Source organism: Mucilaginibacter achroorhodeus (assembly GCF_007846095.1).
Taxonomy (GTDB): Bacteria; Bacteroidota; Bacteroidia; order Sphingobacteriales; family Sphingobacteriaceae; genus Mucilaginibacter; species Mucilaginibacter achroorhodeus.
Genome location: NZ_VOEI01000006.1, coordinates 115344 through 309074, shown reverse-complemented (window position 1 = coordinate 309074; position 193731 = coordinate 115344). Strand labels below are relative to the sequence as shown.

160 protein-coding genes, 4 tRNA genes and 1 riboswitch (1 of these 165 cut by a window edge) are annotated in these 193731 nt (G+C 43.3%); of the genes, 50 read left to right on the top strand and 114 right to left on the bottom strand.

All coding sequences use genetic code 11. The features are described 5' to 3' along the window. Positions 1 to 293 precede the first annotated feature (293 nt). Positions 294 to 1082, top strand: coding sequence for a carbon-nitrogen hydrolase family protein (locus FPZ42_RS16470; protein WP_146272946.1), 789 nt, complete (start codon positions 294 to 296; stop codon positions 1080 to 1082). 126 nt (positions 1083 to 1208) lie between these two features. Here the strand turns inward: FPZ42_RS16470 and FPZ42_RS16465 are convergent, their stop codons facing one another. The 24 genes from FPZ42_RS16465 to FPZ42_RS16350 all read right to left on the bottom strand — a co-directional run bounded on the left by FPZ42_RS16465 (position 1209) and on the right by FPZ42_RS16350 (position 26977). After that, on the bottom strand, positions 1209 to 3176 hold the full coding sequence (locus FPZ42_RS16465) for an amidohydrolase family protein (RefSeq protein ID WP_146272945.1): 1968 nt from the start codon (positions 3174 to 3176) through the stop codon (positions 1209 to 1211). A 147-nt stretch (positions 3177 to 3323) separates the two neighbouring features. Continuing rightward, positions 3324 to 4631 carry an ammonium transporter gene (locus tag FPZ42_RS16460; RefSeq protein ID WP_146272944.1) on the bottom strand — a complete coding sequence of 436 codons (1308 nt, stop codon included), beginning with the start codon at positions 4629 to 4631 and terminating at the stop codon, positions 3324 to 3326. 86 nt (positions 4632 to 4717) lie between these two features. Continuing rightward, on the bottom strand, positions 4718 to 6229 hold the full coding sequence (locus tag FPZ42_RS16455) for an NADH-quinone oxidoreductase subunit N (protein WP_146272943.1): 1512 nt from the start codon (positions 6227 to 6229) through the stop codon (positions 4718 to 4720). Positions 6230 to 6232: 3 nt separating this feature from the next. Beyond that, positions 6233 to 8110, bottom strand: a complete 1878-nt coding sequence (locus FPZ42_RS16450; RefSeq protein ID WP_146272942.1) for a mucoidy inhibitor MuiA family protein — start codon at positions 8108 to 8110, stop codon at positions 6233 to 6235. Positions 8111 to 8176: 66 nt separating this feature from the next. After that, positions 8177 to 9781, bottom strand: a complete 1605-nt coding sequence (locus FPZ42_RS16445) for a complex I subunit 4 family protein (RefSeq protein ID WP_146272941.1) — start codon at positions 9779 to 9781, stop codon at positions 8177 to 8179. Continuing rightward, on the bottom strand, positions 9781 to 11844 hold the full coding sequence (locus tag FPZ42_RS16440) for an NADH-quinone oxidoreductase subunit 5 family protein (protein WP_146272940.1): 2064 nt from the start codon (positions 11842 to 11844) through the stop codon (positions 9781 to 9783). Before FPZ42_RS16440 ends, FPZ42_RS16445 begins: the two co-directional genes overlap by 1 nt. Then, positions 11841 to 12581, bottom strand: a complete 741-nt coding sequence (locus tag FPZ42_RS19420; RefSeq protein ID WP_146272939.1) for a TonB-dependent receptor — start codon at positions 12579 to 12581, stop codon at positions 11841 to 11843. Before FPZ42_RS19420 ends, FPZ42_RS16440 begins: the two co-directional genes overlap by 4 nt. Further along, complete coding sequence (locus FPZ42_RS16430) at positions 12578 to 13468, bottom strand: TonB-dependent receptor plug domain-containing protein (protein WP_146272938.1); 891 nt, start codon at positions 13466 to 13468, stop codon at positions 12578 to 12580. The genes FPZ42_RS19420 and FPZ42_RS16430 overlap by 4 nt, the downstream gene beginning before the upstream one ends. Continuing rightward, positions 13468 to 13773 (bottom strand): NADH-quinone oxidoreductase subunit NuoK, encoded by a 306-nt coding sequence (nuoK, locus tag FPZ42_RS16425; protein WP_146272937.1) that lies wholly within the window; start codon positions 13771 to 13773, stop codon positions 13468 to 13470. The genes FPZ42_RS16430 and nuoK overlap by 1 nt, the downstream gene beginning before the upstream one ends. Beyond that, complete coding sequence (locus FPZ42_RS16420; protein WP_261382329.1) at positions 13770 to 14294, bottom strand: NADH-quinone oxidoreductase subunit J family protein; 525 nt, start codon at positions 14292 to 14294, stop codon at positions 13770 to 13772. Before FPZ42_RS16420 ends, nuoK begins: the two co-directional genes overlap by 4 nt. Positions 14295 to 14320: 26 nt before the next feature. After that, a complete protein-coding gene (locus FPZ42_RS16415; RefSeq protein ID WP_261382328.1) occupies positions 14321 to 14854 on the bottom strand; it encodes a 4Fe-4S dicluster domain-containing protein in 534 nt (177 codons plus the stop codon). Between the two features lie 151 nt (positions 14855 to 15005). Then, positions 15006 to 16076, bottom strand: a complete 1071-nt coding sequence (gene nuoH, locus FPZ42_RS16410; RefSeq protein ID WP_146272934.1) for an NADH-quinone oxidoreductase subunit NuoH — start codon at positions 16074 to 16076, stop codon at positions 15006 to 15008. Positions 16077 to 16183: 107 nt separating this feature from the next. Next, positions 16184 to 17020, bottom strand: a complete 837-nt coding sequence (gene murI / locus FPZ42_RS16405; RefSeq protein ID WP_146272933.1) for a glutamate racemase — start codon at positions 17018 to 17020, stop codon at positions 16184 to 16186. Positions 17021 to 17081: 61 nt separating this feature from the next. Continuing rightward, positions 17082 to 17594 carry an OmpH family outer membrane protein gene (locus FPZ42_RS16400; protein WP_146272932.1) on the bottom strand — a complete coding sequence of 171 codons (513 nt, stop codon included), beginning with the start codon at positions 17592 to 17594 and terminating at the stop codon, positions 17082 to 17084. Positions 17595 to 17636: 42 nt separating this feature from the next. Then, positions 17637 to 18167 carry an OmpH family outer membrane protein gene (locus FPZ42_RS16395; RefSeq protein WP_146272931.1) on the bottom strand — a complete coding sequence of 177 codons (531 nt, stop codon included), beginning with the start codon at positions 18165 to 18167 and terminating at the stop codon, positions 17637 to 17639. A 16-nt stretch (positions 18168 to 18183) separates the two neighbouring features. Further along, on the bottom strand, positions 18184 to 20742 hold the full coding sequence (bamA, locus tag FPZ42_RS16390; protein ID WP_146272930.1) for an outer membrane protein assembly factor BamA: 2559 nt from the start codon (positions 20740 to 20742) through the stop codon (positions 18184 to 18186). Positions 20743 to 20804: 62 nt separating this feature from the next. Then, entirely contained in the window at positions 20805 to 21545 is a 741-nt protein-coding gene (locus FPZ42_RS16385; RefSeq protein WP_146272929.1) for an isoprenyl transferase, read from the bottom strand. 267 nt (positions 21546 to 21812) lie between these two features. Beyond that, the gene (locus FPZ42_RS16380) at positions 21813 to 22331 is read right to left on the bottom strand and encodes an ExbD/TolR family protein (RefSeq protein WP_146272928.1); all 519 of its coding nucleotides are present in this window, start codon (positions 22329 to 22331) and stop codon (positions 21813 to 21815) included. 120 nt (positions 22332 to 22451) lie between these two features. After that, positions 22452 to 23225, bottom strand: coding sequence for a type IX secretion system protein PorG (porG, locus tag FPZ42_RS16375; protein ID WP_146272927.1), 774 nt, complete (start codon positions 23223 to 23225; stop codon positions 22452 to 22454). 9 nt (positions 23226 to 23234) lie between these two features. After that, complete coding sequence (locus FPZ42_RS16370; RefSeq protein WP_146272926.1) at positions 23235 to 24116, bottom strand: NAD kinase; 882 nt, start codon at positions 24114 to 24116, stop codon at positions 23235 to 23237. A gap of 12 nt (positions 24117 to 24128) precedes the next feature. Continuing rightward, on the bottom strand, positions 24129 to 24791 hold the full coding sequence (locus FPZ42_RS16365) for a CBS domain-containing protein (protein WP_146272925.1): 663 nt from the start codon (positions 24789 to 24791) through the stop codon (positions 24129 to 24131). A 3-nt stretch (positions 24792 to 24794) separates the two neighbouring features. Further along, a complete protein-coding gene (locus FPZ42_RS16360) occupies positions 24795 to 25556 on the bottom strand; it encodes an alpha/beta fold hydrolase (RefSeq protein WP_146272924.1) in 762 nt (253 codons plus the stop codon). A gap of 111 nt (positions 25557 to 25667) precedes the next feature. Further along, a complete protein-coding gene (locus FPZ42_RS16355) occupies positions 25668 to 26117 on the bottom strand; it encodes a GatB/YqeY domain-containing protein (RefSeq protein ID WP_146272923.1) in 450 nt (149 codons plus the stop codon). A 101-nt stretch (positions 26118 to 26218) separates the two neighbouring features. After that, on the bottom strand, positions 26219 to 26977 hold the full coding sequence (locus FPZ42_RS16350) for an SDR family oxidoreductase (RefSeq protein WP_146272922.1): 759 nt from the start codon (positions 26975 to 26977) through the stop codon (positions 26219 to 26221). A 187-nt stretch (positions 26978 to 27164) separates the two neighbouring features. Between FPZ42_RS16350 and FPZ42_RS16345 the strand changes: the two genes are divergently transcribed. Continuing rightward, positions 27165 to 28196 carry an aldo/keto reductase gene (locus tag FPZ42_RS16345; protein ID WP_146272921.1) on the top strand — a complete coding sequence of 344 codons (1032 nt, stop codon included), beginning with the start codon at positions 27165 to 27167 and terminating at the stop codon, positions 28194 to 28196. Between the two features lie 150 nt (positions 28197 to 28346). Here the strand turns inward: FPZ42_RS16345 and FPZ42_RS16340 are convergent, their stop codons facing one another. Continuing rightward, positions 28347 to 29051, bottom strand: coding sequence for a 3-keto-disaccharide hydrolase (locus FPZ42_RS16340; RefSeq protein ID WP_146272920.1), 705 nt, complete (start codon positions 29049 to 29051; stop codon positions 28347 to 28349). A 1-nt stretch (position 29052) separates the two neighbouring features. After that, positions 29053 to 30429 carry a Gfo/Idh/MocA family protein gene (locus FPZ42_RS16335; RefSeq protein ID WP_146272919.1) on the bottom strand — a complete coding sequence of 459 codons (1377 nt, stop codon included), beginning with the start codon at positions 30427 to 30429 and terminating at the stop codon, positions 29053 to 29055. A 214-nt stretch (positions 30430 to 30643) separates the two neighbouring features. Between FPZ42_RS16335 and ubiE the strand changes: the two genes are divergently transcribed. Both ubiE and porT read left to right on the top strand, forming a co-directional pair. Next, positions 30644 to 31372, top strand: coding sequence for a bifunctional demethylmenaquinone methyltransferase/2-methoxy-6-polyprenyl-1,4-benzoquinol methylase UbiE (gene ubiE, locus FPZ42_RS16330; RefSeq protein ID WP_146272918.1), 729 nt, complete (start codon positions 30644 to 30646; stop codon positions 31370 to 31372). Beyond that, a complete protein-coding gene (gene porT, locus FPZ42_RS16325; protein WP_146272917.1) occupies positions 31369 to 32100 on the top strand; it encodes a type IX secretion/gliding motility protein PorT/SprT in 732 nt (243 codons plus the stop codon). The genes ubiE and porT overlap by 4 nt, the downstream gene beginning before the upstream one ends. On the opposite strand, the gene FPZ42_RS16320 is transcribed toward porT, so the two are convergent. Both FPZ42_RS16320 and FPZ42_RS16315 read right to left on the bottom strand, forming a co-directional pair. Further along, positions 32087 to 32596 (bottom strand): GNAT family N-acetyltransferase, encoded by a 510-nt coding sequence (locus tag FPZ42_RS16320; RefSeq protein WP_146272916.1) that lies wholly within the window; start codon positions 32594 to 32596, stop codon positions 32087 to 32089. The genes porT and FPZ42_RS16320 overlap by 14 nt on opposite strands. A 144-nt stretch (positions 32597 to 32740) precedes the next feature. Further along, the gene (locus tag FPZ42_RS16315; protein ID WP_146272915.1) at positions 32741 to 33433 is read right to left on the bottom strand and encodes a S24 family peptidase; all 693 of its coding nucleotides are present in this window, start codon (positions 33431 to 33433) and stop codon (positions 32741 to 32743) included. A 405-nt stretch (positions 33434 to 33838) separates the two neighbouring features. On the opposite strand from FPZ42_RS16315, the gene FPZ42_RS16310 reads away from it, so the two are divergent. Next, positions 33839 to 34255 (top strand): hypothetical protein, encoded by a 417-nt coding sequence (locus FPZ42_RS16310; RefSeq protein ID WP_146272914.1) that lies wholly within the window; start codon positions 33839 to 33841, stop codon positions 34253 to 34255. A gap of 68 nt (positions 34256 to 34323) precedes the next feature. On the opposite strand, the gene FPZ42_RS16305 is transcribed toward FPZ42_RS16310, so the two are convergent. The 5 genes from FPZ42_RS16305 to FPZ42_RS16285 form a co-directional block, all read right to left on the bottom strand. Next, positions 34324 to 34650, bottom strand: a complete 327-nt coding sequence (locus FPZ42_RS16305; protein WP_146272913.1) for a hypothetical protein — start codon at positions 34648 to 34650, stop codon at positions 34324 to 34326. Between the two features lie 66 nt (positions 34651 to 34716). Then, entirely contained in the window at positions 34717 to 35994 is a 1278-nt protein-coding gene (locus tag FPZ42_RS16300; protein WP_146272912.1) for a sensor histidine kinase, read from the bottom strand. A gap of 197 nt (positions 35995 to 36191) precedes the next feature. After that, positions 36192 to 36470, bottom strand: coding sequence for an RNA recognition motif domain-containing protein (locus FPZ42_RS16295; RefSeq protein WP_146272911.1), 279 nt, complete (start codon positions 36468 to 36470; stop codon positions 36192 to 36194). Positions 36471 to 36588: 118 nt separating this feature from the next. Further along, positions 36589 to 37182 carry a hypothetical protein gene (locus tag FPZ42_RS16290; protein WP_146272910.1) on the bottom strand — a complete coding sequence of 198 codons (594 nt, stop codon included), beginning with the start codon at positions 37180 to 37182 and terminating at the stop codon, positions 36589 to 36591. A gap of 174 nt (positions 37183 to 37356) precedes the next feature. Then, a complete protein-coding gene (locus tag FPZ42_RS16285; protein WP_146272909.1) occupies positions 37357 to 38598 on the bottom strand; it encodes a hypothetical protein in 1242 nt (413 codons plus the stop codon). Between the two features lie 199 nt (positions 38599 to 38797). Between FPZ42_RS16285 and FPZ42_RS16280 the strand changes: the two genes are divergently transcribed. From FPZ42_RS16280 to FPZ42_RS16240, 9 genes are all read left to right on the top strand, one after another. Next, positions 38798 to 39250 (top strand): terminase small subunit, encoded by a 453-nt coding sequence (locus tag FPZ42_RS16280; protein ID WP_186458798.1) that lies wholly within the window; start codon positions 38798 to 38800, stop codon positions 39248 to 39250. 9 nt (positions 39251 to 39259) lie between these two features. Next, positions 39260 to 40483: a hypothetical protein gene (locus tag FPZ42_RS16275; RefSeq protein ID WP_146272907.1), complete on the top strand. Its 1224-nt coding sequence runs from the start codon at positions 39260 to 39262 to the stop codon at positions 40481 to 40483. A gap of 36 nt (positions 40484 to 40519) precedes the next feature. Beyond that, positions 40520 to 41221, top strand: coding sequence for a hypothetical protein (locus FPZ42_RS16270; protein ID WP_146272906.1), 702 nt, complete (start codon positions 40520 to 40522; stop codon positions 41219 to 41221). Next, a complete protein-coding gene (locus tag FPZ42_RS16265) occupies positions 41164 to 41361 on the top strand; it encodes a hypothetical protein (protein ID WP_146272905.1) in 198 nt (65 codons plus the stop codon). The genes FPZ42_RS16270 and FPZ42_RS16265 overlap by 58 nt, the downstream gene beginning before the upstream one ends. A 101-nt stretch (positions 41362 to 41462) precedes the next feature. Further along, a complete protein-coding gene (locus FPZ42_RS16260) occupies positions 41463 to 41903 on the top strand; it encodes a hypothetical protein (RefSeq protein WP_146272904.1) in 441 nt (146 codons plus the stop codon). Between the two features lie 25 nt (positions 41904 to 41928). After that, on the top strand, positions 41929 to 43710 hold the full coding sequence (locus FPZ42_RS16255; RefSeq protein ID WP_146272903.1) for a hypothetical protein: 1782 nt from the start codon (positions 41929 to 41931) through the stop codon (positions 43708 to 43710). A 105-nt stretch (positions 43711 to 43815) separates the two neighbouring features. Further along, a complete protein-coding gene (locus tag FPZ42_RS16250; protein ID WP_146272902.1) occupies positions 43816 to 44385 on the top strand; it encodes an N-acetylmuramidase family protein in 570 nt (189 codons plus the stop codon). Continuing rightward, positions 44378 to 44620: a hypothetical protein gene (locus tag FPZ42_RS16245; protein ID WP_146272901.1), complete on the top strand. Its 243-nt coding sequence runs from the start codon at positions 44378 to 44380 to the stop codon at positions 44618 to 44620. The genes FPZ42_RS16250 and FPZ42_RS16245 overlap by 8 nt, the downstream gene beginning before the upstream one ends. 2 nt (positions 44621 to 44622) lie before the next feature. Beyond that, complete coding sequence (locus FPZ42_RS16240; protein WP_146272900.1) at positions 44623 to 45012, top strand: hypothetical protein; 390 nt, start codon at positions 44623 to 44625, stop codon at positions 45010 to 45012. 6 nt (positions 45013 to 45018) lie between these two features. Here the strand turns inward: FPZ42_RS16240 and FPZ42_RS16235 are convergent. Then, a tRNA-Leu gene (locus FPZ42_RS16235) sits at positions 45019 to 45102 on the bottom strand. A gap of 62 nt (positions 45103 to 45164) precedes the next feature. Next, positions 45165 to 45248: transfer RNA gene (locus tag FPZ42_RS16230), tRNA-Leu, on the bottom strand. Positions 45249 to 45344: 96 nt separating this feature from the next. On the opposite strand from FPZ42_RS16230, the gene FPZ42_RS16225 reads away from it, so the two are divergent. Beyond that, the gene (locus FPZ42_RS16225; protein ID WP_261382327.1) at positions 45345 to 46358 is read left to right on the top strand and encodes a WD40/YVTN/BNR-like repeat-containing protein; all 1014 of its coding nucleotides are present in this window, start codon (positions 45345 to 45347) and stop codon (positions 46356 to 46358) included. 132 nt (positions 46359 to 46490) lie between these two features. After that, positions 46491 to 46563 (top strand) — tRNA-Lys (locus FPZ42_RS16220). Between the two features lie 335 nt (positions 46564 to 46898). Here FPZ42_RS16220 and FPZ42_RS16215 read toward each other — a convergent pair. The 6 genes from FPZ42_RS16215 to FPZ42_RS16190 all read right to left on the bottom strand — a co-directional run bounded on the left by FPZ42_RS16215 (position 46899) and on the right by FPZ42_RS16190 (position 57943). Continuing rightward, positions 46899 to 49040 (bottom strand): glycoside hydrolase family 2 protein, encoded by a 2142-nt coding sequence (locus FPZ42_RS16215; RefSeq protein WP_186458797.1) that lies wholly within the window; start codon positions 49038 to 49040, stop codon positions 46899 to 46901. A 145-nt stretch (positions 49041 to 49185) separates the two neighbouring features. Beyond that, positions 49186 to 50838 carry an RICIN domain-containing protein gene (locus FPZ42_RS16210; protein WP_146272898.1) on the bottom strand — a complete coding sequence of 551 codons (1653 nt, stop codon included), beginning with the start codon at positions 50836 to 50838 and terminating at the stop codon, positions 49186 to 49188. 258 nt (positions 50839 to 51096) lie between these two features. Continuing rightward, positions 51097 to 52251, bottom strand: coding sequence for a hypothetical protein (locus FPZ42_RS16205; RefSeq protein WP_146272897.1), 1155 nt, complete (start codon positions 52249 to 52251; stop codon positions 51097 to 51099). After that, the gene (locus FPZ42_RS16200; RefSeq protein ID WP_146272896.1) at positions 52251 to 53669 is read right to left on the bottom strand and encodes an MBOAT family O-acyltransferase; all 1419 of its coding nucleotides are present in this window, start codon (positions 53667 to 53669) and stop codon (positions 52251 to 52253) included. The genes FPZ42_RS16205 and FPZ42_RS16200 overlap by 1 nt, the downstream gene beginning before the upstream one ends. Before the next feature lie 159 nt (positions 53670 to 53828). Continuing rightward, entirely contained in the window at positions 53829 to 55466 is a 1638-nt protein-coding gene (locus FPZ42_RS16195) for an RICIN domain-containing protein (protein ID WP_146272895.1), read from the bottom strand. Positions 55467 to 55783: 317 nt separating this feature from the next. Further along, positions 55784 to 57943, bottom strand: coding sequence for a glycoside hydrolase family 31 protein (locus tag FPZ42_RS16190; RefSeq protein ID WP_146272894.1), 2160 nt, complete (start codon positions 57941 to 57943; stop codon positions 55784 to 55786). 238 nt (positions 57944 to 58181) lie between these two features. Between FPZ42_RS16190 and FPZ42_RS16185 the strand changes: the two genes are divergently transcribed. Continuing rightward, positions 58182 to 60803 (top strand): glycoside hydrolase family 2 protein, encoded by a 2622-nt coding sequence (locus FPZ42_RS16185; RefSeq protein WP_146272893.1) that lies wholly within the window; start codon positions 58182 to 58184, stop codon positions 60801 to 60803. A gap of 28 nt (positions 60804 to 60831) precedes the next feature. Next, positions 60832 to 61659: a sterol desaturase family protein gene (locus FPZ42_RS16180; RefSeq protein ID WP_146272892.1), complete on the top strand. Its 828-nt coding sequence runs from the start codon at positions 60832 to 60834 to the stop codon at positions 61657 to 61659. Here the strand turns inward: FPZ42_RS16180 and FPZ42_RS16175 are convergent. From FPZ42_RS16175 to FPZ42_RS16100, 16 genes are all read right to left on the bottom strand, one after another. Next, a complete protein-coding gene (locus FPZ42_RS16175; protein ID WP_146272891.1) occupies positions 61604 to 62638 on the bottom strand; it encodes a LacI family DNA-binding transcriptional regulator in 1035 nt (344 codons plus the stop codon). The two genes, FPZ42_RS16180 and FPZ42_RS16175, sit on opposite strands and share 56 nt — an antisense overlap. A 71-nt stretch (positions 62639 to 62709) precedes the next feature. Then, positions 62710 to 63945, bottom strand: a complete 1236-nt coding sequence (gene fucP / locus FPZ42_RS16170) for an L-fucose:H+ symporter permease (RefSeq protein WP_146272890.1) — start codon at positions 63943 to 63945, stop codon at positions 62710 to 62712. Between the two features lie 89 nt (positions 63946 to 64034). Then, positions 64035 to 66326, bottom strand: coding sequence for a GH92 family glycosyl hydrolase (locus FPZ42_RS16165; protein ID WP_146272889.1), 2292 nt, complete (start codon positions 66324 to 66326; stop codon positions 64035 to 64037). 89 nt (positions 66327 to 66415) lie between these two features. Then, entirely contained in the window at positions 66416 to 69553 is a 3138-nt protein-coding gene (locus FPZ42_RS16160) for a SusC/RagA family TonB-linked outer membrane protein (protein ID WP_146272888.1), read from the bottom strand. A gap of 38 nt (positions 69554 to 69591) precedes the next feature. Further along, positions 69592 to 71301 carry a RagB/SusD family nutrient uptake outer membrane protein gene (locus tag FPZ42_RS16155; RefSeq protein WP_146272887.1) on the bottom strand — a complete coding sequence of 570 codons (1710 nt, stop codon included), beginning with the start codon at positions 71299 to 71301 and terminating at the stop codon, positions 69592 to 69594. Positions 71302 to 71313: 12 nt separating this feature from the next. Beyond that, positions 71314 to 74382, bottom strand: a complete 3069-nt coding sequence (locus FPZ42_RS16150) for a SusC/RagA family TonB-linked outer membrane protein (RefSeq protein ID WP_186458796.1) — start codon at positions 74380 to 74382, stop codon at positions 71314 to 71316. Between the two features lie 146 nt (positions 74383 to 74528). Continuing rightward, the gene (locus tag FPZ42_RS16145; protein WP_146272885.1) at positions 74529 to 75527 is read right to left on the bottom strand and encodes a DUF4961 domain-containing protein; all 999 of its coding nucleotides are present in this window, start codon (positions 75525 to 75527) and stop codon (positions 74529 to 74531) included. Between the two features lie 10 nt (positions 75528 to 75537). Then, positions 75538 to 75990: a DUF5004 domain-containing protein gene (locus FPZ42_RS16140; protein WP_146272884.1), complete on the bottom strand. Its 453-nt coding sequence runs from the start codon at positions 75988 to 75990 to the stop codon at positions 75538 to 75540. Positions 75991 to 76007: 17 nt separating this feature from the next. Then, on the bottom strand, positions 76008 to 77738 hold the full coding sequence (locus FPZ42_RS16135) for a RagB/SusD family nutrient uptake outer membrane protein (protein WP_146272883.1): 1731 nt from the start codon (positions 77736 to 77738) through the stop codon (positions 76008 to 76010). Positions 77739 to 77956: 218 nt separating this feature from the next. Continuing rightward, a complete protein-coding gene (locus FPZ42_RS16130; protein WP_146272882.1) occupies positions 77957 to 78784 on the bottom strand; it encodes an alpha/beta hydrolase in 828 nt (275 codons plus the stop codon). Positions 78785 to 78791: 7 nt separating this feature from the next. Then, on the bottom strand, positions 78792 to 80204 hold the full coding sequence (locus FPZ42_RS16125; RefSeq protein ID WP_146272881.1) for an SGNH/GDSL hydrolase family protein: 1413 nt from the start codon (positions 80202 to 80204) through the stop codon (positions 78792 to 78794). Between the two features lie 57 nt (positions 80205 to 80261). After that, positions 80262 to 82574: a GH92 family glycosyl hydrolase gene (locus FPZ42_RS16120; protein WP_146272880.1), complete on the bottom strand. Its 2313-nt coding sequence runs from the start codon at positions 82572 to 82574 to the stop codon at positions 80262 to 80264. A gap of 100 nt (positions 82575 to 82674) precedes the next feature. After that, positions 82675 to 85206, bottom strand: coding sequence for a glycoside hydrolase family 38 C-terminal domain-containing protein (locus tag FPZ42_RS16115; RefSeq protein ID WP_146272879.1), 2532 nt, complete (start codon positions 85204 to 85206; stop codon positions 82675 to 82677). Further along, positions 85187 to 86608 carry an SGNH/GDSL hydrolase family protein gene (locus tag FPZ42_RS16110; protein ID WP_146272878.1) on the bottom strand — a complete coding sequence of 474 codons (1422 nt, stop codon included), beginning with the start codon at positions 86606 to 86608 and terminating at the stop codon, positions 85187 to 85189. The genes FPZ42_RS16115 and FPZ42_RS16110 overlap by 20 nt, the downstream gene beginning before the upstream one ends. Before the next feature lie 31 nt (positions 86609 to 86639). Next, entirely contained in the window at positions 86640 to 87428 is a 789-nt protein-coding gene (locus tag FPZ42_RS16105; RefSeq protein ID WP_222431599.1) for an SGNH/GDSL hydrolase family protein, read from the bottom strand. Between the two features lie 103 nt (positions 87429 to 87531). Further along, a complete protein-coding gene (locus FPZ42_RS16100) occupies positions 87532 to 88725 on the bottom strand; it encodes a DUF4185 domain-containing protein (RefSeq protein WP_146272877.1) in 1194 nt (397 codons plus the stop codon). A gap of 194 nt (positions 88726 to 88919) precedes the next feature. Here FPZ42_RS16100 and FPZ42_RS16095 point away from each other — a divergent pair, with 194 nt between their 5' ends. Next, positions 88920 to 90929, top strand: a complete 2010-nt coding sequence (locus FPZ42_RS16095; protein ID WP_222431598.1) for a sialate O-acetylesterase — start codon at positions 88920 to 88922, stop codon at positions 90927 to 90929. 116 nt (positions 90930 to 91045) lie between these two features. Here FPZ42_RS16095 and FPZ42_RS16090 read toward each other — a convergent pair whose 3' ends face one another. Beyond that, on the bottom strand, positions 91046 to 93718 hold the full coding sequence (locus FPZ42_RS16090; RefSeq protein ID WP_261382326.1) for an alpha-L-rhamnosidase: 2673 nt from the start codon (positions 93716 to 93718) through the stop codon (positions 91046 to 91048). 246 nt (positions 93719 to 93964) lie between these two features. Here FPZ42_RS16090 and FPZ42_RS16085 point away from each other — a divergent pair, with 246 nt between their 5' ends. Further along, positions 93965 to 95812, top strand: coding sequence for an alkaline phosphatase (locus tag FPZ42_RS16085; RefSeq protein WP_146272876.1), 1848 nt, complete (start codon positions 93965 to 93967; stop codon positions 95810 to 95812). A gap of 70 nt (positions 95813 to 95882) precedes the next feature. Here the strand turns inward: FPZ42_RS16085 and FPZ42_RS16080 are convergent, their stop codons facing one another. From FPZ42_RS16080 to FPZ42_RS16070, 3 genes are all read right to left on the bottom strand, one after another. Then, positions 95883 to 97166, bottom strand: coding sequence for an MFS transporter (locus FPZ42_RS16080; RefSeq protein WP_146272875.1), 1284 nt, complete (start codon positions 97164 to 97166; stop codon positions 95883 to 95885). Positions 97167 to 97231: 65 nt separating this feature from the next. Then, on the bottom strand, positions 97232 to 97528 hold the full coding sequence (locus FPZ42_RS16075) for a hypothetical protein (protein WP_146272874.1): 297 nt from the start codon (positions 97526 to 97528) through the stop codon (positions 97232 to 97234). Between the two features lie 13 nt (positions 97529 to 97541). Next, positions 97542 to 97808 (bottom strand): hypothetical protein, encoded by a 267-nt coding sequence (locus FPZ42_RS16070; RefSeq protein ID WP_186458800.1) that lies wholly within the window; start codon positions 97806 to 97808, stop codon positions 97542 to 97544. A 4-nt stretch (positions 97809 to 97812) separates the two neighbouring features. Between FPZ42_RS16070 and FPZ42_RS16065 the strand changes: the two genes are divergently transcribed. Continuing rightward, the gene (locus tag FPZ42_RS16065) at positions 97813 to 98211 is read left to right on the top strand and encodes a hypothetical protein (RefSeq protein WP_222431597.1); all 399 of its coding nucleotides are present in this window, start codon (positions 97813 to 97815) and stop codon (positions 98209 to 98211) included. A gap of 60 nt (positions 98212 to 98271) precedes the next feature. Continuing rightward, positions 98272 to 98649 carry a response regulator transcription factor gene (locus FPZ42_RS16060; protein ID WP_146272871.1) on the top strand — a complete coding sequence of 126 codons (378 nt, stop codon included), beginning with the start codon at positions 98272 to 98274 and terminating at the stop codon, positions 98647 to 98649. A 109-nt stretch (positions 98650 to 98758) separates the two neighbouring features. Here FPZ42_RS16060 and FPZ42_RS16055 read toward each other — a convergent pair whose 3' ends face one another. The 5 genes from FPZ42_RS16055 to FPZ42_RS16035 form a co-directional block, all read right to left on the bottom strand. Beyond that, positions 98759 to 99220 carry an RNA recognition motif domain-containing protein gene (locus FPZ42_RS16055; RefSeq protein WP_146272870.1) on the bottom strand — a complete coding sequence of 154 codons (462 nt, stop codon included), beginning with the start codon at positions 99218 to 99220 and terminating at the stop codon, positions 98759 to 98761. A gap of 98 nt (positions 99221 to 99318) precedes the next feature. Further along, positions 99319 to 100386: a phytase gene (locus tag FPZ42_RS16050; RefSeq protein ID WP_146272869.1), complete on the bottom strand. Its 1068-nt coding sequence runs from the start codon at positions 100384 to 100386 to the stop codon at positions 99319 to 99321. 2 nt (positions 100387 to 100388) lie between these two features. Next, complete coding sequence (locus FPZ42_RS16045) at positions 100389 to 101654, bottom strand: right-handed parallel beta-helix repeat-containing protein (RefSeq protein WP_146272868.1); 1266 nt, start codon at positions 101652 to 101654, stop codon at positions 100389 to 100391. Positions 101655 to 101684: 30 nt separating this feature from the next. After that, the gene (locus FPZ42_RS16040; protein WP_146272867.1) at positions 101685 to 104471 is read right to left on the bottom strand and encodes a TonB-dependent receptor; all 2787 of its coding nucleotides are present in this window, start codon (positions 104469 to 104471) and stop codon (positions 101685 to 101687) included. A 483-nt stretch (positions 104472 to 104954) separates the two neighbouring features. Next, positions 104955 to 106559 carry a tetratricopeptide repeat protein gene (locus FPZ42_RS16035; RefSeq protein ID WP_146272866.1) on the bottom strand — a complete coding sequence of 535 codons (1605 nt, stop codon included), beginning with the start codon at positions 106557 to 106559 and terminating at the stop codon, positions 104955 to 104957. 232 nt (positions 106560 to 106791) lie between these two features. On the opposite strand from FPZ42_RS16035, the gene FPZ42_RS16030 reads away from it, so the two are divergent. Next, complete coding sequence (locus tag FPZ42_RS16030; protein ID WP_146272865.1) at positions 106792 to 107307, top strand: OmpA family protein; 516 nt, start codon at positions 106792 to 106794, stop codon at positions 107305 to 107307. A 55-nt stretch (positions 107308 to 107362) separates the two neighbouring features. Here FPZ42_RS16030 and FPZ42_RS16025 read toward each other — a convergent pair whose 3' ends face one another. Then, positions 107363 to 108685: a hypothetical protein gene (locus FPZ42_RS16025; protein WP_146272864.1), complete on the bottom strand. Its 1323-nt coding sequence runs from the start codon at positions 108683 to 108685 to the stop codon at positions 107363 to 107365. Positions 108686 to 108857: 172 nt separating this feature from the next. Between FPZ42_RS16025 and FPZ42_RS16020 the strand changes: the two genes are divergently transcribed. Both FPZ42_RS16020 and FPZ42_RS16015 read left to right on the top strand, forming a co-directional pair. Next, on the top strand, positions 108858 to 110102 hold the full coding sequence (locus tag FPZ42_RS16020; RefSeq protein WP_146272863.1) for a cystathionine gamma-synthase family protein: 1245 nt from the start codon (positions 108858 to 108860) through the stop codon (positions 110100 to 110102). Between the two features lie 43 nt (positions 110103 to 110145). Continuing rightward, positions 110146 to 110391, top strand: a complete 246-nt coding sequence (locus tag FPZ42_RS16015; RefSeq protein ID WP_146272862.1) for a hypothetical protein — start codon at positions 110146 to 110148, stop codon at positions 110389 to 110391. Positions 110392 to 110618: 227 nt separating this feature from the next. On the opposite strand, the gene FPZ42_RS16010 is transcribed toward FPZ42_RS16015, so the two are convergent. The 3 genes from FPZ42_RS16010 to FPZ42_RS16005 form a co-directional block, all read right to left on the bottom strand. Next, a complete protein-coding gene (locus FPZ42_RS16010; protein WP_146272861.1) occupies positions 110619 to 110939 on the bottom strand; it encodes a phosphoribosylpyrophosphate synthetase in 321 nt (106 codons plus the stop codon). Between the two features lie 22 nt (positions 110940 to 110961). Then, entirely contained in the window at positions 110962 to 111138 is a 177-nt protein-coding gene (locus tag FPZ42_RS19255) for a hypothetical protein (RefSeq protein WP_186458795.1), read from the bottom strand. Positions 111139 to 111435: 297 nt separating this feature from the next. Beyond that, positions 111436 to 113679 (bottom strand): carbohydrate binding family 9 domain-containing protein, encoded by a 2244-nt coding sequence (locus FPZ42_RS16005; RefSeq protein ID WP_146272860.1) that lies wholly within the window; start codon positions 113677 to 113679, stop codon positions 111436 to 111438. An 81-nt stretch (positions 113680 to 113760) separates the two neighbouring features. Between FPZ42_RS16005 and FPZ42_RS16000 the strand changes: the two genes are divergently transcribed. Continuing rightward, positions 113761 to 114420 (top strand): class I SAM-dependent methyltransferase, encoded by a 660-nt coding sequence (locus tag FPZ42_RS16000; protein WP_146272859.1) that lies wholly within the window; start codon positions 113761 to 113763, stop codon positions 114418 to 114420. 1 nt (position 114421) lies between these two features. Here the strand turns inward: FPZ42_RS16000 and FPZ42_RS15995 are convergent, their stop codons facing one another. The 4 genes from FPZ42_RS15995 to FPZ42_RS15985 all read right to left on the bottom strand — a co-directional run bounded on the left by FPZ42_RS15995 (position 114422) and on the right by FPZ42_RS15985 (position 118218). Continuing rightward, a complete protein-coding gene (locus FPZ42_RS15995) occupies positions 114422 to 115351 on the bottom strand; it encodes a DUF5996 family protein (RefSeq protein ID WP_146272858.1) in 930 nt (309 codons plus the stop codon). A gap of 522 nt (positions 115352 to 115873) precedes the next feature. Then, positions 115874 to 115944, bottom strand: a tRNA-Cys gene (locus FPZ42_RS19250). A gap of 17 nt (positions 115945 to 115961) precedes the next feature. Beyond that, positions 115962 to 116597 (bottom strand): peroxiredoxin, encoded by a 636-nt coding sequence (locus FPZ42_RS15990; protein WP_146272857.1) that lies wholly within the window; start codon positions 116595 to 116597, stop codon positions 115962 to 115964. A gap of 142 nt (positions 116598 to 116739) precedes the next feature. Then, positions 116740 to 116852, bottom strand: a riboswitch (SAM riboswitch). A gap of 295 nt (positions 116853 to 117147) precedes the next feature. Continuing rightward, positions 117148 to 118218, bottom strand: a complete 1071-nt coding sequence (locus FPZ42_RS15985; RefSeq protein WP_146272856.1) for a glycoside hydrolase family 2 TIM barrel-domain containing protein — start codon at positions 118216 to 118218, stop codon at positions 117148 to 117150. Positions 118219 to 118644: 426 nt separating this feature from the next. Here FPZ42_RS15985 and FPZ42_RS15980 point away from each other — a divergent pair, with 426 nt between their 5' ends. Next, entirely contained in the window at positions 118645 to 120126 is a 1482-nt protein-coding gene (locus FPZ42_RS15980) for a PAS domain-containing sensor histidine kinase (protein WP_146272855.1), read from the top strand. Between the two features lie 13 nt (positions 120127 to 120139). After that, the gene (locus FPZ42_RS15975; RefSeq protein WP_146272854.1) at positions 120140 to 120574 is read left to right on the top strand and encodes a response regulator transcription factor; all 435 of its coding nucleotides are present in this window, start codon (positions 120140 to 120142) and stop codon (positions 120572 to 120574) included. A gap of 7 nt (positions 120575 to 120581) precedes the next feature. Here FPZ42_RS15975 and FPZ42_RS15970 read toward each other — a convergent pair whose 3' ends face one another. Next, positions 120582 to 121565: a type I phosphomannose isomerase catalytic subunit gene (locus FPZ42_RS15970; RefSeq protein WP_146272853.1), complete on the bottom strand. Its 984-nt coding sequence runs from the start codon at positions 121563 to 121565 to the stop codon at positions 120582 to 120584. 151 nt (positions 121566 to 121716) lie between these two features. Between FPZ42_RS15970 and FPZ42_RS15965 the strand changes: the two genes are divergently transcribed. From FPZ42_RS15965 to FPZ42_RS15955, 3 genes are all read left to right on the top strand, one after another. Beyond that, positions 121717 to 124125, top strand: coding sequence for an ABC transporter permease (locus FPZ42_RS15965; RefSeq protein WP_146272852.1), 2409 nt, complete (start codon positions 121717 to 121719; stop codon positions 124123 to 124125). A 106-nt stretch (positions 124126 to 124231) separates the two neighbouring features. After that, positions 124232 to 125632 (top strand): ATP-binding protein, encoded by a 1401-nt coding sequence (locus FPZ42_RS15960; protein WP_146272851.1) that lies wholly within the window; start codon positions 124232 to 124234, stop codon positions 125630 to 125632. An 8-nt stretch (positions 125633 to 125640) separates the two neighbouring features. Then, on the top strand, positions 125641 to 127299 hold the full coding sequence (locus FPZ42_RS15955; protein WP_146272850.1) for a response regulator: 1659 nt from the start codon (positions 125641 to 125643) through the stop codon (positions 127297 to 127299). Between the two features lie 710 nt (positions 127300 to 128009). Here FPZ42_RS15955 and FPZ42_RS15950 read toward each other — a convergent pair. The 8 genes from FPZ42_RS15950 to FPZ42_RS15915 form a co-directional block, all read right to left on the bottom strand. Continuing rightward, positions 128010 to 128939, bottom strand: a complete 930-nt coding sequence (locus FPZ42_RS15950) for a bestrophin family protein (protein WP_146272849.1) — start codon at positions 128937 to 128939, stop codon at positions 128010 to 128012. A gap of 21 nt (positions 128940 to 128960) precedes the next feature. Continuing rightward, positions 128961 to 129455, bottom strand: coding sequence for a hypothetical protein (locus FPZ42_RS15945; protein ID WP_146272848.1), 495 nt, complete (start codon positions 129453 to 129455; stop codon positions 128961 to 128963). A gap of 376 nt (positions 129456 to 129831) precedes the next feature. After that, positions 129832 to 131190, bottom strand: coding sequence for a HAMP domain-containing sensor histidine kinase (locus FPZ42_RS15940; RefSeq protein WP_146272847.1), 1359 nt, complete (start codon positions 131188 to 131190; stop codon positions 129832 to 129834). After that, a complete protein-coding gene (locus FPZ42_RS15935) occupies positions 131174 to 131872 on the bottom strand; it encodes a response regulator transcription factor (protein ID WP_146272846.1) in 699 nt (232 codons plus the stop codon). The genes FPZ42_RS15940 and FPZ42_RS15935 overlap by 17 nt, the downstream gene beginning before the upstream one ends. 251 nt (positions 131873 to 132123) lie before the next feature. Further along, on the bottom strand, positions 132124 to 134058 hold the full coding sequence (locus FPZ42_RS15930) for a tetratricopeptide repeat-containing sensor histidine kinase (protein ID WP_146272845.1): 1935 nt from the start codon (positions 134056 to 134058) through the stop codon (positions 132124 to 132126). A gap of 75 nt (positions 134059 to 134133) precedes the next feature. Then, positions 134134 to 135210 carry a lysylphosphatidylglycerol synthase transmembrane domain-containing protein gene (locus FPZ42_RS15925; protein ID WP_146272844.1) on the bottom strand — a complete coding sequence of 359 codons (1077 nt, stop codon included), beginning with the start codon at positions 135208 to 135210 and terminating at the stop codon, positions 134134 to 134136. A 42-nt stretch (positions 135211 to 135252) separates the two neighbouring features. Further along, a complete protein-coding gene (locus tag FPZ42_RS19505; RefSeq protein WP_146272843.1) occupies positions 135253 to 136305 on the bottom strand; it encodes an acyltransferase family protein in 1053 nt (350 codons plus the stop codon). 10 nt (positions 136306 to 136315) lie between these two features. Then, positions 136316 to 137734 (bottom strand): alkaline phosphatase family protein, encoded by a 1419-nt coding sequence (locus FPZ42_RS15915; protein WP_146272842.1) that lies wholly within the window; start codon positions 137732 to 137734, stop codon positions 136316 to 136318. A gap of 168 nt (positions 137735 to 137902) precedes the next feature. Between FPZ42_RS15915 and FPZ42_RS15910 the strand changes: the two genes are divergently transcribed. Together FPZ42_RS15910 and FPZ42_RS15905 are read left to right on the top strand one after the other, a co-directional pair. After that, positions 137903 to 138454, top strand: coding sequence for a hypothetical protein (locus FPZ42_RS15910; protein WP_146272841.1), 552 nt, complete (start codon positions 137903 to 137905; stop codon positions 138452 to 138454). A gap of 88 nt (positions 138455 to 138542) precedes the next feature. Then, a complete protein-coding gene (locus FPZ42_RS15905) occupies positions 138543 to 140723 on the top strand; it encodes a TonB-dependent receptor family protein (protein WP_146272840.1) in 2181 nt (726 codons plus the stop codon). Between the two features lie 115 nt (positions 140724 to 140838). Here the strand turns inward: FPZ42_RS15905 and FPZ42_RS15900 are convergent, their stop codons facing one another. The 3 genes from FPZ42_RS15900 to FPZ42_RS15890 form a co-directional block, all read right to left on the bottom strand. Continuing rightward, complete coding sequence (locus FPZ42_RS15900) at positions 140839 to 141213, bottom strand: response regulator (RefSeq protein WP_146272839.1); 375 nt, start codon at positions 141211 to 141213, stop codon at positions 140839 to 140841. An 80-nt stretch (positions 141214 to 141293) separates the two neighbouring features. Further along, entirely contained in the window at positions 141294 to 141584 is a 291-nt protein-coding gene (locus FPZ42_RS15895) for a putative quinol monooxygenase (protein WP_146272838.1), read from the bottom strand. A gap of 291 nt (positions 141585 to 141875) precedes the next feature. Further along, complete coding sequence (locus FPZ42_RS15890) at positions 141876 to 142457, bottom strand: thymidine kinase (RefSeq protein WP_146272957.1); 582 nt, start codon at positions 142455 to 142457, stop codon at positions 141876 to 141878. An 81-nt stretch (positions 142458 to 142538) separates the two neighbouring features. Here FPZ42_RS15890 and FPZ42_RS15885 point away from each other — a divergent pair, with 81 nt between their 5' ends. After that, complete coding sequence (locus FPZ42_RS15885) at positions 142539 to 143822, top strand: hypothetical protein (RefSeq protein WP_146272837.1); 1284 nt, start codon at positions 142539 to 142541, stop codon at positions 143820 to 143822. Here FPZ42_RS15885 and rodA read toward each other — a convergent pair. The 6 genes from rodA to purH form a co-directional block, all read right to left on the bottom strand. Then, positions 143813 to 145081 (bottom strand): rod shape-determining protein RodA, encoded by a 1269-nt coding sequence (gene rodA / locus FPZ42_RS15880; protein WP_146272836.1) that lies wholly within the window; start codon positions 145079 to 145081, stop codon positions 143813 to 143815. The two genes, FPZ42_RS15885 and rodA, sit on opposite strands and share 10 nt — an antisense overlap. Beyond that, complete coding sequence (mrdA, locus tag FPZ42_RS15875; RefSeq protein ID WP_146272835.1) at positions 145074 to 147098, bottom strand: penicillin-binding protein 2; 2025 nt, start codon at positions 147096 to 147098, stop codon at positions 145074 to 145076. Before mrdA ends, rodA begins: the two co-directional genes overlap by 8 nt. Further along, positions 147095 to 147613, bottom strand: coding sequence for a rod shape-determining protein MreD (gene mreD / locus FPZ42_RS15870; protein ID WP_146272834.1), 519 nt, complete (start codon positions 147611 to 147613; stop codon positions 147095 to 147097). The genes mrdA and mreD overlap by 4 nt, the downstream gene beginning before the upstream one ends. Further along, complete coding sequence (gene mreC / locus FPZ42_RS15865; protein WP_146272833.1) at positions 147606 to 148439, bottom strand: rod shape-determining protein MreC; 834 nt, start codon at positions 148437 to 148439, stop codon at positions 147606 to 147608. The genes mreD and mreC overlap by 8 nt, the downstream gene beginning before the upstream one ends. A 94-nt stretch (positions 148440 to 148533) precedes the next feature. Beyond that, positions 148534 to 149556 (bottom strand): rod shape-determining protein, encoded by a 1023-nt coding sequence (locus tag FPZ42_RS15860; RefSeq protein ID WP_067054626.1) that lies wholly within the window; start codon positions 149554 to 149556, stop codon positions 148534 to 148536. A gap of 228 nt (positions 149557 to 149784) precedes the next feature. Further along, a complete protein-coding gene (gene purH, locus FPZ42_RS15855; protein ID WP_146272956.1) occupies positions 149785 to 151311 on the bottom strand; it encodes a bifunctional phosphoribosylaminoimidazolecarboxamide formyltransferase/IMP cyclohydrolase in 1527 nt (508 codons plus the stop codon). Between the two features lie 238 nt (positions 151312 to 151549). On the opposite strand from purH, the gene FPZ42_RS15850 reads away from it, so the two are divergent. After that, on the top strand, positions 151550 to 152080 hold the full coding sequence (locus FPZ42_RS15850) for an STM3941 family protein (protein ID WP_146272832.1): 531 nt from the start codon (positions 151550 to 151552) through the stop codon (positions 152078 to 152080). A gap of 21 nt (positions 152081 to 152101) precedes the next feature. On the opposite strand, the gene purN is transcribed toward FPZ42_RS15850, so the two are convergent. Together purN and FPZ42_RS15840 are read right to left on the bottom strand one after the other, a co-directional pair. Beyond that, the gene (gene purN / locus FPZ42_RS15845) at positions 152102 to 152680 is read right to left on the bottom strand and encodes a phosphoribosylglycinamide formyltransferase (RefSeq protein ID WP_146272831.1); all 579 of its coding nucleotides are present in this window, start codon (positions 152678 to 152680) and stop codon (positions 152102 to 152104) included. Positions 152681 to 152728: 48 nt separating this feature from the next. Beyond that, positions 152729 to 153223: a hypothetical protein gene (locus FPZ42_RS15840; RefSeq protein ID WP_146272830.1), complete on the bottom strand. Its 495-nt coding sequence runs from the start codon at positions 153221 to 153223 to the stop codon at positions 152729 to 152731. A gap of 109 nt (positions 153224 to 153332) precedes the next feature. On the opposite strand from FPZ42_RS15840, the gene yiaK reads away from it, so the two are divergent. Next, positions 153333 to 154313 (top strand): 3-dehydro-L-gulonate 2-dehydrogenase, encoded by a 981-nt coding sequence (gene yiaK / locus FPZ42_RS15835; RefSeq protein ID WP_146272829.1) that lies wholly within the window; start codon positions 153333 to 153335, stop codon positions 154311 to 154313. A gap of 9 nt (positions 154314 to 154322) precedes the next feature. Here the strand turns inward: yiaK and FPZ42_RS15830 are convergent, their stop codons facing one another. Beyond that, a complete protein-coding gene (locus FPZ42_RS15830) occupies positions 154323 to 154619 on the bottom strand; it encodes an FtsB family cell division protein (RefSeq protein WP_146272828.1) in 297 nt (98 codons plus the stop codon). A gap of 167 nt (positions 154620 to 154786) precedes the next feature. Continuing rightward, positions 154787 to 156160, bottom strand: coding sequence for a DEAD/DEAH box helicase (locus FPZ42_RS15825; RefSeq protein WP_146272827.1), 1374 nt, complete (start codon positions 156158 to 156160; stop codon positions 154787 to 154789). 249 nt (positions 156161 to 156409) lie between these two features. Here FPZ42_RS15825 and FPZ42_RS15820 point away from each other — a divergent pair, with 249 nt between their 5' ends. Continuing rightward, a complete protein-coding gene (locus FPZ42_RS15820; RefSeq protein WP_146272826.1) occupies positions 156410 to 156598 on the top strand; it encodes a YodC family protein in 189 nt (62 codons plus the stop codon). Positions 156599 to 156657: 59 nt separating this feature from the next. Here FPZ42_RS15820 and lspA read toward each other — a convergent pair whose 3' ends face one another. The 3 genes from lspA to FPZ42_RS15805 form a co-directional block, all read right to left on the bottom strand. Further along, the gene (lspA, locus tag FPZ42_RS15815) at positions 156658 to 157149 is read right to left on the bottom strand and encodes a signal peptidase II (RefSeq protein WP_222431596.1); all 492 of its coding nucleotides are present in this window, start codon (positions 157147 to 157149) and stop codon (positions 156658 to 156660) included. Between the two features lie 95 nt (positions 157150 to 157244). Next, complete coding sequence (carA, locus tag FPZ42_RS15810) at positions 157245 to 158345, bottom strand: glutamine-hydrolyzing carbamoyl-phosphate synthase small subunit (protein ID WP_146272825.1); 1101 nt, start codon at positions 158343 to 158345, stop codon at positions 157245 to 157247. Between the two features lie 134 nt (positions 158346 to 158479). Beyond that, positions 158480 to 159061, bottom strand: coding sequence for a hypothetical protein (locus FPZ42_RS15805; protein ID WP_146272824.1), 582 nt, complete (start codon positions 159059 to 159061; stop codon positions 158480 to 158482). Between the two features lie 98 nt (positions 159062 to 159159). Here FPZ42_RS15805 and panB point away from each other — a divergent pair, with 98 nt between their 5' ends. Together panB and FPZ42_RS15795 are read left to right on the top strand one after the other, a co-directional pair. Then, positions 159160 to 159975 carry a 3-methyl-2-oxobutanoate hydroxymethyltransferase gene (gene panB / locus FPZ42_RS15800; protein WP_146272823.1) on the top strand — a complete coding sequence of 272 codons (816 nt, stop codon included), beginning with the start codon at positions 159160 to 159162 and terminating at the stop codon, positions 159973 to 159975. A gap of 71 nt (positions 159976 to 160046) precedes the next feature. Continuing rightward, positions 160047 to 160769: an RluA family pseudouridine synthase gene (locus FPZ42_RS15795; protein ID WP_146272954.1), complete on the top strand. Its 723-nt coding sequence runs from the start codon at positions 160047 to 160049 to the stop codon at positions 160767 to 160769. 43 nt (positions 160770 to 160812) lie between these two features. Here FPZ42_RS15795 and FPZ42_RS15790 read toward each other — a convergent pair whose 3' ends face one another. Beyond that, on the bottom strand, positions 160813 to 161775 hold the full coding sequence (locus tag FPZ42_RS15790; RefSeq protein WP_146272822.1) for an alpha/beta hydrolase: 963 nt from the start codon (positions 161773 to 161775) through the stop codon (positions 160813 to 160815). Between the two features lie 10 nt (positions 161776 to 161785). After that, on the bottom strand, positions 161786 to 163555 hold the full coding sequence (locus FPZ42_RS15785; RefSeq protein WP_261382325.1) for a DUF885 domain-containing protein: 1770 nt from the start codon (positions 163553 to 163555) through the stop codon (positions 161786 to 161788). 91 nt (positions 163556 to 163646) lie between these two features. Between FPZ42_RS15785 and FPZ42_RS15780 the strand changes: the two genes are divergently transcribed. Then, positions 163647 to 164120: a DinB family protein gene (locus FPZ42_RS15780; protein ID WP_146272821.1), complete on the top strand. Its 474-nt coding sequence runs from the start codon at positions 163647 to 163649 to the stop codon at positions 164118 to 164120. 187 nt (positions 164121 to 164307) lie between these two features. Here the strand turns inward: FPZ42_RS15780 and FPZ42_RS15775 are convergent, their stop codons facing one another. Beyond that, the gene (locus tag FPZ42_RS15775) at positions 164308 to 165594 is read right to left on the bottom strand and encodes an alpha/beta fold hydrolase (protein ID WP_146272820.1); all 1287 of its coding nucleotides are present in this window, start codon (positions 165592 to 165594) and stop codon (positions 164308 to 164310) included. A 196-nt stretch (positions 165595 to 165790) separates the two neighbouring features. On the opposite strand from FPZ42_RS15775, the gene FPZ42_RS15770 reads away from it, so the two are divergent. Next, positions 165791 to 168235 (top strand): outer membrane beta-barrel protein, encoded by a 2445-nt coding sequence (locus FPZ42_RS15770; RefSeq protein WP_146272819.1) that lies wholly within the window; start codon positions 165791 to 165793, stop codon positions 168233 to 168235. A 19-nt stretch (positions 168236 to 168254) separates the two neighbouring features. Here FPZ42_RS15770 and FPZ42_RS15765 read toward each other — a convergent pair whose 3' ends face one another. Further along, positions 168255 to 168470 (bottom strand): KTSC domain-containing protein, encoded by a 216-nt coding sequence (locus FPZ42_RS15765; protein WP_146272818.1) that lies wholly within the window; start codon positions 168468 to 168470, stop codon positions 168255 to 168257. A gap of 39 nt (positions 168471 to 168509) precedes the next feature. Then, on the bottom strand, positions 168510 to 168893 hold the full coding sequence (locus tag FPZ42_RS15760; protein ID WP_146272817.1) for a DUF1634 domain-containing protein: 384 nt from the start codon (positions 168891 to 168893) through the stop codon (positions 168510 to 168512). 169 nt (positions 168894 to 169062) lie between these two features. Here FPZ42_RS15760 and leuS point away from each other — a divergent pair, with 169 nt between their 5' ends. Next, a complete protein-coding gene (leuS, locus tag FPZ42_RS15755; protein ID WP_146272816.1) occupies positions 169063 to 171897 on the top strand; it encodes a leucine--tRNA ligase in 2835 nt (944 codons plus the stop codon). A gap of 384 nt (positions 171898 to 172281) precedes the next feature. After that, a complete protein-coding gene (locus FPZ42_RS15750) occupies positions 172282 to 174885 on the top strand; it encodes an outer membrane beta-barrel family protein (RefSeq protein ID WP_146272815.1) in 2604 nt (867 codons plus the stop codon). Positions 174886 to 174997: 112 nt separating this feature from the next. Here the strand turns inward: FPZ42_RS15750 and FPZ42_RS15745 are convergent, their stop codons facing one another. The 3 genes from FPZ42_RS15745 to rlmH form a co-directional block, all read right to left on the bottom strand. Then, a complete protein-coding gene (locus tag FPZ42_RS15745) occupies positions 174998 to 175417 on the bottom strand; it encodes a Dabb family protein (RefSeq protein ID WP_146272814.1) in 420 nt (139 codons plus the stop codon). Between the two features lie 11 nt (positions 175418 to 175428). Further along, complete coding sequence (locus tag FPZ42_RS15740; protein WP_261382324.1) at positions 175429 to 176343, bottom strand: cation diffusion facilitator family transporter; 915 nt, start codon at positions 176341 to 176343, stop codon at positions 175429 to 175431. A gap of 202 nt (positions 176344 to 176545) precedes the next feature. Further along, on the bottom strand, positions 176546 to 177019 hold the full coding sequence (gene rlmH, locus FPZ42_RS15735) for a 23S rRNA (pseudouridine(1915)-N(3))-methyltransferase RlmH (RefSeq protein WP_146272812.1): 474 nt from the start codon (positions 177017 to 177019) through the stop codon (positions 176546 to 176548). A 20-nt stretch (positions 177020 to 177039) separates the two neighbouring features. Between rlmH and FPZ42_RS15730 the strand changes: the two genes are divergently transcribed. The 6 genes from FPZ42_RS15730 (at position 177040) to eno (ending at position 184384) form a co-directional block, all read left to right on the top strand. Next, positions 177040 to 178905, top strand: coding sequence for a MutS-related protein (locus FPZ42_RS15730; protein ID WP_146272811.1), 1866 nt, complete (start codon positions 177040 to 177042; stop codon positions 178903 to 178905). An 817-nt stretch (positions 178906 to 179722) separates the two neighbouring features. Beyond that, positions 179723 to 179935, top strand: coding sequence for a hypervirulence associated TUDOR domain-containing protein (locus FPZ42_RS15725; RefSeq protein ID WP_146272810.1), 213 nt, complete (start codon positions 179723 to 179725; stop codon positions 179933 to 179935). Between the two features lie 141 nt (positions 179936 to 180076). Then, complete coding sequence (locus tag FPZ42_RS15720; RefSeq protein WP_146272809.1) at positions 180077 to 180841, top strand: ABC transporter ATP-binding protein; 765 nt, start codon at positions 180077 to 180079, stop codon at positions 180839 to 180841. 87 nt (positions 180842 to 180928) lie between these two features. Then, positions 180929 to 182086: an ABC transporter permease gene (locus FPZ42_RS15715; protein ID WP_146272808.1), complete on the top strand. Its 1158-nt coding sequence runs from the start codon at positions 180929 to 180931 to the stop codon at positions 182084 to 182086. Between the two features lie 154 nt (positions 182087 to 182240). Continuing rightward, positions 182241 to 182978 (top strand): DUF2490 domain-containing protein, encoded by a 738-nt coding sequence (locus FPZ42_RS15710; RefSeq protein WP_146272807.1) that lies wholly within the window; start codon positions 182241 to 182243, stop codon positions 182976 to 182978. A 104-nt stretch (positions 182979 to 183082) separates the two neighbouring features. Beyond that, positions 183083 to 184384 carry a phosphopyruvate hydratase gene (gene eno / locus FPZ42_RS15705; RefSeq protein WP_146272806.1) on the top strand — a complete coding sequence of 434 codons (1302 nt, stop codon included), beginning with the start codon at positions 183083 to 183085 and terminating at the stop codon, positions 184382 to 184384. Between the two features lie 219 nt (positions 184385 to 184603). On the opposite strand, the gene FPZ42_RS15700 is transcribed toward eno, so the two are convergent. Together FPZ42_RS15700 and FPZ42_RS15695 are read right to left on the bottom strand one after the other, a co-directional pair. Beyond that, positions 184604 to 185116, bottom strand: a complete 513-nt coding sequence (locus FPZ42_RS15700; RefSeq protein ID WP_146272805.1) for a DUF5606 family protein — start codon at positions 185114 to 185116, stop codon at positions 184604 to 184606. 82 nt (positions 185117 to 185198) lie between these two features. Further along, a complete protein-coding gene (locus FPZ42_RS15695; RefSeq protein WP_117393756.1) occupies positions 185199 to 185636 on the bottom strand; it encodes a peptidylprolyl isomerase in 438 nt (145 codons plus the stop codon). 351 nt (positions 185637 to 185987) lie between these two features. On the opposite strand from FPZ42_RS15695, the gene FPZ42_RS15690 reads away from it, so the two are divergent. Next, the gene (locus FPZ42_RS15690) at positions 185988 to 187250 is read left to right on the top strand and encodes an asparagine synthetase B (protein ID WP_146272804.1); all 1263 of its coding nucleotides are present in this window, start codon (positions 185988 to 185990) and stop codon (positions 187248 to 187250) included. 81 nt (positions 187251 to 187331) lie between these two features. Here the strand turns inward: FPZ42_RS15690 and FPZ42_RS15685 are convergent, their stop codons facing one another. The 5 genes from FPZ42_RS15685 to FPZ42_RS15665 form a co-directional block, all read right to left on the bottom strand. Beyond that, positions 187332 to 189437, bottom strand: a complete 2106-nt coding sequence (locus FPZ42_RS15685; RefSeq protein ID WP_261382323.1) for a putative porin — start codon at positions 189435 to 189437, stop codon at positions 187332 to 187334. After that, positions 189437 to 190252: a purine-nucleoside phosphorylase gene (locus tag FPZ42_RS15680; protein ID WP_146272803.1), complete on the bottom strand. Its 816-nt coding sequence runs from the start codon at positions 190250 to 190252 to the stop codon at positions 189437 to 189439. Before FPZ42_RS15680 ends, FPZ42_RS15685 begins: the two co-directional genes overlap by 1 nt. Continuing rightward, complete coding sequence (gene lpxK, locus FPZ42_RS15675; protein ID WP_146272802.1) at positions 190236 to 191267, bottom strand: tetraacyldisaccharide 4'-kinase; 1032 nt, start codon at positions 191265 to 191267, stop codon at positions 190236 to 190238. Before lpxK ends, FPZ42_RS15680 begins: the two co-directional genes overlap by 17 nt. 57 nt (positions 191268 to 191324) lie before the next feature. Beyond that, positions 191325 to 192794 carry a glycoside hydrolase family 130 protein gene (locus FPZ42_RS15670; protein WP_146272801.1) on the bottom strand — a complete coding sequence of 490 codons (1470 nt, stop codon included), beginning with the start codon at positions 192792 to 192794 and terminating at the stop codon, positions 191325 to 191327. A gap of 91 nt (positions 192795 to 192885) precedes the next feature. After that, a protein-coding gene (locus tag FPZ42_RS15665) for a DUF58 domain-containing protein (protein WP_146272800.1) crosses the window boundary here: on the bottom strand, positions 192886 to 193731 show its 3' portion. The gene runs 75 nt beyond the window's last position; the window shows 846 of its 921 coding nt (coding positions 76–921); its start codon lies off the right edge, out of view — the gene reads right to left on this strand; it ends in the stop codon at positions 192886 to 192888.

Below are 193731 nucleotides of genomic sequence, written 5' to 3'. Positions count from 1 at the left end.
GCACAGCAGCATTGAAATGATGACACCCGAGCAAGCCCACCTGAAAACCGGTGAGCTGAAACGAAAATGGCAGAACTATTACCGGAAACCACACAGAAAGGAGGCTATCATGAATGATTGAACAAAATGAAGGATCAACATCCATCAGTATTAAATGATAAAGTGTAAATTCACCGCAGTATTAATTCATTAATCTGTAAACTTTTTCCAGGACGGGTCAGCGTTCACGGTGTTCACAAGTGTTCATGGCGTGAACGTGAACACTTGTGCAGGTTTTTGTTAAATTTACATGCATGAAAATTGCCCTTGCCACGCCTCACTTCCCCAAATCAATTGCAGACGGATTAGATAAAGTACAGCAACTTGCTGCCGAAGCTGCTAAGCAGGGCGCTGTTATCGTTTGCTTCCCGGAAACGTTTATCCCCGGCTATCCGTTGATAGAAGCTGACGTACCAAAACCATCGAAAGCGGAACTTAGCGAAGCGCTTAGTAAGGTTTGCGCGATAGCAAAAGCCAATAACATTGCCATTATTATTCCAATGGATTGGTACGAGGGTAATCAGTTTTATAACGTGGCCCAGGTAATATCAGCCGAGGGCGAAGTATTAGGTTACCAAACCAAGAACCAGTTAGATCCATCTGAGGACCAGCAATGGCAGCCAGGTAACCAGCGCCATCTGTTTGAGCTGGGCGGAGTAAAATTCGGAATCACTATCTGCCATGAAGGTTTCCGTTACCCGGAATCGGTGCGCTGGGCGGCACGCGAGGGTGCGCACGTTGTGTTTCACCCTCACTTAAGCGGCAGCGACGTAAAAGGCAAACAAATAATAGAATGGTGCAGCCCGGGCAGTCCGTATTACGAGAAAGCGATGATGATGCGTGCGCTGGAGAACACCATCTATTTTGCCAGCGTTGGTTACGCCATGAAATACCAGGAATCAACTTCCGCCATTATTGCTCCTGATGGAGAATGCCTTGCCTACCAGCCGTACGGCCAAGAAGGTGTAATTGTTACTGAAATCGAACTTGAAAAAGCAACCGGCTTTTTAGGCAAACGGTTTAAGGCTGATTTGTATCAGTAATATAATTACAACCCGCTGATCGATTCAGGTTTTCAACCAGCTCAGGCTGACAATACCGGAGTCATGGAGAGCCCCTCGAACCTTTATTTCTTAAGCTCGCCTTCCAACTTATGATTGCCGGTTATATTATTTACTAAATCCTACCATCTTATGTAATACGTAAGGGTTGTAAACCTTGCCACCTTTAATCACCACTTTTACGTTTCTAACTGCGCTGATATTATTAAGAGGGTTTCCATGAATAATAAGGATGTCGGCGTTTTTGCCCGTGCTGATGGAGCCTGTCTTTTGTTCAAGGCCCATCACTTGGGCCGGTATTAGCGTAGCTGTTTTCAATGCTTGTGCAGGCGTCAGTCCTCCTTCTACATATAGCTCTAACTCACGGGCCACACTAAATCCCGGGAAACCCATATCCGTACCAGCCACAACGGGTACACCGTCATCATATAACTTTTTCACCAGTACTTTCATACTACTCAACATAGGCATTAGCATGGCATGCGTGGCAGAATCTTCTCCGGTATTGGCAAATTGCGTTTGCAGTGGCAAAGGCAGCGTATAAAACGCGGGTTCCATTTTGGTAATGTCACCTTTAACATCGCGCAGGGCAAGGTCATAAACCCCAATAGTTGGGTCAATTACGGTTTTATGGTCTTTAATGAATTTGATGGTGGCCTTACTAACAGAATCATCAAAGTTGATCGAACGATCCTTATTCCGTTTCATCAGGCTGTAAACGTACTGGATGTGGTTTACCATATTCATGCCGGAGTCCACCCCACCTTTAAGCGTCATCCCGTTAGGAATGTGGCCGGTTACGGTGAAGCCCTGCTTATGTGCCTCGTCGCATATCACCTTTAAAATAGCCGGTTTTATCGAGCTGTAAATTTTTATCTGATCAAATCCTTTTGCCTTATAAGTGTCAACGGCTTTTACGGCTTCTTCTTTCGTATCAGCTTGGATAATTCCCAACGCCATAGGGCCTTTGCCATCAATGATACCGGCCATCAGTATCTTAGGACCAATGCCTTTGCCGGCATCAATCGCATTCCTAACAGCATCAATAAAACCCAGTTCGTTTCCGCAGTCGCGCACGGTTGTAACACCCGCGGCCAAATAAGCAGGGCCCCATTCTGTTTGTTCAAAATGGGCGTGCATATCCCACAAGCCCGGCATAATCGTTTTTCCTGTAGCATCTATGACGGTGGCACCTTTAGGGATAGCGGTGCCTTTTCCCATACTGGCGATGACACCGTTTCTGAGGAGCAAAATATCATTGGGTACAGATCTACCATTTTCTACATCAATGATGTTTCCACCTTTTATAGCAACAATACTTGAAGTCGCTTTTTGTGGCGGTGCAGCTTTTGCAAAGGCAGCCATGCCATAACCGGCTGCGCGATTGATAAATTCAGGCAGCAGGCTTTCGTATTCCTGGCGCATCATTTCGGTTTTGTCGCCTTCAGCATCAATGGTGAGAATGCAGATCAGTTTGCCATTGGCATCCGTCCAGACTAATTCATTTCCCCATATCAGTCCGCTTATGAGATACCGGTTAAAGGCTAACTGTTTGCTATTAAAAGACAGGTTATCTGTCCCATCCTTTCTAATCTGCAAAGCACCAAAAGGCAGTGTTGTGATATTAGCCGGCTGCTTTTGCTTATTCCAATATTGCAACAATAATTGCTGCACGGTAGCCGGTGAGTAACCTGCAATAGGGAAAGTGTTAGGCGCGATATTTTTAGTTTGTGATGATCCGTTTACCTGCACCAAAGCAGAATTACCTTTTATGGCAATCGAGTCATTAACTGTTGAAAATCTCGAAGTATTACCTTTGATTCTGAGTTCGATAGGATCTCCAACAGGATTTACTTTAATGGTGGCCTTTAAGGGAACGGGCGAGCCCCTATCAACAAATTTAAAATCAACTACATACTTTTTCTGGTCTCTGTAATTGTAAAACTTGTAGGTTTCCTTGCCTATGTTTTGCTGAAACTTGTGAAGCAAAAATACGCCGCTATCGGCAGGTATTTCCTGCGCATAGGTTTGACAAACGATACAAGACAAAAAGATCAGGAAAAGCAGCTTTCTCATTGCGGGTTGGGTTTAACCAAATATAAGAAAGTGGCCTAAGGTATTGATGCTGCATTTGAGAATATCGGGTAAAAAAAAGAAACGCGAAGTATCGCGTTTCTTTTTCAGATATTTTGTCGAGTGCGATACATCGCGTTGCCCAAATCCCTATAGTTTTTCTCCGTGCTGGCTGATATCCAGGCCAAGTTCTTCTTCTTCTTTTGAAACGCGCAATGGTGATATCATGTTGGTGATCTTAAGCAATACTACCGAACCTACAAAGGCGAATACTGATGTGGCTATCAGCGCCACCAACTGGATCAGGAACAAATGCGTGTGACCAAAAAATAAACCATCGCCGGTTGTGTTATTTGGGTTTACATTCTGACTGGCAAAAACGCCGGTAAGCAGCATGCCAACCATACCACCAACACCGTGGCAAGGGAAAACGTCGAGGGTATCATCTATAGAGGTACGTGTACGCCACTCAACTACCAGGTTACTTACCACTGCCGATATAATGCCGATGGCTAATGAATGTGGTACGCTTACAAAACCTGCCGCCGGTGTAATAGCTACCAAACCTACAACAGCGCCAATACAGGTACCCATGGCAGATGGCTTGCGCCCGCGCAGCATATCAAAGAATATCCAAGTAACGCCTGCTGCCGCAGATGCTGTTGTGCTCGTAGCCAGTGCAGTTACCGCCAAGTGGTTGGCGCCAAAGGCCGAGCCTGCGTTAAAACCAAACCAGCCGAACCATAATAAACCGGTACCTATCATTACATAGGTGATACGCGCGGGCGAGTGGTTTGCCTCGTTACGACGCTTAAGGAACAAAGCCGAAGCCAATGCTGCCCAACCTGCCGACATATGTACGACGGTACCACCTGCAAAATCCAGCACGCCTAATTTGGCTAAAATACCATCCGGGTGCCATGTGGCATGGGCCAATGGTGAGAATATAAAAATAGAAAACAGTATAAGGAATATGATGTAGGAATTGAAACGGATCCGTTCTGCAAACGCACCTGTAATTAGTGCCGGTGTTATAATGGCAAACTTAAGCTGGTACATCGCAAACAGCAACAACGGGATGGTTGGTGCTAACTTCCAACTGGCGTTCCCCAGCATACCCTTCATCATAAAATAAGTGGTTGGATTACCAATAACACCTCCAATACTATCGCCGAAGGCCAAACTAAAACCAAAGATCCCCCACATTACAGTAATGATAACCATACACACAATACTTTGCAGCATGGTTGATATTACGTTCTTTTTGTTAACCATACCACCATAAAAAAACGCTAAACCGGGTGTCATGATCAAAACCAGTGCGGTTGACATTAACATCCAGGCAATATCGCCGGTATTGAAGTTTGGATTTGCTGTTTTATCGAATTCAACAGACGGGAAAATAAACGTTAAAGCTAAAATAACGAGGAGTACACCAAAGGGAAAGTAGCGTTTCATGTTTAAATTGGTTTCGTTTGGTTAAAACGGCCTCAATTTATATATTTTATCAATCTAAACACAAAAAAATTTAAAATATTGAAATTTTAAAGCAGTTTGGTTAATAAATGCGGAAGAATACCAAATATAATTAGCAATAATGCAATTATAGAAGAAAAAACTACTAAATTAGTCGATTTCACAATTTCGTTAGGAACAATCTCAACCCGTTTCAGGAAAAGGTTCAAAGGAATTTTGATATAGTAGAATAAACCTACCACCGTGGTGACCGCACCGGTCGCCATTAAGGCCATTAACCAAGTGTTGTGGGTTTGCTGATAAACGTCATACACTGCAGAAAACACCAAAACCTTACCTGTAAAGCCAGCACTTATAGGGATACCGGTTAACGAGATCATTACCACAACAAAGCCAAGTGATATAACCGGGTATTTAAACCCAAGTCCTTTATAATCGCTGATGTTGGTGATATCCTCGTTGTTTTCAAAGTAATTTGCCATCATTAATGCAGCAATGTTTGCCAGGCCGTATACAAAAAGGTAATAGGTTAATGCGGATAAGCCGGTAGCACTAAAAGTCACCACTGCCATTAACGCAAACCCGGTGTGCCCTATACCAGAGTAGGCCAGCATCCTTTTCACACTATTTTGCCAAAGCGCTGCAAAATTGCCCGCTATCATGGTGATGATGCCTGCGGCAGAAAGAACAATTCTTACATTAACAGCCGCCCAATTACTGGTTGTGTTGAGTACTATTAGCGGCGTAATAAAGTTAACCAGCAAAGCAAAACCTGCAATTTTGGGCAGCGTGGATAAATAGGCTGTAACAGGCGTTGCCGCCCCCTCATAAACATCGGGCACATAAAAGTGCACCGGCACCGCCGATATCTTGAATGCTATGCCCAACAAAATTAAACCGGTAGCAAATGCAGAACTTATACCACTTACATGCAAGAGCCCCTGCTGCATTTGCGAAGAAAAAATATCAAGCGTGCCGGTGAACGAATAGAGCAATGAAATACCATACAACATCACCGCCGATGCTGCCGCACCAAACAGCACGTACTTTAAACCCGCCTCGGTACTTTTGGCATTGCCACTGCGGTAAGCAGCTAATAGGTACGATGCGATAGACACCATCTCTATGGCCAGATAAATGCTCAGCAAGTTAACGGCCATAGTCATCACATGCAAGCCCAGCAACGACCCGGTTACTATGGAATAAAGATCGGAAAGGCCTTTGGTATGTTGCTTTAACTTGTTGTCCCAGGTAAAAAACATCAGCAGTATCAATGCCAGCACATCTATGATAAGCTTAAAACTGATAGCCGGATGGTGCAACATTAGTATACCATTAAAAAGGCGAATGGTAGTATTAGCCGGCAACGTAACCTGCTGATTTAGTACCTGTAATATCACCAGTAACACACCACCGGTAGCTACCAGGCGGCACATTTTAGCAGAGCGCTTGCCGAATAAAAGATCTGTTACCAGCACCACAACAAACAACGCGATAAGGTAAAGCTCGGGCACAAAGTAGTGCAGGCTTTGCAAAACGTTATCCAGTTGTGTAGTGATGTTTGGTAAAAGATCTTTCATTAACTATTGTACAATTACTCCCGAGTTTTTAGGGTATTTAACCTGGTATTTTATGCGCAGCTTTTTTTCGTCCTGCGAGTTTAAATTGATTGCGTAGGACAGCTTGCCCGTTTCTTTATCCAGTTTGCCGCCACTTACTTCCTGCTGATCTACTTCGATACCGGAATTTTGTGAAACCGGTATCTGGTCTTCGATCAGCAGATCAACTGGTTGGCTCTTTCGGTTCTTAATACTTATCAACCAATCACGTGTTTCCTTCCTGTTTGAGCTCAACGCCTGCTTTTCTGTTAGGTCTTTTTGCAAGGTACGGGTTACTATAATATTTTTATCAACGCCTAATGATAAATTAAGGGTATCGTTAGTGGCATTGACATCAATCAGGGATTTACCGATGAACGTTCCTTCAAAGAACAAGTTAGCCTCACCGGATAAGAAATTGTATTTATTCCAATCTGTTAATTGTGCTGTAAGGAAAACATCGGTACTTAATTTGGGAGCGCTGTAATATTGGTAGCTTGCTTTCGTATCTATATCGTTGATAGCAACCGAATACTGTTTACCATCACTTGGGATGCTGTATGGGTTAGCAATATTAAATTCTACATTGGTTTGATTTTCAGTTTGTTGAACCTCAACAGGGTTTGAAGCTGCGCTACTGTTGCCTCTAATCTGAATCGTCATTCCTGCTGCTTTTCCTTGCAGAGATTTCTCTATTCTCTCTGAACTATATGCCGCAACTACCACTTCGTTTAATTGATTTGCAGATGGTTGCAGAGATATGTTCATTACTGCGGATGTTACGGGCCTCTCCTGTTGTTCGTAACCTAAGAAATTATATTGTAGGATTGCGCCGGCATTTGGAATCTGTAGCGAATAATTACCGCCGGCATCTGTAACCGTGCCTATTGATGTACCTTTCACTTTTACGGAAACCCCAGGCAAAACACTTTGGTTATCTGCCACATTACCTTGCACCCTTGTGATAGAGGACTGCTGCCCGGCATAGTACATATTGTAATTAAGAAAATAAGGTTTAAGCTCGGGTTTGCTGCCGCTAATAGTTGGGTTACCTGTTGATAGTGTAAGCTTTATATTTTTCCAATCTTCGCCGCTTTGCTGGGTAACGTTCGCTTTATATGAAATAGAAATAGGGCTATTTACATCTTTAGCTCTGATGTCATAAGTTGGATACCAGCTTGCATTATTTACGAGGTAAGTTAACTTAAAAGCCGATTGTACAGGCGCCTTGGCACTTACTGTAACCAAAATATCGCTGGTGGCGTCGCTATTACCTTTGCTCTTTAATATATCTGCAATTTGCTTATCGTAGCGTTGTAGTTGTTTGTTTAGTTCCGATATCTGATCGTTAATGGCCTGCTCCTTCTTTTTATTTTCGGTAAGCCTTGCTGTTTGGAAATCCAGTGCTTGTTTGAGTTTCAAAACATCCAGGTTTGCGTTTTGGCCGGTGATGGTTTGGTTTTTCACCAGCATATTATATTCTTCCTGGTTAATGTTAAGTGATGCGTTAAGCAGGGTCATCTTATCATGCAGTTTTTTCTGGTCTGCCTGTAATCCTTCTATCTGCTTTTGCTTGTTCTGCAGGTTCAGGTAATTCATCTCATGCTTAACCGCCAATATGGTAAAATTACCAGCACCTTTAACCTGTATGCTTTGTACATCGATGTTTGGCGATATATTTTCAAAAACAAGCGTTGATGTACCTGCCGGGATGGTAGTCAGTGCTGTACGAGTTACCTGTGCCCCGTTTAGAAACAGTGTTACTTTTTGTACTTGAGAAATAATTTTTTGCGAATCGTCTGCTGATGCGATGCCTTTTAAAACGATTAAAAGGCAAGTGATAAGTAATAACTTCTTAATCATGATATTCAGATTTATTACCTATAGGATGCAGTTGATCGATACTTTCCATAAACCGGTACCAAAAAATTATTTCACCTGCAAAAAGCTTACAAATGCCAGCACGGCATCGTTTATTTTACCAAATACCAACGATGGCATAATACCTAACCCTAATGCTAAAAGCGCCAAAGGCAACAAAGCGGCTGTTTCGCGGAAATTGATATCCGTTAAAGCTATTTTCCAGATCTCGCCACCTTTTAATGACACCGTGCCGAAGAACATTCTTTGCAGCGTCCATAACAGGTAGGCGGCACCTAACAGTATTCCCACTGCACCGCACACCGCCATCCATTGCGGTAGCAAGCCGTTAACTGAACTTGATTTGAAAGCTCCCGCCAGCGAGAAGGCCTCTGCCACAAATGCTGAGAAACCCGGCAAACCAAGTGAAGCAAAAAAGGCGATCATCACATAAACCGTATAACGCGGCATCAACGATGCCAATCCACGGAAGTTATAGATATCCCTGTCGTGCACGCGGCCGTAAACCACACCTACCAGGAAGAACAACATCGATGATAAAAACCCGTGACTGATCATTTGCATCATGGCACCGCTTACACCTTCGGTGGTGGCTGAGGCAATACCAAGCAACACAAAGCCCATGTGCGATACGGATGAATAAGCGATCAAACGTTTAAGATCACGCTGCGCCAATGCGTTAAAGGCGCCGTATAATATGGAGATTACCCCTAACAACCCTACCCAAAAAGCCGATGATATAGCTGCATCAGGGAATATACACATGCAGATACGAATTATTCCGTAACCACCTATCTTAAGCAGCACACCGGCTAATATAATAGATACCGGCGTAGGTGCCTCAACGTGCGCATCGGGCAGCCAGGTATGCAGCGGTACAACAGGCACCTTTATGGCAAAAGCCACAAACAACACCACAAAACCAACGGTACGCGCAGGCATGCCCAATATAGTAGCATGACTTAATGTAGAAAACACTGAACCCTCGATATAATTTTTAGGATTCATCATGTGGATGATGTTAAATGTATGATTGCCTGTTGCAGGGTCGGTTACCGAGAAGTACAAGCCAACCATTACTAACAGCATGAATACCGAGCCGAACAGGGTATAGAGAAAAAACTTAATGGCTGCATATTCCCTTCGAGCACCGCCCCACATACCGATGAGGAAGTAAAGCGGCAGTAACATTAGTTCGTAAAAAGTATAGAACAGGAAGAAATCCAGTGCGCAGAACACGCCCATCACCGCCATATCCAACAATAAGAACAATGCAAAAAAACCTTTTAGATTACTATTGATCTCCCAGGATGATATGGCAGCTACGACCATCACCAAAGCAGACATCACCAGTATGGTTACCGACATGCCGTCTATCCCCACAAAATAATCTATCTGCATTTTGCCCATGCTTCCCAAATCAAGATTGATCCAGGGTAGCTTTTGTACGAACTGAAACTGTTCTTCGTGGTTAATGCCTCCAAAACCAGGGCATGTTTTAAAGTTAAGATAGATAACAATGCTAATCACCAGCTGCACCAGCGTTGCCGCCAGGGTAAGGTATTTAAAGCTCGCACGCATGCTCGATGGCAATATCAATACGATGATACCAAACAGTACAGGGATAAATATAAGGAGCGATAAAAGGTTCATCAGGTCCAGATCATTTTAAAGATAAAAACAAAAGCCAGCACCAGTAACATGCTGTATAAATAATATTGCACCTTGCCACCCTGAAAACGGCGTGCAAAGTTACCTATTGCCTGCACAATGCCCGCAATTAAATGCAGTAAGCCGTCAACAATATTCCTGTCAAGCCAGGCTGCGATGGTGGCCAGCGACTTACCGATCCTGGTAAATAAATGCACAAGTCCATCTACTACCTTTTTATCAAACCAATACAGCAGGTTACTGAACCACATCACAAATTTGACGATAACACGGTTGTAAAACCTATCGATATACCATTCATTATAAGAAATTCGATAGAGCAGCCCGGTTTGCGGAAATGACCATGCATTGCGTTTGCCATAAAATGCAAAAGCGGCATACATTACAAATACGGCAAGCAAGTTCACCAATATGGGTATGATAGTATGGTAAATATTTTCGCGCACCAGGAAATTGGACGGCAGGAAGCTTTTATAGATCCAGGCATCTTCGTAGAATACCGGGCTATTTGAGAATAACGGGAACAAACTACAGATCGCCAAAAACACTAACGGCGCTTTATACAGCCAGTTACCATCGCCCATATGGATGTGGATGTGCGGATTAACTTTCTGCAACCTAAATTCGCCGAAGAATACTTTAACCACCAATCGGGCTACGTAGAATGCAGTGAGTACGCTGGTTAGCAGCGCAAAATACGGCACTATAGTAAACACGGCGCTTTTACCTTCGGCCCAAACGAATGATTGTATCAGTATGCCATCTTTAGATAAATAACCCGATGTAAAAACAAAACCTACCAGCGCCAATGCACCAATAATGGTTACGATGAACGTTAACGGTAGCTTTTTACGCAGGCCGCCCATGTGTAGGATATTCTGCGGATCGATATCTAAGTTGTTGTCATCCTTAATGTGTTTCATCTGATGGATAACGATACCCGCTACCAGAAACAGCAGGCATTTAAAAAACGCATGCGTTACCAAATGGAACAGCGATGAAGCGTAAGCCCCAATCCCCATGGCCAGCACCATAAACCCTAATTGCGAAATAGTTGAATATGCCAGGATGCGTTTAAGATCATTTTGGGTGAGTGCGATGGTTGCCGCCATAAATGCGGTGAAGCAACCTACAATGGCTAAAATTGTAAGTTCGCTTTCTATAAATAATGGATAAACCCTGCCTAACAGGAACACGCCAGCCGCCACCATGGTAGCAGCATGTATCAATGCCGAAACAGATGTTGGGCCTTCCATAGCATCGGGCAGCCAGGTATGAAGCGGGAATTGCGCCGACTTAGCAGCGACAGCCAAAAATATCCCGGCAAAAGCCACATACTGCCAAACCGCCGGTATAGCGCTATGCGGACCAGCCCACATGCCTGCCGCTATGTTTGATAGCTGTACAAAGCCTTCTTTGCCGAACAGTGCCTGGATATCGAAAGTACCAAACAGGGTGAACAGGATGATGATAGCCGTTAGCAGACCAATATCGCCTATGCGGTTCATGATGAAGGCTTTTTTGTTGGCCATCACCGCGCTTTGGCGGGTAAACCAAAAACCGATGAGCAGGTATGATGAAAACCCTACCAGTTCCCAAAAGGCGTATAGCATTATCAGGTTATCTACCACAACCAGGCCCAGCATACTGAAACAGAAAAGGCTCAGGTAACGAAAGTAGCGGCTGTACCCTTCATCGTCCTTCATGTAAGCAATGGAGTAGATATGCACCGGCAAAGCAATCATTGGTACCAATAGCAGCATCAGTACCGAAAGATTGTTAAGCAGTAGACCTGCCTGCACCTTGGTAGCGCCGATTATGAACCAGGTGATTTGGGCGTGTATAACAGGTGCATTCCAAACCGAGGTAAACACTTTTATTGCTAATACCAAACTTACGACGATGCCAACTGTAGAAACCAGCGCAGCAATTCTGTTCTTGTTAAATAGTAGTAAATTCAACACAAATGCAGCAAAAGGTAACACCACCGCCCAAATGGCGAAGTTTACGGTTTGTGCATCGGTATGTGAAAGGATCGGAATCAATTTTTGATCTGTAATTTTTGCTTTTTAGCTGCCGCTTTTGTGGTGATCAGTACCACCCCTTTTTTACCTGCTGGACCATATATGGCAGTCGATTTCGCGTCTTTTAAAACACTGATGCTTTCGATATCATTAGGGTTAATGGCTTGTAATCTAACTTTATCTGCCTTTACGCCATCGATAATGTAAAGTGGATCATTGTTAGCAATTGGCAATTTGGTCTCATTTGCATCAATCAATGCTTTTGTGCCTTTTATCCCTGTTTTGGTTGCAACTAATACAACGCCATTTTTACCCTGATCGCCGTATAATGCAGTAGCACTCGCACCTTTTAAAACACTTATAGTTTCAATATCCTCCGGCTTTAGGGCGTTAAATAACCGGCTATCTACTTTGTAGCCATCTACCACATATAGAGGGTCGTTTAACAATGATGCCGACTCACGCAACTTGATTGTGGTTGTATCCGCGCTTGTGGAGTTTTTGGTTGTAACCAAAACCACACCATTTGCACCTTCGGGGCCGTATTTCGATGTTGCTTCTTTATTTTTTAAAATGGTTACACTTCTAACGTTAGCGCTGTCTAAACTTTTAAGGTCACCACTATATTTTTTGCCATCCAAAATTATCAGGGGCTTTTTATAGTCAAAGGTACCTGTTGTAGTTCCGGGCTTAGTAACTTGTGCTCGAACGCCTATCGACGCAAAAAAGCAGATCATCATTAATAATAACTTTTTCATGGTGCAGGTACTTGGTTTAGTTCAATATTCAAGGTGGCCGGTGTGCGGTTTTTACGAGTGCCCTTTGCCGGGGTAAAACTTACCGATGCAATATCGGCACTGTAAAGCTTAAACAGGGCAAGCAGATCGTCTTCATTTCCGCCGATCAGTGTTGTGCCATCGCTCACTACATAATTAACGCCATCATCTTTACCACGGCGGCTGCGGATATAACGCTTGTAGGCTTTTGACATGGTGCCAAACTTGTACTGGTAAAGCTTTTTACCATACACCTTTGAGGTTACGTTAAGCGTGGTATCATTGTCCTTTGAACCTACAAACTTTGGCTGTATAAGCGTATCTATTGCCAATATTTTTTCAGGCGCTATATCGCTTACGCTGCCAAAGGTTACTTCCTCGTTGTAAATAAATGATTTTTTTACAGGCAGTGTAGTAACGGGTTTTACCGGAGCACTTGCCATACCATTTGGCATATGCCTGGCCTTTATAAATACCGCACCGGCAGCAGCCTTAGCGCCATACATAGCACGAGCGCTTTTGCGCTTTACAACCGATACTTCTAACACGTCATTCACATTGATATCGCGCAGGTTACCTTCATAAGGCACATCATTGATCAGCACATAGGGTTTTTGTTCTCCCTCCGGAGGATCATTAAAAACCATCCGCTTGTCGGCACCCATGGTTACATATTGAAATTCTTCCTCGGGCTCGGGATCGGGCTCAGCGTAACTGCTACTGCCACCACCACGATGATGACGCCTTTTCTTGGAAGTTTTTTTTACCGACGAATGTTTTGCTTTCTTTTTTGAACTGCTTTTTTTCCGCTGGGCATCCACGCTGCCTACGGTAAACAATACAAGCAATATGATCAACAACCGTTTCATTAATCTTTTAACTGGTTTATTTTATCAGGATCGATGGTTTTATATCGCCGATAAACATTTAAAATTATAGCCAATGCAACTGCGGTTGTTGCAGCGGCCAACACAATGGCAAACAACGCAAAAACCTGCCCGCCATTATTTGCGCGATCAAGTTTACCAAAGGCCACCAAGTTCAGTATTGCAGCATTCAGCATCAGCTCAATACCGATAAGCACCTGTATAGCATTCTTTTTTGATACGATGATAAATACACCGATGCAAAAAAGCATTACGCTTATTATCATAAAATCCTGCTGGGTTATCATACTTGGTTTGCTCCTTCCCTGCGTGACAAGTGCGCCGCGCCAACCAATGCCACCATCAGCAATATGGATATAACCTCAAAAGGCAGTAAGTACCGCGTCATTAAATTAACGCCGATCTTATTTATCCCTGTTCCATCGATTGGCATAGTATTGCCGGCCTTAACAGACTCGATTACCCATGGCAGCTGATCTACATGTGCTTTAAATATCACGTTGAGCATTATTACCGCAAACAAGCCCGCCAGGAAAAAAGCCGGTGCATTACTTAAACTGATGAACTTATTCTTTTGTACCTCAACCTTATCCAGGGCCTCTTTACCTGAAAGCATAAAGGCGAACAATATTAAAACTAAAATACCGCCAACATATATCACAATCTGTGTTACGGCCACAAAATCGGCCAGTGCCAATACATAAAGACCCGCTAAACCAAACAGCGTGACAAAAAACATGAAAATACTTCGCACCAAATTTTTACCGGCAGCAACTACCAACGCAGAGCCGAGAGTGATAAATGCCATTAAGTAAAACAGTATTTTTATCATGCTCATGCCCCACCCTCCTTTGCTTTAAGGGCAGCTGCTTTAGCTGCGGCCTTGGCAGCCTGCTGTTCATCAAACAAACGGCGTTTTTCTGCAGCATCCTCCGGCGACATATCAGTAAATTCATAATTAAGATCGGCCAGTTGGAAAACTGTTCGATCATACTGGTTGGTCATGGTTATACACTCGGTTGGGCAAACTATAGTACACAGGCCACAGTACATGCATTTGGCCATGTCTATATCAAACTTAGCCGCATACAACATCTTTTTCGAGCCATCAGAAGTTTCACCGATAACGCCCTCTGTTGATTTTATCGACTCTATATCTATGCAGTTAACCGGGCATATCTTAGCACAAAGGTCGCATACAATGCAATCATCAATTTCAACATCCAACTGGTACCGACCAACCTCCGGCACAGGTAAAGCCTGTTTGGGGTATTGGATGGTGTTAGTGCTTTCCTGCTGTTTAAAATAGTTATTGTCGGTTACAGATATAACCTTACGTTTTGAATTAGACGTAAAAAGGGTTTTCATGGTGAGGGAAAGTCCCTTCCATGCAGTTGTTAAGCCTTTTATCGTTTGTCTAATCATTTATTTGTCTTGAATCATGATGTGCCTGATTAAAGAATTACCATGATCTTCTTTTGTCTTGATTCCTGATTCTTGTATCTTAATTCTCTTCCAATCACATTACCCACAATCGCCATATCCCAGATATCAGCATACATAAAAACGCCAGCGGTGTAAGTACTTTCCAGGAAAGGTTCATGAGCTGGTCTACCCGCAAGCGGGGCAGCGTCCAGCGGATCCACATTTGCATACCCACTAATCCTAACGATTTTATCAATATCCAAAGTATTCCCCAACCTGCGCCTGTAGTCCAGTCGGCCAATTTTGCTGCGCCGATATTGGGCAAAGGTGTATTCCAGGCGCCAAGAAAAAGGATCACCCCTATCATAGATACCAGGAACATCATTGAATACTCGGCCAGGAAAACCAGCGCAAACTGAAGGCCCGTAAACTCAGTATGGAAACCGGCAACAAGTTCTGATTCTGCTTCTGGTATGTCAAACGGCGCACGGTTACTTTCTGCCAGCGATGCAATAAAATATATCACAAAAGCAACCAGTAAATGCGGCGCTTTAAAAACGTTCCATGATAAAATGCCGCCAATATGCGTAACATCCCAAAAGCCAAAAAATTTAACCTGCTCTACCGATAGCACACCTTGCTGCATAGCAATATCCTGCAGGTTTAATGTTTGCGCCACCATCACAACGGCAATAATGGAAAAGCCCGCAGGTATTTCATAAGAGATGATCTGCGCAGCAGAGCGCATGGCCCCCAATATAGAATACTTGTTGTTTGATCCCCAACCGGCCATCAGGATACCAAGGGTTTCTATGGAGATGATGGCAAAAACGTAATACAAACCAATGTTGATGTTGGCGGGTATTAAGCCCGGCCCCCAGGGCAATGCCACAAAACCTAAGTAAACACCGATAAAAATGATAACAGGTGCGGATACGAACAATATCTTATCTGCAGCGGCAGGAATGATTATCTCTTTTTGAGCCATTTTCATCATATCGGCCAGTACCTGGAGGGTACCGTATTTACCGGTTTCCATAGGGCCTAAACGGTTTTGGATAAAGGCACTCACCTTACGCTCGGCATATACACCAAACATGGTAAACAGGGCCACAAAACCAAATAAACCTGCAGCTACGATAAAATATGTAAGATAAAAACTCAAGTCGGTTTGCTAAGGTTGCAAACTTACTAAATGCTATGGATAGTTGACTGTTTAGGTAGTTGTTTTTTAAACCTTATTTAGAACGTTTCTACAAAGTTGACCCTTGCCTAACACTGCCTAACATCAGTGAATGTGCTTTTGATAATACTGCCAAAAAACTCTGAGGCATGCTTATCAAATTCTGCGGTATTATCCATAGTGGTAAAAAACTGTCTGCTTCTGTCTTGTGCGAGGCGTTGTTCCATTTCCGGATGGCGATGGAGATAGTCTGCTAAACTTTGGGCAACGATGTCTCCCTGCCCAACAACCTTGATATGAGAAGGTAAATGTGCTTTTATTTTACCTTGCAGCAATGGGTAATGTGTACAGGCCAGCAAAATGGTGTCTATGTCATTTGATTGGGCCATCAACTCATCCAGATATTGCTTAACAAAGTAATCGGCACCTTCATTTTTATAATCGCCGCTTTCTATCAATGGGACCCATAACGGGCACGCTTGCTGATGCACTTTCAAGTCGGGGAAAAAGTGTTCGATCTCCAGCAGGTATGAACCGGATTGCACTGTTCCATTGGTCCCCAATACGCCAATGTGCCTGGTTTTGGTGTAATCGCCTATAACTTCTGCGGTGGGGCGTATAACGCCTAAAACGCGCTTATCAGGATGGGTTGTTGGCAGATCATTTTGCTGAATGGTACGTAATGCTTTGGCCGATGCGGTGTTACAAGCCAAAATAATAAGCGGGCAACCTTGTGCAAACATCCATTGCACGCACTCCCATGTGTACTGATGAATAGTGTTGAAAGACCTGTTGCCATAAGGCGCCCTGCCATTATCGCCAAGGTACAGGTAATCATAAGCAGGCAACTTTTCAACTATGGACCGAAAAACGGTTAAACCACCTATCCCCGAATCAAAAATACCGATGGGCCCTTTTGCTGTCATTTGCTCAAAAATAAAAAAAGCGCCCCAATGAGGGGCGCTTTTCAAATTATTTACGCTTAAATTATTTTAAACCTAATTTAGTTTTAACAGCCGGTAAAAGATCATCAGCAGCAGGAGATACAACTAAATAGTCGTTAGTGGTATCTAATACATAACCGTAACCTTTTTCTTTAGCAGCAGCTTCAACAGCACCACGTGCTTTATCGATAAGTGGTTTACCTAACTCGCGTTGTTTAGCTTCTACTTGTTGCTGAGATGATTGTTGGTAATCTTGTAAACGTTTACCGATATCTTGCAACTCGTTCTCAGCAGCAGTACGCTGTGCATCAGTCATGGTAGCTCTTTTTTGCTGGTAAGCCTGACCTTTAGTTTGGTACTCAGTGTTTATAGCAGTAAGCTGATCAACAAATTGTTTTTGATATGCTTCAAGTTGAGTTTTGATAGTTTTGGTCTCAGGCATCATGTCAATTAACTGAGAAAAGTTAATGTGACCAATTTTAGACTGAGCCTGGGCAAAGTTGCCTGCAAATAACATCCCTGCTGCAACTAAAGCAACTTTTAGTAGTTTTTTCATTTTTGATTTTCTGTGTTTAATAATAGTTCTATTGTATAATCTTTACTTGGCCAACACACCCGGTTTTAAACCAAGGCGGGTAATAACCTGATCGCTCTTGTTGTAACGAGGGCTTGCATATAGCATAATAACCTCGCTGTTCTTGTCAAAAATCATGTCTAAATTTTCGCTCTCGGCAACAGCCTGTACAGCTTTAGACACCTTGTCCTGGATAGGTTTAATCAGCGCATTGCTTTTTTTAGACAGATCACCATCCGGACCAAAGATTTGGCGCTGGTAGTCTTTCGCTGCCTTTTCTTTATCTACGATCTCCGCTTCGCGACGTTTCCGCTGCTCAGGCGTCATTAATACCTGATCGGCCTGGTAAGCTTTGTATAACCGCTCTATCTCCTGAAAACGGCCGTCCACATCTTTTTGCCATGATTCTGACAACGCTGCCAATTGCTTCTGCGAAGAAACATATTCAGGCATATGTTTCAAAATATAATCAGAATCCACATAAGCAAAACGTTGTGCAAATGCTGCTGTAAATGCACTGAACGTAAAAAAAAGTACTAAAATTATCTTCCTCATATACGAATATGCAAAATTAATTAAATCCGCCGCTTAAGCTTTGTGAAATTGTGAAGTGGAAGTGACCTTTGTTAGCATCAGGCTGACCAGGAATAGCATCGAAACCATAACCATAATCTAAACCAAGCAAACCAAATATCGGTAAGAAGATCCTTGCACCCACACCCACAGAACGCCTTACGTTAAACGGATTAAACTGGCTAAAATTATCCCAAACGTTACCACCTTCAGCAAAAGCTTCCAGGAAGATAGTTGCCGATTGGCTGGCGATAACCGGATGCCTCAACTCTAATGTGTATTTGTTGTAAATGGCATTACCCTGGTTAGTGTTAGCATTTTGGTTTGAACCGATTGGAACGATAGAGAAGTTCTCGTAACCGCGTAAACCAATTATATCTGTACCCTGTAAGTACTGGTAAGTTTGCATACCATCACCACCCAATTTGAAACGCTCAAACGGAGATGTACCTACCAGTTTATTGTATTGACCCAGGTAACCGAAACGCACCTGCGACATTAATACCAACTTACCTGCTATACGGTTAAACCACTGGGCATCAAATTTCCATTTGTAATATTCCACAAAATGGTAGCGCTCCTCCGGCGTTGCAATTTTATAATTGATATTATTGAACAACGAGTACGGCGGTGTTGCCTGTATAGTTAATTTAATGTTTGAACCCTGTGTTGGATAAATCGGCGCGTCAACTGAGTTACGGCTTAACTCCTGGGTTAACTTAATGTTGTATGATGTACCGTTTTCCAGTACATAGCCACGATAGTTATCCAGATTGTAGTGGTCAAAGTTAAGTGAGTAGTTAAGGCGGAAATAGTTATCCGGCCAGTTTAATACCTTACCTAAAGTAACACCCACACCATTTATACGTAACCTATTGTAGTTAGGGCTCGATTTTGGATAATATTGGCCTGTAGATGATCCTTGCGTATAAGCTGATAACGCAAAGAAAATAGGTTTTTTACCGCCTAACCATGGCTCAGAGAATGTGAACGAGAAGTTCTGATAGATACGACCGCTCGACTGGCCACGTAAGCTCAGCTTTTGACCATCACCCTTAGGTAGCGGTTTGTAAGCTTTCCAGTTGAATATGTTACGTAACGAGAAGTTGTTGAATGTTAAACCCAGTGTACCCACCAACTGGCCACCACCGAAACCACCTGAAAGCTCGATCTGGTCTGATGGTTTTTCAACTACGTTATAGATCAGATCTACCGTACCATCAACAGGATTAATGTTAGTTGGTTTTGGTTCTGTTTTCTGCTCGTCAAAGTTACCCAACTGACCGATCTCGCGCGCACTGCGTATTAATAATTCTTTGTTGAATTTCTGACCAGGTTTGGTACGTATCTCACGCATTACAACCTTATCATTAGTAACATCGTTACCTTTTAATATAACGCGGTTAATGGTGTATTGCGGCCCTTCGTATATACGGATATCCAAGTCTACGGTGTCATTATAAACACGTGTTTGTACCGGATCTGCATTGAAAGTAAGGTAACCGTTGTTAAGATATAATGAAGATACGTCGTCGTTATTTGGCGTGGGTCCTGTTAAACGTTTGTTTAACTGATCCTCGCTAAACACCTGTCCTTTTTCTATAGACAGGATACGGGTAAGCAATTCTGCGTTATATGTAGCGTTGCCGGAGAATTTAATGTTACCGAAGTAGTATTTAGGGCCCTCATGAACTTTTATGCGCACGTCAACGGTTTTCTCATCATGCATGGTAACCGTATCGCTGATGATCTCTGCATCGCGGTAACCACGCTCCTGCATTTTTTCTATCAACGTTTGCTTATCCTCATCATATTTGTCCTGCTTAAATTTCTTTGAGCCGAAAATATGCCAGAATTTCTTTGGCCTTGTATTTTTAAGGAAACCACGGAGTGTACCATCAGATAACTTGCCGTTGCCTTCAAATGTAACGCTATTGATCTTAACCTTACTATGCTTATTAACGGCAACATCCAGGATAACGCTGTTAGGGTCGCCCGGGTCTTTGGTTTGCTTAATGTCTACCGTGGTGTTAAGATAACCTTTCTCATTAAAGTGTTTTTTAATGATAGCGTTGGTAGTACTCAACAGGTTTTCGTTAACAATTTTACCTGTCTTGTCGTTCAGTTTTTTGTTCAGGTCTTCTATCTCACCCTTGCGTAAACCGGTTATATGCAAACGTGATAAACGCGGGCGCTCGGTAACGGCAATATCCAGGAAAATACTATCTCCTTTTATTGCGGTAATGTTAAGTTGCACATCATCAAACAAACCTTGTTTATAAAGGTCTTTTATAACTGTGGCATTTTGCTCGCCGGGAAGATTGATCTTATCGCCCTTGTTTAGTTTTGATATGGTAAGGATAACATCTTTATCAAGATGCTGTACACCGCTAACGGTAACTCCACCAATAATATAATCTTTCGGATTAAGATAGCTTAAACTATCGGCCGGAATAGCGCCACCTGGAAGAGCACCACGCTGCCCGCCGCCGGATACTTGTGCCAGCGCCGCAGTGCTTATAAATGATAAGATAAGAGCAAAAAAAACTTTATTCATCCGAATATTTTAGTGGGCTAAAAATAATTTATACAGTTGTTAAAAAGTGTTAAAAGTAAAATTTAATTTACCTGTTCACTGGTTTTGCCAAATCTGCGTTCGCGTTTCTGGTAATCTAAGATGGCTTCAAAAAGGTCTTCACGCCTAAAATCAGGCCATAGTTTTTGCGTAAAATAAAGCTCGGCATACGCAATTTGCCAAAGTAAATAGTTGCTTATGCGGTATTCCCCACTTGTTCTTATTAAAAGTTCGGGGTTGGGCATACCTGAGGTGTATAAATTATCTTCAAACATTTGTTCGTTAATGTCCTCAAGCTGCAACTCGCCGCTTTGTACCTTTGCTACCAATTCCTTTGCAGCATGTACAATCTCTTCTCTTGAGCTATAACTTAGCGCCAGCGTTAAGGTTAAACCGGTATTCACTGATGTTTTTTCAATAGCAGCCTCCAGTTCTCTATGACATTTACCGGGCAACTTATCCAAATCGCCAATTGCATTAAGGCGTACATTGTTTTTCATCAGCTTGGCTATCTCCTTGTTTAAGGTAGATATCAGCAGCTCCATAATTGCGGTAACCTCAAGTTTTGGGCGGTTCCAGTTCTCGGCGCTAAAAGTATAGAGTGTTAGATACTCAACACCCAGGTCACCTGCAGCCTCAACCACATCACGTACAGAAAGCACACCGTTATGATGACCAAACACTCTTAATTTGCCCTTACCTTTTGCCCAACGGCCGTTGCCATCCATAATAACTGCAATGTGGCGGGGTACTCTCTGAAGATCAATCTGGTCTATATAACTCATTTGTTTAACGGTTTACACAGCACCGTTTATGCTGATGTACCTTTTTAACCTGTGGCATTTTACCGTCACAAGATGCACAGTAACCAATGTTATTTTTTTCAGGTGACAAAGGTAAAAACTTAGTTTGTATTATTTTAGTATGGATTAAAAAAGAAATCTGCCTTGTTTTCCATTTTCGGGCTGATAGCCAACAGTTAACGCTAACATAAAAAAAGCGCCGCAACTTTTAGTTACGACGCCTCACACATGGTTTAGGTTAAGAATCTTTTAAAATGCCTGTTTCTGTTTAAGCAAGTCGATGTCAGTTTTATCGATGTTTGCTATGGCAAATTGCTGTATATTGTTAATATTCATTTCATCCAGTGTATTGACCAGGTTTTCATAAACGGAAGTTTCGGCGGGCTTTATCACTACTATTAAGTCTTTGCCTGTGGTTTTACGTACTTCATCTCGTACCTCAGTGATTGCGCGACGAAGGCCGCTTTTGCCATAATTTGTTATAGTTGCCGGAATCTTTGGATTTTGCGGCTCGCCCAGGTACCATAAGGCTTTATTGTTGTTACCAAGGCAGATGGTCATGGTGCGTGATTGTGGTACGGCGCCGCTCTCCCCTACCGGCATTACAACATCCATAGCTTTTGGTTTGCTTAGGGTGGTAGTGAGCATAAAAAAGGTGATCAGCAAAAATGCGAGATCAACCATTGCGGTAAGATCAACCCTTAGGGCTGCTTTCTTTGTGCGAACTCTGTTACCGCTTTTCTCGGGGTTTGTGTTTAGCTCGGCCATGGCAATATGGTTTTAAAGGTTAATAATTGGTTTCTTAATTATTATACCGATAAATATACCGCTTTGTTTAATAAAACAAAATATTATTTTGTTTTATTAAATTTTACAGAATTTTAAATCTTAGTAATAACATTTCGATGTTACGAAAGTGTAGGAAATAGTGAGCCCGAAAAAACCATACAGATCTTTAGATTTAAAGTCACCGCGCTGCGAACCTATGATGGCCGGCCCTGCACCAACCTCGCCTGATCGGTCGGCGAGGCGTGCTCCATTGCTGTTGGGATTAGGAAATGTACGGTAAACGCCGCTTACGTCATCCAAAAAATCGGTGTTGGTGTAGCGGTAACCCAGCTCGGCACCTAATGTCCATTTACCGCCGATGTTATATTTAAAACCAGCGCCAAAGGGTATCACCAAGGTTTTTGTTCCATAAGCGGTACCCTCCGTTTGTAATGGCCGCAGATCAATCCTATTACCGTCTAACATAGCTTGCGGATTGTAGGATGTGATACCTGCCCCCAGGAAAACATATGGCGTGTAAATATTTTTGCCTGCATCGGGTATATAGCTCATAAAATGAAAATCCAATATCAGGCTAAGCTCTTTTAATTGATCAGTAAAACTAAGGTTACGCTGCCGAAATTGCTCGATGTGTGATGTGCTGTCGGCACCGCTTATTTGACCGTACACAAAATTTAGGCGAAGCCCCAGGTAGCGGTCAAAATTTCGCTTTACGAATACGCCGCCAAAGCCACCGTTTGGCTTAAAAGGATTATTGGTGTTAAGGTCGCCTACGTAGGCAGCTGCGCCGGCACTGCCGCCGATCTCCCAGGTTTGGGAACGGGCAACAAAGCTTGTTAATAACAATAATAGTAAGGCAGCGTATTTGCGCATTAAGTAAAGTTAATAATTACGGGCGTCTAAACCCCATAATAACTTTTTCCTGAGTGTAGACAGGTAGCTTTCATTATTAAGCCTGATAAGGTTGAGCTTAAAATCGGCCTTGTAAACCCTAAACTGCATGGGTTTGTCAATGATCGCCGTACGGCTGTCACAAGATACAATATAATTATTGCCGCGATAATCCACATCTATAGATACCCGGCTTGTGTTTGGCAATACCACCGGCCTCACATTTAAATTATGAGGGGCAACGGGTGTTAGGGCTATACTATCAGACTGCGGGAAAATGATAGGACCATTACAGCTTAAAGAATAAGCCGTTGAGCCGGTTGGTGTTGAAACGATGATACCATCGCCCCAGTAGGAGTTTAAGAACTCGCCATCTAAAGCCACATGGCAGGTGATCATGGCCGAGTCATCACGTTTGTGGATGGTAATATCGTTAAGTGCAAAATTGTTATCGCCAAAGATCTTTTCGTCGGAGTCTATTACAAGTAGTTCACGACTATCTAATGTATATTCTTGATTTACTACCGCATGTATTGCTGCAGCGATATCACTTTTGTTGATGCTTGCCAAAAAGCCCAGGCGCCCAAAATTGATACCAATAACGGGGATGCCGGTATCGCGCACAACGCTCACCATATCTAAAAGGGTACCGTCGCCACCAAGCGTAAGAAATATATCGATATGACCTTTTAAAGCCGAGTCACAATTAAGCACGGTGAACGCCGATGTATCGATGTGGTTCTGTAAATTCTCGTTTAAAAGCGGATGGATGCAAACCTCCACATTATGTTGTAACAAGGTATCAAATACCTGCCTGATGTACGGAAATATAGATGCATCATTGAACTGCCTTCCGTAAACTGCTATTTTCATGTGTGGCTTTTGCTATAGATTGAGGTAGTTCATCAATGAATCATACCTATCCATCGAGTTATCATTGTTATCGGTAGAATTAAAGGTAGCCTTTACCTCGTAACTGTATCGCTGAAAGGTTGCCAGTATGTTTGAAACATCCTGCTTATTCACCTTCAGTGTTACTTCCATACGGGTAGAGTCTGGAAAGGTACGGGTATATGAGCTCAGGATCTGTGCATTATCAGACTCAACCACCTGCGACATGTGTGCCAATGAGTTATTCTTGATATCCACTTCAAGCACAATAATACCGCCCGGCTCTGAACAGGAAGTAAGTTTGGCAAAATACTCTGCCATGCAATTGATACTGATAAGCCCCTGATATTCTTTTTTTTGATTGAGTACAGGCACTATTGTAAGCTGCTGTTCATAAAACAAACGGATAACATCGTAGATGTGCTGCTCCTCTACCACATAAGGGTTTACAAGAGATAACGCAAGTGCACCTATCGGCGTGTTATAATCAGGCTCTTCAATCAGGTCATCTTCACTTACCAATCCCAAAAACTGGTCTTCGTTTACAATTGGCATATGGCGCACACGAAACTCTGCCATACGGTCAAAAACCTTCTGTATACTATCAGAGGTATGTACCGGGGGTATCGCGTCTTCTATAAGCTCAATTGCACGCATATATTATCGTTTTATTTTATCTAAGAAACCCTTAAGATAGGTATTAAATTCCTGAGGACGCTCCATCATTGGTGCATGCCCGCATTTATCTATCCAGTGCAGTTCTGAGTTTGGCATCAGCTGGTTAAATTCTACAGCTACCTCCGGCGGGGTAATTTTATCATCACGGCCCCATATCAAACAAACCGGCATGGTTATCTTGCGCAGTTCGTCTTTCATGTTATGCCTAATGGCAGATTTCGCCATTGCCAAAATGCGTATAACCTTAGGCCTGTCATTTATGGTTTGGTAAACATCATCTACAAGTTCTTCGGTAGCAATTGCAGGGTCGTAAAATGTGAATTGTACTTTCTCACGCACAAAATCCTTATTCTCACGCCTCGGGAATGATCCGCCAAAGGCATTCTCATATAAACCCGAACTACCGGTTAGCACCAACGCCTTTACATAGCCAGGATGCGCCAGTACATAAATTAAACCCACATGCCCACCAAGCGAGTTACCCAACAGCGTAACATTTCTCAGCTTTTTAAATTTGATAAACTTGTGTACAAATTTAGATAACGCCCTTACACCGGTAGTAAGTATAGGCAATTCATATATAGGCAGCATTGGTATAAGCACCTTATACTCTTTACTAAATTCTTCAACAACATCGTGCCAGTTGCTTAAAGCGCCCATCAAGCCGTGTAAAAGCAAAAGCGGTTCGCCTTCACCAACTTCGATATAGCTAAATCCATGTTCTTGTCTAAGCACCAGCTCCATATAATTGTATGTAAGTTCTATTTTTATCTGTTAAGGCTTAACCTCAACTGTTGTAAAATTATAATTATAAATACAGTTTCACACCTTTTATAGATAATTAAGCCGTTTACTTTACCCTAAAAGCTGCTTAACTACCTCAGATACAGTTTTACCATCGGCACGGCCGGCAAGCTCTTTATTGGCCACGCCCATTACCCTGCCCATATCTTTTACTGAGGTTACCTCTAACCTTGTTATCAGTTCTTGTATGTAACCTTCAATCTCAAAACGCGTCATTTGTTGTGGCAGGTATGGTTCAATAACATACATTTCGGCCATTTCAATATCGTAAAGGTCTTCGCGGCCTTGTGTTTTGTAAATGTCTGCAGATTCTTTACGTTGCTTTATCAGTTTTTGCAACACTTTTATCTCTGCTTCTTGCGTAAGTTCTTCGGCAGCACCCTTTTCTGTTTTAGCCAGCAGCAGAGCCGACTTAATGGCACGTAAGCCACGCAGCCTATCGGCCTGCTTGCTTAACATCGCCTGTTTAATATCCTGGTCTATTTGTGATATAAGTGACATTTTACTGAATTTTTTGTCCGGAAGTCCGATAAGTCGGAAAGTCCGGATTGGGTTGTTATATATTTCTTCTTTCGGACTTTCCGACTGCGGACTTTCCCGACTTACTTCTTTAAAACATTTGTTGCCGTAGCTTGCGCCGTGGGCATTATTAACAGGTCATTGATGTTTACATGCGCTGGGCGCGATACCACGAACCAAATAGTTTCAGCTATATCTGTTGCCTTTAACGGCTCAAAACCTTGGTAAACCTTTTTGGCTCTTTCTTTATCTCCTTTAAAGCGTACTTCAGAAAATTCCGTCTCTACCATACCCGGATGAATCGCCGTTACCTTAATACCATGCGACAACAGATCTATCCGCATTGATTTGGTAAGCGCATCAACAGCGTGCTTGGTAGCACAATAGACGTTTCCGCTAGGATAAACTTCTTTACCGGCTATTGAGCCGATGTTGATAATATGCCCGCCGCCGTTGGTTATCATCCAGTTTGATACCAGCTTGCTTACGTAAAGTAAGCCTTTAATGTTGGTATCTATCATAGTGTCCCAATCATCGTAGCTTCCTGCATTAATGGGATCAAGCCCCTGGCTTAAGCCGGCATTATTCACCAGAACGCTAACCTGTCGCCATTTTGACGGTAAACTTTCCAGACTACGGAGTGTATCCTCGCGGTTACGCACATCAAATGATGATACCGCTATTTCTACGTTATATTTATCATTAAGGTACCCTGCAACTTTCTCAAGCCTGTCTAACCGTCGGCCCGTAAGTATAAGATCGTAACCTTGCTGTGCGAAAGTATGTGCACAAGCCTCGCCAATGCCGGCGGTGGCACCTGTTATTAAAGCTATTTTTGACATAATAGATGTAACTATCGGCAGCGAAATTATGTTTTTATACCGACTTTATTTGTCTTTTTATGGTAAGGATAGTTTGGCGCAAATAATCCATTATGGTATTTGCATGATATTTGGGAAACATTTACTACCGAGATTTGATGCCGTTGGCATTTAGCCTTAACAATACATTTACTATAAATATTACACTATGGAATACAGACAGTTAGGAGGATCGGGCTTGCATGTGCCCGTGCTAAGTTTTGGAACTGCAACCTTTGGTGGCAAAGGAGACTTTTTTAAGGCCTGGGGCAATACTCAATTAGAGGACGCCAAAAAATTGGTTCACTTATGCCTTGATGCAGGTGTAAACTTCTTTGACACCGCCAACGTTTATTCTCGCGGTGTATCTGAGGAGATTTTAGGCCAAGCGCTCGAAGGATTGCGCAATCGCGTTTTGATATCTACAAAAGCAACCTTTCGTATGGGCGACGGCCCCAACGATTTTGGTTCTTCGCGCTATCATTTAACCATTTCTGTTGAAGAAAGCCTGAAACGTTTGAAAACAGACCACATTGACATTTTCCATTTACATGGCTTTGACGGCAACACCCCGGTTGAAGAAACACTGCGCACGCTGGATGACCTGATCAGCGCAGGTAAGATCCGTTATATAGCCTGTTCAAATTTCTCGGGCTGGCATTTAATGAAGTCGTTATCGGTATCTGAGCGTTACGGATGGGCTAAGTACATTGCCCATCAGGCCTACTACTCATTGTTAGATCGTGACTTTGAATGGGAACTGATGCCTTTAGGAATTGACCAAAACGTGAGCACCATTGTATGGAGTCCGCTGGCATCTGGTCAGTTGGGTGGTAAATATCGCCGCGGCCAGGAGTTGCCGAAAGATAATCGCCGCGCGCAGGGCGGCAGCCACGGACCGGAAACAGATTACGAACGACTTTATACAATTGTTGATGCCTTAGACCAGGTTGCCGAAGAAACAGGCAAGTCTGTTGCGCAAGTAGCCATTAACTGGTTATTGCAACGTCCAACGGTTGCCAACATTATTATAGGTGCCCGTAATGAGGAACAACTAAAACAAAATCTGGATGCCGTAGGCTGGAACCTGACTACGGAGCAAGTTAAAAAACTTGATGCCGCCAGCGACCGAGACCCGATCTATCCATACTGGCACCAACGCCAGGATGTAGGGTTAAATCCATTACCGAAGTTTTATTAAAATAAAGAAGGCCCTGCAAATGCAGGGCCTTCTTTTTACCCCGTCATTGCGAGGAGCCGGCAGGCGACGTGGCAACCCTCGATACCCAAAGAGGCTCTGTATGTCGGGGATTGCCACGCTACGCTCGCAATGACAAGTTTGGTTTGATACTTATAACTCCTTTATCTTAATGTTTCGGTAATAAGCTTTATGCCCATGATCTTGCAGGGCAATGTGGCCTGTTTTAGCCATACCGTATTCGGGATGGTCTTTCCATTTGCCTTCGGCTTTGCGTTTTTGCCAGTCGGCATCCCAGGCGGTAAACTCCACGATTTTTTTACCGTTCAGCCAGTGCTCAACATGGCCTTTATTGAAAATGATCTTACTGGTATTCCATTGTCCTACCGGCATTATTTTTTTGTTGCCGTTTGCAACATGCATAGCATAATCCGCACCGGTTTTTTGCCAATCTTCCAGTTTATCCGGCACCCAGCCTATGTCATCTATTATCTGGTATTCGGGACCAGTTAAATAAGCTGCATCATACTTCGGATCCTCAACCACATGGTAAAGCACGCCGCTGTTGCTGCCTTTATCAATCTTCCACTCCCAGGTCAACTCAAAGTTGTCGTATTCCTTGTCGGTAACAATATCGCCACCGGTATCAGTGCCTTTCACGGCGCCAAGGCAAACCAAAGCGCCATTTTCTACCTCCCAGTTTTTAACCGGGCCTGTTTTGTTAAAGCCGTGCCATCCCGCAAGGTCTTTGCCATCAAAAAGATTTACCCATCCGTTCTTTTTGGCCTGGGCAAAACTTTGTGAGCCTGCGGCACATAATAACGCTGCAAAGCTCAAAATTTTAATATGCTTTTTCATACTAAGCTTTCTTAATCATTTTCATGTTCTCCGGATCCCAGAACATCGGGCTGTTCTTGTAGTAACTATCATTACATAATAAAGCTGGCGCGGCTGCACGATAACCAAAAACAGCATCTTCGGTAACCTTACCGTTATTGCGGATGGCAGTTATCCAGTTATTCATATGGTCATACGGCCCACCCAGGTAGCCTTTTTCGGCATTGTAAGTAATTTCCTCAGGAGGAAGTATTTGTTTGCGAGAGCTATTGCTTTGACCTGCTTTACGTAGCTTTTCCAAATAGAATGGATCATCGGAAGCGATGGTTTTATTGCGCTTAAGTGTAACACTATCCCATGTTATATCCATAGAGCCTTCGCTGCCAACTAACTTTAAGTATGTAGTACCGCTGGTGCCATCAACGAAATTACAACGAAGCGAAAGGTTAAATGCCGGGTGGGCAGCAGTTTTACCATAATCAAACGTACCTAACAACACATCCGGCACTTCGCGGCCATCGTTCCAGTAACGCAGTCCGCCCGAAGCGTAGATCTTATTCGGTCCCATGGAATCGGTAATGAAGTGTAAGCTGCTAAAAAGGTGCACGAATAAATCGCCAGCCATACCAGTACCGTAATCAGTATAATTTCTCCAGCGGAAGAATCTTTTTGAATCGTAAGGGCGTTTTTGCACGTTGCTGACATAAGTTTCCCAGTCAACAGTTTGCGGCGAAGCATCATCCGGTATAGGGTATTGCCAAACCTCAATGGGTGCGCGGCGCGCCCAAAAACCTTCGGCGTAATTAAGCTGACCGATAGCGCCGCTTTTTAAGAGTTCGTGTGCTTTTTCATTGCCTAATGATGATACGCCCTGGCTACCTACCTGGAATACTTTACCAGTTTCTTTTTGGGCCTTTATTACCGCAGGGCCTTCGGCAACCGAGTGTACCATCGGTTTTTCGCAGTAAACGTGTTTACCGGCGTGCATGGCATCAACAGATATTTGCTGGTGCCAGTGATCGGGCGTTGCTATAATAACGGCATCAATATCTTTACGATTAAGTATTTCCTTGTAAACCTTGGTAGTGAAAATATCATTACCCCAGCGCTTTTTAGCATCTGCCAAACGGCCATCGTATAGGTCACAAACGGCAACCAACTTTACACCCGGCACTTGCAGGGCTACAATGGTATCCTGCGTACCCATACCTCCGGCACCAATCAAGGCTATGTTTACCTGATCATTAGGGCCGAACGGCTTGTATTCCTTTTTAAGGTAATAGAACGATGGCGTGTTTTTGTCGGCAGCTAAAAGACTGCTGCCGGCGGCAACTGCAGCGGTGGTAGTAGCAAGCTTTTTTAAAAAGCCTCTGCGCGACGCTTCAGAATTTTCTTTCATGGTTATCAGTATAGTTTAGTTTGAAATTTAAGTTTTTAAAAGCAAGAACTGCTGAACTGTGAAGATAGAACTTTATGTTAAAAGTGCATAATCAATAGTTTATTTGGATAATTGGCGGTAGGTAAGAGTTAATTATTGCAAACTAATTTGAGTGTTGAGTACCAATGTTAAAACGGTACAAGCTACAAAAATACTTATCTTTACTGCCGAAAACATGAGCAAAACAGTAACTCCATATCAGAACCAGGCTACCAAAAAAGAACAGGTTGCCGATATGTTCAACAATATCTCTAAAACCTATGATTTTCTTAATCACTTTATGTCGTTAGGGATAGATATCATTTGGCGGAAGAAAGCGATAAACGAATTAAAAAAAGACCAGCCCAAGCTGATATTGGATGTTGCTACCGGCACCGGCGATTTTGCATTTGAGGCACTTAAATTGCTTAAACCCGAGAAGATCATCGGGGTTGATATATCTGCCGGCATGCTTGAGGTAGCTAAGCAAAAGATAGCCAAACGTGGCCTTAGTGATAAATTTGAAGTTAAACTTGGCGACTCTGAAAAGCTCCCTTTTAACGATAACGGATTTGATGCGGTTACTGTTGCTTACGGCGTTCGCAACTTTGAAGACCTTGAAAAAGGGCTTACAGATATTAACCGAGTTTTAAAACCCGGAGGCAAGGCCGTAGTGCTCGAGTTTTCTAAACCCAAGGGCTTCCCTGTTAAGCAGCTCTATAACTTTTATTTTAATTATATAACGCCGGGCATAGGCAAGCTTTTCTCTAAAGACGCAAGGGCTTACACTTATTTGCCTGAGTCTGTAGCCGCCTTCCCGGATGGAGAGGCATTTAGGGCGATAATGAACAAGGCTGGTTTTAAAGAAACCAAGGTAAGGCCGCTGCTATTTGGCATCTGCTCCATTTATACCGGCATTAAATGATAAAACTCCGGCTCCTAACCATCATTATACTGGTGTGCTGCAGCAATAAGCTATTTGCGCAAGCCTGGGGTGGGGGCGCCGACCAGAACGATCTCAGTTTCGGTTTTTTATTCTCTTATGTACAAAGCCACTTTGATGTAGTTAAAAAGCCTGATTGGCAAACGCCTTTCCGTGACCCGCAAAACAACAATGAGGCGGTGACCACATTCAGGAAGGCAATTTTTTCACCCTCGTCGCCCGGCTTTGCGGTTGGCTTTATTACCCGCTATAGATTAACCGACCATTTGGAAACAAGGGTAACACCCTCCCTCCTGTTTGCCGATAGAAAAGTGGCTTATTACTACGATAATCCGAATGAAAATGTGGTAAAATCTGTACAAACCACAACCGTTGATTTCCCGCTTCAACTAAAGCTAAAATCTGACAGGATCGCCAACATGCGGGTTTATCTTTTAGGAGGGCTCAAATATTCGCAAAGCATAGGCTCGAAGAAAGACCCAGGCGATAATATTGACCCTACAGAACGATTGCTGCGAAACGTTAAAGGATATTCTTCTTATGAGGTTGGGGCGGGCTTCGATATTTATTTCGAATACTTTAAGCTTTCGCCGGAGATCAAGTTCTCCAACTCCTTTACCAATATGCTGGTACAGGACAACACCCCCTATGCCACCCCGCTCAGCAAACTTGGTTTGCGTACCTTGATGTTCAGCCTTATTTTTGAGTAGGCAGTCGCTTCTCAAAACACACAAACTTCAATCCCGGTCTAAATTGTAAGGTGATCTCACCTTTAAATTCGTAGCCCATTTTTGGGAACAAACGTTGAGTAGCTACATTCTGGCTGTTAGTATCAACACGTAATAAAGGAATATTCCGTTCCAATGCCACAATCTCTGCCTGCTGCATCAGTTCCGCGGCTATACCCCTGCCCTGGTAACGCGGACTAACCGCCAAACGGTGGGTAACTATCGCTTCTTCATTGATGTCCATTCCGGCTTGTGCATATTCCGGATATTGCTCTGTAGTTATGGCTGTTACTCCGGCAATTTCATTATCAATCTCAGCGACCCAAAGCTGGCCTTCGTTTATATCCTGCTCAAAAACTTGCGGGTTTGGATAGGTATCATCCCATTGCAGGTTACCGCTTGCGCGCATAACAGGCACAACCTCTTTAACCAGTTGCATTATTTGAGGGATATCGGAGATAAGGGCTAAACGAATCATACTAAGTAAAAGTCAAAATTAAAAAGTCAAAAAGCCTGGTTAACTAACGCGTCATTGAGGAAGCCTCACCTAAATCCTCTCCAAAGGAGAGGACTTAAATACCCCACCATTAGAAGCCTGTACTTGGAGAGGGCAGGGTGAGGCCTAATGATTATGTTTTTTATGGATATCCTTCACCAGGCAGAGCTTTTTTATCTCATCAATGCGTATTGGGAAAGGAGCATATTTTAGACGGCCACCTACCATTTCAGTTACATTATCTGAATGGGCGATAACCTCTTCCGGGTTATCACTTGCTAACAGGCGTTTATACATTCGGTAATCACCCCACTCTATATAGTACACCTCACCGGGTAATATTTTTTTATCATTGATGATCTTTAATGCAACCCAACAGCCGTTCTCCAGGTAAGGGTACATAGAGTGCCCCCAAACCGGCAGCGCAAAATCACACTCCTCTATTCCCGGGAAGTTCATACGGCCTACAGGTAACGAATCATTGATGTCATTATACACCTCAACGCCTGATGCTGTTGCAATAATGTCATACATAGGTATCCCCTCTTCTGAACGCTGCACTACAGGTTTTTCTGAGGTTTTACGGATACCAAGCTGTTCTCCAAATTTTTCTTTAAAAATCTTGAGTTTTTCAGGATCAATATTCTGCCTGCTTTTAATGATCTCAGTAATTGAGCTTGCTGAATTAAAGCCAATCGCTTCTGCCAATTCAGTATTATTATTAAAAGCACGGCCTCTTAACTGGTTATATAAAATGATAAACTCCAGTGTTTCAGGCCTTACTGTTTTTATCTTGTTTGGTTTTGATGGATCTTCCATATCGAATAAAAATATTTAAAGATTTTTCTTGATTTAAATCAAGAATATTCTTTATATTTGTTTTGTCAATCAGGGCAATATAGTACTAAATAATTTGTCATCCAAAATCCGGATTACAGATATTAAAGAAAATACTTTACAAACTGTTTGATAAATTTAAATCAATTTATATGCACATTGTTTACTCCGCACTCAGAACTAAAACAATAAACGGCTCAAAACAGCTATCAAAAAAAGAATTACAGCAACGGTACGAAGGTTATCAACGAGCCTGTGCTAAGTATAGTGGTGAAATCACTGCGATACAAAAATATCTTCCCAGCTGGTCGCCAAAATTTATTCAATCCCTATAACGCAGGCAACGACGCGATAACAGATCATCTGATAATAACCAACAAACACGCCATGATACGACTTTCACAAAAATTTCGCGACCAACTTTGGTGGCTGATCATTACAGTAGATTACAATTACAGCCGAATCTGTATAGCAGACCACGACCTGACGGACGACACATTAACGCTGTGGCTTGAAGATAAGCAGGACTTTAAAAACTCACTTGATGATTGCCTGAGAATGGAAATCCCCGTAAAATCATTTGCTAAGATCATCAAATGCGAAAACATGAACAGCTACGAAGGCCAAAAGCTGCACCCGAACAAGCAATATGCTTACCGTGCTCGAATACAAATAAACGAGGCTATTGACTGGTATAAACAAGACGCATCATTAGCTGAACAACAATGGGCACGGGAAGCTATGTTGAAAGCAGTGCTTACACAACTAGTAGAGACAGAAGCAACTGCGCATAGGGGCTGGTAATATATATGCCATATAGCATATATTACATAGCAAGCATGAACTATACATAATGGGTGTATTAAAATGAATTAATTGGTTTTTACCAATTGTTCTGATTCAACCAATTCTTCAACTTCGGCTATGGCTTCTGCAGGGGCACTGGCGTAGTTGAGTTTCCTGAAGCGCCAGATAGCAAAAGCCGGCTCCTGGAAACGGTTGATCAATTTGAAAAATTTAGGGAAATTATGAACTTCATCGAGCAGCACGCCGGTAACAATACCGTTGTTGTCTAATATCTCGCGGATGGTGTACTCTTTATCTTTGGTGATCCAGATCTCAAAGTCGCGACGTATCTCTTCGTTCTTTTCAGGATCAATCTTATCATTAATGCAAACTACTTTATCGCCCGGCCTCATGTTAAGTCAAAATTGGAAATTCAATATTAAAAACCCGTCAGTTCAACATAATGTTTTCGACTTTATTTACACAGGTATTGCTACAAAAAACGTAGTACCTACCATTGGTTCACTTTCGGCCCAGATACGGCCGTCCTGCAACTCGGTAAATTCTTTGCAAAGCAACAGCCCTAAGCCTACTCCTTTCTCATTGTCGGTACCAAAGGTTGAACTTACCCGGAGGGAGAATAGTTCGGGTAGTTTTTTAGGTGAGATGCCAACGCCGTTATCCGTAATACTGATGCGACACTCGTTACCGGCCCGCTCTGCTTTCATGCTTATTTCTCCACCCTTAGCAGTAAATTTGATCGCATTACTTAACAAATTCCGGATCACTAACTGAAGCATATCTGCATCCGCAATAATTCGGGTATCCCAATCGAGTTGGGCTGTCAGAATGATGTCTTTCTTAAGTGCGATAGATTTTTCAAGCTCAAGCGTATTAAAGAGGGCGTCTTTGAGGCTGATGTAGCTCAGCTTAACATTTACGCCATCCATTTGGGCTTTTGACCATACCAACAATTTCCCAAGCATATCTATTGTACGGCGGGTTACCTTAAGAAGGTCGCTTTCAACCATACGCCGTTCTTGCGTGTCAAGCCCATACTCAGTAACCAATTCAAGGTAATTTTGAATATTGCTCAAAGGCGACCGGAGGTCATGAGCTATTATTGACATCAACTTGTTCTTTTCTGTATTGATACGTTCAAGCTCCTGGTTCTGCGCAATTATCTGTATGTTCTTTTCTTCGATAGACTGTGCCTTTATCGATGCCGAGCGGCGCTCGTAATCATAGTTTCTGCGCAGGTAATTTATGGTGTAATAAAGCACTACAACAACCACTAAATAAGCTGACGAAATATCCCAATAACGATCCTCGCGGCTCTTGTAAGTATTGGGGATCAACTTCGGGTAATAATATTCAACCCAGGTTCCTGTTAGTACGATCGCGATATTGAGCAGCATCCAAAACCTTTGCTGGCTTTTTGGCACAACGCAAAAGATCAGGAACATACAAAGCCCCATCAGCAATGCCGTAGGCCCTTGCGTACCAGAATTAATGATAAAGTTGACAAGGAAAAGCAAATTGCCAACAATAGTGAAAACTACCATTGTTGATTTTATCTTACCCTGGTACCTGGATCGATAATAAAGGAACGAGAAGATGGTTAGCGTTACCAGGCTTATGAGAGATACCAACGGTAAACCTATAGCGTAATTGAACGGGACGTTATAGGCAAGCGCAATGATCACCAGGATACACAACGAATGAAATATCCTAACTTCTAAAGGGAATTCGGCCATTGAGCCGGTTAACTTTAGCCACAAACGATTGATGTGCGATAAAAGGCGCAAAGGGGTATTTTTATATACAACAATACAAATAAAAAGCTATACCACTACTGTTATTGTTGTATTTTCCGTTATGTGTTTTTTTGAGGCACTAAATTAAAAGGCATAAAAAAAGCCGGTGATTCCGGCTTTCTTTATCTAAAATGATGTTAGTTGCGACTAAAACTCGAGCGGTTAAAACCAGGCCCGTTATCTTCTGCAACGTTAACAGTAATACGTTTACCGTAATAGCTTTGGCCATTCATACATTTGATGGCTTCTTTTGCTTCGTCATCATTAACCATTTCAACAAAACCGAAGCCTCTGCTTTGTTTGGTTTCACGGTCTTTGATAATTCTAAGGGACTTAACAGGCCCAAAATCTTCAAAAACTGCATTTAGTTCGGCCTCGCTCACTTCCAGCGGTAGGCCACCAATAAATACTTTCATTAAACTCCTTTTCTTTTTTGCAAATATAAGCAAAAAAAGGCGTTTTTTGAGCCCCGAAGGCCACAAATCCTTATTGTAAATTGTTTTTTACAATAATGTGTCAAAGTTACACGTATGCTTATTTTTTTTCTTTTAAACGCAACTCGAATGTCCCTTCCACCCGATAAAACGGAGAATTTGATTTTTCATCTTTTGTTAAAAAGGTAAAGAACGTTCCTTTGGCAAGTGTGTCGTTCTTCATGTAAGAGGTTAAATGGATTACACCTGAGTCGCCGGGTTTGGCGTAAGGTGTTAGCGTGTACTGGTTGGTATGCATAGCATCTTTCATTACCAGTAACTGCCCGCCGGCTACGGCTTTAATAACACTATCTGTAGCTATGCCTTTAGAGCTTATGCCGAAGCTTACATCATGCGCTTTATTAATAGCAGTTAAACCAAAGTAATGGTTATTGCCGCTTTTCAAATTAACAAATGCAACCGAGTCGGTCGCGGCATTAAAAGTGTAAACAGAATCCTGAAGTTTTAAAGTAAGCGTACCTGAAGTTGCAAGATAATTATCAGGCGATGTTGCCTTAAGCGCACTATCAGCAGCAAGGGATGCTTTATAGTTAAGAACCGCCTGCTCGTTAGTGTCTTTTTGACACGCCGATATGAAGCCCACAAGGAACATCATCAAAACGACATAGCATTTAGTAAACCTTCTTAACTGCATAATAAGATGCAATAAAGCTACAAAATCATTATTAATTATCTACAGCGACAACCCTTACCGCACTGTTTTTAACATTTTTTAACGTTACTGATATAACGGAGTGACTATCATAAAGGTTTGCTCAAAATAATTAAATTTCATCAAATTTTCATTTATTTTTTAGTTAAGCCATTGTTAAAATATTTCGCCAACGGTCACAAATATCCCTTTTGATCCCTGGCTGCCAAAACCATAATCAATCGCGATGTTGGTTTTGGATACTTTATTCAATTTGATCCGGACGCCGGCACCGTATCCGGGCTGCACTTTCTGCAATTTTGTTCCGGGCTCGGCAGAGAAGGATTCGGCATTACCAAATACAACACCGCCCAGTAATCCGTTTCGGGTAAGGCCAAAACGGTACTCGGCCTCGCCGTAAACCATTTGTGAGCCTCTAAAGCGCCCCTGGATATATCCCCTGCCTGTACCGTTATATTGATCCCACGTGTTGGCAGGCAGATCGAGGTAAGGTGGCTTACCACCAAGCACCAGCCAATTGTAACTCCATAGGGCCAATACGTTGTGGGATTGCTCAGGGAAGCGAAAATATTTCCTTACATCGATGATCAATGATTGCCATGAAGATGTGCTGCCTAAAAACAGTTTGTTATCCCTGTATTGCATAGCAGCATAGAAACCTTTTGATGGGTTAATGGAATTATCCCTTACATCAAACAAAGCATTGAGCGTTATCCCTGAAGATGTGGTACTGCTTTGCGGGCCGTATTTAGCATAGTCAGATACGCTGCCATCGGGGTTGCCTTTTTCAGAAATGTTGAAATGGTTATCAAAAATAAACCCGGCACCTGCGTAAAGGTTGCCCACAATGCGCGTAAGTATTGTTTCATAAAAGCGGAACAATGTATAGTCCATCGGATTTTCGTTAGCCGCTTTGGAATCTGTGCCTAAGCCGAACGTGCTTTGCGGATATTTGTAGTATTTGATATCCCCGATAAAATTGAAACGGTCGCCACTAGTCCAGATGTTGGATTGAAGCGGGATAATGATCTGCTTGTTTTGCGTGTAAGCGGAGTTTGAATTAATTGTTGAAATACGCGTATTACCCGGAACCCTGAACGCCACATTACCTGCAAGCGTAACCGCAAACTTTGTTTGCAGCGTATAACCTACTGCAGGAAGTATCGAAAAAACCGGCTTTGAACCGATAACTTTAGTTGGTTCGTTAGTTACATGGCCTTTTTTGTTAAAGATCCCTTTAATGATATCGTAAAGGTCTTTCTGCTGCAGGGTATCGGCCTGGTTGATCTCAAGGGTGTCAGTTATCCTGCTTTGGCTTAGTTTTACTGTACTTTTATCCTGCGCGTAAACCAATATAGGGAAAACGATGATGAACATCGTAGCTGTAAGTATTTTCATTATATCGAACAAGGGTTAGGGGAACCTCCAATTCCGGCGCAAATATAATCCATTTTAAAACAGACTACTTTTCGAGCGCAACAGTTACAGCAAATCTAACTTAAATTTAATCCTAAAAATATTAGCCAAAGCCAAATAAATTTCTTATCTTTGTATATAAAATATGCCGTTCGGCATTTTAAGCATAAACAAATCTTTCATGTCTCCATCTATTAGTACCAAACCTTATGGTAAGCGTATTGCTGATTATTTTGAATTTATAAAAGGGCAATATCATTTGGAGGAGGTTCCGGATAAAAAAGATCCTGCTGTAACAACTAAACAAAAGGTTTATGACCGTGAACCCGAGCCCCCTACCCTTACCGGCATGGCACTGTTTTTAGGTTTTACCAGTTTGGAGGAATACGAAGCTTACGAGCAAAAAGGTCATTTTAAAGCCCAGTTGCGAATGGGCAGATTGATGATTGCTGCAGAGTACGAAAAACGGCTTCATTACCAGCCTTCCACAGGTGCCATATTTGCGCTAAAAACTTTGGGGTGGAACGAAAGACACGAGCAATCTGCAACAATTGATCAGCCTAAAAATATCACAATTGCTGTAACCACCACCGGCCCCAAAATAGCAGAAAATGAAAAAGAGGTTAACCTTTAACCAAATCATATGTATGAAAAAACATCTATCCTGTTTAAACAAAATTTTGAAAGTAACTCGCCGGTAGTTGTAAATCAAGGCGGCAGTAACTCGGGAAAGACCTTTGCCATTTTGCAGGTTCTGTTTTGTATGGCTATAGCTACACCTAAGCAGGTTATTACAGTTGTGGGGCAGGATATACCTAACCTAAAGGCAGGCGCCCTGCGCGATGCCTTAAGCATTTATGAGGATTCACCCCTACTTAAGTCACTCGTAAAAAACTACAACAAAACCGACCGCCAGTTCCAATTTTTCAACAATAGTATTTTAGAGTTCAAGAGCTACAGCGATGCGCAGGACGCCAAGGCCGGTAAACGCGATTATCTGTTTGTTAATGAAGCAAATGGCATAGACTGGGATGTTTACAGCGAATTGGCATTACGCACCCGTAAACGTGTTTTTATTGATTACAACCCTAATACAGGCTTTTGGGCTCACGAAAAACTAATTGGCAAGCCCAATGTGCAATTGCTGATATCAGACCACCGGCATAACCCTTTTATAGATGAACCCACACGCAACAAAATAGAAGCCATTAAGGACGAAGATGTGGAACAGTGGAAAGTTTATGCCCGCGGTGTAACAGGTAAATTGCGTGGGTTGGTGTTTGATAAATGGCATATTTGTGAACATATACCCGCGGAGGCAAAGCTTATTGCCGCAGGCCTTGATTTTGGTTACAGTCAGGACCAAACCGGTTGCATTGTTGTGTATAAGCAAAATGGGGAACTGTGGGTTGACGAACTGCTTTACGACAAGGGCCTCACCAACGATGATCTATCAAAAAGGCTTAAAGCAGCCGGCTTGAGTAAAAACACGGAGATCATAGCCGATAGCGCCGACCCTAAATCGATCGAGGAACTTAAACGTTTAGGCTGGTACGTTACACCGGCAAAAAAAGGTGCTGATAGCGTTGTGAACTCTATCGACATCCTTAAGCGATACATGATTAACGTTACCCGCAGCAGTGTTAATTTACGTAAGGAATTAGGCACATACATTTGGCGAACAGGCAAGGACGGTAACGCCATCAATTATCCTGTAGACCTGCATAACCACCTTATAGATCCGCTGCGGTATATTGCTTTAAACAAGCTAAAAATTGCCGGTAGCAAGCATTTACAAAGCCGTTTCCCCTACGTGCCCGCAACTGGCAAAAAAGATATCCTTGACGACCTCATCGGCACTTCATAAGTATTAAAGCTTCACAATTAAATTATTAAAACTTATATGATAGAAAAAACCCTGTTAACTGCCCATGGTAAATTACGCCTCAAAATTCCGTCGAGCCTGGCTGAAATAACCCTCGGCCAGATGATGGCCCTACAGGCTAAAAAGGAACTTAGCGACCTTGATGCCATCAGCATACTATCAGGCACGGCACTTTCGAGCCTGCAACAAATAAACAGCGGTAACGAATTGTTGCAGTTCACCGATACCATCCTTAACCTATCGCATCAGATCAAATACCTTTACAATGCAGAAGCTATCCCGAAAGAAATAGAATTGCCCGTAGATGGAAAAGCGGTGAAGATTAAAGTATCCAACAATTTGGCTATGGAGCCTGCGGGAGCGTTTATGGCCGCGCGGGATATTATTAATGATGAAGTAGCTGAATATGTTAAGCAGCATGGTGAAGAAGATTGGCAGGAAAATTTTAATCCATCATTAGATGCGTGCTGCAAAATATTGGCGCAATACTTTTACTGCCGGGCAACCGGCCAACCTTATGACGAATACAAAGCAGCAGAGTTTGCAGAAACCATTGAGCAATTACGGGTAACGGAGGCACTGCCCATTGCACGCCATTTTTTTATCAGCTATCCCAATTGGTTAACCAGGAAAACCAGCTTCTGGCATCGCCTGTATCAGCAATGGAAAAACGTGCTGGCATACAAGCGTTTGAAAAGTTTAAGTATATCAACACCATAAACGCACTGGCAGGCGGTGATGTCACCAAATGGCATCTTATACTGGCCATGCCTTATGAACGGGTGCTTACCAAACTGCTGCTCAACAAAACGGAGGCAGAATACCAGAAACGATATCACGAAATGATAGCGGCATCCTGACCAACAACTTTACTCTATCATCCTGTATATAATCAGCCGCAAGGCTCGTCCCTGTAAATCTCAAACCAAATGCTCCCTTGCAGGGATCGGGAGCTAACTTTATGCGAAATCAAATTGAAGCAATTGCAAAAAGCCTTAGCGCTTCCCCATCTTTCCTTTACGGCACAGAAAAGGAACTGAATACCCTGGCCGATGACATCACCTTTCCATGTGTATTTATGCACCCGTTGCAGCCTGTAATATTATCACCGCACGTGAATGGCTCTGTAAATAACGTATTTACACTTTACCTGGAGTTTCTATTTAAAACAGATTTTGGTCGCTTTACAGCAGAAAACGAAGATATTGTACAACAAGCCCTATTATTAGCCAATGAGTTTATTGTAAAAGCAAGCAAATATCGCGACGCAGAAGGTAGATACTTTAAAATAAAACCAGGCGAGAAAGCCAAGTGTGTTCCTGTGTACAATAAGTTTGATTCGAACACCACCGGCGTTGGCCTTACCATTACGCTTAACACCATGTACTTTAACGCTTATTGATCTTAACCCTTACAATCCCAACTACATGAATTTATTAGCCAGTCTGGTTTATAATTACCGGCCAACAACCAGGGTAGATGACAACGGAAGCCGGTCGGACAATGCACAGGTATCCATCGCTGTTTATGATGCTTTAACAGGCAAGCCAACCAACGGTAACTACTGCGTTGTAACCTATACCATAACAAACGAAGCTAATTTTGTAACCACGCTTACAGCAATAGTGCCCGGGTTAGAATATGTGATATATGATGGCGCAATAGCTCAGGTTAATTATGGCGGCAACGGGCAAATTATCTCTACATCAAGTAAACGCTTTGATATTGTTAGCGTAACACCAGGAAATCCCCCCACACCAAATGATGAGCCGCTGCCAAGCAGCCTGCTTATTACTGACGTCAAAGTAGATAAGGTAGAATCTGCCCAGGGCGCTAATGATGCGCAGATAACCGTTTACGCAACATCTAACTATCTGCCTATAGCGTACAAATTAGATGGCGTTATCACATCGGCATCACCGGTGTTCACAAACTTAAGTGGCGGCAGTCACACTATTACGGCCGTAGATGCATCAGGTGGTATAGCAAACTACACCATTTACATCCGCACCAATGTAAATTTGTTAGTGTCAGATCCATCAGTGAATTTACCGGGTGGCAACATTTCGCGATGGAGTGCTGCCTTTAACCCGATAATCTTCACCTACCAGCGACGCGATTTTGACGTAACCGCGTTAGAGCTCAATACAGCTGATAATAATACAAGAGTGATCACTAATACAGATGTGAGTTCTGTAACAGACGGAGACCTGATATACATAAAAACGCCTGCGTGTGAGGGCACTTATAAGGTTTTGGCTCGCTTCGATAATCAAACGCTGGTGATCGATATTCCGTTTACATTTGGCGATAATACCGCCGCCGACCGGAGTGGATTTATAAATATCAACAGGCTGCGACCATATTACAAAATGCTAACCCGGATAAGTTTTTTCGACAAGCTTACCGGCAAAGCATCTACCATAACTTCCACTAACAGACCAGATAATAAAGGTATTACCAGGGCAGATATCTCCAATTTCCTGCAAAGTTTGTTAAAGGCTGCCGACAGCAGCGATTATGCAGCTATAAACTTCCGCGATGATAATTTAAGTGCCAGTTACCAAATAGCGTACGCCCAGCATTGGGACGATGGTACCGACAATGGTCACACTACAGACTTTATCAGCATTGAAAAGCCTTATTATGTTTTATATTCCGCCCGGCAATTAGGTGATAAGTACGGCGGTAACATGGCTGCTTACGTGCCATTCACGAATGCGCCAAATGGTATTGAAAAAGCCAGATGGATTACGGACTTTGCAGAACCGGCATACAGTAACGGCTACCCATTTGATCTTAGTTTTATTTACAGCGAAGATCTGGTTGGTCGTGATATTTATGCAGAGATCATTCCGCTGGATATCAACCGCGATCCGCTGCCGGGTGCAACCAATAATTATCTTATGAATGATGATGGTGGCTGGCTGCTTAACAGTGATGGAAGCAGATACCTGATAGCTAAACAAACACTTGTTAAAGTGCCAGTTCCGGGTCAGTTAGGTTTAAACCGTTTGCTGGTACCAGGGCCGTTTGCCAGTAATGCGTATTACTTTAACGTTACGCTTAAATATGATAACAACGAAACAGCCCGCACAATTACTAAAACCCAAACTGTACGCATTGATGATGCCGTTGATGATCAATCGATTTATTTGCGATGGATAGGTTTAACCGGAGGTAATCACAAAACCGTGTCACAGATATAAGGCTGAAAGTCTTGGAAAGCCAGGTTGCCGTTATGCAACATCAAATAGGTCTCATCAGTTCTCCTGTACATAAATAACAGAGACCGTCATTTCAAAATTAATTACATGAAAAAGTTAAGCGACCAACAATTGCGCGAACTTGCTTTGGCCTTTGGTTACGATTACTCAGTATTAAAAGCACTCATTATTGTAGAGAGTAACCAAAAAGGCTTTTCTGATACAACAGGCCGCATAATTATTCAATTTGAACCATCTTGGTTCAAAAGACTAAGATCTAACCGGAAAACCAATAATGGCAATTCAATATGGCAAGCTAATAGTGTAGGTGATCAAACAGCCGAATGGACAGCGTTCAACAATGCATTTGCATTAGACCCTGAGGCAGCCATGAAAAGCACATCTATAGGAATGATGCAGATAATGGGATTTCATTACTCAGAAATTGGATTTGATAGCGTTGGCAAAATGTGGGATTTTGCAAAGGAGAGCGAATACAACCAGGTGATAATTACCCTGAAATGGATAAACGCTGTGCCACAGCTCAAAGCCGCATTAAAAACTAAAAACTGGCAAAAGGTTGCTTATCACTATAATGGTTCGGCCTACAAAAAATTCGGCTATGATACCAAGCTGGCTAACGCCTACAAATATTTAATAGATCAAAATAATGGATAACAGAACAATCGTGAAATTCGGGGAGATAAATTCGCCTAAACCACAGTGGGCTACCTGGATGTTCAGGTCGGTCGCAATTCTAACAACTGTAATTGCCTTTTGGGTAGGCAGTACTCAATTGTTGGCTGATGAAGCTAAGGTTGAAATAGTGTTGGCCCTCAAATCCGTAGATATGCTGGTTTTGGGTTTTAGTAATTTATTTGGTGTAACCCTTCCCGAGAAAACTCAATCTTAATTATGCTTAAAAAAATTTGGCGCTGGCTCACCCAAGCACGAATCAATATTAAAAGTTCTCTGTCCTTCGGTAAGGATTTTGCAAACGACGTTAAATCTATAGTGGATAGCCCGCTTTTTGACGTGGTCACGGCTTTAACGCCATCAGGATTGGATGATGTTGCACTTGCTGCGTTCAGAAAATTTATTGAGGATCTTATAAATCAATTAAACTGGGCAGATAAAAACCTAACAAATAGTGATGAAGTTGAAAAAACAATAATACTTCATTCTTTGTCCGCTGCGGCGGCTTTTTGGAAAGGAAAATTTGAAGAAACGGATTTATCATTGCAAACCACGTTGAGCACTGCACAATTAATTTATGATGGCAGTAAAGTGGATCTGAAAGTTTGAAGAATGTGCCCGGAACGAGATTCGAACTCGTACATCCTTACGAATGCCACCCCCTCAAGATGGTGCGTCTACCAATTTCGCCACCCGGGCTCAAATTATTATTAAGTTGTATCCCCCTCTGTGAGGCAACCTCTGATTATCACAACTTTTAGTGCCCGGAGAGAGACTCGAACTCTCAAGAGACAATTCTCAACGGCTTCTGAGACCGCAACGTTTACCAATTTCGCCATCCGGGCATAAAGAGGGTACAAATATAATTTTTTTAGCACTACTGCATAATCAAAAGTGAAATAAGTGTTCTAAATTTAGCTGCTTAATAAAATACCTACAGTATGCATAAATTTATAATAACGATTATCTGTGCATTTTTCATTTCAGTTTTTTCTTCACAAGCACAAACGATAATAAATCTTCAGAGCGGCAAAAAAACAAGCATAAGAGGATTATCGGTTGTTAACGATAAGGTCGCCTGGATAAGCGGCAGCGGCGGAACTGTGGGTATAACTAACGACGGCGGTAGTAACTGGAGCTGGCTGCAAGTAAAAGGCTATGAAAAATCTGATTTTAGAGATATCGAGGCCTTTTCAGATAAAGAAGCTGTGATCGTTAGCTCAGGCACTCCGGCTTACATACTTAAAACTGCAGATGGTGGCCTAACGTGGACAAAACATTTTGAACAAAGAGATACCTCGTATTTCTTGGATGCAATGGATTTTAAAGATCCTAAACATGGCTTTGTTTTGGGCGACCCTATCAATGGTAAATTTCTGCTACTGAAAACGGACGACGGTGGTAACAATTGGGTTCCCGCACATTATTCCCCGGGTGCCTATAAAAACGAAGCAGCATTTGCTGCCAGCGGCACGTGTATCCGCGTATATAAAAGCGGTATCATGATAGTAAGCGGTGGCTCTAAAAGCAGGCTGATCAGTTCAACCGATAACGGTAAAAATTGGCATTATCTCGATTTACCGCTTACCGATGGAACATCGAGTCGTGGAGCGTTTTCGGTTGCCAAAAATGGCAACGAAATTATTATTGTTGGAGGTAACTATGCCAAAGATAAGTTGAGAGATTCAGTCGCTGTTATAATAAATGGTTCTGAAAACATAAGTAAAGCATCAATGCCAACACTTGCGCCTGAGGGTTTCCAATCCTCTGTTGAGCATCTAAACGGAAATTTTTATCTGTCTACGGGCACATCAGGTACCAATATTAGCACTGATAGTGGGAACACCTGGAAAAAAATCGACGATAGAAGCTATAACGTTTGCCGCAAGGCAAAAAAAGGAAAATTGGTTTTATTAGCTGGAGATAAAGGAAACATTGGCATATTAAAATTTTAATAGTTTGTTTAATAGGCACTTATTGTAAAGTTTACAATTAATTTTAATTATGCCTTGCAGACAATTACAAATACTTCTATATTTGCACCACTTTAACGGAAACGGATAACACAATCCACTAAGTTAAAGGATGATTCCGTAGCTCAGCCGGTAGAGCATAACACTTTTAATGTTGGGGTCCTGGGTTCGAGTCCCAGCGGGATCACTACCAAAACGAAAAAAAGCCTTAGCAGATTGCTAAGGCTTTTTTATTTCACCAAGTCTGGCTACATCGTATTGTTCGACCGTAAATTTGACCATTTACCAACCACTTCACAACGTTTCGGCAGGTAAAGAAAATCACGGTAGCTCGCTCAAACAATTCATAACCACAGATAATAAAGGATATCTAACGTTTAACTATTCTATTAAAGATTAGATTATAACAGCTAATATGACTGCAGCCACTATGATTTCATAAGAGCTTAGATTGAGAAATAAAAGGTTTTTCATTTTGTATTTCTAAATAAAACTTATTCGCTTAATCCTGGAAATTCATATTTATCGGTTTAACACTAAACCAACATCAATATACTGCCCACTGTTGGTGTTTTTACAGTGTACCGCCATTAAGTTATTTCCTTTTTTATTTAATGCAGATTGAAATGACGGCATCATACTAACATCTTCATAATCACTCGTCCAGCCATTGAGCTTAGCCACCAGCTTACCATTGATGTAAATTTCGCAGTCTTCATCATGATGAACGCGTAGTTTAATGTTTTTGAGATTACCCTGCGAAACGTTTCTTAAAGAGAAGTTTCTCCTAAGCCAAATATCAGATGTGTTCCATTCTGTACCAATATGCGCACCTGGGGTGAAGAACGTTCCGAAGCCTCCCTCCCCCTGGCTCCAGACGGATGTATCAGTAGAAGCTGTTGCCCAGTCCGCCTTTGGCATTTTAAATGTATAAGTCCATTTTGCCGGTTCAGTTTCAGCCGTAGAAAGTATGATAACGTCTTTATTTACCACTTTTTGGTACATCGCCTTTTCGTTTGACCGGCGTATTTTGTCAGCATCTGCTTTAAGCACCCTATCATAGGTCATCAGGCCGTTAAGCTCTATTTCTACGTCGGTTATTTCAGTGTAAACGGCTGCACTTAGACCGTTATATGTTCTAAACTTTGCCAACATGCCGGCAAACTTATCGTATAATGCCAAGTAATCGGTCGTATTTTTCATTGTTACATATTGCGTAAGGTCTTTGCTATTCCAAACCTTCTCAAAAGGCTGAAATCCTATTCCCCCAAATTCACCGCAAACATTTGCCTGAGATTTGCTTCTCGGGTACATCGGTGCCGGGTAAGGATGAATATCATATAAATCGCCCACTCCTACGTTATTAGAGCCGCTCCCTTCGTTAACGATACGGCTCTGATCAAGCCCGCGTACCAATGCAACATATTTTTTGGTGTCATGCTGACCTTGATTTTCATTGAATATCACCCAGGTAACGATGCTGGGTGAATTGTAATGATTTTCAACTAAGCGGGTTAATTCATTGGCGAATGCTTCCTTTTCGGGAGGAGGTGTGCCGAAAGTATAGGAATTTGGCGAAGGCATGTCCTGCCACACCAATAATCCAAGCTTGTCTGCCCAGTAGTACCACCGTTGCGGCTCAACTTTGATGTGTTTTCTCACCATGTTGAAACCCAGCTTTTTTATCATCTCCAGATCAGATCGCAGGGCAGCATCCGTTGGTGCAGTGTATATACCATCCGGCCAAAAGCCCTGATCTAATGGGCCATATTGAAATAACGGTTTATTGTTAAGGTAAAGCCGGTAAAATTTCCCATCGTAACCAATGGAGCTCTTTCGCATTCCAAAATAAGTTTTAACCACATCTACGGTTTTACCGGCATCATCACGCAAGGTAATATCCATATCGTAAAGAAATGGATGATCAGGTGACCATAGATGTGGGTTTTTTAACTTGATCTGTGCAGGAGCAGAAGCGTCACCCCTATATGTTTGAATAGTGTGGCCATTTTCTTTTATTTCGGCTGTAAATTGCGTTTGATCACCAAAAGCAGTTTGTAAGGATAGATTCAGTACTGAATGATCAATGTCCGGAGTCATCTTTACACTTTCAATATGAGTTCGCTGCACCGGCTCTAACCAAACCGTTTGCCAAATGCCGGTGGTAGATGTATACATGATGCCTTGGGGATTGAGTGTTTGCTTTCCACGAGGAAATCCGCCGCCATCTGTGGGATCAAATACCTTTACAGTGATAGTTTGATTGCCTTTAGTAAGAAAATCGCTTACATCAAACGAAAAAGCGTCATACCCTCCCTGATGCTTACCTACAGACTTATCGTTTATAAAAACTTCGCACTCATAATCTACCGCACCGAAATGAAGAATTACACGCCGCCCCCGCCACCCAGCCGGGATAACGAAGTTGCGGCGGTACCATAAACGATCATGATGCTCCATTACTCCCGATAGGGCAGCCTCAACAGGAAATGGAACCAAGATCCTTTTACCAAGATCATTTTTAGGATAAGGCTCGTTTTGCCATGTACCAGGCTTGTATTGCCATATCCCATTCAAATTCATCCATTCTGTCCGTTGCAGTTGTGGGCGCGGATACTCGGGTAATACACTGCCGGTGTCAACATCTTTTGCAAATCTTGTCATTAGCGGCGCTTGTTTAAATTGCCAGCTTTGAGCATAAAGAGACGTTGAGAAAATTAAGGATACAAATAGAATAAACGGATATTGACGAATGTTGAACATTAGAAAACGTATTTATAAGCAATTAAAAGAATTTGGCCATCAGTAATCAAATGCCGATCAGATCATACGGTATTCTTACCGCTTTGGCCCGATAATCATTAGGGTCCATTGTTCCGTTAGCGTTAGAACATGGGGTTAAACAACTGCCGTAAAAATTTACGCAGTAAGTGAACACCATCTCATTATTGCTGTTGAATTGCGGATGGATGGCCGCCTGATAAAAGTATGGGGTGTGTCCCTGCTTGTAATCCGGCATTGCGTATACAACTTTGTTTGTTGACCACCCTGATTTTGGATCGGCGCTAAAACATGTATATACATTGCGTTGTGCAAAATCACATCCAAAGCCGTAATCCATACTGGCAATTACATACTTACCGTTAACCTTTGCTACGCCGAAGCCGCCGTTAGGCACCGAAGCTATTTTTGCAGATGCGCCGGTTGTAGGGTTTGATGCCCATGATGATCCATTCCAGAACGTCCAGGAAGAAGGATTACTTTCGGGGAAACGTGCCACATATACATCACCACCATTAGCACCATACACGTATACATAATTAACGCCGCCGTCGGTAACTTTTACCATACCGTGCATGTATCTTATGGTTGTTTGATTGCTTAGCGCCGGAGTATTAAGTCTTGTAACCGTGTAACTTGGTGCGTTACCCTGGTATATATCATAAATACCTTCACTTGTCGGATCAAGGCCATTGCCTTCATCGGCATATACATACACATGGCTTCCAATCTCAATACCACCGCTCGGCCATGTCCAGCTGGTACCCGGCTGTATCGGGAAAAATTGGTTGCCGTATGATGTAGTAATGTTACTGGTTGCAGAAGGCGAAAAATTCCAAACACCATTACTTTGTGCAGGTTGTATCAAATTACTGCACCGGTATGCTATAGGCTGGTCTCCGCCGTAACATGGCGTGCTACCATCAGCGTTTATGTTATTCCAATAAGTATCATTTGTTGGCCACATGACCTTCCCGTTGTTTGCTCCATATGTTAGTGGTATGGAAAATACGCCGTCAAAAGCGGTAGAACCGGTTGTTCTTTTAAAGAAATTAGTTAGTTCATTGTCCCGGTAGCTATCTCTTGCAAACTGATTAAACACCCACCACTGCGAGCTATCATTAACAAAAGTACGTTGCGTTATAGCTGTACCATTTGTGGTAGATCCGTTTTCGTTTGTAAGTGCCAAGCCGTTAGATCTGTTAATGATTTTATACGCCCCAAACCCCACAACAACCAGTTGCCACTGTTGATTAGTGCCGCCATGCCAATCGTATTGTGTAAGCACCGTACCTTGCGAACTGTTAGGAGCATCAAGTACCTTTCCGCTGTAAAGGTTTACTATTTTGTAATAACCTGTACCTAAATCTACCACGTTCCATTTTTGCCAGCGCTCCGGCGTTGTGGTTGAAGCAGACCATTGCTGTATTGCCCGTTGATTTTCTTGCTTTTGCCCGAGTGTTGTAAAACCGCCGACTTCGACAGCAAAACCGCTACCTACGTTAACCATGGTATAAGTACCATAAGCGCCGGATATTGCAGCCGTTTTAATGGGGGTTGCGGGTTGTTTAACATCCGTCCCCGCGTTTTTTTGCAGGTCTTTTGTTTGCTCGGTCTTGTTACAACCTAAAGCAATTAGCACTACTGCTGATAAAGCAATAACAGTAAATTTTAATTTCATAATGTGATGTTTTGGTTAGTAATTATCTTGACGCAGGATTGAATAGGTCATCCTTTCGTTTGGTTTTCAGAACTAAGATCACACAGAATACCTAAGCAGCGATTGCAGCCTTAGTCTCATAAAAATTTTCGTAACAATAATTGGTTATGCGGTAAATCGCTTAACAATAATAAGCTAAATCGATTTAACAAACAAATATTTTCGGGATATTATTTAAAATTAATTTTAAAATTTAGACGAATGAGTAAGTCCGTTACGTCAATAACTAAAAACGGACGTATCTCGCATAAAGGAAAGCGGTATAGTAGTTTTTGAAAGGATCAGTTTTTTTAAGTATCCGGTATCAACCTTACTGAGTAATCCCTTTTGCTTGCTTTTAGCTATATGCTCATACAGTAAGCGACCGGTGAAGACTTCTCCGGGGTGTATACCATCTAACATATAAATATCTGAAAGACCGATACCTTTTGGAGTAGTAAAGTTGATTACATCAATACCGTCATCGGCCAAACTGCTTTGTATGCCTAAATAATCGTTAAAGAAAGCATTGAATTTTTTGTTGGTGGCAAAGTAAGAGTAGAAATCGTCTGAGATTGGCGGTATAAATACGGTTACTTCAGTGCCGTTTTGCTTTAAAAGCTTAAGATCAATCAGCAGCCTTTTTAACAGCGCCTGGTCTATTTCATAAGGTTCGGTAAAGATGTAATCTTTATCGTCAAGCAACTTCTTATAATTACCCGGATCTCTGAATACCGGGTCTTTAATAAACTTTTCTATATCTCCGGCATAATGCATACTTCCGTCTCTTCTAAACCCTGTTCCCCTTTCGCCAAGATAACCAAAGCCAAGATGCCGGTTTGGCAACCCGTCGACTGTTTTTTTGCTTAACTGTGCTTTGATGAATAATTGCGATGCCATTGCATGGTACTTTGGATAAGATACTTCATCGCAATGCGGGTTCAAAATTTCGTTATCCGGGTTAATATATAAGGTCTTTTTAATTAAAGAGACATCCAGGCCCAGGATGATCAGCTTTGGTTTATGTAATTTTCCGGTTTTGATGTAGTGTAATAAGCTTTCTAAATCATTCATATTATTGATGGAAAATCCCATATTATAAAATGAAGATTCGAACGGATGAAACATGACATCCCTAAATTGAAGCACTGTTGATTGACCAATAATTAATATATCAGCATTTTTCTTTTGAGCCATCTTCAGCTTATAAAGCGACGGCGAATTATTGAAGAAAGACCGAAAATAATAGGTTTCTCGTTTACTTTTAAGCTGTCCTTGTACCACCTTGTCGACCCCAACGGTTTCCTTATCCACAAAAAAATAATATTCACAAATAAGTGTGTAGCATATAAGTGGGCTTAGATACAGCAAAAATGTAAATGCAAATCTTTTCATTAAAAGTGGAAATAGATGAAAGTTTGATCCACAAATATTCCGAACAACAGTATAAGAAAGGCAACCAGATAATATAGGCCTATACGTATAGGTTTGCCAAAACTCGTCACATTAAATTGGAAGTCATTTTGCCGTTGAAACCACTCCCATGCTAAAAAAATAATTAGCAATGGAGTTAACTTTAACAAAAAAAGCGGCGGTTCTCCGATGTTAAGGCCAAACAACCTTCTGATATAATTGATGGCCGATGTAACGTCTGGCGATCTAAAAAAAACGGTTGTTACCGAACCCAAAAGGAACAATAAAAAAATAGAAACACCTGATAAGGCGGGTTGCTGCCTTATATATAGAAGTTTTCTTCTCAAACCTGTATTACGTTTAGATATAATATGAGGAATAAAGTACAAACCATTTAGCAGCCCAAATACTATGAAAGTCCAGTTTGGCCCATGCCAAAACCCAATTAGCATTAGCAGCACCAAGGTGCAAAATATACGCCATAGGGTGCTGCTCCTATTTTTGTACAACATAGGCATGTATACATAGTCGCGAAACCAGGCTGTTAGCGTCATGTTCCACCGGGACCATGCCTCGCGGGGTGTTTTGGAAAAAAACGGCGTACGGAAGTTGGTACTCAATTTTATCCCTAAGAGTTTACCTGTTCCTATAGCGATATCTGAGTATCCCGAAAAATCGCAGTATATCTGGATGTAAAAAAAGATACCGCCTAAAAGCAGTTCAGCGGAGGACAACGACCTATAATTTAAAAAAATGTAATTAACGTTAACGGCAAGTTTATCTGCAATAACCATTTTCTTAAAAAGCCCATATAATATCTGGCGCATTCCATCTGCGGCCAATTCATAATCAAATATCCGTTTGCGTTCAAACTGCGGAATCAGATCATTACCCCGCTCAATTGGCCCGGCAAACATCTGGGGAAAAAAACTGGTAAAATTTAAAAAAACGATGACATTTTTGGTAGGTTTTAACTTACCGTGATATATATCAATGTTATAACCCATAGTTTGAAACGTAAAAAAACTTAATCCTATAGGCTGTATAATATTGAGTAAAAGCAGATCGGGTTTAAGGTGGAAATAGCCGAGTAACTCTACCGAATTTTGTATAAAGAAATTGTAGTACTTAAATATAAATAACAGCCCTAAGTTCATTACAATACTCAGGCTCAGAAAAAGCTTACGGTACTTTTTATTCTCATAGATTCTTAAGCCCAATAAAAAGTCTGCATAAGAACAAAAGAATATGAGTAAAAGAAATTTAACGCTGAACCAACCATAGAAAAAGTAGTTAGCTGCCAGCAAAAAAAAATTTTGCTGGCTGTAACTCCTCAGTTTCCAATACAATATGAAAACCACCGGCAAGAAAAATAAATACTCAAAGGAGTTAAAGCTCACCGGTTAATCTTTAAGTTTTAAATAGTTTATGTTCAGCATGATTAGACAAATACAGCTTTTTAAATAAAACGTTTTAGCTATAAAAGTTGAGTGTTTGCAATTGCTGATTGATAATATTACTGCCGTAATTAGTATGACATTAATTGTTTAGGAAGATCTTCATAATCCTATCAAAGAGTATGGCACGCGAACACCCTTTACCTGGTAAAAGTTTGGATCCATGTAACCGTTGTTTGTGCACACATTTGTGCTGCACGGACTTCCGGATCCGTTATAGTTAAGGCAATACGTTAACAACAACTCACCAAGGCCGTTGTTAAATTGAGGATGTATTGCCGGCGTGTAATATTTGGCAACATACCCATTGATCCTATCCTCAATTGTGAACACCTTTTTAGGCGCTGTAAAAGGACCAAATGGCGTATTTGATGTTGATATATAGATGTTGTGCTGGCTTGGGTTACAGAAGTAGCCTATGTCCATTTGCATCATCACATATTTGCCATTCACGTAAGAAATTGCGGTGTTCGCCATTACGTAATCAGTTGTAGCCGTCGTAATTTTTGCTTCTGTAGCTGTGGTTGGTGTAGATTGCCAGCTTTTACCATTCCAGAAGGTCCAGGTCTGCGGGTCAGTTTCGGCAAAACGCGCCACAAAAAGGTATTTTACAACAAATACGCCAATACTGCCGTAGGTATATACATAACCATCGCCAGGCCTCATCATTCCTTCGGTGTAAGTGATAGGCCCATTCATACCTGCCGGTGTAGTACGAACTGGATTTGGCCAGTTGTTACCAGCTGTTTCGGTAAAATCGTACAATGCCGTTGTAGATGAACCACCAACTGTAGCTTCAAAACAATACATATAAACATGCCCGTTCAACTCTACGCCAACGCCAGGCCAACTGTAAGAAGAATTATGCTCGCCCGGGCTTGGTACAACTTCATATTTATAGGGTGATGCTGTTGTTATCAAATTGTTGGTTAGCTTATTGTCCCAGCTATGGTTTGCGGGTTGCAACAGCATAGAGTTATGGATATCGAAGATCTGATTACAATTGAAAAGGCCTACCTGATTTAACAGCCTGTCGCTGTAAGTATCTTCTGCAACCCACAATGTACGGCCATCTGCAAGAGGTATACTATTACCCTGGTCAAAAGCTACCGACCCCGAAGTGCGATGAAAAAAGTTGACCACAGCATCATCACGATAAGCCATATCGGGAATTTTGATAACTGACCACATTTGGGAGGCTTTTTCGGCATACATTTCCAAAGAGATCAAACCGGTTGTCTGATCAACAGTGGGCGATAAACCACAAGCTTTATTGATCGCCCTGTAACTGTTTTCCCCGGTACTTGATATCTGCCATATCTGGTCATCATTTGAGTCGTCAGACTGTTGCTGTAGCTGATAACCGTTATCAACCTTAACAGCTTGCAAAAATTTACCGCTACCAAGGTTCATGATCTTAAAATATCCGTCCGTTACGTTAATTACCCTCCATTGCTGGTGTGCAGCTTCATTATAGGCGCTAAGATCAACATTGCCTCCATTAGCTAACGACAGGTCGGCTATCTCCGCTGTTTGGCCAGATGTAACACTCATGATCTCATACGTACCAAATGTAACGTTTGGACCAACGCTTAATACTCTGCCCTTGGGGCCGGCTTCTTTATTTAAGCTGTATTTAGCAACGGTGGAAGAAGATACGGCCACCGCACTGGTATTTTTCTTACAACCCTGATTTAATAGTAAAGCAAAGCTTACCACGCATAGTAAAAAGTTCCTCATAATATAGTTTTGATGATTGAAATCTATCTAAATCAAAAATATGAAAGCGCATAAGCGCTTCAGCCGGTTAACTTCTTACTTGTTTGTTCACCGGTAATAATTGGCATATCAATATTAAGCTAAATCGATTTAACAAACAAATATATTTTTATATTTATTATAATAACCTTTCTCGGCCTTTACACAAGCTAAATCGATAAACTAAATAAGAAAGCAGATGTAGGAATTATGCAGGTAGCATAATTGGTTTATCTGCACCTGTAGAGTACGCCAATCTGATCGGCTGTAAATTTTGTTAAGAAATTACTAACGGAAAGCTATTTCACTTTCACCCATTTTGCAACGGTATATCTGTTGGTTTGATAATTTCCCTTACGGTTTACCAGGCCTTTTCCATTTTGATATGATAATGTGATATTGTTGTATTGGCCCTGATTATAATTAAAGGTAATGCCATCATCTTCAAAAAGGCTTGTTGAGGCTTTATCCCCATAAACATAACAGGTTAACTCAAACCGGCTTTGTGGCGACACATACTCAAGCGGCCTGGCCAGCGGCAAAATGGTTCCTTCTTTAATAAAAATGGGTAGCTCCGTCAGTCCTGTACTTACAGTATAGGTTTTGCCTCCTTCCATCTTTTTACCTGTGTTAAAATCATACCAGTTACCTTTTGGCAGGTATACTTTGCGCTCGTCAGACTTTTCTGTTAGCGGTGCCGCAAGTATTCCGCTGCCTATCATATACTCATCTGATATATTGTATACTTTCTCGTCGGTGGGGTAATCCATAACCAGCGCTCTAAAAGGTGGTATGCCTTTGTAATGATATTCGGCGAAGGCATTATAAAGGTAAGGCAGCAAACTCATCCGGAAATCGAGCAGTTGGCGAACGTCAGCCTCAACCTTGTTGGCATCCGCCATAAGTTCATTGCGATTATTTTTTTCTTTGTTGATCTGCAGCCAGGGTGGATTTTGCAGGTACCATGAATTATAAAGCGCCTGTGCCGATAGTACCGCTGTTTGGCTGCGTCGCATCAGATCTTTAACAGTGTTTGATTCCCTTACCTCCGGCGACCAGATCATCCCGGCAAAACCTGAGTTGGTGATCATCCGGATATATTCGTCATGATCATAAGTGTCACTGTAAATAGCAGCCGGGTATGATGAAGCAAACGTACTTGATGCCCTTACATCTAAATATGTTCTGGTATTATTCTGCTTATAAACATTGTATATGGCTTTCTGGTACAACAAACCAAATAGCTGGTGCATTTGCTCTCCATCAATACCAGACGGGAAACGGCTATGCTCCGGGAAACTCCATGTTGCGTTACCGTAACTTAAGTTAGAGTTATCACACTCATCCATTTTAAAGCCGGAGATACCCTGTTTAATAAAAGTATTCTCATGATAATCCGCGAAAAGTTTGCTTGCGGCTTTGTCAGCAAAATCGGGCACCAAACCATTCCATACCAAATAATTACCGGATCTGTTTTTCAATGGTGTATACAAAGGTGATGCAGCATTAACAAATGCATGCTCCCACAAATTAATGTGATAACCCTGCAACTTCATGCTGTCTATCAGGTTCTGTGGATCAGGGAAAAAATCTTTATTCCAAACATAAGAACAGGAATACGCGGTGGTTTGCCAGCGGGGCTCTAAGCCCAGCACATCTACCGGTATATGATGCTGACGAAAATAAGCTGCAGTTTTTTTAACATCAGCCTGCTTAAAATCAGCTTTTACCCGATATTTTACACCTAAACCCCAAATGGCCGGTATTGCCCCGCCACCAGAAAACAAATTATAGCGTTGCATAGCGCTAAGCAGATCAGGTCCCTCAAATACATATATCTCCACACCTTTTGCTCCGGGAATATCTGCGGCGACTTTACCGCCCGAGCCACCTTTATTAGCATAAAGATCTTCAACGGAATTGCCTCCGTTAGTTTGACGGGCAGTTATAACAGCACCGGTGTTTTTTGATGTGCTGCCGCAGTAAAAGGTTGTATACCGCGACGTATTGATAAGTATGCCATAACCCTTATTAGATAAGTATAGCGTTGTTGGTCCGTGCGTATAGCCCAGATCATTTAAAGGGTTATCATTAACTATTGGCTTTTTACGTAAACCACGCTGATTAAACGAGCCTATCTGCAAGCCAAAACCATATAGCTGCTCATCGCCATCTAAAGGCACTTCAACAACAACACCGCGATCATTGATGGTTGCAACTATATTGTTAATATCAAAAGGTAGCTTTCCTGCAGGTAATTGCTGCATAGCGTTCACTTTCGGTTTTTCCTCACAAAAGCTATAGGGGTTAAATTTATCAGGCTGGCCAACATTTATTTTCTTAACCCCGGGCGCTACCTCTGTTACCTGCATTTTTTGGCCAATGGCGGGCTCTTGTAATAAACAAGTTAATAGTAACAATGCAAGTAGCCTTGGGTAAGTAAATATCATGTTGGTCATAATTTAAGTTTGGCGCTAAAATATCGATTTAGCATTCAATAAAACAAGATTATATTTATATAGTTGGACTTTTAAATCAGTGTGATCCCTTTAGGATCACTTAAAGATCAATTTAGTTAACAAAGTGCGATTTCGACATAAACTTAACTTATTGATAATCAAATTGAATTTCTAAAGACTATAAAAATCATTTTGCTAAATCGATTTTATAAGCTAATTTGCTTCAAATTGTTATCCTATGTTTAAATCACTTTACGTTTTCATTTTGTTTTCAATCTGCGCTATTAATGCCTTTGCGCAAAACAGCAGTGCATTAAAATGGAAACTATTTCCGCAAGATGAGCATAATTACACTGGGCAGCAAGTATCATCTATTGGGTTTTCTGCTCCCAACTGGATCGATGGCGTAGTGCCGGGCACTGTTTTTTATGCATACGTAAAGGCCGGAAAAGAAGCAAACCCCGATTTTGCCGACAATATATACAAGGTTGATAAAGCAAAGTACAACAGGCCGTACTGGTACCGCGCAGAATTTAGCGTAAAGCCTGAGGGTAATAGAACCTGGCTAAACTTTAATGGCGTACACAAACGTGCTGAGGTTTATTTTAATGGCAAACACATAGGTACAATACAAGGTATTGTGCAACGCGGCAGGTATGATGTAACCGATCTTTTAAATAGCGGCAAAGCAAACGCAGTTGCGGTATTGATCATCCCGCCCGATGCCAGTTTTGGTTTGGCAAATCGCCAGGCGCCCACTTATCTAAGCAGCGGCAGCTGGGATTGGATGCCTGCAGTGCCGGGCTTAAATAGCGGCATTACCGATACGGTTGCCCTTACTACCACAGGCCCTGTTATAATAGAAGATGCGCAGGTGAAAACCAAACTCATCAATAATAAACTTGCGGATCTTAATGTAAATGCATGGATAAAAAACAGCACCGATAAACCTGTAAGCGGCAAGCTTAATGTAACCATACAACCCGGAAATATCGTACTTAATAGTGCAATGGTTACCATTGCGCCTAACGCAAGCCAAACCGTAAATTTTGATGAAAACGCTTATGACCAACTAAGGATCAAAAACCCGCTTTTATGGTGGCCAAACGGATATGGTAAACAAGATCTTTATACATGCAAGGTTAGTTTTAGCCAGGATAACAAAAGCCTATCTGATATCCACACCCAGCGTTTTGGTATCAGAAAGGTATCGGCAGATACAACCAGTGTTAACGGCCGGTTAAGGGTTTACGTAAATAACGTGCCTATACTGCTTAAGGGCGGCAACTGGGGCATGAGTGATTACATGCTTAAGGTACGTGGAAAGGATTATGAACCGCGCATTCGCATGCACAAAGAGATGAATTTCAATATCATCCGCAACTGGACGGGTGAAGTAACCGATGAGGCTTTTTATCAATATTGCGATAAATACGGCATCATGGTTTGGGACGATTTCTGGCTCAACAACTTTGGCCCTATCGATAGCATTAACAACTTTAAGGTAAACGCTATAGAGAAGGTAAAAAAATACCGTCAACATCCATCAATAATCATATGGTGCGGCGCCAACGAAGGACTGCCTGGCGGCGATACTACGGGTGCATTAAGCATGGCCATTAAAAATGCCATAAGAGATAATGATGAAGGCCAGCGACTGTATATAGCTCGTTCAAATGCGGGTACAACCAACCCAAATTTCTCTATCCACGGCGGTAGCCGCAATTTATCGGGCAGTGGTAACTGGAGCAATTCCGACCCAAAGGTGTATTTTACTGATCCGCATAACGGCTATCTCTTTTCCAAAGATTCATGGGGCATGCGAAGCGAACTGGGTACAGCGACCTTTGTGAATATTGAAAGCTTTAAAAAGTTTATGCCCAAAGATTACTGGGTACCCCCTACACCGCAAACTGTTGATAGTAAGGATAACATGTGGGCCAAGCACTACTTTAGCACAAATGGAGATCTGGGCGGGGGCGCTGCCCCGGCAAAATATGTTGCAGATGTCAATCGAAGTTACGGGCAGGCCACATCAATTGAGGACTTTTGTAAAAAATCCCAGATGCTTAACCTGGAAACAATGAAAGCCATGTTTGAAGGCTGGAATGACCATATGTGGAACGACGCAACAGGTATGCTGATATGGATGAGTCAATCGGCCTATCCATCTATGATATGGCAAACTTATGATTATTACTACGACCTTACAGGAGCTTACTTTGGCGCTAAAGTGGCTTGCGAACCGGTACACATCCAATGGAATGCTGCAACAAATTCTGTTAAGGTGATCAACAATAGAGCCTACGCCATAAACAAACTTACGGCCAACGCAGAAGTATACGGCCTGGATGGAAAACTCATTCCGGGGTATTCAACCACAAAAATGGTTAATGTGCCTATGTCATCAGCAACCGAATCGTTTAATGCTTTTACAGGCAAGGACCCTACTGCCTTACCCGAGATCTATTTCATGAAGCTGAAACTTACAGACAATGCCGGGAAATTGGTATCAGAGAACTTTTATTGGATAGGTAAAAAACACCTTGATTATCGTGCATTTGACAAGATGGCTAAAGTTGGATCTTTGCTTGGTATTAGCAAAGGCTTGGTAAGCAGCGCAGAAGATAAGAACAATAAGTTGATCACTTTTACGGTTACAAATAACTCTAAAAACAGCGCTGCGTACGGTATAAGAGCCCAGTTGTTAAATACCAAAGGCCAACAGATATTACCTGCCTTGATAAGCGACAGCTATTTTAGCTTAATGCAGGGAGAAAGCAGAAAAATACAAATAGAAGTCGACGCTAAACAACTGGCTAACGGCTACAAACTTGATGTTAAAGCTTACAATAATTAGGCAGCTTGGGAGTTTTTAATTAAATGTTATGCAAGGTTTTATAGACATAATCATCAGGATATTCAGTGTTACCGCTATCCGCTATTTTGTAATCGCGGGCGTACCTTTTCTTATATTTTACGTATTCTTTAAGGGCCGTTTTGAACGATCGAGGATACAGACAAAAAGGGCAGCTGATGTTAAAGACTTTCTGCGCGAAATACTGCACTCGATGCAAACTACCGCAGTTTTTACTATCATAGCCTTGGTACTGTTGTTTACACCGCTTCGTGATCATACCCTTATCTATAGCAAAGTAACTGATTATCCAACCTGGTGGATCCCGGTGAGCCTGGTGATAAGTCTTGTTATCCATGATACTTATTTTTATTGGATGCACCGCTTACTTCACCATCCGGTTTTGTTTAAATACACGCACCTGGTACACCATAAATCTGTAACACCTTCGCCGTGGGCTTCGTATTCTTTCCATTTTTTTGAAGCCTGGACAGAGGGTTTTGTACTGGTTGTATTAGCATTTACGCTGCCTATGCACCCCATCACAATAGGGTTATTTACGGTGGTGGGCTTTATCATCAATGTTTATGGGCACCTGGGCTTCGAGATAGCCCCTAAACGATTAAGGAACTCAATGTGGTTCAATATCATCAATACTTCAACCTACCACAACCTGCACCATAGCAAGTTTAGAGGCAATTATAGCCTGTATTTCAGACATTGGGACAAGCTGATGAAAACCGAAAATCCGGATTACGAAAAGGAATACGACAAGATACAGGCCCGCCGTTTTGGAGCTGACGCTATTCAGCAACAGCCTTTGAATGCTGCAGAGACGATTCGCGAATATTCAGGTTAGTCGACAGGGTTATTTTTTGAGTGGTAGGGGTGGCATTAGCATCCAGTTTCTTGAGCATTAAACTTATCACATGATCGGCCAGGGCCTCTATAGGCTGTGCAATAGCACTAACAGGCGGCGAATGCAATTTAAATACGTCATAATCATCAAATGATACTACGGCAACATCTTCAGGCACTTTTAAACCCAGCTGCCTGATTACCTTAAGGCCACAGGTACCAATATGATCTGTACCAAAAAGAATGGCATCAATGCCCGTGTTCTTCTTCAAAAATGCCATTAACGGCTCAGTGATCAGTGCTTCATTTCTGTTAAAGTCTATTTCTTTAAGCAAAGGCTTTAGCTTGGCATCTTTAAGCGCATTTTTGTAACCGGTAACGCGATCCATCATTTGGCTTTGCGCTGATGAAAAGGTTATTAAAGCAATATTACGATAACCCTGCTGCACTAAGTGCTGGGTAGCATTGTACATGCTAAACGCATTATCAACTATTACATGATCTGTATCAATATCCTGCAAATAACGGTCAAACATCACCACCGGCTGCCCACTGCCAAGCAACTCTTTCACATCCTCCTCAATGCCCTCGGGTGGCGATATGATGTAGCCGTCTACATGCCGGTCCCTAAACATGCTGATCAGCTCGCGGGTGCGCTCGGTATCATTATCGGTACTGCAATAAATTATACGGTAACCATTTTCGTATGCCCTATTTTCTATCAGGCGGGCAATACTGGCAAAAAACGGGTTTGATATATCCTCAACCATCAACCCGATGATGTTTGATTTACCGGTACGAAGGCTTTTTGCAAGCGAGTTAGGCTTGTAACCTACCTCTTTAACCAATTTTTGTACGCGCTCTACCAACTCCTCACTAATCCGTTTCTCTTGTGCCCTTCCGTTAAGAATAAATGACACAGTTGTTTTTGAAATATTAAGTGTATTGGCAATATCAACGATAGATACTTTTTTACTCATACTAAACCGATTTATGATGCAATGTATATTTTATTTTCGGGTTACGAAAATAAAGGGCTAAGCGGGCCGGATCATGAGGCTTTCCTGACTTTATTGTAATTGATTGCAAATGCAAAAATAACCAGGTAACAAATTATTGGAAACAAGTATGCGGTAGCTACATTTTTATTGGCTATAAGGCCCATTAACGGAGGGAACAACGCCCCTCCTACAACACCCATAACAATAAATGAGGCCCCCTGCTGTGTATGCCGGCCCAGGTCTTTTAAACCCAGGCTAAAGATCGTAGGGAACATGATGCTGAAGAAAAAGTTGATCATGATCAATGCGCCAAAGGACAACCAACCCATTTGCTGTGATACGATGATGCACATCAACACATTGCAAGCAGCAAATATGGCAAGTAATTTACTTGGCCTGATGTAACCCATCAGATACGTGCCGACAAACCTGCCAACCATCATCATAAATATACTAAAGGCGAAGTAATTGGCTGCGCTTGCATCGCTTAAGTGCATTACTTCGTGGCCGTAATTAATAAAATAGGCCCAGGTACCGCCTTGCGCAGCAACGTTAAACAGCTGGGCAATAATGGCAAACACGAAATGCTTATGCTGAAAAAGCTTTTTGGCGGGATCAAGACTATCTCCCACCGCCATAGTATCAGTAGCAACTATATGCGGGTCTGTTAGATTTTTGGGTACTTTAACAAATACAAACGATAAGCCTACCAGTGTGATCACCAGGCCGATACCAATGTATAGATATTTGACGGCCACCAAATCATTAGTGTGCCCGGCTTCTGCACGTAAAATAAAATAACTCCCTATAAGCGGGCCTATAACCCCACCTACCCCATTAAATGCTTGTGCAAAGTTAAGGCGCCTGTCGCTTGTGCGCTGGTCACCAAGAGAAGCAATAAAGGGATGCGCAACCGCCTCTAAGGTTGCCAGGCCGCACGCAAGGATAAAAAGAGCAACTCTGAAAAACGTAAAGGATTGCGCATCAGCTGCAGGAACAAAAAGGAATGCCCCGCAGGCGTAAAGAAACAACCCAAGCAAAACACCTGGTTTATATCCAAAACGTTTCATGAACAGGCCCGCTGGTATACCCATTACGCCATACGCCCCAAAGATGGATAGCTGCACCAAACCCGAGCGGGATTTAGAAATGTGTAACACATTTTGAAAATGTTTATTCAACACATCGCCCATGGTCATGGCTACTCCCCACAGCAGGAACAATGAAGTTACAAACGCAAGTATGATATAATACCGTTTCTCGGTAAAGCGAGGTATAGCTTCCATTGCGGTTTCAAATAATTGGGTATACAATTATAACATTATGCCGCATGGTTAACAAGCTTGTACAGGTATTAAGCTACTTTAAATAGCGCTTATTTTTGGTTTACCGAAACTGAAAACGGCTTGTCAGCTTCAGCTAATCCTCTTTTATAAGCAGGTTTAGCACCCATTTTAAACACCATTTTCCCGCCTTTCATAATATCGGCGTGGCTTAACCAATTATGGGTATAAACTTTACCATTTAGCGTTGCCGACTGTATGTAAACATTTTGATGCTGATTATCATCTGCCTGTATCACAAATTTCTTACCGTTCTCAAGCGTCAGCGTTACCTTCGGAAAAACCGGGCTACCGATCACATATTGATCTGTACCTGGGCAAACGCTGTAAATGCCCAAAGCGCTTAATACATACCAGGATGACATTTGTCCCTGGTCCTCATCTCCCGGATAGCCGTTTTCGGTGGCATTGTAAAGCTTGTCAGTTACTTTACGCGCATAATATTGTGATTTCCACGGTTCACCTGCATAATTATACAGGTAGATCATGTGCTGTATTGGCTGGTTACCGTGAGCATATTGCCCCATCTTTATCAGCGCCATTTCAGTCATTTCGTGTATCACAGATCCGTATTCGCCGGGCACAATGGTAGATGGTTGCGAGAATACTGAATCTATTTTTGCAGTAAAGTTTTTATTTCCGCCCATCAAGTTGATCAGGCCATTTATATCGTGAAAAACAGACCATTCCCAATGCCAGGCGTTACCCTCGGTGTAAGGGCCACCCCAGGCAAGCGGATCAAATGGCTCAACCCATTTGCCTTTATCATCCTTAGCACGCATAAAACGTGTGCCGGGGTCGTAAAGGGTTTTGTAGTTATACATGTTTTTGCCAAAGGCATCCATATAAGTTTTATTACCCACTGATTTTGCGAGCGTGTACCCGCAAAAATCGTCATAGGCATATTCTAAAGACTGAGCAGTTGCCCCTAAAGTTTGCTGTGAGTAAGGGATGTATCCATGTTCGTTATAGAATTGTGCATGGCCGCGGCCATTAGCACCTCCCCATGGCCCCTTATTGTTTGCCTCATGCGAATAGGCTTGCAGCGCTTTTTGAGGGTCGAAAGTGCGGATGCCTTTAACCCAGGCATCGGCCAGTAAAGATATGGCATGGTTACCCAGCATCCCTCCGGTTTCTGACGGGAAAGACCAGGCCGGAAACCAACCGCATTGTTCCTGAGCAGCCAGCAGTGCCTGCATGTACTCGCCTTCCATTTTAGGGTGCAGGATCGTATTAAGCGGAAACTGCGCCCTGAAAGTATCCCAAAAACCATTATCGGTGTACATGTAACCATCATGTATCTTGCCATCGTACGGACTAAAATAGTACGGTTTGCCTTGTTCATTCAATTCAAAAAAACGATGCGAGAACAGGTTGGCGTGGTAAAGGCAAGAGTAAAAGGTTGCACGTTGGGCTTCGGTACCGCCCTCCACCAAAACGCGGTGAAAGAGTTTGTTCCAAATTTTATTGGATGCCGCACGGGTGGCATCAAAAGTTTTAAAGCCACCTAACTCTTTGTTCAGGTTAAGGTGCGCCTGATCGGGACTGATGTAAGATGAGGCTATCTTAGCTTCAACAACTGTACCTGGTGCAAACTCAATGTATGCGCCACGGCCTTCGCCTTCATCTGTTTTATTGTTAGCTTTTATAGTACCCTTTTTATTTTCCCACGTACCATAACTTTTGATCGGCTGGCTAAAAACGATCTCAAAATAGTTTTTGAAGTTAGCAGGTGCCCAACGGCAATTGTTTACCCAGCCAACGATCTTATTTTCTTCGGGAATGATCTTAATAGCGCTTTCTTTAGTATAACCATCCAATACCAGGTGGGCGGCACCCTGTGCAGGAAAGCTGAAACGCAGGTGTGCACCACGCTCTGTTGTGGTCATCTCGGTGGTTATACCGTTATCAAGTTTTACCTTGTAGTAATCGGGTTGCGCTACTTCATTGCTGTGTGAAAATGTTGCTGCACGGTCTTCATCAGTTACAACTAACTTCCCGGTTACCGGCATAAGCGAAAACACGGCATAATCATTTACCCAGGAACTGCACTGGTGCGATTGCTGAAAGCCGCGAATTTTGTTCTCAAAGTATTGATATTTCCATCCGTCGCCGTTTTTGCCTGTTTGAGGTGTCCAGGTGTTCATGGCGAACGGAACACTGGTTGCAGGATAGGTGTTACCGTATGATAACTCGTATTTGCTGTTAGTCCCCTGGCGGGTATTAGCGTAATGTACCAGATCTGAGGTTTGAGCCGCTACCGTTTGGGCTGCCAATGTTAACGTTACAGATAACCCGAGGATTGTATGTCGATTAAATAACATGTTAAAGCTTTAGAAAAGATAATATCCGGGGTTCATCACCCCGGAAACTTATCCTCATTTTATATTAACCAATTAAAAAGTACGCAATTTTAGAATGTTACCTGCACACCAAGGTTTGCTATACGCTGATTTGGGTAAACATCACCGGCAGAGCTGGTGGCAACCTCAGGGTCTTGCTGATACTTGTTGTAGTTACGCCAGGTAAAAAGGTTGTACGCGCTGATGTAAAGACGTGCATATTTAAAGTGGAAAGGCAATAACCTGCTTGGAAATTGATATCCCACATCCACGCTTTTTAAACGTATATAATGTGCATTTATCAACCAGTAGTCTGATAAATAATTACTTGGGCTGCTAACAGATAGAGGATCGGTTGTTAAGCTCGGGAACTGTGCCGTAGCTGCAGTTGACGGTGTATAACGCTCCTGGTGAATGGGTTGAAACTGACTTTTAAACGGCTCAACACCGGTACCTACAACAGCAAAGCTGTACCCGAAAGCACCTTGCAATAAAGCGTTAATGCTAAAACCTTTATACGCTATACCCAGGTTTAAACCTACGTTAGTGTTAGGGACGTTAGGGTTCCCGATAGGCCCCTGGTCAAACTTGTCTATCTTCCCGTCGCCGTTGGCATCCAGATATTTTAGGTCACCCTCTTGTATACGTGCACCGTTACCAGGAGTTGCCGGCTTATCCTGTGCTGGCACGTTCGGATCGTTTATTTTTGCAACATCCGCAGCTGTGTAATAACCTATAAATTTATAACCAAATATCTGCCCGATAGGCCGGCCTGTCTGGCGTAGTCTTTCGTAAGCCGGTTGCGCCTCGCGCATCTCCAATATTTTGTTCTTTGCGTACGAGAATACTAAACTGGCGTTATATTGTAGCTGACCAACCTTATCCTGGTAGGTAATTTGTGCTTCAAAACCACGATTTAACGATTTACCCGCGTTTACAGCCGGCACACCAACACCAAGTACGTTTGGTATGTCGCCAGGTATGATCAATTGATTATAACGTATGTTTCTAAAGTACTCTAATGTTACAGCCAACTTGCTGTGAAACATATTGGTTTCAATTGCAAGGTTGAACTCTTTTTGAGATTCCCAGGAAACGTTGGGGTTAGCTAAAGTACCTTCGTAGTTACTGCCGGTTGGGTTATTGTTTGTACCAAAGGTGTAACCACCACCATTTTGATAAAATTGAGAGTAAATATACCTTGAGCCGCCGATGGCATCTGAGCCTACAATACCGTATGAACCACGTAGTTTTAGATATTGTATGAAACTCACATTCCTTTTAAAGTAATCTTCATTACCAATGTTGTAACCAAAAGATACTGCCGGGAAAAATCCGTAGCGCTGCCCTGATGCAAAACGGTCGCTACCATTTACAGCCCCGTTAAAATCAATCAGGTACGTTTCTTTATAACCGTAGCCCACTTTTAAAGACTGACCACGGAATTTTGCCGGGGCATCTGCCTGGTTATTATCCTGGTATTGGTTATACAATAATAAACCGCTTACACGATGCGCTCCATCAAAAACGCGATCGTAAGTAGCAAATGCCTGTAAATTAACCCTGGTAACATAGGCATCTGTAGCTCCTTCAAGGTTATAATCAGATAATACGTATTTGCCGCGCGGGTCAAGCGTGTAACTGCCGTTATTGGGGTTATAATGATAACTCGGCGGGTTAAAGGTCTCAGCGCCGGAGTTGTTATAGCGGTATAATTTCTTGGTGTACTGCTCAATGCTCGAGTATGCCAAACGGCCGGTAACGGTTAATCCCGGTGTCAGGTCATCCAGTTTTTCTGAGATATCAAATAACGAGTTAAAATCGGTACGTGTACTTCTGTCATAACCGCCATTAGCAAGCCTTGCATTAATTGTACTTAATTGAGAAGGTGTATTTACCCATGAGTTGCTGTTAAATTGCGAATAATTAAAAGCATAACTGCCATTGGGGTTTAGGAAAGGCGCAGAAAACGGCGTCACCTTCCTAAAATCATATATCTCACTTAAAATATTAGAAGTGTGCGGCTGATTAATGATACCAAACCTTGCACTAAGATCAAGCCTGATAGAAAGGTTCTTGTTCGCCTTCATATCCAAGTTTGAACGGAAATTGTAACGTTTATAATCGTAGTTACTGTTTATTTGATTCAGTGGATCAGAAAAATCTCTTAACAGACCGTTCTGGCTTAACATACCGCCAGTAATAAAATACTTAACGTTGTTTGTACCACCCTGCATATCAAGGTTGGTATTCTGTTGATAAGTATAATTTTTTAAGATGGCTTTATACCAGTTAACATCAGGGTGACCGTAAGGGTCTGTCTTATTTTTGAAAGCTGCAAGATCAGCATCTGTAAATGAAAGAATACCGTTTGTTATACCATATGCTTTATTATAGTTTGATTCAGCTTCGTTCATTAACAGCGCCGTTTGGTAGGCATCCAGGAAATTTGGAATCTTAGTTGGCGATTGTACACCAGACTCGATCCTTAAATTAACGGCCGGAGGGCCTGTTTTACCGCGGCGTGTGGTGATAACCAATACACCATTTGCACCTTTAACCCCATAAATGGCGGTTGTTGCAGCATCCTTTAGTATTGTAATGGTCTCAATTTCGTTAACGTTGATCTGCTGCAGCTGGTCTGCCTGGTATTCTACGTCGTCCACAATGATGAGTGGCGTATTAGATCCGTTAATAGAGCTTAAACCACGGATGTAAAATGAAGCTGCATCTTTACCCGGTTGCCCCGAAGTTTGTTGTGAGAAGAAACCCGGTAACCTGCCCGATAATGTATTCTGTACGTTTGCTGTAGGCACTGTGCGTACCTCCGAGGCATTTATCTGGCTTACAGAACCGGTAGAGGTTATACGCTTTTTAGGCTGATAAGCCATAACTACCACCTCATCCATATCAAGGCTGTTGGCTTGCAGGATAACATCGATAACGCTTTGGGTGCCGATCTTTACTTCCTGCGGCGAAAAGCCAACGTACTTAAATACAAGCACGTTTGATGTGCCCCTAAGCCGTATGGCAAACTTACCGTTTGAGGTAACCACCGTTACGTTTGCAGGTACACCCTTTTCATAAACCGTAGCCCCCGGCAAAACACCCGTGGCATCTTTTACGGTACCGGTAATTAGCCTGCCCTGGGCAAAAAGCACAAAGGGCAAAAGCAGCATTAGAAAGTTTAACAGTATAATTTTTTTCATGATAAGTTCTTGATTCTGATCATTTGGTTAGGGGTTGATTACCATCCCGGGTTTTGTTTCAGATTTGGGTTTTTAAGCGTTTCATCATAAGGGATGGGATAGAAATACATTGACGGGGCCTTAAACTTAGGTGTAAGTACCGTACCGTACGCATAATTGAAACCCGCTGCCGTGTTGGTTATAGTTACACCCCTTACAGGCTGGTTCATTATAGTTTCGGCAATTTTCCAGCGGCGGATATCAAAGAAACGGTTCTCTTCAAAAGCCATTTCCAGGCGTCGTTCGTGCCGTATCACGTCACGCATCTGGTCTTTAGTTAAACCTGCCGGCAGCTGGTAAGGATTTAACCCGGCGCGTTGTCTTATCTTCTCTACTGCAGCGTATACAGAAGCATCCGGCGCACCTAAAACCTCGTTTTGAGCTTCCGCATAGGATAAAAGGATATCAGCATATCTAAAGATCATCCAATCTTCAGGGGCGCTTGCATAGTTACTGGCGTTTTCGTACAAAGCCATAAACTTGCGCATGTAATAACCTGTAGCTGTTTGCTGTGTACCAACGTTAGGCTTTCCCGGGGCACCTTCATAAGTCAATACCGAAGAACCCAACCATCTTGCTCCGTTAAAAAACACAGTATAGCCCAAGCGCGGATCGCGGCCTGCATAAGGGTTGGCGGGATCATAACCCGACGCTGCATCTGTAATCGCTAAGCCGTTAGCCATAGGGAAGGCATCTACCAAATTTTGAGATGGACTTGTTTTACCCTGCCCCAACGGATTTGTAGTAAAGCCCAACGGGCCGTTATTGGCTTCAACCGTATTGGTGAGCCCATTAGGCCGTTGAAAGATAACCTCGGTATTAGTGGGAACCTGTGTTATAAATGCATTCCTAAAATCTGCAACCAACGAATATGCGTTCAGGTCCATCACAGCTTTTGCTGCTGCTGCTGCCTTTTGCCAACGGGTTGCATCGTAAGAAGCGTAGCCTGTTAGCGCATTTGAACCATCAATGTTGCCACCGTTATAGAGCGGGCTGGCGGCATAAAGCAAAACCTTTGCTTTAAGCGCCAGGGCCGCACCATTTGTTACACGTTGTGAATAGGCTGCAGGTTGTGCAAGCGGTGCTGTAAATAAAGTGTCTTTAATGGCATCACACTCATTTACTATATAATTTACGCATTCTTCAAAAGAGTTTCTTGGCAAAGAGACGTTATCTTGTAACGTAAAAACTTTGTCGCCAACGATGGGGACACCGCCGTAACGTTTAAGCAAATTGAAATAAGTTAATGCTCTAATAAACCTTGCTTCACATCTCCACGCAAACTTCATTGATATGCCCGCCTTTAGCTGGTCCTTAACCGGAACAATACCAATATTTGTTATGAAGATGTTTGCCTGCCTTATGGCCTTATAACTATCTCCCCAAATATTATCACCCGGGAAAAAATTTGTGGCGTTATAAGAAGCGGTGGCCATATTATAAACATCGGCAGTGGCATTGTTTACCGCTGATACAGCGTCATCACTGGCTGCATCAAGATAATCTGAACTTCCAACGCGGTTATGTCCCGATTGAATGGTTGCATATACACTATTTAGATAAGCATACGCATTTGTACCAAGCGAATCGTCTTTATCAAAAACAAAATCTATAGTACGCTGCTCGGCCGGAACCGGCTCATACTTTTTGCAGGCCGCCATAACGGTTATCGCCATAACAGCTGCTGATATTTTAATAGATACTCTCATGTTATTAGCTGTTTACAGTTTTACACTTACACCGGCGTTAAATACTCGTTGAATTGGATAAACCGCCCCGTTCACCTCCGGGTCGATCCCTTTATAGCCTGATACCGTTAACAGGTTCTCTCCGTTTACAAACAACCTGAGGTTAGATACATTAAATTTAGAAGTGATGCTATGCGGAAGGGTATATCCAATTTCGGCGTTTTTAAGCCTGATATAATTACCTGAATGAATGTAATAGGTAGACATAGCAGAATTATTGGCATTGAAACCTGCGCTTAGGCGTGGAGATGTTGCTGTTGCAGCCGTCTCAGGTGTCCACCTGTTAAGTATCGAGTTGTATGCTTGCCCGTAAGGCAAAGTTCCAAATGCTCCTTTACCATTAAAGCCCTGCGTTATGTCGCCTTGCGTAAAGGCTATCTGCCTGTTGGTAACGCCTTGTAATAAAACACTTACGTTAAAGCCCTTGTAGTTAAAGCCAAAGTTTAACCCGTAATAAACAAGCGGTTTTAGGCCACCAATGGCAGATACATCGTATTGGTCTATCACGCCATCGCCATTAAGGTCTTTATATTTAATATCTCCGGCTTGGGGTTTGTATCCACCTGCTGTTATGGTTGGGCTGGTATTTGCCTCCTGTTGTGTTTGGAAAAAGCCCAGAGCGGTGTAACCATAAATAGCAGTAATTGGCTTGCCCGTACGTACCATCCATGGGTAAGCTTGTTTAAGTTCGTCAAAATACACCTGCTTGGCCGATGACATGCTTGCGTTACCCGTAACAAAATAATTGAAGTCGCCCACATGGCTTTGATGAGTAATGGTTAACTCGCCGCCGGTCATACGGTTTATACCTAAATTTTCTGCCGGATAAGCTGAACCGAGCAATAAATTACTTGCTCCCCTTGAGCGTAGCAGATCATAATATTTATCGTTGTAATAATCAGCAGTAATAGCTAACGTATTATTAAACAATGTTATATCAGTACCGATGTTGATCTTTTGGGCTCTCTCCGGGTTGATATTAGGATTGATAACACCGTTTACTTCTCCATAACCGCCGCCGGTATTGTAAGCGGTACCTTGTGGGTACGGCTGGCCCTTACCGGAATCATAAGTACTTCTGTAAGAATAATACCCGGTGAGGTCAACATTCGCATTACCTGTATTGCCGTATGAAGCACGCCATTTCCAGGAGTTTATCCACGATAAATTGTCTTTAATAAAGCTTTCGCGGCCCATTTGCCAGCCTATACCACCGGCGTAGTACCAGCCAAAACGATGGCCTGGTGCATACCTGTCATCACCACTGTTATTTACAGTACCTGTGATGTAGTATTTATTATCATAGTTGTATGAAAGCTGCAACGCCCTGTTCTGAAAAAACCTTGGAAGGTCATAAGTAAGAACAACAGACCTGAAATCATAGAACAGCATGGCATTCACATTATTTTTGCCAAAGCTGTTGTCGTAATTAATGGCCCCCTGGGCATAAGCGTATCTTGAGTTTGATACGTTGTTAAAACTATTGTTTTGGGTACGCGGGTTGCCATACGCTGTATAGCTGCTATCTGCCGGCTGAAATTGATAAACAGCATTTTGTAAGCTCCTGTCGATATAGTTCTGCGAGTTAATAGCAAAGTTCCCTTTTCCGCGCAGTGATAAACCTTTTAACGTATTTCCCATATCATACTTAAGGTTTACGTTGGCCAATATGTCGTGATTTTGCGTGTTGGTATAGCCAGAATATTGGCTTAGCGCCAATAAGTTATTACTGAAGTAGTCAATATTGCGACCACCAAAAGTTCCGTTCGGATTATATATAGGGTAAGCGTTATTTGGCGTGCCGTATAAGCGATCAAGCAGATTCGCAAAAATGCCGCCTCCCTGGCCCGGATATGTGATGGTTTGCGTACGGCCAAAAAGCTGCAGATCTATGTCGAAGTTTTTTGCCGCCGTTATGCTTACATCAGAATTTAAGATATAGCGGCTTAAATTGGTATTGGTGTTAAACGATAATGAAGGATCTGTTTTTAATATACCCTCCTGGTTGAAGTAGCTTAATGACACTGAATAACGCGCAACGCTGCTACCTCCGGTAATATTTAGCTTGTAGTTACGCATTGGCGCATTTTTACGAAGAAGGGTATTAAACCAGTTAACATCCGGGTGGCCCACAGGGTCTGTATGGTTACGGTAGGCATCAAAGTCGCTTGTGCTATAAAGCGGAACTTTACCGTCATTTTGCAGGGCCTCGTTTATCAGATAAGCGTACTGATATGCCGGTATAGGTGTAGGAAGCCCAAGGGATTGCTGAATACCATACTGGCCGGTAAAAGAGATCACGGTACGCCCCTGCTGTGCTTTTTTTGTGGTTACGAGTAGTACTGCGTTTGAGCTGTTAACACCGAGCAAAATAGTTGACAGGCCATCTTTTAATACAGAAACTGATTCGATGGTTTCCGGATCAATGGATGATAGCTCTCTCTGCACACCATCAATAATTGTTATAGGGGCTTGTGCACCATTAAAAGTATTTACTGCACCGCGTACCTGAAGATCAAACTGGCCGTTGTTGTCATCGCTTTTAATATTATGCTGGCCAACGTAGTTGAAAAGAAATGCCGAATTTGTTGGCGATGTTGCCTGCGGATTTGGAAAGCCGCTATTTTGCTTGGTATATAGGCCCGCAAGCTGTCCCGGTAAGGCGTATGTATAAAGTGAAGCGGGCGTGGTTGTAAGTTGGTTGGTGTAAACAGTAGATACGGCAGCAAGGTTATCATCCATATTTACCGTGTTATATAACACGTCTAACTTGGTTGGTTGCTTCAGAAACTGATCTGACAACTGTACTGCAATACTGTCTTTGTTACCAACTTTAAATTGGGCAACATTAAACCCGGCTTTTTTGAATCTCAGTTTTGCACCTTTTTGTGCGTTAATGGTAAAAAATCCTTTACTATCGGTACTAACGGTGTCTTTAGTATTTACAACCATTATCGTTACGCCCTTTAAAGGCACGTTGTATTGGTTAGCAACCACACCGCGGATGGTACGCGTATTCTGTGCATGTGCTACTACTGCCATGCAGGTGATAACAGTGAGCAAAATACTTTTTATACAATATTTAAATCGCATCAGATAAGGGTTTAAAGCTACTTTTGGGCATAAGCCAGGCTAAGCAGCTGAATTTTTTGCTTTAATTTTTGATGTATTACAGGCTTATTAATTTGTTATTCGCAAACAAACTTTATTTTAAAAGGCACATCGGTATTACCGTAACCAACCCTCGCTGTTCCTGCCTTATTGGTTATATAGTAATCCATATCTGTAAGCGTTTGCCCCGCCGTCAGGTTAAAAAACTTTCGGGGCCAAAACGTTATCTGAAACTGGTTCGGGTTTGTCTCCATCAGTTTAGTATCGTCCGTTTGTGAGCAGATGCCTATGCTTTTGCCGTCGCTGGTATGCCCGGTTGCACATATGTACAGATCATGTATCCCCTTCAATTTGGTATCAACCAGCGCATTGTTGTATGAAATGGCTTGATAATCATTATCCAGCGCTCGTGTTGGGTTCAGGGTGGTAAGCGAGGGATTACAGAAATCTACCAGATCCCCGGTTCCTTTCACCTCAAGGCAGTCGGCAAACTTAACCGGCGATAAAGTAATATCAGTATCTCCTATCCCGTCATTATCGTTACAAACTACATAGCCTAATTTTACTGAAGTATTAGCTCCATCCACGCCCACCTTCATTTGGATATTGAATACTGCGTGAGGGTTTTCATTTGGAACAGTGCTGATTGCGCTTGTGGTCCAAAAGGGCACCCATTCCATGTCATCAAGATAATTTGGGCCGATACCAAACCTGTTCTTCATCCTGGTTGCCCAGTTCTCACCATTTTTGGCGCCACCTGCAACAACGTTAGAAGGGATCGGCACAAAAGTTCCTGTTCCCTTATCGCCCGAGTAAGTGATCTTCACATTTTGGTTTTGCCCAAGTTTCCAGGCCCGCGGCGCAAGTATGCCGATCACTATCCGTGCGGTATACGGCCCAAGATTTGTCTGGAAGTTCATATCGAGCTTCGCCGTGATCACATCACCTGCATTGGCGCTTAATGGCTGATCAAGAGAGTTAATAAAAAACTCGCAATTGCTTAGAAGCAGGATGAGCATCCCAAGCGTAAAATTTCGCAGTAACTTTTTGCGTGAGCTACGTAAACGTTTTATCATATCAATTGCGTTAATTGGTTCTTTTTAATGTGTACTTGTAAAGATTTTTGTCGCAACCGGGGCTAAAGGTCAGCGTTATACGTTTATCACCATTTACTGTTGGGGTGAGAAACGTAGATTTCACCGGCGTTTGCGAGCCATCTGCAGTAAGGCTGATATCAAACGGGTACTGCGGATCGTTAAACTTATACTGGCCATTTGTGGCAACCATAAAAGGCACAGGATTTTCTATGGTATACTTACCATCCGTAAAAGTTATCTTAAAATCAGCCAGATGGGTCATGCCGTTTGGCAGGTTCATCAGCTCCAGCCCGTTTTGCGTAGCTGATGCGATAACCCAGGTACCGTTGATACTTTTATTGCTCTCAGTTGCTTCGGGCACCAGTTTATCCGTTTTACAAGCAACAACACTCAGGAGGTAGATCACCATCCCCAAGGCTGCAAGTATGTTTTTATTTACCATAGTTTTTAGTGTTAAGATCAATAACCCGGGTTTTGTAACGTTACAGTTGATTTGGCAACTTCACTTGCCGGCAGCGGCCATAGGTACAATGCACCTTTAAAACCATGTTTGCGAACATTTATACGCTTGTAAGCTTTTACATTGCCGGCACCATCACGTTGCACCTCCATCCCTGTAAATTGAGCGTTTTGGGTATCACCAAGTTTCCATCGACGGATATCCCAGAAACGATGGCCTTCAAAAGCCAGCTCCAAACGGCGCTCATTCTGGATAACCTTGCGCATATCATCCTGTGATAAGTTACGAGGTAAAGCATATGGGTTTAAACCGGCACGCTGCCTTATCTTTTCAATTGGGCCGTAAGCTTGCGCGGGGCCTTCGTATTCATTAATAGCTTCAGCATAGCTTAACAAAACCTCAGCATACCTTATTAGCGGGATACAGCGATTAGTTGACTTAAAGGCGTTGGGAACAGCTGCCGGATCAAGCATTTTTGCACCGTAATAGCCTGTTTTTGTGCCGGTGTAAATAGCATCAAGTCCCGCTCCCTGCCCGTTAACGGTGTAAATATTGATCGGCGATGCTGTGTTAGAGGCAATTGTGATCCATTTTGATTGATCGTGAAGTATCGAGTTCTCCAGCCTTGGGTCGCGCCCATTATACGGATTATTAGGATCATAAGTCGAAGCAGGGTCTGTAATAGGTAAACCATTTGCCATAGGAAATGCATCTACAAACTCCTGATAAGGAAAACCTCCACCTTTACCCCCACGAGATGGCGGCAGGTATAGGCCTTCCAGGTCAGCATTTGACTGCTTCATCACCTGCCAGATATACTCCGGATTATACCGTTGCGTAAATAGATATTGAAAGCCGTAACCGGGCGGGTTATTATTAACTACGAGGCTGTAAACACCTATCAGTGCTTTGGCCGCATCGGCGGCCGCCTTCCAGCGTTGTTTATCATAATCAGGATAGGCTACCACGCTGGCAAGCTCCGGCTTTTGACTTTTAGCTATACTTAGCGGGGTTTCAACGCTTTCGGGCTTATCGTCATTAAACAATGGGCTTGCAGCATAAAGTAACACCCGCATTTTTAAGGCCTGGCAAGCACCGCCAGATGCCCTGCCATACAATAAAGCAGTTTGTTGAAGCGGAAGAGATTTTGCAGCAAGGTCACATTCTGATACGATGTAATTTACACAGTCGGCATAGGAAGCCCGCTTAACATTGATCTTATCTGTATAATTATAAACAGTGTCACCTACCAGCGGCACACCACCATAATGTTTTAGCAGTATAGAATAGTACCATGCACGTAAAAAACGCGCTTCTGCCACTACTTCAACCTTTGTAGCAGCTCGTAACGGCGACTTGCCTACGTTTTTCATAAACACGTTAACAGCCCTTATCTGGGCGTAACATGTAGTATAGGCATCATCTGTTACCGTATTAGGATCAACAGAGCCGTTGGCAAATGCAATGGGCGTTGTAGCACTGTTATCATAAGGCTCTGCCTCGTCAGACGCCACATCCAAGCCTCCGTTTGAAAATCTTTTAGAATCTTCACTGAATCCTATTTGAGTATAGATGTTAGATAAGAAAGCTATTGTTTTTACGCTATCGCTAAAAACAGATTGCTGCGTAAGGTCAGAGATCTGCGTCTGCTCAAGGAAACCTCCTTTTTTACAGGAGAACATTGCATAAGCAAGTACAAATAAGAAGATGATTTTGTAAAGTTTCTTCATATCATAATTTAATCAAAAGATGATTTAAAGAGGAGGGCAAACAACCGTCCGCTTATAATTGGTATCTCAAAAATAATCTATAAAAACGATTTAGCAAATTTTTTTATCAGATTTTTGAATTTTATTTCGTTTTTACAAACCTGCAATCTATTAGTACAGATTTAATTAAAACCGACAATTTAAACACTTACAAAAATGTGATATTGGTAACGAAGCAATCAGATCTGCTTATCAAAGAACCGGCGGAAAAACAACATCTGGTAATTAATGGAATTACTCCAATACTCCCACGTATGTCCACCGGGCCTAACCGTATAATCGTGAGGTATTTTTGCAGCCAATAATTGCTCGTGAAAGGCATTGTTTATGCCAAAGAAAAAATCATCACTGCCGCAATCAAACACTATCTTTAGGGCACCCGGTTTAAGCTTGCCAACCATCCCGGTAGCGCTATGGTCTAACCAGCTTTGGGGGTCTTTATCGTATTCGCCAAGAATTTGATTGATGGCGAAGTCTTTTTTATAAGGCCTTAGGTCCATACAACCGCTCATAGATCCCATGGCGCCATAAACGTCCTGATGGTTTATACCCATAGTTATCGCACCGTGGCCACCCATGCTTAAGCCGGTAATAGCTCTTCCGCTCCTGTTCCTGATCGTGGAAAAGTGATCATCCACATAAGCTACAAGTTCTTTTGATACATAGGTATCAAACATCCAGTATTTATTTACCGGGCTATCAATGTACCAGCTTGCAAAAGCACCGTCCGGGCAAACAATCAGGCAATTGTATTGGTCGGCCAAAGCTTTTACGGCCGGGTCTTTGGTAACCCAATCTGCGTAATTACCACTAAAGCCATGTAACAGGTATACTACCGGGTAGCTGCTGCTTTTGTTATATTTAGCAGGGGTTATCACAACTGCTTTTATATCGCGCTTCATGATGCCACTATGGATAGTAACCGTATCAACCCTGGCAGCCCGTGTATTTAAGAACAAAAATACCAACGGTATAAAGAGTAGCTTACTTAAAATTCTAATTGACATGATAAGATTAATTAATGCGTGATATGGTTATTTTATGGCTAACCGGTTTGTTTATCCTGTAAATTTCATCCAACAGTACATTCTGTTCTTGTTGCCAGGCTTCTCTTACAGTTTTATATTGTGATAAGGTATAGGTAGGTTGGTTACCCGCTACGAAAGGATCTTTACGGGCAAGTAAATTTACAGTGTCCATAGCAGCGCGGTTATCTGCATGAAGCAACCCACGTTGCATCAGTACGTTGTATTCTATAAAGGCGTGGTTACGCAGGCGGCGTTCCAATTCCCAGCGCTCCTCATTCATTTGCATTATCTGCATGGCCTGCTGATATTGCGGGGTGCCTGTTTGTTCGGCAAGGTTTATGCCCTTAGCAAACTGGTCGGCTGGCCATACTCCTATTTTTTCGCCATCGATCAGCAGGTTATAATTGCCGGCTTGCAAATTTTTTACAGTCAGCATTTCACGGTCAAGTTCCTGCATGATAGGCACAATTTTAACAGCCTCTGCCTGCCGTTTTTTATTACCCCATCCATGCGAAACAGTATCCAACGGATAAGGAAGCGATTTAGCCAGATAATCAAAGCTGATGTCGCCTGCATTTGCATTCAATTTGATGATCTTGCAATTATCAGCCTTAAGCACTTTTTTGTTTGCTGCATCTACCTCTACATCGGCAACTGGTTTGTTTGTTAAACCCTGATCTTTAAGAAATAAATAAGCCATTACCATATGACCGTCGTTGTCAGGGTGTATCCTATCATTTGGCGTTAAACTAAAAGTTGGATTTTTAACCTGTTCACGCTTGTTTATTTCCGTCATTGGTCTGTTAAAGTCAACAAAGTCCCAATTATTCTTTCGTGCAGCCTGTTCCTGAAATTCGGCCACCTTAAGTAGCGCGGCACTTTTACCACGATAAATGTTATTAGGCGTGGCATACGTAAATTCATCATAAGGAGACGATGCGATGATGATAGGCCTGATATTGCGTCGCTTAAGCAGTTTCCCTTCTATTTCGCGATAGTATTTTATGGATGTATCTAAACGGGTTTTAAATGTTTGCTCTGCATTTGGATAAAACCACTCGAAATAACCCGTATCATTCATTCCCCAGGTAAGCGTAACTACGGTAGGGTTACGGCGTAGCACATCATCATCAAAACGACGAGCGATCTGCTTCGCTACATCGCCGCCAATGCCAACATTGTAGCAAGTGATACGCATATCCGGGAAATGCGTCATATAATATAACCAGATATATGAATGATAGTGCCCACCATCCGTTATACTGTTGCCTACAAACGCAACTTTATCACCGTTTTTAAAAGGTGCTATAATTTGTGACTGGGCGTAAACATTTGATGTAAATAAAGCTGCAGCGCCACAAAGCAATGCCTTCTTCCAAATTTTAAGTTTCTTACTCACAACTTCCGGTTAAGTGTTTAATTGTATTATCCAACCAGTTTTTACTGGATATTCAGGTTATTTGATAACTCCCCAGGTATGCGAGGGTGTATTACCCATCACTAATTTTAGCGTGCCCCCTGCGGTGATATCTTTGTAATCGATAAAGCAATTGTTGTATGGTTTACCATTTAGCTCCGCGCTTTGGATATAGATGTTCTGCGGCGAATTATTTTGCGCTATGATGGTAAAATCTTTTCCCTTAGCGTATTTGCTATCAAGCTTTATGGTGATCTTATTAAACACCGGGCTGGTGATCTCTTGCCTGGTGCTGCCCGGGCAAACCGGATGCAAGCCCATTGCAGATAAAATATACCAGGCAGACATCTGGCCAACATCTTCATTACCCACCAAACCTTCAACGCTGTTGTGATATGCGCGTGAACAAACAGCCCTGGTCCATTTTTGCGTTAACCAGGGTGCTCCAAGTCGATTAAATAAGTAAGGTACATGATGCACAGGCTCATTAGCATGGTTATAGTAATCGTTCCACATCATGTCCTGAGGCGTTTTATCAAAAAAGTTTTCCAGGTCGGCAATCACTTTGGCATTTCCACCCATAAGTTTAGCCATACCTTCCACGTCATGAGGTACAAACCAACCCTGCTGATAGGGATTGCTTTCGATACTGCCGTACCATTGCTTTAAACGGCCTTCGGATGGCCATGGAAGCCAGTTACCGTCCTTATCTTTTGGCCTGAACCAGCCTTTGCTTTCATCAAAGATATTTTTGTAAGATGCGGAACGGCGCAGGTACTTCTCATAACCCTGCATGTTACCGGCCGCTTTAGCCAGTTGTGCGGCACACCAATCAGTATATGCATACTCCAAAGTGTACGAGATGCTTAATGGCTCGGGCGTAAAACCTTTTTCGCCATTGCCAAATTTATCTACAGAATTGGCTGATAACTCGTAGGCCTTGTTCATATCATAACCGCGGATGCCTTTAGCGTAGGCATCTGCAATTACAGACACCGCAGGATTACCCAGCATACAGCCGCTATAGGCATTTAAAAGCTCCCAACGTTCTAAATAATTACGGCCTTTTTCCTGGGCCAAACTTATTAATGAATTAATTTCATCATTTACCAAACCCGGATTGATGATGCTCTGTAAAGGCATCTGGCTGCGAAAAACATCCCAACCACTAAAAATGGTACGCTTTTTAAATGTTGTTGAATAGTGCGGTTTGCCATCGCCTCCGGGGTAGCGGCCATCAACATCTGTTATAATGCGCGGATCAAGCATGCTGTGATACATGGCTGTATAAAAAACAACCTTCTCTTCCCTGCTTCCACCATCCACAGTTACCTTGGATAACGCTGCATTCCACAAATCAACGGCCTGCTTATACACGCCATCAAAGTTCCAGTCTGTTATTTCTTTTGCAAGGTTATTGCGTGCACCTTCAATGCTTACAAAAGAGATCCCGGCCTTCATCAATACAACTTCGTTAGCTTTGGTGGCAAACTCCGTGTAAAAACCCAGGTGCTTCCCATGCTTTTCTTTAACGCCTTTTAAAATAGCCGCCTGCGCAATGCGGGATTGATATTTAGCCGACGTGACATCCTCCAATTTACGGCCCCAGTTATCCGGGATATCGGCACTCCAAACGCCTTGATTTTTCAGGGGTTTACTGAATTCGGCATGGAAATAAACGGTGTAATCGGCATGGCCCTCACCATCACCCCAGCCACCGCCTTCCGGTGTGCATTTCATCCAGCCTTCTATTGCATGGCTGTTAACCACTTTTACGTACTGCAATACAGATGTACCACCTACCCTGCGGGCAAGATCGATTTGTATGCGGGATTGTTTATTTTGCGGAAATGTAAAGCGGAGTATACCGCTATGCGGAGCAACCGTCATTTCGGCTTTAACTTTATTGGCCAGTGAAACTGAATAGTAACCGGCAGAGGCCTTTTCACTCGATTTGACCAAACCGCTGCGATAGCCGCCGACAGGGTCTTTCAACGTGCCCGAACTGGTGTGCAATTTGCCAGTCGTAGGCATCACCAGAAAATTCCCAAGGTCGCCGTTCCATCCGGCGCCGCTCATTTGTGTAAAAGCGAAACCCTCTATGCTGGTATGTTCATAGCTATAACCGGGGGCATTGTCGCCGCCTGTTATGGTGTTTGGGCTAATTTGTACCATTCCGAAAGGCACATCTGCACCCGGAAAAGTCTTACCCAGACCATGATAAACGCCTGCCGCGGCAGTACTTGTGCTGGCCCCTATAAAAGGATTAACGAAGCTTGCCGGCGACTGTGCAAAGTTTGTAGTGCTGCAAAACACAACCAAACAACAGCTTATCAGGGTTTTAAATTTCATCAACAGTAGAATAAACAGGACAGGTTGTTAATAATTGGCAGTTACAAATTTATTAAATAAAACGTTTTAGCAAAATTTATTTCAGTCGTGGGTATTTGTGTTACAATTGAAATCTCACGGTGCGGAAACCCATATGCGGAACTTCAAAGTGCAATTGCCTTGCCCCAGCTGTTGTGACAATCTGTTGGAGATCTTTAACAGTACGCCCATCAAGCTCAACCAAAGCGGCCGCTTTAAATTTAAAATTTACAGTAACGTTTTTAGCACCGGTAGTACCTTCGGCATTAAGGAAACGGATATCTACATATGAGCTGCCTGCGGTAGCAGATGTTAGCACCAGGCCGGAGTTGCCTGCATCTACTAATGACTGCTTACCGGCCAATTTACTGCCCGCTACTGCTTTTAATGGCTCGTTCCATCCTGCAGATGTTGACCAAATTCCTGCCTTTTCCCAGTCACCTTTGTGCGGTATTATTGCGTAATGTAAAGTAGTTGGTCCATCAGTAAAATAGTCGCGTCCCCATAGGCCCATCCCGGAATATTGGGTCACTAATCCCAATGGAAAATTCTCACCATGCGTATAGCTTGTGGTATGGTCTGTTAGTAAAGCCATCCCATAATCACCGCGCGCATCCGTAACATCAACCCAATTAAGGATCACATTATTTTTGATACCATCCCAACTATTAAAAAAAGTGTTGTTCAGTTTACTTTCAGTAACTTCAAATGGGGCATTTTTATAAACCTTTTGGCCGGCTAAATTCAACGGAAACACGGTCACCAATTTATTACTATCGTTATAAAAGGGCTTTTTGTAATCCGTCCATTTATAATTTTTGCGATCAACATCCTCGCCTACCGCAACGTTCCTGGTCCAGTTGATGTTTACCTGCATATCTATTACAGGTGAGCTTTGCGACAGCCGGATAATCTGGGTAAACGCCGTACCGGCAATACTTCCTTTAACCTGCACAACAGAACGTAGTGCGCCGTTCTCAATGATCTGTACATCAGCTTTGTTATCGATAGACTTCTTTAATCCGCCGTTGTTGTAGAAATTACCGCGCAGGGTGTTAAAGCCGTTACGATCGTTTTTATCGATCATTTCCTTATTGTATTTCTTAAGGATAAGGCTAACAATGCTTCCGCCTTTCTCAGGGTCGATGACCAGTTTGTAAAGATCTGTCTCGAGACGGACTTTACCATCAGCAAGTTTACTGGCTATGCTGCCCTCGCTTTTTATAGTACTCTCTCTTAAATGATAAGACTGAAATCCAAACGCAGGTACCGAAGCATTGATAAATACGCTATCCTTCACCACTTGAGACTTTACAAGTTTCCCCGAGGCACCTTTTACAGCTATGTTCTTATCCCGCAGTTGTAAGGGGATAGCCACAGCAACCAACTGCGCTCTTGCTTTGCCCTGTGTATTATAGATAGTAAAAACATCGCTTTTTGATGCAGCAGTGCCGTTTACCATATTATTTGCCAGATAATTGGTATTGCCGGTCCATTTGATAACCTTATCTGCCCAGGTATCTCCTTTATCGCCATTATAAGGCACTATCCAGCAATCGTGGTGCTGGGATAGCAGCAGCGTGCGCCATGCGCTATCTACCAATGCAGTCGGCCAGGCAGTACCGTTACTAAGCTTGTTGATCACCAAAATTTTCTCAGCAGTCAATATATTATTCTCTGCAGCGCGTACGCGTTGTGCAATCTGCTGTGTTACCTGCGATCCCCAAACCAAGCTAACCAGTATATCTTCCTGGCTTACCTTCCAATCGGTATGCTTATCGTTACGCGTTACGTTCTCAAAATAATTACGCCAGGTAGTGTAAATATTCCTTTGGCCTGCACTGTCGGCTTTCCCCAGGAAAGGACCGCCTTTCCAGCCGGCATCCTGTAAGGTCATGCCGATCGGGCTTGTAATACCATATTTACGTGCGGCATCAATGTACTTTGGCGAATTGTTCCAGGCAATGGTTTGCCAGGTTGAATTCGGTTCTAATTTTTCAATGGCGTACCGCGGCGATGTAATTATTGTACTGCCATCAGGCCCTATCCAGTTTACCAATTCGCCGCCAAAGGCACGGGTATAGCCACCAAAACAAGTATTTGGATTTTTTAGAGATGCATACCTGAAACCGTACGATCTTAAAATGCCCGGCAGTGCGTTTGTAAAGCAAGGCTCTTCAGATGAATAAGTTTCAAAGCTGATACCAGGGAAATAGGTGCGTAATTTTTGCATACCATAGCCCAACTGCCTTATAATACTCTCACCATCAATATTATACATATAAGGCTGGCCGTAAGCAGGGTTTACATATTCTATGCGCGCGCTGCCGGCTGACTGATCTTTCATGAGCGATTGCAGATCCGCAAAAGCCTGGGGGTCTATTTTAGAGGCCCTGTCCCAGGTTTCGGGTTCTATTTCCAGGTTTATTTTCCAAAAGGCGTGCTTGTTCAGCATATCGGCCATAAAACGGGTGTTCCAATCCGGATAATGGCCCCAAACACCGCCATGATAGCCATCTATATACCATGCTTTTTGCGCACAGGCATTTATGCCGGCGCAAAGTGTTATTGCCGTTAGTAAAGCCTTCAGCTTCCTATTTTTGAGTAAGTGCATGTTGTTGTGTAGTTACCGCCGTTAGCTCAACTTTACGGGTAACAGGTTTATTGATAAGGTAAATTTGGTTGGTGAGCAGGTCCATCTCTTTTTGCCAGGCATCACGCACGGGTTTAAGGCGTGCCTGGTAATAAGTGTTTAAGGTTGCGCCAACAAAAAAGTCTTTTTTTGCATATTTCTGCAACGAGTCAACAGTGGCTTCGCCATCGTTATGCAGCAAGCCATGGGGTTTCATGATAGAGTATTGCAGCCACCAGTACTCGCGCAGGCGCCGCTCAATTCCCCAACGTTCTTCATTTAAATGCATTACCGCCAAGGCTTGCTGGTACTGTGGGGTGGCTGGCATCCCGGCAAGGTTTATCCCTGCCATAAGTTGCGCACCGGTGTACGAGCCCAAGTACTTACCATCGATCTTAAGTAGGTAATTGGATAGCGTTGGCAAGTTTTTAATCTGCAACATCTCCTGATTAAATTCCTTTTGAAAAGGCACCAGTTTTAAACCATCAGCCTGTGACCTTGGTTGATTACCGCCACCCCTGGGTATTGTATCAACAGGATAAGGCAGTGAGTTTGCTTTGTACCAATAACTCAAACCATCAGCGTTGCTGACCAAGTTGCTGACCTGGCAATTTTCGGCCTTCACAGTCTTCGTTTCTGCATCAATAGTAACATCGGCAACTTTTTTGCCGGCAAGCCCTTGAGCCTTTAGGAACAAATAAGCCATTACCATGTGGCCATCATTGGTTGGATGGATACGGTCCACTCCCTCCATTGTAAAAGATGTATCACGCAATTGTTGTTGCCGGTTAATGGCTTGCATGGGCTCATTAAAGCTTAAAAATTCCCATTTATTAGCCTCAGCGGCTTTCTTCTGAAAATCTATTACCTGCAGTATGGCCTCGTTCTTTTTGTACAGTGCAATAAATTTGATCCTGGCCTGCTCATCATACGGCGTAGAACCCAGCATAACTTTACGCACCTTGGGGTGGGCCCTTAAATGCCGCTGTATGCTTTGGAAACTTTGATAAGAACGCGCTATGTTGGCTTTGTAATTAGAATCGGCTTTTGCGCCTTTATACCACTGGTAACCGGTATCGTTCATACCGAAACTTAGCGTCATAACTGTGGGATGATGTGCAAACACATCGTCGTCTAAACGCTCATCTATTTGCCTGGCTACATCACCGCCTATGCCTGCGTTAAAGCAATCGATGCGCATGTTGGGCATACGGGTCATGTAGTATAACCAAATGTAAGAGTGGAAATGCCCGCCGTCAGTAATACTGTTGCCGGTAAATACCACCCTGTCGCCCGCCTTAAAAGGCTTTATTTGCTGTGCAATGGTGCTAAAAGGCGCAAGCAACACCCCAACTATAAGTACCAGAATCAAACGCCTGTTCATAAATCGATTTAGCTATCAGGTAAAATAAAGCCTATTTCAAGGCCTTCTTGATTTCTATTTCGGCGAGCGGTTCCATCACTTTGTAACCTGCCATATTAGGGTGAACACCATCAACACACAGCTCTTTCCTTAGCTCTTTTTCGGGGCCAACCATGGCCGAATAATAGTCGATATAGCCAAGGTGATTTTTTGCAGCATATTCTTTAAGCATGGTATTCAATTTCATTATCGGTTCACGCGGATCCAAGCCGGGATGCCAGGGAAAGCCTTTGGCTGGTATAACCGATGATAGCACAACCTTAATACCGGCAAATTTGGCCAACTCTGCCATTGAGAAGATGTTACCTGCAACATTTTCTATTTTTGATGGACCAGTGTTTTCGGCAATATCATTGATACCTGCTAATATCACCACCACTTTAGGTTTAAGGTTGATAACATCCTCGCGGAAACGTACCAGCATTTGTGGCGTGGTTTGGCCACCAATACCTCTGTTTACGTAGGGTTTACCTTTAAAAAAGTCAGGATCGGTATTTATCCAACCTTCGGTGATAGAGTTACCCATAAAAACCACACGCTTTTCGCCTGCTGCAGGGGCAGGAAGTTTGGCATTATCTTCTTCGTAACGTTTAAGCCATGGCCAGTCTTTATGGACACGCTCCTCTATCATTTTTTGAAAGTTTGCCCAGGCTTCGGCTTTCTTTTGCTCTTCGGTTTTCTTTTGCTCATCAGTCTGTTGTGCATGTGCTTGCGTAGCAAATGCCAGTAACAGGCAAACCATTAGTTTGCCGGCTTTTAATTTCTTAAAGTTAAGTATCATTTAAGTAAAGGTATATAACAGGAATATCAGCCAAATATATTCAACTAAATTGTTTTAGCAAATTAATATAGAACTTTAATGGTCACAATTTAGTTGCAGTAATTCATTCAAACTTTAAACGTATAAACCGCGGGCGGTATAGTTGCGGATGAATTTTAAGATCATTGATAAAATCAAGCGAATTGATGTTGTAGCTGATCAATAGTTCGTTTTTGCCTGATAAAGTTGGATGAGCCTTTGCGTTATAAACAACAAATGTGCTTTTAATAAGATCCGGCTTGCAATCCCATATCTTAATAACAGGCCCCCAAGGGCCGGTAAGTTTATTAGCCAGGCGCATCCCAATATTGGTACTCATAGCATCTACCTGGAAAATCATCGCATATCGCCCATCAGCCAGTTGGGTAACGCTAAGTTCGTTTGAAACACGGTTGGTTATATTGGCCAACTTGCCCATGTTTGCGCTCCAGCCCTTACCGTCCCAAAACTGCCATTGGCTGTATGTTTCAAAATCTTTAGGTAACACCCTGGCAAGTACGAGGTTCTTTGCCCAATCGCGTACGCCGTATACGTATATGTATCCATCTGGGTCTTTTGCGCCAGCGCTTTTTGTATTGGCATATATACCTGCGCCAAAAGAGCCTACACCGTTGCCCTGCTCATCCTTAAGGTACAATGGCGAATCCATTTGTTTTACAGTTTTAAAATTTGGCGCCTCGCCGGGATTTAGTCTTAACAGCGTATTGCCTATCTCCCTAAAACCAAAGGCTTCATCGCTTACATTATGCATGCGATAACCAAAAATATACAGCAAACCGTTCCCTTCAGTGTTTACAAAGCCATCTCCAAGCCAATAATAATCTCCTTTCTTGGTTTGGGGCGTTGTCGGGGAAAATGAGGACTCGGCCTCACCATTTTTTGTTTTCTCCCAGTAGAATGCCATTTGCTTCTCATCGGGTTTAGCGCCTTTTAGCAGTGCTAAAGAATTGTGTATCATTTTATAACCGGGCTGCATGGTGCCATCTTTTACTTCGCCGATCATAGTATCGCTAAAGATGAATAGCGTTTTGCCATTATTACCCGCAGGCCGCGCCTCTGCCCCATTCAAGGGAATCGTGTAAATACCATCTCCCCCGAACCAACCATGTGTACGTTTAAGCAATGATGACCATGCAGTATCTACCTCAACGGTAAACTTTACAGATTGCTCATCTAATCCGGCATCCTGCTGCTGCGCCATAACAGATGTGGTACAAACCATTAGAAAAACCGATATTTTGAGCTTTAATGAGATCATAGGTTAGCAAACTGGTGATGCGTATCTTATAAAGATACAAATGCCGTTTTACAACGCAACAAATGCAGCAACGTTATTGAGGCACAATCTACAAAAAAGCAAATTAATATCAATTTTAATAAAGCTAAATCGTTTTTATTATATTGCGCATTCAAAATTACAACTACACGGCTGCACAGGCCCCAACCAATTTTATGAGAACCTTTTACCATACTAAGGCATTTTACAGCGCTGCTGCTCTTGCTGTGTATTTATTAACTCAGCCCGCATTGGCTAAAGTTCTACCTGCAGCTTGTTTTACCGATAACATGGTTTTGCAGCAAAAAGCAAAAGCAAACGTTTGGGGGACAGCTAAACCCGGCAGCAAATTAACCATCGTACCTACATGGGACAAAAAAGCTTACCAGGTAAACGTTGCAGCCAACGGTAAATGGACTGCTAAAATTGCCACGCCATCTTACGGAGGCCCGTACCAGATAGCCTTTGATGACGGTGAAAAACTAACGCTAAATAATGTTTTAATTGGGGATGTGTGGTTGTGCTCGGGCCAGTCTAACATGGAGATGACGGTAGGCAACGGGTTTGGAGGCGTGTTAAATGCCATGCAGGAAATTGCCGATGCGACCAAGTACGGTGATATCCGTATGATCAAGATCGACAACAAAACAAATTTTCAGCCTCAGCAAGAAGTGCCGGTTAAATGGGGTTGGCGAGAGTGTAACCCTGAAAATGTTAAGGACTTTTCTGCGGTAGCTTATTTTTTTGCAAGAAAAATATATCAGGAAAAACATATACCAATAGGATTGATAAGTGATAACTGGGGCGGCACTGTTGCGGAAGCCTGGACGAGCGGTACTTCGCTGAAAACAATGCCTGAGTTTGCTGACTTTGTAAAAGCAGCTGAAGGTGGCTTGACACAAAACGATATCGAGAACCGCTATAAAACCGAAGTACGCCACTGGATAGACCGAAGCCGTACCGATGACCCCGGCTATAAAGGTACTACTGCAACCTGGGCGCAACCTGATTTTAACGACAGTAATTGGCCTAAAATGCAATTACCCAACTTTTGGGAACAAGCAGGCTTGAATAATTACGACGGCAGCGTATGGTTTAGAAAAGAGATAAATGTTCCGGCCGATTGGGCAGGGAAAGATCTTAAACTTAATATAATGGGTGTGGACGATTATGACGTCAGTTTTTTTAACGGGCAGGAAGTTGGCCACACTGAGATGTTCTTTTATCCCCGCAATTACACCGTACCCGGTAATTTAGTTAAGGCCGGCAAAAATATTATAGCGGTACGCGTTTTTGATAACGGCGGTTTGGGCGGCATCAACAAAGGTCCCTTAACTTTACAATTGGTAAATGATCCGGCAAAAACCCTGGATCTTGCAGGTGAGTGGGCCTACCAGAAAGCGTTGCCATTAGCCAGGTTAGAGCAGCCACCGGTGCTGGCAAATTCTGCCAATCGCCCTACGCTTATTTATAATGCCATGATAAACCCGATCTTAGATTTCAATATAAAGGGGGTTATCTGGTACCAGGGCGAGAGTAATGCCGACAGGGCAGAGCAATACAAAATACTGTTCCCATTACTTATTAACGACTGGCGCAACAAGTTTAAAAACCCAAATCTTCCGTTTTACTTTGTGCAGATAGCCAATTACGATTGTCATGACCAGCCGGTTGCTGCAGATTGGCCCGAACTTAGGTTTGCACAATTGCAAACGCTAAAGCTACCCAACACCGGTATGGCTGTAACAATTGATATAGGGGAAGCTACCAACATCCACCCACGAAATAAACAAGATGTTGGATCAAGACTCGCGTTAATTGCCCTTGCTAAAAATTATGGCGTTAAGGTTCCATACAGCGGGCCGTCTTATTCATCGCTCCAAACAAAAGATAACCGTGTAGTGCTCAGCTTTACCAACACCTCGGGCGGGTTAATAAGCAAAGGCTCAGCGGCATTAAAAGGTTTTTTTATAGCCGGGGCAGATAAAAAATTCTATTCTGCAGATGCCACCATTAACGGTAATACCGTAACGGTAAGCAACAGCTTAGTTAAACAGCCGGTTGCGGTAAGGTACGATTGGCAGAACAACCCTGATGGAACGCTTTATAACGGAGCCGGCCTGCCAGCATCGCCATTTAAAACCGACGACTGGCAAAATATAAAGCTCGATCCCCAAAAGCAGTAATAGCACGTTTGTTTTTTATACCCCTCTTAATAAATCAGAAAGCCTTAGCAAGTTGCTAAGGCTTTGTTATTATATAGGTATTCTCTTAAACAAGTAAGTTTAAATTATAGCGAAGGCTAATAACGTATCCTGAACTGATAACTGCCAGAATTAATTTTGTAAGTACTGCTATTTTTTTCTACTATATTGTTTAAGTATACCTTTGCGTGCGCGCCATTGGGTATGGTCACCGTTGCGGTTGAATTTGCCGGTATGGTAACCTTGTAGATCACGTCCTGCCCTTTCCTTTCCCAGGCAGATATGATCTTGCCGTAAGGCCCGTTATGCGAAGCAGTAAAGTAATTTAAGCCTGAAACAAAATTTGGTTTAAGTAAAACGTTCTTAAAGCCGGGATGCGTTTCATCGGGTAGTATGCCACCCAAGCCTTTAAAAAACCATCCCCCTATTTCTCCAAACATCATGTGGTTCAGTGAGATGTCTCGCGTTGCCTGTATGTTCCAATTCTCGTAAAGGGTTGTAGCTCCGTTAACTATCCACCAACCCCATGATGGGTATGTATCCTGAGATGCCAGTTTATAAGCCGTTTCGGCCTGGCCATTATTGCTCAAAGCGTTTAAAATTGCTTTGGCACCCAACACCCCTACATCAATATGCATGTTATCCTGTGCAACCCTTTTTGCAAGGTTTTCTGCTACACGGGCACGGTATTCCTCCGGCACTATGCCCCATTGCAGGGCCATACTTAATTCTGTTTGTACACCGCTGCCATACATGGCAGTCGTTTTATTGAAATACTTGTTATTGATGGCATTTTTAATGCGGGCTGCCAAAGCCGAGTAATGCTTATGATCATCCTGTTTATTAAATAATTTTGCGGCCTTGGCCAGTATAGTTGCATCCACATAAAAGTAAATGGAAGAGGTATACTCCAGCGAAGATGTTGATTTTACAGGCACCCAGTCGCCGCGGCCAAAGGTGGTAAGCCCTTGCGGACTTATACCATCCACGTAATTCACATATGCACGGATATTATTGTAATTATCAGCAAGTGCTTTGCTGTCGCCGTAAAACAGGTAAAGGTTCCAGGGGATTATCGCAATGGTGCTCGTCCAATCGGTACCGTTGGCTGTGCCGTATCCCCAGCCGCCGGTTGGGATAATATCAGGCAAAACACCGTTGGGCTGTTGCTCGTCGCGGTGGTCTGCCAGCCATTTTTCATATATGGTGATACCATCAAAATTGAACAGACCTGTTTCAACGGCAAAGTGCCCGTCACCCGTCCAGCCGTTTTTCTCGCGTTGGGGACAATCAGTAGGGTAACCAAAAAGATTTGACAGGTAGGAGTTGTTGGTTGCCCACCATAACCTGTTTATTAGCTGATTGGAAGAATTAATGTTACCTATTGGCGCAACATCACTGTGCATAAAGTAACCGGTTACGTCATCCTGCTTCAGATCGATAGGTTTGCTGCTGGTTATCTCAACATATTGAAATCCCTTGTAATTGAACCTTGGCATAAACTCAACAGGCCCTTTACCATTAAGGATAACGATGTCTGTACCAAACGGGTCGCTTTTATCTTTAGGCCGGTAGTATACATCAATATTAGACAGATCCACATGGCCATTTGCATACAAGCGCTCCCCATGCTTTATGCGCACGATGGTACCTGCTGCTCCATTCAATCTTACCTGTGTAACGCCTGATATATTACGACCCAAGTCAACCACATAAGTGGTATCATCAAATTTCTTTATTGATTTTGCCTTTATCTCATCCACATTGCGTATAGGCTGCATCAGCTGGCTAACAATTTGCTTTGAAGGGGCCGCCCGCAACCCTACTTCCTTCCAGTCCTTATCGTTATAATTTGCTGTGTTCCATCCGGGCAATTCCCGGCGACTATCATAATGTTCGCCGGTATAAATACTATTGAATATGATCGGGCTATCATGCGTTTTCCAACTATCATCTGTGGCAATGGTAGCAGTTGTGCCATCGGTGTAGGTTATCCTGAGATCCATGCAGAAGGTTGGCCGGTTACGCCATGGGGCGCGGTCAAAATCCCATACGGCAAGTGATTGCATGTTATACCATCCATTGCCCAGTAAAACACCTACCGCATTTTTGCCTTGCTGCAATTGGTTGGTAACGTCATAACTTACATAAAGCGTACGCCTGTCAAACCGGGTGTACATTGGGTCTAAACGGTGGTTGCCTACCTCTTGGCCATTCAAGTAAAGTTCATAAAGGCCTGCAACTGCTATGTAAGCCCTGGCCGACCTGATCTTTTTTGTTGCGGTAAAACCTTTTCTGAAATACGGCGCAGGCAGGGTGTTAATACTACCCATATCACTTATCCACGAGCCTTTCCAATTGTTTATACCCATCAAACCTGTCTCAAAGCTGCTTATGCGGCTATCCGGTAATTTAGCGCCGGCTTTATCCCAAGTACGTACAAGCCAAAAATATTTAGTAGATGGTTGTAAAGCTTTGCCCTGGTAAGTGATATTGCTAATAGCGGAAGCTATCTTGCCCGAATTCCATGCTGATGGCTTGTTGGCTAATTGCGCAGAATCGGTACCGACCAACACCTGGTAAGCAGATTGTGCAGCACCTGCCCTGCTATCTTCCATTTGCCACGCAAGGCGCGGGTGCTCGCTATCAACACCTATTGGCGTTAACAAATGCTCACACTGCAGGGCTACCGTGCTTTGGGCATGGGTCTGCGTAAATATCAGCGTGGTTAAAGAGCATATAAACGCAAAAGAAAAAGTAAATCTGTTCAAAATGAGCTCCTGTTTTAATGGATGGATAATTTCGCCAACAATTTACACAACATTAAAACATCTTGTTTATTTGGCATCAGTAATGTTACCTGCGTTTGAGGGTAAAGCTATCTCAAATTTTTATGAACTAACTTCCCCATAAATGCAACAACACTTAACAAAAGCAACAATTTCTCTTAATTTATTATTAACAAAGCTTTTAAGCGTTTTAGATACTTTTGCGCGTTACAACGTTTCTATTAGGATATGAAAAAAATTTCCGGATACATTTCTCTCGTTGCGTTATTATTTTCTGCCGCGGCAGGTGCGCAATCGCTTACAATAAACAACGGGCACAGCCATAACGATTATCATCAGAATATACCCTTCTTGCAGGCTTACTATGCCGGCACGGGTTCTATAGAGGCTGATGTTTATTTGTTTGAAGGCAAGTTATACGTTGCACACGAAAAAAAGGAAATTGCGCCGAACCGTACTTTAGAGAATTTGTACCTTAAACCGCTTGCCGAACGCTTTCAGCAGAACGGCGGCAAGCCCTATGCAGACGCTGCCATGCACCTGCAGTTGGTTATCGACATTAAAGAAGACCACGAGCATGTGATCCCCGAGCTTTTGAAAGAAATAAAGCCATATATGCAGATGTTTAACAGCGCAGTAAACCCCAATGCTGTTAAAATTGCATTAAGCGGCGATATGCCCGCCCCTGCAAAGTTTGGCGATTACCCGGATTACATTTACTTTGACGGCCGGCCTAACATTCCTTACACAACTGAACAGCTAAAGCATGTAGCTATGATAAGCGACGCCCTGGGCAACTACACTCATTGGAACGGCAAGGGCACGCCTACCCCGCCAGATTCAATCAAACTTAAAGGATTGGTTAACGCGGCGCATGCTATGGGAAAACCTTTCCGTTTTTGGGCCACGCAGGATAGCCCGAATACCTGGATCCAATTGGAAAAGCTTGGTGTGGACTGGATAAACACCGATTACCCGCAACAACTGCACGATTTCCTTATCAATCGTAAAAAACTGAAATATGTTAATCCAAAGCCCTATAGCATTTATCAGCCCACCTATAAATCTGATGGTGCTAACAAAAAGGTAAAAAACGTGATCTTGCTGATAGGTGATGGAATGGGCCTGGCACAGATACAGGCGGGGCTAACCGCCAATCACGGTCAGTTGAATATGTATCAATGCCGCAGCATTGGCTTTTCGCAAACCAAAGCAGCAAACTCCGATAATACCGATTCTGCAGCGGGTGCCACAGCAATGGCCAGTGGTGAGAAAACCGATAACCGCTACATCGGCGTTGATGCGCAGGGAAAACCCTTAGCTAACCTGCCCGATGTTCTTAGCCAAATGAAGATCAAGAGCGGCATTATCAGCTGTGGTGATATTACAGATGCTACACCGGCAGCTTTCTATGGCCATATTTCAGAACGCGATTCTTCGCAAAAAATAGCGGCCGACTTTGTGAACGGAAATGTGGATGTTTTGATCGGCTCAAACCAACGCTCTTTTATGCAAAACAAGGATGCCCGCTTGATGGACAAGATAAAGGCAAAAGGCTATCAACTATTTACATCACTTGCAGAGGCCGAAGCTTCTGATAAAGGCAAACAGATCGTATTGCTAAAAAACGAAGATACCCGGCCCGTTAAAGATGGCCGTGGCGACATGCTAAAACAATCTTTACTGCATACCATTAAGGTGTTGCATCAGAACAAACCCGGCTTTTTTATTATGGCCGAGGGTGCGCAGATAGATTACGGCGGCCACGCTAACGATCTGCCTTACGTGATCACCGAACTGCACGATTTTGACCGCACCGTGGGCGAAGCGCTTAAGTTTGCTGATGAGGATGGCGAAACACTGGTGATAGTAACTGCCGACCATGAGACAGGCGGACTTAGTTTGCTGGATGCCTCAACCGCTAATGGAATGGTGTTAGGCAACTTTAGCACTAACGATCATACCAGTATCAACGTACCGGTGTTCGCCTACGGGCCGCACTCAAGAGCGTTCATGGGCACTTACCAAAATACAGAGATCTATCACAAAATACTGGCACTATTGAAAGGTAAATAACAGATCAAACATTAAAAGAAAGGTCCGGAGAATTAGCTTCTCCGGACCTTTTAATTTAAAGTAGCTGCGTTTACGAATGTTGCGTCGCCATTATTTTGCGGGCCATGATCAAAGCTAATAAAGTAAGCGTTGCAGCGGCTGTTAGGTAATAACCCACATACTGCAAACCGTAGCTATTAGCCAGCTTTGTTGCCAGGTAAGGCGTTAAAGATGCGCCCAAAATACCTGCCAGCGTAAAAGCCAGCGATGCACCGGTATAACGTACCGATGCCGGGAATATCTCTGCCAGGGCCGTACCAATGGGCCCGTAGGTAAGCCCCATCAGGAACATACCGGTTGAAAGAAACATAGTTGTAACCACTTTATCGTGCGATGAAAAGAACGGGGCAAACACCAACCCGAATACCATGATACATGCACTGGCCAAAATCAGCATAGGGTTTCGGCCAAACCTGTCTGCCACTACAGCCGATAGCGGTATACCCGCACCAAAGGCCAGCATGGAAATCATTTGCATCACCAGGAAATTATTTTTACTGAAGTTGAGTTTGGATGTACCCCAGCTTAAGGTGAATACCGTCATGAGATAAAAAAGTAGAAATGTAGTTATAGTAGCCAGCGTGCCTAAAGTAATAGCTTTGGTATGCCTGGTGAAAACATCGGCAAAGGGCACTTTAGAGCGCTCGTTATTATCTATCACTTTGGTAAACTCAGGAGTCTCGGTGATTTTTAAACGTACGTACAAACCAAGCAATATCAGTACAGCGCTGGCAATAAAGGGAATACGCCAGCCGAAATTGATAAAATCCTGGTCGCTCATCACCTTCCCTAAAATGTAAAACGTAGCGCTCGAGAGTAAGAAACCTATGGGCGCCCCCAACTGCGGGAACATGCCATACCAGGCCTTTTTGTTTGCAGGTGCATTTTCTGTAGCCAGCAAAACAGCGCCACCCCACTCGCCGCCTAAACCTAAACCCTGCCCAAACCTGAAAAGTGCCAGCAGCAACGGCGCAAAAATACCAATGCTGTCATATCCCGGCAACAGACCAATGGCAACGGTTGAAGGCCCCATGGTCATCAGCGCTGCAACCAGGGTGGCTTTACGTCCCTTTCTGTCACCAAAATGCCCGAACAACGCCGCACCCAAAGGCCTTGCGAAAAAGGCCAGCGCAAATGTGGCTAATGATTCCAGCGTTGCCGAAGTAGGATCTGATGAATGAAAAAATAACTTGGGAAACACCAGTACTGCTGCGGTGGCGTATATGTAAAAATCGAAAAACTCGATAGTGGTGCCAATGAGGCTTGCCAGCAAAATACGGCCTGCCGAATTTGCAGAGGAGGCTTGTGGGTTCATGAACCAAACATATCAAATTAGATATAATTCACAAACACAGCCTTATGGCTTTTAATAAATGGATATTATCCTTTAGCCTTGGTAACGGTATGCCAAATTTTAAAGCAGTTCTCATAAACGCCTTCAGCATCACGGATGATGAGCGAAACGTTCTCCTTACGCGCCGGGAAATGCAGGTCAACCGAACGGTAGATCTGTTGCAGCAGGTTGCCTAAACGATGCTCAACCTCAAACCGGGAGATAGAAATTACAATTTGATTAGCTACGGCGGTTACATGGCCATGAGCGCCCAGTTCTGCTTTTAAAAGACCTGCAATAGATGTGCAAAGGTCGGCCAGTGGTGAAAGTTCTAATGGATTCATGTTAGATAAGGATTTAAAGTAACCTGAAATTTGAACGTTCGTCCTTTAAACAAATATAATTATTAACAGCATATTCCCAAACAAATCCGGAGTAAAATAACCTATCGGTTTTACCATTAATTATCCTGTTTATCACATCGGCAAGTGTTGCCCCGCCACCCGGCAAAGCATCACAAAAAAGTTTAAAATATCCGCGGCTCACAATCGTCTTCACTATAATGTATACACCTCTGTTAGCTTTACATTCGGCAACGCGCTGGCTGGTGCTTTTGTTTGTCATAATTATGTTAATCCGCTCTTTTTGGGCGTTTGGGGCCACTGCTAAATACACTTTGTGGGATAGCCGCCTGCGTGTTATTACTTCATCAGTATTGCATATTCAATTAGTATTTGGTGTATGGCTTTACATCATTAGCCCGGTTGTAAGTTATTTCTGGCAACACTTCAAACAGGCGGTGCACATGCGCGAGATCAGGTTCTTCGGGATGGAGCACGTGTTTATGATGCTGGCGGCAATCATCATCATGACCATTGGGATTGTTAAAGTTAAACGACAACCCACTGACCAGTTGAAATTTAAAACCCAGCTTATCTGGTTCAGTATAGGGCTGTTGATCATATTTACTTCCATCCCATGGGCATTTTCTCCGCTCATCCACCGCCCCTGGATAAGAAATTTTTAAATTATTATTAACAAGTGCGGTTTCTGGTGTTTATGGCCTTTTGTTTGCATAGGTAATTATATGAGGGATAAAGTACTTGTAATTGAGGATGAGCCGGTAATTGGCGAAATGATGTGCATATTACTGGAGATAGAAGGCTATAAGGTGATTAGTTTAAGTGACACTGCATCGGCAATGCGAAAGCTTAAGAATGAGGAGGTTGCCCTGGTAATGCTTGATCTTAACCTTGCAGGTGAGGATGGACAACAAGTTTGCCGCTACATTAAGGAGCAACCGGATCTTAAACACACGCCGGTGGTGCTGGTTTCGGCTTCGCCTGACCTGCCACAAATTAAAGATAAATGTGGTGCAGACGATTACCTGAGCAAACCATTTGAGCTGCCGGATTTTGTGGAAAAAGTTAAAAGATTCACCGGTTCATCAAGTAACGTTGCCTAAACAAGATTTAGCGCAACTCATGATATACCTTATCAGCTGATGAGGTAATAAACAAGAACGCCCCGGCAAAATTGCCGGGGCGTTCTTGTTATGTGATATACCCGTCGATCTATTTGCTTAAACGCGGGCGTTTAGGCTTAAAGTCTGATGAGGATGATCTGTTATCGTTATTGCGGTTATAGCTGTTACCACTGCCGTAGTTGCGACTGTTACCATCGCCACTACCGTAGCTTTTATTACCGTAGCTGCTGCCACCACCGTAACCGCTATTGTTAGTACGCGGCGGGAAACGCTTTTGAGGGGCCCTGTTACCGTTAACCGGCGCAGGCTTTTCTTCGGCAATGCGCACCTCTAATTTGCGGTCGCCAAATTCTTTGCCGTCTAAAGCCTCAATGGCCATCTGAGCACCTTCGGCATCTTTCATGTGTATAAAGCCGAATCCTTTGCTTTGCTTGGTAAATTTATCGCGTACGATAGTAAGGATATCAATATCACCATGTGGTCCAAATAATTGGGCCAGGGACATTTCGTCCATTTCGCGTGGGAAACCCACCACAAATAATTTTGTCATAAGTAGAATACTGCGCCAAAGGTACGTTAAAACAACCTAATTTAAAACAGCAAGGCCCGCTTTTACGCAGGCCCTGTAAATATATGAATAATATATAACTATTTTACTTTCAGTAGCTTACCTGCAATGTCCTCCCAACGGTAAAAATGAAATGTTTTATCATCGCTCATGGCTACAAATAAGCCATGTTTAAAGGTATCATTCAGGGGTACGTTAACTACATCAGAGCCATCGCTTTGGCGGGCAGCAACGGGCACAACTTTTACCAATTTATGCTCAAACGGATCAGACGCTGTACCTTCCCTGCTGAACACCTGGAATCGGTTTGCCCCCTGGTCTGATACCAGGATGTAGCCGGTAGCATCACCGGTTTTGTAGATAGAGATTCCTTCATGATCTGCCGCAAAACCGGTAGTACCAAAAATGGATAATTGCTTGTTACCTTTATCGGGGTCGGCATAATACTGGCGCACGCCCACCTGTTCATCAGAGTAATAAATATAACCTAATTCGTTATCAACCGCGATAGATTCGATCTCTTTTTTGCCGCTGTATTCGCCAAATTTACGTACCAACGATGCCTTTACATTGCCGGTACCATCATCCTGCAACAAATACTGCCAGATGTAGCCGCCGGTTTTAGGACCGCTTTTACGGCCCACCATAGCGTACATTTTACCATCCTTAGCGGTGTAAATGGCAATTCCCATCAGGTCGCGAAACTCAAAACCGTTCTCACCAACAAACATCTCAATCCCGCCGTTGTCAACCGGTTTCATATCCGGTACCGAGAAAATCCGCAGCTTGTGCGTCATGCGCTCGGTAGTAACCGCAATGTCGGTAGGCTTGCCGTTAAGCATCAAGCCGTAAGCCAGGTCTACGTTGTTAGGGCGCTTTAAGCCGCGCACAACTTTATCGGCAATTATCTTGCCTTGCAGGTCAAAAACATACAGTGCACCATCAGCATCCTTGTCAGTCCCTATAACCAGGCTCTTTGCCGGGTCGGCTTTATTTATCCATATCGCCGGGTCATCAGTATCGTACTTCACCGGTTCAGTTATCACAACAGGTTTAACCTCCTTGGGGTTAACCTGTGCATGGCACGCTCCTGCCGTGATTGACAGAACCGACATCAGCATGGCCACACTTAAAAGATCTTTCTCCATTATTATAATTTAGTTCCGTAAGCACCCATGTAAGTAGCAGGCTCCGGCGAGGTGTAAGTTATACCGTTGCTCATCACAATACCTGTTTTGTAGAAACGTGTAAAGCCGGTTGTGCCCTTACCCAAAGCAGGCGAGTTACCTTGCAGATGGAAATCCCAGGTAGTATTAAAATCAGGGCTTGTTACTGCATTGTTCAACGGGTAGTTGATAAATTTCGGATCATTATCGCCGGCAGTTGTTCCGCGCACATCATGCGTACCGCCTGTAACTACGTCGTTCTTACCTACCTGGAATTGGTTGACCGTAGTTTGATCGAAACCATAATACCAGTTGTAATCGTTCTTAGAACGTGCATCTTCAACCTTTTTAGGATCGCGTTTAATACCGAAACGGGTGTTGGCGAAAAGGTTGTTGTAAAGATCGGCACGCACTGTTGCCTCTAACCAAACAGAGCCGCCTTTAGCAGTTGGCCTGCGCCAGCCGGTATTAACCATGGTGTTGTTATAGGCAATAATGTATGCCTGGGGGTTACGGTCGCCGCTGTTTGATAGTTTGAGCGCATTGGTATTACAACTGTAAACCAGGTTAAAGCCAACATCAGCTATACAGCCGGATTTAAAGTTCATAGCCTCGCCGCCGGTAACGCCGGTAGTGTAGAAAACGTTGTTGGCAAAAATGATCTTACCACCTTCAATATAGGTACAGTCTTCCTGGAAGTTGCGGATAATGCTGTTGGTAACCACCAGCTTGCCATTTACGTTCGAGAACCAAAGTGCAGGCAAGTTTTCACCGGCCGTAGCTTTGTAAAGGCCCATTTTTACAGATGTTGAAGCATCAGATGTGGTGTTGCCGCCATACTCCAATATCGTATTATCTAAAACCAGTTCGGCGCAGGTTGGTGCGGCTAATATACCACCCCATAGCTTGCCAAATTTGTTATCCGGTGTGCGGTAAGCATCGCTAACGGTAAACTTTACCGGGTTGCCCGCAGTACCTAACGAATACAGGTTACCTTTAACAACAACTTCCGGTTTAGCGGTTGCATCCATCAAAACGGTTACACCTTCCTCAATGGTAAGCGATTTTCCTTCGGGGATGATAATGTCACCTTTTATCTCGTGCACGCTGTTCTTTGCCCACACGCCAGATACCTCGCCCATGGCAGAGCCATTTTGTGGCGATGTATCTACATCGATGTTTGCCTTTTGGCAGCCGCTAAATACCATAAGGACAATGGTTGCAGCGGTTAATAGTTGTTTAAATTTCATGATGATATGCTTTTGTTTGATAACTGCTTCTTAATTGAATTTATACCTTAAACCTAACAGGTAGCTTTGGCCGTAGTAATCGGCACGGATAAGCGTTTGGTTATTTTTCACCAGGTCTTCTTTTATTTTATCGTTGGCAGGGTTAGTGCCTTTTATAAAGAATTTAGCCGGTGTATTAAGTACGTTGTTTGCCTTAATGAACACGCTGAAACTTTTTGCAAAGCGTTTCTCCGCAGAGATGTCCATTTGTATGAAACCTTTCTGCCACAGATCGTTATCTAGGAACTGCGATACCGTGTTGATACGCTCACCTGTGTAAGCACCTGCAATCTGCGCATCCCAGCCCTTTTTAGTGTCTTTATACAACAAGGCAAAGTTTGCAATGTGGTTAGACTGGCCGTAAAGCGGACGGGTTTGGTTAACTAAAAATGCTTCAATATCGCCTGTAGTTGGGTTTATTCTTCTTGATGTTTTTGGCGTAGTGATGCTGGAGTGCGTATAAGTGTAATTTGCCCTGATACCTACCTTGTTAAAAAATTTGGTGTAATCGATCTCGGCACCATAGTTTTTAGCCGTACCAAAATTACCCGGACTGTAATAAATATCCTGACCACGGGTTGCATCAGCCTGGAAAGTGTATTCGATAGGGTCTTTTATATTCTTGTAAAACACGCCAACCAATAATTGTTCAGAAGCACCGGGGAATATCTCGTAACGCAGATCGTAGTTATCCGCAAGGGCGCGTTTCAAATTAGGGTTACCGCGCTCCTGGTATTCTTCGTTAACAATCTTGCTCGGCACTATCTCGTAAAAACCCGGGCGGTTAAGGGCTCGGTAGTATGACGCGTGTAACTGGGTTTTATCAGTAAAGCGATACTTAACAATTGCGCTTGGCAATACATCCGTGTATATCTGGCTGCCGTTCGGTTTGGTCTCACCTGCCGGGAAAAGCAGATTATAACCCTGGTTGGTATGCTCAACGCGCGCACCAGCAGTTATATCCCATTTATCAGTATTGTATTTGAACATACCGTAACCGGCAGAGGTTTTTTCAGATGCATCATATGTAAGCGGGTTGGCAACTGCACCTGTTGGGTTGGTCACTACCAGGTTTAGCTGAGTGTAGTTTTGGAAATCAACACCATATTGCTTATTGGCATCGGCTGCCAAAGGTGCCAGCGTGTAGTTGTTGTAAAAGCTACTACGTTGCTTATCCCTGTATAAACCACCTACAACAACATCTAACCTATCGGTAGTGTTAGTACCTTTAAATATATTGTAAGTAAGGTCTAAGTAACCTGCTTTATCCTCGTCAGTATTACGTTCCCAGCGGCGCTGCACCGGTGAAGTATTTACCAATGAGGTACGTTTATCTACAAAATTTTGCTCGATACCGTTTAAGCTGATGGTAGTGTTATCAGGTACCTCGTTACGCGCTGAAGAATACACTGCAGACCATTGCACCTTAAATTTATCATCAAAAAATTTGTGATCACCATGCAGGGTGCTGTTATATATCTGCTGTTTTGTAAGGCGGCTACGCGTGGTATAAGTAAGCTCGGCGTTGCCATTTGTAGGGTCATACACTCCATTGTATGTGGTACCGAGGGCATCGCGCAATTGCTGATTTTGCAAGTTGAAATAAGCATTGTACAGGCTTATCTTGTTGTTTTTATCAAACACATAATCAATCTTTCCGTGCAAACCCAAACGCTTCTGTTGTTCAGAGTATTCGCGGTAGCTTTTGCTGGTGATAACGGCATATTTATCTGTACCCGTATTTGACGAATTGTAAAAGGTACTGTTGCTACCGCGATAGGTATTTTGGTAGCTGCCGGCCAATATTACGCCTAACCTGCCATCTAAAAAGCGCTGGCCGATTGACATGCTGCCCACAACGTTAGGAGCAGGTTTTTTACTTGTATAATCAAGCGTTCCTTTGGTAAAATCAGCCTGGGTTGCGTTGTAGTTACGGCCATTTAGCTCGTACGGAGATTTATCCCTGATGCCTGATGAATTATAGCTGGTAAAGTTTCGGTCAAAAAATAACTGGTTATAACCGGTTGCAATATTGGCGTTCACCTGGAAATGATCTGGTGCGCTTTTCATCACCATGTTGGTAACACCACCAATAGCGTCACCTTCAAGGTTTGGCGTTAGGGATTTGTGTACTTCCAGGCGATCTAAAAGGTCAGAGGGGAAAAGGTCGAGCGGTACGTAACGGTATTTGTTATCAGGGCTTGGCAGCTTTACGCCGTTTACCAAAGTGTAATTGTAGCGTTTATCCATACCGCGGATAATGGCAAACTGCCCATCCCCATTGCTGTTACGCTCTATTGAAACGCCGGATACACGCTGCATTACGTTAGCTACGGTAAGATCCGGCGATACTTCTATAGCCTTGCCTGATACAATGTTCATGATCTGCGTGGCGTTCTGCTCAATGCGGCGTGCATCACGGTCATTTGAGCCGCCGGTTGTTGAACGTACAACAACCTCGTTAAGATCAGTTGATGCGCTCTCCATGTAAAACTTGAAGCGTTCGTTATCTTCTTTAAGAATAGTTATCTCCTGGCGAATGGTTCTATAAGTAAGATAACTGATGCGGATGGTAGCCTTGCCCGGCTCCAAGCCCTTTATTTCAAAGGAACCATCAAGGCCGGTTGTAGTTGCCTTTCCTTTGTTCTCTAAAACAACGGTAGCGCCTACCAACACTTCACCCGATTGTTTATCGTATACACGGCCCTTTATTTTTGTGGCGCTGGCTACGGTAGCGCAAAAAAGCAATGGTAATAAGATCTGTAAAAGTTTGTTCATTGTTGTTGGGTTTCGTCAATAGTTTTTTGATGACGCTGCAAAGGTGTGTATACGCCCAAATACAAATGAAATTTCGGCCGTTACCAAAAGGCAACAGCGTTACAAGTACCGTATACCAAAAGGCAACATAACGCTAATATCAAATGATAATCAATAACTTATGATAAATAAAAACCGCCATTATGGTTTTATTATCGTTACATTAAGGAAATGTTAACTGCTTTAAAATATAGTTTGCAGGGCTATGTGGATGGATGATTGTAACGGTGGGGGTGGCTTAAATAATCTTTTACGGGTTGTTGTTTTATCTTCTTGGAGACCGACTCACCCGGTCTACGCTACGCTGGACCTCCCTCTCTGCTGCCAGCAGCAAAGAGGGAAAAAATATAACATCTTTATCCTCTTTTCGCGCAGCGAAGAGAGGGTAGACAAGCGCCAGCAATGTCGGGGTGAGTCGATATGAAAGCGATATTTATAAAGCCTCTACAATGTTTGTATAAACGCCGACAAATTATCCCCTTGCTGGATATTCAGTTTTTTACGAAGGCGGTAACGGGACACACGTAAGCTGTCTGTAGATATGCCTAAAAGAGTAGCTATATCGGCAGAGTCAAGATTCATCTTGATAAGAGCTATCAGGCGCATATCGGCAGATGTAAGGTCCTGACTAAAAGCCCGCAGGCTATCAAAGAATTGCTGGTGCACCTGCTCAAACGCTACGGTAAACTCGCGCCAGTGCTGCTCATGGTTAAAATTCTCATTTATCTCAGCTATCAGCTGCTGCATCTGCTTTTTCTGGTCGCGGCGGTCATCTTTCACCATCGCCTGTAGTTTGCTGCGCATCTGTTCCAAAAACTGGTTGTTTTTGATCAGATTGAGCGTATGGTTTGATAGCTCGCGGCTTTTAATATCAAGTTGCTGTTTAAGTCCCTGTTCTTCCAACTGTTGGTTCTTTAATTCTAACTGCATCACCTCGTGCTCTGCAGCTTTTTGGCGGGCAAGCAATTGTTGGTCGCGCAATTTTAAACGCTGCCTGCTAAAGATCACTATCCCCAAAATAACCAACAAAACTACCACCACGGCCACCGCTGCACCAATAATGCGATTAAGCTTGCGTATGTTGTTCAGGCGTGCTATTTCATCGCTCTTTTTGTTAAAATCATACAAAACCTGTAAAAATGTAGTTTGCTTTGCCCCATCAAGGGAATATACCTCAAGCGAATATCTCCTGCTTAGTTCCGAATAATGATACGCGCTATCCGTTTGCCCCATCAACTCAAAGGTTTTGCCCATATCTTTTGTGCATGATGCCATTTGGTAAACGTTCCCCATTTGGCTTGCCAGTTGCAGTGCATGGCGGGTTCGCAACAGGCTTTCTTTGTACTTGCCCGTTTTGCGCAGTATATCCCCTAAATTGTTTATTACTTCTATGCTTCCTACCTCATTATGCTGGTCGCGGTATAATTGAAGTGACCTGCTAAAGCTTACATAGGCAGAATCAAACTTTGCCAGATCTTCATAAATGCTGCCCAGGTTCTCATATATTTTGGCAGCACCCTGCTTAAAATTAGCCTGCTGATATTTTAAAAGCGCCTGATTCTGGTAATAAAAGGCACTATCATACTTACGCGTTTTCTCGTAGAGGTGCCCTATGCTGCCCAATACCTGTGCCTGGCCCTTAAGATCGTTTTGACGTGTGTAAATGGCCAATACCCTGTTATAGTACGCGCGCGACCTTTCTATCTGTTTGTTATAATAATACAGCAAACCCATATCGCCCATGTTAGCTGCAGATAGTAATGGTTGTTTAGCTTCGGTAAAAAGCTTATCGGCGTGCAGGTAAAAATCTAATGCCTGGCTGTAATGCCCCTGATTATAACAGATTGTGCCCATTTGTTGCAGGCATAATCCTTCGCTTGTTTTATCCTGTTGCTCCTGCGCTTTAGCGTATAGCTGCCTCAGCATGATCAGCGCGCTATCCGGGTGCTTTTGTGCCAACGCTTTTGCTGCCTGCAGGTTAACGCTTTGCGCACGCAGCTCTAAAGTTATTACACAAACCAATAATAAAGCGGAAAGATATTTCAGCATCAGCAAATTGCTTCGTTAACAAGTGGCGTTACAAAATAAGCGGTTACATATTAAATTAATGTTAAGCACCACGAGCTTATAAACATATATGAAAATGCCGTTATGCCGTTTTTAAGCAGGATATTTATTTGATAATGATGAACGATTATTACATTTGAGCCCGGTTGAAGCATATTATTTACAATATCGCCCCAACCCTAACCGTTTAAAACTTAAACAAAACAGCAAAAGAATGAAGTTTTTAAAAGCAATCTACCTTCCATTACTTATTGCAGCTTCGGTAGCTATACTGCCGGCTTGTAAATCAAAGAAACCATTAGTACAAACCCCACCGCCGCCAAAAGCAGCACCGGCACCAGCGCCAACCCCGCCACCACCACCGCCGCCTGCACCAGCTCCGGCACCGGCCCCACCAGATTATAACTTTAAGAACATACAATTTGAGTTTAATTCAGGTATATTAAAAACTACTGCTTACCCTATATTAGATAAGGCCGTTGCCGAAATGAAAAAGGATGCATCTGTTAACTTCCAGCTTAACGGAAACTCATCTGCTGAGGGCAGCGAGCAGCATAACATGGACCTTTCAGTAGAGCGTGCCAACTCGGTAAAAACATACTTGGTTAATAGCGGCATTGATGCCAGCCGCCTGATAGTAAAAGGCTTTGGCGAAAGTAAGCCATTGAATGGTAACAAAACAGAAGAAGAACGTGCTGTTAACCGCCGCGTTGAGATACAAAAACTATAATTGTTTTTGATTAAGCAGAACGGCCCGTGCTTGGTAAAGCGCGGGCCGTTTTTGCTTATTTTTTCACCAGGTCAGCCGGGCTAACCGGGTTGCTTAACAACTGACCAAATAGCTCCCAACGCTTTTGCGGGTTACTGGTTTTGCCGCCATTGCGCTCGATATAGTCTTTTACAAGATCCTGGCCGTAGTTGTAGTTAATAACGTAGCTGCGATATTTTTTAATAAAATCCATTGATTTATCAGCAGTTTCATCGTTCATGAGGCAGTATTTACGCAAGTAGTTACGTGCCTTGCTTGGGCTCATGGTATCGTTTATTAAACCACGGGCAGCCTCGTTACGGGCGTAGTTTAAGCGGTTCTTGATGGCAAGGGCTTTAAAATACAGGTCGGCACCGGCGGTATCTAAACCGGCCATCGGCAGCAACACACTCTTGGCAAACTTTACTTTTTCATCGCCCGGGAAAGCCATGTCAATACCGAAGTTTGCGCTGCCTTCAGCTATCAATGACTGTGGACTAAACAGCGGATACAGGGAGATCTCAACCCAACCCCTATCGTGATACAGATTTTTCTCTAACAGCATGTTATAAACATGGTGACCGGGATAGCTTTCATGGCTTCCTACATCGATGGCCCTGTCGATAAATATTTTAATATCGGTGTTGATCTGCACATCACTTTTATAATTGCCTTTGTACCAGTTATAGCCGTTCCACGGTTTATCATTTACCAGCTCAAGTGTTAAACTTTCGCCTGCGGGCAGTTTAAAATGTGCGATAGTACGTTTACGCGCTTCGGCTATAGCGGCCTTCATCACCGGTTCAATTTTATCCTTCGGGATGACAAACTTATTAGCCAATTTCTGAAACCTGTCGTTCACGTTTCCTTTGCCCGGCAGGATACTGTCCAGTTTATCCAACTCAGCCTTAAAATACTCCTCGGCATAGGCGGGTGCGGCAACGCCGAACAGCTCTTTAGATTCCTCGTCAAACGAAATGGACTCACCCGCAAAATTGCGAACGCGGCGGTTAAAGGCCATCAACTGGTTGTAGATCCAGCGTGCACGGATACGGTTAGAGTCTATCTTGGCATCATCACCGGCTATCTTTATGCTGTTCATCAACTCGTTGATGGATGCCAGGATACTATCGCGCGGAAAATCGTCTTTATCAACCTTTTCGGTAAGTTCTTTGGGTTTCAGGGAGTCGGGACCGTAGTAGGCATCTACAAAATCTTTGTCGTACTGGCCGATAGTGAGGCCAAGGGTAACATATTGCTGGGCCAACTTATTCAGTTTTTTTCCTTCAACACTATCTGATGCTCTTTGCTTGCACGAAAGCACGAACAACACGGGCACCAGTAACAACAATTTCTTCATACGGCAGCTTTGTAAAATGTGCTGCAAGGTAACAAATCCATTTCATTTAAGGTTTGTACCAGTTTTCAACGATGTGGTGAATGTCAAACTTTAGCGCTAATAACCATCCTGCTTTGCATTTAAAGCACAGATACCCTATCATTGCGAAATATTATCTACTGTTCTAATAATCATGACTCAACAAAAAGGATTTACCACCACCCTGCTCCACGCCGACCGTTTACGCAAACCTGAATTTGGCGCTTTGCACCAGCCTATTCACACTGCCGTAACGTGGGGCTTTGATGATGTGCAGGATCTGGTGAACGTATTTCAAAATAAGGCGAAAGGGTTTGCTTATTCGCGCCAGGGTAACCCTACAACGGCAGCGTTGGAGAGCAAAATCACCATGATGGAAAAAGGCATAGCAACGGTAAGTTTTTCTACCGGTATGGCAGCCATTATGGCAACTGTCTTCGCACTGGTAAAAGAGGGAAGCCACGTTATTGCCAGCTCTTTTTTATTTGGCAACAGCCGTAGCGTGCTTACCACCTTTACTGAAATGGGGCTTGACATTAGCTTTGTTGATGCCACATCTGTTGAGAACGTTAAGGCAGCCTGCAAGCCCAACACCTGTATGGTTTTTGCAGAAACCATTGCCAACCCGGCTACTCAAATTGCCGACCTGCAGGCCATAGGCGACCTTTGTGAAGAAAAAGGATTGATCTACGTGGTAGATAACACCATGACCTCGCCATATATATTTACACCTTACGATGTAAAGGCATCTTTAGTAGTAAACTCGCTAACGAAATACATTGGTGGGCATGGTAATGCACTTGGCGGTGCGGTGACCGATACCGGCCTATATAACTGGGCTAATTACTCCGGCATAGCCGAGGTGTTGCGCCAGCAAATTAAACCGGAACTTTTGGGCATTACGCAGATCCGCAAACGTGGCCTGCGCGATGGTGGTGGTACACTTGCCCCTGAAGCTGCGCATAACTTATCGGTAGGTGCTGAAACACTTGCATTGCGCCTGGAGCGCTCTTGCGGTAATGCCATGGCTTTGGCCGAATATCTAAACAGCCACCCGTTGGTTGACAAGGTTTACTACCCGGGGCTACCGGACCACCCGCAGCATGAGTTATCAAAAAAATTGTTCCGCCTGCATGGTGGGTTGATGAGCTTTGCGTTGAAAGATGGTATAGATGTTTTTGCCTTCCTTAATAATTTAGAGGTGGTTATCAAAAGCAGTAACCTGGGCGATACCCGCACGCTGTCTATACCGGTTGCTCAAACTATTTTCTTTGAGTTGGGCCCTGAACGCCGCGCCGAAATGGGTATACCAGAAGGAATGATCCGTTTATCTGTAGGTATTGAAGACCGCGAAGACCTGCTTAACGACTTTAAGAAAGCATTTGAAGCGATTTCCTGAACAATACCGCGCCCAGCTGGTTTAATGATAAACCGGGAAAGCCATGGAGAAGTTCAATCTTAATATTAAATACAACAAACAGAACTTAGCGCTGGAGGTAAAGGAATATTTGCATCACAGCCATCAGCGTTGTAAGATCGAGGTTTTTCAGGATGAAAAGTTACTGGTTAGCTTTAATCCGGACGACCATGAAACGCTATCAGTTTGCCAAAACCCCGCGCAGTTGGATAATAAACTGGTGCATTTGATAGCTGATAAAATTGAAGAGAAGATAGATTTGTTGGGATAGAATAAGTCAAAGTTTCTCAGTCTGAGCTTGTCGAAGACCTACCTGCGCGATGATGGTTCGACAGGCTCACCAGGACAGCAGAGATAATAATAAAGCCAGCGCAATACGCTGGCTTTATTATTACTAAAACGTGTCATTGCGAGGAGGAACGACGTGGCAATCTCCTCGCGTTCGTCTAAACGCCATGAGATTGCCACGCTACGCTCGCAATGACACTTAAAAATAAATTACAGATCCGTTGCTCCCGGCTTTTCAGCAAGGGCCTTCACCATTTCATCGGCAACCGGATCAGCGGAAGGGCCGTAACCATTAACCAGCACGCCTTTCATGTTATATTTTTCTGATGAAATAGCATAAACTATTGCCTCATCATCAGGGTTTGAATCGCCCTCAAAACGGTAATGCTTATCAACCACAAAATCTTCGGGATGCAGTTGTAATTGGTTACCTGCGCATTTAAGGCAGTTCTCAGTAAGGTTAAAATCTTCTGTGTATCCTTTCTCGCGAAGGTTGTTGATCACTTCGCTTACGGTGGTCATCTGTTTCATAAGTACAAAATTGCAATTAAAATTATCTGCTAACTGCTACTGTTTTTACATTGTGAACGGGCGCAGCGGCACGCGATGTGTTATCGCATTTACCTAATAGCGTGTAAATAATAATAAAGATAACAATTGTAGACAAACACCCGCCGCCAAGTTTTTTAGCACCCCAGGCAGCAATTAATGCACGGAAAAATTTATTCATGCCTTTTTAACACCGAAATGGGGTAGATGGTTTGGTATAAAAGAATTTTAGGGTGGCGTGATCAATTTACATTTTTTAACTCACCCCAACATCGCTGACGCTTGTCGACCCTCTTTTCGCTACGCTAAAAGAGGGTGAAAGGTTTAATCTCTTTGCTGCTTGCAGCAGAGAGGATGGTTCAGCGAAGCGTAGACCTGATGAGTCCACCGGGCGAGAGGTTCTTACGCGATTATACCCCTACCTGCCTGTGCTCTCAGCCAACGCACCGCTCCCAAGGGAGGGAATTGATATATGTAATCAGATATTACACCAATACGTCCACTTGATGGTAAGCTGCCTGTTTTTAATAGTAAAGGGCGATGGGATAGAATTATCGCCGTAAACAATGAACAGGTCTGATGCCGGCTTGTAGCGCCATTGTAACCTGCTATTGATGTTCATGTTACGCGCCTGCTCATTGTATTGTACAAATGTTGTGAAGTACAAGGTATTGGTAAATGTAACATCAGCACGCGGACCAATCAACCAAAATTTATTACGACCGTATGGCGCGGGCAAATGCAGATCGTTGTATGAAACATTAACCAGCAAATTAACATAAGGCTGAAAACGGTAGCCCACCTGCCCTATCAGCGTGTTTTTGGTTCCGTTGTCGTAATAGCCACCGCGCGCGGCCTCAACCAGGTAAGTAAATACGCTCTGCGGTTTCGATGCGTATTGTATATCAATGGTGCTCCAGTGGTTTTCAAAACCTGTTGGTAACGGGGTTTTACCGGTGTTGGTTGGGTCAAACGGCTGCAGCAGTTTCACATAATCATTTAATCCTGATACTGTTAGCGTGGCCCTGTTCCGGAAGGTGATCAAATAGCTTAGGATGGTCTCGTTATCAGTAGGCTTGTAACGCTCATCAAAAAAGTAAGTGCCGCTTATCTGTGGCCCGTGCGATAGGATGATACCATTCTTAGGCAAAAAGTTATGTTGCAGCAACGGCGCAAGTTTATTGTAGCCTTTCCGCGGTACGTAGCCCGATTCTGCATTGTAGTTTCGGCCAACATACTGTTGCTGCAGGGCTATGGTCCAGTATTTACTCAGGTATTGCAGGTTAGCCGCCTGCACATAATCGTGCCCGCTTACACCCGGACTAAATGATTTAAGCCCCAAAAGCTTACCCGTCCATTGGTTATTTGATGATGCCAGGTTATATTCCACGCCCAGGTTTCGGTTGTAGGCCGATCCTTTGCTATCCGGGTTTGGGGCGCTGCCAGTTGCATCTTTATTTACGAACATGATACCGATGTTTGATCGGGAAAATACCCTGCGCTGCAAGGTAACCACACCAAAGTTTTGTGCCGATAGGTTATCCGAGCTTGATTGGCCTGTCTGGATATCCATTACCCCCACCCGCCAGTTCTTATCTATTTTACCTGTTAACCTTGCCCCTCCGCGGATAGGCGCATTTAAACCCACCCTGCGCGAAAAGAAAGGCCGAATATCCGCATAGCCGAAGTTGGCAAACAGGTCGCCGTTCTCTAAAAAGAACTGCCTTTTCTCCGGGAAGAACAGCTCGTATCTGTTTAGATTGATCACCTGCTGGTCCACATCCACCTGTGAGAAATCAGGGTTAACGGTAAGGTCGAGGTTGAGTGATGAAGTGAGGCCTATCTTTACATCTCCCCCTATTTCTTTACGCCAAACAGCATCTTTATTATGCTCAAAATCCTTAGTAATACCACCCAGGGCGTACGGGATAAGCGAAATGTTATGCGTTGCCACAGGAGGTGCCTCGTCCCAAACCAATGTACCGGTATAAGCCAAAGCCGCTGTCGGGAACTGCCGTGGAACAGGTGCCCAGGCCGATTTTTCGGTGCTCTTCAGGTCGTTACGACTAAAGTTAATGCCCCACTCTTTGATGCCTTTCTTATAGCGGATACTTTTGAACGGAATAGCGGCTTCAAAAACCCACCTATCGGGGTAGTTCTTTACAACAGAATACCATTTATTGTCCCAGCTCAGGTCAACCTTGCTCCCCTCAAACATAATCCCGTCCCACTGTGCACCAACGGCATTAGCGCCAAAAGTGAAGCCATCCGTACGGGCATCAAAGGGGTCCATAAAAAAAATAAAGTTATCGTTCTTCAGAAAACTGAAATCGCGCTTAAGCGACTCCACCATATAGCCCGGCGTGGGTGTATAACAAACTGCCGAAATGTAAAAGTTGTTATCATCATAGGCCGTACGCACAACCGTATTTAAATTGGCGTAGCTGGTATCCATAGGTAACACCATGTAAAACCTGCCGGTGCTATCGGCGTTAAGCCAATCGCTCTCATCAAGCAAACCATCAATTTTAATGGCACCTTTTGCACGTTTAATATGCAATTGATAATTAGCGTTCTTTTTCTGCGCGAGGGCGGCATTGCAAAGCAGCACAACGCCAAGCAGCAGCATCAGTTTAAGTTTAGTCAAAATTGGTACGGTAACAGTGTGAGATAATACCAGCGCCTCTGGTGGGGGCGATACACAATAATATTGATAATGCATTACACTACCTAATTAGTGGGGTATAATCTTTTAAACCATACACGTTATTGTTACATTAGTGCACTTAACAACTAAGTGGTTATGAGCAAACTGCAGCAAGCTTTCGGCAACATTGATATATACTTGTTTGACCAATTACTGAAAGGTACGTTTGATAACTGCAGGGACGTTTTAGATGCAGGTTGCGGTGGTGGAAGGAACATTATTTACTTTCTGCAAAATGGTTTTAACATACATGGCATAGACCCCAACGCCGAAGCTGTTGAGCAGGTAAAACAACTGGCTGCAACATTTGCACCTAAGCTGCCTGCAGATAATTTTAGGGTTGCTGCTGCAGAAGCATTACCTTATGAGGATAACATCTTCGACCTGGTTATCAGCAGCGCTGTGTTGCATTTTGCCAATGATCATAATCATTTTGATGCCATGCTGCGGTCAATGTGGCGGGTGCTAAAGCCGGGCGGTTACCTTTTTGCACGCCTGGCATCGACCATTGGCATTGCTGACAAAGTACAGGAATTGGGAAATGGTCGTTACGTATTGCCCGATGGTTCGCAACGCTACCTGGTTGATGAGGATATGCTGATGGAATACACGGTTGACCTTGGGGGTGAATTATTTGAGCCGATAAAAACCACCAATGTACAAGGCCTGCGCTGTATGACTACCTGGTGCCTGCGCAAAACCGGGAACAAGCAACAACCCTCACCAGCTAAAAAGCCGTCAAAAACCCTGTTTTAAATTATTGCTTTAGCCATTGCAGATCGCACTCCAGGTTTTTGTCCCAATTGCCGGTTCGGGCGGCGGCATCGTATGTTGATTGCAGAAACTGTAACAATGTTGCTTCCGGGTCTGCCGATTGCTGTACAACTTCATAAGTAAGCATAAACTCGCCCATCTCGCCGCTGTAAAATGCCTGAGGCGGGCTAACTTCCTGCTTAGCAAATTCATCTGGTGTTGGGTAGCAGTAGGAATAAAATACCGGCTGCGGAAAAGCTTCGCTGCCCGGCCAAAAACCGCATGAACTTACTTCGTGAGAATAAGCTTCCTGCATTACCTCTACCGGCATATTTGGCGCACCACCGGGATGCTTAGGCGCCGTGCGGCCACTGAAACGGGTTACCGCCAGATCAAAAGCGCCCCAAAAGAAATGCACCGGGCTGCACTTACCTAAAAAACCTGCTCTGAAGCGCGTAAAAACATTGTTGATACTAACCAAAGCCTGCCAAAGGGTATGCATAGCTTCGGCATTATAAGTACCCGGAGTAGTATTTTCTGCAAAGGGAATAGCCGTTTCCAACTCGTTTGGTACGGCATAGATCTCCACGTTAACACCCACGGCCTTCAGCTTATCCATCAGATTATGATAAAAATCGGCAATGGTGGCTGCCCCTAACGAGCTTGTACATTTACCACCTGTGCTGGTTGTAATGTGCAGCTGATGCTTCACCAAGTCGAGATCTATCTGAAAAATACCATCCTCATAAGTGATGCTGCCAGTAGTTAGGCCGCTGGCGCTTACATATAAAGTAACCTGCCAGGAGTGGTTTATCCAGGGCGATTTTTTCAAACGTACCTTACCTATCATCTGCGTCCACATGTGTACGGTGGCAATAGTATCTTTCAGGTAATGAAAATCAAGAACAGGCCAGTTGTGTGTTGATTTGCTCATAATAGTACTACAAGTGAGGAGGAGGAATTGTTGGAGCCTCACCCCAACACCTCTCCAAAGGAGAGGGGTTGGGGTGAGTTAATTGACGAGTTGACTCACCCCGCGGCACTCCGTGTGCGACCCTCTCTGCTACGCAAAGAGGGTAATGATTTTTTTTTTCTACTTATTCCTTCTATACCCTCTTTTCGCGCAGCGAAGAGAGGGTCGACAAGCGTAGCGGTGTCGGGGTGAGTTAATTGACGAGTTGACTCACCCCGTCCCGATTGCTATCGGGATGCGCGACCCTCTCTGCTACGCAAAGAGGATGAGGAAATAAGCCATGTCATTGCGAGGAGTCCCGATGGCTATCGGGACGACGTGGCAATCTCCTCGCGTGGCACTAACGCGATGAGATTGCCGCGCTATCGCTCGCAATGACACGGTTCTTTTTTACACGTGTCTTTCTTAAGAAGGATTGGCGTATGCCTAAAAAAGCAATGGGCCTTGCGGCCCAATTACTTTAGTTAGCAGTTTAGTAGTTTGATGCCGCGGGTAGATTCGAACTACCGTGTAAGGTTTTGCAGGCCCTCACCTATCCTCTCGGTCACGCGGCTTAAAATTTTCAGAAGCCTTATTTATTAGGCTGCGGCGTAATTCTCAGGTAAGGTTTCACCTCTTTAAAACCTTTAGGGAACTTAGCCGGAATATCTTCGGTTTTTATGGCCGGTAACACTACCACATCCTCACCGTCTTTCCAATCGGCCGGGGTAGCAACGCTGTGGTAAGCGGTTAACTGCAACGAATCTATCACCCTTAAGATTTCCTGAAAGTTGCGGCCGGTTGATGCCGGGTAGCTGATGATCAGTTTGATCTTTTTGTCGGGACCGATGATGAACAATGAACGTACGGTAGCCGTTAGCGAAGCATTAGGGTGGATCATATCATAGGCCTCAGAGATCTTACGGTCCTCATCGCCGATAATGGGGAAAGTTACCTCTACGTTCTGCGTTTCGTTAATGTCAGTGATCCAGCCTTTGTGCGATTCAACGTTATCAGTGCTTAAAGCAAGCACCTTTACGTTACGTTTCTCAAATTCGTCTTTTAATGCAGCCGTTTTTCCCAACTCGGTAGTACATACCGGGGTATAATCGGCAGGATGCGAGAAAAGTACCCCCCAGCCATCGCCAAGGTATTCGTAAAGGTCAATTTCGCCTTTTGATGTTTGCGCCTTAAAGTTTGGGGCATCGTCGCCAATTCTTAAACTCATGGTTCTAATTTTTTAAGTTGAATATTTAAACAGCTTTTAAATAAGCCTGCTATTGGTAAAATAGTTTCAATAATATATCCGGAAGTAAGCGATAGATGGGCTGTAACAGTGATATCCTGCGGCAATGCAGGTCGTTTAAATCAGCTTATCTGTCTCAGTACTAATTAGTACAAAGCAGGAATTAGCACCTTTTACCAAGCGGTACAGGTTGCTAAGACTTCGCAGGGCCCTTCCCTCGGTCTTTCTGGATAAGTATATTTAAAGAACGATAACGATACAAAAATAAATAAAAACTACAAATTTGGTAGTCTTTTATTTAAAATATTATAAGTTATTGATAATGAGGGATAAATATTTAAGAATAGCAATACTGACAATTTTTTGTCAGCGTTCACGGTGTTCACAAGTGTTCATGGCGTGAACGTGAACACCTGTAAAAGCCGCTTTAACGACAGTTGATAATGGCAATTTGTCCCATATCAGCTTAAAAACAGAAGGCGATGCGATCAATTGCATCGCCTTCTACCCTAAGACTAACATATAACTAAGCCTATTTGCCGTTCAGTTTTTTGATCAACTCTACCTCTTCAGGCTTGTAAGGAGTACCATCCTTGCGGAAAATATCATGGAACCACTCTTTGGGTTCGCCGCCATTTGGCATTGGGGTGTCCCAGGCATAAATGGTGTTGGTTTTACCGGCTACGAAGCCCCAGTTAAGCGCACCAACATTCTCTTTCTTTAACATGGGCATAACCGTTTCAAAGCGACTGTTGCGCGTGCGGGCCATGTATTCGGTACATATCAACGGCCTGCCGTGGGTCTTCAGCATCTGGATGGTTTTCAAATGCGAAGGCTCCTCGGTGTAATCGTGATAAGTAATCACGTCAGAGTTCAGCGCCTGGTAAGTGTTTAGCTTTTCAAACGACCAGTCCCACAAACCAACAGATAGCGGCTGCGAGGGGTTTACCGCTCTTGCCCAGGTAAACACTTTTACCAGGAGGTCCATTGAGGCATCTTTCTTTTTAGAGTTGCCCGGCTCGTTGTAAAGGTCCCAAAGCAATATGCGTTTATCGTTTTTAAAGGCGGTCATTATGTCGGTTACGTAAGCTTTTAGCATAGCTTCCTGGCCAGGCGTACCCAGGCGGTTACCCGGATCCTGCAGCCAACCTGAATTATGGACGCCGGTTTTTGGCGCAGGCTGTTTACCAATTTTTGCATCAGCGTTCCAGCAATCATCAAAAAAAACAAACATGGTTTTAATATGGTGCTTATCTGCAATGGCTAAATAATCGTCTATGCGTTTTTTAAAGCCGGGTTTATCCTGTTGCCAGGCAAGACTGTATAAGAACACACGCATAGTATTAAATCCTATCCCCTCCGCATAGCCTAATTCTTTGTCTATGGTTTTAGGGTCAAAGCTATCAGCCTGCCACATCTCTAACTGGTTGATTGCCGTGCTGGGTATAAAATCAGCGCCGCTCATCCATTTGTGTTGGGCATACCAGGCGTTTGCCTTAGCTGCAGGCCATACTTTGGCTACCGGAGCGTTTTGTGCAATTGTATTAACAGAAGTGGTGCTGATAAATGCCGCAGCAAGGGCTGTTAACAAAGTAAATCTCATAAGTTTTTAAATTGGTAGCGGTAAACTTATAAAAAAATGTCAATAGTACATATATCATAAGAAAACAGATCTGTTGAATCAGCAATATTTGTGATATTAAAAATATTGATAGTCATAAAAGTTGTAAAACACTTAAATTAAGTAGCTTGTCGTCTTAAAATATATAGTATTTTTACACGGTTAATTTTAATAACCAAACAGAAAAGCAAACGTATACACGCGATAGTTTTAGCCGATTGAGTTTCGATTTTGTGAGCATGACGAATTGATCAACCCCTCATAAACCAAGGGTTAATCAATTTTACGAAACAAGAAATTATTGTTTCCCTGCTCGAAATTTTAAACAACAAATAGTTGTACTCGCGGCTTTGGCATATTATTTACAATAACACGGCGTTACAGAATGAATTTTTGATAATTGCGTGAATGACTTTGACAGACGGACATACTTTTGACGGTGAGAGCCTGTCTTATATAGCACATCTTATAGATAACAAGGACATTGGTATTTGGGAGTATCACAACCAAAGCAAAGAACTTAAATGGTCTAAGGGTTTTTATAACATGTTGGGTTATTCGCCCGGAGAAATTGAATGTTCAAACAATTATTTCTTCGATCATTTACTTTATTACCAGGATAAAGATGCATTCATCAAAGCCACTTACTCCCCAAAACATGATGGTCCACGCGTAGCTCATATCCGCCTGCTAACAAAAAACCAAGGCTACCAATGGTTTGAAAGTACAACTCATCGCCGCGAAACAGGTAATGGTAATGTGATGTATGGCTTTCTCACCAATATCAACGCCATAAAACTTGCGCACGCAAAAAGTGCCGAAAGCGAACTACAGGCCCTTGAGATAGGCCGTATTGCAAAGATAGGTTTGTGGGAGATAGACAGCCGAAGCATGGAGCTTAAATTTAGCCCGGAGGTATATGACATCTTTGAGTTGAGCAATCACATCAAATTAAGCGTTCCGGAAGCCATTGAATTCTTTTTACCACAATATCGCCCGCTGCTCGAAGATGCAGTTAACCAGGCACTAACACTCTGCAAACCATATGATATTGAGGTTGAGTTCCGTACAGCTAAAAACAATATTATTTGGGTTAAATGCAGGGCTGTACCCGTATTAGACGAACATGGCCGCTGTATCATTTTACGTGGCACTTTCCAGGATATTGATAACATAAAACGCCGTGGGCTTACGCTGCAATCGTCCATTAACCTGCTTGACGATCAAAATAAACGACTGCAAAACTTTGCCTACATCGTATCGCACAACCTGCGGTCACATGCGGGTAACCTCAAATTTATGGTAGATCTGTTTGAGGAGAGCGACCTTCAGGAAGATCGTACAGAGATCTTTCAGCACATCAAAACCATCAGCCAAAGCCTAAGTTCAACCATGAGCCATTTGGAAGAGATAGTACGGATGCAGGCCGAGGTATCAAAAGGTACCAAGCTGGTTGAATTTCAAAAGATCTACGATAACGTAACACTGGCTTTGCAAAACAATATCGAAGCTTCGCATGCCGAAATACATGTTAATTTTAATGAAGCGCCGGCCATAAACTATGTGCCTGCTTACCTGGAAAGTATCCTGCAAAACTTTCTTACCAACGCCATAAAATACAAACACCCAAACAGGCATCCGGTAATCCATATTGCTACTTACAAAAGCGGCAACAACATCTATCTGGTTTTTGATGACAACGGTTTAGGCATCGACCTTGATCGTTATGGCGATCAGCTATTTGGGATGTACAAAACCTTCCATCAAAATTCTGATTCTAAGGGGATTGGCCTTTTTATGACGCGCAACCAAATTGAGGCACTTGGCGGTACCATTAACGTAGAAAGCACAGTTAATATTGGCACAAAATTTACTGTTAAACTGGTATAAGTTTAAAATATTGATGAGTAGTGAAACCAAATTTGCGAGGGTAGGCATTGTTGACGACGACAAGATTTTTAGATATGGTTTTAGGAAACTGACGGAAATTAAAGGCCTTTTTAACGAAATACTCGAATTTAGCAACGGAAAAGAAGCTATAGATTATTTGAAAGACCCCAACAACAGCAATCATTTACCCGATGCCTTGTTTGTTGATATTAACATGCCCATCATGGATGGATGGGAATTTAATGATGCATTTGGGGAAATAAAATCCCAATTACCTAAATCCATCACCTTGTATAACATTAGTTCATCAATTGATATCGAAGATATTAGCAGGGCAAAAAAAAATCCGCTGGTAGCGGATTATCTTTTGAAACCTTTGGATGAAAATTACCTTGCCGAAATTGCAGGTAACCTGCAAGGTTCGGGCGATCAGGTTAATTACAACTGAGCTTATTCTACTCAATATAGCTTTCCAAAATCTTAAAGCCCGAGTTTGTTTCCAATTCTACTTTGTCGATGGTTTTCGGCAGCAGAATACAGTCACCCATTTTTACAGGATAAGCAAGATCATTGTGTTTTAGGGTATACTCGCCCTCAACGCATACATGTATCACAAACGAATCTAAATTTGAGTAATCCTTTGTCGTTCCGTGTGTTGCATCTAACACGTTGGTGGTAAAGTATGGGCAACTAACCACGTGTACGGTCTCATCTTTTTGAGGCTGGTATATGGTTTTATATTCGTCGTAGTGCTTGTAATCAATAGCTGCCAAAGCTTCCTGAGTATGCAGTTCGCGTTTGTTGCCTTTATCATCAACGCGATCAAAATCGTAAATGCGATAGGTAATATCTGATGTTTGCTGTATCTCGGCAATCAACAAGCCTTTACCAATGGTATGGACACGGCCGGCAGGTAAAAAGAAAACATCGCCTGCTTTTGCCTCTTCGCGGTTAAGGATATCCATAATGTGGCCGCTGTTCAAAGCTTCAACATATTTTTGCTCATCAATTTCTTGATTAAAGCCGGTGATCAATGTAGACCCTGGATCAGACTCTATAATGTACCACATCTCAGTTTTACCAAAAGAATTGTGGCGTTTTTTTGCAAGCTCATCATTAGGGTGTACCTGTACGCTCAGATCATCATTGGCGTCAATAAATTTTATCAGCAACGGGAACTTGTTACCAAAATGCTTGTACACCTTCTCGCCTACCAGCTCAGCCTGGTACTGTTCCAGCAGATCGGCCAGGGATTGGCCTTTCAGCTCGCCGCTGTCAACAACAGATACGTCAGACTTAACGCCTGATATTTCCCAGGTTTCACCGCAGTTTGGCAGGTCGCCGATATTCTTATGTAAATAGGTTTCAATTTTATGGCCGCCCCATATTTTATCTTTAAAAATGGTTTTAAATTTTAGCGGGTATAAGGGAGTTGACATGGCAGTGTTATTATTTGGCGGCTAAGTTAACAGAGTTTGATGAATAACCACAAATGATATACGTTATTAATACGAGGATGTTTTAGTTAAAAAATGTTAAGTATTTAATAGTCGGCTTTAACATATTTACATTAGTGCAAACCATAACCGTATGCTGTACAACTACATAACAATTGCCTGGCGTAACCTTTCAAAAAATAAGCTCTTTTCGTTCATCAATATCTTTGGCTTATCTGTAGGTATAGCCTTTACCATGTTGATTGCTGCTTATGTTTGGCACGAGTGGAGCGTAAACCATGACCTGCGGAATGCCGACAACCAATACATTATCCAAAGCGAATGGAAAGACCCATCATTGGGTTATGAACTTACGGCACTGGCTGACATGCCGAAAGCGCTTAAAGAACAATATCCTAACCTGGTAGCCAACTATTACCATTGGGATGGGGTAAGCTCTACGGTATCAAAGGGCGACCTGCATTTCCGCGAAAGTTTGCAGGTAGGCGATAGTACTTTTCTAAGCATGTACGGCTTTAAAATGTTGCATGGTGACGCAGGTACTGCACTTAACCAGCCTTTTACTGCGGTTATTACAGAACAAACAGCTGTTAAATACTTCGGCACAACGGATGTTGTTGGCCAAACATTAAGTATAGAGAACTTCAAAGGAAGCAAGCATGATTTTATGGTAACCGGAGTGATGGCAAAGTTTGCCAAAAACTCTGTAACCAATGTGATCGAGACCAGCAACAGTTCAATATTCCTGCCCGCCTCCGCCGCCAAATTTATGGGCCGCAGCCTGGACGGATGGAAGAATACTGCATTGGTTGGTTTGATAGAACTCAAAAATGGTGTAAAGCCGCAAGATCTTGATGGGCCGATGCGCAGCCTGATCAAAAAAAATGCACCGGAAAACATTGCGGCCAACCTAACGCCGAAAATTGTACCGCTAAAATCTTTTTATCTCGAGTTTGGGAATGGCGCTGTTAAGAAAATGCTTTTCACGCTATCATTTATCGCGCTGTTCATCCTGCTGATGGCGGTTATCAATTTTGTGAATATCTGCATTAGCCGGTCATCGCAAAGGATGAAAGAAATGGGCATACGCAAGGTTTTGGGCGGTTTACGCGAACAACTGATATGGCAGTTCTTAACAGAGTCAATAGTGCTGGTGCTTATTGCCACTGTGTTAGCATTTGGTATTTATGTATTGGCAAAACCTTATTTCGCTAATATATTGGCTACAGATATAGGCGGCCTTTTCTCTTTCCCGCTGTATTCCTATTTCATTATGATAATTTTTGCCCTCCTGATGGGATTGGTAGCAGGCATCTACCCTGCCCTTGTACTATCAGCACTTAAATCGGTTGATTCGCTCAAAGGGAAACTTAACCAGGTAAAAGACAATGCTTATTTCCGCAAAGGGCTAATCGCCTTTCAATTCACTACAGCCTGCGTGGTATTAATATCTGCTATCGTTATATCTAAGCAGATCTCATTATTCTTTGGAAAAAACCTGGGATTTGATAAAGATTACGTAGTGTACGCACAGGTGCCACGAGATTGGTCGAAACCCGGCGTACAAAAGATGGAGGACATTCGCAGGCGACTTGCTGAGCTGCCACAGATAAAAAGTGTAAGCCTTTCATGGGAAATACCGGACGGTGGTGCCAGCGGTGGCGTACAAGCGTATAAAACTACTGATAACCCCAACCAGGCATTTAATGCAACGACATTACTTACCGACAATACGTATGCGGAAACTTATAGCCTATCAATGAAAGCCGGTAAGTTTTTTAAGCCGCAGTACATTCAAGCAGATTCGAACCTGGTGGTGATAAACGAAGCGCAATCAAAAGCTTTAGGCTTCGGCTCACCTGCCGAGGCAGTTGGCAAGCAGTTTAACAGCGTGGGAATGAATGCGCCGATGACCATTAGCGGCGTGACCGGTGACTTTATATTCGGCGGTATGGGCAGCAAAACCGGGCCTATCACATTCATGAATGTGAACGGTACGCCTTTTTACAGGTATTTTTCTATCAAGCTTCGCCCCGGCAATATGGAGCAAAACCTTGCAGCCGTGCAGAAGAAATGGGCCGAAGTAATGCCCGGCGCACCCTTTGAATATAACTTTATAGATGATATGCTGGCAAAAATGTATAAAACCGAACTGCAGCTTAAAAAGGCATCGTACCTGGCAACAGGCCTGGCTATCATCATTGTGCTGCTTGGTGTACTGGGATTAATATCGCTTAGTATCCAAAAGCGTACAAAAGAAATTGGGGTGCGTAAAGTATTGGGGGCAACCGAGAAAGATGTAGTAATACTATTCCTCAAAGATTTTACCGCAACAATTGTTTTTGCTGTTGTGCTGGCTTGCCCGCTGGCCTATTGGTTAATGCATACCTGGCTTAACGGCTACGCTTATAAAGTAGCGTTAACGCCGCAGCCTTTTGTAATAGCATTTGTAGCATTATTAGCGTTAACATCTGTATTGATAAGCTTGCAAACTGTTAAGGCGGCACTGGCCAATCCTATAAAAAGCTTACGAACGGAATAGCGCGGCTGCCTTCAAAGATTATGACGTTTTCTTGTTTATCTGCGGACGCCAAAACTTCAATTTGAGATAAAATACCGCTATACTTGTAGTACTTTATCTGCTACCTATGAATGAAGTAACCCTGGCCGAACTAAAAGCCGTACCCGCCCTGCAAGAAGTACCAGACGACCAACTACAATGGATGCTGGATAACGGCCAAACCGTAGAAATAAAGGTTGGTGAACGCATTTTTGAGAAAGGGCAATCGCTTGATAAAACCTATGTGCTGATAGAAGGCCGCATCCGCATTTGGGCCGACCAAAACGGCAAAGTACGGGAGATAACCGTTATACAACCCAATACGGTTACGGGCTACCTTCCATTCAGTCGCGGACAAAAAACGCCCGGCTATAGCGAAGCCATACGCGATTGCCGTATCCTGCTGATCCCAAAAACAAAAATTCAGGAAGGCATCAAATTAAATTACGAGCTTACGGAAGCACTGGTACATGCTATGACCAGCCGCGTTCGTGATTTCACTTCGCTGCAGCAGCAAAACGAAAAAATGTTTGCATTGGGCAAACTATCTGCAGGTTTGGCTCACGAGCTTAATAATCCGGCATCGGCAATTACCCGCGGCGCATCGGCATTACAATGCCAGGTGCAGCACCTGCCTGCACTTTTTAAAGATGTTGCCGCTATCAACATGCTGCCTGAGAAGATCGACAGCGTTAATAACCTGCTCATCAGTAAAACAGATGGCGCAGACAGGCCGATACTCACCATGATGGAACGTGCTGATAAGGAAGATGAATTGACCGATTGGCTGCTTGATCACAATATTAAAGACCTTGATATTGCTGAGAATTTTGTGGAGTTCGGTTTCGGCGTATCCGATCTGGAACATCTGAACAGTTGTACGCCATCACCGAAGCTGGATGTGGTTTTGGCCTGGATGAATAACTATTTGCTGCAGGAAAAAATGGTGGCTGATATACGTGATGCTTCACACCGTATCTCAGAGTTGGTGAGCTCGGTGAAAACCTTCACCCACATGGACAGGGACACCGACCGCCAGTGGTTGGATATCCACGCAGGTATTCGTAACACCCTTACCATGCTTAACTACAAGCTGCGCAAGGCAAAAATTGAGGTTAAGGAAGATTTTGATACAACGCTACCTCAAGTTAAGGCCCTTGCAGGTGAACTCAATCAGGTTTGGACCAACCTGATAGATAATTCGATTGATGCGCTGGAAGGCCGCGAAGGTGGCCAGCTGGAAATACGAACTAAAAAGGACGGCGAGTTTGTTTGCGTTTACATTAAGGATAACGGCCCAGGTATACCGGCAGATATCCAGTCGCAGATATTTGACCCGTTCTTTACCACTAAAGAAATGGGTAAAGGTACAGGTTTGGGGCTTGATGTAGTTACCCGGATTATTCGCCAGCATAACGGCACAGTAAAGGTAAAATCGGAGCCGGGCAACACCGAGTTTTCTGTTTGTTTTCCTATAAATGATAACTAAGCACTTACATGAGCAACCCTATTATATTTGTTATTGACGACGACCAGCAAGTGCTGCGCGCCATAAGCCGCGACCTTAAAACGCAGTATCGCGATCATTACCGGGTGCTGAGTACGGCATCAGCCAAAGAGGCGTTGGGCAGCTTGCTTGATCTTAAAAACAAGGGCGAAACTGTAGCGCTTTTCTTATCAGACCAGCGCATGCCGGAAATGGATGGAGTTGACTTCCTGTGCCAAACCATGCAGTATTTCCCCAATGCTAAACGGGTACTGTTAACCGCCTATGCCGATACCGATGCTGCCATCAAAGCCATCAACGAGGTAAAACTGGATTATTACTTAACCAAACCCTGGGACCCGCCCGAAGAAAAGCTGTACCCGGTAATTACCGACCTGCTTGAAGACTGGAAGGGCGTTTACAAACCCGATTTCCACGGCATTAAAGTTGTTGGATACCAGTACTCGCCCAAATCTCATGATATCAAGGAATTCCTCTCGGGCTATCTGGTGCCTTATCAATGGCTCGATGCCAATACCGAAGAAGCTAAATCGCTCATTAAATTGAACAACCTGGAGGCTAAAGACCTGCCTGCAATTATTTGTGCCGATGGAGCAGTAATGAAGACGCCAACGGTAAAAGATATTGCCGGCAAGATAGGCTTAACGCAATCAGCCAAAAACGAACTGTACGACGTGGTGATCATAGGTGCTGGTCCCGCAGGGCTTGCAGCTTCTGTTTACGGGTCATCAGAAGGATTGAAAACATTATTGATAGAGAAAAAAGTACCGGGCGGACAGGCTGGTACAAGCTCTCGTATCGAGAACTATCTGGGGTTTCCATCGGGCCTCAGCGGTGCCGATCTTACCCGCAGGGCCATTACGCAATCATCAAGGTTTGGTACAGAGTTTTTATCGCCGCAGGCCGTTAAGGAAATTAAAACCACAGGTGCCTACAAAACCTTGGTGCTGGATGATGATACAGAAGTGATCACCAAATCCGTCATCATCACTACCGGGGTTGATTACCGCCAGTTAACGACTAAGGGCATAGATAAGTTCACCGGTGCAGGCATCTATTACGGTGCCGCCATGACAGAGGCTGCATCCTGCAAAGACAAACACGTTTATGTTGTGGGGGGCGGTAACTCTGCCGGGCAGGCAGCTATGTACCTGTCTAAATTTGCCAAAGAGGTTTTTATTTTGATCAGGAAGCCGTCACTTAACGAGACCATGTCGTCTTATCTGATCGATCAGATTGGCGGCCAACCTAACATCAAGCTGATGCCTTGTACCGAAATTACCGAGGCGATGGGGGGCGAAAACCTGCAGCAACTGAGCATTAAAGATCTTAACACCGGTGAGACCAACACAGTTGATGCCGATGCCTTATACATTTTCATCGGTGCCAAACCGTATACCGAATGGCTGTGCAACGACATACTGGTGAACAACCGAGGCTTTATTGAAACTGGTCGCGACCTGCACCTTTGCCCGGATTTCGCCAAGAAGTGGAAGAATGACCGCGACCCTTACCTGCTGGAAACAAGCTGCCCCGGCATATTCGCGGCAGGCGACGTACGCGCCGGAGCAATGAACCGTGTAGCATCCGCTGTAGGCGAAGGCTCAATGGCTATTAGTTTTGTGCATAAGTATTTGAACGAGGTGTAAGTAAAAATCTTGTCATTGCGAGGAGCATCAGCGACGTGGCAATCTCAGAGGACAAGCACATTCGATCTGCCGATTAAATTAGTTCTTCGTTAGGAATGGCTGTGGATTATTCTCGCCAGTGGATGTTACTTTCTTTTTTTCCGCAAAAAAGAAAGTAACCAAAGAAAAAACTCGCTGCTACGGTAACGCACTACAACGTTAGTGCATTGGCAATGCCTGTGCTATCCGCACGTTACACTATGCAGCATTTTTTCGGTTGCTTTGGGTTCATCGATGAAGCTCATTTTCCTCATTCTTCTTTTATTTGGTCTTCTTTTTATTGTCAGCAAAAAAGCTTCGGACGAGAGCGGACAGAACAATGATGGCATGTGAGCTTGAAAGGGCATAGCAATACTTGCCTGAAGCGTGTGGCATTAGCGAACGAAGTGGCGGCAAGATTTTGCTGCCCGTGGTTCTGCGCGCTTGCAGGGCAATGGCTTGTGCGCAAAGAAGCCTCTTTGCTGACTTGATCTTTTGCTTCTTTTGTATCAAGACAAAAGAAGTAGCCCCTGCGGCAATGAGCAGACTAACTTAAATAAACTACAAAATTAGCGTGTGAGATACCGAAACAAGTTCGGCATGACTGTTTGATAACAATAAATGTAAAAAGGGCGCCAAGCATCGCGCCGAGCAGCCCTTAGGTATTAATCACAGTTGGTCTTAAATCTCTTTTACAGGATGTAAAACATCTTGGATTTGCTATAGCCGCCTGCAGCTACCGCCAATTCGTATTTTTCTTTTTCTTTAAGCATCTGCATCACATCACGCTCTATTGTGCGCGATATGGTAATTGTTGGTGTATCGGTAGGTTTGTTTTCAAACGGATCCTGAAGGTTAATGGCCATGCTTTCAATCAAAAAGAAAGATGTTGCTATGGCTATTACCAATGGTATCTCGGCAACGCCGAAAAACTCTATCAAACCAAAAGGTAGCAACAACACAAATAGTAATACCGAAAAGTGGATGTAAGCTGCATAAGTAGCCGGGAACACCGTATTCTTGATCCGCTCGCAGCCACCCATCTCGTTGCTGAAGCGGGTGAGCGTCTCGTCCATAGCTACTTGCTGAAACTCGTTTATCCAACCTAATTTATAAGCGCTGCGCATATCCGCACCCTGCAGTTCAAGAATAGCTACCGGCACGTTATCGTATTTGCTAATGTAATCGATATCCTCTTTGCTCAGGTATTTCTCAAGGTCTTGCAGCGGGTCCTGGCGGCGCAGGTTACGGCTAAGGGCAAAGCACCAGGCTACTTGGCGTTTGGCAACCCTGTCTACAAAGGCCTTTTGTTCACCTTCCAGGAAAGGCGCATCTACAAAGGTGAGTAACTGGCGGGTAAAACTGCGTACATCGTTCACAATTGCGCCCCAAAGCGTTCGTGCTTCCCACCAGCGGTCGTACGCCTGGTTTGATTTAAAGGCCAGCAGCAAGGAAATAACCGTACCCAAAATAGTTGGCACCGCAATAGGAATGGATATTCTTGTGACATGAAAGTTATGATACATGATTGCAATAAGCACCGAATACACGGTTACCAGGATCATTTCTTTTTTTATCTTGCCGAGCACGTATAGTACCGGGATATTTTCTTTTAATAACATAAGGCAGATGTTTTAAGGGTGTTACATTTCTGTTAACTCTTCCTGTGGCTCGTGCACAACTTCAGCTTCAGGTTGTTTGATATGGGCATAAGTGCGATTATCCGTACTAATGACCGGCAAGCCGCTGCGTTTAACCAGCAAAGCAGGATCAATGCTGGAGCGATGGATAGGGTTAAACTCGCCACCTTCCAGTTCTATCACCGCATCAACCTCATTAGCTTCAATAAAGGTTTTAAACATGCTAAGTGTACTGCCGTACAGGAATTCGATCTTCACGTTGTTGATCTGCTGATATTCCTTACGTAAGGCCTCCATCCGGCTAAAAAACTCGTCGCTTACCTGCTCGTACTCGCGGCTGCGGCGACTAAGCATCATCACATCGGTTATAGAATCTGAAAGTTTAAAAACATGCACGAATATGAGGTTCAGCTCCTCATCCTTAAAACGGCTGCATATAGTCGGTATACAATCTAAAGATGAAGCTTTGTAATCAGTTGGGATGAGGATCGTTTTCATAGTAGCGTGTTTTAATGAAACATCAAACTTTACTATGCAATACTACCTTGCACCCATTAGAAGGGGTTAAGACAATTCTTAGAAGCTGATTAGAATTAAAAATTTAAATTTTAATGATTTTCGCTGTAAAACTGCAATATCTGCCGGTAACTATTAGCGGACTCTAATAGCTGGTGGTGATTCATTAGAAATTTATTAGAGCGAATAGCGCGTTGACTCAATCAAATAGTCGCTCTTGCATTGACTCACCCCGACATCGCTCGCGCTTATCGACCCTCTCTACGCAAGCGCAAAGAGGGTAAAAAAATTAACGAAATCTTTACCCTCTCTGCTGCGCAAAGAGGGTGGTTAAATGCGGCGCAGACCAATGAGCAAACTACGCCACAGGCAGGGTCACCTGTATCTCAGTACCTTCCTGCTCTTTTGAGCGTATGCCGATAGTACCATTATGCAGGCGTATGATATTTTGAGTAAGCGGCAAGCCTATGCCATAGCCATGAAAATCTGAAGTGTTTGAAGCGCGGAAGAACGGAACAAATACATAAGCCTGCTCCTCTTGTGGTATGCCTATACCCCTATCTGTTACGCTGATAACAATGCGCCCGGTGTATGACGATAACTGCACACCAACCGGACTATTGTTTGAGTATTTGCAGGCATTAGAAACAATGTTACTTAGCGCCAAACGCAACAAATTAATGTTTCCGTGTGTGTAAAGCATATCTTCATCCTCCGGGAGATTGGCAAAATCAAGATCGATAATGCTGCCAGGATTGGTTTTCTTTACCGATTCTGCTACCTGTAAAACCAATTCGTCAATACGTATACGCTGCCAGTGCTGCTTTTTGCCATCAAAGCCGGTTTGCGCAAGGCCGAGCAAGCCTTCCAATATGCCTGTAAGCTTTTCAGCCTCTTCCATAATGGTTTGTACCGATTGCCTGCCTTGTTCATTCACTTTATTGCCGCTAAGCAATAACTGTGTTTCGCCAGAAATGATGGTTAAAGGTGTACGTAACTCGTGCGATGCATTGCTTACAAAATTGTTCTGAGTTTCAAAGGCGGTCTCCAAACGGGTAAGCATGTTGTTGAAGGTGTGTACAAGCTCCGTTATCTCATCCTTTCCTTTCACTTCATCCAACCGCATGTGCAGGTTATTGGCGGTGATGTTTTTTACCCCTTTGATTATATTGCGCACAGGCTGTACGGTAAAATAAGAAAAGGCCTTGCCTGCTACATACGCCAGCACAATGAAGATAAGAAATACAAAAATGAGCACCCGTTTTAGCTGTGCTAACTCTTTAAAGCCATATGGATCACTTGCTGATACAATGACGATGTATTTGCCGCTTTCCTTCTCAAACATTCGCCCTGCGTAAAAATTATTATGGCTGATGTAACGTGCTTTTTTGCCGGATAAAACTGTGCTATAAAACTCGTTAGGCAGGCCTTCTAAACGCTTAAAACCGGGTTTGGCTGCCGAGTCGATCTTAGTGATACTTTCTGTTTCATTCGCCAGTTTTTCCAGGTACTGCTGGCGTACATGTTTATAGGCGTAAGAGTCTTTATCCGGGTCAATATTGGTTTCGGCGGCAAGATTTACGCGGGCCTCAAGGCGTTTAAAAAAATCTTCGAAATTAAATTCAGATACAAAGTAGAAGATAGAGGCGTTGAGCAACAAAAGCCCAACTGTTGATATAGCAACAAAAAGAAGCGTTATTTTAGTTTGAAGCTTCATTAGCGTTCTCCGGCTTAAACATATAGCCCATACCAAAAATGGTATGTATCAGCTTGGTATCATAGCCGTTATCCAGCTTTTTGCGTAGGTAGTTCACATACACATCCACTACGTTGGTGCCCATGTTAAAATCAATGTCCCACACGTTCTCTAAGATCTGTATGCGGGATAGCACCATGTTTTGGTTTTTAATGAAATATTCTAAAAGATGATACTCTGTGGCTGTAAGGCTTATTGGCTTATCGTTACGCTTAACCACTTTTGATGTGGTATCTACCTCAAGGCCGCCTACGCTGATAACCTTATTTTGCTTACCGCCGATCTTACTTCGACGTACCAAAGTATGTATGCGGGCTTCAAGCTCCGGAAACTTGAAAGGCTTAGCCAGGTAATCATCTGCACCTGCTTTGAGGCCTGTAACTATATTTTCTGTGCTCGAAAGCGCAGTTAGCATCAGTATAGCAACAGTTTCATTCTCTTTGCGTATCTCCTTACAAACCTGTATGCCGTTCATACCCGGCAGCATAATATCCAGTAAAATAATATCAAACTGATGCGCCTTGGCCATCTCCAAACCGGTGGTACCGTCGGCGGCAACGCTAACCTCCATACCGGCTTCGGTAAGGCCGCGAACAATTAATGAGACCAGTCCGGGTTCGTCTTCAACAAGCAGTACTTTCATTTAAGTGGTTTTGAGGTATAACCCTGACCACAAAATAAAGGTTTTATACTAATAATTGAACACCACCTCCGCATAATCTTGATGAGTATTTGAAATATCCGCAGCCATTAAACACAAAACAGCCATACCTCCCCCGAAGTATGGCTGCGAATTTTTATAAGGTTTAGTAACAACACTGCTAAAGTAGCGCATTGTTGTAAACCTGATTTTCCCTTATTTCCCCTAAATAAAGGGTAAATTTACCCTTTCTGTTAAACGGGTACTTGTATGCATACCTTTGTACCCTTTCCGGGCAAAGAATGGTACTTGATGGTCCCTTTTATATATTCAATACGGCTAAGAATGTTCTTAAGTCCTATCCCATTTGCGTGCGAGTGAGTATCAAAGCCAACACCATTATCTTTAATAATTGCTGTTATCAGTTTTTTGGTTTGCCTAAGCTCTATGTTAAGTTGCGTGGCCTGGGCATGCTTTATCACGTTATTGATCGTTTCTTGTATAACCCGGTATAGCATCGTTTCAACGTTACTTTCCAGTTTATCCTTAAAGCCAGATGTTACTAAACTTATTTTCAATTTATCGGCATCTATCTTTTCAATAAAGTTTTTAAGATCTGACGCCAATCCCGATCTGCGGGATGTGCTTGGCATCATCTGATGCGAAATTACCCTCACTTCCTTGCAGCTTTCGTCTACCAGCGCCAGTGTGTTTTCTGCCAAAAAACGATCTTCCTGCCGGGTAAAATCTACCCTTTCAAACAATCCGTTGAGATTCATTTTCACTGCGGAGAATAATTGCCCAACACCGTCGTGCAGATCGGCCGCTATCCTTGTACGTTCGTGCTCTTCGGCATCGAGTACCGCTTTGGTCATTAGTTCCTGGTGGGTTATCACCTGTGCCTGTAACAGTGCCTTTTGTTTAAGCTTGTTACGATTATAGATCAAAACTGCTATAATGAAAGCCACTATCAGCAACCCGGCAATCATGGTAATGGTGGTTTTTTGTTTAACGATGGATAATTTTTGAATGGTGTTTTCTTTTGCCAGTAATTTAATGGTCTGTTCCTTTTTTTCCGTTTGATAGCGCGTGTTCATCCGGGCTATCTGCTCATTGCTTTTTTCGTTTACCAAAGCCAGGCTGGCTATCTGATAATTTTGATGTGCATCAAGCGCTTTTTTGTAATCGCCTGTTTGCTCGTAAACGGTGCTTAGCAATTGCCAGGCATTTCTTTGCCCTTGCTTAAACTTACTTTCGGTAGCGTACTTGATACTTTGCTTAAGCCACTTTAATGCAACGGAGTATTCCTTTTTTTGGTTATGGATAGCTGCAATGTTTAAGTACGTATCGCTAATCTGTTTTTTATCATTAAAAAACTGGTCTATCTCCAATACCTTTTGTTGGTACTGCAAGGCTTTGTCGTAAAGCTTTAGCTCGTTATAGCAGTTAGCCATGTTAGAATAGGCTTGTGATAACCCCCGCTTGTTCGCTTCACGATTGCAGATCTTAATGGTTTCATCGTCATACTGCAGTGCTTTATCGTACTTACCGGTAGACCCGTAAACATTTGCCAGTATTTGCATAGCATTTACAACAACGGTTGGATTATCGATACGCCTTGCAAGTTCTAAAGCTTCCAAACCATATCTTTCCGATTCCTTGTTGTTTTGGTTATCAAAATAAACCCAGGCCAGGTTGGCCATGGATGCTGCTATGCCTTGCTCATCTTTGTATCTCTCGCGTATGCGCAGGGCCGCCAAATGGTTTTTGATCGCTTCGCTGTAGTTACCTGTTTGCCAATGATAAATACCCAAGCCATTGTACGCCTTTGCGGCGGCAAGCGGCAACTTATATTGCTTTGCTATTTGCAGGCATTGCTGACTGTAAAAAAATAAAGAATCAAACTTACCCTCCAGCGAGCATCTTACCGCATCAAATGAAACAATATTGGCCATGCCCATTTTGTAATTGAGCTGCTTAACAAGCGTAGCAGAGGTATCGATGTATTTTGTTGAGGTGGCAGGGTCTATTCGCTGCAGCGCTACCGCTATTTGGTAATAAATATCAGCCTTGGTGCTATCAACTTTGGTTGATGATAAAAGCCTTAGTTTAAGACTATCAATACTGCGGTTTTGCCCATACAGGGCAACCGGCAAAAATAAGGTTAAAACCAATAGCAGCTTTCTCATTGGGGCATAAGAATAACTCCTAAAGGTAACGAAACCGAAGTGAACTGCAAACAACAATTTAGGGTAAACCGCTATCTACGATTGCTTTAGCGTTTGTTTACGCAGTAAATTGATAACCACATATGCCCCGATCATTGCAGGGAAGAACAATAAAAACGATCGCTGTAAAAGTGTAAAGATGGAAATAAGCGAAGCTGGCACTATTTTACCAAACAGCGTTGATATAAAACCTTCGGCGAAGCCACTGCCCCCTGGTGTAGGCGCAAAGTAGATCATAAACTGGATCAGTATCTGTATGGATATCACCTGTACCAGGTTTGCATTAACACCCAAGCCCAATAAAATTACCCACTGCATGCAGTATTTGTTCATGTATAATGCGGTAGTAATAACCAAGCTCAGCGGGAACAAAAACGGATGCTGCCTGATAATCACGCTGCAGCTTTGCTGATACTTACTGATGCTTTGAAAAGAATTATCTGCCCATTTAGCAAGCTTCTCTTTTCGTTTAGGGAAAATCTTTGAAAGCCCGTTGGCTATTTGTTTTATTGCGGAACCAACCCAAAGCGGTTTCCAAAAGGCAAGTAAAAATGCCAATAGAAATAAAAGAAAAAAACTGAAACCGTACCTGAGCATAGCAGGTACTATGCTACCTACTTCTGTGGTATCCATCAACATAATGGCAACGAAACCGGCAAGCGGCATAAATATGAGCGTAGCACCCATGTTTATTAAGCTGATGGCGAAGGCATCAACAAACCTTACACCGTTGCTGGTGTAAACAAATATCTGCGCAGGGCCGGCACCTCCGTGCGCAGGCGTTACAGCGCCCATAAACATGTTGGCGACGTTTGCCCTGAAACTAACCCAATGTGATACACCGGGCGCCAATTTTTGCACGTAAATGTGATTACGCCAGCTGCCGAGCATCAGGTCAACAAACAGCATCACAAAACAAATTGCAATATATTTATAAGATATATGCTGCAGGGCCTTAACGGTATCGCCTGTGTTGTTATAAAAAAATACGGCAGCTATGGTAGCTACAGTGATTAGGGCAAACCAAAGGCTGCCTTTGATGATTACCTTTTTGTTGAATACGTTCTTAGCTTCCTGCTTTTCGGGACCTGCGGATTGCGGATTGGATGTCATCAACTACAAAAATATAAAAGGAATTTGCTTACGGCCGTTTTGTTAAGCGTTTTTTAAATATTTTCTGACAAGGCGCTTGCCAGGTATCTCAATATATAAATAAACAATTGATGAACAAGCAATTAAAAACACTATATAAAAATATAGAGCAGTTAACGGATTATTTAACTTGAACCAATTGTTAAATAAGGTATATAGTGGTAGCTGCAAAATGTAAATGCAGTAACTTATCTCGCCCAAAAAAACTAATAACGAGTGATTGAATATTTTAGCAAAAAATCCTCGATTAAGGGATAAGAACAATATAAGCGGTGCAAAAAACAACACCAACAACCCATTGTGAAAGTTTACAGCCCAATTAAAGCCATGCAACTGCATCCACCTGAGCCACGCAATGCCCAAAATAAAAACCAACATTAAAGCCAGCAGGGGCTTATCAGAACGCAAATATTCCGATTGTAAGAACCGAAGGAAAACCAAGCCTGTAAAATTGCCTGCCAAAAACTCGTTTAAGTGTACAAAAGGATGGTAGTAAATAAAATTATGGTATATCTCCGTTCCGTTATTATGTAAACCGAGCAGGTAGTTAATTATCTGCGATAGCATCCAAAAGCCCACAATAAATACCCCTATTTTAAAAATTCTGTTTTTTAAAAAAAATAAATTTAGCAGCAAAGGGTAAAGCAGATAAAATAATAACTCTACAGACAATGACCAGTCTGGCAAGTTATATGATGGCAAAAATCTGGGTAAAAAGGATTGAATCAGCAATGTTTCACTACCGAGCTTTGTAGCTTCAACTTGGGGCTTAGTCACAAGCAGCGCCAAAATAAGTGCTGTTATGTAAACCGGGTATATTTTGGCCAAACGGTTTAGGTAGTAATTCTTGAAGCTAATACCACTCTGTTCGCGCCCGTACGCCACTATCATTACAAAGCCCGATAATACAAAAAAGTAACTCACACCTATATAACCAAAGCTAATGAGTGTGGTTAGCCCGGGCAAATTGAAAGGGAACACCCCATTACCAAAATGGAAAACCACAATTAATATCGCAGCTAAAAATCTGGTAAAGGTTAACTGTTCTATCCTCATTTAAACTCAGCTAAAATAAAGGTTCGCCTTCTGAGCTTTTTGGCGTAATGCCGTTCCACTTCAAAATGCTATCGAACAAGTCGGCGGTGCGTGCAGGGAAATCTTTCCAGCCCTTTTGGTTATAGATTAATGGCACGTGAATATGATGCCGGTGCAGCGATCCGTGCGAGCCTTTATGTTCCGGGTACTCCCAAAAATCGCGCAGGTCGTAACCTACGGCAGCACTTATTACAATATCCCCGGCCCTGCGGCTGCGGAATAATTGATAGATCTGGAATACGGCATCTGGATAATCTGTCTCAAATGTTTTAGCCAATATATCGCGGTGGCCTGTAGCTTCTATTTTACCGCCATATTTCAAAACGTCCGCAGTTAAAGGTTCGTAGGTAAATACGTCATCCTTAACGGCTATCCTGGCTTTACCATAACGGTTATGAACAATAAATGTGTTTTCGTCATCGCCGCGGTAAATAGCAAAGTCAACTGCATCTTCTTTCAATAACAATTCGAGCTTATCGCCCCCCATGGCCTGCAGTATCTCCGTCTCGCGTAATACATGGTCGCCTTTGTGGTTAAGCAAGTGTATGGCACCAAACGAATTGCCCGAAATGAAGACTGCGCTTTTAGGGTTAGTCTTCCATATCACAGGATAATAAACAGCTTTTAATCCCTGCGCGGTCATCCAATCGCCAAGGTCGAGGTGTTTGGTGGTTGGCGTAAGACCGTGGTCTGATGTTAACACAAAGAGCGTATCGTCCCATCTGCCTTGCTCTTCTAACTTAGCGCGCACTTCGCCCAGACTGCGGTCTACGATTTTATAAGCCTCAACAGTGCGCTCATCGCGGATGTGGTGATAGTGCGAATCCCAGTCAACACTCGGGAAAACGGCGAACAGGAAATCAAAATCTTTACCGCTATTCAGCATCTCCATTACACGGCCGTGGCCTTGTATATCAACAGGGTGATGACGGAGTTTAAAGTGTGCCTTCATGTAAAGCGGACCTTTACCCTTTTTACCCAGATCATACTCATCCGGCACGTTGCGGGTTATCATATTATAAACGTTATATGATTCACCCATCAGCTCAAAAAGTGTTGGCTTATCTGCAGGCATATCTGTGTTAAACCACGCTGCCTCGGGCCCGCAATAGCTGCGCATGGCCATTTTGTTAAAACGCGTACGCTTAAACTCTTTTTTATCAAACCAGCGTATACCCGTAATATCCATAGTGCCGGGAAAATGCCCGGTTAAAAATGGCAGGTAAGCCGGCCCCGTTGTTGAGGGAAAGCAGGTTGTAGCCTTACGGTAAGTCCCCTCGTTAATGACACGCTGAATATTAGGAAGATGGCCTTGTTCTAACAGTTCTGGAAGCACCTCTGCATGGGCACCATCCACCAGGTAAAACAGTACCCGCTTTTTGCTTTGCATTGATACTTGTAGTTAAAAACCGATAGTTGAAATTAACAACTACGTTAAATGAACCACAAAAATAACCAAATATTATAAATGTGCGTGTTTAGTTTACCAACTCCAAGATTGGTGTTGGCACTTAACCGCATTTTTATTTATTATTGCCATATTGATTAAACCGAATACGTGAAGAGGCTTTTTGCGATAGTATTTTTGATAATTTACCTTTTTAACTGGGGTGGATATTTGCTGCTGCAAAATTACATGGTTGCCCGCGCCGACAGGCACATGAACGACCTGATAAGCCAGAACCTTTACGACCCAAACTCGCTCATAGAAGTTAAAGTAAAACAAAATCTTCCGGGTATTTTTGAGTGGACGGATTACAAGAATGTTACCGGCCAGCTGCAATTAAAAAATGCCTGTTACAATTACGTAAAGCTAAAATTCACTAAGGACACGCTCTACGTAATGTGTGTACCCAATTACGAGAAAACCAAATTGGTTAAAAGCAATATCATTTACGCTAAAGAGCTAAATGATATCCCCGCCGATAAAAAGGCTGATGATTCTTCTGCTAAAAAGAACGGACAGGATAGCAAATACGACCATCTCACATTAAGAATGAATTTTAGCGTCGCGAAAGATCGCTGTATTGCATCAACTATCCATCTTGATAACCCTTTTAAAGATCCTTTGATTTCACTTCCCGGTCAGCCTCCTGAGTTTTTGAGTTAATATTATTTATTCATTATTTCCTCTTTTCGTTGATCGGCACGTCGTGCCCGATTGAATACGACAGGTCTTAACTTAAAAATTCAGTTAAATGAAATTCCATTTCAAATATATTGTGATGGCGATTGCAGTTGCATTTACGTATACAGCAAACGCCCAAACCGTTACCAAGGACACGCTGAAATTAGACAGCGTTTTAATAAAAGAAACCCGCAGCAAATATTTGCCAGAAATATCCGGCCAGTACATTTTTTCCGGAAAAAAAACCAATATTATTTATCCTGATGCAGGCAAGGCTAATTTGACCGGTAACAATGCCCGCACCTTATTTTCGCAGGTGCCCGGCATTAATGTTTGGGAGATGGACGGCGCAGGCTTGCAGCTTAATATTGGCACTCGCGGTACGGATATACACCGCTCTATCGAAACCAACATTCGCCAAAACGGGTATAACACCAACTCGGATGTGGTGGGCTACCCCGAAAATCACTACAACCTTCCCTTCCAGGCTATTGGGGAAGTGCAGTATGTGCGTGGCGCATCATCGCTGCAATTTGGCAGCCAGTTTGGCGGCATGGTAAATTTCAAGATAAAACAACCGGATACTACCAAAGCTTTCGGTATTGAGAGTGAGCAAACGGCGGGAAGCAACCGATTCTTTAACTCTTATAACGCTGTTGGCGGCAAGGTTGGAAAGGTTAGTTACTACGCTTACTTTGATGCCCGCAGCGGTGACGGCTGGCGGCCAAATGCTGCCTTTAATTATCGCGCTTATTATGTCAACATCAAATATCAGTTCAATGAGAAAGGAAGCCTGTCATTCCAGTTCTCAAGGTCTGATTACGTGCAGCAGATAGCCGGTGGGTTAACCGATGCCATGTTTACGGCCAACAGCAGGCAAAGCACGCGTTTCCGCAACTTTTTTATGCCTGCTATCAACATCCCGGCAATTGTGTTCAACTACAATTTCAGCCCAAATACTAAACTGGAGATCATCAGTCACGCGCTGTTTGGCGAGCGTAGCAGCGTGCAATACATTGCCGGCTCAAATGTGGCAGATACCGTTAATAAAACTCTTAACACTTACAACCCTCGCCAGGTTGACCGCGACCATTATAAAAGCTTTACTACTGAAGCGCGTTTACTAACTGATTATAATATTGGCAGCGTTCGCAGCACACTTACAACCGGCATCAGGTATGCAGATGGTTCTACGCATCGCCAGCAAAAAGGTGTTGGCACAAGCGGCACCAATTACGACCTGAGCATTGTGAAGAATTACGGCATCGACCTCGACCTGAACGCTATCAATTATGCTGCCTTTGCAGAAAATATCTTCCGTTTAACGGACAAGTTTTCGGTAACACCGGGCGTGCGGTTTGAAGGGATTAAAACCACCATAAACGGTGTGGTAAACAACCGCAATACCAATGTAGATTACAAACGAGATCGCACTTTCCCATTGTTCGGCACAGGCATGCAATACCAGGTAAGTAATACAACGCAGATCTATGGCAACTTTTCACAAGCTTATCGCCCATATATTTACGCAGCAGTTACCCCTGCAGATCAGCTAACTTTGGTTGACCCGAATATGAAGGACAGCAAAGGTTACAACGCCGACCTGGGCTACCGAGGTAAAATTGGGCAGGTCTTAACTTTTGATGTTAATGGCTTTTTTGTGCGATATAATGATCGTGCGGGCACTTTAACAGTACAGGATGCAGGCGGTGCTAACCACCTATATTTAACTACCGTTGGCAACGCCGAAGCAAAAGGTGTTGAAGCTTATACCGAGTTGTCTTTAATACGCGGTTTCGACAGCCAGGCATCCAGCGACCTGCGCATATTCAACACACTGGCCTATACACATGGCAGGTATATAAGCGGCAGCATCAACAATAACGGTACTAATACCAGCCTTGTTGGCCACAAATTGGAAGGTACGCCAGACTGGACCAACCGTACCGGACTTACTTACATCAACGAGCACATTACATCAACCGTTTTATTTAGCTACGTAGGCAAGCAATTTAGCGATGCAAACAACACGTTGTTTAACCCAACGGGTGCATCCGGCATAGTGCCTGCCTACAAACTGGTAGACCTGGCATTTAACTACCGGTTCTTGAAAAGCTATCATGTAAACTTTAACGTGAATAACCTTACCAACCAAAAATACTTTACCAGGAGGATAAATATGTACCCTGGTCCGGGCATTTTGCCGGGCGATGGTATATCGTTCAATATAGGTTTAGGGGTTAAGATTTAGCCCCTAACCCCTAAAGGGGAAACAGGAGTTAAAACAACAAAGCCCCACTCAAATGAGTTGGGCTTTGTTGTGCAATATGCTTTTCAAAAGCTCCCCCTTCAGGGGGGCGGGGGGCTTAAGCCTTCTCAATATATTTCTTCACCATCGCCAGCAACTCGTCTACATCAAATGGTTTTTTAATGTAGGCATCGGCAAGGCCGGCTTCGGCTATTTCTTTGACATTGTTAACGGCCGATAATATGATTATGGGTATATGGCTGGTTTTTGGATCTGATTTTAGCTGTTTACTTATCTGCTGTCCGCTGGCATCGCTGGCCCAATCAGTAAGCCAGTTATCAAGCAGTATTAAGTCGGGATTAATATCAGGCAGTGATTTTAATATCCTGGAATTGTCTGAAGCAATTACCTCGTATCCATCACCTTCCAGCACGTATGTAACAGTATCTCTAATATCCCTGTCATCTTCAATAAGCAAAATCTTCTTAGCCATATTTCATCAATATATATTAATAGGCCCTTCAGAGGCTATTATAATAACATCACCGAAATACTTTTGTTTAGTTGGATAACTTAATTTAAGCGTTTTTGCACTTTAACAACGGCTGGTTGGTAAAGCAATGCGGGCGATATATGGTTAAAGTATTTATAATGCTGCGATTGGCGATGGGCTTTCAATTTAGCAGCATCTGTCCACTCTTCCTGTAAGTAAAAATGAGAAGGCTCTTCCTGCGATTGATAGATCTGGCAATTGATACAGCCATCTTCCTTTAAAGATGCCAAAACCAGTTTACGTAACTCGGCACCTAATACAATTGCGGCATCTCTGCGGCATGCCAACGAAGCAACTACACTGATACTCATAATAAAGGCTAATTGATGTATTTTAAAAACGCCCTGGTAGGCCTTTTAGTTCGGGGTTAGCTTGTAAATTTTAGGATACACAAGACAGAGTTCAGTTATCCGACGCAATCTACTCATCCCGTCCCGATAGCTATCGGGATTCGCTCGTCGACCCTCTCTGCTTCGCAAAGAGGGTGAGCTGCATATATTTTATGCATAAAATAATTCTATCGACGTCTTTGCGAAGCAGAGAGGGTTGCGCATCCCGAAAGCTATCGTGACAGGGTGAGTCAAGCTGTACGCTGTAAAATGTTATATCTCGCCATCCAGATTGTAACACTCCCTGCACCTTGCCTCGTAAGTTTCTTTTTCGCCCAAAAGTATCTGGCTCTCGTTGGGAACAAGGCGGTATGAATACATGGCCTGTCCGCCGCATTTCATGCAAACCGCATGCAGCTTGGTAACAGCATCGGCCATGGCCATTAGCTGAGGCATGGTACCAAATGGCCGGCCTTTAAAATCCATATCCAGCCCCGCTATAATAATACGGACACCTTTATTGGCTAAGGTTTGGGCAACCTGTGGAAGCTCATCATCAAAAAATTGTGCCTCGTCTATACCTATCACTTGTACATGATCAGCAAGTTGTAAAATATCTGCAGCTTTGCTTACAGATTTTGACGGAATTGAATTGGCATTGTGCGATACAACAGCTTGTTTATCATACCTGATATCGGCTGCCGGACTGAAGATCTCAACCTCTACTTTAGCAATACGTGCGCGTTTTACACGCCGTATAAGTTCTTCGGTTTTACCAGAAAACATTGAACCACAGATAACTTCGATGCTACCCCCAACCTCATTTTTTCTTCTGAAAACATCCTCGTTATACACTTGTTTCAATTTTTAGTGGAGGGCTAATATCAGAATTTTGTAGTATTTTTGGTAAGCATTTTTCCTAACATCTAAAGCCATATGAAGCAGCAGGAAGTATTTAGAAAGACCGGCGCAATAATCAAAGAACTTTTAGACCAGTACGAGTATTTGCAGGAAACACAAGACGACCTGAATGATCTGGAACTTGAACTTTTTGTTGCTAATACTCATTTTTTAAAGGATCATGCTGAAATTTTAAGAAAGCTTAACATGCAACGCTCGCAAGAGCAAAAAGCACTGCCACCTGCGGCAGAAGAAAGGAAGCCTACCCCGCAGCCGGCACCTGCGCACCAAGAGCCGGCGGCACCACTGCCTGCGATACCACTGCCGCCTGCACCGGAACCGGTTGTTGCACAAGCACCGAAACCCGAGCCTGCCGCACAACCACAGCCCGAACAGCAAACTACCAGGTTTAACCTGCCAAAGCCCGACTTTTTTAGGCCTCAACCTAAAGTTGAAACACCACGCCCGGAAATACCTGCCACTGAAATTAAACGCCCTGCCGGCGAACCTAAATATTTTGAACCGGTAGTACAGCCTGTAAAACCAGTTGCAGAAAGAGCACCATATATTGTTCCGCAGCCTGTTGAGTCTGAGGTTGCTAAAGCTGAGTCTGCTAGAGATACTCCTGTGCCAAGCATTAATTTAAATGCAGGGCGGGATGCCGATACTTACTCTTTTCAACGCGAAGAAACAGGTACCATAAAGCATACTCTCGAGATAAACGAAGCTGATACATTTTCTGATGAAACCACTGAACCGGAGCATCAAACTACCGTAGCAGAGGAATTAGCTGCAACAGTAGAAACCCAGCCGCGCGAAACAGAACAAGCTGATGAGACCGACCAGCCAAACATTGTGCCCACCAATCCGGAGCCGGTAATTGATAATACACCAAAAACTGCGTCTGAACAAGTCCCTGAAACCCCCAAATTTGAGCAACCTGTTGCAGTACACGAACCTGCACAAAATGAACCTTTTGTAGGAGCAGAGGAACCACAACGGCCGCTTACCTTAAACGAGCGCTTGCGTGCGCAACAGCAAGGCAATAATTCCTCCGTACCAAGTCAGCAAAAGCAGGAAGCCCCAATAACTGATCTTAAATCGGCCATTAGCCTTAATGATAAATTGTTGTTTGTAAAAGATCTTTTTAACGGCTACAGCCTTGCCTACAGCGAAGCCATTGAAATAGTAAACCGCTTCGGCAATTTTGAAGAAGCAGACCGTTTCCTGAAAACCAATTACGTAACCAAAAACAACTGGGACGATAAAAAGGCCACTACCGAAAAGTTTTACGCATTATTGAGAAGGCGTTACGCGTAGTTAATTCCCATCCTGTTACTATCCAATTTTAGCAGGATAAACAGCAGCGTAGTAAAGCTCCAAAGTGATGAACCGCCATAGCTGATGAATGGCAGCGGGATACCAATAACAGGCATATAACCGATAGCCATGGCAATATTGATGGTTACGTGGCAAAAGATGATAGAAGCAACCCCATATCCATAAATTCGGGAGAATGGCGACCGCTGTCGCTCGGCTATCACAATTATACGCAACAGCAGGAAGAGGTATAAACCCAGAACGGTGATGGACCCTGCAAAGCCCCACTCCTCGCCTACGGTACAAAAAATAAAGTCGGTGCTTTGGGCCGGCACAAAAGAGTATTTTGTTTGTGTGCCCTGCAAATAACCCTTACCCCATACACGGCCGGAACCGATAGCTATTTTTGATTGATTTTGATTGTATCCTACGCCACGCTTGTCGTTATTTAAACCAAGCACCTCATCTATACGGGCACGCTGGTGTTTTTTTAAGCCGTTATAATAAAGCGGTTTCACCACAAATACAAAGCCGATACAAGCTACCAACCCTATCACCAAGCCTACCGATAGCTGCCTGCTCCGCCTTAACATTAGCAACAACATCACCGCCAGCGCCACCAAACCAACAACTATGAACCAAACGTTAACTAACAACGCGAGTACAAAAAGTGTGGCCACCAAGCCTACCACAATAAGAAAGTACCCAGATAAGCCCTCACGGTAAAGCACGAAGATCAGCGAGCAGAACACCAACGTTGAACCATCATCCGGCTGCAGTTTGATCAATATCATTGGCAGTAAGATGATTCCGCCTGCTATGAGAAATGACTTGAACTCCGTAACCTTTACGTTTGTAGAACTAAGATATCGAGCCAGCAATAAACACGTGGCAAACTTGGCAAACTCCGAGGGTTGGAGCCGGAAACCTCCTCCCAGGTCAATCCAGGCCTGGTTACCACCCACGTTGCGCCCTACTACCAGCACAGCCAACAGCAATAATACCGTTATTACGTAAAATGCCGGCGCCAATGCCGTCAGGAACCTGCTCTCTAACAGTAAGATCACAATACCTATAATGAGTGCCGATATGATGTATATCAGTTGCTTTCCATACTCGGTACTAAGATCAAAGATGCTGGTTTTGGTCTCATCATAAACCGCAGCATGGATATTGAACCAGCCGATGGTACATAAAGCCAGGTAAATAAGTACGGTTAGCCAATCCACATTAAAAAAGAAACTACGTTGATTATTCATCATCCCTCCTTTTTGGCAGCATGGCTATTGAACGTTCTTGTGTTTTAGTCGCCTGCTTGTTTGTAGCAGCTTTAAGCTCTATTTGTTTCTTGGCTGTATCAGCAGCAGCTTTTTTTAATGAGTCGCGTTTAACTCGTCTCAAACTATCCGCGCGCTGACGCGCCTTTTCAGCAGGAGAACCGGGTATTTCGGGCAGTAGATTTTTATTAATATAATACTCAGGATATATACCCGAGGCACGTTTACTAATGCTTCCCTTCAAATACTGTTCAACAATAAAACTGGCTATCGGTGCTGCCCATGTAGCACCCTGCCCCGAGTTTTCTACAACCACCGCAATTGCAATTTTGGGGTTATCGCGCGGAGCGAAAGCTACAAATACCGAGTTATCACCCTTATTCTTTACTTCAACCGTACCGGTTTTACCACACATGATTATTCCCGGTATTTTTGAACTGGATGCAGTACCAAACTCTACCACGTTCTGCATCCCGTTTATCACCGGATTAAAATATTGTGAATCAATACCCACATAATTTTTCTCCGTGTACTCTTTTCTTATCACCCGCTGGTCGCCTATTGATTTGATAAGGTGCGGCTTGTAATAAAAGCCACGATTGGCAATAGTTGCCTCTATGTTTGCCAGTTGCAAAGGTGTAGCCAATAACTCACCCTGACCGATAGCTAATGAGATTACCGTGCTTGATCGCCAGCCATTTTTGCCGTACATCTTATCGTAGTAAGATGCTTTAGGCAGATTACCCCGATTTTCAGCAGGTAAATCAAGATGCAGCCTGCTGCCCAAGCCAAACTTAGCCACGTTGTTACGCCAATTATTATATGCAGTATCAGTTTTGCGGCCGCCTCCCATGCGATTAACCAACCTTTCGAAAACCATATCGAAATAACCATTACAAGAGTGGGCAACCGCACTTGCGAGGTTAACATCGCCATGCACCTCTCCATGGAAACATTTAACGCGGCGATTACCCGCAATGTAATAGCCCGGGCAATGATAGATGGTTTGGGGCGTGATCACACCTTCCTGCATGGCTACCAGCGCGCTCAAAGGCTTAAAGGATGAACCGGGAGGATAATACGCTTGTATCGGCCTAACAAAGAAAGGCTTGTAAGGGTCTTTGTACAGAATTCCCGCATTATGCCCGCGCTCCTTACCCACAAGCAGGTTTGGGTCATAAGTTGGAGTGCTTACAAAGCAAAGTATCTCGCCTGTTGATGGTTCGATGGCTACAATACTACCGATCTTATTCTGCATAAGCTTTTCGCCAAGCTTTTGAATTTTGGTATCCAATGATGATATCAGACGGTCACCCGCTACTGCTGCCGTGTCATAAGCACCATTGGCATAAACACCTTTGGGTACGTTGTGCGAATCATATAACATGTTGCGAACCCCGCGCTGGCCGCGCAGAACATTCTCGTATGACTTCTCTACCCCGGTTATACCTACGTAATCTCCCGGATTATAATATCCGTTAGAACGTTTGATAATAGCATCGGTAGCCTCACCAATGTAGCCAAGGAATTGCGCAGCGCTGGAATCGGGATAGGTACGTACCGGCCTTTGCACGGCATCAAAACCTGGAAATTCTGATAAGCGTTCTTGAAAGGAGGCGTATTGCTGTGCAGAGATCTGCTTCTCAAATACCGAAGAGCGATAAGGCGAATATTTTCGTGCTTTGATGATGCGTTTATCAAAGCCGTCTTTGTCAATATTAAGAAGTTTGCAAAATTCTACGGTATCAAAAGCCTTTACTTGTTTGGGCACTACGGTTATATCATACACACGCTCGTTCTCCACCATTATTTTGCCATTACGGTCAAGTATGGGGCCACGGGCCGGGTATTGAATCAAACGGCGGATAACGTTGTTTTGGGCATACAGATAGTAACGGTCGTCAACCACCTGTATGTAAAAAAGCCTGGCCAGCAGTACCAGTATAAACACGATGAATATGCCCGCAATAACGTAGCGTCGGCCAAAGTAACTATTCATTTACGCTCTTTCTTTCTGAAAAACAATAAGCCCGATATCAGCATCAAAAATACTGTAAATACTGAACTCAATAAAAAGCGGCTTAGTGTATAATCTATCTCTGAAATTCTAAATACCTCTAAATTGAAAAGGAAGAAGTGATGGAACAACGTAAGGATAAGTGCGTAAGTAAAAAACCACCTGAAGCCCATAATGCTTAAGGTAGGTTCGGGCTCGTTATCAAAACCATCTTTTTGTACGGTAATGCTAATAAATAACACTCTTACCAAAGCCAGCAGCGTACAGGCCGCAGCGTGCAGGCCGGGCGTATCATAAAAGGCATCTATCGTAAGCCCCAACAGGAAAGAAAGGACAAATAGCAGCAGGTTTGGTGTTTCAAACGGCAGCAGCAGGATAAATAAAATGTACAGGTATGGGGTAGCCAGGTTGTACAGCGTTACATTCTTCAACAGCAAAACCTGTAAAAGCACCAGCACTATAAAGCGCACCAGGTTAGTAAGGATAATTCTACTCATCTTTCTTCTCCTGGCCTTCTAAAGCCGCTTGTTCTTTTGCAAATTTGTTAACTACCACATCTACATATTCCAGCTTGCTGAAATTAACTGCAAGGGCCACTTCTAAATTAAGAAAGAAACCTGTGCCTTTTGCTTTAAGCCTGCTCACTTTACCCAATGGTATACCCGCCGGGAAAAGCGAAAGGTCTGAGGTAAGCACGGGTTCGCCTACTTTGGGTTGGGCATTGTTTGATACATCTACCAGTAAAGCCTTGTGCGGGTTCATATCATCGCCCCATTGCAGGTAGCCTATTTCTTTATTGTAAGCCAGCATACCGCTCACGCGCGAGTCTTTATGCAATAGCGATTGTACAATGGCCAAATGCTCGCCTACAAAGGCAACCTTACCAACAACGCCGTTGGCATTTATCACCCCCATACCTTTTTCGATACCATCGCGGCTGCCCCTGTCGATAGTGAGGTAGTTATTGCGTTTGTTGATAGAATTGTTGATCACCTTGGCAGCAATATATTCATACTGCTGTTTATAAATAGTATCAATAACTGTTTTACGTGCAACGGTATCTACGTATTTTGACGATTTAAGCTGATTGCGCAATGCAGCATTTTCTCGAGCTAACTGGTCGTTCACTTCGCGGAGCGATAAATAACCTTTTAATTCATCAGCGCGCGCATACAAACCGCCAGTGATCTGATTGGTGCTGTTGATTACAGAAGCTTTTTGGAAAGAGTTGTATTTGACGTAAATGATCAGCGATGCGATCTCAAATATCAGGAACAGGAAGAATGCGTTGTACTTGGTGATAAAAATCAGGAGGTTACGCATGCTTCTGAAGGAGTGAATTAGTGAATAAGTGATTTATTGAATTGATAGTATTATTCACTAATTCAATAAATCACTCAATCAGTCATTGAAAAAATTATTGCATTAAAAATTTAAAATTACCGATGTTCTTAAGTGCTGTACCGGTACCTCGTACTACGGCGCGTAGTGGGTCTTCAGCTACGTGTACAGGCAATTTGGTTTTGGCAGCTACACGTTTGTCCAAACCGCGTAATAATGCACCACCGCCGGTTAAATAGATGCCGGTTTGGTAAATATCTGCAGAAAGCTCAGGCGGAGTGATCTCCAGCGCTTTCAATATCGCTTCCTCAATTTTAGAGATAGATTTGTCAAGGCAGTGTGCGATCTCGGTGTAAGATACCGTGATCTGTTTAGGCACACCTGTCATCAAATCGCGGCCTTGTACGGCAAAGTCTGCAGGTGGTTCTGATAGCTCAGGCAATGCGGCGCCTACCTCAATTTTTATCTTCTCAGCTGTACGGTCACCGATCATGATGTTATGCTGGCGACGGATATATTGTACAATGTCTGAGTCAAAGTTATCTCCCGCTACGCGGATAGATTGATCACAAACGATACCTGAAAGGGCGATAACCGCGATCTCTGTGGTACCACCACCGATATCGATGATCATGTTACCCATTGGTTCCTCAACATCAATACCTATACCTACGGCAGCAGCCATTGGTTCATATATCAAATATACTTCTTTGGCACCTGCAATTTCGGCGCTATCGCGTACAGCACGTTTTTCTACCTCGGTGATACCTGATGGGATACAGATAACCATACGCAGCGACGGGAAGAACCAGCCTTTACCCTGGTTGATCATTTTGATCATCCCGCGGATCATCAGCTCGGCAGCGTTAAAGTCGGCAATCACACCGTCTTTAAGCGGGCGTACCGTGCGAATGTTATCGTGGGTCTTACCCTCCATTTGCATGGCCTGGCGACCAATGGCGATCACTTTATTAGTTGTACGATCAAAAGCCACAATTGAAGGTTCATCAACTACAACCTTATCGTTGTGTATAATAAGGGTGTTTGCAGTACCCAGATCAATTGCTATTTCCTGTGTGAAAAAATTAAATAAACCCATGTGGCTGTATTTTCAATATTTTGCAAAGTTAGTAATTAACAAACCTATTTATTACGAAATCGTACCTAACCGTGTTAATTTCGATAATAAAAACCAATTAGTTAATAATAACTCTATTTTTTAAAAATTAGTGTCGGTGACAGAGATTAGTTAATGAAAGATTGGAGAATAGTTGATGATAATTTGGCTATGCCTGATCTCTAATTAACTAATCTCCAATCACTAAAATTAGTGTTTAAAGTGGCGCACCCCGGTGGTAACCATGGCAATACCTTTTTGGTTACACATCTCTATCGATAGCTTATCGTTTATTGAACCGCCCGGCTGCAATACTGCAGTAATACCGGCATCTGCACCTATCTCAACACAATCAGCAAACGGGAAGAAAGCATCTGAAGCCATTACCGCACCCTTAACGTCAAAACCAAACTCTGCTGCTTTCACCAAAGCCTGTTTCAAGGCATCTACACGTGATGTTTGGCCAACACCGCTGGCAACCAGCTGATTATTTTTAGCGATAACAATAGTGTTTGATTTGGTATGTTTCACCACTTTGTTGGCAAAATGCAAATCTTTCAATTCCTGTTCGGTTGGCTGCTTAGCTGTTACGGTGGTCATTTGCGCAGGGCTCTCAACTGTATTGTCTTTATCCTGCTCAATAACGCCGTTCAATAAAGTTTTGAATTGTTTGGCCGGCAACTCAACCGGTTGGCGAACCAGAATAATACGGTTCTTTTTAGCTTTTAATATCGCTACAGCTTCGTTAGTAAAGGCAGGTGCAATAAGCACTTCGTAGAATATCTTATCAATTTCGGTTGCTGTTGCAGCATCTATCTCGTCATTGGCGATGATAACACCACCAAAGGCCGAAACAGGGTCGCAGGCCAAAGCATCCACCCATGCATCTTTAATGTGCTGGCGCGATGCAATACCACAGGCGTTTGTGTGCTTAAGTATGGCAACGGTTGGCTCGGTGAATTCGTCTATCAGGGCCACTGCCGCGTCAACATCAACCAGGTTGTTGTATGATAGCTCTTTACCGTTAAGTTTGTTGAACATGGCATCCAGGTTACCATAGAAAGTACCTTTCTGGTGAGGGTTTTCCCCGTAACGCAATACCTGGCTTTGCTGTACGCTTTGTTTGAAAACCGGCATCGGCTCGCTATTATCAAAGTATTTGAAGATATGCGTATCGTAGTTTGATGATATGTTGAATGCTTTTTGAGCAAACCGGCGGCGTTGGTCAATGGTAGTTTCGCCGTCTTGTGTTTTCAATATCTGCTCCAATCCGGTATAATCGTCTTTTGAGGCAAGTATCACTACGTCTTTGTAATTCTTAGCTGCCGCACGGATCAAAGAGATGCCGCCGATATCTATCTTTTCGATAATATCCTCCTGGCTTGCGCCTGAGTTTACGGTCTCTTCAAACGGGTAAAGATCTACAATTACCAGGTCAATTTCCGGTATCTCGTACTGAGCTAATTGCTGCTCATCACTGTCAAAACTTCTGCGCGCCAAAATGCCACCAAATACCTTTGGGTGCAATGTTTTTACCCGGCCGCCCAGTATAGAAGGATATGAGGTAAGGTCCTCAACTGCAATAACATCAACACCAAGGTCGCGAATAAAAGTTTCGGTACCACCGGTAGAGTAGATCTTTACACCGAGGCGATTTAACTCATGAATTATTGGCTCAAGATTGTCTTTGTAATAAACGGAGATGAGGGCGTTTTTGATTTGAACAGAATGACTCATTACAACAGGGAATTTTTGAGCCGCAAAGGTACGCATTAGTGATTAGAGATTAGTGAGTTGAGGTCAGTTTTTTTGTCTTAACTTCAATTCACCGGATTTTAAGAATTGTCAGAACTATAGAACCGGACCAATGAATTTGATAGTTTGAGACTGAGGTCTGAAACAGTGCAATAATGTGATTTAAAACAAATCAAATCAACACCTTAGTTGTTTACCAATAGTATTAATCACCATAAATATGCAAACCCACGATCCGCTCGATATTGTAGAGATACCATTGAGCAAGACAAAAATGGCACTAACACTTGCCGGTTCAGCGGTATTAGTAGCAGCCGGTATATGGGTTATGAGTAATGCTCACAAATTCGGTAGCAGTCATTTGTTGATAATTACAATTGGTATTGTATGCACTGTATTTTTTGGCGTAGTTGCTTTGTATATTGTGAGCAAATTGTTTGACGCCCGGCCAGGTATGATCATAGACAACGATGGCCTTACCGATAACTCCAGTATGTTCGCCGTTGGCTTTGTACCCTGGGAGGATGTTTTAGGATTTAATGTTGTAAATGTTGCGAGCCAAAAATTTATTATGGTATTGGTAGATGATCCTGATGGCTACATCCGTCGCCAGCCAAATGCCCTTGCCCGCCGAACGGCGTCGCTTAATTATAAAATGTATGGTTCTCCAGTAGCGGTAACATCAAATGCTTTAAAAACGAAGTTTGATGATCTGTACAACGTGTTGAAAGAGCGTAGACCTAATCTCTGATGAACAAATCTCTAACACCACTTACGACTTCATCTTTTTCAACAAGCCCTCTATCACTTTAGGGAAATGCTGATGCTCTAATTGCTGGCCTTTAAACTTTACCATTTCCAGTGTATCACCAGGCTCTATCTTAAAACGCGACTGGTGTATGATCTCACCTTCATCAAATTCTGCGTTAGTAAAATGGATGGTTATTCCTGATTCTTCTTCGCCCGCGGCCAAAACAGCTTTGTGCACGTTATCGCCATACATTCCTTTACCGCCAAATTTGGGCAACAAAGCCGGGTGCAGGTTGATGATCTTGTTTGGAAAAGCTGCCAGCAAAGATTGCGGAACTAACCAAAGGAAACCGGCCAGTACAATCAAGTCGACCTGCAGATTTTTTAACAGGTTAATAATATCATCGGTTTGGTAAAACTCGTGGCGGGTAAAAATATGCGAGGGTATCTCAAAATTATCCGCACGTTGCAATACGTAAGCCTGCGGATTATTGGTAAGTATCAATACCACTTCGGCATCGTTATGCTTTTTAAAATGCTCCATTATTTTTTGAGCATTTGACCCGGACCCCGAAGCAAAAATGGCGATTCTCTTTTTCAAAATAAGTGGTAGCTTTTATACTGCAAAATATAAAAATTTATCAATTTATTATTTGGTGGATGTCCTTCTTCTCACAAACCCCCATCTGAATATCCTCCGCCTGTCTGTAGTTGAGTAATAATTTTGTATATCGCCTGTCTCAAGCACTAAAGAATATTCTCCAAGATTTGCTATACGCGAGTTGGCAAAGGGCTGGTAGGGTTTTCCTGTTGAGTCGGGCTCGGTGATATTTGCATTTAAGAACAAGCGAGTATCACTCAGGTTCCAAGTCCCGTTGGCCGTATTGGTAGCGCAGGCAAAGTTTACAAAGTTACAGCTTCCGTCTTTGTTGAAAGTAAAGGTTTGCACAGTATCACATACGTAGGTGGTATCGCCAAGCTGGGTATCACCGATATAATCTAACTGGGTTAACGAGCCCAACTGCCAGTAACCGGTAGTTAGCAGCGTGCTAATGTTATCGGTATTATCGCGCTTGCACGAGTTGATGAGGATACACATCACCACTAACGAGGCTATAAGCGGATAACGCATTTTCTTAATCATACCTGTGCAAAGATAATTTTATTTCAAAAGCAGCATTAGTATAACTGCACGCAGCAACAATTATTTTAAGTTGCAACGCTTTTAAACACGGCAACGATATATTTGCCTTATGCGCATACCCTACCATGAATTAGCCGCTCGTTTTAAACAGATATTGCTTAGCCTTGGTTTTACAGACGCCAAAGCAGAAATATGTGCTGATGTTTTTGCAGGCAATAGCCGCGACGGCGTACACAGCCACGGATTAAACCGCTTTCCTACTTTCGTAGAGTACGTTAAAGAGGGCTTGGTGCTGCCCAATGCCGAGCCTTCGCTCATCAATACACTGGGTGCTGTTGAGCAATGGGATGGCAATCTTGGTCCGGGGATATTAAATGCTAAATATAGCATGGCGAGGGCCATCCAATTGGCGCAATCAAATGGTATTGGATGCGTAACCCTCAAAAATACCAACCATTGGATGCGCGGCGGAACTTACGGGCTGCAAGCAGCCGAGGCGGGCTTCATCGGTATTTGCTTCACTAACACCATTGCCAACCTGCCGCCCTGGGGCGGTACCCAACCTCGCCTTGGTAACAACCCGCTTATTATAGCGGTGCCACACGCGGGAGGACATATTGTGTTGGATATGGCCATGTCGCAATACGCTATGGGAAAACTTCAGAAATATGAAATGGATGACAAACCCCTGCCGCAGCCCGGCGGCTACGATGCTGCCGGGAATTTAACTACCGATGCATCAGCCATACTTGCCAGTAAACGTGCCTTGCCCATAGGATTCTGGAAAGGCTCGGGGCTTTCATTAGTGTTAGACATTTTGGCAACCATCCTCAGCGGCGGGCAATCTACCGCAGTAATCACAGAAGCAGGGCGCAAAGAGAGTGGTGTGTCGCAGGTATTTATCGCCATAAAACAAGATAGCCTACAAAACGCAGCGTTGATAGATCATATACTTGAATACACTAAAAGTGACGAAAGCGGTAGCGAGATATTATTCCCGGGAGAAAACATGCTTCGCACCCGCGAGCAAAGCATGCGCGAAGGAGTTTGGGTTGATGACGAGATATGGAATAAAATAAGCGCCCTTTAGGCGCTTATTTTATTTCTTTTTATCATGCAGGATAACAAACACATCTTCGTTATCTTTTTTCATGAGGTATTTCTCTCGCGCAAATTTTTCCAGTTTGGCTTTATCTGAGCTGAGCTCGTTAAGGTCATTTTTGACTTTCTCAGTTTCGGTTTTATAAAACTCCTGCTCCTGTTTAAGCTTGTTTAGCTGCTGGCGATACTCATATTGAGAGAACACATCGTTCTTGTCGAAAAATACCATCCATATTACAAAAGCCAATGTTACCAGGAAAAATTTATTCTTGATAAGATCTAAAAGGCGTTTCATTTTCAACGAATCTAATTTCACTTTAAAGCTAAATGTTTTTTAAATGCAAAACAAGTTTTGCGTTGGAGATTAGAGATTTGTGATTAGAGATTAGGGAATTTCCCAATTCTAAACAAACACCTAATCTTTAATCTCTTATCTCTAATTAACTACTCCTATTAACTTAACTACCTGCGTCCGCTCATGCCGCTGCCACCGCCGGTTTTTGAACCTGCCTTACGGTTGCCGGCACCACCGCCCTGACGGCTTTCGCCATTGGCGCGTTTGTTTCCGCTGCGGCTGTTGCGACCGCGGTTACCACCGCCGCCGTTTCTGCCACCACGGCCTTCGCCTGCAGGTGCTTTACCTTTAACTGCAATGCTTACCGCCTTGCCGGTCATCCTGGCGTTCATCAATTCAATGCTCAGCGGGTAAGGGTGCCCTTCTTCTACAGGCACATTTTTGCCAATAAGCTTATAAATATCCTTTAGATATTCTATTTCCTCTTCGCCATCACAAAAAGACATGGCTATACCGCTTGCCCCTGCCCTGCCAGTACGGCCAATACGGTGCACATACGTTTCGGGTATATTCGGCAGCTCGTAGTTCACTACGTGGGTAAGCTCGTCAATATCAATACCGCGTGCTGCAATATCAGTAGCTATCAAAACACGCGTGCTGCGGTTCTTAAAATTAGTTAGCGCCCGCTGCCTTGCATTTTGCGATTTATTACCGTGAATTGCTTCAGCAGTTATGCCTGCCTTATGCAGGTCTTTAACAACTTTATCGGCACCGTGTTTGGTACGCGTGAACACCAGCAAGGTTTTAATATCCTTATCTTTAAGAATATGGATCAAAAGGTTCTTCTTATTGCTTTTCTCTACAAAATAAACAGCCTGTTGTATAGTATCGGCAGTTGATGACACCGGCGCAACCTCCACTCTTTCAGGATTATTCAATATCGAATCTGCCAGTGATTGGATCTCCTTTGGCATGGTGGCCGAGAAGAACAGTGTTTGCCTTTTTGCAGGCACCTTGGCAATGATCTTTTTCACATCGTTAACAAAACCCATATCCAGCATACGGTCAGCTTCATCCAGTATCAACATTTTTATCTGGTTGATGTGAACATATCCCTGGTTCATCAGATCAAGTAACCTACCCGGTGTTGCAACTAAAATATCAACGCCACGGCGCAAGGCATCAACCTGCGGGTTTTGCGATACGCCTCCGAAGATCACGAGGTTTTTTAAACCCGTATTGCGTCCGTAAGCCGTAAAGCTGTCGCCGATTTGTATGGCGAGTTCGCGGGTTGGGGTAAGCACAAGTGCTTTTATAGATTTTTGCTCGCGGTGCTGCAGCTTATCGTTAAAAAGCAACTGTAATGTTGGTATGGCAAATGCGGCCGTTTTTCCTGTACCTGTTTGGGCACAACCTAAAAGGTCCCGGCGCTGCAAAATGTATGGGATAGCTTGCTGTTGTATTGGGGTGGGGCTGGTATAGCCTTCTGTTTGTAAAGCCTTTAAAATAGGCTCAATTAATTTAAGATCGGTAAATAACATTTATGTATTGTGCAAACGCCAAACCTAAGGGCGCTGACTTTTTTCTAATGGAGAGTATTAATTATGATTACAGCCGATTCACCGGCACCGCCGCAAAGATACGCTTTTTATTGGCTATTATGACAGTTCGAAAAAGAAGATTTATGACATAAGGTCACCAAATCCAATCGACAACCGACAAATAGTCACAAAATCACCATTGGCACAACAACTGATAGTCATTGATTTTAAATTATTAACTTAACAACAATGGAACAAAAAAAATTTAAATCTGGAGACGTAGTATGCTTAAAATCGGGCGGACCCGAAATGTCAGTTCAGGGCTACGTAAATTTAGGATTTGGCGTAGTAACTGATAATGTACTTTGCAAATGGTTCGAAGACAAAAAACAACAGCAAGGAGAGTTTCATGAAGATAGCCTTGAAATTTGCGACTAATTGTCAAAATAAAAAAATGCGATCAACGTAAAGTAATTAACTCAAGTTGATCGCATTTTTTATTTTTTACTGCTTAGAAATCCATCCAGCAGTATCAGCCCCAAACCAATCATGATAGATACATCCGCAGCGTTAAAAATACCCGTTTGCAAAGGGCCAAATTTAAGGTGTAAAAAATCGGTAACAGCGCCATGCTTAATACGGTCGTACAAGTTACCCATGCCACCGCCAATACAGCAGATGATACCAATAGCCATCAAGGATGTTAAATTCTTTTTAAGGATAACGTAAAGCAAACCACCAAGCAGCGCCAAAATGGGTAAAAGCGTGAGCAGCATAAACCTGAAAGGCTGAACCAACTTTGCGCCTAAACTTAAAAAGGCTCCTGTATTTTCTACATGCAGCAGGGTTACATGCCCATCAAAAAAACGGTATTGGTCGTAGATATTGATATGCTCGCGCATCATTGATTTTGTAACCTGGTCGCAACTGATGTTAAGTGCAAGCAAGGCAATAATGGCGAAAACACGGTAAGCACCTTTCAACTTCATTTCGGCAGCGAAGGTAGTAAATCAAAAAAGCCTTTCAAATTTGAAAGGCTTTTTCTATTATCATCGGCATCCCGATAGCTATCGGAACCGGTCTGTTACTTCATTGAGTTGATAAAATCATCAAACAGGTAACGGCTATCATGCGGGCCCGGAGATGATTCGGGGTGATACTGAACCGAAAATGCTTTTTTACCTTTTACGCGGATACCTTCGATAGATTGGTCGTTTAAGTTAACGTGGGTTACTTCAACCTTATCTGATGACCTTACAGCTTCCTGCACTACACCAAAACCGTGGTTTTGTGAAGTTACTTCACAATGGTTGATAATTACGTTTTTAACCGGGTGGTTTAAACCGCGGTGACCGTTGAACATCTTTTTAGTTGGGATATCGTTAGCTAAAGCCAGCAACTGGTGACCAAGGCAAATACCAAACATCGGTTTTTCTGAAGCCAATACCTTTTTAACGGTATCAATAGCGTATGGCATAGCCGATGGGTCGCCCGGGCCGTTAGAGATAAAATAACCCGATGGTGCAAAATCCTTTTCCATTTCTTCGAAAGTGGTTTTTGCCGGGTAAACCTTTGCATAAACATCACGATCATCAAAGTTGCGTAGGATGTTTTTCTTAACACCAAGGTCAAGCACGGCTACGCGGTAGGAAGCATCTTCTTTACCAAAAGTGTATGTTTCTTTAGTTGATACCTGTGATGAAAGCTCCAGGCCATCCATTGAAGGTACTTGCGCCAATTTAGCTTTCAATTCTTCAACATCTAATATCTCAGATGAGATAATAGCATTCATGGCACCTTTATCGCGTATGTGGCGAACCAGTTGGCGGGTATCCACATCAGAAATGCCTACCAGATTATGCTGCTGAAAATAATCCTGTATCGATTCATCAGCCTGTTTGCGACTGTAAGCGATGTTGTAGTTTTTACAAACCAGGCCGGCAATCTGTATTTGTTCAGATTCAACCTCTTCATTAGCTATGCCGTAGTTACCAATATGTGCATTGGTTGCTACCATAATTTGCCCAAAGTAAGATGGATCGGTAAAAATTTCCTGGTATCCGGTCATGCCGGTGTTAAAGCAAATTTCGCCCGTGGTTGTGCCTATCTTACCTGCGGCTTTACCATGAAAAACGGTACCATCTTCCAGTAATAATACTGCCGGTAACTTGGTGAAATGATTCATTTAGCAAAAAAATTGAAAGGGTTAAATATTCGGATTTTCTGGCTCGAAGCTCCGTGAAAAGAAAGTAAAGGGCTGAAGAAAAATACCTCTTTATTCACGCCGCAAAAGTAGAGAAAAGTTTGCGGGTTTCCGCATCAATTTTCAATTTTTATGGCAGAGCATTCGGCTTTCATTTGGCGCGACGCGTATTCCTGAAATCTTTCGGTAAAATCTTTCACGTTTTTCCCGTTATTACCCCAGGATGTAATAGATGACCGCTTCTTCAAATCACAGATACTATTTATTAACACCCGGTCTGCATCGACGATAAGAGTAACCTGTTCACCCCAACTTCCGGAAAAAAAACTTCTATCGGTATGCACTACGCACACGGTTCCGTTGAACCTGCCATGCCACTTTAGTTCTTTTAAAACCTGAAGGGTGACCTCCTTCAAATCTTTTTTACATAAGGCAGCCGGAATAACTTGTAGTCTTAGTCTATAATTTTGTAACCAGAAAAAAAAGATGGAAACAATTACAGAGATTGAAAGGACCTCTACGTGTTTTGTATTAAACTCAAGATGTTCATCATTGATGCACCTCCATAAATAAAATACAGGCAACATCACCGTTGGCATTAAGCAATAGATCACAATCCCAAAATGGTCAAACTTTTCCCATGGTGTTAATGGTAACCGTTCGGTTTTAATAGCTTCCTGATATTGCGCTTTGGTCATTGGTTTTCGTCTACTAATATATGCTACATCTAAATAATTAGCTAAAGCGATTTTTAAAAATCATATCCTACCTTTGCCTTACAAAACCAAACGATACGATGTCGGTAAACAAAGAGATAAAGCGCATCACTACGCATACGCTGCAGGAGATGAAGAATCGCGGCGAAAAGATAGCTATGCTTACAGCTTATGATTACTCAATGGCTGCCATAGTTGATAACGCAGGTACGGATGTAATACTGGTGGGCGACTCAGCAAGTAACGTAATGGCCGGGCACGAGACCACCCTGCCTATTACCTTAGACCAGATGATCTATCACGCTTCATCTGTTGTGCGTGCTGCCAAACGTGCACTGGTAATAGTAGACCTTCCATTCGGTTCATATCAGGGTAACTCGAAAGAGGCATTGGCATCTGCCATCCGCATTATGAAAGAATCCGGCGCGCATGGTATCAAGTTAGAGGGTGGTATAGAAATAGCAGAATCAATCAGCCGTATACTTACCGCAGGTATCCCCGTAATGGGGCACCTGGGTTTAACCCCGCAATCGATATATAAATTTGGCACCTATACCGTGCGTGCAAAAGAAGAGGCCGAAGCTGCCAAACTAAAGGAAGACGCCAAAAAGCTGGAGGAGTTGGGTTGCTTTGGTGTTGTGCTGGAAAAGATCCCGGCTAAACTGGCTGCAGAAGTAAGTAAAAGCCTCAACATCCCAACAATAGGCATTGGTGCAGGCCAGCACTGCGACGGCCAGGTTTTGGTGATACACGATATGCTGGGCATTAATAAAGGTTTTAAACCGCGTTTCCTTCGCCAGTATGCCGATCTTTTTGATGTGATGAACAATGCCATTGGTAATTATGTTACTGATGTAAAGGCTAAAAATTTCCCTAACGAGAAAGAGGAGTATTAGCAATTTCGCTGGTTCATGGTGAATAGTTGATAGTTCATAGCAGCTAAACCATGGGCCATGAACAATTAACCATGAACTTAAAACAACACACATACATAAACAAAGACATTACCGATGCCGACGTGCTTTACGAGGACAATCACCTGATTGCAATTAATAAGCGCGCAGGCGATATTGTACAGGTTGATGAAACCGGTGATGAGCCACTTGATGAAAAGGTTAAGCGTTACATCGCTGCTAAATACAACAAGCCAAATGGGGCTTTTTTAGGCGTGGTGCATCGTTTAGATCGCCCGGTGAGCGGTGTTATCCTGTTTGCAAAAACCAGCAAAGCTTTAGACAGGATAAACAAAATGTTTAAAAACCGCGAAATGCATAAAACCTATTTCGCTGTTACACGGCAACAACCTCAGCCCCCTGCCGGTAACCTGGTGCACTGGCTTGTAAAAAATTCGCAGAAGAACGTAACAAAGGCACATGACAAAGAAGTGCAAGGCAGCTTACGGTCTGAATTGAACTATAAACTTGTTGGACAGCGCGATGGGTATTCTGTAATTGAAGTTGACCCGATAACCGGACGACCACACCAGATCCGCGTGCAATTATCTACCCTGGGCTGCCCAATAGTTGGCGACAATAAATATGGCTACCCCCGCGGCAGCCTGCGCAAAAGTATCTGCCTGCATGCCCGCCGCTTAAAATTTATCCACCCTGTAAAAAACGAACCTATAGAGATAGTTGCCAGCCTACCTAAAGATGGTTTTTGGGACAAGTTTGAGGACTTAATACCTTAAGCAGTCAGCCGCTTTCAATCGGGCCGGCGGTCGATGAAACGTTTTAATTAACTGACTGATCTTTAATAAAGTTTTTGACGGCATCTACGAAAGCGCTGTTATTTTCATAATAAAGCAAGTGACCACCATCTATTTTTACCACCTTTTGATGTGGGAATTTAGCCAGCTTATAAGTATTGGGGCCTACAGCGTGGTCGTTGATGCCGGTTATCACTAAAACTGGTACATTAATATCTGGTGTTATGGTGTTGTAATCTTTAAAATATTCCGGATAGATCATTTTTTTGGTCTTATCCAAAACGGGCGCAAGAATTTTGTAGGCAAAATCGTTTGTTCGGGGATGCAGAGAATCTAATTTATCAAAAACACCAATCGTTTTAATACTGTCAGTAAGTAGTTTATACCCAAGATGAACTTTGCTTAGCTTGGCCCTAACGGCCATATCGCCCGCAAAAAGAGAATCTGGATTCTTTGCCTTAATTACAGTATCCTTTCCTAATAGCTTGTACCCGTAGCTAATTTGCTCGGCCAACGCATCCGGACTAAAGAAGTAAAGAGCAGAATTAACTAAAATAAGCCCTTTTACGTGTTGTGGGTATTTTTTGGCATAGTTAACCATTATTACTCCGCCAAATGAATGGCTCATCAGGTACATTTTATCAACCCCGAGTTTAGCTCTTACATCATCCATATCTTTTAACAAGCGGTCCATGCTGTAATCCCTGGCGTTCTGCGCGCTGCCACTCCCCCGCTGATCCATATATATCATTGTAAGAAAACCTTCCAGCTTATTACCACCCAACTGTTCAAAAGATAAATAACCGCCACCGGGGCCACCGGGTACAAACATGCAAATATCCCCTTTGCCGGATACCTTTACAGGTAAGCTGACATGATCAGAAGTAACAAAATTGAATTGTTTGTTTTCCAGCTGTTTTTCCTGCTTCTGTTTACATGCCTGGCAAAGCATGATCGTAATACAGACAAACAAGGCTATCTTTTTCATAAGCTAAAAGTTATTTTCCGTCTTTCTTTGGTGGAGCAAACATGGCTTGTTTAATATATTTAACAGGCGCACTGCCATAGCTCAGGAACTTTTCGTTAAAATCTTTAACCTTAAACTTGTCGCCTTGTTTCTTTTGCCAATCCTGGTAAAGCTGGTTTATTTCTTTGTAACCGGTAAAATAACTGGTTAACTGTACGCTACTTACACTTACGCGTTTCCATTTACCCTGTGCTTCTGCCTTTTGCTGAAAGGCTTCTTTGGTAAGCATCTTCACGGCCTCATCTTCGCTCATGTTGCCGGCATGCACACTATAATCCAATATCGTATTACATACCGAACGCAGGTGCCATTTGTACCACATCAGTCGCATCTCCGGCGCGTTGTTACCAAAACCCGCATCTATCATCTCCTGTTCGCTAAATACAGCCCAACCTTCAACCATGGCGCCGTTACCCAAAATAGATTTGATCATGCTTGGTGCCTTGTTTGCGTACACCAGTTGCGTGTAATGGCCGGGGATAGCTTCATGTATGCAGAGGATTTGCAGAATATAGTTATTGTATTCGCGGAGGTAGCTTTCTGCGCGGTCTGCAGGCCAGCCTTGCAGGCTACCCACGTTATAGTAGGTATTGCCGTTTTTATCATAAGGGCCGGGCGCGCTTACAGATGCACCTGCAACACCTGCCATATAAGCAGGCTCTTTACGTACCACCAAAGGTTTGGTTGGGTCAAGCGTTACCAGATCTTTAGCCTTTATAAAAGCGGTCAGTTTAGGTATCTCCTTTTCAATCGCCAATTGGAACTCAGCCGGCTTAACGTGATCAGCAGACAGCGTATCTATCAACCTGCTTATCATCTCCAGCGAATCTTTTGGCGCCGCCTCCGTTTTAAAATACTTTGGCCAAAGCTGTCGGCTTATTTTAGCCATCTCCTTATGCAGGAACTTTTTACGTTCCACCGCAGCGTTGTAAGTTTGCTGGGCAGTACCTTCAGCCTGGATATCATATTTAAATTTTGCTTCATAAAGCTCTTTCCCTAACCTAAAGCTACGTGGTTTAGGGTTTTTCATTGCCTTTAAATAAGTTACATATCCTTTAATAGCTGTTGCTGATAGTTTTGCACGATCTGTAATTTGTTTTTGTTCTACATCAGGTAGTTTGCTTTTCTTAAGCGAATCGGCAAGGTCACTTTCAAAAATGCTAAGTCCTCCCTCGTTTTGCTCAATAGCAAGGTCGGTAAGTTCCTTAACCGGATTTTTTAATTGTGTTTCAGCGGCCTTGTAGTAAGCAGGAATATTTTCCATTCGCTGATAAAAGCTGCGCAGGCGCTTTTGCAATGGCGCGTAGTGTTCATTTAAGATAAAAGCAAAAGTACCCGTAACGTTATAAGATGAGGGATCCCACTCGTATGACCTTAACTGCTCAATACCCCACTGGGTTGATTCCAGTTGGTTCTTCATAATAGCATGGTCTATCTTATTATTATCTGTAAGCAGGCTGGGCTCGTAATGGCTTAATGAATCCAGCTGCACTTTGGCAAACTTTAGCTGCTGCTCACGTGCCTTTGGTCCGGGTACAACAAGCACACTATCATATTTATGATAACCTACGGATGTAGCCCAATCCGGGTTTATCTTCCATAACTCATCCAAAAAATGATCTTCGTATCGGGTAAATGTGCCGTCGTCTTTTAAACCATTATCAATGGCACTACCGCCGTCTTTTTTACAAGCGGTAAAAGCGGTTACGTAAAGCGCAAGCAGGAATAGTTTTTTAATCACGGTGGTGGGTTTTGCTTTAAGCGATAAACTTAAAAATTGATTACGACAAATCAAACCTGTAACCTATTTGTTAGGCTTTAAAAACAATGATATGAGTGAGCAGCACGATATTTTAATAAAAGAATTGATCAAATTACTCGAAGGCGGCGGCGCGCATGCTACACTTGAAGATGCGCTTGAGGGCATACCAGCCGAAAAACTGGGAATAAAACCACATGGATTGCCTTACAGCATTTGGCAACTGGCCGAACATATTCGTATTGCACAATGGGATATGTTGGAGTTTAGTAAAGATGCCAACCACCAATCGCCGAAATGGCCTGATGACTATTGGCCTAAAGAAGCAGCGCCTGAAAATCCGGGGGATTGGGATAAAACGATAGCAGCTATTAAAGCGGACCGCAAAGTTTTTATAGAACTATTGAGGAGCGGCGATATTTATGCGGCCATACCACACGGTGATGGACAATCCATCCTTCGCGAGGCCTTGCAGGTGGCAGATCATAACTCTTACCATACTTCAGAGATCATCCTATTGAGAAGATTACTGGGGATATGGAAATGATATTTTGAGGGATCGATAATAAAGTAGAGTACTGATCGAAGTTTATAACTTCGACCTAAAATTTTTCAAGGATTCTCCTTGATAACTAAGCTGAAAGCTTAAAACACCATTGGTCGAAGTAAAGCTGCGCTAAACTTCGACCAATGGTAGTTAGTATTTTTGTTACTTCAAAATCAACGTCCCGAACCTATTTCAAGCCTTTCACAAATGTGACTATGCTTGTAACCAGTTCTGGTTTTAAGGGAAGGTCGGGTTGGTTATAGGTAGCCATGTTTTTCTCCCGGTCGGCAGGCGCTTCTTTCAACACGTGGTTCATGTTTGGAATGATGACCAATTGTGCATCCGATTTAGCTTTTTTCAGCAGCTCGGCTTCGCTGACAGGTACCTGAATGTCTGTAGTACCTTGCAGGATAAGCACCGGTACTTTAACCTTTTTAATTTCCCTTGTAGGGTTATACCTGAACCACGACATTAAGTATGGCTGCACGTCAGGGCCTGCAATAGCATATATTTTAGGATCGATATTAGGTGTAAACTTACCCTTCTTTAAGCTATCGAGCATTACTTTAAAGTTATCCTGGATAAACTTCGGCTGGGCCTTCATTTGCTCTGTTACAATAAGATCAGCAGAACGGCCAGCACCGGCAACCGAGATCAATGCCTTTACAGGTTGATCGCGCACAGATAAAATACCGATCAACGATCCTTCACTATGGCCCAACACGATCACTTTAGAAAAGCGCTTATCATCAGCCAATAACTGTACTAAACCCACGGCATCATCCACGTAATCTTCAAAACGCAATTCCTTTGGCTTTGTAGAGCTTACGCTTTGGCCAACCAGGCGTTTATCATAACGTACGGTTGCAATACCCGCTTTACCCAAATCGTTTGCCAGCATTTTATAAGCATTGGTATTCATGCCTAATTTAGGGCTGTTGCAATCCCTGTCTGTAGGGCCAGATCCTGCTATGATCAGTACTACAGGCACCTTGTCTTTAGCGTCGGCAGGCATGGTAAGCGTACCCGAGATAGAGCCGCTCAGCGTTTTTAAAATAATTGGCGACTCTTTAAGCGACGGGTCCATTTGCATAGCGGTTACCGCCTGCTCAACATACGGGCTAAGCAACAAACCGATGAATTTGCTTTGAGCGTCAAGAGAGATGTTAAGGTTGAAAATAGCGTTATCAAAAGTAGCTTTATAAACGGCAAGCGGTGCGCTAAACTTTACCAGCTCAGTACTTTTTAGATCACCTAACTGGGCCTTTAGCTGCGTGGTAGTTGATGAGAACTTATCCAGCGGCAGCGCGGACTTCATCTGGCTGCTAAACATATTAAATATACTATCAGGCTTACCGGCATTGTAATACTGCCTGAATTTGTTTGCAGCCATTGTGAAATTAGCCGGTGCCGTTTGTGCAAGTGCCACTACAGTAAGGCACATGGCAAGCATTGAAACGAATAATTTTCTCATCTCCACTTATAAACTTCTAAAATATCAACGCACGAAAATAATAATTTACAAAGGTATTGACGCAACTTTATGCTAAAGCAACATTTCTGATACAATTGGCGTAAAAAAGCGAAAAATCAGTATTACAAAACGCTTTTTTGTTGTTACATTTAACTTTTTAACTGACACTATACTAATTAATTTCTACTAACTATTAATGAATTTCAAAAACGGATGCTTATTGGTGGCATTCCTGCTATGTATTAATTTTTGTTACGCCCAAACCGGTATCACATTTTTAAGGGGTACTGTTTTAACACAGAACAATCAGCCTGCTGACGCGGCTACTGCTATACTTCTACATCTGCCCGATTCAACCGTGGCCACATCTGCCCTGGTGGACGAAAAAGGTGCTTTCCAATTCAATAATATTAAACCCGGGAGCTATACCATACTGGCAACCATGCTGGGTTACAAGCGCACGTATACACAATCTTTTTACATTGCCGCCGGCAAACCTGTTTCGCTTGCACCATTAAAGTTGGCTGCAACCAATACGCAGCTAAAAGATGTTGCCATTACTGCGCGCAAGGCATTTGTGGAAGTTAAGCCCGGCAAAACCATCATCAATCCATCGGCAAGTATTATTGCCGACGGGCAATCGGCATTAGATATTTTAAGGCAATCTCCCGGTGTAAGGGTTGATAACAACGATGCCATCAGCGTTAGCGGCAGGCAACAGGCCCTGGTACTGATAGACGGCAAACCCACCAACCTTACAGGTACCGATCTGGTAGCATTATTAAAAAGTACTCAGGGCAGTAATATCGATAAGATGGAACTGATAACCGGGGGCTCGCCTAAGTACGATGCAGCGGCGGGTGGTATTGTCAATATCGTACTCAAAAAAGGTAAGAACATTGGCACTAATGGAACCATTACCCTTGGCGCCGGTTATGGCAGGTATTACAAAAGCAATAGCGGCATCAGCTTTAACAACCGCACTAAAAGCTACAACATTTTTGGTAACTATAATTTCGCTGCCAACAAATCATATAAAAACTTCAACACTGACCGCGGTATAGATTACAACGGGTTGCAAAGCAACTACAACACCGCTTACCGCAGCGTTTCTGAAACGTTTAGCCATAACTTTAGGCTGGGTACAGATTTCTTTATCGGCGAAGGGCAAACCATTGGCCTTTTGGTTGCAGGCAACATCAATAACGCAAAATTTAATAAAGCCAACACCCTTAGCATCTTCAATAATAATGTTAAAGATTCTACAGTTTACGCCAACTCAAACCTAAAGCGCGATATCAATACCTTTACATATAACCTTAACTATAATGGCAAGGTTGATGAAACTGGCGGGGTAATTTCCGCCAGCCTTACACACACCCGTAACAGCCGTGCATCCAACGAGTACATTAACAATACTTTCTACAATGCTGCCGGGGCCGCCTACCGCAATCCGCTGTTGCTACAAAACCTCTCGCCTACCAAGGTGGGTATCTGGTCGGCTATATTAGATTATACCAAACCGCTGGGTAAAACCGCCAAACTTGATGCCGGGGCTAAGTACAGCTATACCAAAACGGATAATAACCTCATATTTGGTCCGCTGGTTAACAACGTTTACACCATTGATACCACCTTTAGCAATCACTTTATCTACACTGAAAAAATTGCTGCAGGTTACGTGAACTACAATGCCAGGTTCGGCAAAACTAATATAAGCGCCGGCATTAGAGGCGAATACACCAATTCAAGAGGCGACTCATATCGCGAGCAATCGCCAAACAATCAGCATATAACCGCCAGGAATTATTTTAACCTGTTCCCTACCGTGCAGATAGAATACCATCATGATGATAAGAACGATTACGTGTTGAACTTTAACCGCGGTATAACCAGGCCGGCGTATGATAAGCTTAATCCCTTCCTGTCGTTTATTGATCTGTATAGTTACCAGGCAGGTAATGCTTATTTAAGGCCCGTATATGCCAATAGCATCAGCCTTACACATACTTACAACCAGGAAATAAGCACACGTTTATATGCAACATTTGCCAACGGGGCCGCTTTTCCTTTTTATCAGCAAAACGATGCCACCAAGGTTATTATTAATACCGATGTAAACCTGGGCCGCACGCAAACGCTTGGGGTTGCTTTTAGTGCTCCCATAAAATTCACCAGTTGGTGGAACAGCTCTTATGACATTGATGCATCATACCAGCGATACATTGCCGACCCGAAATACGGCGATTTTAATCAAAGTGTAGGTGATGTTCTGATCAACACCACGCAAAGTTTTAAGTTGGGTAGTAAACTGGCTGCTGAACTTTCTGGCTACTACGAAACGCCTACAGTTTACGGTATAAATAACTTTAAAGCAGTTTACTATGCCAACGCCGGTGTAAGTTTGCCGGTCCTTAACAAGATGGGTAAACTAAGCCTCACCCTTTTAGATATTTTTAAGACCCGTCGTGACCGGGCTTATACCAACTACCAAAACTTAAATAGAAATACTGTCGATTGGCGCGAGTATCGCATCTTGTCTGTAAACTTCAGCTATCGGTTTGGTAAAACATCCGTGAAGGGTGCCGTTCGCCATAAAACTGGAAATGAGGATGAGCAAAGGAGAATTGGGGGTAATTAATATTTAAAGAGCTATTACCTTACAATAACTTCAACTCCGGATACTTGCCTTTAATGCGGGTTACGAAGTATTTGCCTAATGATTCTGAGCTGATGAATTTTTTGTAGGTGGATGGCCTGATGCCGAAATACTGCCATACGTCACTATGCTCCCTAAACTCCAGTTCGAGGATCTGCTTTTTGGCATCATAACCAACACTCTCTAAAGCCGATGACTGTACTTTACGCCTGTACATATAAATACAACATTGCTAAAAAATTATGGTTTGGATAAATTAGCCTGCGTGGCCGCTTAAAGCGCTGCAGATGATAACAAAAAGCACAATAAAGGTAATGACAGTGTACAGGTGGTCTTTTTCTAAGATAAACCCTATGGCCGAAAATAACACCCTTACTACCGGCGTGGCTATGAGCATGATAATGCCTAATTGAATAATAGCCCTGCCCCTGCCTGTGAATACGCCGTGTATAATGCCCTGGCCTGTCTGTATAAAATCAGGCACTCCGTTAAACTGATGATAATCGGCTGTGGTATGGCCATGCCTGTAAAGATACACACAACCACCTATAAAAACCGTTAGCATTGATATTAGCACTCCTGCACGGAGCACCCAGCCAATAACAGCCTGCATATCTTTATCTTTAAAGTTTTTAAACATGGGGGTGGTATTACTCGAGTATATCCACGCCGAAATTAAGCCTTATAATATGGCCTGCCAACTTTAATGTTAACCTACCGAGTAGATAGACTTTATGTAATCCACCGTCAAAAGGCTAATCTGTAAGCAGTTTTTACTATTTTCGCAACCTCAAACCGGTAAACAAAAAATGGATTATCAATTTAAAGATATAGAGAAAAAGTGGCAGCAGTTTTGGGCCGATAATAACACTTTTAAGGCTGAGAATAATACTAATAAGCCGAAGTACTATGTGTTAGATATGTTCCCCTACCCATCTGGTGCGGGGCTGCATGTTGGCCACCCGCTGGGCTATATCGCTTCTGATATTTTTGCGCGGTATAAACGCAACAAAGGTTTTAACGTGTTGCACCCGATGGGGTATGATAGCTTTGGCTTACCGGCAGAGCAGTACGCCATACAAACCGGGCAGCACCCGTCTGTTACCACCGAGGCAAACATTAACACCTACCGCCGCCAATTAGACCAGATTGGTTTTTCTTTTGATTGGAGTCGCGAGGTGCGTACCAGTTCGCCGGATTACTACAAGTGGACACAGTGGATTTTTATGCAGCTATTCAATAGCTGGTATAATAAAGACGCTGATAAAGCAGAAAGTATAGATAAACTGGTAGCCTATTTTGAAACCAAAGGGTCGGCAGGCATAAACGCTGTTTGCGACGAAGATACGCTTGTTTTTGATGCTGATGAATGGAAGGCTTTACCAGAAAAAATTCAGCAGCAGGAATTGCTAAAATATCGCCTCACCTACTTGCGCGAGAGCACTGTTAACTGGTGTGCCGCCTTGGGTACTGTACTGGCTAACGACGAAGTGAAAGATGGCTTTAGCGAGCGCGGTGGCTACCCTGTTGAGCAAAAGAAAATGATGCAGTGGAGCATGCGCATTACCGCCTATGCCGAGCGCCTGTTGCAAGGCCTTGATACCATTGACTGGCCCGAGCCGCTTAAAGAAATGCAGCGCAACTGGATAGGTAAAAGTGTTGGTGCAAGTGTGAAGTTTCCGTTGGAGAGAGCGGAGAGCGAGGACCTTAGTAGGGAAAACGATCCGACAACCGGCTCCTCACATCCGGCTCCTTACATCGAAGTTTTCACTACCCGCGTTGATACCATTTTCGGAGTTAGCTTTTTGGTGATAGCTCCTGAACACGAGTTGGTCGCAGAGTTAACTACTCCCGAGCAAAAGGCGGATATTGATGCTTACATCGCTCAAACCAAAAAGAAAAGCGAGCTCGACCGTATGGCCGATACAAAAACCGTATCAGGTGCGTTTACGGGCAGCTATGTTAAAAACCCGTTGAACGGCGAAAAGATACCGGTATGGATAGCAGATTATGTTTTGGCAGGCTACGGCACCGGTGCCGTAATGGCCGTACCAAGCGGTGATCAACGCGACTATCTTTTCGCTAAGCATTTTGACCTGCCGATCATCCCGATCATCGATATCCAAAATATCGAGACCGAGGCAGATCCTACCAAGGAAGGTAAATACATCAATAGCGATTTCATAAACGGTTTAAGTTACAAAGAAGCAACTGCAGCCGTTGTTGCCAAGCTGGAAGAAATTGGTTTAGGTAAAGCCAAAGTGAATTTCCGCATGCGCGATGCGATATTTGGCCGTCAGCGTTACTGGGGCGAACCGGTACCGGTTTACTTTAAAGATGGCTTGCCGCAGCTGATAGAAGAAAGCGAATTGCCTTTGTTATTGCCGGAGATAGACAAGTACTTACCAACCGAAACCGGCGAGCCACCGTTGGGCAGAGCTACTGGTTGGAACTACAATGGCAACGAATACGAGCTAAGCACCATGCCAGGCTGGGCAGGCAGCAGCTGGTATTGGTACCGCTACATGGATGCAGATAACAACACTGAGTTTGCATCAGAAAAAGCGATTGAGTACTGGAAAGATGTTGACCTGTACATTGGTGGCAGCGAGCACGCTACCGGTCACTTGCTGTACAGCCGTTTCTGGAATAAGTTTTTGAAAGATATTGGCAAAGCCATTGAAGAAGAGCCTTTCAAAAAGCTCATCAACCAGGGCATGATACAGGGTCGCAGTAACTTTGTTTATCGTTTAATTGACGAGGAAGGCAGAGGTACAAACACCTTCATATCCCATGGTTTGATCAAAGACCATAAGACTTCTCCATTGCATGTAGACGTGAACATTGTGGAGAACGATATACTAAACATCAATAAATTTAAAGCCTGGAGGGAGGATTTTGCTGATGCTGAATTTAGCCTTGAAAATGGAAAATACATTTGCGGTGTTGAAGTGGAAAAAATGTCGAAATCAAAGTTCAACGTGGTTAACCCGGATGATCTAATCGAGCGTTACGGTGCGGATACCCTGCGTATGTATGAGATGTTCCTTGGTCCGCTGGAGCAAAGCAAACCCTGGAATACCAACGGTATTGAGGGTGTGTTCAAATTCCTGCGTAAATTCTGGAGATTGTTCCATGATGCAAACTGGAATTTCTCAATATCAAACGAGGCTCCCACTAAAGCGGAACTGAAAGCGCTGCATAAGATCATTAAAAAAGTAGAAGATGACATCGAGCGTTTCTCGTTCAATACTTCAGTATCCAGCTTCATGATCGCTGTGAATGAGCTTACTGATCTCAAATGTAATAAACGCGCCATCCTTGAAAATTTGGTGATCGTGCTGGCACCTTATGCGCCGCACATTGCAGAAGAACTATGGTCGTTGCTGGGTAACCCCGCAGGCTCAATTTCAACTGCAGCTTATCCAAAGTTCCAACCGGAATACTTGGTTGAGGATGACTTTGCCTACCCTATCTCCTTCAACGGTAAGGTTCGTACCAACATTAGTCTGCCCCTGACAATGGAGCCCGCCGATGTTGAAGCCGCAGTACTGGCCCACGCCGACGTGCAAAAACACCTCGACGGCAAAGCACCTAAAAAAGTGATCGTTGTTAAGGGCAGGATTGTGAACGTGGTGGTGTGATCTTGTCGCGAGTAAACAACGCGAGAAGATTGCCGCGTCGTTGTCGCTCCTCGCAAAGACTAATTTATAACCATTTACTGGTCGAAGTTTAGCGCAGCGTAACTTCCGACCTAAAATCTGTTAAGCTTACAGCTTAACACGCAAACAGGATGCTTGCAATATTTTAGGACGAAGCTAAAAACTTCGACCAGTGGAGGATTATGCCTTGTAAGAATGCTGTGAGATTTTCACATTCACTTCTTCACTCATTACGTCGTTCACTCAATACACTCACCACTAAGTGTAACATCTACATTACATCATTAATAATTTTCTAATTTCTGCAGATACAGCTGTAACATTTTCAGCAATTTCGCCTCAAATTACGAAAACGCTCAAAAATTTATGAAACGAATACTTTTACTTATAATAGTTGTTTGTGCTGCACTCAAGGCTAACGCCCAGATACCTATGGGCGGCGGCTCAAGTATTGTGGGCAAAATTTCCGGAAGGGTTATCGACTCGTTAACCAAAAAACCGGTAGATTATGCTACTGTAAGCTTGTTCAGAAGCGGTGCTACCACCCCCATGAACGGTGTACTAACCGATGGGAACGGTAACTTCCAGCTTAACGGTATCAAAACCGGTAAATACAAGATCACCATTTCCTTTATCGGTTATCCTGCAAGGACTTTTGACCCGGTTGAAACTACTGCAGCCAAACCCGATAATAACATGGGTACCATCTTGCTGAAACCAAGTGCCACTGCCCTTAAAGAAGTGCAAATTGTTGGTCAGCAGGCACTTGTAGAAAATAAGATAGATAAGATCGTTTATAATGCTGAAAAGGATGTAACATCTACGGGTGGTAACGCTACGGATGTATTGCAGAAAGTGCCATTGGTATCGGTTGATATGAATGGTAACGTTGCTATCCGCGGTGACCAGAACGTTCGCGTTTTGATTAATGGTAAACCATCAGGTGCAACTTCTGCCAGCTTAAGCGATGTATTGAAAACCATCCCTGCAGATCAGATCAAAAACATTGAAGTTGTTACTTCTCCATCAGCTAAATATGATGCTGAGGGTTCTGGTGGTATCATCAACATCATCACAAAAACTAAAAACGCTTCAGGTATCAGCGGTTCTGTGAGCGGTGGTGTAGGTACACGTCAAAATAACGGTAACATCAACTTAAATTACAATAAAAACCGTTTCAATTTATCTGCTAACATTGGTGGTAACTTAACATGGCCACAAACCATGACCACTGATTTTGAGCAGACCATCAACACGCCTGCTTCAGCCAGCAAAGCAGCGGTAAACCAGCTTAACAAAAACTTCCTTTCAAGCGAGACAAAGCGCCACGGGGTTAGGGGAACGATAACTGCCGGTTATGAATTTAACGGATTCAACAGTATTAACAGTACCCTCGCTTTAAATGATGGTGGTTTTAATACTAATGGCGGTGGTAACTACAATATTACTGACTTCATTAATCCTGCTAAATCTTTGGCCTACATTGGCATCAACTCTAACCGCAATAAATTCAGCGGATTCGACTGGAACTTGGATTACACGCACAAATTCAAAAAAGAAGGTCATGAGATAACCTTTTCCGGTCAGTGGAGCCATAGCATCATCAAAACCGACTATAACAACTTATTCCAGGGTTTACCAAACACAGGAAAAGGTGCGCCGCAGCCAAGCCAGGCAGGTAATAACGATGGTAAAAACGACGAGTATACTTTACAAGGCGACTATGTTTTACCGATAAATAAAACCTTGAAATTAGAGGCAGGTGGTAAAACCATACAAAGGCGCATCAACAGTGATTATAACATTTACTCAGTAGACTCGCTTGGTAATAACCCTATTATTGATCCACTGAACTCAAACCTGTACAACTACAAACAAAACGTTTATGCAGGTTACGGCGTATTCACCATTACATTGCCAAAGAGCTACTCGGTGTTGGCAGGTTTCAGGTACGAGAATACAAAGATAGCAGGTGACCCGCAAACGCCTTATGCAAGCGGCGCAAATCAACAAGAACTTAAACCTTTTGATGCCAGCTACAATACTTATATTCCAAGCCTTACCATACAAAAAATTATAGGTTCAAACACGTTTAAATTATCATATAGCAAACGTATCCAGCGCCCAAGCTTGCAGGTATTAAATCCGTTCATCAATAGGTCAAACATTCAGGCCCAGTCTGTAGGTAACCCTAACCTGGCGCCGGAAGTATCGCAAACCGTTGAATTGAACTACAATACCTTCATTAAATCATCAGTGCTAAACTTCTCGGTTTATTACAAGAGAACAAGTGATTTGATCGAAGGATTAGCGCAACCTATTACGGATTACATTCAAACAGGTGCAAAAATAGATACCGTAATTGGTACACGTACCATACAACGTAACGCTGCATTGAACAACTCATGGGGAGCAAGTTTCTTTGGTTCGGTTACGCCATTTAAACCGTTAACTGTACGCGCAAGTGTTAACGTATTTACTTACAACCCTACCGTTTATTCGGAATTTGCAAACTTTATTAATCCGGATGCGATCAAAACGCAGTACATGTACACCATGTTCGGTAGCGCTACTTTGAATTTGCCTAAGAACATCATCTTTGAAGCATTCGGTTTCATGAACTCACCGCGCCGTACAATACAGGGCTCAAGCCCATCGTTCGGTATTTATGCCTTTGGTATCAAGAAACAATTCATGAACAAGAAGGCTTCACTTGGTTTCAACACTGTACAACCGTTTGCAGTTAACAAATCATTTAACCAAAACATATCAAGCCCGGGTTTCAGCCAGATATCAAAAACCCAGTTTCCTTTCCAATCATTTGGTATAACGTTTAGCTACAGCTTTGGTAAAATAAGCTTTAAACCCGCTAATCCTACACAAAAGAAGAAAGGTGTTAACAACGACGACCAGATCCAGGGCGGCGACCAGCAAGGTGGCGGCATGGGCGGCGGTAACGGCGGACGTTAATCATTTAATCCCATATAAAGAAAGCCCCGATAATAAAATTATCGGGGCTTTTTCGTTAACAACGCTTCATTGCTTTATACCTTGCAATAACACGTTTTATATTAGCTATTATCTACACATCCATTGCATCATAAACAACAACCTTATCCCAAAGGTGGCTGCAATCTTTTATAAATTGCTGATGAATCGGGTGGCTTTGATATGATGCCTGCCCTTCCAGGTTTTCGAAGAACATCAGTTCTGATACTGCCCAGCTATTATCAACCACATCGCGCTTTTCGGTACTGGCAACTACGCCAATACGCAGCTCTTTGATGGTCTCTATTTTACGAAGGGTCTTTAATCCGGTGATGATCTTATCGCGATCCTCTATCGAACCCGGGTTTTTCAACCAAAAGAAAACATGGTGTACAATTGGATATTTATTATTCATGGCAGTTGATTTTATGAGTGTTGGCATGGCTGATGCTACAGCTGTACCGGCTGTTAGTGCAGCAGCAGTAGAGATGAATTTCCGTCGGGTGTTTTTCATATCGGTAAGGTTTAACAATCTGGTTGCTGGCATTTTTCGTCGCTAAACTCCGGCTCAAAAGTGCTGTGGGTAATGGATAGATGTTCAAGCTTGTGGCGCAGGTCATGCTTTATCTCATCAAATATAGCCATGTTTTCCGGGCTGATGACCAAGTGAGCAGTTAGGGCATTTTCTGTAGTGCTCAAGGCCCAAACGTGCATATGGTGTACATCTACTACCCCCTTTCCTTTAAGTAATTCAGCTTTTATTTTTTGCAGATCGATGTCCTTTGGTACGCCATCCATTTCAAGGCGAAGACTATCTTTTAGCAAACTCCAGGTGCCTACCAATATCACCACACCGATAATGATACTTACCGCGCTATCCAACCACATAAACCCTGTAAAATAAATTATTAGACCAGAGATTACAACTCCTAATGATACAATGGCATCCACTGCCATGTGCAGGTAAGCACCTTTTACGTTGAGGTCGCTGTCTTTATCCTTCACAAAAAGCCATGCGGTAAAACCGTTTACGCCAATACCTGCCAAAGCAACCCATGCAATGGTACCACCTGCAATTGGCTCGGGGTGGATAAAACGCATAACGGCTTCATAAATGATGAAGCCGACAGCAACTACCAGTATCACAGCGTTAAAAAACGACACGATGATAGTAGACCGCTTGTAACCATAAGTATAGTTCTTGTTTGATTTGGCCTTGGCCAGTTTAAAAGCCAGGAGCGCCAACGCTAAAGAAGCCACATCGCTTAGGTTATGGCCGGCATCGGTAAGCAGCGAAAGTGAGCCACTGATCAAACCGTAGATCACTTCGATAACTACAAAAGCCGAATTAAGGACTATCCCCCAGATAAAGGCGGCATTAAGATGGTCAAGCTTGGGTGTATGATCGTGGTGATGGTGCGAATGATCGTGACTGTGCATGTGCATATACAAATGTGCAAATTAATAGTCTTAATCAGAATTTACAGGATTTAAGAATTTACAGAAAATACTGTAAGTGTTCACGTTCACGCCATGAACACTCGTGAACGCCGTGAACACGGTGAACGCTGACACATTCTTGTCAGTAATCAATTAAAAATCATTTGCACATCTCATTCCGATAGCTATCGGAACTGCACATCTACTGATGATGGTAAGGCTCGCCCTTGATAATGGTATAAGCGCGGTACAGTTGCTCAACAAAAAACAGGCGCACCATTTGGTGGGAGAAGGTCATGCGGCTAAGCGAAATTTTATCATTTGCCCGCTGGTAAACCGAATCATGGAAACCATAAGGGCCACCCACCACAAACACCAAATTGGCCGACGAAGTTACCGACCGCTTGTTGATGTAATTGGCAAACTGTACCGATGTATATTCGGTACCACCCTCATCAAGCAGGATCAAATGATCTTGCGGAGTTAACTTCTTCAGGATCATTTCTGCCTCTTTGGTTTTTTGCTGGTCCTCGGTAAGGGCTTTGGTATTTTTAAGTTCGGGCAGGTCATGTAGTTCCAGCTTGGTGTAGTGTTTAAGCCGCTTAACATACTTTTCAATACCTTCTTTTAAGTAAGCATCTTCGGTTTTGCCAACGGTAATAAACGTGATTTTCATGCCCTGCTGTAACTATTTAAATGGATATGTTATCTTATTGTTGTAAAATTGAAGCTTCAAAAATACCTATAAAATCTGTGCAACAAACCATTATAGCCAATTACGAAGAAGCTGCGAAGAAAGCGCGCCAGCAGGCCGATCACTACAAACAGCAAGCTAATACTTACTCGCTGATGCGCTTAGGCATTTTCGCCATGATGATTTTTGTGGTTTACAGTACTGTGCAGCAAGATAGCTTTGTGGTGTTAGGCGTTGGCATTGTAATGCTGCTGGCTGCATTTGTTGCACTTGTGGCCCAACAAGGTAAATACGAGCGTTTACGTGATTATCACCTCGACCTTGAGCGGGTAAACCGTAACGAGATCAACAGCCTGCAAACCGGCACCAACCTGTATGACAACGGCCAAAAGTATAGCAATGAAAAGCATTTCTACACATCTGATCTGGATATTTTTGGTAATGCCTCGCTGTATAACCTCACTAACCGTGCAGCTACATCTGCCGGTAACGATAAACTTGCCGGCTGGTTAAGCGCGCCTGCCGATAAAGCGACAATACTGATCCGTCAGGAAGCGGTGCAGGAAATAGCCGCGAATAATGATTGGAAGGTTAACACGCAAACCAAGCTGCTATTCGCCGCTAAAGAAGATGCAGACCAAATGAAACGGCTGCTTGCTTATCTTAAAACGCCGTTGCATTTAAACGGCGAGAGGTGGTTAAGCATTTACATAAAAGTAGCGCCATACCTGCTGTTTGGGATGCTGCTTGCCGGTGCTTTTTTATCACCTTATTTTACTATTATCGCTATCCTGTTAGGGCTGGTAAATATGTCCATCCTGGTTGCAAAGGGCAGTTATATATTAAAGGCCGGGGCCATTGCCGGTAAAATAAGTGATGCCCTGGCCAGCTACGCCGTTGTGTTTAAAGCTATAGAAAGTAAGCAATGGCAATCGCAAAGATGTGCGGAACTGTATGAGAAATTAAAGGTTAACCAAACATCAAAAAATATAACGGAACTGTCTAAACTCATCAACAAACTCAGCTATAGCTTAATTATGATAGTTGGGTTCATACTTAATGTGTTTTTCCTGTGGGCTTTAAAACAGATCATCCTTATAGAAAAATGGAAGCGTAATAACCAGCAAAATTTTGAGGAAGCCTTTGATGTTATCGCCGAATTTGAAGCATTTATAAGCCTTGCGGTGCCGGCCATTAACTACCCTGACTGGGTTTACCCGGTAATTGCCGATACGGAAGGCTACACCCTTACGGCTAAGCACATTGCCCACCCGCTTATCCGCGGCAACCGCGTTGATAACGACTATGAGCTGCAGGATGCATTTAAAATAGATATTATCACGGGCTCTAATATGGCAGGCAAAAGTACGTTCCTGCGTACCATTGGCATCAATACGGTTTTGGCTTTGAGCGGCGCACCAGTTTGCGCTGCAGAAATGGAGGTTTCGGTAATAACCATCGTGAGCTACATGCGTATTAAAGATTCGCTGAATGAAAGCACGTCAACGTTTAAAGCCGAACTGGACAGGCTGCAGATGCTGCTGGCGGCTGTTGAGCATGAGCACCGGGTTTTCTTTTTGATAGATGAGATGCTGCGCGGCACTAACTCCATGGATAAATACCTGGGCAGCAAAGCGGTTATCGAGCAACTTATCGCAAAAAAAGGTGTAGGCATGGTTGCCACCCACGACTTGCAAATTGCCCGACTGGAAGATAAATACCCTGATTATGTACGCAATTACTACTTTGATATACAGGTAATAGAAGGCGAAATGCTTTTTGATTACAAGCTTAAACATGGTGAATGCAAAACCTTTAATGCCTCGCTCCTGCTTAAGCAGATAGGTATAAATGTGGAGGCGGAGTAAAAACAACGAGGCTTTAATTCCCTCTTCGGGGAGGGGTGCGGCAGACAGAAGCGATGGCAGGGAGGGGTTTCTACTCCTTCGTCACCCCCCCTACACCCTCCCAAGGGAGGGAATCGTACGTGCCGCATGCTTTTCGAACCTAGATGTTAAATTCCTCCTCGGGGAGGGATACGGCAGACAGAAGCGATGGCAGGGAGGGGTTTCTACGCGTTCGTCAACCCCTCCCTACTCCCTCCCAAGGGAGGGAATCGCACGTGCCTCATGCTTTTCGAACTTAGATGTTAATCCCTCCTCGGGGAGGGGTGCGGCAGACAGAAGCGCTGGAAGGGGGGGGGGTAAATCATTCCGATAAACTATAACGCCTGCTTATAATCTCACCCCGACATCGCTTACGCTCGTCGCCCCTCTCTTCGCTACGCGAAAAGAAGGATTTGTATTTTAATTCTTTACCCTCTTTGCTGCTTGCAGCAGAGAGGGCGGTCCAGCGTAGCGTAGACCGGGTGAGTGAACGCTGCGTTCATCCGTCGGTAAAATCTCCCACCGCTAAAAACGCTTTATTTAATTTCCCGGCTATTACTTTCACCGACATTTTACCTCCATTTGCCTAATAACGCTAACGCTGAGGGCTGTTTTGATACAATTTTGTGTTGTAAACAAAAACCCACAGTCATGATACATTTATTAACCATACCAGCCTTAGCAACCGTAATAGCTTTTGTTGCACAGGCCATTACTTTGATCGGCTTAATAGGCAAGTATATATTTTAGCTGATGCTTTTGGCAGGGCTATTGCTAAATCTCCTTTAAAACTACAGCTATGAAAAAAGGAGATACCGTTCACTGGAAATGGGGTTCGTCAGAAGCCGAAGGCACTATCGAAAAGAAACATACCTCAACCACTACCAAAACCATTAAAGGCTCAACTGTAAAACGTAAAGCAACAAAAGATGAGCCTGCTTACGAAATAAAGCAAAAAGATGGCGGCAAAGTGCTAAAATCTGAAAGCGAATTGAAAAAAGGTGGAAAGTAACAAATGATATGCCGGCAGTTGCCTATAAAGCACTTGCCGGCATTTGAATCTCTCTTACCCAACCTAAACTTTAATCAATTTTTAATTTATTTTTTATGCCGCTGTAGCTGCGATGTGGTAAATACACTGCATATTTACAGTATGGCAAACCAACCTATTATCACGGTAACCAACCTGGTTAAAAGCTATGGCGACTTTGAGGCAGTAAAAGGCGTAAGCTTTGAGGTTTACGAGGGTGAGATATTTGGTTTATTAGGCCCTAACGGTGCCGGTAAAACCACCACACTCGAGATCATTGAAACGCTGCGCGAAAAAACCTCCGGCAGTGTAATTGTTGATGGTTTCAATATTGAAACCGATGCCGGCGAGATCAAGAAACGCATTGGTGTGCAGTTACAGGCTGCAGGCTATTATCCCAACCTCAATCTTTCAGAATTGATAGTACTTTTCTCAGGCCTTTACGGGGTAAACAAAACCCCGGCGGAAATGCTGGAAAAGGTTGCGCTTACAGATAAAGCCAAAGCAAAATTTAAGGATCTTTCGGGCGGGCAGAAACAACGTTTTTCCATTGCCACAACGCTTATCAATAATCCACGCATCATATTTTTGGATGAGCCAACAACCGGCCTCGACCCGCAGGCCAGGCGTAACCTTTGGGACCTGATACGCGAGATACGCGATAATGGTACAACCGTGGTGATCACTACCCACTACATGGACGAGGCAGAAGTACTTTGCGACCGTGTAGCATTTGTTGACGGCGGCCACATTATTGGGATTGATACCCCCGACCATTTTATAGACCAATTGGTTGCAAAAGGCTTTGAACGCAAAAAGCAGGTAAAAGCCGCTAACCTTGAAGATGTATTCATCAACCTTACCGGAAAGGAATGGCGGGAAGGATAAAGCCTGCGGCGCAGTTGGCAGTTTTGAGTTTGCAGTTAGCACCCAAACTTAGCCAATGACCCAATGAACAATTGAACCAATCAACTAATGAACCAAAAATATAGTAACACCCGCGCTACGCTTGCTATTGCCAGGGCAAGTTTCCGCTCCATATTACGCAGTCCGTCGGCTGTAGTGTTTAGCCTGGCTTTCCCACTGATATTTATCGTAGTGTTTGCTAACATTGGCGGTGGCGGCATGTCTGTAGATGTTGGTGTAGCCAAAGGCTGTGATACAACCAGTGTTATTTACAAAGCACTTGCTAAAAATAAGATCATCCACCTGATAAAAGATCAATCGGCAGATGAGATGAACAAGAACCTGGCAAAGGGCAGCATTGATGCGATATTGGACCTCAAGGTGAACAAAGATGCCTTGTCGATAAATCCTCTTGCACCAGCAATCCCTCAAAAAGCGCCGTTTGAAGTTAATGTTCAATACAGTCACGCATCGGCAGATAAAGGTGCTGTGTTGAAATCAGCATTAAATAACATTTTCTACCAGATACAATCCGTACAGGTAAAAGAGATCCAGAAACTGTCGCCGGTACCTATTCCTAAGGCTGTAGACCTGAAGGAAACCGTTGTAACCGGCCGCGAATACAAATACATCGATTTTATATTGCCTGGTCAGTTAGGCTTTTCGTTGTTAAGCAGCGGAGTATTTGGTACGGCTTTCGTATTCCTAAGCTTACGCATCACGCTTGTGATCAAAAGATTTTTCGCAACGCCGGTTAAACGTTCAAGCATTGTTTTGGGCGAGGCCATTGCGCGTATTGTTTTTGCCTTACTTGGCGCACTGTTTATTATTGTGATCGGGCACTTTGTTTTTGGCTTTACATTGATACACGGCATTACCACGGTGCTCAATATGCTGGTGCTTTGCACCATAGGGCTCATTATATTTATGGGGTTCGGTTTTACAATTTCGGGCATTGCCAAAAACGAAAGTTCTATACCGCCCATTTCCAATATCATCACTATGCCGCAGTTCCTGCTATCCGGAACCTTCTTTTCCGTAACAGCATTTCCGGTTTGGCTGCAGCATTTAAGTAACGTGCTGCCATTAACACACCTTAACAACGCCATGCGTAAAGTGGCTTTTGAGGGTGCAGGTTTAGGCGATGTTACCCATCAATTGTTCATATTGCTTTTGTGGGGTATAGGGGTTTATGCTGTAGCGGTTAAAACATTTAAGTGGGAATAATTAATTATACGAATGACACTTTTAGACGCGGATTACCGCGTCTTTTTTGTTTGTATCAAGTCCACTGTTAACATAAATTTAATATTAAGCATATTATAATTAACATCCAGCTAACATTAGGGAAATAGCTTTGCATTATCAAACTATTAAGGTAATGTTAAAAACCACTATCAAGCTTTGCTTAATTACCACGCTATTAATATTTAACTCACGTTTTGTTAACGCGCAAGATTCAAAATTAGGCACATGGGGTATTGCTACCATCGTAATGCCGGGCGATAGCGCCCATCGTTGGGGTGGTTACTCAGAATTTCAGTTGCGTACCAACGGCGTCGGCTTTAGTCAGTTCCAATACTATGAGGCCAAAGCAGGTGTAAGCTATGACATTGATAAAAACTTTATCGCCCTGTTAGGAACGGGCACCTACCACACTTATAATTATCTTGATATTGCTGATGGCCCAACTATTAACGAGTTCAGGGTTTGGGAGCAGATGACCATCAACCAGTTTCTTACCCCTTTAAAATTTGAGCACCGTTACCGCGTAGAGCAACGCTGGTTGGATGGCAATTACCGCAATCGTTTCCGCTACAGGCTTAATATGTTCATTCCGTTAAACAATGTGAAGATCGTAGCCAAAACGTGGTTTATTTCCGTTTTCGACGAGATCTTCTTTAATAACAAAGCACCAAATTTTGAGCGGAACAGGGTCTCAGCGGCATTAGGCTATCAGTTTGATAAAAAATGGATAGTGCAGGCCGGCTGGATAAACCAGCGCAACTATACCACCACTACCAGCAGTGCCAAGAACAATATCATGCTAACGCTGATGTACCGCATTAACCGTAAAAATAGCCCTGAGCGAGAACACCTGCCAACCACTTCAGATTAAGTAATTGTTACAAATGTAAATTAAGGTTGGTATTTCTTTATTTTGCGCTTAACTTAGCCCACCAATTTAGTATAGTAACACTCAAATAAATACGATAATACACTATGAGCTTGATAATTGATGTTCATGCGCGCCAGATACTTGATTCGCGCGGTAACCCTACGATAGAGGTAGATGTTTTAACCGAGAACGGTGCCCTTGGCCGTGCTGCTGTACCATCAGGTGCATCAACAGGTGTGCATGAGGCTGTTGAGCTTCGCGATAATGATAAAGCTGTTTACATGGGCAAAGGCGTTTTAAAAGCCGTTGAAAATGTGAACGAGAAAATAGCTCCTGAATTGAGAGGTGTTGATGTATTTGAACAAAATGCTATCGACAGCCTGATGATCAAATTAGACGGTACCGAAAATAAAGGTAACCTGGGCGCAAATGCCATCCTGGGTGTTTCATTAGCAGTTGCTAAAGCTGCTGCACAGGAAAGCCGCCAGCCTTTATACCGTTACATTGGTGGTGTAAACGCAAATACTTTACCTATCCCGATGATGAACATCGTAAACGGTGGTTCGCACTCTGATGCGCCTATCGCTTTCCAAGAGTTCATGATCATGCCGGCTGGTGCTTCTTCATTCTCTGAAGCATTACGTTGGGGCACCGAGGTTTTCCATAACCTTAAAAAGATCCTTCACGACCGTGGTTTATCAACCGCAGTAGGTGACGAAGGTGGTTTTGCACCAACTTTTGAAGGTACCGAAGATGGTGTTGAAACCATCCTTAAAGCAATTGAAAAAGCAGGTTACAAACCGGGTGTTGATATATTCCTGGCGTTTGACTGTGCTGCCTCTGAGTTTTACAAAGACGGCAAATACGATTACACCAAGTTTGAAGGCGACAAAGGTGCTATCCGCACAAGCGCTGAACAAGCAGATTATCTTGCTGAATTAGCTGCTAAATATCCTATCATCTCTATCGAAGATGGTATGGCAGAAGACGATTGGGAAGGCTGGAAAATGCTTACCGATAAAATTGGTGATAAAGTACAGTTGGTAGGTGACGATTTGTTTGTAACCAATGTAAAACGTTTACAACAAGGTATTGATGCTGATACTGCAAATTCTATTCTGGTTAAGGTAAACCAAATTGGTTCTTTAACTGAAACCATCAACGCGGTTAGTCTGGCTCAAACACACAGCTACACTTCAGTTATGAGCCACCGTTCTGGTGAGACTGAAGACGCTACCATCGCCGACCTTGCTGTTGCCCTTAACTGCGGTCAGATCAAAACCGGTTCAGCATCACGTTCAGACAGGATCGCTAAATACAACCAGTTACTACGTATAGAAGAAGAATTAGGCGAGAACGCACGTTTCATCGGCAAAAACTTTAAATACGTTAAAAACAGAAAATAATCTGTAATAGGATTTTTGATATTGAAGCCTCGGACTTGTCCGGGGCTTTTTGCTTCTCAAATGCGTCATTGCGAGGTACGAAGCAACCTCCGAACTATACAGAGCGACCAGCATATGTAGAGATTGCTTCGTACCTCGCGATGACGGGTGAGTTGGGCCATAAAAAACCCCGATAGCTTTCACTGTCGGGGCTTTCATCTTTTTAAAGTTTAATGGAATTTATGCCTTCTTAGCAGGTGCTTTTTTAGCTTTTGCTTTCGGTGCAGCTTCTTCTTTAGCTTCATCTACAGGCTCTGCAGCGGCAGCAGGAGCAGCAGCAGGTGCTTCTTCAGCAGCAAGCGCTTCAGCAGGGTCGGCCTCGTTGAATAATGGCAGATCTTTAAGGATCAGGTACCAGTTGATGATCTTTTTGATATCAGATGAGTAAACCTTCTCTTCATCATGATCCGGCGCTACTTCAAAGAAAAACGCGCGAAGCTTTTTGCCGTCGTCTTTGGTTGCAGGCACGGTAACCGATTTCATTTTTTCAAAAATATCGGTCAACTTAATATCGTCCTCTAAGCCAAAAATGGTTATTTCGCTTAATGCAGCCAGTTTTGCAGTCGCCACGTTGGCTACCAGCTTGGTTTTTTTATCGTCAAGGCTCTCCAGCACATAACCGGTTTTATTTTGTGCAAGCGCTTTCCATAAGCCCGGTTTGCCGGAAACGGCTACAATTCCGTGTAAATTCATTCTTTATGTGATTGGTTGATCAGGTTACTAAGCGATTAGTTTCTTATGAAAACTAATCTCCGGTCAACTGATCTCTAATTAACTATCCCTCAATAACCTCTATACCTAAAATTTTATCGCCCTGGCGTATATCGTCAACAACGTCAACGTTCTCAACTACTTTACCAAACACGGTGTGGTTACGGTCAAGATGGGCTGTATTATCGCGGCTGTGGCAGATAAAAAATTGAGAGCTACCAGTGTTACGGCCGGCATGTGCCATTGAAAGTACGCCGCGGTCGTGGTATTGGTTATCGCCTGTAAGTTCGCAATCAATACGTTTGCCTGAGCCACCTGCACCTGTACCGGTTGGGTCGCCGCCTTGAATCACAAAGTTAGGGATAACACGGTGAAAGGTAACGTTATCGTAAAAACCCGATTTTGCCAGGCCTAAAAAGTTGGCTACTGTGTTTGGTGCATCTTTGTCGAAAAACTCAACGGTCATGTCACCTTTTTCGGTTTTGATTATTGCTTTGCTCATGATTTTCAAATTTAAACAGGTGGCAAAGGTAAGTAATTGAGGTGAAAGGTAAAAGGCGAAAGGCTAAAGGTTTTGGTTAACAGTTATTTGTTAAATAGTGAGGTGGTTATTAGTTTATCACTATTCAACATTCACTCTCGGGCGATAAACTCATGCGCCTGCGGGCATTTGGCGCTGGGCCGGTATCCGTTTCCATCCCGAGGTACGAATCAATCTCTACTCAGGACAGACCGCTCTATAAAGTTCGGAGATTGCTTCGTACCTCGCAATGACGCGCAGGATTTTTATATTATAAGAGCATTAACGGGGCATAATACCTTATTCAATTAATCGTTACATTAGCACATCAACATGCTAATTAAAAAATACCTTTTTGCTTTTGCCTTTCTGCTTTTAGCACAAATCACAAGGGCATCGTCTATCCTTATCCCTATGGACGATCAGCAGAAAGATCATCTTAAATCATACGGTATTGCTTTCTGGACTTTGAAAAATGGCGAAGCGGTTGACTGGCTGCTTAATTACCGGGGCGGTAGCTTTATGATGAAATATGCCAAAGCGTTGGAGGATGAATGCAAGATCCGCGGTGTAAGCTATGAAGTTATTGCCGATGCAAAAGCCACTGAGATCGCCACCGAGGTAAGTGATCCATCTGTAAACATGGACCTGGTTAAACTGGAGAAAGCGCCTAAGATGGCTGTGTATTCGCCTAAGAATAAGTTACCCTGGGACGATGCTGTTACCCTGGTGCTCAAATATGCAGAAATACCTTACGACGTAGTTTACGACGAGGAAGTTATACGCGGCGACCTTGCCAAATACGACTGGCTGCACATGCACCACGAAGATTTTACCGGGCAGTTCAGCAAATTTTATGGGGCTTATAAATACACTCAATGGTATAATGATGATGTAAAAGCACAAAACGCAATGGCTGCCAAATTGGGTTTCAAAAAAGTATCGCAAATGAAGTTAGCGGTTGCCCAGCACATCCGTGATTTTTGCTCAGGTGGTGGCTTCTTATTCGCCATGTGCAGCGCTACGGATACTTTTGATATTGCGCTGTCGGCTGCTAATACAGATATCTGTGAGAACATGTTTGACGGGGACGGCGCCGACCCTAACGCCCAGCAGAAACTGGATTTTACCCAAACATTTGCTTTTCAGAATTTCACGCTCGATCAAAATCCTTTTTCGCACCAATTTGCGGATATTGATGTTACCCCCACCCGCCAGGTTGACCGTACACGGGATTTCTTCACCTTGTTTGATTTCTCTGCCAAGTGGGACGTTGTACCCAGCATGTTAACGCAAGACCATGACAAGGTGATCAAAGGATTTATGGGCCTTACCACCGCCTACAATAAAATCAAGTTAAAACCCGGCATCACCATTATGGGCGAAATGAAAACCGGTAATGAAGCGCGGTACATCCACGGAGAATTTGGCAAAGGACAGTGGACATTCTACGGTGGCCACGACCCGGAAGACTATCAGCATGCCGTAGGCGACCCTCCTACTGATCTTAAACTGCACCCCAACTCGCCCGGCTACCGGTTGATATTGAATAACGTTTTGTTCCCGGCAGCTAAGAAAAAGAAACAGAAAACGTGATAACAGTTAGCAGTTTGTAGTTGGCAGTTTTAAGCTATTAAATCCAACCGGAACTGCAAACTGAAAACCGCCCACTGAGAACTAATTATAAAACGTCCAGGCTACGCCGAATTTCAGGATCCTGTCTAACTGCGGGTAACGGTTAACTGTGTAGAAACCGTTGCTGAATAAGCCCTGGTTTACATAATCATACTGGATAAATATATTGGTGCGCTCTAAGGTTGCCTTAAAGAAAACACTCGCTACCGGGTAAGATGTAAAGGTAACATCTTGTCCGTTGTAGAACTGCCCAATGCTCAGCGCGTATGACGGAGCCACGTAAGGTGTATTATATCTTACGTTTACACCAAATTGCGATTTAAGGGTAAATATCTGCGCTTTGTAGTAAAGGCTGCTAAAAGTATAAACTTCTGGTATGCGTAACAGGCTGGCGTTATCCGTTTTTTGGTAAACCACATAGTTATCAAAGTTAAATTTGCGCCAGTGCAGGTTTTTGCCAATGCTTATCTTGAGCAGGTTTATTGCCGAACCATATTGTTGGGGTGCGGCATCGATACCATTAGGCTGCGATGCAAAATACAAGTAATCGTTTAGCAAAAAATACTCAGCTTTAAGATCGAGCTCAAGGGCGTCATTAATATAATTGAACGATAGATTTGTGACCTTTTGATTTTTAAAATCGTTATTAAAGATAAAATGGTTTGATATCCAGTTGGTGTATACCATGCCCGGCGAGCTGCTTTGCTGATAAGCACCAAGTAATATTCGCCCGGTTTTGCGCCCACCGGCAAGTGTTAGCTTAGCCTCATACAAAAAGTCGCCAAAGTTGCGCCCCTGGACGATCTGTTGCACATCGCCCTCCAGGTAGATCCTGTCGCTAAAACGATAACCCAGTTTGCCTTTAAGGGTTATGTTCTGGAAGGTCTCGTTTTGTTTTCTGTCGGGCTGTATTACTTTCCGTCCAAATTGGTTGATGACGGAGTCTGCAACAAATTGGCTTACTTTGTAAAAATCCTGCGTAAGGCCAAGGTCGAGCTTTAGTTCATTTTTGCTGATCTTACCGGATTTGCCACGTAGGTAGAAGCTGTAAGAGAAATCGTTCTGCAGGTGAAACACGTTGAGTGAATCGCGCGAGCGGGCAGCCGTAAAATAATAATCAGGGAAGGCGCCATATTGGTCTAACCCATTTTGCAGGTAATTGTATTTGCGTTGGTTAGCGTAAAAGGTATAACCTATTCGTTGCGTTGGCAGCACGTTGGCTGTACCGGTTTTGCCTTTGTTTAAACTATCAATACGGCCCAGGTAATAAAACTGCTTAACGTACAGCCCTGTACTTTTCCAGTTGGCATAGCTGCTTGGCAAGCGCACGGGTTCGCCGGTTTTATCAAAAGATGAGTTGGCGCTTTTAAATATGGTATCCTTTAAAATAGAGCCCGTTTCCGGCGATTTCAGGTTATTGAATAAAAAATTAGCAAGTAAATTATAGCGCTTGCTTTTACTATGATACCAGCTAAAAATGCCCGCAGTAAGATCGCTTACATTTTGGGAAATAATGTTGTTGGTAGAATAATAACCTTTTGATCCGTTAAAGTTAAGAATGAAGCCAATGTTCCAGTTGGGCTTTATGTTTTGGGTATGCAGTGTCTTAAAAATCTGCTCTTTAGTGCCGCCAATTGTGCTATATAAAGAGAGCAATGTGTATGGCGCACGGGCGTTAAAGTAATTCAGGTCCTGCGGGTTAACCATGTAGGCATCGAGCGCATGAAGGCCTTCGTCAAAACCAATTGTCTTTCGGGGACTGAAGAGCAGGTCTCGTGCAGCTGTGCCCGGGTAGCCCAAGCTTATCTTTGGATTGCGCGGCTGGTTAAGCGGACTATAATTCTCAAAATTTACCAAGCCGGTATCCAGCGGAAAAAGCTGTATACTATCGGCCAGCAGGCGCTCGCTGGTTACCTTAATGTACTTAGAGTTGAACACAACAGAGTCGTGCTTATTCTCCTCGCGCTTACGTAATGAGTCCAGGTTGTCTGATGCATTTGAACGTGTACGCATCTTAGTGGTATCACGACTGTACACCGGCTGATCGGTACGCTGGCCGGGGAACCGCGGATTTGTGATCTGCGCGAAGGCACCCTGCGCAGCAGCACATATCAATAAAATAAAAAGGTATTTAAGCTTATTCGCCATTAAAGCCCTGCAATAAGTTCTTTTAAAATCAATGTCAACTGTGGTTCAGCGGCTGTTGCCACTGCCAGTATCTCCTCAACCGATACGGGTTTCAACTCCGCCGGGAAACCTTCATCAGTTAAAACAGAAATAGCAAAAACCGGTAAACCCATGTGGTTTGCAACAATAACCTCTGGCACGGTGCTCATGCCAACGGCATCGCCACCAATAATGCGCAGGTACTTGTATTCGGCACGGGTTTCCAGGTTAGGGCCGGTAACCGCAACATAAACTCCTTTATGGCAGGTAATATTGTTTTGCTTTGCAATTGCAAGGCCTTTATTTATCAGATGGTATTTATAAGGCTCGCTCATATCCGGGAACCGCGGACCAAGGTCGCTATCATTGCGGCCTATCAGCGGGTTCATGGGCTGCAAGTTTATGTGATCTTCAATGATCATCAGGTCGCCTTTTTTAAAGTCCGGGTTTAGCGACCCGCTGGCGTTTGATACAAACAGCGTTTTAATACCCAGCATTTTCATTACCCTCACCGGGAAGGTGATCTGCTGCATATTGTAACCCTCGTAATAATGCAGGCGGCCCTGCATAGCTACAACCTTTTTACCGCCAAGCATGCCAAATATCAGCTTACCTGAATGAAACTCGAGCGTAGAGATAGGAAAATCGGGAATATTAGAATACATCAGTTGTTTTTCAACTTCAATTTCCCTAACAAGTCCCCCAAGGCCGGTACCTAAGATAATACCTACTTCGGGTTCAAAATCGCCTATTCGGCTTTTAATATATGATGCAGTATGGTTAATATTGTCTAACATAGTCTGTAATTATTTTATCAAATTGAGGCTGCGCCTGGTTTAAAAACTTAACGCCTATAGGCTGCACATAAACCAGCAGTCCTTTAAGTTCGTCATGCGTTAAACGCTGTGCATCTTTTTCTGTTGTTATCACCAGTTTTTTTGCTGATATACAAGCCTCAAAATCATCAGCAAGTTTAGTTATATTTTTTGTGGTAAACCGGTGATGATCGGGATATTTGTGATGAATTATGTGGGATGTAAAAGTGCGGATATAGCTTAACAGTGGCGCGGTATTGGCAATACCTGTAAGCAGGAACACCGTAGTATCTTCATCTATCTCAACTTGCTGGTCATCGCCCTTTAAAGCCTTAAGAGGCTGATAAGCAATGCTGCTAAAAAATAAAGGCTGCGTGCTTAGTGGGGTCAGTTTGTTGTAACAGCGCGTCATGTCGCTTTCATTGATAGTAGTGGGGCATTTGGTTACCACCATTACATCAGCCCGCCAGCGGCCGCTAAATGGCTCGCGCATGTTACCCGCAGGTAATACAAATTGTGGCTTTTGTAAATTTGTATAATCAAACAGCAAAATATTTAAACCTGCCTTCACCGCGCGGTGCTGGTAAGCATCGTCCATGATAATAACATCATGTTTTTGCTGCAGCTTTTCAATGCCCATTACCCTTTTCTCGCAAACGGCAACGGTAACATCCGGGAACTTTCGCTTAAATTGTAAGGGTTCGTCACCTACCTGGCTGGCGGCTGAAGTGATGCTTGCTTCCAGAAAACCTTTGGTCTCGCGGCCATATCCCCTGCTTAACGTCGCGACCTTATTTCCGTCCTTAAGCAAAGCGATCAAGTGTTCTGTCATAGGGCTTTTACCCGCACCGCCAACCTCCAGGTTGCCTACGCAAATAACAGGCATATCAAATGCACGGCTTTTAAAAAAGCCTGCATCATACAGCCAGTTGCGTATGGTAACTACAAAACCATATACTACAGAAAAAGGCAATAATAACCAACGCAGGTATTGCATAGCCGGTAAAGATAATTAATACCGCGATGATTTGTTTATGCCGAATTTTACAGCTGTTTATGCTACGCCGTCTTCTTTTAAGCGGGTTAACAGTTCATCCAGGTCAACCTCAGCAAACGAGGTTGATGAATCTGAGATACCATAAGGAATGATCAGTTTATTGTTATGGATGATAGATCCGCAAGAGTAAAGCACGTTTGGTACATAACCTTCTCGCTCGTCGCTATTTGGTACCAATAGCGGTTCCTTTAAACGACCGATCTCTACAGCAGGGTCATCCAACTTTAACAAGCTTGCACCAAGTACATAACGGCGCATAGGGCCTACACCATGGGTTATAACTATCCAGCCATCCTTGGTTTCAATAGGCGAACCACAGTTACCTATCTGTACAAACTCCCAGGTAAAAGCGGGTTTTTGCAACAGATCAGGTTTTTCCCATATGTTGATCTTATCAGAGTACATGATGTAGTTGTTGCAGCCATCAATACGCGATATCATGGCGTAACGGCCGTTTATCTTTCGTGGGAACAGCGCCAGGTTTTTATTTTGTGCACCGGCACCGTAAAGCGGCATGATCTTGAAGTTATAAAAATCGTTGGTTTGCAGCAGCTTAGGCATTATCAGCGAGCCATCATAAGCGGTATAAGTAGCATAGTAAACAGATGTGCCGTCCTCATGTGCAAACTTCACAAAGCGCGCATCCTCTATACCTTTACGTTCGTACTCAGAGATAGGGAAAATTACCCTGTCAGATATATCGGTATCCATCGAGAAAACGATCTCATAATAAGAATCGGCCAGCCAAAGTATTTTGTCGTACTCCAGGCGCTTCATATCATCGTCCTGCAGTTTCTGCGAATCCATGATGATGCGGCGCAGGTTGGCATATTCAAAGTGATGATCGAGTTTTGACTCCAACTCGTTCAGCACATCAATATTTATTTGCGTAATAGCAGCCTTTTCAAAAAACAGCTTCTTATTGTAAACCGCGTTTCTTACTATCTCGGCCTCATCAATGTAGCTTCCGGCAGGTTGCACAGTTATGCGGTTGTCTTGATCTATCATTGCACGGCGGAAAGTGATTGAAGAGATGTGTCCCTCTCCCACCGCCCTAAAGCTGATGATCAGGCGTTTTTGGCCATCCTCCAATTCAGTTTGGTCAGGGTCTTCAATAACAGAGGGGTTAAAGAACGCCGCCGATTCGATAGAATACTCGTGCGTAAAGTATGAGCCCATCAGCAGTTTCCGGTAAACGGAAAGGCTATCGAAATCGATCCCTAATTCAATAAAAAGCGGCTTCAACTTGCTGCAATGGCGATTAAGCACACGGGTTATATTACGGTGGCGTTTTGAATATTCTTGTAAAAGTGGCGAGATAATGCCAAAGGCAGTTTCCTCGCTAATGCTCATTACTCTTTCAATAACTTCCTTGGCACGGCCGTTGCCATTAAAAAAAAACCGTGCAATTACACGCTTCGGATCGGGGTTAACTCTTATCGGTTTGCGTTCTACGGAAAGTCTCATACGTATAAAAAGTGCGTTTACTCAATAACACACGCTTTTGTAAATTGATTTGAACAATTTAAGAAAGGTTAAATTTAAGCTGTTATACCAGTTAAATCATCCTGTTTCTTTTAATTAAGTAGCTCTTTAAAATGTGATCATACCCCTGGGAGATATCGGCATCTATCAGCTCTACACCATATTGTGCACACTTAAGCGCTAACTGATGACGATAGTTTTTTATAGCGTCGCGATAGGTATCGCGCACCTGGTTTGGGTGTATGCGGATCTCACTACCGGTTTCCATATCTACAAAATGATGCGGCCTGTTATCGAAACCGAAATCAAGCTCATGCGCCTTATCCATCACATTAAATATCAGTATCTCATGCTTGCGGTAGCGTAAATGTTGTATGGCTGCAAATAGCGCCTGGCCTTTCTCCTCGCTCATGCCATTCTCCAGCATATCGCTAAAGATGATCACCATCGACCGCTGGTGGATATTATTAGCGATGTAATGCAGCGTTTGGCTGATATTGGTCTCCGTTTTTTGCTTCTGCTGTTCAAAAGCGCTTTCTAACTGCGCAAACAAATAGAATAGGTGTGCCGATGTAGACCTTGCCTCACTTATCCAATCCATCTTATCAGAAAACAGGCAAAGCCCGAACGCGTCCCTTTGCTTTTTAAACAGGTACATGAGCGATGCAATGGCGTATACCGAGAATTGCAGTTTGCTTTGACCAATTGCCGGAAAGTTCATAGAGGAAGAAGTATCCAGCAGCAGGTAACAGCGCAGGTTAGTTTCTTCTTCAAACTGCTTTACAAAAAGTTTATCGGTGCGCGCAAATAATTTCCAGTCTATGTTTTTTACCGATTCGCCGCTATTATATAAACGATGCTCAGCAAACTCCACAGAAAAACCATGGAACGGGCTTTGGTGCAGGCCGGTTATAAAACC

Coding starts and splice junctions, on each gene's coding strand:
- FPZ42_RS15860 (WP_067054626.1), bottom strand. CDS start 149,556: ATGGGTTTATTTAATTTTTTCACACAGGAAATAGCAATTGATCTGGGT.
- FPZ42_RS15950 (WP_146272849.1), bottom strand. CDS start 128,939: ATGTTATTAAAAGAAAATATCCCGGTACTATACGTGCTCGGCAAGATA.
- FPZ42_RS15945 (WP_146272848.1), bottom strand. CDS start 129,455: ATGAAAACGATCCTCATCCCAACTGATTACAAAGCTTCATCTTTAGAT.
- FPZ42_RS16175 (WP_146272891.1), bottom strand. CDS start 62,638: ATGAGTAAAAAAGTATCTATCGTTGATATTGCCAATACACTTAATATT.
- FPZ42_RS16270 (WP_146272906.1), top strand. CDS start 40,520: ATGATAGAAAAAACCCTGTTAACTGCCCATGGTAAATTACGCCTCAAA.
- FPZ42_RS15830 (WP_146272828.1), bottom strand. CDS start 154,619: ATGAAACGCCTTTTAGATCTTATCAAGAATAAATTTTTCCTGGTAACA.
- FPZ42_RS16450 (WP_146272942.1), bottom strand. CDS start 8,110: ATGATTAAGAAGTTATTACTTATCACTTGCCTTTTAATCGTTTTAAAA.
- yiaK (WP_146272829.1), top strand. CDS start 153,333: ATGCGCATACCCTACCATGAATTAGCCGCTCGTTTTAAACAGATATTG.
- FPZ42_RS16080 (WP_146272875.1), bottom strand. CDS start 97,166: ATGAACCCACAAGCCTCCTCTGCAAATTCGGCAGGCCGTATTTTGCTG.
- FPZ42_RS16340 (WP_146272920.1), bottom strand. CDS start 29,051: ATGAAAAAGCATATTAAAATTTTGAGCTTTGCAGCGTTATTATGTGCC.
- FPZ42_RS16225 (WP_261382327.1), top strand. CDS start 45,345: ATGCATAAATTTATAATAACGATTATCTGTGCATTTTTCATTTCAGTT.
- FPZ42_RS16280 (WP_186458798.1), top strand. CDS start 38,798: ATGTCTCCATCTATTAGTACCAAACCTTATGGTAAGCGTATTGCTGAT.
- FPZ42_RS15930 (WP_146272845.1), bottom strand. CDS start 134,058: ATGAGAAAGCTGCTATTGGTTTTAACCTTATTTTTGCCGGTTGCCCTG.
- FPZ42_RS16295 (WP_146272911.1), bottom strand. CDS start 36,470: ATGAAAGTATTTATTGGTGGCCTACCGCTGGAAGTGAGCGAGGCCGAA.
- FPZ42_RS16300 (WP_146272912.1), bottom strand. CDS start 35,994: ATGGCCGAATTCCCTTTAGAAGTTAGGATATTTCATTCGTTGTGTATC.
- FPZ42_RS16315 (WP_146272915.1), bottom strand. CDS start 33,433: ATGGAAGATCCATCAAAACCAAACAAGATAAAAACAGTAAGGCCTGAA.
- lpxK (WP_146272802.1), bottom strand. CDS start 191,267: ATGCAATACCTGCGTTGGTTATTATTGCCTTTTTCTGTAGTATATGGT.
- FPZ42_RS16055 (WP_146272870.1), bottom strand. CDS start 99,220: ATGACAAAATTATTTGTGGTGGGTTTCCCACGCGAAATGGACGAAATG.
- purH (WP_146272956.1), bottom strand. CDS start 151,311: ATGAGTCATTCTGTTCAAATCAAAAACGCCCTCATCTCCGTTTATTAC.
- FPZ42_RS15750 (WP_146272815.1), top strand. CDS start 172,282: ATGAAACGAATACTTTTACTTATAATAGTTGTTTGTGCTGCACTCAAG.
- FPZ42_RS15670 (WP_146272801.1), bottom strand. CDS start 192,794: ATGAGACTTTCCGTAGAACGCAAACCGATAAGAGTTAACCCCGATCCG.
- FPZ42_RS15885 (WP_146272837.1), top strand. CDS start 142,539: ATGAAGCAGCAGGAAGTATTTAGAAAGACCGGCGCAATAATCAAAGAA.
- FPZ42_RS16075 (WP_146272874.1), bottom strand. CDS start 97,528: ATGAATCCATTAGAACTTTCACCACTGGCCGACCTTTGCACATCTATT.
- fucP (WP_146272890.1), bottom strand. CDS start 63,945: ATGGAAGCTATACCTCGCTTTACCGAGAAACGGTATTATATCATACTT.
- FPZ42_RS16395 (WP_146272931.1), bottom strand. CDS start 18,167: ATGAGGAAGATAATTTTAGTACTTTTTTTTACGTTCAGTGCATTTACA.
- FPZ42_RS16135 (WP_146272883.1), bottom strand. CDS start 77,738: ATGAAGAAACTTTACAAAATCATCTTCTTATTTGTACTTGCTTATGCA.
- FPZ42_RS15975 (WP_146272854.1), top strand. CDS start 120,140: ATGAGTAGTGAAACCAAATTTGCGAGGGTAGGCATTGTTGACGACGAC.
- FPZ42_RS16035 (WP_146272866.1), bottom strand. CDS start 106,559: ATGCTGAAATATCTTTCCGCTTTATTATTGGTTTGTGTAATAACTTTA.
- FPZ42_RS15985 (WP_146272856.1), bottom strand. CDS start 118,218: ATGAGATTTACTTTGTTAACAGCCCTTGCTGCGGCATTTATCAGCACC.
- FPZ42_RS16115 (WP_146272879.1), bottom strand. CDS start 85,206: ATGCACTTACTCAAAAATAGGAAGCTGAAGGCTTTACTAACGGCAATA.
- FPZ42_RS15820 (WP_146272826.1), top strand. CDS start 156,410: ATGGAACAAAAAAAATTTAAATCTGGAGACGTAGTATGCTTAAAATCG.
- FPZ42_RS16240 (WP_146272900.1), top strand. CDS start 44,623: ATGCTTAAAAAAATTTGGCGCTGGCTCACCCAAGCACGAATCAATATT.
- FPZ42_RS15710 (WP_146272807.1), top strand. CDS start 182,241: ATGTTAAAAACCACTATCAAGCTTTGCTTAATTACCACGCTATTAATA.
- FPZ42_RS16120 (WP_146272880.1), bottom strand. CDS start 82,574: ATGAAATTTAAAACCCTGATAAGCTGTTGTTTGGTTGTGTTTTGCAGC.
- FPZ42_RS15795 (WP_146272954.1), top strand. CDS start 160,047: ATGAACTTAAAACAACACACATACATAAACAAAGACATTACCGATGCC.
- FPZ42_RS16445 (WP_146272941.1), bottom strand. CDS start 9,781: ATGAACCTTTTATCGCTCCTTATATTTATCCCTGTACTGTTTGGTATC.
- FPZ42_RS16015 (WP_146272862.1), top strand. CDS start 110,146: ATGGAGAAGTTCAATCTTAATATTAAATACAACAAACAGAACTTAGCG.
- FPZ42_RS16205 (WP_146272897.1), bottom strand. CDS start 52,251: ATGAAAAGATTTGCATTTACATTTTTGCTGTATCTAAGCCCACTTATA.
- FPZ42_RS16045 (WP_146272868.1), bottom strand. CDS start 101,654: ATGAAATTTAAACAACTATTAACCGCTGCAACCATTGTCCTTATGGTA.
- FPZ42_RS15765 (WP_146272818.1), bottom strand. CDS start 168,470: ATGTACAGGCGTAAAGTACAGTCATCGGCTTTAGAGAGTGTTGGTTAT.
- leuS (WP_146272816.1), top strand. CDS start 169,063: ATGGATTATCAATTTAAAGATATAGAGAAAAAGTGGCAGCAGTTTTGG.
- FPZ42_RS15805 (WP_146272824.1), bottom strand. CDS start 159,061: ATGACCAAAGCGCAATATCAGGAAGCTATTAAAACCGAACGGTTACCA.
- FPZ42_RS15895 (WP_146272838.1), bottom strand. CDS start 141,584: ATGAGTATCAGTGTAGTTGCTTCGTTGGCATGCCGCAGAGATGCCGCA.
- FPZ42_RS16155 (WP_146272887.1), bottom strand. CDS start 71,301: ATGAGAGTATCTATTAAAATATCAGCAGCTGTTATGGCGATAACCGTT.
- FPZ42_RS16060 (WP_146272871.1), top strand. CDS start 98,272: ATGAGGGATAAAGTACTTGTAATTGAGGATGAGCCGGTAATTGGCGAA.
- FPZ42_RS19505 (WP_146272843.1), bottom strand. CDS start 136,305: ATGAGGATAGAACAGTTAACCTTTACCAGATTTTTAGCTGCGATATTA.
- FPZ42_RS19420 (WP_146272939.1), bottom strand. CDS start 12,581: ATGAAAAAGTTATTATTAATGATGATCTGCTTTTTTGCGTCGATAGGC.
- FPZ42_RS16085 (WP_146272876.1), top strand. CDS start 93,965: ATGAAAAAAATTTCCGGATACATTTCTCTCGTTGCGTTATTATTTTCT.
- FPZ42_RS16185 (WP_146272893.1), top strand. CDS start 58,182: ATGTTTAAATCACTTTACGTTTTCATTTTGTTTTCAATCTGCGCTATT.
- FPZ42_RS16050 (WP_146272869.1), bottom strand. CDS start 100,386: ATGGAGAAAGATCTTTTAAGTGTGGCCATGCTGATGTCGGTTCTGTCA.
- FPZ42_RS15960 (WP_146272851.1), top strand. CDS start 124,232: ATGAATGAAGTAACCCTGGCCGAACTAAAAGCCGTACCCGCCCTGCAA.
- FPZ42_RS15775 (WP_146272820.1), bottom strand. CDS start 165,594: ATGAGAAAATTATTCGTTTCAATGCTTGCCATGTGCCTTACTGTAGTG.
- FPZ42_RS16455 (WP_146272943.1), bottom strand. CDS start 6,229: ATGAAAGATCTTTTACCAAACATCACTACACAACTGGATAACGTTTTG.
- FPZ42_RS15825 (WP_146272827.1), bottom strand. CDS start 156,160: ATGTTATTTACCGATCTTAAATTAATTGAGCCTATTTTAAAGGCTTTA.
- FPZ42_RS15905 (WP_146272840.1), top strand. CDS start 138,543: ATGAAATTCCATTTCAAATATATTGTGATGGCGATTGCAGTTGCATTT.
- FPZ42_RS15900 (WP_146272839.1), bottom strand. CDS start 141,213: ATGGCTAAGAAGATTTTGCTTATTGAAGATGACAGGGATATTAGAGAT.
- FPZ42_RS19255 (WP_186458795.1), bottom strand. CDS start 111,138: ATGAATAAATTTTTCCGTGCATTAATTGCTGCCTGGGGTGCTAAAAAA.
- FPZ42_RS16285 (WP_146272909.1), bottom strand. CDS start 38,598: ATGAAAATACTTACAGCTACGATGTTCATCATCGTTTTCCCTATATTG.
- FPZ42_RS16380 (WP_146272928.1), bottom strand. CDS start 22,331: ATGGCCGAGCTAAACACAAACCCCGAGAAAAGCGGTAACAGAGTTCGC.
- FPZ42_RS15690 (WP_146272804.1), top strand. CDS start 185,988: ATGCTAATTAAAAAATACCTTTTTGCTTTTGCCTTTCTGCTTTTAGCA.
- FPZ42_RS16000 (WP_146272859.1), top strand. CDS start 113,761: ATGAGCAAACTGCAGCAAGCTTTCGGCAACATTGATATATACTTGTTT.
- FPZ42_RS15980 (WP_146272855.1), top strand. CDS start 118,645: ATGACTTTGACAGACGGACATACTTTTGACGGTGAGAGCCTGTCTTAT.
- FPZ42_RS16345 (WP_146272921.1), top strand. CDS start 27,165: ATGGAATACAGACAGTTAGGAGGATCGGGCTTGCATGTGCCCGTGCTA.
- bamA (WP_146272930.1), bottom strand. CDS start 20,742: ATGAATAAAGTTTTTTTTGCTCTTATCTTATCATTTATAAGCACTGCG.
- FPZ42_RS16335 (WP_146272919.1), bottom strand. CDS start 30,429: ATGAAAGAAAATTCTGAAGCGTCGCGCAGAGGCTTTTTAAAAAAGCTT.
- murI (WP_146272933.1), bottom strand. CDS start 17,020: ATGACAGCAAAAGGGCCCATCGGTATTTTTGATTCGGGGATAGGTGGT.
- FPZ42_RS16355 (WP_146272923.1), bottom strand. CDS start 26,117: ATGTCACTTATATCACAAATAGACCAGGATATTAAACAGGCGATGTTA.
- FPZ42_RS15940 (WP_146272847.1), bottom strand. CDS start 131,190: ATGAAGCTTCAAACTAAAATAACGCTTCTTTTTGTTGCTATATCAACA.
- FPZ42_RS15935 (WP_146272846.1), bottom strand. CDS start 131,872: ATGAAAGTACTGCTTGTTGAAGACGAACCCGGACTGGTCTCATTAATT.
- FPZ42_RS15955 (WP_146272850.1), top strand. CDS start 125,641: ATGAGCAACCCTATTATATTTGTTATTGACGACGACCAGCAAGTGCTG.
- FPZ42_RS16130 (WP_146272882.1), bottom strand. CDS start 78,784: ATGTCAATTAGAATTTTAAGTAAGCTACTCTTTATACCGTTGGTATTT.
- FPZ42_RS16110 (WP_146272878.1), bottom strand. CDS start 86,608: ATGAACAGGCGTTTGATTCTGGTACTTATAGTTGGGGTGTTGCTTGCG.
- FPZ42_RS15730 (WP_146272811.1), top strand. CDS start 177,040: ATGGATATGTTATCTTATTGTTGTAAAATTGAAGCTTCAAAAATACCT.
- FPZ42_RS15925 (WP_146272844.1), bottom strand. CDS start 135,210: ATGACATCCAATCCGCAATCCGCAGGTCCCGAAAAGCAGGAAGCTAAG.
- FPZ42_RS15995 (WP_146272858.1), bottom strand. CDS start 115,351: ATGAGCAAATCAACACACAACTGGCCTGTTCTTGATTTTCATTACCTG.
- FPZ42_RS15850 (WP_146272832.1), top strand. CDS start 151,550: ATGCAAACCCACGATCCGCTCGATATTGTAGAGATACCATTGAGCAAG.
- rlmH (WP_146272812.1), bottom strand. CDS start 177,019: ATGAAAATCACGTTTATTACCGTTGGCAAAACCGAAGATGCTTACTTA.
- FPZ42_RS16070 (WP_186458800.1), bottom strand. CDS start 97,808: ATGACAAACAAAAGCACCAGCCAGCGCGTTGCCGAATGTAAAGCTAAC.
- FPZ42_RS15970 (WP_146272853.1), bottom strand. CDS start 121,565: ATGTCAACTCCCTTATACCCGCTAAAATTTAAAACCATTTTTAAAGAT.
- FPZ42_RS16100 (WP_146272877.1), bottom strand. CDS start 88,725: ATGATCTCATTAAAGCTCAAAATATCGGTTTTTCTAATGGTTTGTACC.
- FPZ42_RS16470 (WP_146272946.1), top strand. CDS start 294: ATGAAAATTGCCCTTGCCACGCCTCACTTCCCCAAATCAATTGCAGAC.
- FPZ42_RS16415 (WP_261382328.1), bottom strand. CDS start 14,854: ATGAAAACCCTTTTTACGTCTAATTCAAAACGTAAGGTTATATCTGTA.
- FPZ42_RS16160 (WP_146272888.1), bottom strand. CDS start 69,553: ATGAAAAAAATTATACTGTTAAACTTTCTAATGCTGCTTTTGCCCTTT.
- lspA (WP_222431596.1), bottom strand. CDS start 157,149: ATGAAGTTGAAAGGTGCTTACCGTGTTTTCGCCATTATTGCCTTGCTT.
- FPZ42_RS16265 (WP_146272905.1), top strand. CDS start 41,164: ATGGAAAAACGTGCTGGCATACAAGCGTTTGAAAAGTTTAAGTATATC.
- ubiE (WP_146272918.1), top strand. CDS start 30,644: ATGAGCAAAACAGTAACTCCATATCAGAACCAGGCTACCAAAAAAGAA.
- FPZ42_RS15695 (WP_117393756.1), bottom strand. CDS start 185,636: ATGAGCAAAGCAATAATCAAAACCGAAAAAGGTGACATGACCGTTGAG.
- FPZ42_RS15770 (WP_146272819.1), top strand. CDS start 165,791: ATGAATTTCAAAAACGGATGCTTATTGGTGGCATTCCTGCTATGTATT.
- FPZ42_RS16370 (WP_146272926.1), bottom strand. CDS start 24,116: ATGAAAATAGCAGTTTACGGAAGGCAGTTCAATGATGCATCTATATTT.
- FPZ42_RS16460 (WP_146272944.1), bottom strand. CDS start 4,631: ATGAAACGCTACTTTCCCTTTGGTGTACTCCTCGTTATTTTAGCTTTA.
- FPZ42_RS16215 (WP_186458797.1), bottom strand. CDS start 49,040: ATGACAAGATTTGCAAAAGATGTTGACACCGGCAGTGTATTACCCGAG.
- FPZ42_RS16150 (WP_186458796.1), bottom strand. CDS start 74,382: ATGGCAGTAGTAGCACATGCACAGAATACGCGTACCATCCGCGGTGTG.
- FPZ42_RS15790 (WP_146272822.1), bottom strand. CDS start 161,775: ATGAAAAAGATAGCCTTGTTTGTCTGTATTACGATCATGCTTTGCCAG.
- FPZ42_RS16260 (WP_146272904.1), top strand. CDS start 41,463: ATGCGAAATCAAATTGAAGCAATTGCAAAAAGCCTTAGCGCTTCCCCA.
- FPZ42_RS16105 (WP_222431599.1), bottom strand. CDS start 87,428: ATGATACTTAACTTTAAGAAATTAAAAGCCGGCAAACTAATGGTTTGC.
- rodA (WP_146272836.1), bottom strand. CDS start 145,081: ATGAATAATCAACGTAGTTTCTTTTTTAATGTGGATTGGCTAACCGTA.
- FPZ42_RS16210 (WP_146272898.1), bottom strand. CDS start 50,838: ATGAAATTAAAATTTACTGTTATTGCTTTATCAGCAGTAGTGCTAATT.
- FPZ42_RS16305 (WP_146272913.1), bottom strand. CDS start 34,650: ATGAGGCCGGGCGATAAAGTAGTTTGCATTAATGATAAGATTGATCCT.
- FPZ42_RS16350 (WP_146272922.1), bottom strand. CDS start 26,977: ATGTCAAAAATAGCTTTAATAACAGGTGCCACCGCCGGCATTGGCGAG.
- FPZ42_RS15965 (WP_146272852.1), top strand. CDS start 121,717: ATGCTGTACAACTACATAACAATTGCCTGGCGTAACCTTTCAAAAAAT.
- FPZ42_RS15780 (WP_146272821.1), top strand. CDS start 163,647: ATGAGTGAGCAGCACGATATTTTAATAAAAGAATTGATCAAATTACTC.
- mreC (WP_146272833.1), bottom strand. CDS start 148,439: ATGCGTAACCTCCTGATTTTTATCACCAAGTACAACGCATTCTTCCTG.
- FPZ42_RS15740 (WP_261382324.1), bottom strand. CDS start 176,343: ATGCACAGTCACGATCATTCGCACCATCACCACGATCATACACCCAAG.
- FPZ42_RS16250 (WP_146272902.1), top strand. CDS start 43,816: ATGAAAAAGTTAAGCGACCAACAATTGCGCGAACTTGCTTTGGCCTTT.
- FPZ42_RS16005 (WP_146272860.1), bottom strand. CDS start 113,679: ATGCATTATCAATATTATTGTGTATCGCCCCCACCAGAGGCGCTGGTA.
- FPZ42_RS16040 (WP_146272867.1), bottom strand. CDS start 104,471: ATGAACAAACTTTTACAGATCTTATTACCATTGCTTTTTTGCGCTACC.
- porT (WP_146272917.1), top strand. CDS start 31,369: ATGATAAAACTCCGGCTCCTAACCATCATTATACTGGTGTGCTGCAGC.
- FPZ42_RS15915 (WP_146272842.1), bottom strand. CDS start 137,734: ATGCAAAGCAAAAAGCGGGTACTGTTTTACCTGGTGGATGGTGCCCAT.
- FPZ42_RS16180 (WP_146272892.1), top strand. CDS start 60,832: ATGCAAGGTTTTATAGACATAATCATCAGGATATTCAGTGTTACCGCT.
- FPZ42_RS16255 (WP_146272903.1), top strand. CDS start 41,929: ATGAATTTATTAGCCAGTCTGGTTTATAATTACCGGCCAACAACCAGG.
- FPZ42_RS16065 (WP_222431597.1), top strand. CDS start 97,813: ATGTTAATCCGCTCTTTTTGGGCGTTTGGGGCCACTGCTAAATACACT.
- FPZ42_RS16145 (WP_146272885.1), bottom strand. CDS start 75,527: ATGATAAAACGTTTACGTAGCTCACGCAAAAAGTTACTGCGAAATTTT.
- FPZ42_RS15990 (WP_146272857.1), bottom strand. CDS start 116,597: ATGAGTTTAAGAATTGGCGACGATGCCCCAAACTTTAAGGCGCAAACA.
- FPZ42_RS16465 (WP_146272945.1), bottom strand. CDS start 3,176: ATGAGAAAGCTGCTTTTCCTGATCTTTTTGTCTTGTATCGTTTGTCAA.
- panB (WP_146272823.1), top strand. CDS start 159,160: ATGTCGGTAAACAAAGAGATAAAGCGCATCACTACGCATACGCTGCAG.
- FPZ42_RS16365 (WP_146272925.1), bottom strand. CDS start 24,791: ATGCGTGCAATTGAGCTTATAGAAGACGCGATACCCCCGGTACATACC.
- FPZ42_RS16010 (WP_146272861.1), bottom strand. CDS start 110,939: ATGAAACAGATGACCACCGTAAGCGAAGTGATCAACAACCTTCGCGAG.
- FPZ42_RS16025 (WP_146272864.1), bottom strand. CDS start 108,685: ATGAAGAAATTGTTGTTACTGGTGCCCGTGTTGTTCGTGCTTTCGTGC.
- FPZ42_RS16420 (WP_261382329.1), bottom strand. CDS start 14,294: ATGGCATTTATCACTCTCGGCTCTGCGTTGGTAGTTGCTGCCGGTAAA.
- mreD (WP_146272834.1), bottom strand. CDS start 147,613: ATGAGTAGAATTATCCTTACTAACCTGGTGCGCTTTATAGTGCTGGTG.
- FPZ42_RS16165 (WP_146272889.1), bottom strand. CDS start 66,326: ATGTTATTTAATCGACATACAATCCTCGGGTTATCTGTAACGTTAACA.
- FPZ42_RS16360 (WP_146272924.1), bottom strand. CDS start 25,556: ATGGAGCTGGTGCTTAGACAAGAACATGGATTTAGCTATATCGAAGTT.
- FPZ42_RS16030 (WP_146272865.1), top strand. CDS start 106,792: ATGAAGTTTTTAAAAGCAATCTACCTTCCATTACTTATTGCAGCTTCG.
- carA (WP_146272825.1), bottom strand. CDS start 158,345: ATGAATCATTTCACCAAGTTACCGGCAGTATTATTACTGGAAGATGGT.
- FPZ42_RS15760 (WP_146272817.1), bottom strand. CDS start 168,893: ATGTTTAAAAACTTTAAAGATAAAGATATGCAGGCTGTTATTGGCTGG.
- FPZ42_RS16195 (WP_146272895.1), bottom strand. CDS start 55,466: ATGAGGAACTTTTTACTATGCGTGGTAAGCTTTGCTTTACTATTAAAT.
- FPZ42_RS16275 (WP_146272907.1), top strand. CDS start 39,260: ATGTATGAAAAAACATCTATCCTGTTTAAACAAAATTTTGAAAGTAAC.
- FPZ42_RS16320 (WP_146272916.1), bottom strand. CDS start 32,596: ATGATTCGTTTAGCCCTTATCTCCGATATCCCTCAAATAATGCAACTG.
- FPZ42_RS16290 (WP_146272910.1), bottom strand. CDS start 37,182: ATGCAGTTAAGAAGGTTTACTAAATGCTATGTCGTTTTGATGATGTTC.
- FPZ42_RS16310 (WP_146272914.1), top strand. CDS start 33,839: ATGATACGACTTTCACAAAAATTTCGCGACCAACTTTGGTGGCTGATC.
- FPZ42_RS15725 (WP_146272810.1), top strand. CDS start 179,723: ATGAAAAAAGGAGATACCGTTCACTGGAAATGGGGTTCGTCAGAAGCC.
- FPZ42_RS15685 (WP_261382323.1), bottom strand. CDS start 189,437: ATGGCGAATAAGCTTAAATACCTTTTTATTTTATTGATATGTGCTGCT.
- mrdA (WP_146272835.1), bottom strand. CDS start 147,098: ATGAATAGTTACTTTGGCCGACGCTACGTTATTGCGGGCATATTCATC.
- FPZ42_RS15745 (WP_146272814.1), bottom strand. CDS start 175,417: ATGAAAAACACCCGACGGAAATTCATCTCTACTGCTGCTGCACTAACA.
- FPZ42_RS16385 (WP_146272929.1), bottom strand. CDS start 21,545: ATGAGTTATATAGACCAGATTGATCTTCAGAGAGTACCCCGCCACATT.
- FPZ42_RS15715 (WP_146272808.1), top strand. CDS start 180,929: ATGAACCAAAAATATAGTAACACCCGCGCTACGCTTGCTATTGCCAGG.
- FPZ42_RS16095 (WP_222431598.1), top strand. CDS start 88,920: ATGAGAACCTTTTACCATACTAAGGCATTTTACAGCGCTGCTGCTCTT.
- FPZ42_RS15720 (WP_146272809.1), top strand. CDS start 180,077: ATGGCAAACCAACCTATTATCACGGTAACCAACCTGGTTAAAAGCTAT.
- FPZ42_RS15680 (WP_146272803.1), bottom strand. CDS start 190,252: ATGTTAGACAATATTAACCATACTGCATCATATATTAAAAGCCGAATA.
- FPZ42_RS16430 (WP_146272938.1), bottom strand. CDS start 13,468: ATGAAACGGTTGTTGATCATATTGCTTGTATTGTTTACCGTAGGCAGC.
- FPZ42_RS15700 (WP_146272805.1), bottom strand. CDS start 185,116: ATGAATTTACACGGAATTGTAGCCGTTTCCGGCAAACCGGGCTTATGG.
- FPZ42_RS16020 (WP_146272863.1), top strand. CDS start 108,858: ATGACTCAACAAAAAGGATTTACCACCACCCTGCTCCACGCCGACCGT.
- porG (WP_146272927.1), bottom strand. CDS start 23,225: ATGCGCAAATACGCTGCCTTACTATTATTGTTATTAACAAGCTTTGTT.
- nuoK (WP_146272937.1), bottom strand. CDS start 13,773: ATGATAACCCAGCAGGATTTTATGATAATAAGCGTAATGCTTTTTTGC.
- FPZ42_RS15840 (WP_146272830.1), bottom strand. CDS start 153,223: ATGATTAAGAAAATGCGTTATCCGCTTATAGCCTCGTTAGTGGTGATG.
- eno (WP_146272806.1), top strand. CDS start 183,083: ATGAGCTTGATAATTGATGTTCATGCGCGCCAGATACTTGATTCGCGC.
- FPZ42_RS16245 (WP_146272901.1), top strand. CDS start 44,378: ATGGATAACAGAACAATCGTGAAATTCGGGGAGATAAATTCGCCTAAA.
- FPZ42_RS16400 (WP_146272932.1), bottom strand. CDS start 17,594: ATGAAAAAACTACTAAAAGTTGCTTTAGTTGCAGCAGGGATGTTATTT.
- FPZ42_RS16190 (WP_146272894.1), bottom strand. CDS start 57,943: ATGACCAACATGATATTTACTTACCCAAGGCTACTTGCATTGTTACTA.
- FPZ42_RS16140 (WP_146272884.1), bottom strand. CDS start 75,990: ATGGTAAATAAAAACATACTTGCAGCCTTGGGGATGGTGATCTACCTC.